220 protein-coding genes, 6 tRNA genes, 1 rRNA gene and 2 pseudogenes (1 of these 229 only partly in view) are annotated in these 209579 nt (G+C 38.5%); 62 read left to right on the top strand and 167 right to left on the bottom strand.

What is annotated here, in order from left to right:
* Positions 1-20: 20 nt before the first annotated feature.
* From FCU45_RS02630 to FCU45_RS02495, 27 genes are all read right to left on the bottom strand, one after another.
* Positions 21-1540: ribosomal RNA gene (locus FCU45_RS02630) — 16S ribosomal RNA — on the bottom strand.
* Positions 1541-1907: 367 nt separating this feature from the next.
* Positions 1908-4499, bottom strand: a complete 2592-nt coding sequence (locus FCU45_RS02625) for a M14 family zinc carboxypeptidase (RefSeq protein ID WP_137011980.1) — start codon at positions 4497-4499, stop codon at positions 1908-1910.
* A gap of 14 nt (positions 4500-4513) precedes the next feature.
* Complete coding sequence (locus FCU45_RS02620; RefSeq protein WP_137011978.1) at positions 4514-5839, bottom strand: ATP-grasp domain-containing protein; 1326 nt, start codon at positions 5837-5839, stop codon at positions 4514-4516.
* Positions 5840-6748, bottom strand: a complete 909-nt coding sequence (locus tag FCU45_RS02615; protein ID WP_137011976.1) for an ATP-grasp domain-containing protein — start codon at positions 6746-6748, stop codon at positions 5840-5842. It lies immediately after the preceding gene.
* Between the two features lie 12 nt (positions 6749-6760).
* Positions 6761-7864: a M20 family metallopeptidase gene (locus tag FCU45_RS02610; RefSeq protein WP_137011974.1), complete on the bottom strand. Its 1104-nt coding sequence runs from the start codon at positions 7862-7864 to the stop codon at positions 6761-6763.
* A 117-nt stretch (positions 7865-7981) separates the two neighbouring features.
* The gene (gene rplS, locus FCU45_RS02605) at positions 7982-8341 is read right to left on the bottom strand and encodes a 50S ribosomal protein L19 (protein ID WP_137011972.1); all 360 of its coding nucleotides are present in this window, start codon (positions 8339-8341) and stop codon (positions 7982-7984) included.
* Positions 8331-9035, bottom strand: a complete 705-nt coding sequence (gene trmD, locus FCU45_RS02600; RefSeq protein WP_137011970.1) for a tRNA (guanosine(37)-N1)-methyltransferase TrmD — start codon at positions 9033-9035, stop codon at positions 8331-8333. Before trmD ends, rplS begins: the two co-directional genes overlap by 11 nt.
* Positions 9035-9574, bottom strand: coding sequence for a ribosome maturation factor RimM (rimM, locus tag FCU45_RS02595; protein WP_137011968.1), 540 nt, complete (start codon positions 9572-9574; stop codon positions 9035-9037). Before rimM ends, trmD begins: the two co-directional genes overlap by 1 nt.
* Positions 9558-9794: a KH domain-containing protein gene (locus FCU45_RS02590; RefSeq protein ID WP_137011966.1), complete on the bottom strand. Its 237-nt coding sequence runs from the start codon at positions 9792-9794 to the stop codon at positions 9558-9560. The genes rimM and FCU45_RS02590 overlap by 17 nt, the downstream gene beginning before the upstream one ends.
* A 1-nt stretch (position 9795) precedes the next feature.
* Positions 9796-10026: a 30S ribosomal protein S16 gene (gene rpsP, locus FCU45_RS02585; RefSeq protein ID WP_011372086.1), complete on the bottom strand. Its 231-nt coding sequence runs from the start codon at positions 10024-10026 to the stop codon at positions 9796-9798.
* 124 nt (positions 10027-10150) lie between these two features.
* Complete coding sequence (gene ffh / locus FCU45_RS02580) at positions 10151-11497, bottom strand: signal recognition particle protein (RefSeq protein WP_137011964.1); 1347 nt, start codon at positions 11495-11497, stop codon at positions 10151-10153.
* A 64-nt stretch (positions 11498-11561) separates the two neighbouring features.
* The gene (locus FCU45_RS02575; RefSeq protein ID WP_137011962.1) at positions 11562-12026 is read right to left on the bottom strand and encodes a YaiI/YqxD family protein; all 465 of its coding nucleotides are present in this window, start codon (positions 12024-12026) and stop codon (positions 11562-11564) included.
* The gene (locus FCU45_RS02570; RefSeq protein ID WP_246032213.1) at positions 12023-12280 is read right to left on the bottom strand and encodes a GIY-YIG nuclease family protein; all 258 of its coding nucleotides are present in this window, start codon (positions 12278-12280) and stop codon (positions 12023-12025) included. The genes FCU45_RS02575 and FCU45_RS02570 overlap by 4 nt, the downstream gene beginning before the upstream one ends.
* Positions 12273-13007, bottom strand: coding sequence for a pseudouridine synthase family protein (locus FCU45_RS02565; protein WP_137011960.1), 735 nt, complete (start codon positions 13005-13007; stop codon positions 12273-12275). Before FCU45_RS02565 ends, FCU45_RS02570 begins: the two co-directional genes overlap by 8 nt.
* Before the next feature lie 14 nt (positions 13008-13021).
* Positions 13022-14188 (bottom strand): lipid IV(A) 3-deoxy-D-manno-octulosonic acid transferase, encoded by a 1167-nt coding sequence (gene waaA, locus FCU45_RS02560; RefSeq protein WP_137011958.1) that lies wholly within the window; start codon positions 14186-14188, stop codon positions 13022-13024.
* A 2-nt stretch (positions 14189-14190) separates the two neighbouring features.
* On the bottom strand, positions 14191-14904 hold the full coding sequence (locus FCU45_RS02555; protein WP_137011956.1) for a zinc ribbon domain-containing protein: 714 nt from the start codon (positions 14902-14904) through the stop codon (positions 14191-14193).
* Positions 14905-14940: 36 nt separating this feature from the next.
* Complete coding sequence (locus tag FCU45_RS02550) at positions 14941-15663, bottom strand: Nif3-like dinuclear metal center hexameric protein (protein ID WP_137011954.1); 723 nt, start codon at positions 15661-15663, stop codon at positions 14941-14943.
* A gap of 8 nt (positions 15664-15671) precedes the next feature.
* Positions 15672-16241, bottom strand: coding sequence for a tetratricopeptide repeat protein (locus tag FCU45_RS02545; RefSeq protein WP_137011952.1), 570 nt, complete (start codon positions 16239-16241; stop codon positions 15672-15674).
* Entirely contained in the window at positions 16238-17104 is an 867-nt protein-coding gene (gene pgp3 / locus FCU45_RS02540) for a peptidoglycan metallopeptidase Pgp3 (protein WP_137011950.1), read from the bottom strand. The genes FCU45_RS02545 and pgp3 overlap by 4 nt, the downstream gene beginning before the upstream one ends.
* Complete coding sequence (gene smpB / locus FCU45_RS02535; RefSeq protein ID WP_137011948.1) at positions 17104-17556, bottom strand: SsrA-binding protein SmpB; 453 nt, start codon at positions 17554-17556, stop codon at positions 17104-17106. Before smpB ends, pgp3 begins: the two co-directional genes overlap by 1 nt.
* Positions 17557-17654: 98 nt before the next feature.
* Positions 17655-18368 (bottom strand): nucleotidyl transferase AbiEii/AbiGii toxin family protein, encoded by a 714-nt coding sequence (locus FCU45_RS02530; protein WP_137011946.1) that lies wholly within the window; start codon positions 18366-18368, stop codon positions 17655-17657.
* Position 18369: 1 nt separating this feature from the next.
* Positions 18370-18933 (bottom strand): helix-turn-helix domain-containing protein, encoded by a 564-nt coding sequence (locus FCU45_RS02525; protein WP_137011944.1) that lies wholly within the window; start codon positions 18931-18933, stop codon positions 18370-18372.
* 538 nt (positions 18934-19471) lie between these two features.
* Positions 19472-19807, bottom strand: a complete 336-nt coding sequence (locus tag FCU45_RS02515) for a type IIL restriction-modification enzyme MmeI (protein ID WP_223175800.1) — start codon at positions 19805-19807, stop codon at positions 19472-19474.
* Positions 19808-20593, bottom strand: coding sequence for a 4-(cytidine 5'-diphospho)-2-C-methyl-D-erythritol kinase (locus tag FCU45_RS02510; RefSeq protein ID WP_137011942.1), 786 nt, complete (start codon positions 20591-20593; stop codon positions 19808-19810). It abuts the gene before it with no gap.
* A gap of 12 nt (positions 20594-20605) precedes the next feature.
* Positions 20606-20836 (bottom strand): carbon storage regulator CsrA, encoded by a 231-nt coding sequence (gene csrA / locus FCU45_RS02505; protein ID WP_137011940.1) that lies wholly within the window; start codon positions 20834-20836, stop codon positions 20606-20608.
* Positions 20830-21651, bottom strand: a complete 822-nt coding sequence (gene truB / locus FCU45_RS02500) for a tRNA pseudouridine(55) synthase TruB (protein ID WP_137011938.1) — start codon at positions 21649-21651, stop codon at positions 20830-20832. Before truB ends, csrA begins: the two co-directional genes overlap by 7 nt.
* Entirely contained in the window at positions 21648-23696 is a 2049-nt protein-coding gene (locus FCU45_RS02495) for an ATP-dependent helicase (RefSeq protein ID WP_137011936.1), read from the bottom strand. Before FCU45_RS02495 ends, truB begins: the two co-directional genes overlap by 4 nt.
* 128 nt (positions 23697-23824) lie before the next feature.
* On the opposite strand from FCU45_RS02495, the gene FCU45_RS02490 reads away from it, so the two are divergent.
* The gene (locus FCU45_RS02490) at positions 23825-24727 is read left to right on the top strand and encodes a LysR family transcriptional regulator (protein ID WP_137011934.1); all 903 of its coding nucleotides are present in this window, start codon (positions 23825-23827) and stop codon (positions 24725-24727) included.
* A 13-nt stretch (positions 24728-24740) separates the two neighbouring features.
* On the opposite strand, the gene FCU45_RS02485 is transcribed toward FCU45_RS02490, so the two are convergent.
* The 3 genes from FCU45_RS02485 to cysK are packed head-to-tail and all read right to left on the bottom strand — an operon-like array spanning position 24741 to position 26711.
* Positions 24741-25202: a hypothetical protein gene (locus FCU45_RS02485; RefSeq protein WP_137011932.1), complete on the bottom strand. Its 462-nt coding sequence runs from the start codon at positions 25200-25202 to the stop codon at positions 24741-24743.
* Complete coding sequence (locus tag FCU45_RS02480) at positions 25196-25795, bottom strand: aminotransferase class IV family protein (RefSeq protein WP_137011930.1); 600 nt, start codon at positions 25793-25795, stop codon at positions 25196-25198. The genes FCU45_RS02485 and FCU45_RS02480 overlap by 7 nt, the downstream gene beginning before the upstream one ends.
* The gene (gene cysK / locus FCU45_RS02475; protein ID WP_137011928.1) at positions 25788-26711 is read right to left on the bottom strand and encodes a cysteine synthase A; all 924 of its coding nucleotides are present in this window, start codon (positions 26709-26711) and stop codon (positions 25788-25790) included. Before cysK ends, FCU45_RS02480 begins: the two co-directional genes overlap by 8 nt.
* Before the next feature lie 70 nt (positions 26712-26781).
* On the opposite strand from cysK, the gene FCU45_RS02470 reads away from it, so the two are divergent.
* Positions 26782-27138 carry a cupin domain-containing protein gene (locus tag FCU45_RS02470; RefSeq protein WP_137011926.1) on the top strand — a complete coding sequence of 119 codons (357 nt, stop codon included), beginning with the start codon at positions 26782-26784 and terminating at the stop codon, positions 27136-27138.
* A 10-nt stretch (positions 27139-27148) separates the two neighbouring features.
* The gene (locus tag FCU45_RS02465; RefSeq protein ID WP_137011924.1) at positions 27149-28087 is read left to right on the top strand and encodes a phospholipase A; all 939 of its coding nucleotides are present in this window, start codon (positions 27149-27151) and stop codon (positions 28085-28087) included.
* A 39-nt stretch (positions 28088-28126) separates the two neighbouring features.
* Here the strand turns inward: FCU45_RS02465 and FCU45_RS02460 are convergent, their stop codons facing one another.
* The 27 genes from FCU45_RS02460 to FCU45_RS02330 all read right to left on the bottom strand — a co-directional run bounded on the left by FCU45_RS02460 (position 28127) and on the right by FCU45_RS02330 (position 55621).
* Positions 28127-28486 carry a hypothetical protein gene (locus FCU45_RS02460; protein ID WP_137011922.1) on the bottom strand — a complete coding sequence of 120 codons (360 nt, stop codon included), beginning with the start codon at positions 28484-28486 and terminating at the stop codon, positions 28127-28129.
* 354 nt (positions 28487-28840) lie between these two features.
* Entirely contained in the window at positions 28841-29995 is a 1155-nt protein-coding gene (locus tag FCU45_RS02455) for a tyrosine-type recombinase/integrase (RefSeq protein WP_137011920.1), read from the bottom strand.
* Complete coding sequence (locus FCU45_RS02450; RefSeq protein WP_137011918.1) at positions 29988-30245, bottom strand: hypothetical protein; 258 nt, start codon at positions 30243-30245, stop codon at positions 29988-29990. The genes FCU45_RS02455 and FCU45_RS02450 overlap by 8 nt, the downstream gene beginning before the upstream one ends.
* The gene (locus FCU45_RS02445) at positions 30238-31443 is read right to left on the bottom strand and encodes an AAA family ATPase (RefSeq protein WP_137011916.1); all 1206 of its coding nucleotides are present in this window, start codon (positions 31441-31443) and stop codon (positions 30238-30240) included. The genes FCU45_RS02450 and FCU45_RS02445 overlap by 8 nt, the downstream gene beginning before the upstream one ends.
* Entirely contained in the window at positions 31440-31676 is a 237-nt protein-coding gene (locus FCU45_RS02440) for a helix-turn-helix domain-containing protein (protein WP_137011914.1), read from the bottom strand. The genes FCU45_RS02445 and FCU45_RS02440 overlap by 4 nt, the downstream gene beginning before the upstream one ends.
* Positions 31677-32452: 776 nt before the next feature.
* Positions 32453-33556 (bottom strand): hypothetical protein, encoded by a 1104-nt coding sequence (locus FCU45_RS02435; RefSeq protein ID WP_137011912.1) that lies wholly within the window; start codon positions 33554-33556, stop codon positions 32453-32455.
* Positions 33557-33564: 8 nt separating this feature from the next.
* The gene (locus tag FCU45_RS02430) at positions 33565-34002 is read right to left on the bottom strand and encodes a hypothetical protein (protein ID WP_137011910.1); all 438 of its coding nucleotides are present in this window, start codon (positions 34000-34002) and stop codon (positions 33565-33567) included.
* On the bottom strand, positions 33999-34847 hold the full coding sequence (locus FCU45_RS02425) for a hypothetical protein (RefSeq protein ID WP_137011908.1): 849 nt from the start codon (positions 34845-34847) through the stop codon (positions 33999-34001). The genes FCU45_RS02430 and FCU45_RS02425 overlap by 4 nt, the downstream gene beginning before the upstream one ends.
* A gap of 9 nt (positions 34848-34856) precedes the next feature.
* A complete protein-coding gene (gene kwaB / locus FCU45_RS02420) occupies positions 34857-35810 on the bottom strand; it encodes an anti-phage protein KwaB (protein WP_137011906.1) in 954 nt (317 codons plus the stop codon).
* A gap of 13 nt (positions 35811-35823) precedes the next feature.
* Positions 35824-36393: an anti-phage protein KwaA gene (gene kwaA / locus FCU45_RS02415; RefSeq protein WP_137011904.1), complete on the bottom strand. Its 570-nt coding sequence runs from the start codon at positions 36391-36393 to the stop codon at positions 35824-35826.
* Positions 36394-36408: 15 nt separating this feature from the next.
* Positions 36409-37737, bottom strand: coding sequence for a restriction endonuclease subunit S (locus FCU45_RS02410; RefSeq protein WP_137011902.1), 1329 nt, complete (start codon positions 37735-37737; stop codon positions 36409-36411).
* Positions 37724-39160 (bottom strand): N-6 DNA methylase, encoded by a 1437-nt coding sequence (locus FCU45_RS02405; RefSeq protein ID WP_137011900.1) that lies wholly within the window; start codon positions 39158-39160, stop codon positions 37724-37726. Before FCU45_RS02405 ends, FCU45_RS02410 begins: the two co-directional genes overlap by 14 nt.
* A 50-nt stretch (positions 39161-39210) precedes the next feature.
* Positions 39211-40827, bottom strand: a complete 1617-nt coding sequence (locus tag FCU45_RS02400; protein ID WP_137011898.1) for an HNH endonuclease — start codon at positions 40825-40827, stop codon at positions 39211-39213.
* Positions 40828-40853: 26 nt separating this feature from the next.
* A complete protein-coding gene (locus tag FCU45_RS02395) occupies positions 40854-41990 on the bottom strand; it encodes a DNA-processing protein DprA (RefSeq protein ID WP_137011896.1) in 1137 nt (378 codons plus the stop codon).
* Positions 41990-44077 (bottom strand): RecQ family ATP-dependent DNA helicase, encoded by a 2088-nt coding sequence (locus FCU45_RS02390; RefSeq protein ID WP_137011894.1) that lies wholly within the window; start codon positions 44075-44077, stop codon positions 41990-41992. The genes FCU45_RS02395 and FCU45_RS02390 overlap by 1 nt, the downstream gene beginning before the upstream one ends.
* Before the next feature lie 18 nt (positions 44078-44095).
* Complete coding sequence (gene hsdR, locus FCU45_RS02385) at positions 44096-46477, bottom strand: EcoAI/FtnUII family type I restriction enzme subunit R (RefSeq protein WP_137011892.1); 2382 nt, start codon at positions 46475-46477, stop codon at positions 44096-44098.
* Between the two features lie 69 nt (positions 46478-46546).
* A complete protein-coding gene (locus FCU45_RS02380) occupies positions 46547-46771 on the bottom strand; it encodes a hypothetical protein (protein ID WP_137011890.1) in 225 nt (74 codons plus the stop codon).
* Between the two features lie 17 nt (positions 46772-46788).
* Positions 46789-47709, bottom strand: coding sequence for a nucleotidyl transferase AbiEii/AbiGii toxin family protein (locus FCU45_RS02375; RefSeq protein ID WP_137011888.1), 921 nt, complete (start codon positions 47707-47709; stop codon positions 46789-46791).
* Positions 47699-48469 carry a type IV toxin-antitoxin system AbiEi family antitoxin domain-containing protein gene (locus FCU45_RS02370; RefSeq protein WP_137011886.1) on the bottom strand — a complete coding sequence of 257 codons (771 nt, stop codon included), beginning with the start codon at positions 48467-48469 and terminating at the stop codon, positions 47699-47701. Before FCU45_RS02370 ends, FCU45_RS02375 begins: the two co-directional genes overlap by 11 nt.
* 391 nt (positions 48470-48860) lie before the next feature.
* Positions 48861-51059 carry a DEAD/DEAH box helicase gene (locus FCU45_RS02360; protein ID WP_137011884.1) on the bottom strand — a complete coding sequence of 733 codons (2199 nt, stop codon included), beginning with the start codon at positions 51057-51059 and terminating at the stop codon, positions 48861-48863.
* 7 nt (positions 51060-51066) lie between these two features.
* Entirely contained in the window at positions 51067-51954 is an 888-nt protein-coding gene (locus tag FCU45_RS02355; RefSeq protein WP_137011882.1) for a nucleotidyl transferase AbiEii/AbiGii toxin family protein, read from the bottom strand.
* Complete coding sequence (locus FCU45_RS02350) at positions 51951-52589, bottom strand: type IV toxin-antitoxin system AbiEi family antitoxin domain-containing protein (RefSeq protein ID WP_137011880.1); 639 nt, start codon at positions 52587-52589, stop codon at positions 51951-51953. Before FCU45_RS02350 ends, FCU45_RS02355 begins: the two co-directional genes overlap by 4 nt.
* 166 nt (positions 52590-52755) lie before the next feature.
* Entirely contained in the window at positions 52756-53892 is a 1137-nt protein-coding gene (locus FCU45_RS02345; protein ID WP_137011879.1) for a Fic family protein, read from the bottom strand.
* A 154-nt stretch (positions 53893-54046) separates the two neighbouring features.
* On the bottom strand, positions 54047-54199 hold the full coding sequence (locus tag FCU45_RS11560) for a hypothetical protein (RefSeq protein WP_170175814.1): 153 nt from the start codon (positions 54197-54199) through the stop codon (positions 54047-54049).
* 66 nt (positions 54200-54265) lie between these two features.
* Positions 54266-54895, bottom strand: coding sequence for a hypothetical protein (locus tag FCU45_RS02340; protein ID WP_137011877.1), 630 nt, complete (start codon positions 54893-54895; stop codon positions 54266-54268).
* Between the two features lie 43 nt (positions 54896-54938).
* Complete coding sequence (locus FCU45_RS02335; protein WP_137011875.1) at positions 54939-55337, bottom strand: hypothetical protein; 399 nt, start codon at positions 55335-55337, stop codon at positions 54939-54941.
* Positions 55337-55621 carry a hypothetical protein gene (locus tag FCU45_RS02330; RefSeq protein WP_137011873.1) on the bottom strand — a complete coding sequence of 95 codons (285 nt, stop codon included), beginning with the start codon at positions 55619-55621 and terminating at the stop codon, positions 55337-55339. The genes FCU45_RS02335 and FCU45_RS02330 overlap by 1 nt, the downstream gene beginning before the upstream one ends.
* A 124-nt stretch (positions 55622-55745) precedes the next feature.
* On the opposite strand from FCU45_RS02330, the gene FCU45_RS11705 reads away from it, so the two are divergent.
* The gene (locus tag FCU45_RS11705; protein WP_342776128.1) at positions 55746-56012 is read left to right on the top strand and encodes a helix-turn-helix domain-containing protein; all 267 of its coding nucleotides are present in this window, start codon (positions 55746-55748) and stop codon (positions 56010-56012) included.
* 199 nt (positions 56013-56211) lie between these two features.
* Here FCU45_RS11705 and FCU45_RS02320 read toward each other — a convergent pair whose 3' ends face one another.
* The 13 genes from FCU45_RS02320 to nadB all read right to left on the bottom strand — a co-directional run bounded on the left by FCU45_RS02320 (position 56212) and on the right by nadB (position 71430).
* Positions 56212-56820: a hypothetical protein gene (locus tag FCU45_RS02320; RefSeq protein WP_137011871.1), complete on the bottom strand. Its 609-nt coding sequence runs from the start codon at positions 56818-56820 to the stop codon at positions 56212-56214.
* A gap of 183 nt (positions 56821-57003) precedes the next feature.
* Positions 57004-58233 (bottom strand): ATP-binding protein, encoded by a 1230-nt coding sequence (locus FCU45_RS02315; RefSeq protein ID WP_137011869.1) that lies wholly within the window; start codon positions 58231-58233, stop codon positions 57004-57006.
* Between the two features lie 330 nt (positions 58234-58563).
* Positions 58564-58647 (bottom strand) — tRNA-Leu (locus tag FCU45_RS02310).
* 139 nt (positions 58648-58786) lie between these two features.
* On the bottom strand, positions 58787-59101 hold the full coding sequence (locus FCU45_RS02305) for a F0F1 ATP synthase subunit C (protein ID WP_137011867.1): 315 nt from the start codon (positions 59099-59101) through the stop codon (positions 58787-58789).
* Between the two features lie 161 nt (positions 59102-59262).
* Positions 59263-61428 carry a polyribonucleotide nucleotidyltransferase gene (locus FCU45_RS02300; protein WP_137011864.1) on the bottom strand — a complete coding sequence of 722 codons (2166 nt, stop codon included), beginning with the start codon at positions 61426-61428 and terminating at the stop codon, positions 59263-59265.
* The gene (locus FCU45_RS02295) at positions 61418-62080 is read right to left on the bottom strand and encodes a phosphoribosyltransferase (protein ID WP_188109178.1); all 663 of its coding nucleotides are present in this window, start codon (positions 62078-62080) and stop codon (positions 61418-61420) included. Before FCU45_RS02295 ends, FCU45_RS02300 begins: the two co-directional genes overlap by 11 nt.
* A 2-nt stretch (positions 62081-62082) precedes the next feature.
* Entirely contained in the window at positions 62083-64272 is a 2190-nt protein-coding gene (locus FCU45_RS02290; RefSeq protein WP_137011860.1) for an LPS-assembly protein LptD, read from the bottom strand.
* On the bottom strand, positions 64265-64714 hold the full coding sequence (locus FCU45_RS02285; protein WP_137011858.1) for an RDD family protein: 450 nt from the start codon (positions 64712-64714) through the stop codon (positions 64265-64267). Before FCU45_RS02285 ends, FCU45_RS02290 begins: the two co-directional genes overlap by 8 nt.
* An 11-nt stretch (positions 64715-64725) precedes the next feature.
* A complete protein-coding gene (purD, locus tag FCU45_RS02280; RefSeq protein WP_137011856.1) occupies positions 64726-65991 on the bottom strand; it encodes a phosphoribosylamine--glycine ligase in 1266 nt (421 codons plus the stop codon).
* Between the two features lie 321 nt (positions 65992-66312).
* A complete protein-coding gene (locus FCU45_RS02275; protein WP_137011854.1) occupies positions 66313-66945 on the bottom strand; it encodes a uroporphyrinogen-III synthase in 633 nt (210 codons plus the stop codon).
* 9 nt (positions 66946-66954) lie between these two features.
* Positions 66955-68505: a glutamine-hydrolyzing GMP synthase gene (guaA, locus tag FCU45_RS02270; protein WP_137011852.1), complete on the bottom strand. Its 1551-nt coding sequence runs from the start codon at positions 68503-68505 to the stop codon at positions 66955-66957.
* Between the two features lie 95 nt (positions 68506-68600).
* Positions 68601-69986, bottom strand: coding sequence for a sodium:proton antiporter NhaD (gene nhaD / locus FCU45_RS02265; protein WP_137011850.1), 1386 nt, complete (start codon positions 69984-69986; stop codon positions 68601-68603).
* The gene (gene nadB, locus FCU45_RS02260; RefSeq protein WP_137011848.1) at positions 69979-71430 is read right to left on the bottom strand and encodes an L-aspartate oxidase; all 1452 of its coding nucleotides are present in this window, start codon (positions 71428-71430) and stop codon (positions 69979-69981) included. Before nadB ends, nhaD begins: the two co-directional genes overlap by 8 nt.
* A 239-nt stretch (positions 71431-71669) precedes the next feature.
* On the opposite strand from nadB, the gene FCU45_RS02255 reads away from it, so the two are divergent.
* The 6 genes from FCU45_RS02255 (at position 71670) to FCU45_RS02230 (ending at position 79540) form a co-directional block, all read left to right on the top strand.
* Entirely contained in the window at positions 71670-72035 is a 366-nt protein-coding gene (locus FCU45_RS02255; protein WP_246032212.1) for a hypothetical protein, read from the top strand.
* Positions 72025-73827 (top strand): excinuclease ABC subunit UvrC, encoded by a 1803-nt coding sequence (gene uvrC, locus FCU45_RS02250; protein WP_137011844.1) that lies wholly within the window; start codon positions 72025-72027, stop codon positions 73825-73827. The genes FCU45_RS02255 and uvrC overlap by 11 nt, the downstream gene beginning before the upstream one ends.
* A gap of 71 nt (positions 73828-73898) precedes the next feature.
* Positions 73899-74291, top strand: a complete 393-nt coding sequence (locus FCU45_RS02245; RefSeq protein WP_137011842.1) for a PAS domain-containing protein — start codon at positions 73899-73901, stop codon at positions 74289-74291.
* 9 nt (positions 74292-74300) lie between these two features.
* Positions 74301-75920, top strand: a complete 1620-nt coding sequence (locus FCU45_RS02240; protein ID WP_137011840.1) for an Hpt domain-containing protein — start codon at positions 74301-74303, stop codon at positions 75918-75920.
* A 3-nt stretch (positions 75921-75923) separates the two neighbouring features.
* Positions 75924-79154, top strand: a complete 3231-nt coding sequence (locus tag FCU45_RS02235) for an ATP-binding protein (RefSeq protein ID WP_137011838.1) — start codon at positions 75924-75926, stop codon at positions 79152-79154.
* Positions 79155-79165: 11 nt separating this feature from the next.
* Entirely contained in the window at positions 79166-79540 is a 375-nt protein-coding gene (locus FCU45_RS02230) for a response regulator (RefSeq protein WP_137011836.1), read from the top strand.
* Positions 79541-79554: 14 nt separating this feature from the next.
* On the opposite strand, the gene lon is transcribed toward FCU45_RS02230, so the two are convergent.
* Positions 79555-81966, bottom strand: coding sequence for an endopeptidase La (gene lon, locus FCU45_RS02225; RefSeq protein WP_137011834.1), 2412 nt, complete (start codon positions 81964-81966; stop codon positions 79555-79557).
* Positions 81953-82708, bottom strand: coding sequence for an outer membrane protein assembly factor BamD (locus FCU45_RS02220; RefSeq protein ID WP_137011832.1), 756 nt, complete (start codon positions 82706-82708; stop codon positions 81953-81955). Before FCU45_RS02220 ends, lon begins: the two co-directional genes overlap by 14 nt.
* 125 nt (positions 82709-82833) lie before the next feature.
* Here FCU45_RS02220 and fliW point away from each other — a divergent pair, with 125 nt between their 5' ends.
* From fliW to hpf (FCU45_RS02190), 6 genes are all read left to right on the top strand, one after another.
* The gene (fliW, locus tag FCU45_RS02215) at positions 82834-83214 is read left to right on the top strand and encodes a flagellar assembly protein FliW (protein ID WP_137011830.1); all 381 of its coding nucleotides are present in this window, start codon (positions 82834-82836) and stop codon (positions 83212-83214) included.
* Between the two features lie 141 nt (positions 83215-83355).
* Positions 83356-86805 carry an Ig-like domain-containing protein gene (locus tag FCU45_RS02210; RefSeq protein ID WP_137011828.1) on the top strand — a complete coding sequence of 1150 codons (3450 nt, stop codon included), beginning with the start codon at positions 83356-83358 and terminating at the stop codon, positions 86803-86805.
* Complete coding sequence (locus tag FCU45_RS02205; protein WP_137011826.1) at positions 86799-87416, top strand: type II secretion system protein; 618 nt, start codon at positions 86799-86801, stop codon at positions 87414-87416. Before FCU45_RS02210 ends, FCU45_RS02205 begins: the two co-directional genes overlap by 7 nt.
* Positions 87416-88306: a type II secretion system protein gene (locus FCU45_RS02200; protein WP_137011824.1), complete on the top strand. Its 891-nt coding sequence runs from the start codon at positions 87416-87418 to the stop codon at positions 88304-88306. The genes FCU45_RS02205 and FCU45_RS02200 overlap by 1 nt, the downstream gene beginning before the upstream one ends.
* The gene (locus tag FCU45_RS02195; protein WP_137011822.1) at positions 88282-88761 is read left to right on the top strand and encodes a hypothetical protein; all 480 of its coding nucleotides are present in this window, start codon (positions 88282-88284) and stop codon (positions 88759-88761) included. Before FCU45_RS02200 ends, FCU45_RS02195 begins: the two co-directional genes overlap by 25 nt.
* 64 nt (positions 88762-88825) lie before the next feature.
* Complete coding sequence (hpf, locus tag FCU45_RS02190; RefSeq protein WP_137011820.1) at positions 88826-89368, top strand: ribosome hibernation-promoting factor, HPF/YfiA family; 543 nt, start codon at positions 88826-88828, stop codon at positions 89366-89368.
* A gap of 87 nt (positions 89369-89455) precedes the next feature.
* Here hpf (FCU45_RS02190) and recG read toward each other — a convergent pair whose 3' ends face one another.
* The 7 genes from recG to FCU45_RS02155 form a co-directional block, all read right to left on the bottom strand.
* Positions 89456-91249, bottom strand: coding sequence for an ATP-dependent DNA helicase RecG (recG, locus tag FCU45_RS02185; RefSeq protein WP_137011818.1), 1794 nt, complete (start codon positions 91247-91249; stop codon positions 89456-89458).
* 75 nt (positions 91250-91324) lie between these two features.
* Positions 91325-92563: a M16 family metallopeptidase gene (locus tag FCU45_RS02180; RefSeq protein WP_170175815.1), complete on the bottom strand. Its 1239-nt coding sequence runs from the start codon at positions 92561-92563 to the stop codon at positions 91325-91327.
* Between the two features lie 46 nt (positions 92564-92609).
* Positions 92610-93659, bottom strand: a complete 1050-nt coding sequence (locus tag FCU45_RS02175; protein ID WP_137011814.1) for a dehypoxanthine futalosine cyclase — start codon at positions 93657-93659, stop codon at positions 92610-92612.
* 112 nt (positions 93660-93771) lie between these two features.
* The gene (locus FCU45_RS02170) at positions 93772-95091 is read right to left on the bottom strand and encodes a TolC family protein (protein WP_137011812.1); all 1320 of its coding nucleotides are present in this window, start codon (positions 95089-95091) and stop codon (positions 93772-93774) included.
* An 8-nt stretch (positions 95092-95099) separates the two neighbouring features.
* Entirely contained in the window at positions 95100-96176 is a 1077-nt protein-coding gene (locus FCU45_RS02165; protein ID WP_137011810.1) for an efflux RND transporter periplasmic adaptor subunit, read from the bottom strand.
* Position 96177: 1 nt separating this feature from the next.
* On the bottom strand, positions 96178-99288 hold the full coding sequence (locus tag FCU45_RS02160) for an efflux RND transporter permease subunit (RefSeq protein WP_170175813.1): 3111 nt from the start codon (positions 99286-99288) through the stop codon (positions 96178-96180).
* 63 nt (positions 99289-99351) lie between these two features.
* Positions 99352-101358, bottom strand: a complete 2007-nt coding sequence (locus FCU45_RS02155; RefSeq protein ID WP_137011806.1) for a thioredoxin domain-containing protein — start codon at positions 101356-101358, stop codon at positions 99352-99354.
* 79 nt (positions 101359-101437) lie between these two features.
* Between FCU45_RS02155 and FCU45_RS02150 the strand changes: the two genes are divergently transcribed.
* Positions 101438-102094, top strand: a complete 657-nt coding sequence (locus FCU45_RS02150; protein WP_137011804.1) for a response regulator transcription factor — start codon at positions 101438-101440, stop codon at positions 102092-102094.
* Entirely contained in the window at positions 102087-103724 is a 1638-nt protein-coding gene (locus FCU45_RS02145; RefSeq protein ID WP_137011802.1) for a sensor histidine kinase, read from the top strand. The genes FCU45_RS02150 and FCU45_RS02145 overlap by 8 nt, the downstream gene beginning before the upstream one ends.
* Before the next feature lie 8 nt (positions 103725-103732).
* Here the strand turns inward: FCU45_RS02145 and nusB are convergent, their stop codons facing one another.
* Genes nusB through FCU45_RS02125 form a run of 4 tightly spaced genes read right to left on the bottom strand, consistent with a single transcriptional unit; the run spans position 103733 to position 106335 of the window.
* Positions 103733-104131, bottom strand: a complete 399-nt coding sequence (gene nusB / locus FCU45_RS02140; protein WP_137011800.1) for a transcription antitermination factor NusB — start codon at positions 104129-104131, stop codon at positions 103733-103735.
* A 2-nt stretch (positions 104132-104133) separates the two neighbouring features.
* Positions 104134-104598 (bottom strand): 6,7-dimethyl-8-ribityllumazine synthase, encoded by a 465-nt coding sequence (gene ribH, locus FCU45_RS02135; protein ID WP_137011798.1) that lies wholly within the window; start codon positions 104596-104598, stop codon positions 104134-104136.
* Between the two features lies 1 nt (position 104599).
* On the bottom strand, positions 104600-105391 hold the full coding sequence (kdsA, locus tag FCU45_RS02130) for a 3-deoxy-8-phosphooctulonate synthase (RefSeq protein ID WP_137011793.1): 792 nt from the start codon (positions 105389-105391) through the stop codon (positions 104600-104602).
* 56 nt (positions 105392-105447) lie between these two features.
* The gene (locus FCU45_RS02125) at positions 105448-106335 is read right to left on the bottom strand and encodes a DMT family transporter (protein WP_188109175.1); all 888 of its coding nucleotides are present in this window, start codon (positions 106333-106335) and stop codon (positions 105448-105450) included.
* 69 nt (positions 106336-106404) lie between these two features.
* Here FCU45_RS02125 and FCU45_RS02120 point away from each other — a divergent pair, with 69 nt between their 5' ends.
* The 3 genes from FCU45_RS02120 (at position 106405) to FCU45_RS02110 (ending at position 109067) form a co-directional block, all read left to right on the top strand.
* Positions 106405-107415 (top strand): hypothetical protein, encoded by a 1011-nt coding sequence (locus tag FCU45_RS02120; RefSeq protein WP_137011789.1) that lies wholly within the window; start codon positions 106405-106407, stop codon positions 107413-107415.
* 79 nt (positions 107416-107494) lie between these two features.
* A complete protein-coding gene (locus FCU45_RS02115; protein ID WP_170175812.1) occupies positions 107495-108289 on the top strand; it encodes a DUF3108 domain-containing protein in 795 nt (264 codons plus the stop codon).
* A 25-nt stretch (positions 108290-108314) separates the two neighbouring features.
* Positions 108315-109067: a TerB family tellurite resistance protein gene (locus FCU45_RS02110; RefSeq protein WP_137011785.1), complete on the top strand. Its 753-nt coding sequence runs from the start codon at positions 108315-108317 to the stop codon at positions 109065-109067.
* Between the two features lie 21 nt (positions 109068-109088).
* On the opposite strand, the gene FCU45_RS02105 is transcribed toward FCU45_RS02110, so the two are convergent.
* The gene (locus tag FCU45_RS02105; RefSeq protein ID WP_137011783.1) at positions 109089-109532 is read right to left on the bottom strand and encodes a phosphoribosyltransferase; all 444 of its coding nucleotides are present in this window, start codon (positions 109530-109532) and stop codon (positions 109089-109091) included.
* A gap of 80 nt (positions 109533-109612) precedes the next feature.
* Between FCU45_RS02105 and FCU45_RS02100 the strand changes: the two genes are divergently transcribed.
* Complete coding sequence (locus tag FCU45_RS02100; protein WP_137011781.1) at positions 109613-110191, top strand: LPP20 family lipoprotein; 579 nt, start codon at positions 109613-109615, stop codon at positions 110189-110191.
* Between the two features lie 156 nt (positions 110192-110347).
* Positions 110348-111826 (top strand): ribosome biogenesis GTPase Der, encoded by a 1479-nt coding sequence (gene der, locus FCU45_RS02095; RefSeq protein WP_137011779.1) that lies wholly within the window; start codon positions 110348-110350, stop codon positions 111824-111826.
* A 17-nt stretch (positions 111827-111843) separates the two neighbouring features.
* On the opposite strand, the gene hemJ is transcribed toward der, so the two are convergent.
* Complete coding sequence (hemJ, locus tag FCU45_RS02090; RefSeq protein WP_137011777.1) at positions 111844-112266, bottom strand: protoporphyrinogen oxidase HemJ; 423 nt, start codon at positions 112264-112266, stop codon at positions 111844-111846.
* A gap of 2 nt (positions 112267-112268) precedes the next feature.
* Positions 112269-112601, bottom strand: coding sequence for a ribosome hibernation-promoting factor, HPF/YfiA family (gene hpf, locus FCU45_RS02085; RefSeq protein WP_137011775.1), 333 nt, complete (start codon positions 112599-112601; stop codon positions 112269-112271).
* Positions 112602-112716: 115 nt separating this feature from the next.
* Here hpf (FCU45_RS02085) and trpS point away from each other — a divergent pair, with 115 nt between their 5' ends.
* Positions 112717-113682, top strand: coding sequence for a tryptophan--tRNA ligase (trpS, locus tag FCU45_RS02080; protein WP_137011773.1), 966 nt, complete (start codon positions 112717-112719; stop codon positions 113680-113682).
* Positions 113683-113686: 4 nt separating this feature from the next.
* Here trpS and FCU45_RS02075 read toward each other — a convergent pair whose 3' ends face one another.
* The 3 genes from FCU45_RS02075 to hemB are packed head-to-tail and all read right to left on the bottom strand — an operon-like array spanning position 113687 to position 116833.
* Positions 113687-114880 carry a multiheme c-type cytochrome gene (locus FCU45_RS02075; RefSeq protein ID WP_137011771.1) on the bottom strand — a complete coding sequence of 398 codons (1194 nt, stop codon included), beginning with the start codon at positions 114878-114880 and terminating at the stop codon, positions 113687-113689.
* A gap of 4 nt (positions 114881-114884) precedes the next feature.
* Positions 114885-115808, bottom strand: coding sequence for an ornithine carbamoyltransferase (gene argF, locus FCU45_RS02070; protein WP_137011769.1), 924 nt, complete (start codon positions 115806-115808; stop codon positions 114885-114887).
* A gap of 47 nt (positions 115809-115855) precedes the next feature.
* Positions 115856-116833 (bottom strand): porphobilinogen synthase, encoded by a 978-nt coding sequence (gene hemB, locus FCU45_RS02065; protein WP_137011767.1) that lies wholly within the window; start codon positions 116831-116833, stop codon positions 115856-115858.
* Positions 116834-116902: 69 nt separating this feature from the next.
* On the opposite strand from hemB, the gene ribA reads away from it, so the two are divergent.
* Genes ribA through FCU45_RS02040 form a run of 5 tightly spaced genes read left to right on the top strand, consistent with a single transcriptional unit; the run spans position 116903 to position 120720 of the window.
* The gene (gene ribA / locus FCU45_RS02060) at positions 116903-117466 is read left to right on the top strand and encodes a GTP cyclohydrolase II (RefSeq protein WP_137011765.1); all 564 of its coding nucleotides are present in this window, start codon (positions 116903-116905) and stop codon (positions 117464-117466) included.
* A 15-nt stretch (positions 117467-117481) separates the two neighbouring features.
* Positions 117482-118063 (top strand): 16S rRNA (guanine(527)-N(7))-methyltransferase RsmG, encoded by a 582-nt coding sequence (gene rsmG / locus FCU45_RS02055; RefSeq protein ID WP_137011763.1) that lies wholly within the window; start codon positions 117482-117484, stop codon positions 118061-118063.
* Entirely contained in the window at positions 118060-118290 is a 231-nt protein-coding gene (locus FCU45_RS02050) for a PP0621 family protein (protein WP_137011761.1), read from the top strand. The genes rsmG and FCU45_RS02050 overlap by 4 nt, the downstream gene beginning before the upstream one ends.
* Positions 118287-118682, top strand: coding sequence for a hypothetical protein (locus FCU45_RS02045; RefSeq protein ID WP_137011759.1), 396 nt, complete (start codon positions 118287-118289; stop codon positions 118680-118682). Before FCU45_RS02050 ends, FCU45_RS02045 begins: the two co-directional genes overlap by 4 nt.
* Before the next feature lie 55 nt (positions 118683-118737).
* Complete coding sequence (locus tag FCU45_RS02040; protein WP_137011757.1) at positions 118738-120720, top strand: EAL domain-containing protein; 1983 nt, start codon at positions 118738-118740, stop codon at positions 120718-120720.
* On the opposite strand, the gene FCU45_RS02035 is transcribed toward FCU45_RS02040, so the two are convergent.
* Positions 120707-121729: an alanine racemase gene (locus FCU45_RS02035; RefSeq protein WP_137011755.1), complete on the bottom strand. Its 1023-nt coding sequence runs from the start codon at positions 121727-121729 to the stop codon at positions 120707-120709. The genes FCU45_RS02040 and FCU45_RS02035 overlap by 14 nt on opposite strands.
* A gap of 16 nt (positions 121730-121745) precedes the next feature.
* On the opposite strand from FCU45_RS02035, the gene FCU45_RS02030 reads away from it, so the two are divergent.
* The 5 genes and pseudogenes from FCU45_RS02030 to FCU45_RS11700 form a co-directional block, all read left to right on the top strand.
* A complete protein-coding gene (locus FCU45_RS02030; protein ID WP_137011753.1) occupies positions 121746-122741 on the top strand; it encodes an agmatine deiminase family protein in 996 nt (331 codons plus the stop codon).
* A gap of 184 nt (positions 122742-122925) precedes the next feature.
* On the top strand, positions 122926-124908 hold the full coding sequence (locus FCU45_RS02025; RefSeq protein WP_137011751.1) for a TonB-dependent receptor: 1983 nt from the start codon (positions 122926-122928) through the stop codon (positions 124906-124908).
* 77 nt (positions 124909-124985) lie between these two features.
* On the top strand, positions 124986-126047 hold the full coding sequence (gene ispG, locus FCU45_RS02020) for a flavodoxin-dependent (E)-4-hydroxy-3-methylbut-2-enyl-diphosphate synthase (protein WP_137011749.1): 1062 nt from the start codon (positions 124986-124988) through the stop codon (positions 126045-126047).
* On the top strand, positions 126047-127492 hold the full coding sequence (locus FCU45_RS02015; protein WP_137011747.1) for a replicative DNA helicase: 1446 nt from the start codon (positions 126047-126049) through the stop codon (positions 127490-127492). The genes ispG and FCU45_RS02015 overlap by 1 nt, the downstream gene beginning before the upstream one ends.
* Before the next feature lie 4 nt (positions 127493-127496).
* A pseudogene (locus tag FCU45_RS11700) lies at positions 127497-128660 on the top strand (ComEC/Rec2 family competence protein); the annotation flags it as partial.
* Here FCU45_RS11700 and FCU45_RS02005 read toward each other — a convergent pair.
* The 3 genes from FCU45_RS02005 to FCU45_RS01995 are packed head-to-tail and all read right to left on the bottom strand — an operon-like array spanning position 128631 to position 131733.
* Positions 128631-129539, bottom strand: coding sequence for a YihY family inner membrane protein (locus FCU45_RS02005; protein WP_188109173.1), 909 nt, complete (start codon positions 129537-129539; stop codon positions 128631-128633). The pseudogene FCU45_RS11700 and the gene FCU45_RS02005 overlap by 30 nt on opposite strands.
* Before the next feature lie 6 nt (positions 129540-129545).
* Positions 129546-130931, bottom strand: a complete 1386-nt coding sequence (locus tag FCU45_RS02000; protein WP_137011743.1) for an FAD-linked oxidase C-terminal domain-containing protein — start codon at positions 130929-130931, stop codon at positions 129546-129548.
* Positions 130900-131733 (bottom strand): plasminogen-binding N-terminal domain-containing protein, encoded by an 834-nt coding sequence (locus tag FCU45_RS01995; protein WP_137011741.1) that lies wholly within the window; start codon positions 131731-131733, stop codon positions 130900-130902. Before FCU45_RS01995 ends, FCU45_RS02000 begins: the two co-directional genes overlap by 32 nt.
* Positions 131734-131847: 114 nt before the next feature.
* Between FCU45_RS01995 and FCU45_RS01990 the strand changes: the two genes are divergently transcribed.
* On the top strand, positions 131848-133056 hold the full coding sequence (locus FCU45_RS01990) for a peptidoglycan DD-metalloendopeptidase family protein (protein WP_137011739.1): 1209 nt from the start codon (positions 131848-131850) through the stop codon (positions 133054-133056).
* A complete protein-coding gene (locus tag FCU45_RS01985) occupies positions 133025-133210 on the top strand; it encodes an NUDIX hydrolase (protein ID WP_188109171.1) in 186 nt (61 codons plus the stop codon). Before FCU45_RS01990 ends, FCU45_RS01985 begins: the two co-directional genes overlap by 32 nt.
* An 18-nt stretch (positions 133211-133228) precedes the next feature.
* Here the strand turns inward: FCU45_RS01985 and FCU45_RS01980 are convergent, their stop codons facing one another.
* Complete coding sequence (locus tag FCU45_RS01980) at positions 133229-134362, bottom strand: DUF4172 domain-containing protein (protein WP_137011737.1); 1134 nt, start codon at positions 134360-134362, stop codon at positions 133229-133231.
* Positions 134363-134403: 41 nt separating this feature from the next.
* Between FCU45_RS01980 and FCU45_RS01975 the strand changes: the two genes are divergently transcribed.
* Positions 134404-134655, top strand: coding sequence for an NUDIX hydrolase (locus tag FCU45_RS01975; protein WP_246032211.1), 252 nt, complete (start codon positions 134404-134406; stop codon positions 134653-134655).
* On the opposite strand, the gene FCU45_RS01970 is transcribed toward FCU45_RS01975, so the two are convergent.
* The 3 genes from FCU45_RS01970 to FCU45_RS11695 all read right to left on the bottom strand — a co-directional run bounded on the left by FCU45_RS01970 (position 134639) and on the right by FCU45_RS11695 (position 137560).
* On the bottom strand, positions 134639-136486 hold the full coding sequence (locus FCU45_RS01970) for a primosomal protein N' (protein ID WP_137011735.1): 1848 nt from the start codon (positions 136484-136486) through the stop codon (positions 134639-134641). The two genes, FCU45_RS01975 and FCU45_RS01970, sit on opposite strands and share 17 nt — an antisense overlap.
* Positions 136487-136591: 105 nt before the next feature.
* Positions 136592-137008, bottom strand: coding sequence for a type II secretion system protein (locus FCU45_RS01965; protein WP_137011733.1), 417 nt, complete (start codon positions 137006-137008; stop codon positions 136592-136594).
* A 105-nt stretch (positions 137009-137113) separates the two neighbouring features.
* Positions 137114-137560 carry a type II secretion system protein gene (locus FCU45_RS11695; RefSeq protein ID WP_137011731.1) on the bottom strand — a complete coding sequence of 149 codons (447 nt, stop codon included), beginning with the start codon at positions 137558-137560 and terminating at the stop codon, positions 137114-137116.
* A gap of 153 nt (positions 137561-137713) precedes the next feature.
* Between FCU45_RS11695 and flgB the strand changes: the two genes are divergently transcribed.
* From flgB to FCU45_RS01940, 4 genes are all read left to right on the top strand, one after another.
* Positions 137714-138145 carry a flagellar basal body rod protein FlgB gene (gene flgB / locus FCU45_RS01955; protein WP_137011729.1) on the top strand — a complete coding sequence of 144 codons (432 nt, stop codon included), beginning with the start codon at positions 137714-137716 and terminating at the stop codon, positions 138143-138145.
* A gap of 9 nt (positions 138146-138154) precedes the next feature.
* On the top strand, positions 138155-138649 hold the full coding sequence (flgC, locus tag FCU45_RS01950; protein ID WP_137011727.1) for a flagellar basal body rod protein FlgC: 495 nt from the start codon (positions 138155-138157) through the stop codon (positions 138647-138649).
* Between the two features lie 13 nt (positions 138650-138662).
* Positions 138663-138962, top strand: a complete 300-nt coding sequence (gene fliE / locus FCU45_RS01945) for a flagellar hook-basal body complex protein FliE (RefSeq protein WP_137011725.1) — start codon at positions 138663-138665, stop codon at positions 138960-138962.
* 105 nt (positions 138963-139067) lie between these two features.
* Complete coding sequence (locus FCU45_RS01940; protein WP_137011723.1) at positions 139068-140843, top strand: peptidoglycan D,D-transpeptidase FtsI family protein; 1776 nt, start codon at positions 139068-139070, stop codon at positions 140841-140843.
* Here the strand turns inward: FCU45_RS01940 and panC are convergent.
* Positions 140820-141665 (bottom strand): pantoate--beta-alanine ligase, encoded by an 846-nt coding sequence (panC, locus tag FCU45_RS01935; protein WP_137011721.1) that lies wholly within the window; start codon positions 141663-141665, stop codon positions 140820-140822. The two genes, FCU45_RS01940 and panC, sit on opposite strands and share 24 nt — an antisense overlap.
* A 51-nt stretch (positions 141666-141716) precedes the next feature.
* Between panC and prfB the strand changes: the two genes are divergently transcribed.
* On the top strand, positions 141717-142814 hold the full coding sequence (gene prfB, locus FCU45_RS01930; protein ID WP_137011719.1) for a peptide chain release factor 2: 1098 nt from the start codon (positions 141717-141719) through the stop codon (positions 142812-142814).
* Here the strand turns inward: prfB and FCU45_RS01925 are convergent.
* Complete coding sequence (locus FCU45_RS01925) at positions 142792-143133, bottom strand: hypothetical protein (protein WP_137011717.1); 342 nt, start codon at positions 143131-143133, stop codon at positions 142792-142794. The genes prfB and FCU45_RS01925 overlap by 23 nt on opposite strands.
* A gap of 42 nt (positions 143134-143175) precedes the next feature.
* Between FCU45_RS01925 and FCU45_RS01920 the strand changes: the two genes are divergently transcribed.
* On the top strand, positions 143176-143895 hold the full coding sequence (locus FCU45_RS01920) for an arginyltransferase (protein WP_137011715.1): 720 nt from the start codon (positions 143176-143178) through the stop codon (positions 143893-143895).
* On the opposite strand, the gene FCU45_RS01915 is transcribed toward FCU45_RS01920, so the two are convergent.
* The 19 genes from FCU45_RS01915 to FCU45_RS01825 all read right to left on the bottom strand — a co-directional run bounded on the left by FCU45_RS01915 (position 143884) and on the right by FCU45_RS01825 (position 162681).
* Positions 143884-144549: a hypothetical protein gene (locus tag FCU45_RS01915; RefSeq protein ID WP_137011713.1), complete on the bottom strand. Its 666-nt coding sequence runs from the start codon at positions 144547-144549 to the stop codon at positions 143884-143886. The two genes, FCU45_RS01920 and FCU45_RS01915, sit on opposite strands and share 12 nt — an antisense overlap.
* Positions 144550-144915: 366 nt before the next feature.
* Complete coding sequence (fusA, locus tag FCU45_RS01910; RefSeq protein WP_137011711.1) at positions 144916-147006, bottom strand: elongation factor G; 2091 nt, start codon at positions 147004-147006, stop codon at positions 144916-144918.
* Between the two features lie 11 nt (positions 147007-147017).
* A complete protein-coding gene (gene rpsG, locus FCU45_RS01905) occupies positions 147018-147485 on the bottom strand; it encodes a 30S ribosomal protein S7 (protein WP_137011709.1) in 468 nt (155 codons plus the stop codon).
* A gap of 222 nt (positions 147486-147707) precedes the next feature.
* The gene (gene rpsL, locus FCU45_RS01900) at positions 147708-148082 is read right to left on the bottom strand and encodes a 30S ribosomal protein S12 (protein ID WP_137011707.1); all 375 of its coding nucleotides are present in this window, start codon (positions 148080-148082) and stop codon (positions 147708-147710) included.
* A gap of 233 nt (positions 148083-148315) precedes the next feature.
* Positions 148316-152833, bottom strand: a complete 4518-nt coding sequence (gene rpoC, locus FCU45_RS01895) for a DNA-directed RNA polymerase subunit beta' (RefSeq protein WP_137011704.1) — start codon at positions 152831-152833, stop codon at positions 148316-148318.
* On the bottom strand, positions 152826-156971 hold the full coding sequence (rpoB, locus tag FCU45_RS01890; RefSeq protein WP_137011702.1) for a DNA-directed RNA polymerase subunit beta: 4146 nt from the start codon (positions 156969-156971) through the stop codon (positions 152826-152828). Before rpoB ends, rpoC begins: the two co-directional genes overlap by 8 nt.
* Before the next feature lie 223 nt (positions 156972-157194).
* The gene (gene rplL / locus FCU45_RS01885; RefSeq protein ID WP_137011700.1) at positions 157195-157566 is read right to left on the bottom strand and encodes a 50S ribosomal protein L7/L12; all 372 of its coding nucleotides are present in this window, start codon (positions 157564-157566) and stop codon (positions 157195-157197) included.
* 172 nt (positions 157567-157738) lie between these two features.
* Positions 157739-158218 carry a 50S ribosomal protein L10 gene (rplJ, locus tag FCU45_RS01880; protein ID WP_137011698.1) on the bottom strand — a complete coding sequence of 160 codons (480 nt, stop codon included), beginning with the start codon at positions 158216-158218 and terminating at the stop codon, positions 157739-157741.
* Positions 158219-158372: 154 nt separating this feature from the next.
* Positions 158373-159065: a 50S ribosomal protein L1 gene (gene rplA, locus FCU45_RS01875; protein ID WP_137011696.1), complete on the bottom strand. Its 693-nt coding sequence runs from the start codon at positions 159063-159065 to the stop codon at positions 158373-158375.
* A 66-nt stretch (positions 159066-159131) separates the two neighbouring features.
* A complete protein-coding gene (gene rplK / locus FCU45_RS01870; protein ID WP_137011694.1) occupies positions 159132-159557 on the bottom strand; it encodes a 50S ribosomal protein L11 in 426 nt (141 codons plus the stop codon).
* Positions 159558-159723: 166 nt separating this feature from the next.
* Positions 159724-160266 carry a transcription termination/antitermination protein NusG gene (gene nusG, locus FCU45_RS01865; RefSeq protein WP_137011692.1) on the bottom strand — a complete coding sequence of 181 codons (543 nt, stop codon included), beginning with the start codon at positions 160264-160266 and terminating at the stop codon, positions 159724-159726.
* Positions 160267-160275: 9 nt separating this feature from the next.
* Positions 160276-160455 carry a preprotein translocase subunit SecE gene (secE, locus tag FCU45_RS01860; protein WP_137011690.1) on the bottom strand — a complete coding sequence of 60 codons (180 nt, stop codon included), beginning with the start codon at positions 160453-160455 and terminating at the stop codon, positions 160276-160278.
* Between the two features lie 62 nt (positions 160456-160517).
* Positions 160518-160593: transfer RNA gene (locus FCU45_RS01855), tRNA-Trp, on the bottom strand.
* Between the two features lie 52 nt (positions 160594-160645).
* Positions 160646-160798 (bottom strand): 50S ribosomal protein L33, encoded by a 153-nt coding sequence (gene rpmG, locus FCU45_RS01850; protein ID WP_137011688.1) that lies wholly within the window; start codon positions 160796-160798, stop codon positions 160646-160648.
* A 45-nt stretch (positions 160799-160843) separates the two neighbouring features.
* Positions 160844-162043, bottom strand: coding sequence for an elongation factor Tu (gene tuf, locus FCU45_RS01845; RefSeq protein ID WP_137011686.1), 1200 nt, complete (start codon positions 162041-162043; stop codon positions 160844-160846).
* Between the two features lie 90 nt (positions 162044-162133).
* Positions 162134-162208: transfer RNA gene (locus tag FCU45_RS01840), tRNA-Thr, on the bottom strand.
* Positions 162209-162384: 176 nt separating this feature from the next.
* Positions 162385-162461 (bottom strand) — tRNA-Gly (locus tag FCU45_RS01835).
* Between the two features lie 14 nt (positions 162462-162475).
* Positions 162476-162560, bottom strand: a tRNA-Tyr gene (locus FCU45_RS01830).
* A 44-nt stretch (positions 162561-162604) separates the two neighbouring features.
* Positions 162605-162681: transfer RNA gene (locus FCU45_RS01825), tRNA-Thr, on the bottom strand.
* A 149-nt stretch (positions 162682-162830) separates the two neighbouring features.
* On the opposite strand from FCU45_RS01825, the gene FCU45_RS01820 reads away from it, so the two are divergent.
* Positions 162831-163562, top strand: coding sequence for a YaaA family protein (locus FCU45_RS01820; protein ID WP_137011684.1), 732 nt, complete (start codon positions 162831-162833; stop codon positions 163560-163562).
* Here the strand turns inward: FCU45_RS01820 and FCU45_RS01815 are convergent.
* Together FCU45_RS01815 and FCU45_RS01810 are read right to left on the bottom strand one after the other, a co-directional pair.
* Positions 163557-165695 (bottom strand): copper-transporting P-type ATPase, encoded by a 2139-nt coding sequence (locus FCU45_RS01815; RefSeq protein WP_137011682.1) that lies wholly within the window; start codon positions 165693-165695, stop codon positions 163557-163559. The two genes, FCU45_RS01820 and FCU45_RS01815, sit on opposite strands and share 6 nt — an antisense overlap.
* A gap of 20 nt (positions 165696-165715) precedes the next feature.
* Entirely contained in the window at positions 165716-166327 is a 612-nt protein-coding gene (locus FCU45_RS01810) for a hypothetical protein (protein WP_137011680.1), read from the bottom strand.
* A gap of 131 nt (positions 166328-166458) precedes the next feature.
* Between FCU45_RS01810 and FCU45_RS01805 the strand changes: the two genes are divergently transcribed.
* A complete protein-coding gene (locus FCU45_RS01805; RefSeq protein ID WP_137011678.1) occupies positions 166459-167208 on the top strand; it encodes a TrmH family RNA methyltransferase in 750 nt (249 codons plus the stop codon).
* Between the two features lies 1 nt (position 167209).
* Here the strand turns inward: FCU45_RS01805 and FCU45_RS01800 are convergent, their stop codons facing one another.
* The gene (locus tag FCU45_RS01800; RefSeq protein WP_137011676.1) at positions 167210-167530 is read right to left on the bottom strand and encodes a thioredoxin family protein; all 321 of its coding nucleotides are present in this window, start codon (positions 167528-167530) and stop codon (positions 167210-167212) included.
* Positions 167531-167584: 54 nt separating this feature from the next.
* Between FCU45_RS01800 and FCU45_RS01795 the strand changes: the two genes are divergently transcribed.
* Together FCU45_RS01795 and FCU45_RS01790 are read left to right on the top strand one after the other, a co-directional pair.
* The gene (locus tag FCU45_RS01795) at positions 167585-168493 is read left to right on the top strand and encodes an AEC family transporter (protein WP_137011674.1); all 909 of its coding nucleotides are present in this window, start codon (positions 167585-167587) and stop codon (positions 168491-168493) included.
* Complete coding sequence (locus FCU45_RS01790) at positions 168490-169158, top strand: endonuclease III domain-containing protein (RefSeq protein WP_137011672.1); 669 nt, start codon at positions 168490-168492, stop codon at positions 169156-169158. Before FCU45_RS01795 ends, FCU45_RS01790 begins: the two co-directional genes overlap by 4 nt.
* A gap of 6 nt (positions 169159-169164) precedes the next feature.
* Here FCU45_RS01790 and FCU45_RS01785 read toward each other — a convergent pair whose 3' ends face one another.
* From FCU45_RS01785 to FCU45_RS01690, 20 genes are all read right to left on the bottom strand, one after another.
* Entirely contained in the window at positions 169165-169416 is a 252-nt protein-coding gene (locus FCU45_RS01785) for a ComEA family DNA-binding protein (RefSeq protein WP_137011670.1), read from the bottom strand.
* 196 nt (positions 169417-169612) lie between these two features.
* Positions 169613-171535: a transketolase gene (gene tkt, locus FCU45_RS01780; protein ID WP_137011668.1), complete on the bottom strand. Its 1923-nt coding sequence runs from the start codon at positions 171533-171535 to the stop codon at positions 169613-169615.
* A gap of 19 nt (positions 171536-171554) precedes the next feature.
* On the bottom strand, positions 171555-172400 hold the full coding sequence (locus tag FCU45_RS01775; RefSeq protein WP_137011666.1) for a polyprenyl synthetase family protein: 846 nt from the start codon (positions 172398-172400) through the stop codon (positions 171555-171557).
* A gap of 12 nt (positions 172401-172412) precedes the next feature.
* Entirely contained in the window at positions 172413-173393 is a 981-nt protein-coding gene (locus FCU45_RS01770) for a DUF7488 domain-containing protein (protein ID WP_137011664.1), read from the bottom strand.
* Positions 173394-173711: a YbaB/EbfC family nucleoid-associated protein gene (locus FCU45_RS01765; RefSeq protein ID WP_137011662.1), complete on the bottom strand. Its 318-nt coding sequence runs from the start codon at positions 173709-173711 to the stop codon at positions 173394-173396. It lies immediately after the preceding gene.
* 3 nt (positions 173712-173714) lie between these two features.
* A complete protein-coding gene (gene panD, locus FCU45_RS01760) occupies positions 173715-174080 on the bottom strand; it encodes an aspartate 1-decarboxylase (RefSeq protein WP_137011660.1) in 366 nt (121 codons plus the stop codon).
* 3 nt (positions 174081-174083) lie between these two features.
* On the bottom strand, positions 174084-174458 hold the full coding sequence (locus tag FCU45_RS01755; RefSeq protein ID WP_137011658.1) for a (2Fe-2S) ferredoxin domain-containing protein: 375 nt from the start codon (positions 174456-174458) through the stop codon (positions 174084-174086).
* 88 nt (positions 174459-174546) lie between these two features.
* Positions 174547-175842 carry a UDP-N-acetylmuramoyl-L-alanyl-D-glutamate--2,6-diaminopimelate ligase gene (locus FCU45_RS01750; protein WP_137011656.1) on the bottom strand — a complete coding sequence of 432 codons (1296 nt, stop codon included), beginning with the start codon at positions 175840-175842 and terminating at the stop codon, positions 174547-174549.
* Positions 175832-176422 carry a hypothetical protein gene (locus FCU45_RS01745; protein WP_137011654.1) on the bottom strand — a complete coding sequence of 197 codons (591 nt, stop codon included), beginning with the start codon at positions 176420-176422 and terminating at the stop codon, positions 175832-175834. Before FCU45_RS01745 ends, FCU45_RS01750 begins: the two co-directional genes overlap by 11 nt.
* Before the next feature lie 19 nt (positions 176423-176441).
* Positions 176442-176717, bottom strand: coding sequence for a NifU family protein (locus tag FCU45_RS01740; RefSeq protein ID WP_137011652.1), 276 nt, complete (start codon positions 176715-176717; stop codon positions 176442-176444).
* Between the two features lie 80 nt (positions 176718-176797).
* Entirely contained in the window at positions 176798-178018 is a 1221-nt protein-coding gene (locus tag FCU45_RS01735) for an aldo/keto reductase (RefSeq protein WP_137011651.1), read from the bottom strand.
* 173 nt (positions 178019-178191) lie between these two features.
* The gene (gene rplQ / locus FCU45_RS01730) at positions 178192-178542 is read right to left on the bottom strand and encodes a 50S ribosomal protein L17 (protein WP_137011649.1); all 351 of its coding nucleotides are present in this window, start codon (positions 178540-178542) and stop codon (positions 178192-178194) included.
* Positions 178543-178565: 23 nt separating this feature from the next.
* Positions 178566-179558, bottom strand: a complete 993-nt coding sequence (locus tag FCU45_RS01725; protein WP_137011647.1) for a DNA-directed RNA polymerase subunit alpha — start codon at positions 179556-179558, stop codon at positions 178566-178568.
* Positions 179559-179587: 29 nt separating this feature from the next.
* Complete coding sequence (gene rpsD / locus FCU45_RS01720) at positions 179588-180214, bottom strand: 30S ribosomal protein S4 (protein ID WP_137011645.1); 627 nt, start codon at positions 180212-180214, stop codon at positions 179588-179590.
* Positions 180215-180225: 11 nt separating this feature from the next.
* Positions 180226-180618 (bottom strand): 30S ribosomal protein S11, encoded by a 393-nt coding sequence (rpsK, locus tag FCU45_RS01715; protein WP_137011643.1) that lies wholly within the window; start codon positions 180616-180618, stop codon positions 180226-180228.
* 10 nt (positions 180619-180628) lie between these two features.
* Complete coding sequence (gene rpsM / locus FCU45_RS01710) at positions 180629-180991, bottom strand: 30S ribosomal protein S13 (protein ID WP_137011638.1); 363 nt, start codon at positions 180989-180991, stop codon at positions 180629-180631.
* A gap of 2 nt (positions 180992-180993) precedes the next feature.
* Positions 180994-181107, bottom strand: coding sequence for a 50S ribosomal protein L36 (rpmJ, locus tag FCU45_RS01705; RefSeq protein ID WP_008338806.1), 114 nt, complete (start codon positions 181105-181107; stop codon positions 180994-180996).
* 218 nt (positions 181108-181325) lie between these two features.
* Positions 181326-181670 carry a hypothetical protein gene (locus FCU45_RS01700; protein WP_137011636.1) on the bottom strand — a complete coding sequence of 115 codons (345 nt, stop codon included), beginning with the start codon at positions 181668-181670 and terminating at the stop codon, positions 181326-181328.
* 72 nt (positions 181671-181742) lie between these two features.
* Positions 181743-182408, bottom strand: coding sequence for a phosphatase PAP2 family protein (locus FCU45_RS01695; RefSeq protein ID WP_137011634.1), 666 nt, complete (start codon positions 182406-182408; stop codon positions 181743-181745).
* Positions 182395-184320, bottom strand: a complete 1926-nt coding sequence (locus tag FCU45_RS01690) for an LTA synthase family protein (RefSeq protein ID WP_137011632.1) — start codon at positions 184318-184320, stop codon at positions 182395-182397. Before FCU45_RS01690 ends, FCU45_RS01695 begins: the two co-directional genes overlap by 14 nt.
* A gap of 177 nt (positions 184321-184497) precedes the next feature.
* On the opposite strand from FCU45_RS01690, the gene FCU45_RS01685 reads away from it, so the two are divergent.
* From FCU45_RS01685 to FCU45_RS01660, 6 genes are read left to right on the top strand one after another with little or no spacing between them, the layout of a single operon-like run.
* A complete protein-coding gene (locus tag FCU45_RS01685) occupies positions 184498-186417 on the top strand; it encodes an LTA synthase family protein (RefSeq protein WP_137011630.1) in 1920 nt (639 codons plus the stop codon).
* Between the two features lie 10 nt (positions 186418-186427).
* Positions 186428-186787: a diacylglycerol kinase gene (locus FCU45_RS01680; RefSeq protein WP_137011628.1), complete on the top strand. Its 360-nt coding sequence runs from the start codon at positions 186428-186430 to the stop codon at positions 186785-186787.
* Positions 186757-187464 carry a response regulator transcription factor gene (locus FCU45_RS01675; RefSeq protein WP_246032210.1) on the top strand — a complete coding sequence of 236 codons (708 nt, stop codon included), beginning with the start codon at positions 186757-186759 and terminating at the stop codon, positions 187462-187464. Before FCU45_RS01680 ends, FCU45_RS01675 begins: the two co-directional genes overlap by 31 nt.
* Complete coding sequence (locus FCU45_RS01670) at positions 187457-188842, top strand: sensor histidine kinase (protein ID WP_170175811.1); 1386 nt, start codon at positions 187457-187459, stop codon at positions 188840-188842. The genes FCU45_RS01675 and FCU45_RS01670 overlap by 8 nt, the downstream gene beginning before the upstream one ends.
* A 14-nt stretch (positions 188843-188856) precedes the next feature.
* Complete coding sequence (locus tag FCU45_RS01665) at positions 188857-190107, top strand: SPL family radical SAM protein (RefSeq protein ID WP_137011622.1); 1251 nt, start codon at positions 188857-188859, stop codon at positions 190105-190107.
* A complete protein-coding gene (locus FCU45_RS01660; RefSeq protein ID WP_246032209.1) occupies positions 190104-190826 on the top strand; it encodes a glucosaminidase domain-containing protein in 723 nt (240 codons plus the stop codon). Before FCU45_RS01665 ends, FCU45_RS01660 begins: the two co-directional genes overlap by 4 nt.
* 5 nt (positions 190827-190831) lie before the next feature.
* Here FCU45_RS01660 and FCU45_RS01655 read toward each other — a convergent pair whose 3' ends face one another.
* Complete coding sequence (locus FCU45_RS01655; protein WP_137011620.1) at positions 190832-192094, bottom strand: arsenic transporter; 1263 nt, start codon at positions 192092-192094, stop codon at positions 190832-190834.
* A gap of 122 nt (positions 192095-192216) precedes the next feature.
* On the opposite strand from FCU45_RS01655, the gene FCU45_RS01650 reads away from it, so the two are divergent.
* The 4 genes from FCU45_RS01650 to FCU45_RS01635 are packed head-to-tail and all read left to right on the top strand — an operon-like array spanning position 192217 to position 194157.
* The gene (locus tag FCU45_RS01650) at positions 192217-192540 is read left to right on the top strand and encodes an ArsR/SmtB family transcription factor (protein ID WP_137011618.1); all 324 of its coding nucleotides are present in this window, start codon (positions 192217-192219) and stop codon (positions 192538-192540) included.
* Entirely contained in the window at positions 192537-192947 is a 411-nt protein-coding gene (locus FCU45_RS01645) for an arsenate reductase ArsC (protein ID WP_137011616.1), read from the top strand. The genes FCU45_RS01650 and FCU45_RS01645 overlap by 4 nt, the downstream gene beginning before the upstream one ends.
* Before the next feature lie 2 nt (positions 192948-192949).
* Complete coding sequence (locus tag FCU45_RS01640; RefSeq protein ID WP_137011614.1) at positions 192950-193906, top strand: permease; 957 nt, start codon at positions 192950-192952, stop codon at positions 193904-193906.
* A gap of 11 nt (positions 193907-193917) precedes the next feature.
* Positions 193918-194157 carry a thioredoxin family protein gene (locus FCU45_RS01635; protein ID WP_137011612.1) on the top strand — a complete coding sequence of 80 codons (240 nt, stop codon included), beginning with the start codon at positions 193918-193920 and terminating at the stop codon, positions 194155-194157.
* Between the two features lie 13 nt (positions 194158-194170).
* Here FCU45_RS01635 and FCU45_RS01630 read toward each other — a convergent pair whose 3' ends face one another.
* Entirely contained in the window at positions 194171-194413 is a 243-nt protein-coding gene (locus tag FCU45_RS01630; RefSeq protein WP_137011610.1) for a hypothetical protein, read from the bottom strand.
* A 209-nt stretch (positions 194414-194622) separates the two neighbouring features.
* On the opposite strand from FCU45_RS01630, the gene FCU45_RS01625 reads away from it, so the two are divergent.
* The 4 genes from FCU45_RS01625 to FCU45_RS01610 are packed head-to-tail and all read left to right on the top strand — an operon-like array spanning position 194623 to position 196765.
* Positions 194623-195471 (top strand): CvfB family protein, encoded by an 849-nt coding sequence (locus FCU45_RS01625; RefSeq protein ID WP_137011608.1) that lies wholly within the window; start codon positions 194623-194625, stop codon positions 195469-195471.
* A 1-nt stretch (position 195472) separates the two neighbouring features.
* A complete protein-coding gene (locus tag FCU45_RS01620) occupies positions 195473-195673 on the top strand; it encodes a hypothetical protein (protein ID WP_137011606.1) in 201 nt (66 codons plus the stop codon).
* A gap of 52 nt (positions 195674-195725) precedes the next feature.
* Positions 195726-196028 (top strand): chorismate mutase, encoded by a 303-nt coding sequence (locus FCU45_RS01615; protein ID WP_137011605.1) that lies wholly within the window; start codon positions 195726-195728, stop codon positions 196026-196028.
* Positions 196029-196036: 8 nt separating this feature from the next.
* On the top strand, positions 196037-196765 hold the full coding sequence (locus FCU45_RS01610) for a sulfurtransferase (protein ID WP_137011604.1): 729 nt from the start codon (positions 196037-196039) through the stop codon (positions 196763-196765).
* A 10-nt stretch (positions 196766-196775) separates the two neighbouring features.
* On the opposite strand, the pseudogene FCU45_RS11870 reads toward FCU45_RS01610, so the two are convergent.
* From FCU45_RS11870 to rpsJ, 24 genes and pseudogenes are all read right to left on the bottom strand, one after another.
* Positions 196776-197234, bottom strand: a pseudogene (locus tag FCU45_RS11870) (methyl-accepting chemotaxis protein); the annotation flags it as partial.
* 748 nt (positions 197235-197982) lie between these two features.
* Positions 197983-198201, bottom strand: coding sequence for a translation initiation factor IF-1 (gene infA / locus FCU45_RS01600; RefSeq protein ID WP_008338996.1), 219 nt, complete (start codon positions 198199-198201; stop codon positions 197983-197985).
* A 16-nt stretch (positions 198202-198217) separates the two neighbouring features.
* Positions 198218-198976 carry a type I methionyl aminopeptidase gene (map, locus tag FCU45_RS01595; protein WP_137011601.1) on the bottom strand — a complete coding sequence of 253 codons (759 nt, stop codon included), beginning with the start codon at positions 198974-198976 and terminating at the stop codon, positions 198218-198220.
* Between the two features lie 3 nt (positions 198977-198979).
* Positions 198980-200242, bottom strand: coding sequence for a preprotein translocase subunit SecY (gene secY / locus FCU45_RS01590; protein WP_137011599.1), 1263 nt, complete (start codon positions 200240-200242; stop codon positions 198980-198982).
* 2 nt (positions 200243-200244) lie between these two features.
* Positions 200245-200643, bottom strand: coding sequence for a 50S ribosomal protein L15 (rplO, locus tag FCU45_RS01585; protein ID WP_137011597.1), 399 nt, complete (start codon positions 200641-200643; stop codon positions 200245-200247).
* A gap of 3 nt (positions 200644-200646) precedes the next feature.
* On the bottom strand, positions 200647-201087 hold the full coding sequence (gene rpsE, locus FCU45_RS01580) for a 30S ribosomal protein S5 (RefSeq protein ID WP_137011595.1): 441 nt from the start codon (positions 201085-201087) through the stop codon (positions 200647-200649).
* Between the two features lie 8 nt (positions 201088-201095).
* Positions 201096-201452: a 50S ribosomal protein L18 gene (gene rplR / locus FCU45_RS01575; protein WP_137011593.1), complete on the bottom strand. Its 357-nt coding sequence runs from the start codon at positions 201450-201452 to the stop codon at positions 201096-201098.
* Between the two features lie 13 nt (positions 201453-201465).
* Positions 201466-202002 carry a 50S ribosomal protein L6 gene (rplF, locus tag FCU45_RS01570; protein ID WP_137011591.1) on the bottom strand — a complete coding sequence of 179 codons (537 nt, stop codon included), beginning with the start codon at positions 202000-202002 and terminating at the stop codon, positions 201466-201468.
* Between the two features lie 9 nt (positions 202003-202011).
* A complete protein-coding gene (gene rpsH / locus FCU45_RS01565; RefSeq protein WP_137011589.1) occupies positions 202012-202407 on the bottom strand; it encodes a 30S ribosomal protein S8 in 396 nt (131 codons plus the stop codon).
* Positions 202408-202534: 127 nt separating this feature from the next.
* Positions 202535-202720 carry a type Z 30S ribosomal protein S14 gene (locus tag FCU45_RS01560; protein WP_137011587.1) on the bottom strand — a complete coding sequence of 62 codons (186 nt, stop codon included), beginning with the start codon at positions 202718-202720 and terminating at the stop codon, positions 202535-202537.
* Entirely contained in the window at positions 202720-203265 is a 546-nt protein-coding gene (rplE, locus tag FCU45_RS01555; protein WP_137011585.1) for a 50S ribosomal protein L5, read from the bottom strand. Before rplE ends, FCU45_RS01560 begins: the two co-directional genes overlap by 1 nt.
* A gap of 3 nt (positions 203266-203268) precedes the next feature.
* A complete protein-coding gene (gene rplX, locus FCU45_RS01550; protein WP_137011583.1) occupies positions 203269-203499 on the bottom strand; it encodes a 50S ribosomal protein L24 in 231 nt (76 codons plus the stop codon).
* Positions 203499-203867 (bottom strand): 50S ribosomal protein L14, encoded by a 369-nt coding sequence (gene rplN, locus FCU45_RS01545; protein WP_137011581.1) that lies wholly within the window; start codon positions 203865-203867, stop codon positions 203499-203501. The genes rplX and rplN overlap by 1 nt, the downstream gene beginning before the upstream one ends.
* Entirely contained in the window at positions 203867-204115 is a 249-nt protein-coding gene (gene rpsQ, locus FCU45_RS01540) for a 30S ribosomal protein S17 (protein WP_137011579.1), read from the bottom strand. Before rpsQ ends, rplN begins: the two co-directional genes overlap by 1 nt.
* 9 nt (positions 204116-204124) lie before the next feature.
* Positions 204125-204310 carry a 50S ribosomal protein L29 gene (rpmC, locus tag FCU45_RS01535; protein ID WP_137011576.1) on the bottom strand — a complete coding sequence of 62 codons (186 nt, stop codon included), beginning with the start codon at positions 204308-204310 and terminating at the stop codon, positions 204125-204127.
* Positions 204297-204722 (bottom strand): 50S ribosomal protein L16, encoded by a 426-nt coding sequence (gene rplP, locus FCU45_RS01530; protein ID WP_137011574.1) that lies wholly within the window; start codon positions 204720-204722, stop codon positions 204297-204299. The genes rpmC and rplP overlap by 14 nt, the downstream gene beginning before the upstream one ends.
* A gap of 2 nt (positions 204723-204724) precedes the next feature.
* Complete coding sequence (rpsC, locus tag FCU45_RS01525) at positions 204725-205450, bottom strand: 30S ribosomal protein S3 (RefSeq protein ID WP_137011572.1); 726 nt, start codon at positions 205448-205450, stop codon at positions 204725-204727.
* A gap of 1 nt (position 205451) precedes the next feature.
* On the bottom strand, positions 205452-205769 hold the full coding sequence (gene rplV, locus FCU45_RS01520) for a 50S ribosomal protein L22 (RefSeq protein WP_137011570.1): 318 nt from the start codon (positions 205767-205769) through the stop codon (positions 205452-205454).
* A 2-nt stretch (positions 205770-205771) separates the two neighbouring features.
* Positions 205772-206047, bottom strand: coding sequence for a 30S ribosomal protein S19 (gene rpsS, locus FCU45_RS01515; protein ID WP_137011568.1), 276 nt, complete (start codon positions 206045-206047; stop codon positions 205772-205774).
* 4 nt (positions 206048-206051) lie between these two features.
* Positions 206052-206891 carry a 50S ribosomal protein L2 gene (gene rplB / locus FCU45_RS01510; protein ID WP_137011566.1) on the bottom strand — a complete coding sequence of 280 codons (840 nt, stop codon included), beginning with the start codon at positions 206889-206891 and terminating at the stop codon, positions 206052-206054.
* Between the two features lies 1 nt (position 206892).
* A complete protein-coding gene (locus FCU45_RS01505) occupies positions 206893-207174 on the bottom strand; it encodes a 50S ribosomal protein L23 (RefSeq protein WP_137011564.1) in 282 nt (93 codons plus the stop codon).
* Entirely contained in the window at positions 207174-207788 is a 615-nt protein-coding gene (gene rplD, locus FCU45_RS01500; RefSeq protein WP_188109169.1) for a 50S ribosomal protein L4, read from the bottom strand. Before rplD ends, FCU45_RS01505 begins: the two co-directional genes overlap by 1 nt.
* Complete coding sequence (gene rplC / locus FCU45_RS01495; protein ID WP_137011560.1) at positions 207788-208363, bottom strand: 50S ribosomal protein L3; 576 nt, start codon at positions 208361-208363, stop codon at positions 207788-207790. The genes rplD and rplC overlap by 1 nt, the downstream gene beginning before the upstream one ends.
* A gap of 9 nt (positions 208364-208372) precedes the next feature.
* On the bottom strand, positions 208373-208684 hold the full coding sequence (gene rpsJ / locus FCU45_RS01490; protein ID WP_137011558.1) for a 30S ribosomal protein S10: 312 nt from the start codon (positions 208682-208684) through the stop codon (positions 208373-208375).
* 155 nt (positions 208685-208839) lie between these two features.
* Here rpsJ and FCU45_RS01485 point away from each other — a divergent pair, with 155 nt between their 5' ends.
* Positions 208840-209579, top strand: partial view of an ATP-binding protein gene (locus FCU45_RS01485; RefSeq protein WP_137011556.1) — the 5' portion only. 325 nt of this gene lie beyond the right edge of the window; 740 of the gene's 1065 nt are visible here — the first part of the coding sequence; the start codon lies at positions 208840-208842; its stop codon lies off the right edge, out of view.

The following is a 209579-nucleotide window of genomic DNA, read 5'->3' as shown; positions in this document are numbered from 1 at the left end:
AATGATTGACTTTACTCTAGAAAGGAGGTGATCCAACCGCAGGTTCTCCTACGGTTACCTTGTTACGACTTCACCCCAGTCGCTAATTCCACCGTAAGTGGTAGCCTCCCGAAGGTTAGCTTCCCAATTTCGGGTGAAATCAACTCCCATGGTGTGACGGGCGGTGAGTACAAGACCCGGGAACGTATTCACCGTAGCAATGCTGATCTACGATTACTAGTGATTCCAGCTTCATGGAGTCGAGTTGCAGACTCCAATCCGAACTGAGAGACGCTTTATGAGATTGGCTCCACCTCGCGGTATTGCAACTCTCTGTACGCCCCATTGTAGCACGTGTGTAGCCCTGGCCGTAAGGGCCATGATGACTTGACGTCGTCCTCACCTTCCTCCTCCTTGCGAAGGCAGTCTCCTTAGAGTGCCCACCTTAAAGTGCTGGCAACTAAGGACGAGGGTTGCGCTCGTTGCGGGACTTAACCCAACATCTCACGACACGAGCTGACGACAGCCGTGCAGCACCTGTTTTCAAGCTCCCCGAAGGGCACTACCGTATCTCTACAGTATTCTATCAATGTCAAGGCCAGGTAAGGTTTTTCGCGTATCTTCGAATTAAACCACATGCTCCACCACTTGTGCGGGTCCCCGTCTATTCCTTTGAGTTTTAATCTTGCGACCGTACTCCCCAGGCGGAACACTTAATCTGTTAAGTGCATCACCGCAATGACAAGCATCACGACGACTAGTGTTCATCGTTTAGGGCGTGGACTACCAGGGTATCTAATCCTGTTTGCTCCCCACGCTTTCACGCCTTAGCGTCAGTTATGTTCCAGCAGATCGCCTTCGCTTTAGGTATTCCTAGTGATATCTACGGATTTTACCCCTACACCACTAATTCCATCTGCCCCTCCCATACTCTAGGTTACCAGTTTCAAGTGCAGTTCTACAGTTAAGCTGTAGGATTTCACACCTGACTTGATAACCCGCCTACGCGTCCTTTACGCCCAGTGATTCCGAGTAACGCTTGCACCCTCCGTATTACCGCGGCTGCTGGCACGGAGTTAGCCGGTGCTTATTCATATGCTACCGTCATTTTCTTGACATATAAAAGGAGTTTACACACCGAAATGCGTCATCCTCCACGCGGCGTTGCTGCATCAGGGTTCCCCCCATTGTGCAATATTCCTCACTGCTGCCTCCCGTAGGAGTCTGGTCCGTGTCTCAGTACCAGTGTGGCGGATCATCCTCTCAAACCCGCTACCCGTCATTGCCTTGGTAGGCCATTACCCTACCAACTAACTGATGGGATATAGTCTGATCCCAAAGCGAAAAGACATTTCCCTTCATAGCTTATGATATGAAGGTATATCCGGTATTAATCACCGTTTCCAGTGGCTATCCCGGTCTTTGGGGCACATTAACTATATATTACTCACCCGTGCGCCACTCGTCAGCAAAGAGCAAGCTCTTCCTGTTACCGTTCGACTTGCATGTGTTAAGCACGCCGCCAGCGTTCACTCTGAGCCAGGATCAAACTCTCCATAATTGAATTGTTTAATCTTTGCCCAAGATTTAAAAATCATTGGCTTTGTTGCCACAAACCGCGTGAACAGTCTGTGGACTTTTGTAAAGTATCTATTGCTATAAATACCTTTTGGGTATAAATAGAATAGACGGTTATGTTATTTAGTTATTTCTAAGTAAACTTATTAATGACCATCTAACTATTTCTAGTTATTAAAGTCTATTTACTTGCTTAGTTTTCAATGATCTCAAACTTAGATTGTTTGTCCTAAACTTTAGGTCTCTTTGTTTGTGGAGGGGAATTATAGAGAGTAATACCTTAGTAGCTTCTTAAATCAAAAAAAGATTTAAGAAGATTTTTTATACATCACAATATGACATAAAAAGTCTTACTTATTTATCTCTATATATGCAGGTTTTGAAAAATTTGGAACATCATCATATGAAAAAACGGCATAATATTTATGTACCTCTTTATCGCCAAAGTTATCATATGTGTAGCTATCCACTCCGCCGTAAAGTTTTTGCCCATCGTATGGAGAACAAGGCACTCTAAATGGATTCTTAACAACGATAGCACCTCTATATCCGTCATCATTTGGCAGATCCCACTCAATTTTTATCATACTGTTTTCTATTGATGTTCTAAGATTAGAGACCATTTGCGGTGGATTTCTTCTTTTTTTTATATAGTTGACGATCAGAGAAGGTCTTTTTTCTCTTTTTGGATCCATGCAACTGATATATTGAGATTTAGAGAGTAATTTTTGAGCAGATGCAGATATTATAAAGAGAGCTTTTGAGTTCTCTTTATGTTGTATTGAGTTCTCTACCATCTCATTTATTGAGTGTGTGTCAAAAACAAATCTTTGAGTAGATGTTTTTTTAATATCTGAGATACTAAAATCATAGCCGATTCTCTCAATGATCTTTCTATCTACTATTTTTTCATAATTTTTCTCTTCACAATCTAAAACCATCTCTATATGAAAACGTAAATTGCTGTCTGAGTTTATATCATCTACATATAGTTCTATATACGAGGTCGATATTATGCTGTTCTCCATTTGAGGCAGTTGGGAGAGATCAAACTCAAAACATCCAAACTCTTCATGAGCGTCCTTGTCAAAACCTGCGGCTAACTTATTCTGAGTTATACCGCTTTTTGATACCGTATACTCTTGCATAGATTGAAGTTCTATTTTGACTTCGTGCAGTGTATATGAAATATCCAGTTTTGGTCTATATGTAAGCCCGCCGCTAAAATTTCCATATCCGATATCCCATTGCATTAGTTGTGATGCCCTGTTTAGAGGCAGGGACGAAGGACCTTCCATACGAAAAAGCGCCTCTCCTCTCTTTAGAGAATCTTGCAAGACATCAATTTCCTGTTTTGCAAATTTATATCTCCTCCAAATTCCCTGAGACAACTGTGCAGAGCCTGTCGGTCTGTCGATGTAACTAAGCACTTTTGCATTTTTTATCTCTTCGAAACTGCTGATATTCTCAATACTTCTCTCATCAATCTGTCCTACCCGCCACTCACCAAAGTGTTCAACTTGCACAGAGACTCTGTTCATTGGATAAAAAGAGATTGAAGCCGCAGTTATGATCGCATTTTGTGGAACAGTGCTTAGAGAGAAACCGCAAACACCGAAGCACTCTCCCTTACTCTCGCTGATCCCGACAAAAAGAGAGTTGTTTCCAAAATGCTCAGGGTTCTTTTTAGTCTTCTCACCTACATAACCTATCTTTTCTGCCAAAGGATATAAAATCTTAGAAAACATATTCTCCGCCGGCTTTGTTCTGACACCGACTATTTGTCCAAAAGGAGATTTTATCTGTCTTGCTTTACACACTGCTCTAATATAGTAGTAGTAGTTTGTAGATGAAGGTAGATTTTTATCAGTGTATGTTTTTAATTTTGTCATACCTATTCTATTTGAACTCTGAGCAAAACCTTTTTTCTTTTTTGAGCGATAAATTTCAAAATATATTACATCATTATCAATATAATCCCATGTAAGTTCTACCTCTTTTGAGCCCACATCAGTAGCTATAAAATTTTCAACTCTCGGAAGAGATTGCTCTTTTTTGTAGTTATTTACCTCTGAGAGCGCATATATAAGTGCCGGTATATTTTCATCAATATGTTCACTCATATGCTCCATATAGTCACTTATATTTCTAGTACCTACTTCGGCTACCAAGGATAAGACACCATGTGAATAGTAAAACTCCCTGCCGCTTCCCGAGATAAGATGAACAGGAGGTTTGCCCATGTGAACACCGTATTCACGAAAGGACTCTTTTCTTATCTCCTCTGCCATATTCCCTGCAAGAAGATTCAGATCGATCGCATCAACGGCATCTTCATGCATAAAATTATGAGCAGGGAAGAATACGTTACCTTGCGAGTGATAATCCAAGGCTATCGTAATATTTTGATGAGCCGTAAAAAAATCTCTCAATGCGGCTGTTTCAGGTTCACTAAAAGCACTCGGTCCTGAATATACATTTGATGTAGTATTTTTGTTTGCAATAAACCCCACGCTAAAATTTCTATTCAAGTCAACGCCAAAACTTCCATCTGCATTTTTTCTTCTGTTTTTTCTCCAAAAGGAGAAATGGTTTCTAGAGTACTCAAATCCGTCAGGATTCGCACATGGAACCATATACAGAGTCGCTCTATCAAGAATATTGTTTAATTGCGGATCATAATCGATATGGTCTATTATATATTTTGCAAAACTAAGTGAGAGCTCTATCCCTATCCACTCTCTTGCGTGAATCGTTCCAGTATAAAAGAGTGCCGGTTTATCTAAATGCGTATCTACACTCTTTGTAATGCTTACTGCTACAATCTCCCTATCTTCCCAAGTTTTTCCAATGGATTCAACTTTAAAAAGATCAGGTCTGCTCTTTTGTGCATTTTTAAAAAATTCTACACACTCACCATACGAACTATACTGTTGTCTCAACTTTTCACCCTAAACTACTTTATAAAAGATTTAGCCCAATGCTCAATCTTCTCTTTTGAATCCGTAAAATATTCTGATAGTTTTTTAAAGGAGCTTATCTCTTTTGTATCAACCAACTCTTTAATATTAACGGCAATATCCTCTTCCATTCCCTGAAGCGTCATCAACTCAGTCAAAGAGACATCTTCTACATTATAAAGTTTAGTTTCACTAATCTTTGATGATGCAGTTTCACTCTCTCCTTTGACCATATCTGGAAGGTTTTCCTCTTTTAGAGGAGGCTCTATTGACGCTGGAACATCAGATGGATTGGACTCATCTGTTTGCTCCATACCAAAATTACCTTTGTCGGCTAACCAGTAAGCTCCATCAGCTGAAGGCTCGTACTTTGCAAAGTATAGATGTCTTAGAGTTCTTAAAACAGAAGCATCCATCTTGCCAAGCTCTTCCCATGAAAAGAGCGGAATATGCGGAAGTCTGAACTTGCCGCCGCTTAAATCCCACATAATATATTGTCCGATCCAGTCTCTCACATACGGAAAAGCGGCAAATGCCGTCGCACACTCCAGTATATATGGCTCATCTGTATTCTCATCTATTGCTATGTCACAAGCCCAATATTCTGCTTTGGCAGCTTTACTCGCTTTTACCGCAAGCTCAAGCACACTCATAGGAACATTTTCATAACTCATACTTCCGCCTTGAGAAGTGTTTGTTATCCACTCTCCATCACCCGAATATCTCCAAAATGCGCAAATAGGCTTATGCCCTATAAGCATAACGCGGATATCTCCGCTATCTTTTAGCGGAATGCCGTCTTGTGAATAGATAGGCTTATATTTTTTCTCTGCCAAAAGTGCTTTGGCCTCTTTATAGTTATCCACTTTATGAACAAAATATCCACCGTAATTAGATGGTCCGTAACTTCTTTTTATAATCTGTGGATAGTGACAACCCTTAAAGTGTTCATCCGCCTCTTTTTCATCATAAGTTATGATCGTTTTTGGAGCCTGTATATTATATTTTTCACAAAATAGCGTTACATTCTCTTTGGATTTATTACAGAACTGTGTCTCAATTGATGGGATAAACCTTACATGCGGCAGCTCTTTTGCAATCTCTTTAAAAGTTTCGTATGCAGTTGCGGGTATATTACCTACTAAAACATCAATCTTTTTTTGTTTTACCTCTTTTATAAATCTCTCTTTATCATTTTTCCAATGATAAGTAACAGCTTCTATCTTATCCGGCCACCCTTTAAAATTGCTATAATCAAAAAATCTAAGTACGTAATCCAGGTATAAAAATCCTACCTTTGGGAGCTTCTGTTTTTTTTGCATCTATCTATCCTTCTTTGTTTTTCTATCTATTAGATCAACTATCAAGTCAATTTTTCTATCATTAAAATCAAGCCCCATCTTCTCTTGTTCAGGAGTAGCAAAAGCCGGTATCCCATTTACCTCAAGCACTACATACTCCTCCCGTTTTCTGTCATAAATAATATCTACCCCTGCAATATCAGTACCGCACGCATTTGCCGCTTTTATTGCAATATCTACAACCTTGTCGTTTGCCTCTCTCAAAAAAACGCTTCCGCCGCTTGTAACATTTGTGCGCCAGTCGGTTCCGTTTGCTTTTCTTCCATAGCAGCTGACAAATTTACCGTCTACTATGTCTACCCTAAAGTCAGTATTGTCATAATCTATAAATTTTTCTACATAAAAATATCTCAAATCCATCTGATTTAAAAATGGCATCAACATATTGAGGGTCTCTTCGTTTTCAATTTTTGTAAGACCCAAGCCACCCCAGCCATCCGTTGGTTTATAGACCATCTTGTCCCATTTTTTGATTATTTTTCTTAGTTCATGTCCATCATCTCTATGACACAACTTATAGTCAGCTGTTCTAATTCCATTGTTTCTCAATACTAATGATGTATGAAATTTATCCTCTGTCAATGCAAAAGCTTCATAAGAGTTGATCATCGGTACAATTCTATTGAGAGCTTGATAGAGATAGACCTGATACTGTGTCTGTTCTCCTGCATTGTATGAAAAGAAGAGATCTAACTTATTTAATTTTTCACCCTTGTAAATAATATTACTATTTCTGGCTATTGCATTTCTTAAATTGATATTATCGAGTGTCTCTATATCTCTATCTTTTAATTTTTTTATGATTTTTTTGGCAATTTTATCACCGCCGCTATTTGTATAAAGCCACATACCGATTTTTCTACTTGACATTTGACACTCCTTTTAAAAATCTGATTTTTCTATAAAATGAGTAAAAAGTGCTCTGCTTAGCTCTATTCTGCTCTTAAAACTCTCTTTGCTTGCTCTCTCTTTTACCGTATGATCTCCATCTCCGTATGGACCAAAGCCATCAAGTGTCACAACACCGCATGAACTTACAATATTAGCATCACTTACCCCTCCGCGCTCCTCATATTTCAGAGCAGTGTTGGTGATCTTTTGGATTTTTTCAACCAACTCAAGAGCTCCCTCCGATGTCTGCATAACATCTCTTTGAATAGCGCCTCTTAGCTTTGAGGTTGTTCCATTGACATAAGAGTGCTCTACTATACTCTCTATTGCAGAGAGAACTCTGTCTCTCTCATCAGTAACTTTATATCTGATCTCAAATGTCAATTGTGCATGAGGGGATATAGTGTTTGCTCCTATACCACCCTCCATCTTGCCGACATTAACTGTCGTGCCTTTTGACAGATCGGTAAGCTTTACCAACTCTTGAAGCTTGTATGATGCCTCTAAATTGGCATCAAATCCATCACTGTAGCAATTTCCGGCATGAGCGGCTCTGCCCTCTATATCTATAAAAAAAGTGCCTACGCCTTTTCTGCCTGTTACTACTTCTAACTCTGCTCCTGCAGCTTCATAGACAAAGCAGTAATCATATTTTTTTGCTATTTTTGACGTTAAAAATTTTGAGTCATCGCTTCCGCTCTCTTCATCACTAACAAGAAGAATATCTATGTTTTGTATCTCAATATTTTGTTTTTGGATTTCACGAAGTGCCTGAAGAGCTACAATATTTCCGCCTTTCATATCGCATACGCCTGCACCGTAGACCCAATTAGCATCTTCGTGGTAAGTATCAAATTTTTGCGGAGGAAAAACCGTATCTAAATGACCAAGCAGCAGCAATCTTTTTGCATTTTTATTGTATTTGGAGGTGTAGTAGCGATGAGAACCTATAAGTTCTCTTTCATCTATTTTAACGTTAAAGCCTAACTCTTTGAACCATTTATCAAAAAGTTCTCCGACTTCATCAACGCCTAGCTTATTTTTTGTGTATGAATTAATCTCAACAACACTTTTTAGATCATTAAGATATCTCATACTATTTCCACATATTAAGATGATATGCGTTAATTGTACTATATTGTATGTTTAAACTGGGTAAAGGAGAAGTATTTTTTAGTAAAAGTATATGTGTGTACGGGGAAACTTAGAAGACTATTTTCTTCTAAGTTCTTTGATACGAGCTGCTTTACCAGCAAGATCACGTAAGTAGAACAGTTTAGCGCGACGAACACGACCGCGACGAATCACTGCTATTTCATTAATAGAGTCACTGTAGATTGGGAATATTCTCTCAATACCTACACTGTTAGCACCGATTTTACGAACTGTAATAGTTTGACCGGTACCTTGTCCTCTTTTTGCAATACAGACACCCTCGTAATTTTGTACACGAGTTTTGTCACCCTCTTTAATTGTTACTGCTAAACGAACAGTATCACCAGCGCGAAAGTCTGGAATATTTTTCTCAGACACTTGTGCTTTTTCAAAGTTTTCTATGTACTTATTTCTCATAAGATTTCCTTGTTCTATGCTTTAAAAGCTGCTCTGGTCTGAAGAATTTGGTCTTGCACTCAGATAGAGCTAATTTTAGTGAGCGAATTTTACTGTGATTTCCCTTTAAGTATTCTGATGGGACACAATAGTTTTCATAATTTTGCGGCTTGGAGAAAGATGGCGCCTCTAAAAGCTCGCTCTCAAAACTCTCTATACTCAAAGAATCACTATTGCCAAGAACACCATCTACATTTCTGGAGACTGCATCACACATAACCAAAGAGGCTAATTCACCGCCTGTTAAAATGTAGTCGCCGATACTGAAAACCTCATCGGCGTACTTCTCTATAACTCTCTCATCAATACCTTCATATCTTCCACTCACAAAAGCTATGTGGCTCTTTTTTGCCAATCTTTTAGCATCATTTTGTCTAAAAGGTTTGGCTACGGGAGTTAAAAAAACAACGTGAACATCCTCGTCTTTGGCTCTTAGTTCATCCAAAGCATCAAAAAGCGGCTGAGGATTCATAACCATTCCCGCACCGCCGCCTACCGAAGTATCGTCAACTTTATTGTGCTTGGAGCTGCTAAAATCTCTAGGGTTTAAAAACTCTATACTTAAAATCTCTTTCTCTATTGCTCTTTTTAAAATAGAGTCGCAAAAATAACCCTCGACTATATTTTGAAATAGCGTCACAAAAGTAAATTTCATTATGAAGCTTCTAAAATGTCCATACCGCCGCTAACGGTTATTACCTTCTTCTCAATGTCGGTATTTATTGTAAAAGGCTTATTAAAAGGGAGTAGAAAACTTTTTGCAAAGCCCTCTTTTACCAGTTTTTCATCACTCTTTATAATTAAATAATTAGTGATCGAGATTCTATCAACCTCTTGGACAACACCTAAAACTTTCCCGTCTTCAATTACACTACAGCCCTCTATATCGAACCAGAAAAACTCGCCATCTTCTAAATGACACTCTTCTCTTGTTCTCTCTATTGTTGTATATAGATGTTTGTTTGTAAGTTTTTTGGCATCCTCAGGTGATGAGTAGCCCAAAAACTTAACAAGAGCTCTTTCATGATTTATGTCACTTATTGTAAGGCTCTCTTTTTCATTAATGAAAAACGAGGCACCTTTTTTAAACTGTTCGGGAAAATCACTATTAATATGAAGTTTCATATCGCCCTTTAAACCGACAGACTTGCCGATCGTCGCAATATGAAGAAGTTTGTTAGATTGCTTCGACATTGATACGGTAACTCACACCGTCTTTTGCTTTGCAGCCTGAGATGACGGTCTTAATAGCGCCTATCATCTTACCCTCTTTGCCGATCAGCTTTCCGATGTCCGCTTGATTGGCATAGAGCAAAATTTCAGTTGTTTCATCGCCCTCTTTTACTTCAACTCTTATATCATCAGGATGTGAAGCTATAAGTCTTGCAAATTGTGCGACAAAATCAGCTATCATCTTAGCGACCTGTTATCTTTTTAACACGATCACTCATTTTAGCACCAACGCTTAACCAGTAATCTAATCTCTCGTTATCAACAACGGTTGTCTTCTCTGCTACCATCGGATTGTGATGTCCGATCAACTCTATCCAACCGCCGTCTCTTCTTTTACGTGAGTCTGTTACCGCGATACGGTAAAAAGGTTGTTTTTTTCTTCCCATTCTAGTTAAACGAATAACTGTTGCCATAATATTGTCCTTCTCTGCGCAAGTCATATTTCAACTTGCTGTATATGTTAAATTTTGCATTCTGAATGCAAATCTATAAACTTCTTAAAGTTCATAGATTTACTCTCAATCTATGCCGCGCGAGCTATCTTCTAAGAGCTCCCGCACCGCCCATCTGCCCCATCATGGCCTGCAGGTCTTTCATGCCGCCTTTGCTTGAGAGCTTTTTGGCCATCTTGCCGGCATTTTTAAACTGCTTGATCATACGGTTTATCTCGACCTGAGTGAGTCCGCATCCTCTTGCAATTCTCTCTTTGCGCGAGTTGTTTAAAAGATCTGGGTTCTCTCTCTCTTTCATTGTCATAGAAGAGACCATGGCTTTAATGTTTTTAAGCTCTCCGGAATTTTCAAGATCGAAATCTTTGAGTGCCTTAGACATATTTCCCATACCCGGAATCATACCTATTAAAGACTTCATACTTCCCATCTTCTTCATACTTTCCATCTGCTCTAAAAAGTCATTGAAGTTGAACTGCCCTTTTTTGATCTTTGAAGTAAGTTTTTTAGCCTGTTTTTCATCAATAACAGATGAAGTCTTCTCAGCCAGTCCCTCAATATCTCCAAAGCCCATAAGACGGTTTACGACACGATCAGGCAGGAATACTTCCAGATCTTCCATCTTCTCGCCGCTACCTATAAAGCGAAGAGGAACTTGAACCTGAGATGAGAGACCAAGAGCAACACCGCCCTTTGAATCGCCGTCATACTTACTAAGAATTACACCGTCTATTCCGATCTTCTCTTTAAATGTAGCAGCCGTCTTAACAGCATCTTGACCTGTAAGAGAGTCTGCAACATAAAATATCTCACTAGGGTTTGCAGCTTTTTTAACTGCTTCTAGCTCACCCATTAACTCATCGTCTATCGCTAAACGACCTGCGGTATCAATCAGAACAACGTCATATATGCCGCTGTTTGCTTTTTTAAGTGCTGCCGTTACTACTTCAACAGGATTTTTTGTACTCTCATCCTCATAAAGCTCAACGTCGATTTTTGCCGTGATCTGACGCAGCTGTTCAACTGCCGCTAAACGCTGCAGGTCGGCTGCGACCACTAGAACTTTTTTCTGCTTGTTTTTCAGATAGTTCGCAAGCTTACCTGTTGTAGTCGTCTTTCCAGAACCCTGAAGTCCTGTCATCAATATAACGGTAGGAGGTTTTGAAGCAAATATAAAGCCTCTGTTTCCGCCAACCTCTAAAAGTTCATAGAGAGTCTCTCTTAGAGCCGCTAAGAACTGATCTTTCCCGATCCCTCTCTTTTTGGTCTCGATCTGAACTTTAAATACAAGATCTTTAACGACCTTATGGTTTACATCCGCTTTTAAAAGAGATTTTTTCAGCTCATCCAAAGCCTTTGTGAGGGCTTTTTCATCATCATGAAAACGAATCTTTTTAATAGCATTGGTAAATGAATCTGTCAATGTGTCAAACATATAGCCCTCCTCTTTGAATATAATTTTGAATGTAAAAAGTGGCGAATTTTAGCTGAAAGTTACTTTAAGTATGCTTTATATTACAGTGCTTAGTTAAAAATTTATGAAGCTGGTTGGCAAATTGGTGTGCATCTTTTTGATCAAAAGGCTTTGGACCACGTGTTATCTCTCCCGTATCTCTTATGCTCTCCATCAGGTTTCTCATAGCTAGATATTGCTTAATATTATCAACGCTGTATAGCTCACCTCTATGATCTATTGCATGTGCATTTTTCTCTATTACTCTGTCAGCAAGCGGAATATCGGCTGTTATAACCAAGTCGCCCTCTTTTGCAAGTTCGACTATATGGTGATCTGCTTCATCAGCACCCTGCTCAACAATAATATAACTTATCAGTTTTGATTTGCCGATGGTGATGGGTTTGTTTGAGACTACAAATGTCTCAATGGAGAGTCTCTCGATCGAGCGAAAGAGAATCGGTTTTAAAAGGTTTGGAAAAGCGTCTCCATCAACAAAGATCCGTATCATTTTATCAGCTCCAGTTTCTTGGTTCTTGATAATTTTTTTATCTCTATCTCTCTTATTGTCGCACCGCTTTTATCTTTATGTGACTCACAATAGATAAGCTCCACAGGTCTTCTTATGCGCGTATATTTAGCACCTTTTGGCGAATTGTTGTGCTCCTCTACTCTTCTTTGCAGATCGGTAGTTATCCCCGTATATAGAGTATCATCACTGCATTTTAAAATATAGAGATACCACAAACTCTCATTACTACTCAAAATTCACAAAAACCTTTGGTTCAGGTGCAGTAAACTCCATATCAAGAAGTCTTACTTTATAAGCATGGAGCATCACGCGTTTTGCACGTCTTCCGCCATACTGCTCATCTCCGATAATAGAGTGTTCTATATATCTAAGATGCGTTCTTATCTGATGCGTTCTTCCATGATGGATAATACACTTGATCTTTGTCTTTCCGCCGCTTACCAGATCAGGGAAGACCTCAGTTCTTGCGGGCTTTCCTTTTGTAGAGACGTTTGAAGATGCACGATTGTTCTTTTTTGTAGTGAGTATCGGCTTGTCTATCTCAACCGGCTCACTTATAATTCCCTCAACCCATGCGATGTACTCTTTGTAAACTCTATCTTTTTTGAACTCTTCAATTGCCTTTTGACGAAACTCCTCGTTTTTTACAAGCATTAAAACGCCGCTTGTCTCGCGATCGAGTCTGTGAAGAAGAACTGCAGGCTTAAACTGTCTCTCTATCTCATCCGAGTTAACGTGTGCAGGTTTGTCTACAACGATCAAGTCACTGTTTTCAAAAATAGGCTTTATTTTCTCTACTTTTTCAACCCTGAAATGAGTTTTTGCATCCAAGTCTCCGCGGGCGATCATAACTTTTTTATTGCCTACATAGACCAAACCTCTATCTATCATTGATTTTGCTGCAGAGTTTGAGATTCCCTCTTGGGATGCTAAAAGTTTATACGCTTTTTCTAGTGCCATTTTAAATTATTTCCTTAATTTTTTATTATTCTATCTATTACCGGTTTTAAGTCTATCTTCTCTTCAACCATGCTAGGCGGCAGCTCTTTTGATGCCATAAGCGCTCTGTGTATCTCATCGCTCTCAACATATTGAACATGATGGACATACTTAAAAAGCTCCTTTTGATGAAAGAAGTGTTTTCCCGTAATTATTTTACATCCAAAATATGCAGGTTCAAGCGGATTGTGCCCGCCTACATCATCCCTAAACGCACCGCCTAAAATTGCTATATCACTTATCGCGTATATATTGTTTAACTCACCCATTGCATCGACTAGGATCAAGTCTGAGTCAAACTCTCTGCTCTGTGAAAATCGACTTATGCTCAAAGAGTAATCATTGGCATATCGTTTCATAAGCTCATAGACCGCTTCAAATCTCTCAGGATGTCTAGGAACTATAGCGAGCTTTGCATCACTCTGTTTTCTATACTCTATAAATGATTTTAAAACGCTCTCTTCTTCACCCTCATGAGTGCTTCCCGCAACTATCAACTCACACTCGGGCTTTTTATACTCTTGCGTTTTTTTTATCTCCGCTGAGAGCTTGATATTTCCGACAACCTCTATATTTCTTGCACCTAGGGCTAAAAAACGGTTTTTATCCGCTTCGCTCTGTGCATAGATCATCTCTACGTTTGAGAGCAGTTTTTTATAAAACCATGCAAATTGAAGATACTTTTTTGCACTCTTTTCGGATATGCGGGCATTTAGAAGTATTACTCTTGTTCCTCTTGCTCTTAAAACACTAAAGAGCATAAACCAGAACTCAGCTTCTAAAACCACAAGTACCCTTTGTTTCTTCGCCCAAAACGGCACAAACATCTCATATGGCAGATATCTTACCTCTGCGTCATACCTTCTTGCAAGTGCTTGTCCTGTATGTGTTATCGTAGTTATCTTGATATCCTGATCTTTTAAAAGATCTAAGATCGGGCCAAGAGCTCTTGCTTCGCCCAAAGAGCATACATGAAACCAGATACCGTCACTGCTTTTAAATCTTGGATTTTTAAAAAGAAAAAAACGAGCCGGAATCGACTCTCTGTATTTATGTTTAAAAGAGAGATATACCAAAAGCGGAAGCGCTACCAAATAGAGCGCTACGCTTAAGGTAAAGTAGAGAATGCTAAACGGCTTCAAGCCTATTCTTCGTGAGCTTCCATGTAGAGAATACGACCACAGTGTGGACAAGTTGTAATCTCTTCAGCTTTGATAACGTCAGCGTAAATCTTGTCGCTTATAACCATATGACAACCCATACAAGCTTGCTCTTCTACCGGTACAACAGTTGAATTTTTAGCCCATCTGCGAATCTTCTGATAAAACGCAAGACCTTTTTGATTCATCTCAGAGATTAATTTCTCTTTTTTTACAAACACTTCTTGACGGGATTTATTAATAACTTCCAGCTTTTCATCTACCTCAGCTTTAATTGACGCCAAGTTGGCATCTAGCTCTTTTAGAGACTCTTTTGCAGCATCTGCCTGTTCTGTTTTTAGAGCGATAACTCTCTCAAGTCTCTCGATCTCTTCATTTGCAAAAGTTACCTGCTCTTTTGCGATCTCCTCTTCAAGTTGAAGAGATTTCATCTCACGCTCAGTTTTTACTTCAGAGCTTTTTTTAGAGTTATCTTCAAGTTTTTGAGAAAGTTCTTGAAGATGAAGTTCATTCTTCTTCTTTTTTACTTCTTCGTCTTTGATCTCTTTTGTCAGATTTTCAATATCAGAATCTATACTCTGTTTTTTAGCAAGAGCCGCCTCAAGTTTATAGTTTGCTTCCTCTATCTGCGGTTCAAAGGCATCTATCTCTTTGTCGATCTGTGATAGGTCAATTAGCTGTTTTAGGTGTAAGTTCATTAATCTCCTTTTGGATTAAATAGTTGTACCAATTGCTTAAATATAAGTAAAAGGGTTTTTTGATGATGAAATTATAGCTTCTAAACCTAAATTTTTCAAATGTTTAAGTAAAATCTCTGCAAAAAAGTGTTCGCTCTCAAAATGACCTATATCAATCATAGACAAATTAATGCTCTTTGCTTCCATGGCATCGTGGTATTTAATATCTCCCGTTAAAAAACAGTCGGCTTTGATCGACTTGATCAAAGAGCAGCCAGAACCGGTAGTCAGAGCTGCTCTTTTTACTCTTGGCGAACTCTTTACACATTTTGCATGAGGCAGAGAGAATGCAGCAGCGACCTTTTTTGCAAAAACGTCAAAATCCTCATCTATATCCAGATATGCGACAAATCCCTCTTTTTGGGCGATCTTATACCCCAATATTTCAGTTGCCACATATTCGTTTAGATGCGTCTGGTCAAAATTTGTGTGCATTGAGATATTTGAGATATTCTTTTGTATCATCTTGTAGATCAGATTTGCAGGGTAACGGCTAAACTCAAGCTGTTTAAGCCCGCCGAATATTAGTGGATGGTGTGTGATTAGAAGTGTGTTCTCCTCCATGGACTCTATAAGAGCCTCATCAACATCTATGCTAAGAACTATCTTTTGTATATCTTGGTTAAAATCTCCAAGCAGCAAACCTGAGTTATCCCAGCTCTCTTGAAGTTCAAAAGGCGAAAGTTCATTTAAAAACTGATATATCTCGGAAATTTTCATCCTAACTCCTAACCTAGTTTCTCTAGCTCTTCTTTTGCCTCTTTGAAATCTTCATCTATTTCAATGGCTTTTTTATACATCTCTTTAGCTTCGTCAAAATGTTTCATATCGACTAAAAGGTTTCCATAATTGTAGTATGTTACAGGATTGTTCTCATTGATACTTAAAGACGCATTGAGGTGCATCTTTGCAGATACGAACTCCTCGTTTGCTCTATAAATAGATGCTATTGAGTTGTGTATATACTCATTATCTTTATCGCTCTCAAGAGCCTCTTTGTAGTGGTTCAACGCTTCGTCCCTCTCTCCAAGCTGCTCTAAAATGTAGCCCATCTTAAAGAGAATATCAGACTCCTGAGGCACTTTTGCGTTTGCCTCTTTAAAAAGAGCGATCGCCGTCGGCAGGTCGCCGTTCTCAAATGCCTCGTCCGCCTTTATCACCAATGACTCCGGGTCAAATGAAGATGGAGTACGTTTATCTTTTTGAGGCTCCTCATCCTGAAGAGTCTGAATATGCTCATAAACTTTAAATGCAAAAAATGCCGAAGCTCCAAGCATTAAGATCTGAAATAGTGTCATTTTGTACCTTTTAATAGATTTTTATTTATCAGCTCAACAAACTGAAGCGGGTCGACCTGCTGGGCGGCGACTCTTATCCCAAAGTGAAGATGCGGTCCCGTGACCCTTCCTGTACTTCCGGATAGACCTATTGTCTCACCCTTTTTTACCATACTGCCCTCTTTTACGTCAAGCTTGCTCATGTGAAAATAGCATGAGTATATTCCGTGCCCGTGGTCTATAACAACAGAACCGCCGGAGTAGAATCTATCTTTGGCCAAAACTACTTTTCCGTTGTTACACGCTATAAGCGGAGTGCCGTCATTTGCTCTAAAATCAGTTCCGCCGTGGTAGCTCTTAAGTGAGCCGTTATAAACTCTGGCTTTTCCAAATTCGCTTGTTATTTTACTATCCATTGGGACAATAAACTCTGATGAGATGTAGCTTTGCTTAGTTGTAGTTTTATAGAGAGCCATTGCCTCGGCATACTCTTTTGAAGCTCTTTTTTGATCCTCTTTGCTTAAAGTGACTTTTGAGCTATCGACACTAAGTGTCTCTTTCTCATAATCCGCACTCTCTACTCTAAAAAATAGCGACTTGCTTCTCTCTTTGTCATCTTCTACATAAAAGATCTCTACTTTTTTATCAGATGGCTTTTCGTAGTAGCTGATAGGAAGCAGCACGTAAAACCTCTCATCATCCAGAGGATTTTTAAAGATCTTATAACTTTTATCATCAAAGAGAACACTTCTGTATTCGATATTTTTCTCTTTTTTAAACTCTAAAAGAGCGGTTCTTCCGTTTGTAACATTAGAGTCTGCTATCTCTATATTTAGAGCAAAAAGAGCAGTTGCAAAAAAAAGAAAAAAAGAGACAAACCTCATCAATAATCCTTCATAGAGCGCTCAATGTCACGCTTCATATCTTTCTCTTTAAGGTCGTTTCTCTTGTCGTGAAGCTGTTTTCCTTTTGCTATGGCAATCTGGATTTTTACTATATTTCTATCGTTAAAATAGAGCTGCAGAGGAACAACGGTATAGCCATCTTTCTCGACCGCTTTTATCATCTTTACTATCTGCTTTTTGCGCAAAAGAAGCTTTCTGCTACCTCTCTCTTCATGAGCGTAGAAGTGATGCGTAGTCTCTAATCTTCCGATATGTGCATTAAACAAGAAAGCTTCGCCGTTTACAAAACGTATAAAGCTGTCTTTTAGGTTTACGCGTCCGGCTCTTATAGCCTTTATCTCGCTTCCTTTAAGCACCAAACCAGCTTCAAACTTCTCCTCTAAAAAATAATCAAAATAGGCTTTTTTATTTTTTGCTATTGTTTCGCCCATTGCCTATTGCTTCTCCATATTTTTTTTTATTATATCTGCATTATTTTACAATCTGATTAATGATACCTAGGCACTCACGTTTTTCAAGACTTTTTATTTTAGTTCAGACCATACAGCTCTTCAAGGTAGAGCTCATAAATAAATTTTTCAATCTTCTTACGATACCATTCGTACGATTTTGCATCTAGCACCAAAGCACTGATTCCCTCATCATCATCTCTCTCGAAAAACTCTAGCTTACTTTTGATTTTTGCTACTAACATCTCTTTTGTGTAGGTAATATTGTATTGTAAATAAGTCTCTACAAAATCTTTTGGATTATATCCGTCAACATGCGTTAAAACGTAATAAACATCAAACAAATCACGATACTTTTTTCGATTCCAAAATGCCATCGTTTTCATATACATAATAGTCTTCAATGAAGCAATTTTGAGATGTGCTGTTTGATAGCTTGCAGTGGGTTCGCTAGTCCAGATCTCTTTTTCAAAGATGTTAAACGGAGGTACAAAAAATTCTACTTTTACACCGTCCACAAGATATTTCAGATGATGGTCGTCAAGATTTTCTCCGTCATTATGCGCGTAGTCTCTTGCCGTATTGCTATGTTCAATCTTTATAGCTCCATAGTCTTGCATCGTCGTCTTAATCTCATCTTTGCATAGTTCAAGCATAGCAAAATCCAAATCTTCAGACAAACGATGATTGATAAGATGAGAAAGCGCCGTACCGCCTACAAATCGAATATCATGCTCTTTAAAAAGCTTATCCGTTGCAAGTATTTCTAAAACTTGTTTTGTTTTTTCTAGCACTTTATGCCTTTTTTTTCAAATAAGCCACATGCTTATTAAATCTTTGCAGCAAATCTTTATTTTTTGCTTTGAGTATATGGGGCTTGAGCCTATCAGCACCGAAGTAACGCAAAAGAAGCATTAACCTCTCATCGTTATAATTTGCAAGCACAATCGAAATAAAAGTGCTAACCTCATAAACATGCCCATTTTTGACACTATAAAAAAGCTCATTTCCAAAAATCCCTTTATCGAGTGTAATCTGCTTTTGAGAAGGTGAAACAATCGGTTTTAAAACAATGCTTGGTTTTTTATCTTGCTCTACTCTGGCGCGCTCTTTGTCATTTTCAAACTCAAATCCATCTAGAAATCTTTTGTACTCTATGCTTTTGTTGAGGGCGCTTAAAATATATAAATAGTTCTCTAACGAAATCTTTCCCTCTTGTTCAAAAACTCGGTAGGTCGCATACTTCAAGCCTACAAAACTTGCAAACTCTTTTTGGGTAAGCCCCAAAGCAATGCGTTCATTTCTGACACTTTTTTTGGTCTGTTGCAGTAATTCATCTATTTTTAATGACGCCAACATGGTAAAAGCCTATTTATTTAATATTTAAATGTTAATTATACATATTTTATATGTTAAAATCAAGTTATTTACCATTATACTATTAATTATAGTTTTCATTATTATTTTACAATCTGTTCAATGAAGCCTAAGTACCCACATTTTAAAAGCTTATTTCTTTTGAAATTTTGCCTGCTCTTTTTCTATGCTCTTCAAACTCTTTTCTGGGCTTGATAAATTTTCTGGCATCTCTCCGCCTAATTCTTTAATGGTTTGCCTTATTTTCTTACCCACTTCATGGTGCGTTTGGTTGGCATTTACTTTACCTTGGATATTGTCTCGTTTAAGTTTTTCCTCTGCTTGCGTCGCACGAAAGAGGTTGGCGGCTAGTTCTGTGTGTGATACTTGTCAACGGCGGAGTTAAAATGGGCAGTATAAAAAGCTGCTAAAAAGTAGTTTTTACAACCGAAAGCTTAAAGAAACAAATTAATTTTGTTAAAGTCTCTTTTCAAAAAATTGAAAGGAGATGAATGCTTAAGAAAGCTGAAGTAAAAATGATTCATAAAATGCTCAAAGATGGGCTTAGCAAAAGTTCCGCTTCTTTTAATCCGGGGAAATAGTCTAGTGCTTGCGTGTAGGCTTTGTCTAAATCTTTGCCTTTTGATTTGTGTTCAACGAGCAAAACACCTTTCCAAAAAAGGTCAATCCGTCCTCTTTTTTCGCCTAGTTTTTTTACAGGCTCTTCAAAGGAAGCAACTCTTTTTCTGCTGATGCCGAAAATATTAAAAAACTCATTCCAAAAACTTTGAGATTCTGCATGTTCTCTCTCTTCAGCTTCCCATTCTTTGGAAAAATTTATCGCTCTGTTTTTTATCTCGTTCCAGCTTAGTGCCATTTAAACATCTTTAACTCTAAAAAAACTGCTTCCGCTTCCGCTGAAGAAGTGTCCGTGTCTGTAATAGTTTTTTAGCTCTTTATACGCCTGAAGCGCAGGTTTAAAAAGATCGTTTGCCTCATCCGCACTCATCTGATCTAGTATATCCCGTGAGGCTGTTTTTTTCAACCTCTCTACTTCAAACCCATCTATCGGGTTGTAAAACTGCTCTCTGTAGAGCGTATAGACCTTTGGCGTACTTATCTCAACATCTGGAGTAAATACTTCAAGATCAAGAAGTTCCTCTTTGAACTCCTCGACGACCTCTCCTATTCCGCTTACATTTGCGCTATCATAGCCATAAATAAAAAACGGAACATCAGCCCCTACTTTTATTCCTACAGCCGAGAGCTCATTTAAAGAGAGTCCAAGATGAAGAACTTCATTGCACATCTTTAAAAATGTGGCAGCATCGCTGCTTCCTCCGCCAAGTCCTGCAAACGCGGGAATCCTTTTTATAACCTTGACCCCATATCTGCTCATGAGATTTTTAAGTGAGGCGGCTGCCTCTTCATCCAAGACTTCAAGAAGAGCTATATACGCTTTATAGATACTGTTTTGCTTAGTATCGCATGAGAACTCGCCAACTATTTCAAACTCTTGACCCTTCTGTTTGGGAGCAAATGAGAGTTCATCATAGAGAGAGTCAACTCTCATAAATCTTGAGATTATCTCATGGTAGCTTGCACGCGTGCCGGTAATTTTTAAAAATATATTTACCTTTGCATACGCCTTGTAAAGCTTCATAGATCTTCTCTTTTATTTTTTAAGTATGGCGCTAAGCATAGTCAGATCATCTAACTTTGTCTCTTTAGAGGATGCTATATTTGCATCTTTTACATCTTCAAGGAGCTCTTGTCTGACTATGGAGATACTTTTAGGAGCGTCAATACCAAGCTTTACAACACCTTTATCTATAGAGATGATCTTAATTACAATATCATCCCCGATAACAATAGCCTCATCTGTTTTTCTGGATAATACTAGCATTCAATCCTACCTAATTCATAATTTACTTCTGCATCTGCTATATTTATAACCGAGATGAAACTACCGCTATCAAGCCAGTACACCCCATCATCCTTAATCTCTAGATCTTTTAAAGCAAGAACTCTTCCATATTTGAGATTATCAGCATCTCCTCTATAAAAGTTCTCTCTGATATTTAAAGATTTTTTAATATCCAAAGACTCTTCGTTATTATATCTAAACTGCCCCTCGCTAAGTCTTTCCAGAGCACTAAGACTTCCATGCTCAACCCCGAGTCTTTTTGCTATGATAAGACCGAGTGAGCGGATGTAAGTCCCCTCCGATACACTCGCTTCAAAGGTAACGAACGGATGGCAGTAGCTTATAAGCTTAGTGCTGTAAATAGTAGAGTTGATCTTGTTTAAAGTGAACTCCTTGCCTGCTCTTGCTAAGTCATAGGCTCTCTGCCCATCTATGCGTTTTGCACTAAATATCGGAGGCTCATATTCAAGTTCGCCCTCCAAAGATTTTAAAACTCGCAAAATATCAGACTCACTAAACTCTTTTAATATCTCTACATCTTCTATGAGTTCCGTATCCAACGAGTCTGACCTTGCTCCAAGCCAAAGAGTCGCTCTGTAAACTTTAGGTGTTTTATTTAAAAAACGAAAAAGTTTCGTGTACGACCCAATCCCTATTATAAGCACACCCTTTGCAAACGGGTCAAGAGTTCCCGAAAAACCGGCCTTTTTCGTTTTATACTTTCTTTTTAACTTGGTCAAAAAGAAGTTAGAACTCACTCCGGTAGGCTTATATGCAACAAAGAGCCTGTTCATAGTCTTTCTACAAATGATGCCAATATATCTCTTTTCGTGCCGGCAAAATTAATATTAAGCTTAAACTCTCTTCCTGATTTGCTCACACCCGTCACTCTTCCTGTTCCGAATATTTTATGTCTGACAAGATCACCCTTTTTAAAAGCGGTGTTCTTCTCGACTATCAGTGAACCCTCACAAAGTCCGGCCTCATTAAAAAATCTGCTTTTTTGCAGATCGCTTCTTCTTCCCTTGTAAAATCTGCTCTCCACGTGAGATAGGGTAAGCGTCTCTTTTGCTCTTGTAAAAGAGACATATCCAAGACGTCTCTCCTCTTCAAGGTCACTGCCATCGCCAACAAGAGGTAAAAAGCCCTCTTCCATTCCTATGATAAATATATGGTCAAACTCAAGACCCTTTGAGGCATGAATACTCATCATATAGATACTCTCGCCCTCAACCTGATCCTGTTCGCTCTGAAGCGTAAGCTCATTTAAAAATTCATCAAGCGAAGATTCTGGAGAGTTCTTTACAAAATCTCTAAACAGACCGTAAAACTCATCCATATTTAGAACTCTCTCCGTCTCATCAGGCATACCTTTGTATATATCTTTAAGATGAAAAGTATCTTCTAAGACATCTATAAAGTTATAGGTAGATTCCGTTACCGAATTTGCTACTGCTTGAATATCCTTTACAAACTTCTTAAGAGTTTTTGCATTTTTTTGTCTTACAAGCTGTTCCAACTCTGATAGCGGGCTCTTTTTTATATACTCAAACATAGAGGTGCCCTTCTGATGCGCAGCAAGCTCTATTTTATCAACGCTAGCCTTGCCTAGACCTCTCTTTGGTTTGTTTATGATACGTTTAAATGAGAAGTCATCATGAAAATTGGTTATCACTCTTATGTAACTTATAAGATCTTTTATCTCGGCTCTGTCGTAAAATCTAAGACCGCCGACGAGCTTATAGGCTATGCCTGCACGGTTAAGCCCCTCTTCAATAGAGCGGCTTAAAACATTTACTCGGTAAAGCACCGCTATATTTTCGGCTTTTACTCCTGAGTCCAAAAGTTTCGTGATCTTTGAAGCGATCTTTCTTGCCTCTTCATTCTCATCATTTGAGTTTAAAACCGTTACATCCTCACCGCCGCCTCGTGTAGGTATTAGCTTTTTACCGAGTCTTGAACGGTTATGCTCTATAAGCGCATTTGCGACTTTTAAAATAGGGTCTTTCGAGCGGTAGTTCTCCTCAAGTTTAAAGACCGCAGTATCTTTAAAATCCTGATCAAACTCCATTATATTTCGTATATGAGCGCCTCTCCAGCCGTAAATGCTCTGATCATCATCACCCACGACACATATATTGTTGTGCGAGCTGCACAACTTTTGCAGAAGCTTCAGCTGCAACTCATTTGTATCTTGATACTCATCTACCATAATGTAGCGGTAGCGCTCGGATGTCGCACGAGCCAACTCTTCGTTCTCATTTAAAAGCTTGTATGTCAAAGCTATCAGATCATCAAAGTCGACTAAATTGTTCTCAAGCAGATAAGCTTCATACTCTTCATAAACTTTTGCGATCTGCTGGTAGTTAAATAGTTCTGACTGTTTGTAGGCATCATCTGGGCTCAAAAGGGAACTTTTATATCTTGATATTTCACTCGCGATCAGCGGTGTCGGGATCTCGCTGTTTATCTTTTTTATGATTCTTTTTTTGTCATCGGTATCGATTACTACAAAGTTGTTCTCTCTGTTTAAAAGATGTATATGAAACTTTAAAAAAAGCAGCCCGAACTTATGAAATGTACAAAGCAGAGGCGGATAAGCGGGATTGTCCATCATTGCGTATGAACGCTCTCTCATCTCTTTTGCTGCTTTGTTTGTAAATGTCAGTGTAAGCGTATTAGAAGCGGGGATCCCGACTCCCTCTATAAGATATGCCAAACGAGAGACTATCGTCGTAGTCTTACCGCTTCCTGCACCGGCTAAAATTAGCACAGGTCCCTCTGTTGTTTTTACAGCAGAAGCTTGCGACTCATTTAATTTGCTAAATATTTTTTCCATATCTTTGCCACTATTCATATTGGTTTAAATTATTATAGCCAAAAAGTTATAAATTATTACAAAACTATTGCATTAATTATAATAATGGGTTATACTTTCGCTTATTATTTAAACTTATAGGAATTATTATGTTAAAAGATTTTGCAAAACTACAAACCTTTTTGATGGTCATAAAAGAGAAAAGTTTTTCAAAAGCATCTGCAAAACTCGGCATTTCTCAGCCAGCAGTTACTCAACAAATCAAATTTATCGAGGATTACCTTGATACGAAAATAGTTGAGAGAAAAAAGAACGGCATACTTCTTACAAAAGAGGGTGAAGATCTTTTTAGGATAGCATTAAGACTTGAAAAAGCGATTGTAAACAGTGAAAAAGAGCTCTTAAAGATCATCAATAAGGACTTTACTTTTGTTGTCGGTTCATCAAATGCGATAGGAAACTATATTCTGCCAAACTATCTCAGCGAGATAAAAAAGAGAATAAACAACAACGTATATATGAATGTAGGACTATCTTGCGAAATGATAGACCAGCTTGAAGACAAAAAGATCGATATTGCCCTTATAGAGTCTCCTGTATTTAGAGACGGTATTATCTACAGAGAGTGGGTACAAGATGAACTTGTTGTTTTTTCAAACCAGCCACTCAAAAAACATCTAACTGCAGATGATCTGCTTGGATTTGACTGGATATGCAGAGATGAGGCTTCTCATACAAGAAAATTGACAAGTGAAGTTTTTGATGAGATGGGTGTTCAGTGTAGCAACTTTCATGTTCTTGGTATTTTAGGCAGTCCAACGGCGATCAAAGAGTCGATTCTGCATGCAGATCCGACCACAGAGAGACCGGTTGTTTCGGTTATGTCAAAGCATGTTATAGCAAATGAAGTTGCCGAAGGAAAGCTTTTTGAAGCAAGACTTAAAAACTATAAAATAGAGAGAAGTTTCTATATTGCATACTCTAAAGAGAGAAAACATGATGCATTCGTCGACAATGTCGTAAACTATCTTCTATCTCTAAATAAGGTATAACCTCGAAAAAAGGCTATTTTTTAAAAAACTTTGAGTTTTCAGGGTTTGATAAAAAAGATGCCATCGAGTTTTTCACTCCACCTTCATCAGTTTTTTTAGCAGGTTTATCACTATCTTTCTTATAGCTTGATAGATTTATCAGCAGCGGTGTCTCATCTACTATTATCTGCATAATACTCAAAAGCGGCACACTTACTACACTGCCAAAATTATCAGAGCCAAAACCGGCTTCAAAAACCAATTTATCCCCTACTATGCTTGCAGTATCAAAAGTATATCCGGCAAGAAAAAAGAGTGTCATCGGTCTAAACTCTGCGCTTATCTCACTTGGCAGTGCGGGTTCAAAAGTTATCTGCTCGATTTTACACAAAATGCCGAAATTTTGATCTTTTTCAAAAAGAAGGATAATTAGGCTCTCTATGTTTTTTTGCATTATTTTTGCAAAATCTCTATCCTCTATCAGGTTATCTAGCAAAAAATTTCCTTTATGTTTTTTGTAATTATATCAAAATCTATCATAGCATTCATAAGTGCGACTTTAGAGAACTTTTTTAGATCTTCTACATAGATATCCTCTTCAAATATTTTTTTCTCCATAAGTAGCAGTTCTCTGGTAGTTCCCTTTAGAAGCGGCTGCTTTGGAGTCAACCATCTATTTGAGTCATAAAAAGCTATGTTTGCTATCGTAGTATCTGTTATAAGAGAGTTTTTTACTATCAACACATCATCACAGCTGCCTCTTTGCTCATAAAGAGCCTCCAATTTACCTCTGTCTGCAGACTTTAAAGAGTACTCTATATTGTCATCGTAGATAAGTTTTAAAGAGCCTGTATCTCTTTTTTTATACTCATGATATGTAACGTCAACAGTATGGGGCATCTTAGATATATCATAAAGCAAACGGCATCTGTAAGTTCCTACTTTTGGAGGCTCTATATGCTCAAGCAGGTTTTGCGGATTTTTAATATTAAATTTTTTCAGTACACTCTCATATCTTTTCTGGTGGTAGAGTATGTTAAAAACCTCTCCATCAACAACCCGTATTGTTTCTAAAAAAAGTTTATTCATCAAAGAGTTCTGTACTTAGATACCTCTCGCCTGTATCGCAAAGAACGGTCAAAAGAGTTTTTCCCTTAAACTCCGCTCTTTGAGCGATCTGCATCGTTGCATATACGTTTGCTCCAGCCGATATACCTACAAGCAGACCCTCATCTTTTGCTAACATTTTTGCGGTGTTTATAGCATCTTCATTGCTCACCTTTATCACTTCACCATATACGGTCGTGTCCAGAGTGTCAGGAATAAATCCTGCGCCGATACCCTGTATAGCGTGCGGACCTGCACTCTCACCTGAAAGCACGGCAGAACTTGCAGGCTCGACCGCAAATATTGCAATATTTGCTATCTCCTTTTTTAGGACTTTTGATGTACCGCTCAGAGTGCCTCCAGTTCCTACCGCTGCAATAAAAGCGTCCAATTTATTATCCGTATCGCGAAGTATCTCCTTCGCAGTTGTCAACTCATGGATCTCAGGATTTGAAGGGTTTTTGAACTGCTGCAGAACTATTGAGTTTTGAATCTCTTTTTGAAGCTCATCCGCTTTTGCGATGGCACCGCTCATCCCTAGCGGCGCGGGAGTCAAAACCAACTCGGCGCCAAGCGCCTTAAGCAGCTTTCTTCTCTCCAAGCTCATAGATTCAGGCATTGTCAAAATAAGTTTTATATTAAGCGCTGCACAGTTTGCCGCAAGTGCAATTCCAGTGTTACCGCTTGTCGGCTCGATTACTGTAGTACTATCCGTTATATCCCCTGCTTCTATCGCACGTCTGATCATATTAAAACCTATTCTATCTTTTACAGAACTTGTAGGATTCATAAACTCACACTTTGCAATTATATTCGCACCCGTCAGCTTTGATACTTTATTTAATCTGACCAAAGGTGTATTCCCTATCAGTTCCGTTATATTATTTGCAATTTTCATAAACACTCCCCCAAGTAAATCAAACACAATTTATGATATGCTACCAAAAATATTATTATAGGAGGCTATAATGTACCTACATAAACAGATAGATTTAATTGAGGCAGCTCCTCAAAGTGCTGGTAAAGGGGTCTCGATGAAGATGCTTTTATCTCCTGATGAGTCACCAAATTTTGCGATGAGAAACTTTATAATAGAAGCGGGCGGACATATGCCTCTTCATACAAATAGCGTAGAGCACGAGCAGTATGTGCTCTCTGGACGCGCACTTGTACAAATCGGAGATGAGAGTTTTGAAGCAAAAGCGGGCGGTGTTCTGCTTATCCCTGCAGGTCTTTCCCATAGCTACAAAACCTTAGGAGATGAAGCATATAGTTTTTTGTGTCTTGTCCCCAAAGGCGAAGATTGCATAACAATCATTAAGTAAATATTTTTATATGAAAAATGCCTCTTCACTCTTTATTGCTTTGCTTTTAGCAGTGAACTATTCTCTTATGGCTCATGAGATAGATAGTAGTAAAGAGATCGAAGCTACAGAAACAAATGAAGATGAAGCAAAAAAACTTTTTCTTTTTCAACATCTTGATATGCCAAAAGATTCAGATTCAAGAGAGACGATGGTGGCAAAAATTTTTAGTAACTTCGGCTTGCTTCCATATGAAAAAAATTATTTTCTTCCTTTTGCATATACAACAAAAGATTATGAACAAAAAGATCCTGCCATCTACCCAAACTATGAACAATTTGACAAAAATATCGAAGCAGAATTTCAAATAAGTTTAAAAAAAGATCTAAGCTACAATCTATTTGGCTTAAATGAGATAATAAGTTTGGGATACACGCAAGAGGTGTGGTGGCAGCTTTATTCAGACTCTTCTCCATTTCGTGAAACAAACTACAGACCTGAAGTATGGCTTACCTTGCCTATTGAAGATAAAGAGTTCTCTGAGTTTGGATTTAAAGCTGTTAAGTTTGGCTTTTTGCATGAGTCAAACGGGATGGGAGCACCACTCTCTAGGTCATGGAATAGAATCTATTTTGAGTCCATTTTTTACAATGGAAATTTTATGGCAAGCGTTAGAGCATGGGTAGCAGATGCAGGAGATGATAACAAAGATATAACCTCTTATCTTGGGTATGGGCATTTAAAGTTAAACTATTTTCTTAAAAAGCATCAGTTTGATTTGACATGGCAAAACAATCTTCGTTTTAACGGAAATAACAGAGGCTCTATCAAGGCTGAATGGTCACACCCTACAGGAAACTCCAAAAACAATTTCTGGTATATTAAGATATTTAACGGCTACGGGGCAAGTTTGGTAGATTATAATCACCATCAAAGCAGAGTAGGATTTGGATTTTTATTCTCTAGATAGATATTTATCTAAGCAGAGCTTCAAAGGCTCTGCTGCTGATTAATCATCAGAGTCATCTTCTTTCTCTTTTTTATTTCTGCGCTCTTTCTTCTCAGAGTTATTTTTCTCTTTTTTATCTTTCTTTGCTTTAGACTCTTTTTTCTCAGACTTGCGTTGCTCTTTCTCAGCTTTACGCTCCTCTTTTGTTGCTCTCTTTTGGGATTTACGCTGCTCTTTTTCAGCTTTGCGCTCCTCTTTTTTTACTCTGTTTTCAGCCTTTCTGTCTGAATCTTGACGCTTCTCAGCTCTTGGTTTTTCATTTTTGTTTTCATAACCTGATTCGCTATCTTCAGCGAGAATTGCCGATGGAGCGGCTACAAGAAATGCAGCACATAATATTTTTAAAACAGTTTTTTTCATAGAAATCCTTTTTGTTTGATATGTCTAGTACATATACTGATATAAATATAAAAGCTGATTTATGCTACTTTGCAGTGCCAAAGCTTTTACAACAAGAATTTAAAAATGCTCTGAAATATCTTTTTGAAATATTTCGAAATTATGATATCACACAAATGGAGAAAAGAGTATTAATGATTTAAAGCGGAGTTATATAAAGGAATGGTGCGATCGGAGAGATTTGAACTCTCACACCCGTAAGGCACTACCCCCTCAAGGTAGCGTGGGAGACCAAGATAGCCCTAAAAATGGAGCTTTGAAAACTCCATTTTTATAAACCGAGAAAAATCCGAGAAAACGAAACTAAATATTGACTTAAGCTATATGTAGCAACGCATTGAAGATCTTAGATTTTTCCTCTGCTTTTTTCTGTTTATGAACATCTTCGAGACAATCCAAGTCATAATGCTTAGTTGTTACACTTGAACCTTTCACATGTCCTACCACTTCTTGAATATCCTCAAGTGAAACTTTTGAAGATTGGTTCATCATTGAGACATAAGTCCGTCTTGTAGCATAGAGTGTTTTATACTCAACACCTATCTCCTCAAGAAACGGTCTAAAATGAAAATCGACAATAGTTTTCGCGTTTTTGAATGGCTTTCCATCTTTTGAAACGAAGAGCCACTCATCATCTGGACGAAAATTTGCATAAGATTTCAAAAGTTCAATGGTCTCGGGAAATAAGAATATTTCCCGATTATGATTTTTATTCTCGTGGGCTATTGCCGATACATCGCTAATTCTACCTTTTGAGATACTTCTATGAATTTGCAAATATCCTCGTTCCAAATCAAAGTCAGACCATTTAAGACCTATAGCTTCACCCGTACGAAGTCCATATTTTAAGGAAAGTTCTAAAAAAATCTTGAGCCATCCTTTCGATAAGCTCAAGATTTGTTGTGCCTCAGACACCTTATAGACTTTTGTTTTTCTTGGAGTTTGTTTGAACTTAAACTTTTCGACCAATTGCATACTCATCACATTGTGAGGCATTAGCTGCTCATCAAAAGCAGCTTTTAAAATATTTACTAGAACCCGCTTGACTCTGATGCATCTATCGTAACAATATCCATGCTTACTCTGCAAGGTTCCTAGGAACTCAGTGACATCTAAAGCACTGATCTCATGAAACTCAATCTTCTCAAAATATGGTAGAATTAACCTATTAAAGATACTTTCGTAGTCTTTCTGGGTCTCTTCCCCTCGATACTCAGAATTTGACCTAAGAACCCTCAATCCAAAACTCTCAAACGAAGTTTTTTTAGTTTCGTTTATATCAACACCGATTAATTTCAAAAGAACCTGCATAGGGTTTTGCCGCTCCACCCATTTTTTATTTAGTGGAGTCGCTTTTTTGCCTATGCTTTTCTTATAATGTTTGCCGTTTACGGTACCTTGTACATAGATCATATTTGTATCTTTTCTAACGTAAAAAGAACCGTCTGAACATATAAAATTATTATTCATTCTCTACTCCTTTACCAAACTTTAGTAGCTGTAAAGCAGTAGTTCTTGCAATAATTATTTTACCATCTTCTTTCCAAAAATCAACTTCTGGCTCATAGTTGTTGAGAAGTTTCATCCTTATGGCTTGCCTTGTTAAGCCTGTTCTTTCTGTAATAAACGAAATAGGAACTTTTTTAGGGAAAAGTGACAAAAACATCTCTCTTTGCTCTAATAGCAAAGTTTTTAACTCCAAATAGTGCATTTCACTCATCACAAACTCCTTTTGCGGAGTCGCTCAAAGTAGTTTTGCAGTTTTTCAAGTTCTGCAAGTTTTCCACTTTTTCAGGCTGTTTTTGCTCTATCCAAAAATAGATGGCATTTTTTTGATCTGGTCGTCGCTCATAGTTCCATTTACCCTTATCACCCCAAGTCGTAAGCCACCTTGTAGCCTTTTTCTGACCAACTTTATACTCACTAAAAAATCGCATTTTTTCAAGGTGTGAGATGATCTCGCTTTGGTTCATCTCTCCATCTTCAAGTGCTTCTAGTACATAGCTTACAAATTTTGACTCACGAGGCTCTATGTTTACCGTTTCATACTCAACCTCTTTGACTATTTTTCTGTCTTCTGTAAGAAATGCTTTACCCTCTATAGCGTACCTACTAGCTTTTTGCGGATGCAAAAGTATCGTAGAGTTAAAGTCATTTCTCGTAATAGAAAACGAATAATCCGCATAATTAATGATCTGCTGAGAGTCTGCAAAGTTTCCATCTTTATTCAGGTGATGGATAAAGAGCGTACTCCCACCCACACTTCGCAATATTTTCTCATAAAAATAAAGCTTTTGTGTATCCACAAAACCTCGTTTCTTAGGGACAGTAAGCATCAGTGAGTCTTGGATGACAAAGTACTCTCGATCTGAATGCTTGATCTGCTCTTCAACTATCTCAGCTAAGAGTTCTTGAACCGACTCTGAAAAATCGCCGCCTGTTTGCTTACCTACATAGAAAAATCTCTCGGGAAATCTCTCAAGCAAGTGTGAAGCTTCGCTCTCTTTGATCTTGGTTTGGTTCATATCACCATCAATCATAAAGATATATACATTTGCTTTGGTAGTCAAAATAGTCGTGCACATATATAATACGATGGTCGTTTTACCGACGCCGCTGTCTCCGATCATCACACCTATGGAACTTGACGGGATCAAGTCTTGCACCAGCCATCTTGTAGCGGGTGCATTTTTGATCTCTTCATAGGTATAGAAGTGACTTTTAAAACGCTCTTGAAGAGGTTTTTTAGATGTCAGTTTACTGTTTTGAGCTTCTTGAATCTCCTGTGTAATCTCTGTTTTTTCATCTTCACTCAAAAACTCGCTAAATTTTTCTAAAAATGCTTTTGCCTCTATAACGAGATAAGGAAGACCTTTTAGCTGCTGTATTCTTGTTTTTGCTTTTTGGAGGGACTTCAAAGTTCACCTCCTACAACTTCAAGCTGACAACCACTCATCTGAGTAAGGAATACTGCTACACCCTCAGTCGGAAATAGTACTCTATCGCCAATGTTTGCATGAGGTGGTAGTTTACCGTTTTTAAGCCTTCTGTTTATCGTAGAGAGGCTCACCTTAAGAACTTCTGCCAAGTCTGTTTTACTCAACATATAGCCGTAGTCGAGATAAAGAGACTTATAAATATTGTTAGACATGGATAACTCCTAAATTTAATTAGGAGCTGAAAAAACTTAAATTTTCATTTCTTCCATATTTCCATTAAGTCTTTGATTTGAAGGGTTAGTAAAAATTTATCTAAAGGAGTTTTATCAACACCTTTTCAATAAACCTATCAAAGCGGGCACTCCACTACCGTACCCGAGGTATTTACATTCTTTTTAATCTTAATTTTTGCGCGCACATCGTAGATACTACTACTATTTTTGAACTTCATCAAATAATTCATCACATACTACATACTTGTATATATAAATAATATGACAAAAGGCAACCCTTTCTAAACCTAGTGTCATCGTTTTTCTAGCTTTTCCAGCTCGTGCTTGTGATGTCCTACAAAGGTCATCAACGGTCAAATTTTAAAGTATATTTTTTTAGATTTTGCTTAAACAAAAATGGCTCAAAAGTCCTAAAATACTAAACTTAAAGTACATATTTACTTCTAATAAACTACAAATTTACTTTTAATTTAGTGCTAAAATACTTTAGATTTACTATTTTAAAAGTAAATCTAAAGCTCAAGTTTAGCTTTAGATTTTTCTGTTTTTAATTCAATACACACCCTCAAAGTCCGTGCTATGCGTGATTTTATAAAATTATATTTTTATTTTTTGCCATTATAATCATCTTTTAGAATCTATTTTATACTTTCAATAACAAAAAAACTGAAAAAATTTACGAAAAAAATTTTAAAATTTTTAATTTTTTATACATTTTTCACCAATTGAAAATCAATAAACACTTCAAAATATATCTATTTCCTCATTCTCTTCTTCTCTTCTTCTCTTAAAAAAACCAAACATAAATCTATCAAAGACAACATTCTAAAAAAGAAGTAGTTTGTGTGTACTTGAGTCAATTCTTGTTTGTCAGTTTCATGATGTCTGATTCTATAATTATTTCCGATTTTTGTAAGCTTTGTAAATTCTTCATCAATAAACTCTTTATCAAAGTGTTCAGAGATAATGGTAGTAAGCTTATTGGCAGATTGATTTTTCTTCAAACCCTCTTGTGCAAAATATGTTTTAAGTCTCTCAAAAGCATCCCAAAGTTTTTCTAAAGCTACTTGTTTATCATTTGGATTAAAAAATCTCTCTTTTGCTTCTTCGATTAATTTGTTAAGTTCTATATCTTGCGTATTTGCTACATTATCAAATAATAGCTCTACATTTACATTCATATCCAGTACATTTGATAGATCAAATGCTTCATTAGCTGTGATAGAGTTTTGGATAAACTCTTTAAATTCTTTTGCTGCACCCTTAAACAAGTCGCTATGATTTAAATCTTTTTCTTTTGCAAAGTCAATGAAGTATTTTTTACGAAAAAGACCTGTGCTAACCAGTGTATGTATCTCTTTGATATTAAGCTCATCTAAAATATCTTTTACCCAATATTTTCGTGTTTCACCAGAATGAAAATAGCTATATCCTAAATTTTGAAAGAACTCAGTTAAATACTTTGACGATCTATATGGAAACTTAGTATTGTCACCACAAATCATTTCAGCTAACTGCATTTCAAAATCTATATTTTCTTCTCTTGCCTTTAAGAGCTTGAGAATTTCAATGTTTTCTTTAGATTTTTTATCAGCATTGATTTTAAATGCAGTGTCTCTTAAAACTGTTTCTACAATTTTTTTCTCATGCTCATCCTTATCCATTTCAAAATTGTAAGGATTTTGTGGAAATCTAATAACTTCAACCCTGCTAACTTTTATTTTCGCACTACCATATAATTTTGGTACAACATCAGCTTTCCATTTATTAATATTGTCTGGAGATGGGTTTTTATCGTAAATATGATTTAGTGCTTTATATGCTTCTGTTAAAAATTTAATTTCTGGATTTTCTTTCATTATGAAACCTAATAATCCAAAATTACAAAAACACTTTTAGCCGTATCATGCAAAATTCGTAGGGCGTATACAAAACATCCAATAATCAACACATTCAAAAAAGTCACATACTCTACATGTAATTTTATAAAGTCAGAATCTTGAACTATTAACAGTAACATCGCTACGACAATAAGTATAACCTGTTCATTCACCGATAAAATCATCTGTTTTTTTGTATTACCAAAAGCTCCCTGCTGTCCGCTTTTATCTAACAACTCTCTCACTTTTGTCAATACTATGCTTAATGTAGCAGAATTGATGGCTATCAAGGCAACAAGGAGAGTAATCAGATTTTGCTTCAAGAAATTTGTCAAGTATGTCGTACCTAAAAATGACTGTAACTCAGCAAGTAAATAACCAGCACCAATTGAAAGTAAAATATTGAAAATGATATTATTTTTCATTCCAATGCCCTTTTTAAAATCTCTGCAATTCTTTCTGCATTATCACCAGAAATTTCAATCTCTCCTATTTCTACTGACTTCACGGCATTAGCGGTTTGGATTCTTTTTTTAACACCTTTTGCTTTTAAAGAGATATTACCACCACCCTCACTAGCATACTCAACAAGATCTCCAACTTGTTTGTTTTGCTTATCTATATGAAGTGTAGAATCATCATCTGCATCAATTTCGAGCAATGTTTTTGCAGTATTTGTCCCTTTTGCCAAGTTCTTAAGATCGTCACTTAAAACTCCAGAGATATTTGCCATATTTGGAGTAACAAGTTCAAATTTGATATTTTTTATCTTTCTATCATACTGTTCAACGATGCTCCAAAAAGCTTCTTTATGAAAAATAGGCTCCCCGTAAAGTTTTAGTTGTTTTGACTCTAAAGCATTGTTGATTGATTCTACTAAAATTTTCAAAACTGCTTTTGTATCTGAAAATGCTTTTTTTCTGTCTTGTATTACTATTATCTGCTTTTCTGGATGGTTCCAAATACCCACTAAAATAGACGGCCAGTTCTCAAGCTGCTCTTCTTCAAAATTTTCATTTTCTATTTTTGTCGTTCTTTTAGGAGCAAATCTAAAAAGTAAAAAATTATCTTTATCATACTCCAGTTGCCCCTTGAGAGAGCTTTTCTTGCCTTTCCAGTTAGTAATAGTTTTGATAGAACTATAAAACAGATTATTTTTCTGAGCAATCAAATCTTCGACCGTTTTGATCTCTCCAAATAAACTTCCTTGAAAATATCTGTCTTTTGGCAAAATTTGATAACGATATAAATTAAAATTAATGTTTTTCATTTAAGCCCTTTATTCTTGATTTGTAGCAAGCTTATCTTTATTTGCACTATCGTAAAGCATTTCTGTCAAATCAGATTTAAGATAGTCATCGTCCAACAGTTTTAAAAAGGCTTCTACACTAGTAATAGACTTTAATTCTATTTTGTTTGTTTGTTCAAGAACTTTAATTCTATTTTTTAGCAATGGATGTTGTTCTATAAATCTTAAAACCTTTTCTTTTTCATCTTCAATCATTTTCAAAACAGGGGAAGTTTGGAGGGCTTTATTAAGTTTTTTTGCAAGTCGTTTTTTTTCTACCGATCTTTGAATATGGCTAATATCATCAATAAATCCTAATGCTTCAATTAATGCAAGATTTTGTAAAGCTGTTTGTTTAATATAATCTTCATATCCGAAATACTTCTCAAGAGTTTTCATTTTTGCAATGATTACATGATCATCAAGAAAAACAAAATCAAAAGATTTATCAATATTAACTATATCATCTTTTAATTTATCAAACTTATCTCCAGACTTTACTAAACGCATAACACTTGCTTGTTTGAGTAAGTTTATAGGATAATGTTTCTTGTAAAGCAATATACTATTTTCTTCATTCGAAATTTTTATGATAAAAGCTCGTATTTTGCCTAAGTCATCATCACTAAAAGAAAAAGTATCATTATTTTCAGTTTCTGAAAACTCAATTATGAATTTCAAATTATCATAAACATTTTCATTATCAAAGTAATAAAAGACATTACCACGGGATTCATCAGCTTCTTGTACATTCAATAAACTATAGCCATCATCTTCTACAAAAAGCTGCTTAAGTTCATTTAGAAATTGTGTTTTCAATTCATCTGTCACTTCTTCTTTTATACGTGCGAATTTTATTGAGTCATCATCCAAGACAAAATACAACTCCATTCCACATTCACTTTCTACCCCTTCAATAACCGATACTACATTTTCTCTCGTCACAGCCTACTCCTCTTTAAGTTTTTTTTACATAATGAATATTTCCACCAAAATCTATGTACTTCAAATTTTGACTACCTGTAAGACTTGTTTCTCTTGTCGGTAAAATATACTCTTCACCAGAGCTTTTTGTCGCTTTAAAAATCTTATAACCAAAAAGAAGTAATATAGGGTTCAGATAGTATAGTCCTGCCCTTATGTATATCAATCCCATAAATATAATTACAAAACACAAGACTAATATATCTCTTGGAGTATCAAATTTGAAAGCTACAAGAGGGATTATATAAGTAGAAATAAATGCCAAATGTTCAAAATCAGCGGGCTTAATATTTGAGTATTGTTGAGGGTTTCTTAGACCATATTTAATTTCCCTGTTTATATACCAAATTGCACTAACTGAAATCAACACCAAAATAAATAAAACGATGGAAACAATATTTTGACTCGCTATAGTCTTATAATGATCCGCAGTTAAAGGTAAAAAACTATCAATACTAATTTCTTGAATTATAAATGTTAAATATAAAGGTACAAGAGATAAATTATAAAAATATACTTGATAAATTGTCTTATTTTCAAACATTATAAACTCCAAATATCATAAAAACGCCTCTTTAAGTACACTTTGCATTAATTTTTCTGTTTCTATTTTGCTGTTTTGTACTTCAAGTTCCAGTGCATCGCATGAAGCCATAAGTTTTTCTACTTTTTCAACTATTCGTTTTTGTTCTTCTAATGGAGCAAGTGGCACTAAAAAACTTCGTATAAAATTCAAATTTAGATTTCCTTGAGAAACTCCACGACCTAATATATTACTAATAGAACTTTGTGTACCTATTGGTGAATTTAGCCAAATTGCAAAATATTCTGACGATAAATACTTATGATTTAGTTTTATCAAGGCAACACTTACATAAATTGCAAAGTCTATATTTTGGTCAATTACTGCTGCTTGTCCAATATTTGAGCCAACTCGTGTTAACAGAATATCTTTGAATTCTGCTTTTCTATCTTTTATATATGCTTCATAATCATTTTCTGATACATATTTTGCATTGTATTTAGGCATAAACTGAAAAGGATTGACATTTTTTGCTGAAACAAATAATTTTCCATTATCTGTATAAGTTGGTGTTTGATGTGTTCCATCTGTAATTAGATTAGCAACTTCTTCAAATTTACACCAAACCCAGCCATCTGGAAGTTCATAAGGTATTTCATCTTCACTTATTGGCGGTAGAGGTTTTTGTTTTTTTATTTTTCCCTCTTTAATGAGTTTTTCTTTTTCGGCTTTTATCTTCTCTAGTAAAACTTCTGCACTTTCATCATTTGGATCTTGTGGAACTAGCTTACCGCTTACTGCATCACTGAGTATTGAGCTCCTAAGTTTGTTTATTAGTTTTGATTGTGTTTGAAGTTCTTCTAAAACTTTTGATTGTTTATTTTCTACAGATTTGATTTCATCTACTATTGATTTTTGTTCTTCTATCTCTGGCAATAAAATATTTAGTTGCAACAATACTTTTTCATGAATACTTTTTTGTGCCGATCCAGAAGCATTTAAAGCTTGTAACTGGTCTTGAAAATGATTAGTTTGTAAATAGTATTCAAGATACCCTGGATTTAAAGTTGGTTCTATTGAAAACATAGGCATATTTTCAGTTACTACACAACCATGAACCTCTCTTGGAGCTATACCGTAAGAACCATTTTGAACACCTTGTCGTGTGAAGATAAAAGTATTAGGATACTCTTCAAGGTCTATAACAAACTGTCTCTTACGCCCAATATCTCTACCAAATTTAGTTCCACGAAATGAAACCCCACTATGTATAGAAATAGTTACTTGTCTGTATTCTGTACCATCTTCAACAAAATGGTATATTTTGTACTGTTTTAAGACTTCTGAGAATTTAACCTCTCGCATTAGCCAAACCTCTTATCTCTTCAAGTAGCTCTACACTTTTGCTCATCGAAGCTTCTATCTTATCTATAATCTCGTTTGTTGTAAGTTCTTCTTCTACTTCACCTTTATGAGGGTTTTTCACATCAAGGTTAAAATTATTTGCTTTGATAGTATCTATATCGACTTTGTAAGCCAGTTCATTTTCAACTCTATCGTTCCACCACTTTTTCAGTTCTTCAAAGTCTTGCAGTTTTACTGGTTTTGTTTTGGTGTATTTTTTGTACCCTTGTGGCAGTGGTTGCTCATAGTACCATATCTCTTTTGTCGGCTCACCCTTTGTAAAGAAAAGCAGGTTTGTATTTATGTCCGTATATGGAGCAAATATCCCGTTTGGCAGTCTTACTATGGTATGCAGGTTACACTCTTCAAGGAGTTTCTCTTTTATCCTAGCTGTTACGCCATCACCAAAAAGTGTACCGTCTGGCAGAACTATCCCAGCTCTGCCTCTTGGTTTTAGCATCTGTATAAAAAGCAGTAAAAACAGGTCTGCCGTCTCTCTTGTACGGTAAGTTGCTGGGAAGTTGTTTTCTATGCCTTGCTCTTCTGTTCCGCCAAAAGGAGGATTTGCCACAATGCAGTCCACTCTCTCATTTGGAGTGATGTCTTTTAGAGGATACGATAGCGAGTTGTCATGTCTGACACTTGGCGTTTCTATATCGTGAAGTATAAGGTTTGTAAGACATAGCATGTAGGGAAGCTGTTTTTTCTCTATCCCTTGGATTGTATGTTCTAGTGTCTTTTTATCTTCTGCCGTTTTTACATCGCTTTTCATGATGTGGTTTATGGAGCTTATAAGAAAGCCTCCCGTTCCACATGCTGGGTCAAATACTTTTTCACCGAGTCTTGGATCAACCATCTGCACTATGAACTCTGTCACGGCTCTTGGGGTGTAGTATTCTCCTGCATTTCCTGCACTTTGAAGATCTTTGAGTATCTGCTCGTACATGTCATTGAACAGGTGTCGCTCTGAAAGGTTATCAAAGTTTATCTCTTCAAGTTTGTTTACCACTTGTCTTAGAAGTGTTCCAGACTTCATGTAGTTGTAGGCATCTTCAAACATCCCTTTTACAAGTGGAGCATAAGCGTTAGATGTAGTGATGTCAAGCTCTTTAAGTGTTGGGAAAAGTTCATTGTTTATAAAAAGCATCAACTCTTCACCCGTTAAGCCCTCATCATCTGTAGCCCAGCTTCTCCATCTAAGTTTTTCAGGGATTGGAGATCTGTAGTTTTCACTTTCTAGTTCAAATTCTTCCTCTTTTGCATCAAATACTTTTAGAAAAAGCATCCACACAAGTTGTGAAATTCTTTGAGCATCCCCATCGACACCCGTATCTGTTCTCATAATGTTTTGAATTGATTTTACGATATTTGAAATATCTGCCATAATTTATTTGTTCCTTTTATTTGTTTGTATTTTATTTTTTCATAAAAGAGCTATTCTCTTGTATCGTCATATTTAATCATTTCCATATAATTTAGCGGTTTAGTTAAAACAACAGCATTATCTGGAGTTTTAGCAGTTTGAAATATAGCTTTCCAATAATCATATGTATTTTTTCCAGAAAAAACTGTACTTGCCATTCCTCTATCTTTCCAAAGTGGAAGATCACGTAAATTTTTCACAAAGTTTCGTATATTTTTCCAAAGCTGTTCATCGAAAGGTTGTTGAAAAATTTCATCGTCATTGATTATCTTCCCAGTATTTGACATATAGGCTTTTATAACCATTTGCAAATATTGCAGCCAATTGTGCATTATCTCCTCTTTGCTCATTCTATAAGCAATTAAATGCTCATCAGAGATATCAGAATCTTTTTTGTCAATAATTTTGTTTTCAATTCTATACACCCCAATTTCAGGTTGAAATTTATTTACATAGACTATATCAGCCAAAATATTGAGAAGTTTTACTATCTGATCAATCTCTATTTCTCTTGGATTCAATCCCTCATCTGTCTTATAGTCAATCGGAGTTTTTAAGATTAGTTTAGTACTAATAAATGTTGATAAAATTGTTTTATCAAAAGCACTATAAGATATTGGCAAATCTTTAGCTTTACCCTCAAAATCAATATAGTCTTTCAACTTATTTTCTTTAGAGTTTGTAACAGAATGCTTGATGGCATCAGTTATATATTTTTTTATATTCGCACCATCACCCTTAAAATAGTCTACGAGTTGTTGCTCTGAGAATGTATAATCATCCTCTTTTAAATTATGTTCTTCTCGATATTTTTTAACCCTTTCAGAATATAAAGTATAATTTAATTGACGCATAATAGATTTATCAAATGCAATTTGCCTTAAATTACTTCCTGCATTTGTATTGGTTTCTGTCAATCTATCTATATCAGGGTTTAGAAAAACTCTGACTACTAGTTTTTTCGTATTTAATAATATTTGTGCTACCGCCTTGTGCTGACCATCAAATACTTTTAGTTTATTATCATGAATTCTTACTAAACTTAAATGTAATTGCGGATTTCCTTTATCAAATTCTTTTACTAGCTTTGATATTGAACTGTTAATGCCTCTTGGATTGATAATTTCATCGTGATAAAGATATTCTATTGGTATTTCTAGAAATATAGATTTTTCACCTGAAAGATTATCAGTAAATATTGGTGCTTGATATATCTTATTGTCACCAATTTGTGAAAATGAGTATTTAACAATATTATCTTCCTGAGTCCATTTAAAATCAAATTTTGACCCATCGTAAAATTTCAAAACATCTTTTAATGAAGCACCGTGACTGCCTTTTAAGGATACATCATCTTGTATTTTTTTCAACCGTGCTAGCACCTTGGCAATTTTTAAATTTGCATCTTGTTTTGATTTATTACAACTTTCATGGGTTAAAGCAAAATTTTCTTCAGAATCTTTACCCTTATTTGCAAGAGGTTTAATGTGATCTATGTTCGTTGAGTTCAGCTTCAAATCAATTTCTTCTTCACAGATAAAGCATCTATGATTCTGAATATCCCACAACTTTTGCGTAAGAGATTCATAATCCTCTTTTGATAAGCTTGATAAGTATTTTGATGCCATAATTTATTTATTCCTTTTAATTTGTTTTATAGTCCGGGTAATTTTATAGCTTTACTAAAGCGTAAAGGGCTAGTGGGATGTTTTTCAATATCTCCAGAATTCAATAGTTCATCTATTGTTTTTTTAACTATATTTTGAGCTTCTTCAAGCTTTTCTGCAATCTCTTTGAGTGTTAATTTTTCTAAAGATAATAGTTCTAAAATTCTTTTATCCAATGCCTCTTTTTTACTAACTGTAGCTGTTTTAACATCTTGATTTGTAGTAAATAAGTAATCCAATGAGTCCAAATCTTTTAATTCTAAACCGCCCATCTCAAGAAGTTTTTGATTTCCTGAATTAACATCATCATTTTTCTTTACAAAAAGGCTTACCCAACCATTTTTAAAATTCTCTTTTGCACCTTCCCATGTACCACCCTTGAGTCCAGAGTGAATTACAATCGAAGATTCTGCCAAAACATAAATATATTTATTTCTACCCATTGCATTACCAGCACTAAACCTTGCATCTGGGTAATATGGACTGATTAATACTAAATTATTATTTCGTATTGCATCCCTATATTTTTTGGATAAAACTTTTTGCATTAAAGCATCAGCAACTACTCCTATAGTCGTCCCATCAGCATTTATTGATCCTAGCATTGATGATTCATCTATCCCTCTTGCAGCACCTGAAACAACACTGTAGCCTGATTGTGCAAGTTTTTCCCCTAGTTTAAATGTGAAGTCTAAATCATCTGAGGATGCATCTCTTGAACCGATAATAGCGACACCTTTAGTATTGAGTATTTTCTTATTGCCTGCACCGTACAATATTGGCGGAGCCTTTTGTCCTAATCTCTTTTTTAATCTTACTGGATACTCTGGATCTGCCCTTGTAATGATCCAAATTCCACAATTTTGCCATTTTTGAAGAGAAATTGCCATTGCATTTCCTCTTGATAGTAAAGATAGTATTCTATCTTGTGTAATTTTTGTATCATCCCAATTCTCTAAAACTTCTCGTGCATTCAATTCTAAAAGGTCTGATGGTTTCATATTGTTTTGAAGAAGCCATGACGCAAATTTTGAGTACTCCATTATTGTAAGAGGTTTATCCCCCTTGTTAAAATAAGCTGTTAATAAAATAATTGCTTGTGCATTTAAACTTAGATCATTCATTACATTTTTCCAGTTGTAGCAAGTGAAGCAGGAAATACTTTACCACTTCCCTTTTGCTTTAAAAGAGCCGAGGCAACCGTGACTGTCCAACCAGAATCAATGACATCATCTATCAACAGAACAGGCTTATCAGGTATATTATCTTCCACTTCAAATACCCCATCAAGATTTTTGGCTTGATAGTAGGCATTATTCATCATTTTCTGAGCTTGATTTTGTTTTATCTTTTTCACAGCTGCTATAAAAGGTAAATTTAGTTTTTTTGCTACTTTTTGTGCAAAACTTGGAACTAATGCTGGATGATTTAGTGATGGAATACATGTAATCCACTGTGGTGCAGGGAAAGGATTCCACTTTTTAACCATTTCTACAAATGCATCTACTAGTTGATCTGAAAATTCACCTTGATGTTTATCTTTTGCGACGACTCTTCCCCATCCAGCATCTTCCCATCTAGATAAAATTCGTCCCTCTTCGGCTCTTAATTCTGGTCTGATATTTCCTCTAATGCCATATGCACTTAGAGCATCCAATTTTACTTGCTTTTTAGGGTTAAAAACTATGTCGCTTTTTTTCAAGAAGTCGGCGGCTTTCAAACCATTTTCGTGAGAGAATTCACCACTTAAAGCAGTCCCACAATTAGCACATTTTCCACATATTTGAGGCTTCGGATCATTTAAGGCATTTTGTAAAAAAAACATTAAACATTGATCAGTATCTAAATAGCTTTGCATCTCATCCCATTCAGATTGTCTGATAGCTAAAATAGCCTCGATCTTTTCTCTATTATGCACATATTTATTTGCTGTTCTATGCCATTTTGAGCCAATTTTTGTTACAGGTGCAGGTGTTTCTACATTAAGATACTTTAATGTCTTTTCAACTTCTCCCTGAGTTAAGTTAAGTTCTTTTTGTAAATCTACTATAGACAATCCGTCACTATTATCCAAATGCTCTAGCACTAAAGCAATATTTTGCTCTTTTGGAAACGATGAGCCTCTAAAAAAATCATGAATATCATCATCTTCATGTCCGCTTAGTAAAACACCATAGGCTTCATCTATACCACGACCTGCACGACCAACTTGCTGATAGTAACTGATAATCGATCCTGGAGCTTGATAATGAATTACAAAACCTAAATCACTCTTATCAAATCCCATTCCAAGAGCTGATGTAGCAACCAATACTTTTATCTCATTATTTATAAGTTGATTTTCTAAAAAGATTCTATACTCATCGCCACTCTCAAATTCATCATGCTCAACACCACTAAAATAAGCACTTGCTGCAATACCATTTTGATTAAGCCACTGAGCAACTACTTTGGCATCTCTCTGTGTTAAAACATAGACGATTCCAGATCCTTCAAAAGATGGTAAATGTTCAAGCAGCCAAGCGAGTCTATGAGACGGTTCAGGAAGTCTTATATTGTGCAAAGAAAGACTTTCTCTTTTAAGGCTTCCTCTAATTGTAACAAGTCCACTAATTTGATTTTCAATATCGGTAATTACTCTATCATTTGCCGTTGCTGTTGTTGCTAAAATGGGTGTGTTTACAGGCATTTGTTTTAATATATTTGTAATTCTTTTATAATCAGGTCGAAAATCATGACCCCAATCACTAATACAATGTGCTTCATCAATTACAAATAGTCCAATACTCCCAGAAATTGGTTCCAATATTTCTTGCATAAAGTTTTCATTTGCCAATCTTTCTGGAGAGACAAGAAGTGCATCAACTTCGTTTCGTAAAATTTGTGCTTTGATTAAATCCCAATCATCTGTGTTTGAGGAATTAATTGTTACAACATTTAGTCCGAGTTTTTTAGCTGAATCTATTTGGTTTCTCATTAATGCCAACAAAGGAGAGATAATAATTGTAAGTCCGCTTCCTTGCTCTCTTAAAAACTTGGTAGAAATAAAATATACACTACTTTTACCCCATCCAGTTTTTTGAACAACAAGAACTTTTTTTCTTTGGTTTACAACTGTATCAATAGCTTCATACTGATCTTCTCTGAAATCAGCATTTTGATTTTGAAGAGAGTCTTTTAAATATTGTTGAGCTTGTTCTCTAGTTAACATCTTCTATTTCCTCTCCCATCACGATGCATATAAATGTTGTTCTATTTCTTTGATAAGTGACTGATACCCAGTTCTTCCACCACCAAAAAGTTTTGTAAGCTCCGTTATAGTTCCGTATTCGTTAAATGGCGGTACTTTCAGCACTGCGATGTCTTCTATACTCTCTATGCCTGATTCGGTATATTTGTCTAACAGTGCGTTTATAACTGCTTTTGCTTTGTCTGAATATTTATCAAAATAACTGTTTTGTTTTAGTTTGCCTGCTCGCTCGGCTCTTGTGAGTGCTGGTCTGTCAAATGCTATGTGACATATAAGATCGAATGGATCAAGCCCCTCTTTGCCAACTTCGCTCTCAAGCTCATCGAAAAAGACACCTTGATCGCTTAGAGCTTTGATGATCGCCTCTTTTTGCTCTGCCGTGCTCCACTCTTGTAAAAACTCATTTAAACTTGCATAGGCTTTTTTGATATTTTTACGGCTGTAATCCACAAGTGATTCTGTGATGAGCTTACCGTCTGCTCCAATGTACTGCACTCTTTTGTTTAAGACTTTTACTTTCACACCGCTTACTATATGGCGAGTGGGTTTAGAAGTGCCATCCTCACCGCCCGTGATAGATACATCTGGAGTCTCACCGTATAGCTCACTTGGTTCATTTACAGTGTCGCTAAACTCTTCTGGCATCTCTTCATCTGGAGGTGTTATAGGGTCATCATCTTTTGGCTCATAGATTTGCACTGGATCACCGTCAAAATCTGAATCGGCAAAATGTCTTGTAACATTTCTAAAATCCATGATCGTAAAATAGAGTTTCCCGTAAGTCTCGTTTATTCGAGTACCACGACCTATGATCTGTTTAAACTCCGTCATAGAACCTATATTGCTATCAAGCACAATTAGCCCTGTCGTTTGAGCATCCACACCTGTCGTCATAAGCTTTGAAGTAGTTGCGATGACTGGGTATGTAGATTCTGGGTCTATGAAATTGTCTAGCTCTTTTTTACCTTCTTCATTATCTCCAGTTATTCGCATAACATACTTTCTACTCTCTTTTGCCATAGCAGGATTGGCATTTACAAGAGCTTGTCTCATTCTCTCAGCATGATCTATATCTACACAAAAGACAATCGTTTTCATATAAGGGTCATTTGCGTTTAGATATTCAGTAACCTTTTTTGCTACAAGATTTGTTCTTTGGGTAAGGATTAGATTTCTATCAAAGTCTTTTGTGTTGTACTCTCTGTCCTCAATCTCTTCACCTTTATCATCAGTTTGTCCGTTATATGGTCGCCATCCTTCAACATCTTTGTCTAACGATAATCGGATCACTTTGTATGGAGCCAAGAAACCGTCATCAATCCCTTGCTTTAAAGAGTATGTATAAACTGGTTCACCAAAGTATGAGATATTGCTCACATATTTTGTCTCTTTTGGAGTTGCGGTAAGACCTATTTGTACTGCACCATCAAAATACTCCAGTATCTCTCTCCACTGGCTGTCCTCTGCTGCACTTCCACGGTGTGCCTCATCTATGACAATCAGATCAAAAAAGTCACGGCTAAACTCTTTAAAGATCTTTTTCTCTTCACTATTACCCGTAATAGCTTGATAAAGCGAGAGATAAACTTCAAAAGATTTATCGATAGTTCTATTGGTAATTTTGGTCATCTTGTCGCCAAAATGTTTAAAGTCACCTATCTTTGTTTGATCTACAAGTATATTTCTATCTGCTAAAAAAAGTATTCTTTTTGCTTTTCTTGATTTGTAAAGTCTGTAGATGATCTGAAATGCAGTGTAAGTTTTTCCAGTACCTGTCGCCATTACTAGCAAAATTCTTTTTTGACCTTTGGCAATGGCTTCTATAGTTCTGTTGATGGCATTTTTTTGATAATACCTTGGTTCTCTTTTTGGATCATCAATGTAGTAAGGAGAAAGTGCCACTTTTTCCGCTTCATCTTCCTCAATACCTCTGTACTTTTTATATCTTTGCCAAAGCTCATCTGGAGACGGAAAACTACCAAGTGTTATCTCTTTTTCAAGTACGCCATGAGTCAGTGTCGGGTCATGCTCTAAAAAGCCATCACCGTTTGTACTATAAACAAAAGGTATATCTAAAATCTCTGCATAGCTTAGACCCTGTTGCATACCATCACCGATGCTATGTTTGTTGTCTTTTGCTTCGATGATAGCTATAGGAATATTTGGTTTGTAGTAAAGAACATAATCAGCTCTTTTTTGCTCACCTCGGCGTACCATCTTACCGTGAACATAGATACGACCGTTTGTAAAAAAGGTTACTTCCTCTCTAAATTGAGAGTGTAAGTTCCAACCAGACTCTATAAGTGCTGGAGTTATATACTTTGTACAAATATCTCGTTCTGTTAAATTTTTCTTTGACATGCCATAAACCTAAAATTATTATTGTTTTTTATATTATCATATCTTGCATAAAAGCGTTATTTTTTGCTTTTAAAACCCCTGCCTTTTGAGTTTTTTCGCAAACTCACTAAGCCCTTGCTCGATCTTTTCCATAGCAGTATTGTTACTCACTGGCACTAGCTGAACCATTCCATTTAAAAAGTTTGTTTTAAAAACTTGCTCTGTCTCTTTGTCGATAACCATGTCATCATAATCTTTGTAAAAATCATAGTTTTTTGTAAACTCTTCTTGCATTACAGTTTTAACTTGTTCCATTGTTCATTCTCCTTATTTTAGATTTTTAGTGTATCTTTTAGCTTCTGTAAAGCTTCAACTTTTTTGACTTTTGGCATTTTTTGAAGATTGAGTATTTTCCACTTTACCGATGGAAGTTCCTTTATGTTTTCAAAAGGAAGCAAACTCCAGTCAGGATTTTCCTCTTTAAAGCCTATCAAAAAATCACGATGATTTTGAGTAAGTTTAGAATGAATTGTGCTAACAAGTTCTACTCTAGTTTCTTCTAAAACTTCCAAAGGCATTGGAACTATGGGCATCCCGACAAACTGTTCAGCGTAAATTCTTTTGATGTCTATCAAGTTTGGTTGCAATAGTTTTGATATAGGTTGATTACTGCTTATCAAGTACACTATAAACACATCCATAAGAGCATCGCTTATGCCCTCATTGTCAAGCAGTCCTCTGACATCAAAAAAGTCTCTAGGGTGTTGTCTATCAAGTGCAGCGCAGAGTTTTCCAGCATACAGATCGTCCAAGTGAACTACGCTAGTCTCCGCAAAACCAAACTCCTCTTCCACCTTTACCGATACGCTTAGAACGCTCGGTTCTCTCACTGTTCCTCTAGTAACTGGCGATGCCTCTATTTTGATTCGTACACCGTTTTTTTCAACTTGAAGTTTAGAAAGTATTCCATCTCCTTGTTGGTCTAGTCTATATACTTTTGTACCTCGCATTGAAGATTCTATTGTCTGAGCAATTCTTTCAAACGACTCGGCAATATTTTGAAGGCTAGTTTGTCGATCTTCTACTGGAAGATACATAAGGTCTATATCTACCGAGAGTCTTGGCATGTCTCTTACAAACATATTGATAGCCGTACCGCCTTTGAGAGCAAAACATTCCTCTTGTGAGACATAGGGTAGCACTTCTAAGAGCAACTGTACTTGTTTGTAATAGATGGAATTTTTATCTAGCATGGTACTCCTTTGGTACTGTTATTAAAAACTCGTTGTCAAAGACACCGTTTTTTACTATCTGCATTCTGCCAACACCAAGTTCTAAACTCTCTTTTTTTATATGCTTTGCCCAAGGGTGGTTAAAGTAGCTTGTCAGAAAAAGAAAAAGGCGTTTGACTCTTATGTTTTCACACATACCTAAAAGTTCATTGACTAAAGATGGTCGAAGAGTTGTTAATCCCTCAAATATCTCTGCTGCAAACTCAAAGCTAAGTCCATCGGGTTTTACTTGATAAAGAAGCTCCATGATAGCTCTCTCAGGAGATGAGACTACCATTTCCCAATCTTTTATATTTGATGGTATACTTTTCAGACCTATTGTCTTAAAATAGGGCTTTTTCATCACATAAAACTCTTGTTCAAGTTTTATATTTTTAAACCATGCTGGAAGTTTTTGAGTGCCGTACAGATATATTGTTTGTGAGTTGTTCAATGGCAGATAATGAGCATAACCTTGAAGATTAAGAGATGTTACACCACCTATGTGAAATGGCTGATTGCTAAGTTTTTGCAGTCCTAAAACAGCTCCCTGCCAAGATGGGTTTACATCGCCTCTTATGTATGAGCCTCTTGAGGTTTTTTTGAGCCAACCGCTTTTAGTGTACTGATAAAGTAGCTGCATAGAATAGCCCTGCTCTGCAAGCCAAGAAGCTGGAGCGACTACCCCCTCTGGTAACATTTGATACAGTTGTTTTATTTTTATGTCATTTTGTAAATTCATAATTTATATTTTAGCTATTTTTTAAAACAAAAGCAAGAGGTTAGTTTTAAATTCATATCTTTTTGTAAAATATTAGTTTATAAAAGTAGTAATTTTAGAAACAAAGAGGAAAAGTTAATTTATTTTTATAAAAGGGGCTGTATTTTGAGTAATCGTTTTCATATCTAAAACTAAAAAAAGAGAAAACAAAAGCTTCAAATGCTTTTATCTATTCACTCTGTGATTTTGGCACTTCATAATACTGGATATAGTTTAAGAGATATAAAACAACACCTACAAAATAAATATAAGAAAACTATATCACATTGTCAAGTGGCATGAATAAAGCTGTAATTTGCAGAACTTTTGATGTTAAAAGAAGCACTTTAATTGATAGTTTGAGGAGGGATAGTTAAAATAATCCCTTCTCATCTAACGGCACATAACCCATCTTTTTATACCCTCTTTGCCGTTTATGAAAACTTGACCTAAGCATAGGAGTGTTCTCATCAAAAAAATCAACCGCAATGCATTCCTGTCCATTTCTTCCAATTCGTCCAAGATATTGAACTATTCTTCCCCAATATGATACTGGCATAGTAAGCACAATAGTATCAAGATGAGAAAAATCGATTCCTTCTCCAATAAAACTGCTTGTAGATAAGATAATTGATGAATTATTTGCTTCTTTTAAAAACTCTTTTTTCATTTTTGATTTGAGTCCACCATGTATAAGAATAGATTTTAAACCTTTGGCATCAAGTAGATGATACAGAATATTCAAATGCTCGATTCTCTCACTAAGCACCAAGATATTTCTATCTTTGAGTTTCTCTATTTCAGAGATAATCAGATTGTTTTTGTCAAAGTCTTCCACCATCTCATTTAAAATAAGCCCAAAATCATTGCTGATTGCTTCAAATGAAGAAACAACTGTTTTTAAAGTATGTATTTTCCTAATCTCTTTTTTTGATTCGTATGCAATATCTCCACACTGCATAAACATAATTGGATGCATTCCATCTTGCCTTGCTGGTGTTGCACTTAAACCTAAAACATATTTACCTTTAAATTTTCTAAGAGGTATTTCAAATGAAATAGCAGGGATATGGTGTACTTCATCGATTATTATTTGTGAATACTCTTCTATAAGTTCTGGTCTATTTTTTAGTGACTGCAATGTTGCTATATCTAAATTTGAGTTTAGTTTTTTCTTTCCATTGCCAAGTTTTCCAATAGCTTTAATATCAATTTGAAAATACTCACAAAGTCGCTCAACCCATTGATCAAGAAGATTGCTTTTATTGACTAATATCAGTGTATTGACACCTCTTTTTTCAAGAACCGCTGCTGCAACTGCTGTTTTTCCAAACCCTGGAGGTGCAATTAAAACTGAGTAGTTTTGATTTAAAACTTTTTCAAGTGCTATTTGCTGCTCATCTTTTAAAGTAAGAGTGAAATTTAGTTTATCTATAGGTTTTACAAATCGTTTATCTTCAATAAAAAGTTTTGCTTTATGAGAACTGAAAAGGCTTAAAACCTTGTTTGTAAGCCCTCTGGGAACGATAATGTATCTTTCATTGATATCAAATGATGTGATAATTCTTGGAGTGTTAAAGGTTGACTTTCGTAAATTTTGCAATACAAAAAACTCTGGATTTGAAAAGCTTGAGAGTCTTTGAAGTTTATTGAGGACCCCTTTAGATAGGTTTTGTTTTTCGATATATAAAGCATCGTACAATACAGCTTTTGTTGTTTTCGGAAAAACCAGTGGTTTATCTTGTTTAATTTCCCATGGCATAAGGTTTTCATCACTGTTTAAATTTAGTAAATGCTCTCGTAAAATTGCCGCTACTTGATAGATGGATATTTTATAAATGTTTTGCAAGATTTCCCATTGATTTACAAAGGGCTGCATGGTATCCATATCTACAAAAACTGTTTTATTTTCATTTCTTGAGCCATAATGCAGTGGCAGTGCCACTAGATTGCCCAGTGCATCAGGAGCTACAAAATCTTGGTTTGGAAACATTCTATCATAGCTTGACATATCGATTCCACTACTTGAATCCATAGCTTTTGTGATGATAATATCGCCTAGTTTTCTTACATCTTTTGCTTTTATAGGAAGCTCAAAGAAGTACCAAATATGGATACCGTTACCAGATTTTGAAATCTCAAAAAGTGGCTTTAGTCCAAGAGATGATGATATTTGTTTTATTGCCCTCGCATCCTCCACAAAACTTGCTTTATCCAAATCTATCACTAAAAACTTCGCCATAGTTTGATTTACTACTACATAAGTGCCAAGCCTAATTTTACCTTCAAGATGCTGTTGAATAATCTCATTTGACACAGGGATATAATCATTTCCTTTAAAAGTGTAAGTTGCTGGAGAATATCCTTTTTTAAGTCCATCACGGCTAAGCCAATATTTTGCAAACACATCACCTCTACCTATAAAAAGCGATTTAAAAAGTTCGATTTTCTGCTCTTTTGTAAAAGGTGAGAGTTGTTCTATTTGCTTTTTTATTTGAAGAATCTCATTTTCAAGTTTTGATTTTTCAGATTCTAAATATTGTAATTTTTGATGGAGTTGTTGAAGTGTCATAATTAAGCTACTTCACTTTTATATTCTCAATTATTGCTACAAAAAACTCTTTTGACCAAAGTTCAATTTCTCTCATATCTTTTATGAACGGCTGTATATCATTTTTTGCTTTTGCTACATCAAGGCTCTCTATCCTTTGTAAAAGCAGCTCTTTTATGTTTTGTTTTGTAAGCTCATCTGGTATATTTATCTTATTTGCTTCTAGGTATTTACAGCTTTGAGAGAGTCTCGCTTTTAAGTGTTTTACATCAAGTTCTACATCGTTTGCTATGTACCAAACCAAGTCATACCAGTCACGCCCTTTTGGTCTGCTACTCCATGCACGGCAAAGTATGGCATGCATTTTTCCTGCATAAAGAGACGGCAAAGTAAAAGCATTTATAGAAAACGGTCGTGGAGTTAGTCTTATAATGTTTTGTGTTTCAAACTCCAGCGGTGGGTTTGTATCTACTTCAAGTTTTATCTTTACAGCTTGATCTCTATGGATTTTACTCGTTATATCTTTTGGGGCATTTATATTTATGAGATGCTCAATCGTGTTGCCTTTTACAAAAGCTGAGGCTATGGCACTGCTATTGTTTTTCTCTTTTATCTCTATGGTTACATCAAAGCCAAAAGCTTTTAAAGTTGAGATAATCGCATCTTCATAAGGTTTTAGGTTAAACTTTTGGTTTGACTCAAGAAGTGAAAAATCCAAATCTTCTGAAAATCTAGGTAAGTTATGCAGTATTCTAAGAGCCGTTCCACCGTAAAAAGCAGCGTGTTTGAAAAAACCTGCATCATATAATCCTAACAGTACTATCTCTTGCAGTATCTCTCTAAGAGCATCAAAGCTGGCATTAGGATTTGAGAGGTCATATTTTTCGAGCATTTTTATAAGTGCTGGATGTTTCATAGCTTTCCTTTTTCAACTACTTGAGAGAGCGTTTTGAGATTTCGTGATCTATATGCGATGGCTATCTCTTCTATAAGCCCAGCATCCAACGGCTTTGCGATCTCAAGTCGCAGATCATATTTGAGGTAATCTACCATCGCACCTTGAGTAAGAGTACCGATACCTCTATCGTAGCGTATCTTATCGCACAGAGCTTTTTCTGGAGTTGCTATAAATCTTCCGCCTTCAACATCATCATAAAGCCAGTCAATCCCTAAAGAGTAAACTTTGAGAGATACTTTTTTATAGCTAAATCTTCCTACGGGAGTTTCAAAAAGTTTTTCGTTTTTACTTGTAGCAGATGTGATTTCACTTACCCTCTCAGGTATCATCCTGTAGTAGCTCAGAGCATAGTCAAAAGAGACATAAGAAGGAGTATAAAGAGTGTTTGCAACACTGATGAGATCTATCGGTTTTGTAAGGTAGGCTTTAGAAAAAGTATAAAAACCTTTTTTGAGTCGTACAAGTTCACCACTTTTTACGAGGTTTGAGATCTTATCGTTTACATTGCTCACTGATTTTTCCAGCAGTGCATAAAGCATCTCATGGGAAAAAACTGACAGTGGTAAAGCATTTTTAATCTCGATAGTTTTCATAAGAAAGATTATAGCATAAAATCTATAATTTTATATAGATAATCCAATAATTATATACTTTCTATACTAAATAGTGTATTTTATTTGTATTTATAGTAAGGGCTATATTCTGAGTAACCGTTTTCGTATCTAAATTTTCCTATGGCAACCACAATGGTAAAGAGTACTAAGGAATATGATTAATAGTATATCTAGTTCCTCTACCTATCGTACCCTCTACTTGTTTAATACACCCTTTTGCCAATAAATCTGATATATCCCTTGAAGCATTAGTTTCAGCAGTGTCGGCAATTTTTACATATTTTGCTTTTGTAAGATCACCTTTAAAGTTTTCACTTCCAATATCAAGAAGTCTATTAAGTACTTTTATTTGTCTTATATTTAGTTCATCTTCTCTATGTGCATCCCAAAACTTCGTTTTTTCCACAACATAGTTTAGCTGTTTCCCGGCATCTAACAGTGCATGGTGCAAGGTTTTAAAAAACCACTCCATCCAGTAAGTAATATCTAGCGGATCATCTTTAGCAAATCTTCCAGTTGTTTTATCCAAAGCTTCATAATAACCAATTCTGTCTTCATAGATACTCTTTGACATGGTATATATTTTTGAAAAAGTAGATTGTTCTAATTTTGATAATACTCTATCAGTTAATGCTCTTGTGATTCTTCCATTGCCATCGTCAAATGGATGGATAATTACAAACCAAAGGTGAGTAATAGCTGCTTTTTCAAGAGTTGTAGGAGCATCATTGAACCATTTTATAAAACTATTCATTTCATCATTAAGAGTATCATAAGGCGGTGCTTCGTAATGGATTCTCTCTTTACCATAATCACCAGAAACTACTTGCATAGCACCTTCTCCTCTAAACTGGGCTACTTTAATCTTTGAAAATCCACTATACCCTTTTTCAAACATAGCATGATGCCAACCAAAGAGTTTATCAAGTGTTAAATCTTCATCATAGTTTGTATTCGCATCGATAAGAATATCTACATAATTATCCTCTTTTTTTACAGCTTTATAATGTGCATCTGATTCAAGTCCAAGTTTTTGTTTGATGGAGGAACGAACACTTTGACGGTTTAATATTTCACCCTCTATTTCACAACTTGCTATGATCTCATTTTCTAAAGTTTGAGCTAATGAATAGTTTGTGCTCTCTTTATCCATCAATAGCATAAAAGATTTTAGTTTGCCTTGTTCATAAGCAATATCTCTTAACAGTGGTTCTAGTTTGGCTTTATCGTATCTAAAATTGGGATACTCATCATATTCCCATATCCATTTTTGTTTTTTCATAGAGTGAGTATAGCTAAAGTGGAGTGAAAAATCAAGATTTTCGTTCCATAAAGTGGTATGTAAAATATTTATTTTCGTATCTAAATTTCCCTATGGCAACGGTAAAAAGTACCAAGGGAAGAAGTGCAATTTCTAAAGCCGACATAAATACCTCCTAAAAAAATTCTCTCAAAGAGTCTCTAAATGGTTTGTAGTATGTTGCAAGTAGTGCGGCCACAATCATCATCAAAATAACAAACGACGCATTATGCTCGCCACGAAGTAATGCAAAAATAAACAGTGCAATTAAAAGCAATAAAAATGGCATAAAAACCTCCTAAATGAAGCAATTTGATACACTCAAGTATCGTTTATATTTCTCTCCAATATCTCGTTAGCTTTCTGTTTGCAAACTGATATGAACCGCAGGAATAAACCCTTTCTTAAACATTTCAACATACGATTTTGGTGTCAATATTGTAACATGTGTATCGGTTATATGAATATTTGTAGGTTCGTAGCCTTGAAATGTCCATTTGAAAATTTTATTGTTCCAAATTAAATATTCAATATTATTAATCTGAATCATTGTACCCTTTGGTAATAAATTCATTTTATCTTGATAGGTAACTTTTTGTTTTTTATTGATTCTATCTTGGTGAATAATTTTATCAATATTAGCTATACTTGTTGAATTATCAAGAAGTAAGCTTTGATTTGCTTCTAGCCATTTAGTTTTAAATTCATTGTATCTTGTTCTTCTGCATTCAGCACAAGGACGATGCCCTGCTGAAAATGCTGTTGCTTCATCTAAAAAAAATAGCTCAGTATATTTACCTTTTGCCATTAACTCTCGTTTTCTACCTTTGAATTCTAATTGACAAGTCACCCAACCTTTTATTTTAAAAGGTGAAATAATTTCTTTTTCCTCATTATGGATAATGCCACGATTTCCAAGAAATGCACCTCTTGATTTTACAGCTTTAATTTCACCTTTTGGGTTAACCCTATTTTGTAATGGCATCAAAACATCCTTTTATAAGCTAACAATTGCTTACATTATAACACTATTCTTGAACATAATAAACTGTATCGCCAATAGCCAATGTAAATTTCCAACCGTTTTTTATAGCATCTTCTCTCAGCCAGGTTTTTGGTTTATCAAAATTATAACTCTTGCAATTTCCTAAATAGTTTGGAAATCTATTTGACTCAAGACACCTCATGACCTTTTGAGAATTTTTTACTTTTTTAAAAGTCACATAAAATGAATGGTTATTAACTGCAATCCAACCATCTTGTAAAATGTCTATAACTTCAAAGACCTTATTGCTTGGTTTGCATTTTACATATTCATAAGTCATAGTTGAAGTTTCACAATCGATTATTCTTCCTATATCATCAGCATATAGATGGGAATTTCCAAAAAAATATGTCAATAGAAAAAAGAGATAAACTTTTGACACTACCATCTTCCCCCAGTAGTGTCATACATTGCCCAAAAATTTGCTTGTCTGTGATAGTAAGCATTTGCATTACCTTTCTTATCTGGCTTAAACCAAGCAAATATAAATGGCATCCACAAAACAAACTCTGCAAAAGCATTGTCACTTACACTGTGTATAAACGCTAGCATAGAGCTATAATCTGCGATAATCCAGTAACCTGCCAAAATAACTAGTGATATTACCAATAAAGTTAAATAACTTACAATAAGTCTTGCTAGTACATGTGCGAAATACTCTGCCATTTTTTGCTCCTGAAATATTTGTTTTATAGATTTATTATAAAAAAATTTTGCTTAAAAAATATTTCACTATAGGGAATTTTATTAATTTGTGTGATTCTATATAATCAAGTAAAAATGTTACAGGATTTTTTACATAGAAAATTTACAGGAAATCTCACAAGATGAGATACAAGAACTGCATCGAAAAATTGCTGATAATGTTAAAGCTATACGAAAACAAAAAAATATCTCACAACTAAATCTAGCTCATTCTATCGGTCATAAAACTGTAAGTACAATTGCAAAGATTGAAGCTGGGCATGAAAACAAACACTACAACATAGAACAACTCTATAAAATTGCTAATGTACTTCAAGTAGATATTAGAGATTTTTTTATACTCCAAACATAATTTAGTCCGTCGCTATTCACTGTCGTTCATAATAAGCGTGATTTTGTCCTTGAAAAAGGACAAAAAGAAGTATTTATATACTTGATTTTGTCCCCTAAAATAAAATGCTTACTAAAACGATACTGAGAAAGCCCTATATTAAGTACTTTCTAGCATAGTGTCAGAAAAAATCGTTACTAGGTTGAATTTTTCGTCCCTTTTACTCATTTGGAGACTTTAAGAGGGCGACAATATTCTCAAACTCTATAAGGTCGTCTTCTTTTATTTTGAACTTTTCAGTCACAAGTGCATAGGCATACGCATCGAAAATATTAAACTCTGGATACCTTTCTTGCAGATTATTTAAGCGAATATTTTCATAGACTCTTTTGATCTTTTTTTTGTTTTTATCATTGTATTTGTCAAAATGATAAATAGCTGCTCGTTTGATGTTTTCATCATAATTTTGATATATTGTTTTTACAAACTTTAGTAAAAATGAACGATGAATTACATAACCTTTTTTGAGTTTCAAATAGTACGCTTTTTTAAGCCAAGTATCTACGATCTTCTCAAGTCGTGATTTTGTTTTCTCTGAGCGGATGCCAACCATTTTATCCATAGTGGAAATAATCTCGGTAATTTCTGGCTCACCTTGTGTAATGTCCCAAATAATACCGGTCACAGCATTTATGGCTTTGTCATAATAAATATACGGTCGCTTAAAATCTTTATCTGTTAATTTATCATACAGATATTGAAAAGCATCTTTTGAATACGGATATATATCTAAGAGTGAAGATTTTTCTTTTGATTTAATTCGTGGCATTTTTTTCTCCTTAATAACCTTTATTTGATAGGACAAAATCGCTATCTATTAAGAGTATATTTGAAAAAACAAGCCAATTCTAGGGGTAAATTTTGATTGATACATAGTGATATATGCTGACACAGTAAATATTTTTCTATGTTTCTAAAAGATACAAAGTTTTAAAATACGATAGATGTCAGCTTAATAGATAAATCCAAATAGCCAAAGAGGAATTTTATTATCAATGCCAATCTCTATATCATCTGCAACAATATAAGCATCTTCTAGATTTTTAATCTGTTTGATATTTTTATCTTTTCCACCGATCTCAAATGTATATTTGTCATCAAGTATGAAGTCTCCGCTTTTAGGATAGTTTATATTATGTTTATATGAAACAGACGAAGCAAAGAAAGTTTCTCTTATAGTCCCTATTTTTGCACTGTCACAAAATATCGAAAACAGATTTGTGTTGTCCAAGTATAGCTTCTCAGGTTTAGAAATTATGCTCACACCGCTTGACTTTGCACCGAGTATTCTGATGAGTCCTGCTGCTTGTAATATTCCTAAGTATTTATAAAGTGTTCTTTGGTTAAGTTCAACTGCACCACAAAGTTTAGAGATGTTTATGTCATATGGTTCGCTTTGGCAAAGCATTATCATCATTTTTTTGAGTGCGTTTATCTTGTCGTGATCAATAGTATAGATCATAGGTAGATCGGTTTCTAATATCTGCATAGAGGCACTCAGTAATTTTTGTATGTAGCTCGTTTTACTAGTTGTATAAAACGGGTATGCACCATTTTTTAAATACTCCTCAAAATACACAAATGGTTTTACTTTTAATAGAATTTCTGTAGCTAGTAAAGTATGATTTTTCAATAGATCTTCCAAAGAAAAAGGTTCAAACTTTTCATTAGTTTCTAACTCTAAGAACTCTCTAAATGAGAGCACCGGTAGTTTATAGATCACTGCTCGCCTGCTTAAATCTGCTTTTCGAGGAAAGTTTGCTTCGCAACCGCTATTCGCTACTTTTGCATTGTCAATTGCGACCGCATTGGAACCTGTGAACACTACATTCAAACTAAAAAAGCTATCGTATATAAGTTTGAGATCTACCTCAAAACTTTTAATTTTATGAATTTCATCAATTATTAAAACCTCTCCCCCTTTTTTCTGAAACTCATCGGCAATAGCGAACAATCCAAGTTGGACTACAATGGGATGATCTGCCATAATGTAAAGTGTTTTTTTATTTTTATATATCTCATGAAGATATTGGAGTAGAATAGTTGTTTTACCCACACCTCGTGAGCCTAAAACTCCAATAAGCCGTTCATTAAAATCTATCTCAGAAAAAAGAAACCTTTTATAATCAGGTACCTTTTGAGCTAAGATTTGGTTTGAAAGTAGTTGTAGTTGTTCTATCATTTTTATTCCAATACATATAAATTAGTATATATTTTGTATTCTAGTACAAAACAATAAAATTGTCAACAAGAGCTATAAAAATTAGAAAACTTGCATAACTTGAAAATCTTGCGAAACTTATCAAACAAAGCTATAAAAACACAGTTTGATGGCTTGCAAAGTCCCTATTTATCGATGTTTTGAAGATGATATTAAGTTTATGTTAAGAATATTGAAGATTTTTGGGTTTACCGAGAAAAGACCGAGAAAATTTAGTTACCAAAATGTTGTCAAAAGCGTAAAATGAGTCAAGAACTACTGCTAGATTTTTGTTGATTTTGAAATTTTTTATGGTGCGGACGGGGGGATTTGAACCCCCACGCCGTGAAGCACGAGCCCCTCAAGCCCGCGTGTCTACCATTCCACCACGTCCGCTAAATATAAAAAACTCTTTCAACGACCATTTATCTTGATTTGTTCCCTCAAGGTAGCGTGTCTACCGTTCCACCACGATCGCATAAAGAAAATTTAAAAGTGCCGACCCGAAAGGGTCAGCGAGGGTTACTTTGGTTGATTAACCTAAGTAAGGGTTTGCGTAAAGTGCGATTAGAGCAATTACAAGTGCGTAGATAACCTGTGCTTCGATCATCGCAAGAGCGATAAACATCGTAGTCATAAGTTTAGCACCTAAACCTGGGTTACGAGCTGTACCAGCAATTGTAGCAGCAGCAGTATGACCCATACCGATAGCTCCACCAAGAGCAGCAAGACCAAGACCAAGACCTGCAGCGATCATTGAGTAAGCTTTAAGAGTTTGGTTAGCAACGTCACCATCAGCAGCAAATGCAGCAGTAGCAAGAGCTAACATTAAAAATAGAACTTTTTTCATAGTTTCTCCATTAAAATTATTACAAACTTTTTCGGCTAGCGTAACCATATCCACGGTGAATATAGCAACCCAAACATAAATGCAAGGATTTCCCTACTAAAATTTGATGGCGAATTATATACAAAAAGTACTAAAAATTACTTTAATGTATACAATTTTTTCTAAGCACGCCCTAGAGAGATCTTATTGCCCTTGAACTCTAAGATCTCAACATCTATCTCATCGCCCTCACTGACTACGTCACTTACCTTATCTACTCTCTGATCAGATATCTTGGAGATGTGAATCAATCCATCAGTTCCATCCGGCAACTCTACAAACGCACCGAAATCAACTATCTTTTTAATGACGCCTTTATATTTATCGCCTACTTTGTAATCTATATTGGCAACTTTAGGAGCGTTAACAATCCCTTCAATATGCTCTCTTGCAGCTTTTACGCCGCTTTTGCTTTTACCTGTTACTTTTACTTTTCCATCTTTTTTATCTATGTCGATTGCAACTTCAAACTTCTCAATTATCTCACGGATAGTTTTTCCTGCCTGACCTATTATCTCGCCGATAAAACTTGGATGAATATGGAAAAAATCCGTGCTAGGAAGTACGCCGTCATTAAACTCGATATTTTTTTCAGCTTCCTGCATGATGCCTATAATATGTGCTCTTCCCTCTTTTGCCTGGTAGAGTGCCTCTTTAAGTATATCTAACCCGATACCTCCAAGCTTAATATCCATCTGCATTGCAGTAATTCCATCTCTTGAACCAGTTACTTTAAAGTCCATATCGCCATCATGGTCTTCAAGTCCCATGATGTCTGAGAGAATCGCATACTTATCGCCTTCACTGACCATACCCATAGCAATTCCTGCAATAACATCGCTTGTCTCTATATCGGCAGCTTTTAGCGCCATATATCCGCCACAAACAGTAGCCATTGATGATGAACCGTTTGACTCCAGTATCTCAGAGACCAGACGAACTGTCTGCCCATCCAGATTTACAATAGGCTCCAGAGCTCTTTTAGCTAAATTTCCATGTCCAAGCTCTCTTCTCTTTGTTCCCATTATCGGAGATGCTTCCCCGACGCTGAATCCAGGAAAATTATAGTGAACCATAAAGTTCTCGTTTTGGATTCCCTCATCCGTCAATGTTTCAAACATCTGTGCATCTTTTGATCCACCCATCGTTAGTACGACAAGTGCCTGTGTCTGACCACGTGTAAAGAGACATGAGGAGTGTGCGCGAGGAAGAACATTCGTGCTTATAGATATAGGTCTTACCTCATTTAAAGCTCTGCCGTCTGCTCTGACACTCTCGCTAAGTATCTGAGTTCTAACCTGTTCTCTTTTGACTCTCTCGATCGCATCTTTTAACTCTACTTCATCCCAATGTTCTTGTGTAAGCATAATATTTTTTCTAAGTGCTCTTAGGGCAGTTGAGCGCTCTGATTTAGCCATCTGATTCATTGCAGCTTTAATATCCGGCATGTGATTTTCTCTTACATAACCGACCATCTCTTCGTTTATAACGTGCGCTTTATACTCTATAGCCTTAGTCTCTTTTTTAAACTCTCTAAAAGAGTCTTCATATTTTGCATTGCTCGCAAAAAGAAGTTGCTGTGCCCTCTGCAGGATATCTATAAGTTCATCTTCGCCCAGTGCGTTTGATGTATGCGTAGTAATAACAGGCGCACTCATCGCTGGATCAATAAGAGGGTCGATCACAAGAGCAGTGTCTATCTTCTCTGAACCGATGCTTCTCATCTCGATCATCAAAAGTTCGTCTTTTGTTCCCGATAGATAAAGGTCCAGCGTAGAGCTGTTTAACTGAGAAAGAGTAGGGTTTAAAACAAGCTCTCCGTTGACATTTGCCGCTCTTACGGCAGATACTGATTTGTTAATATCTATATCGCTTACATACAGCGCTGCAGATGCCGCATTAAGTGCCAAAACTTGCAGATCTGCCTCAGCGTCAACGCTAAATGTCATAATGGTTATCTGTGTAGGGTGTCCAAATCCTTTTGGGAAAAGCGGGCGAAGCGAGCGGTCTACTATACGCGAAGTTAGCGTTTCAAAATCACTCGGTTTTGTCTCACGCTTAAAAAATCCACCGGGGATCTTGCCTGCTGCATATGTTTTTTCAATATACTGTACTGTTAATGGGAGAAAATCATCTTTTACTATCTCTGTTTCGTCTATTACTACCGTTGCCAAAATAACGGTATCGCCGCTCTTTATCCAAGCAGCTCCGTTTGCCTGTCTAGCAACTTCACTAAACGAATACTCTTCACTTCTATTTTCTAAATCAATGTTTACATCATATTTCACTTTTTTCTCCTAATATTTTCTCTATCATATCTTCATCTATCTTATTTAACTCTTCGTAATATAGAGATGTCTCAACATAATCATCTATATTGTATATAAAAAATATATTGTCCGTAAACTGCTCTAAAAACTCCAAAACATCACTTGGAATTACAGGCACCGCAATATAGACAGCCTTTGGTTTCATCGCCAGAATCATCTTCAAAGCGGTTAGAAACTTCATTCCCGTCTCACTTCCCTCATCAACGAGTAAAACTACCTGATCGCTCATTGACGCAAAAGGTCTTCCCTTTCTGTATTGATATATGTAGCTAAGGATCTTCTCTTCATGCTTTCTGTGGGCTTCACCGTAAACATAGTCATATTTTATGCCAAATGCAGCTACTAAATTCTCGTTTATTACTATCTCTTCGCTCTCGCAGACCCTTGCAATCTCGCACTCACTGTTATTTGGTGCAAATATCGCTTCAGAGAAAAGAAAATCAACACTGTTTTTATATTTTCCTCTTAGATGATACGCCAGCTCTAAGCCGCCTCTTGAGACTGCTACTATCTTCCAGTTCTCATCTTTGAGCTTCTGCATAGGCACTACATCTTGAAGTCTTTTTGCTGCGTCTAGTCTGTCTTTAAGTATGTTTTTGTATTTTTTCATAATCAGTTCGTCTCCGATTTATCAGGAAGTCTATATACAAAACCTGAGCGTCTTCCCTCATTTTTCATTATCGGTTTAAGTCTGATGGTCAAATATATAAATCTGTCATAGACAGAATCAGATTCGCCATTGATATTAAGAATAGGTCTGTTGTTCTCTAGGTAGGTAAGCCCGAAATCCCAACATCTTTTTTGGTATAAAAAGCCGACCTCGAAGCTCTTCTTCTCGCTTCTTTCCAGATCATAATCAAGTCTGAAATGGTATGAGTAGTGTTTATCATATTTATACTCTACAGTTGAAGTCATATAGCTTGTTTTGGGGGAATATGTAGCAGTTTGAGGCAAAAAAGTGTCTCGATACATATGAGACAACCCTATATTTAGGCTCTCCCCATTATAGGATATTTTATTGAAATTTTTAGAAAAAGCACTCTCATCATAGTTATAGAACATATTGTTATAAAAATTTACACTATCCGTGATCTGATAGTCAAGTTCATTCTCAAGCTCGCCTGCACCGCCACCTATATCCTCATAAGAGTAGTTTTGAGAGAGTCTATGATAAAATATCTGTCTACCATCATAGTCGTAAAGATAGTGAGAGAAATAGAGCTGCATATTCTCTTCAATATCGGAGATATTATAGAATTCACATACGGGGTCTAACTGGTTTACAGGTAAAGAGCAGTAGGTGGCATAATCTTTATAATCTTCATAGTAACCGCTCTCGGTTTTTGATCCCTCTCTTTGATACTTGGCGCCGAAATCTATAACATGTGTACTCTCTTCATACGCTTTGGTAAGCTGGGTAGATGCGGAGAAAACGTGATAGTTTCTTGCAAATATACCGTTTTCATACTCATATACAGATGGGTTCGCACTATCTTCATCTCCTGTAAAGAGAGTATGTTGTGCATATAGATTTGAGTCGTAAGAGAGGCTTAAGAGCTCATCAAAAAGATGAGTCTGGAGTGTCAAAGGTATATTTATGTCAGTTTGAGTGGCGCTTTTACCCAAACTTCTGTAGTAGTTGTTACTCATAATATCAAAACTGTACAGGAAATGATCGTCCAATAATGTATCAAGGTAGCTGTGATAGTGCACTGCAGGCAGATTTTGGAGTGTTTTTTCATTACTATCAATAGTTAGGTCTTTATAGTGCTTAAAATATGTTGCGATATAATCATCATCAGTGTTGTAAAAAAGATTTATTCTAGAAAGCAGCTGCGTTGTAGTTGCATTTTTTGTCGTGTCGTTTGTCGATAAGTTTATATACTCTACGTCGTTCATATTTACAATGTCGGCATAGAGACCGGATTGACCCTTGAAACTTGTGCCAAACCACTCGTTTATCACATCAGAGTTCTCATAGAGAAAGTTAAAACCGTAATGCTTTTTGTTTGCCAGTTTGTTCTCTAGATAGTAATCCTCTTTCTCTTTAAAATACCCTGCTGTAAGATTTCCTTTTGAGATCTTAGAATCCACGAATCTAAATGTAGTGTAGAGTCCGCTTCCTCTATTTGTTCTTATTTGAGGTTTTAACTCCAGATCCCACCAATTGCTCTCTGCTATATATAACGCCTGCTCGTAGTAGAAGCCCTCTTTGCTTGAAATACCCACCATTGGAGGCAAAAGACCGGTTCTTCTAGTCGTATCTAGTGAGTAACCAAAGTACGGTGTGTAAAAAACAGGTATGTCGTATATATATATTCTGGCGTTGTAGAGGTTTAACCACATTGTATCGGTGTTATAGTCAGATGAAGTAAACTCCATCTTCCAGATAGGATTGTTTGGATCACATCCGCTCATCACTCCGGTATCTATATCTACTTCCGTATCTTTTGCGTAAGAGCCGTCTCCGCTGATCCAGACATCAGATGTCTGCTCAAGCATATAAAATGGTTTAAATGTTCTCTCTTTATTTGAAATATTGAGTTTTGCATACTCTCCAAGAAGCTTGACATTGTCTCCCTGATTTGCTCTGATGTTTCCAAATAGCTCTAACTCTCCGTTATTTCTGTCATAGATAGCTTTTTTCGCACTCAGCTGATAATCTTGATAGATAACGACAACCTCTCCGTCAGCCGTTACAATATTATCTTTGGTGTCCATGCTTGTTGCATAGACTTCAACTTTATCATCAGCTACAACACAAGCGGCAATTATTGTTAAAAGAAGCAGTAACTTAAGCATTTACAACCAATGTTTTAGCACTCTTGTCATGCCAAGTTTGTCTTGCAGGGTCCATAACTCCCCACACAAATCCGAGATAAAACATCATCTCGCTCACAACCCTTACAACTGCGCGGTTTAGTGCAACTATTACGTTGGGTTTTTGCATAGTTGAGATCTCTATCACTCTTATTTTCATAACTATCTTACCTATTGTAGCACCATACTGCATTACAAAAAAAGCCTGATATACGACCTTCATCGCCATATACTCTAAAACAAATGTATTTGTCAAAATAATCATCTCTTCAACATTTTGTGCTTCAAAAAAAGAGTCGCCGATTGCAATAATAAGCAAAAACGAAAGAAGGATCTCATCTATAAAAAAAGCCATACCCCTCTTCTTTACAGGAGCTAATGTCATTCCCTCTTGATAAAGTCTGTTGTTAATCTCTTCGTTCACTTCAATTCTTCTTAAAGAGCTTGATAAGCTATATCGGTTCTTAATTTTTTGCCTGCAAAATGAACCTGTCCGCATCTCATATATGCTCTGTCTCTAGCCTCTTTTATGCTATCTCCGATACCGACACATACCAAGACTCTTCCGCCGTCTGCATAAAGTACTCCATCTATCATGCTTACACCGGCATAAGAGATATGAGTATACTTCTCGATCTCTTCATGATGGACATCGTCAACTATGATCTCTGCAGGTGTTGAACTTGAGTATGGATAGTTTGCACTTGCCATAACAATGCCTACTGCAAACTGATTTGAAAACTCTACCTTTATTTCGCCGAGTCTGTTTGTTGCAGCTTTGTAAAACATATCGCTAACACTTGAGGTCATTAGCGGCATCAAGATCTCACACTCAGGATCTCCGAAACGGACATTGAACTCTAAAGTTATAGGCTCACCGTTTACAACCATGATCCCGATAAAAAGAACACCCTCAAAGGGTGCCCCCTCTTTTTTCATGCCGTCAAGCGTAGGACGGATTATGCTATCTCTGACCTTTTGGTAAAGCTCCTCATTTACAAGAGGTGTCGGAGCATAAGCGCCCATTCCTCCCGTGTTTGGTCCCTCATCATTGTCTTTAAGTCTTTTATGATCCTGAGCTGCCGGAAGCAAGATATAGTCATCTCCGTCACAAACTGCAAACATTGAAAGCTCATAACCGTCCAAGAACTCTTCGACGATCACTTTTAGTCCCGCATCTCCGAAGCTTTTTCCGCTTAGCATCTCAGATATAGCGACTTTTGCCTCATCGTGATTTTGAGCGATAATAACGCCTTTACCGCCGCAAAGACCGTCTGCTTTGACAACAATCGGAGCAGTTAGGGAATCTGTGAACTTAAAAGCATCCTCAATTGAAGCGGTCTCAATATAGCGTGCCGTAGGGATATTATACTTTGCCAAAAAGTTCTTCATATATACTTTTGAACCCTCAAGCTGAGCAGCTTCTTTGCTTGGTCCAAAAATTGTAAGCCCATGTGATTTGAAAATATCAACCACTCCATCAACAAGCGGAGCCTCAGGACCTACAATACTCAATTCAATATCGTTGGCTTTTGCATAAGCAGCCAAATCGTTGTAATCTTTAATGTTTAGATTTGTCCCCAAAGAGCTTGTAGCACCATTTCCGGGCATAAAAAAAAGTTCGTGAGCCTCTTTCTCGTTAGAGATCGCTCTGGCAATAGAGTACTCTCTGCCGCCGCTGCCCAAAATTAAAATCTTCATCAACACTCCATAAATAAGTTAAAAACATCTACTTAACCTACCATGGCAACCTAAGTGGATATTTTTATAAATGCAGCCCGGACGGCCGTCTCGCATTTGGCTTGGTTCTAAAAGCCGTATTTGGGCGAAGCGAGTATCTCATAACGGCGGCATCATCTCGACAGAGTTAACGTGTCTCAAACGACAACACCGACACACAGAGATCCTACTAGTTCGCAATTTGAAAATGTAGAACCCTCATTAGTGCGATATCTCGAACCATCCAGACTACTAGTATCATTATACAAAAAAAATTCTTGATTTTATTTTTAAATCAGTAATTTATTCCAGTGCAAGCTCTATGCAGCTCTCTATCGAGGTATTTTTACTGATCTGATATTTCACGCCTTTTGGCAAAAGAGCCGCCGTGGTAGTACCTATTACAATAACCTTGGCATCAGGATGTATAGTGTTGTTCTTTAAAAAGCACTCTATTGAAGAGGGCGATGTAAATATAAGAGTTGAATCATCATTTACTCTAACATCGAGTATCTCTTTTGAGCACTCGCTTACATAAAGAACTTCATCATCTATGCTGTATCCCTCATCTTGGCTTCTTTTTACAAAATCTGATGCTATCATCTCAGCCCTGAGATAGAGCCATTTCGTATCTTTTGAGAACTCTTTGATGTTTTTTACAAGATTGTCCCCGTACCCATCACCTACCGATAAAACTTTTCCGCCAAACTCTTCATATGCCACGGCAGTTTTTGCAGATACGCAAAGTGCCGGAATCTCTATAAACTCTTTTTTATCATACTGCTCTAGTGCCTTTACGGTCTGTTTAGATGTGATAATAAGATAATCATATTTTGAAAAGTCTATATCAGGCTTTAAAAACCTGACATCTAAAGATTTTATATTTGTAGCGTGTTCACTTTTAGAAGTGGCAAAGAGGTAGATCCTTTTTGGCATATCTTTAAACTATTCCCACTCGATTGTTGCAGGCGGTTTTGAACTTATGTCGTAAACAACTCTGTTTATGCCGTCAACCTCATTGATTATTCTTCTACTTATTCTCTCTAAGAGATCATGAGGCAGATGCGCAAATGTTGCAGTCATTCCGTCAACCGCTTCAACGACTCTTACACAAACAGTATTGTCGTAAGTTCTGTTATCACCCATTACGCCGACTGACTTTACATTGAGTAGAACCACAAATGCCTGCCACGTTTTTGCATAGTAACCGCTCGCTTTTAGCTCATCAAGCAAAATAACATCCGCTTCTCTAAGAAGAGTCAGATCAGTCTCATTCACATCACCCATAATACGGATTGCTAACCCCGGTCCAGGGAATGGATGACGGTTTATCATAGATTCAGGAAGTCCAAGCTCAAGACCTATTTTACGTACCTCGTCTTTAAATAGCTCACGAAGAGGCTCTATAAGTTGAAAATCCATCCAGTCAGGAAGTCCGCCGACATTATGATGTGATTTAATAACCTCAGACGGACCGTTTACGGATATAGACTCAATAACATCAGGGTAAAGAGTACCTTGAGCCAAAAATTTAATGCCGTCATGCTTTTTTGCCTCTTTTTCAAACTCTTCGATAAAAGTGTGACCTATTATCTGACGCTTCTTCTCAGGGTCGCTTACGCCTGCCAGTTTGCCAAGAAAATTCTCTCTTGCGTCTACCACGACCAAAGGCACTTTCAAGTTTATCTTAAATACCTCTTCAACCTGCTCTCTCTCGCCTTTACGCAAAAGTCCGTTATCTACAAAAACAGGAACAAGCTGATCTCCGATCGCTTCATAAAGCATCGCAGCTACAACCGAGCTGTCAACCCCGCCGCTAAGACCGCAAAGAACTTTTCCGCTTCCCACTTTTTCGCGGATGATCTTGATCTGCTCTTTTAAAAAGTGTTCCATCTTCCACTTCTCTGTAACTCCACAAATATTTTTTGCAAAGTTACGAAGCATCAGATAACCCTCTTCAGAGTGTTGAACTTCCGGATGGTACTGCATTGCATAGATACGTTTGTCTTCATTTGCTACAGCGGCATAAGGAGAGTTCGCAGATGTAGCGATAGGCTCAAATCCCTCAGGCAGAACATCAACTTTGTCGCTGTGACTCATCCATACAATTCTATCATCGTCGCAATCTTTTAAAAGCGGTGAGCAGTTCTCACCCGCATTAATAATTTTTAGCTCAGCCTTTCCGTACTCATGATGGCTTGCTCTGATAACGCTTCCGCCGAAGTCAACAGCGATTCTCTGCATACCGTAGCAGATACCTAAAACAGGAATGCCCATCTTGTAAACTTCCTGATCTACTTCGTAGGCATCTTTGCTGTATACCGAAGATGGACCGCCGCTAAGAATGATCCCTTTTGGGTTTTTTGCTCTGATATCTTCTACTTTTGTGTGGTAAGGAAGAATCTCACAATATATCTTATCTTCGCGCAAACGGCGAGCTATAAGTTGCGTATACTGAGAACCAAAATCTAAAACTATGATGCTGACATTTGTCATATAGGTACCTTTAATAAGAGTGTTTTGAAGTGCCAAAAACGGCGTTGAGAGGGGATGTACCCTTTTCACAATGTGAAAGGATACAATAATTAAGATTAATGTTTAATATAGAAACCTAATACTTCATACTGAACATACCAAATCGCAATAGAGACCACATAGCCTATAAAAATAGTCCAGGAGTATCTCATGTGTGCGCTAAAGGTATAGATGCCAGGTAGTTTACCCATAACACCGACTCCGGCAGCAGAACCAAAGGAGATAAGAGAACCCCCTACTCCCGCTGTTAGAGTCACAAGCATCCACTGATCAAGCCCCATATCAGGACTGGCTTTTAGCACCGCCGACATAACAGGAACATTATCTACGATCGCCGAGAGGATACCGACTCCTATATTTGACCATGTAGGTCCAAGAACTGATGGATCATAAACAACTGCTGCGAGTCCAAGCCAACCTATAAAATAGAGCGCACCGACAGCCGCTAATATTCCAAAGAAAAAGAGAAGCGTGTTGTTTTCGATCTTACTCATTGACTCAAATATATTTAGATGAGAGTTATATTTTCTCTTGAGTCTGTATTGGTAAATTTTAAGAAGTGCCAAACCGAACATCATACCCCACATTGCAGGAAGATGAAGAAGCTGATGAGAAAGAACTGCAGAAGCAATCGTTATCACACCAAGAGCGATCACTCTGTTAGCCCCCTTCATAAGCTCAGGAACTTTTTCTGTTGAAACATCAAAATCAGGCTGAGTCTCAGGCACGAACTTGCTTAGTAAAAATGCAGTGACCAGATATCCGCCGATTGATGCAGGAAAGAGGAACATAAAGTCTGTAAACGCGCCCTTGCCTGCCGTCCATGCCATAAGCGTAGTAATATCTCCAAACGGGCTCCATGCACCGCCTGCATTTGCCGCAACAACTATATTGATAGCACCCGGAACCAAAAACGATGTTTTACTGCGCTCGATAGTAATTAGAACAGTTGAGAGAATAAGCGCTGTTGTCAAGTTATCTGCTATCGGAGAGAGGAAAAATGCCAAAAATCCGGTCAGCCAGAAAAGTTTTCTATAGCTGTACCCTTTTGAGATAAGATTGTATTTGAGCTTCTCAAACACATTCATATGGATCAGTGTCTCAATATAGGTCATAGCAACAAAGAGGAAGAAGAATATCTCTGCGATCTCTAAGATAAGATGCTGTGCCTGAGTATGAACAAGATCCATACTTAAGTCATTGAGCATATAGTAGACAGCTATTAAAATAAACATAAACGTACCGATGAAGAGTGCCGGCTTAGCTTTATCTATGTGATATTTCTCTTCCATTGCAACAAAGTAATAACCTATAACAAATATAACAAGTGCCGCGAACCCGACCCATGTAAATGTCAAATCCGGAATGACCTCTGGGCTGCCGCCACCCGAACTTGCGAATGCAAAACTAAAACTGAGCATAATAATTAACAATTTAATCATTACTATCCTTTTCTATAAAATGTACACCGATAGATTCATCTCTTGCTAACGCTGCTAAGACGATCTCTTTTGCAGTCAGTAAACGAAATTTGAGAAGTTTACCAATTTTTTCATTTAAAAGAGCATTAATTTGGTTCAATGCGCTGTTTAGCCCGCTCTTTGTCCTGACTATGGAGACGTTCTCCCACATGATCTTGCGAAGAAGATTCTTTTTGGCTTTATCCTCTTTTAGGCTCATAACCTCATCGCTGACTTCAAATTTAAGATCTTTTTTAACATGTTTTTTTCTAAACATATCCTCTACGGCTCTTTTACCAAATACAAGACCTTCTAGTAGAGAGTTTGAAGCAAGCCTGTTAGCTCCGTGAACTTTAGTGGAAGCGACCTCACCTATCGCATAAAGTGATTTAACACTTGGAACAGCACCGTTTATATCTGTCTTTATTCCGCCTATCGCATAGTGAAATGCGGGTGATATCGGAACCCTGTCTTTTGGTACGTTAAACCCCAAAAGCTGAAGATTTTTATATATATTTGGAAATCTTTGCATAAAGTAGTCTCTATCAAAATTTTTAAATGAGAGATAGGTCTGCATAAGAGTCTTTTTACTGTAGTCATATATGGCCTTGCTCACTATATCCCTAGAGGCAAGTTCTCCCCTCTCATCATAATCAAAAAGAAATCGTCTCCCTTTTTCATCTTCGATAGTAGCGCCCTCTCCCCTTAACGCCTCGGTCAGAAGCATCTTTTGTGCGGAGTTGTTATCCACATAAACGGTTGGATGAAACTGCATCATCTCCATATCAGAGAGTTCTATCCCTTTTAGAACGCAGAGTCCCTGCATATCGGCACTGATGCAAGGAGCATTTGTGTGGTACTCATATAGCGAACCGACTCCCCCGCTTGCTATAATGACATTATCCGCATATATATTTCTGCTCTCTCTATGGTCAAGCACCGTAACACCGTAACACTCGCCATCTTTTATGAGAAGATCGACCACTCTGGCATCGCTTAGCATCGGGTGCGGGTTTTGCTGAAGTAAAAAGTAGTGCATATATCTGCCTGTTGCATCTCCGCCTGCGTGAAGTATACGCTCTTTGGAGTGAGCCGCCTCTTTTGTATAGAGCAGGTTTCCGTCTTTGTCTCTGTCAAAACTAAATCCACGCTCTATAAGATCATCGATTGTCGCTCTTGAGTTTTCGCTTAAAACCCTGACCGCATCTTCGTTGCAAAGCCCCGCTCCAGCATCAAGAGTATCTTGTACATGCAGAGGAATATCCTCTGCATCTATCGCCAAAGCTATGCCGCCTTGGGCATAAAAGCTATTGCATTTAAAGGTCTCCCTCTTATTTATAATGAGCACCTTTTTTTCGCGCGGTATATGCATTGCAGCGTAAAGTCCCGCTACTCCTGCACCTACGATTATTACGTCATATTTCATCTATTTTAGTTGCTGCTTTCGTTATTGTCGCTTTTTTTGATAATGAACTTTACGTTCTTATCACTTTGCGGCGCCTCTTCATAATATGGATCCGCCTTGTATCCACATCCACTCAAACTTAATAAAAACATTGTTATAATTATCGAATGAAAAACGCCAGTCAAATTATAAATTCTCTTCAAAGTAGACCCCAACTCTCTAAGTTATCTTATTATAAATGTATAAAAATAGTGCAATCAATGTTTACGCCGCCTGTGCAGAGAATGATCAACTTTGCCTACATAAAAAACAGAACCCTGTTTTTCGTCTTTAACCACCCCGTCGGAAAACAAGAGTTTGATAATAGTATACAAAGCATTAAAAGTGCTTTAAAGTTTCATACGCCTCTAGAGTGCAAAGAGTGCGACGCACCTCTTTTTGATGATATTAAAGCTTTTGTGACGCATACGCCCAAAAGAAGCCTGCAAGAGCATAAAGAGACAGAACATGTCTACCATGAACGCTCAAGCGGGAACTTTGAAATAAACATAGACGACGAAAAACTAAATTCACTAGTACGCTCCATACAAGAGATCATAAAAAAAGCAAACAATAATGAATCTTGAAGAGACTATAAAACAGCTCCCCGACTCGGCTGGAATCTACCAATATTTCGACAAAGACGGACGTCTTCTCTACATAGGTAAAGCAAAAAGTCTTGCAAAGAGAGTCAAAAGCTACTTTAACTTCACGCCAAATCTAAAACCAAACACAAACCTATCAAGCAGAATCACAAAGATGATCTCACAAACCCTCTCTATGAACTACATAGTGGTAAACTCAGAACATGACGCGCTTATTTTGGAGAACTCACTCATAAAACAGCTCGCACCCAAATACAATATTCTGCTTCGAGACGATAAGACATACCCCTACATCTATATAGACAATTCTGCAGAGTATCCACGTTTTGAGATAACACGAAAGATCATAAAGTCTGCAGATATTAAATATTACGGTCCCTACTCCGTGGGTGCAAGAGATATTTTGGACTCCATATATGAGATATGCAAGCTTGTTCAAAAAAAAGGGTGTCTTAAATCAAAAAAACTATGCCTCTACTACCAGATAAGAAAGTGCCTTGGTCCATGTGAGCTGGATGTCTCAAAAGAGAAGTACGCAAAAGAGCTGGATCTGGCAAAGGAGCTGATCCAAAACAAAAAAACACTCCTTAAAAAACTCGAAGAGAGAATGCTTTTTTATGCACAAAATCTAAGGTTTGAAGAGGCAGGCGAACTTAGAGACAGATGCGAGAGGATAAGCCGCTCCGAGATAAAGAGCGAGATAGATTTTGCAAGCGATGAGAACTACGACATCTTTGTACTAGAACATACCGAACATAGAGCGGTTGTCGTGAGGATTTTTATGCGCGAGGGCAAGATAATCTCCTCTTCTCATGACTATATTCAGCTGCATGAGGGGTATGATGAAAATGAGCTCTACCAAAGAGTCCTTATGGATTTTTACTCGGGCGAAAAACCGCCGATAATTGCGCCTATCTTAGTCGCGTCTGACTTTGAGGGAAGAGAGATAATTGAGGAGTATCTCACAACTCTTTTTGAGAAAAAAGCAGAGATCAGAGTGCCAAAAAGGGGAGATAAAAAGCAGCTTATAGAGCTAGCCCTCATAAATGCCGCAGAGCTTTTAAAGAGAGAGCATAAACATAACTCAGATGAGATGGCAGATGAGATCAAAGAGCTATTTAGCCTGCAAAAACTCCCGCTTAGGGTAGAAGTATTCGACAATTCGCATATGGCTGGAGTTGCCACTGTCGGGGCCATGGCTGTATATGAGAGTGGGAAATTTGATAAAAAAAGCTACAGGACCTACCATCTTGATTCAAAAGATGAATACTCACAAATGAGAGAACTTCTCACAAAAAGAGCAGAGAGCTTTGCAAAAAATTCTCCTCCTGATCTATGGATCATTGACGGTGGAGCGACACTTTTAAAACTTGCACTTGAGATCTTAGAATCAAGCGGTACATATCTCGATGTTATCGCCATATCTAAAGAGAAGATAGATGCAAAAGCGCACAGAGCAAAAGGAAAAGCGAGCGATATTATCCACATAAAAGATGATATTTTTAGACTCAAAGATAGCGATAAAAGACTTCATTGGGTACAAAAACTGAGAGATGAAGCCCACAGATGTGCCATAAATTTTCATAAGAAAACAAAACTAAAGCTAGACCAAGAGAGCAGACTGCTGGAACTAAAAGGTATCTCGCAGGCAAAGATCGTCAAACTTATAAAACACTTCGGAACGTTTGAGATGTTGAAAAAAGTAAGCATAGAGGAGATAAGCTCAGTTTTAAACATAAAAGATGCCAATATCATAAAAAATATTTATAAATAAGTTTTTTTTTAAATTATTAATGCTATATTTAGTGCAATTTATGCACCTACTATATTATACAAAGGTTTTTCATGGACAAAGTTATACCAAAAGATGAGGAGTATATTTTTGAAGGTAAGGTCGCCATCAGTCAAACGGACTTGGACGGCAATATAACCTTTGTAAATAGGAAATTTTGTGAGGTATCCGGCTATACGGTTGATGAACTGATGGGTAGCAATCATGATATTATCAGACATCCTGACGTCGAAGAAGCTACTTTTGAGAAGATGTGGAAAACATTAAATAGCGGTCAAGTCTACAACGGAATGCTCAAAAACCTTCGTAAAGACGGATGCTACTACTGGGTAGATATGGAAATCGCTCCTGTGTTTAACAAGCAAGAACAGATAACAGGGTTTATATCGGTAAGCAAGCCTTCTCCAAGAAAAAACATCCAACAAAAAAACAGTAAAACAAACTAAAGGGTTCAAATGTTAATCTATAATCATAAAAAAGAGTTTTTAGGAATTGATGAGAGTTATTTAAAGGCTCTAGGCTTATCAAGCTTAGCAGAACTTCAAAACGAGGTTGATGATTTTGCGAACCTCTTTGTGAAAACTCCAGGTTACATACACAACTTTAAACATGTACATTGGATCGATTACATAACTTGTAACGAGAGCGGTATAGACTCTAAAGTTATCATAAATGTAAAAGGCAAAAACTTTAGTACTCCGATAGAGATTCAAACTATGTACCTAGTTCAAAACCCTTTGGAAAAAGCTTATAGGATCAACCTTCCGAGTATTAAAGCTCTAACTGGTGAGCAGAGCCAAAAATTCTCAGCAGACATTGCTAAAAAAGGCACCGCTGCAGCGAAACCTGCTCCTGAAGTAGAGGAGCTTTACCACACTCCGGCAGCAACTGAGAGCCTATCAACTCAAACATCTTACGACCCTTATGAAGCGGATTTTGATGAAATAGACTCTGAAATAGAGGAGAGTGTATCAAAAGCTGATCTAGAAAAGAGTCTCTCGCTTGATGTTGAGATAGATGAAGATGATTTTGACTATACACCTGAATCTGACTTTGACGAGAAAATAGAAACTCCACAAAAAGAACCAGCAAAGCCGATTCAAAAGATAGAAAAAGAGGTAACAGAGAGTGAAGCGGATAACCCTTATGCAAACTATATGTACAACCCACAAACGGCATCAGAGGAGCTTGGTCTGCCGATAGATCTTGTAGAGGAGTTTATCCAAGACTTCATTGCACAGGCTAACAGCTTCAAGAGCGATCTCTACGAATCTGCAAAAGATGGAGATCTAGACAACCTTAGAATTCAGTCACATAAACTAAAAGGTGTTGCGGCAAATCTTAGAGTAGAGGATGCACTTGATGCGTTGACAAAAGTAAACTCGCTTGAAGAGTACTCAGAGATAAAAACAAATCTTGACAGACTCTACAGAATCATAAATAAGCTCTCAAACACAGATGGTACTACAATAGAAGAAGTTAACCATAAAGAGAGTTCTAAAGATGACGAGGATGATTTTATTCTATCCATAAAAGAGGATGCTGTTGCTTCTACTCCAAACATTGAAGACTCTCAAGTCCCTGACTCGATCGAGGTTCCGGAACTTGCGGATGATGAGTTTCTAAATCAAGCTTCTGAGATAAAAGAGCAGAGTATCGAAAAGCTTCCTTCAATAATAGAAGAGAACATTGAAACTTTTGAAGATTTTGCACAAGATGCTATCAATAAAGAAGCATCTCAAGAAAAAACACCAGATGTAGCGTTCACATACGACAAAAAACAGATAGCACATGAGATGGGTTTAAATATTGAAAGTTTTAACGAACTCTTTGATGATTACGTCAACGAAGCAAAAGAGCTTAGCAGCTCAATGCTTGATTATGTTGAAAAAGACAATCTTGGCGCATGTAAAGCTACAGCAGTAAAATTAAGAGGAATGAGCGAAAATATGAGAATCCACGATTTTGATGATGAGTTAAAGGCCATTATCAGCTCTTCTGATGACTTGGACAGCAAAAATCTTGTAGAAAAGATAATCTCGAAATTAAATCTAATCTCAAACTATAGAGGATAAGTAATGCAACTTGGATTAAAAAACAGACTAAGACTCATAAGTCTTTTGCCGATCATCGTACTGTTTGCGCTCAGCAGTTACTTTGTTTACAACTCATTCATGAACTACAAGATGGCTCAGCAGCTGCAAGAGAAACTAAATCAAAACAAACTCTTAAATGAAGTGGTAGGTAATGTCGCAAGAGAACGTGGTATGAGCTCTATGTTCCTCGGCAATAAAACCGAAAATATTCTGAAATCTCTAAACGAGCAGAGAAAAATTGTTGATGAAAAGACAGAGAAATATCTCAACTATATAGAAAATAACGAACTTCTTCATAAGCACACCAGCGAGGGCGGCAATGCTGCTTGTCTTACATGTGCCAATATGCAAAGCACGATAGCTGCAATCAACAAGATCAAGGAGATCAGACCTCTTGTAGATGCTAACAATATTGATTTTGATGAGATGTTTACAAACGTATACAGTTCGGCTCAAGACATCTTGGTAAGCCAGCTCCAACAGCTTACGGAAAGCCAAATAGATAGAGATATCAATGAGCTCTATAACCTTTATATATCAATGGTTAACGCTAAAGAGGCATCAGGGGTTGAGAGAGGATATATGTCGTATCTTATCTCTCGTTCTGCGGAGCTTACAAGTGAAGATCTAAATAAGTGGATCTCACTTATAGGAAAAGCCGATGCGATCAACTATGAGAGTATTCAAAATAGAGCTTTGGCAAACAAATTAAATGAACTATTTAAAACAGAAGATACTCTGGAACTTCTTGAAGATATAAACAGTGAAAGAACGGCAATTATTTCTCAAGCAGAGACCGGAGAGTATGACATAACTTCTGGTATCTGGTTTACAATGCTATCAGAGAAGATCAATATCATCTCAGAAGCTGAGAACATTATGCTTGACGCGATGGATCTTAGAGCACAACAGGTTCAAGACGATTCCCTGCAGATACTTGTTATTACATTGGGAGCTTGGTTGATAGCTATTATTCTTGCTATTCTAGGTTATATTCTCTCAAATGAGATCGCAAACAACATCAAACACCTTGAGAGCGTCCTTGAAAAAGTTGCTGAAGACTACGATTCTCAAGATAGAAAAATCAACCTCCACACTGCACAGGGTACCGACCTTGCGTATGAACTTCTTGAAGAGATCATTGAGCAAACCAAGAAAGATAAGATCTCAGCTCAAGAGGCTAGTGAAGCAAAATCTATGTTCCTTGCAAATATGTCGCACGAGATCCGTACTCCTCTTAACGGAATCGTCGGATTTACGGAACTTCTTAAAGATTCAGGTCTCCAAGAGGAGCAGAGCGAGTTTGTCGATATTATCGAGAAAAGTTCTGAAAACCTTCTTGAGATCATCAACAATATTCTTGACCTCTCCAAGATCGAGAGCAATAAACTTGAGATTGAAAATATCGCTTTCAATCCAATCCTTGAGTTTGAGAGTGCAGTTGAAGTTTATGCGGTTCGCGCAAGTGAGAAGCATATAAACCTTGGCTGCTTCATCGATCCAAGTCTTGAGTTTCCTCTTAAAGGAGATCCTACTAAACTCAAAGAGGTTATCATCAACCTCCTCTCCAATGCTGTTAAATTTACAAACAACGCGGGTTCCATAAACGTCAATATAAGAAGAATTGACTCTAGCGAAATTGGCAAAACTAGAGTCAAGTTTGAGATTCAAGATAGCGGTATAGGTGTAACCGAAGAGCAAAAGTCAAAGATCTTTGAAGCATTTTCTCAAGCAGATACTTCTATTACACGTAAATACGGCGGTACAGGTCTTGGACTTACTATTTCTAGCAGCTTCATAGACCTAATGGGCGGAAAACTCGACCTTGATAGTAAGGTCGGAGAGGGAACTACATTCTTCTTTACGCTTGATTTTGAAGAAGTAGAGACGCTTGCGGAGAGCTCAAAAGATAGTTTTAACACCATTAAGGCACTTATACTAAGCGACTCTATGAAGATAAAAAAACAGGATAAATACCTAAGAGAGTATCTTGATTACTTCGGTGTTGGGTACACTACGTTTAAAGAGATAAGCAAGGTGCCTATCTTGCAAAAAGATGTTAACTACAACCTTCTTTTTGTAGATTATGACTACGTAAGTGAGGAGATGCTTGCAGAACTTGCGAAACTACCTCAAGAGCTTATTGTTTTAACAAAATCAAATCTAATGAAAAAGGTTGACGGACTTGGTCTTGACATATTCAAGATTCTCTATGAGCCTCTACATGCTTCAAAAATAAAGCAGACGCTAGAGAACTATGTTATGACAAACGCATCTATGCAAGTCGTTAAAAAACAGTCTCGCAAAAAATTTGACCTTAATACATCAAGATTTGTAGCGAATGTTCTAGTTGCGGAAGATAATATAATCAACCAAAAACTTATCCAAAGAACGCTTGAGGACCTAGGTTTAAGCGTCACTATCGCAAACAATGGTCTTGACGCATTCCAAAAGAGAAAAGACGGCAATTTTGATATGATATTCATGGATATTCAGATGCCATTCTTAGACGGGGTTGAGGCAACTGCTGAGATACTAGAGTGGGAAGAGGATTACAAACAGCCTCACATCCCAATTGTCGCACTAACAGCAAATGCTCTTAAGGGAGATAGAGAAAAATTTTTGGCAGCAGGACTTGACGAGTACACGACTAAACCTCTTGTGCGCTCAGAGATCATTGCCGTGTTAAATCACTTCTTGGCAAATCACATTGTCGAAGTTAACGATCTGGCAAAAGATAAAGAGAAGATAGAAGATAGCAAAGAGGAGCACTCTCAAGAGAGCACTGCAACTCAGGAAGCTATTATAGAGAAGCTGAGTGAAGCGGTAGAACACCCTTCTAAGCCTGAATATAGAGCCGATATACTTATAGCTAAGAAAAGTGCTTTTGAGACAAGACTATACACAAGGATCATAGAGGGAATGGGGCTGACGTATGAAGTCGCATCTTCACTGGTAGACTTTAAAGAACTAATAGATAATTACTCTTACAAAGTCGTACTTTTTGACAAGGAGTACAGCGACCTAAATGTTGATGAAATCGCATCAAGTGTTAGAAAACTCAGCGGCTCAAACAGTCTTGATTCTCATATCGTCCTAATTGATGACTCCATCCACAAAGATGCAGCAGAACACCAGGAACAGGTAGATGAGATCATAAACAATGTTGTAAACAGAGAGTTACTTCAATCTCTGTTTAAAAAATATGCTTAAAAGGTAAAAAGATGTCAAAAGAATTAGTAGTATTAGCAGTAGATGACGATATGATCAACCTTAAACTTCTTAAATCGATGCTTATGAAGAACCCTAATGTTAAAGAGGTAGTAGAAGCAAAAAATGGAGCTGATGCGATCGGGCACCTAAAGGCAAGAAGCGATATAAATCTTATACTCTTAGATATTATTATGCCCGTTATGAACGGCTTGGAGATGCTAAAAGTTGTTCGCTCAGATGAAAATATAGAACAGGTTCCGATAATTGTGCTTACTACCGATGAGACGAAAAAAACTGAAGCCTTAGAGCTTGGAGCGAACGGCTTTTTAATGAAGCCGATCAGAAACAACGACTTAACTGAAAAAATAAACTCTATCGTAATCTAAATATAAAGAGAGGTTTACACTAAAACGTGTTTTAAAACCTCTTCTACTCTACTCACAGCGATTATCTCAAGAGAGTCTCTGACCTCCTGCGGAATATCTTCTAGATCTCTCTCATAATTTTTCACAGGAATAAGAACCTTGCTCATGTCAGCCTTATGTGCTGCAATAAGTTTCTCTCTAAGTCCGCCTATCGGCAGTACATCTCCGCTAAGAGAAACCTCTCCCGTCATGGCAATTTCCGAACGCACTTTTTTTGAACTGAGTATCGAGGATATAACACTTACCATCGCTATGCCGGCACTCGGTCCATCTTTTGGAGTAGCACCGTCAGGAACGTGAATATGGAGATCATATCGCTTATACACCTCGCTAGGATCCATTTCCGTTTTTTCTTCTCTCTCTTTGATCGTCAAAGGAATATTTTTAACGTCTATCTTTAATTTTTTCGTATCTATTAACGTTTTTACGACGCTGTACGCAATTAGTGCAGACTCTTTCATAACATCGCCGAGGCTTCCGGTAAGCTGCATGCCACCTTTGCCTTTTATGCGAATACTCTCAAGCTTTAAGACATCACCGCCGACCGCAGTCCATGCCAAACCGTTTACAACTCCTACGACAGGGACTCTTGTAGTTTTTTCAATCTCAAAAACAGTTTTATCAAAATACTCTTTTAGATTTTTAAGGGTAAGTGAGACTTTGCTTACCTCAGGATGTTCCAGTATCTCACGTGCCACTTTTCTTGACATATTGGCAAGGCGGTGGCGAAGATTACGCACGCCCGCTTCACGCGTATAGCTGTGAATAAGCTCTTTTAGTGCAGGCTTTGATATGCTGACCTCAGACTTTTTAAGTCCATGCTTTTTAAGCTCCTGCGGGATCAGATATCTTGATGCGATCTCATACTTCTCCTGCGGCGTATATGAACTTATGGTAATAAACTCCATTCTGTCACGCAGAGGTGCGGGAATCCTGCCTACATCGTTTGCCGTAGCTATAAAGATAACTTTTGAGAGGTCGATGTTGAAGTTTAAGTAGTAATCTCTAAACTCCTTGTTCTGCTCAGGATCTAGTATCTCCAAAAGTGCGGCAGTAGGGTCGCCTCTTCCTGTTTTTGCAACTTTGTCGATCTCATCTAGGACTACCACAGGGTTCATTTTTTTAGCATCTATAATGCCTTGAACTATGCGCCCCGGCATTGCACCGACATATGTTCTTCTGTGCCCCCTTAGCTCGTTCACATCTTCAAGCCCGCCAAGTGCGATCCTGATAAGCGGGCGTTTGAGTGCTTCTGCGATAGAGTTTGCTAGAGAGGTCTTTCCTACACCGGGAGGTCCCGAGAAACAGATGATCGCACCGGAGTTGCTCTTTATGCCTCTAAGCTCCATAAGCTCTTTTACCGCAAAAAATTCCGTTATTCTCTGCTTAGGCTTCTCTAGTGAGAAGTGATCACGATCTAGCTGATTTTGTACGTCACTTATATGTAGTTTCTTTTTGCTCTCATCCCCAAAAGGTATCTCCAAAGCCCAATCAAGATATGTCTGCGTCATAGAGGCATCGGAAGAGTCAGGGTGCATACGTGAAAATCTGTCTATCTGCTTGCCTATCTCTTTATAGGCTTCTTCGCTCATCTTCTCTTTTTTAGCCTCAAGCTTTTTGCGATACTCCTCGATCTCTTCATCTCTTGAAGTGTCCGTTCCAAGCTCTTTTTGTATCTGCTTTAACTGCTCTTTTAAGAAGTACTCTTTATTTACCTTCTCTATATGGCTGTGTACTTTAGAGCGAATCTCTTTTTGGAGTTTATTCGCCTCTATCTCGTCAATAAGATACTCAATGAGGTCTAAAAACCTCTTCTCCGTGTTTGACTCTACAAAAAGATTATAGGCCTGCTCTTTTTTAAGTTTTACCGTACTGCAGATAAGGTCGATTATTCTGTTATGGTCGTGATTCTCCTCTATAGTTCTTAGCAGATCGGGAGGAAAGTAGTTGCTCACACCGGCAAGAGTTCTTACCTTTTCACGTACAACTTCTAAGATAGCATCTATCTTTAGAGAGTTTACGTTTGTAGCATTAATAACCTCAACATGCGCTATAAGCGGGTTATCAGATACTTTATAAGCAACCTTTGCACGTGCAAGACCTTGAAAAAGAACCTTAACTCTTCCGTCTGGAAGTGCAACTTTTCTCATAATTGAGCCTACAACACCAGCACTGTAAAGAGATTCAAAATCTCTCTCTCCCTCATGGGATGGCTTTGTAGAACAGACAATTACCAAAGAGCTCTCTTCTATAGCCTTTGTAGCGGCTTTTATATTGCTCTCATCACTTAAAAAAAGCGGTGAGATCATAAACGGGTATAAAAAGAGCTCATCCTCTGCTATTATAGGAATATCAGCAGGAAATTCACTATAATCACTTAGTTTCATTACTCTCTCCTTGAACATCTTCCTCGGATATAGAATTTCTCGATACCACACTTTTTGTATCAGGTATCATAAAGTCGTACCAACTTGAAGTGCCGTCCCCCTCAAACCAAGCTCTGTACCAAGGAGCCACCGCTCTGTCAACCTCTGAAGAGGCGATCCACGGCTGCGGGTTTATGCTTCTGTAGTACTCTGCGCTCTTTGGCTTGTCTAGCCTCTCGTAGAGGTCTGTTATCTCCTCATTTAAAACATATTGAGCAAGATAGAGACGCACAAGCATTGTATTTACAACTTCAGCGTACATTGAACCAGGATAATTGAGCTTAAATCTCTCACCCTCGACAATAGCATCATCTATAAGTGCCTGATCACGTCTTGGATGCGGAAGTGCTTTATACTTTGCTTTTATCTTTAAAAACTCCGCCTCCTCTTTTTCATTAGGCGTCGCATATCTCTTTATATACTCATCTAAAAAATACTCACTTAAGAGGTACTCTTCATGCTGCATGTGGGCAAGTGCCAGTATCATTGTAGCTTCAGGCAGAAGCGGTGAGCCGATGTGCTCTCCTTGAAGTGAGCTGTAGTAAGAGTCCGCTCTCTCAAGGTCTCCGTTTGAGACGCTTTGCGTAATCTTTGAGTACCAATACATGGCAGGCTTGTTATACTCTTCGATCTCTTTTGAACAACCTGTAAAAAGAAGCGTCATTGAGAGTAGTGCGAGCATTGCGTAAGTTTTAAATTTCATTAAATTTTTTCCTAGTTATAGATAGGTTGATATTTTATCTAAAAGATATATAACACTCATTAAACTAGGTATATTTTATGCTTAAAGTGCTACAATTAACAAAAAAGTAAGCGAAAAGGTTTTTTATGAAATTTGATATTTGCGTCCCAATTTTAGGCTTTGAAGATTTAAAAGAGGTAACTTTGGAGAAGATCGACGATATTTTTATGAAGATGAAGTCCATAGATGAAGAAAACATCTCCTTTACTCTTATTGATCCTTTTGTTCTAAGAGAGTACGACTTTGAAGTTCCTGAGAATATCCAAGAGATGTTAGAGATAGACAAAAACTCAAACCTGATCATTTTAAACACTGTCTTGATCCAGACCCCGATAGAAAACTCCGTAGTAAACTTTATAGGTCCAATGATCTTCAATACAGACAACAACAGAGCTGCACAAGTCATTATAAGCGACTCAAAAGAGTACGGTGTGTGCGAGAAGATATCCGATTTTTTAAAAAAATAACCACACCTTGAAATATTAAAAACCATTTAACCGCGACGGCTATCTCTTAGCCTAGCTAAAATAATTAAGCGCTTATTAAGTAGAATTGGTAGTATAATGTAAGATTAGTAAGTAGGCTTATGCTTTTGCCTGGAGGACCCAATGAATCTATTTCGCTCTTTTTTAATTGTTTTGTTTTTTACGTTTTCGCTAATTGCTGATACATATGGCAATTATGTTGTCAGCCTAACGAGTACCGGATATACTCAAACAAATTTAGTTGTTAAACAAAATGATATTGATCAGTTTACAATTTCGATAATAGAGAGCGGTTATTTTTCTGCTGAACTATCTGGAAACTCAACTGTAAAATTTGATGTCAGTACAACAAGTATGCCTGATAAAACAACACATACATTAACATCATTTGGTCCTCTCTTTTATAATGCAGGTCAAACAATCTATTTGAGTTCTAGTGCACCTGGTGAAGTATCAAACCAGACTTATACATTAACACTAACTCTTAATGTTGGTAACCAAATTCCAGTGGCTGTTGATGACGCTGCAGAGACAGACGGCGTAAATCCCACAATAATTGATGTATTACTAAACGATTATGACCTTGATGGAACTTTAAACAAAGCCTCAATTGTAGCCACTGATCCGGTGGATGGAAGCATAACCATTGATTATGTAAACGGCACTATAACATATACTCCTCCATCCCCTTTTGACGGAACAGATAGTTTTACATATACCGTTGAGGACAACGAAGGTACAATCTCTAATGTTGCAACCGTTAGCATAGGGTATCCCATACCTATTGCGTACGACAGATATTACTCTGTTGCTCCTACAGACACATTAGTTGCCAGCCTTATTTCAGACTATCCATATGGTACTTACTACACGGAAAACAATATTACTGTTCTTTCAAATACTACACCAAGTGTCGGCAATTTATCACCAAACCCTATTTTAGCTGACGGGAATTTTACATATACATATACAGGCTCAGAAGTTACTGATGTTGATTATTTTACATATAGAGTTACAAATGAATATGGTATAGATTCAAATGAGGCTAATGTTACAATTTTTATAAATAGTTATTGTGCCGACGCAATACCTCTTCTTGAAACGGATGACAACTGTAGCAATGAGGACACAGCTTTTGTGGAGGAGTCCAGCCCAAATGGCGTAACTTCTGTTGATGGGCAATATTACAAAATTACTGTTTATGAGGATGGCTATCTGGATGTAAACCTTACAAATACAGAGATGAGTGATGACAAACTCATACTCTACTATGACTTTGGAGACAACTGTCCTACTATTTTCAGCAAAGGCACGACAAGTCAGTTAGACTCAGGATATCGCAGTGAAACTGCCACTATACCGGTTTATGCAGACCCGACACAGCCTGATGGAAAAAGAGTCTATTATCTTGGCTTGCTAGGAACATCAAAAACCAATGCTACTCCGTACAGTGTTGATCTCACTTTTCACTCTAAATATTGCGGAGGTGGTACTTATATACCTCCAGCAACTTCAGGCAGTGTAGGAATTAACGAGGTAGGATTTGATTATGATTCAAACAAAAGTATTACTACTAAAATAATCAACAAAGAGTTTTACCTTCATGCTTCCTATCTTGACCCGCTAGGAAATGTAGCAACTTATGATGGTCAATACTCAGACAAGCCAAACGACACAGTAGATATGACTGTTATTTTAGAGCATGCTGATGGAGTCTCTTGCACAGATGCAAAATATCTTGGACAAGGCATAATTCGCCATGGGGAAGAAGACACTGATATTGGAGCACTTACTATAGACAGAGCTTATAGAGACAGAAGAGCTAAAATTACATCTTATGACTGGGGAGCGCTTCTTGAAAATGCAGATGGCTTAAACTGTAATACCAGTTCACTTGAGAGCTCTCTTTGTTTGGTTCCTGCCTGCTTTAACAATGTACAAAACATTCTCTCTGTCTTTCCTCCCGCATTTCAAGACAATGTTATGAGATGTATCTATGGCGATGGAACACCTGGTACCTCTGCTCCATGTGACTCAAATGCATACAATGGAAACTGTGGTGGACGTATAAGAACTATTTCGCCTTCAGAGTACAACACCGACTTTGGATGCGCAATGTGTCTAGCTGATGCTATGCAAGGAGATCTATGTTCTGAGGACAATTTTGCAATCCGTCCAAATGATTTTAACACTACGATGCTGCCGGACCCTTTTAAGGCAGGAGAAGCGGTTCCGCTTACTATTTATGCCGAAGATTACACAGGAGCGGCATCACTTGATTACAACGAAACTGAAGGCTCATCATTTGCAGTTGATATCAATATAACAGACCCGTCAAAAACATGTGAAGAGATGAGCATAAACTTTACTCCTCCTGTTGATTTTACAAATGGAGATGCTTCCGGCAACTACGCTTTAAATAATGTTGGAGAATTCAATCTTACAATGCAGGAAAGAGCAGGATTTGAATTTGCAGTTGTTGATGCAGACGATACTACTGATGCTGATAGATTGATAGAGCCGTTTGTAACACAGATAAGAGTTATTCCTCACCACTTTGGGATAGAAGGCGGCTTGGAGAACGGCTCAAACGGTTTTACATACCTCTCAAACTTTGAGCGCTTTCCAAATGATGCTGATCGCAATATCTCAGCGTCTTTTGATGTCAACATCTCTGCGAAGACCCTTACAAATACGGTTACAAGCAATTACACTGCCGAGTGTTACGCAAAAGACGGCAATATGAAACTCACTTTGGCAGATGCGATCAATAAAGACAACCCTGAAACAGACTCGCTGACCAAACTGCTCTGGTACCATTATACCCCTGATGACAACGGCTCAATTCCGCTAGTACTTGGAACAACTGAGTATAATCTACCTTTTTCAAGTACACAGTTTGACAGCAACGATACTAACGGCACGGCAGAGTTTAACTACAAAATAAATTTCGATAGAAATACAAGCAAAGTCGTAAACCCTTTTGCAGTCGTCGTAAATGAGATCAACGCAACAGACACAGACAATGTAAGCGGCGTAAATGTCGGAGGCAATGCTACATTTGTTTACGGTCGCACACATGCCTCAAGACAGAGATACAATACTCCTCTTAATAATCCGGCAAATATATATTTTGAAGCTTACTGCTTTGGAACAGGCTGTAGTGACAAATCTTTGCTTCCAAACGGCATCAACTCAACAAGGACAGATGATGCAAGATGGTATGTTATTCCCACTCCTTTTCATGCTACACCGACTGACGGTGCGGTGGGCATAGTTGTTCAAAAAGGCGGAACAAATATAGATGATATCGTAGATGCAACAGACAACCCACTTGGAAATCCATCTGTAACAATTCTTGATTATGATGAAAGCAAAGATTATCCGTACAAAACCACTATGCAAAATGAAGCATCTCCATGGCTCATCTACAACGAAAGCGACCCGTTTGCCACCAGAAACGAGTTCCAAGTGGAGTTTGACGACACAGGAGACTGGACGGGTGAGCACAATACGAGCACTACCACAAAAATTCCAGATACAGCAACAACAAATAGGAGAATCATGTGGTAAAAAGAAAATCCGCTCTTCGCAGAGCCGCTTTTACAATGATAGAGCTTATCTTTGCTATCGTGATTATCTCTATTGCCGTTATGTCTCTTCCTGTGATGATGCAAGTTACATCAAAAGGAATAGAGGACAACATAGTCCAAGAAGCCATCTTTGCCGCTTCTGCTGAACTTATGGGAGCTACATCGTACTATTGGGATTTAAACTCTATGCAAGACAACGCTCTTAGTCGTCTTTCTAGAGTTATTGAAGTTAATGGCGCATGTAATGCTGATAGATTAAGACCCGGTCATGTAAATCAGCCTTATCACAGAAGATGTTTAGACAGCAATACTACTGGGCTTGCAAATACGACAGATACTACTTTTCCCAACCTTAACAATGCGGTTGATGCTACTGTTGGCGATCTGTTTGACACTAGTGCTGCAGAAGCTGCAGGATACAAGCAGGAGTACCAGAGCCAAGTCATTGTCACACAAGCAGCAACAGATAGCAATATAAAAGTACTTACTGCCTCAGTATATGATTCAGCAACACCTCCAAAGCTTCTTACGGTACTAAAAATATACAGCGCAAACATCGGCGAAATAGACTACTACAAGAGGAGATTTTAATGCGTAGAGCTGCCTTTACTCTTCTGGAGCTTATATTTGTCATAGTCATAATGGGAATCTTGGCAAAATTTGGCATTGAGCTTCTCTCTCAAGCGTATAAAAGTTTTATATTTTCAAGTGTCAACAACAGACTCCAGTCTCAAAGTACAGCTGCTGTTGAGACCATTGCTTCAAGACTTCAGTACCGCATAAAAGACTCTATTATTGCAAAAAAGAGCGCCGCCGACTATAAAGCTTTGGCAAGTTCTGATTATGGAGATACTGCAACAATTTTAGAGTGGGTAGCAACTGACATTGACGGTTTTCGCGGAAACAGTGCTGTTCTGCCGCACTGGAGCGGAATAATCGATTTGAGAGATCCTAACAGCAATGAAAATACTTTAGTCTCTCCAAACACTGACACTGCAGAGTTGGATACTCTTATAAGCACACTCTCTAGCGCCAATAGCGGAATTGATAATGCCGCGATCTACTTTGTAGGTTCAGACAGTGATATCTACACGGGCTATGGATGGGGAGGGGCTATAACTACCCAAGATGTTGCTATGCACCCCATAAGAAGCAACGGCGTTGTAGACCAGTTTGTACCGACAAACGGAGCAACAGGGGCCGATAACAACTTTACAGGGACTGATGTTTATGAGTACTACCAGCTTGCATGGACTGCCAATGCTGTTGTGCATACTCCGGCTGATGGGAACTTGACTCTTTACTATGACTACCAACCGTGGGAAGGCGAGAGCTATACAGATGGAAAAAAAGCGCTTATTATGAAGGATGTAGATACTTTTAGATTTAGAGCTGCAGGTTCGATTGTAAAGATTCAAGTGTGCGTAAAAACTGATTTGATGGAGGATTATTCGTTATGCAAAGAAAAAACAGTATTTTAAAAACCAATCCTCGCAAGAAGCGCTCAGGCTTTGCCATGATAATGGCAATAGCCGTTATTGTGGTCATCTCTACCATTATGGCTCTCTCTCTTTCTCTTACCACAGAGACGACAAAAAGAACGGTTGACCTCTACCTTTATGAGCAAGCTGAGTTGGTAGCAAAAAGCGCAGTAGAATTAACTCTGTTAGAGATTGCAAAGAGAGACCCTGTCACAAACTGCTTAAACACATATACTGCACTTCCTTTTGATATCAACATCACTAGTATTTTTGATGTAAATGTCAGTGTGCAATATGTTTTTACTAACAATGTTGGCGGATGCGATATGTATATTAACAATATTAACACTCCTGAACAAAACGGTTCTGTATTGATGGATGTTGTCGTTTCAACAAAAACAGATATCACAACCGAACCTATCCGCTACTTTAGAAGAACTATTCAAAAGCTCTAAATTGTGGCTATTCTAAACCATTTAATGATATAATAATTTACAATTACAATCAAAAGGATTTACTATGAATATATCATTAACTGGGAGACATGTGGAGCTTACAGAGCCTATAAAAGCGCACATGAATGCATCAATAGAAACACTTAGCAAATACAATATGGACATCATCTCTGTAAACCTGATCGCAACAAGCCAGACTAAAAAAGGCAAGCCTCTATCTGTCATAGAGTTTGTTATAAATTTGGCACATAAAAACTCTATAGTTATCAAACAGAGTGATGAAGATCTCTACGCTGCTATTGACTTGGCAACAGCAAGAGCGCAAAAAGCACTCCGCCGCATGCATGACAAAGACAACCACCATCACAAAGACGGCATAAACGAAGCAAAAAATGAAGCAGGTAATGGTATAGACCTACATGAAGCAAGCGAAGCTATGGAAGATGAGATAGTTCCGGTTGAGCTTACTCTATACAAACCGCGTGAAGTAGAAGATGTCTTAAATGATATAAAAGAGAATAAGAAACTATTTGAGATCTTCATAGACAACGACGGAAAAACAAGAGTTCTCTACAAGAGAAATGACGGAAAGTTCGGACTATACTAATCTATAGTCCCGCAAAGAGAGTCAATCTCTTTGCTGCGCTCCAAGCCGCTGAGGCTACTAAAGCTTTGCTTCTAAGAAGCAAGAATTTTAATTCAATGTATCCTCTTTTACACTTTTTACTATCTCTTCATCTTCTGCCAAATCGACCCACTTAAACTGACTTCCACTTTGATTATGCCCTTTTAACAGATCTCCGCCTTTTCTAAACTTCAAATCCAAGTTCGCAATATCAAAACCGCTTGTTGTCTGCACAAATCTATCCAGACGCTCAGATGAGTTTTGGTTCGTATATAAAAAACAGTGCCCCTTAAGACCTGTGCGGCTTACACGCCCACGAAGCTGATGCAGGGTCGAGAGTCCCAACCTCTCGGCTCCGACAATAATGACCGTGCTAAGGCGAGGCAGAGAGATGCCGACCTCTACGACCGTAGTGGCTATAAGAATATCTCCATTTTTGCTAAATTCAAGCAATATCTCCTCTTTCTCTTTGTCCTTTCCGTGAGTGACAAAGACATTGGAAAATCTGCTCTCCCAAAACCCTCTTGCCTCATCGATGCTCTGATACTCCAAAACTTCGCTCTGCTCTACCAGCGGGTAGACAAGCAGGACTTGATTGCCTCTTTGTACCTCATCTTTTATATGCTCCAAAAGCTCTTTAAAATCACTTTTATGTATTACTCTGCTTGTTATATCTTTTACGAACGGCGTGGAGGTTATAAGTGAGACATCTATGTGCGCCGTCTCTATCATAGCCTGTGTTCTTGGTATTGGGGTGGCAGAGAACTGTAAAAAATGGGGTTTTCTCTCTCCTGAGCCAACCAACTTCTCAAGCAGATTTCTCTGAGCCGTTCCAAAACGGTGCTGCTCATCTACCATGACAAGAGAGGCACATGGGAGCTCTCTGTAAAGCAGAGCGTGAGTGCCTACTATAAAATCATACTCATCCAGATCTATGGCTTTTGTTTTGTTTGTGACAAGCGCTATTCTCATCATGGGAAGAAACTTTTTAGCCTCCTCATAGAGCTGGTTTGCAAGTATGGTCGTAGGCGCCATCAGAATTGAGCGATTTGGAAGCATCATAAGTGCAGATGCCAAGATGACCATTGTTTTACCGCTGCCTACATCTCCGACCACCATCCGTCTGGCAGAGAACTCTTTGCTGAAGTCTGCTTTTATATCTTCTATGGTTTTAAGCTGTTCATCTGTCAAATAAAACGGAAGAGTTGATGCCCACTCTTTGTAATCCCTAGGAGAAGAGGTCATTGCTTTGAAGTATCTTCTTTTGTTTGAGAGCTGCTTCATATAGCTGAATAGTTCGCTATATTTAAGAGCGTAAAGCGTTTTAGCATCCAAATCTCTTAAATTTGGTGTTGTGTGTGTGGGAAAATGAAGCCTTAAAAGTTCCTCTGCGATCTCCTCTTTAAGCCCCTCTGAGAGAAGGTTCTCTTTTGTTAGAGCGCTTTTCATAAGCCGAAGCATAACGTCACTTCTAAGCGGTGATTTGTACTTCGGAGTGATCTCGCCGATGTTGGTTACTTTTTTTGGCATACTGATAGTGCAAAAACCGCCTTTGCACTCAACCATTCCGTAGTAGTAATCTCTCTCGCCTACTTTGAACTGATGCATCATATATGGTTTTGGACGGAACATCACGCCTGTAATAGTGTGTCCGAAATTGTGTGCAAAGAGGGTTATCTGAAGTGAATTTGGAGCTCTATAAACGGACTCTACCGTCGCATCTATAAGCTGCATAGCGTGGATTTGAAGTTTATCGCCAACTCTTAGATCTTCGTAAGAGCTAGGTACCATAAGAGCAAGCTCTATATAACTGCTCAACCCAAGTTTTTTAAACTTCTCTTCTTGCTCTTTTGTAATCTTCATCTTCAATCCTCGCTACTGTTATAATAGCGATTTTATATAGAGCTTCGGCAAAATATTGCAAAATGCAATATGATTTTACTTGGTTACTATCGAAAAACTCATATCTAAGATCTCTTTGTGCTCTTTAATAAACTCGTTTAGATCTTTTAGCTTCAATTTTTCTATCTTTTCAAGCTCTCTAAAAGAGTGCCCGATCTCATGACCATTGTAAAACTCCATAAAGGTTCTGTGAAGTCTCTGACTCATGGTCTCTACTCTTAGCGGCTCGCTTCCAAGAAGAAACTTCTTAGTCTGCTCAAGCTCCTCTTTTGTAACGCCGTTTTTTACGAAATCCTCTACAACATACTTTACCGTCTCTTTGGCATCTTCAAGAGATTCAAGTTTTGTCTGCAGATAGCCGCTCATAAATGAGCTTGATCTTGTAACATCAAGCCTAGCATAAGCCGAGTAAGCAAGCCCTTTTTTCACTCTGATCTCTTCCATAAGCCTTGAACCAAAACCGCCTGCTCCGAGTATAAAAACGGCAACTCTCGCTTTGTAATAATCCTCTGACTCTACGCTTATGTTATATGGTGAGCCAAAGTAGATGTAAGCCTGCTGTGTCTCTTTTAAAAGTACTTTCTCTTTAGCATCTTTAGAGGCTTCATACCTTGTCAGTTCATTTGATCTGCCCTTAGCAAGCATCTCAATTATTTTTACTATCTTCTCTCTGCTCGTCTCAAGGTCGATATCGCCGCCGATCGCAACAATGAGCTTTGAAGCTACTAGGTTTTTTGAAAGAAACTCTTTTACATCTTTTAACTCTATACTCTTTACGCTCTCAATCGTTCCAGCAGATGGATTTGCAAGCACGCTGCCCTCAAAGAGAAGCGCTTTTAGCTCGTTTGACGCAATGTAGTCAAAGTCATTCTCTTTTCTTGCAAGAGAGCCTAAAGTGGTTGTTTTTACCTTCTTAATACTCTCTTCGCTTAGATTTGGATCGCTCAGCAGCATCCCGAAATACTTAAGACCTTCGTCAAGCTCCTCTTTTAAACAGCTAAGTTCCAGAACAAAAGTCTCTTTGCCGGTTGAAGCAGAAATATGGATTGCTCTGCTCTCTAGTGCTTCGGCAAACTTGCTTGAACCAAGCTTTTTTGTTCCCTCGTTCATCACTCTTGAGCTAAACTTCGCCAACCCCGCTTTTGTGCCATCCGCTACGCTTCCGCTGTTTTTGAAAATAAACTGCATAGTCACCAGAGGAAGTCTTTTATCCTCTTCAAAAATCAGAGGAATTTTCGAACTCTTTACTTTTATCTCATCTATTGTCGCTGCCATCATTATATTTCCTAAAATCAGTAGTATTAAAGCTATTTTCTTCATTCTATGCAAATTTCTCTAAGATCTCATACGCCGTATTTCGCACGGCAGGTATCTCGCCCACGTCTCTTATGAGGTGCACCATCTCGCTCTTTGCCATCTTATACGCTGCTCCGGCAGAGCTTACGACATTCTCTTCCATCATGGTTGAACCCAGGTCGTTTGCACCGAACATCAGAGCCATCTGTCCGATATATGGACCCTGTGTCACCCATGAACTTTGGATATTAGGCACGTTGTCAAGGTAGAGCCTGGCAACTGCAAGAAGTCTTAAGTAGCGGTTTGAAGATGGTTTATCCATATCTGGAATAAGACGGAGAAGTTCTGTATTTTGCCCTTGAAAACTCCACATAATAAAAGCGCGAAAACCGCCCGTCTCATCTTGAAGCCTGCGCACCATATCAAAATGCTCTATAATGTCCTCATCGCTCTCAACAGTTCCGTACATCATCGTAGCCGTTGACATAATGCCGAGTTTATGAGCTTTTCTGTGAATATCTATCCAGACCTCAGAGTCAATTTTTTTAGGAGCGATAATATCACGAACTTTGTCGCTAAGTATCTCAGCCCCAGCTCCTGGGATAGAAGCCAGACCTTTTGCGTGAAGTCTCTCTAAAACCTCTTCCACGCTAATACGCGAGACCTTGGCTATAAAATCTATCTCAATGGAGCTAAAACCGTGAATGGTAATTGTAGGGTATTTTGTATGAATATGCCCGACCAAATCCTCATACCACTCTATTTTGAGTTTTGGATGCACGCCGCCTTGAAAAAGTATCTGCGTACCGCCTATCTCAAGCAGTTCGTCTATCTTTGCGTCTATCTCATCAAACGTCAAAACGTAAGCATCCGCATCTTTTTCATGTCTGTAAAATGCGCAAAATTTACAGTCCACCCAGCAGATGTTAGTATAGTTGATGTTTCTATCCACCACAAAAGTGGTAATATTATCAGGGTGCAGCTCTTTTTTGCGTGCAGTCGCCATCCGTCCAAGCTCTTTTAAATCTGCATTTTGTATGAGATGAAGAGCCTCTTCTTTTGTCAATCTTTTCATTTCCAACCGTTTCTCTTTTTAGTGATTGGATTTTACCCTTTTTTTAAAAACAAAGCGATTATGAGATGAACATTTACAGCCTACGCCCTAGATAGGTTTAGAATGAAGAAATCTAAAGCGTCTCGCCTTTTGCTACTTTTAAAGCAAACTGAGCTTTGTTGTAATCACTAATTGCCTTTAGATAGTCAATTTTGGATTGCAAATAAAATTGCTGTACCTGAAAGACTTCAAATGGCTTTGCTGTTCCTTGTTTTTGGCGCTCTATACTTTGGTTTAATGCCTCTTTTGTACTGTTTAACGCCTCTTTGGATAGAGTGATTTTCTCTTTTCCTATCTCTATATCTTGAGTAGCATTAGAGAGCTCTTCGTTAATCTGTGCATCCATTTGTTGCAGTTTTACCCGCTCTGTCTGGATTTTTGCATTGTATTTCTCTTCGCTTGAACGATAAAGAAGTTCTCCCAGCGGTATATTCCATAACAAAGAGAGATTTAAACCCTGTGTCGGGTAGAGCTGTTTAGAGCCTTGGTTTAGCGCCACCGGCGTCATATCGCCACGCAAACTTCCAAAATAGGAAGTATAGGTATCGATGCTTAACTCAGGCATCCAAATACCCTCGGTAATACTTTTTTTTTCTTTTTGCAATGATAGAATCGAGGAGTCTATAGCTTTTATTTCCGCTCTATTTGTATATGCAATATCACTGTTTATGTCCGATATTGTCTGGAAATCTAATGGAAGCAGAAGCTCTTCGCCGATAGAGAGCTTGACACTGTTTTTAAGATGAAGAAGTCGTACCAACTCTGCCGATTTGCGCTCGTAAGCAGACTGTGCATTTATCATCTCCAATTTCAGATGTGCATGATTGCCTTTAGCTAGCAGTAGTTCTGACTGATAGCGCAGCCCTGCTTCCACCTGAATCGCTATCTGCTGCATGAGTGTGTCGGATTGCTCCGCTAAATTTTTATATGCTTTGTATTTTAACTGCTCATATGCCATATCATAGTAAGCATTTACGCATGACAATAACACTTGGTTCTTTTCGGCTATGCTCTCAAAAGAGTGAGTTCTAACATTTAATTGTGCCGCCTTGGTTTTATAGATGCCATCGGCAAAATTGAGTCTCATTTTTACTCCTACTCCACCCCAAAGATTATCACTATCGACATCGGTATAAAAGCTGCCGTTACCGTTCATAGCAGCTCCCCACAACTGCTGGGTTTTTACCCCTGCATAAATATTTGGCAACCACCACTCTTTGGCTTTTTCTAAACTCTTCAACGCCTCTTCTTGTTTAGCTTGAAACTCTTTGATGGTAAGGTTATTTGCACCGCCTAACTCTAAGACGCTCTGCAAATCAATAGGCATTACCTCAGAAGCACAAAGTAATGCGCTAAAAAGAGTACAAATAAGGGTAAATTTCACTGTTTTCATACTCTCTCCTATCTGCTTGTCACATGTTTGGCATCGACCGATGCACCCTCAAAACAAAACTCTTTTCCCGATATCACAATCGCATCGCTAGCATCTATAACGCCATGTAAAATTTCCGTAAATTTTTTGTCTCGAACTCCTGTTTTGATGACTACTTTTCTAACTTTTTGATTCCCAACTACATAAATAAAAGATTCCCCTTTTATGTTGCCTACGGCTTCATTAGGAACACAGAGAGTGTTTTTATGCCCATTAATCGGAATTTCAACCTTGGCGTACATTCCTGAATGGATTTTAAAATCTTTGTTTGGAATGTCTATTTGCACTTCCATCGTTTTTGTCTCTTCGTTTAAACCAAAAGAGGTGCGGGAAATTTTAGCACTGAAATTCTGAGTCGGCAATTCCGGAAAAGTAATATTTGCTATCATCCCCTTATGAATAAGCGGGGCGTCCGTTTCTGGGACATCGACGCTCAAACGGATTGGGTTAATATCTTGAATCTCAAACAGTGCAACGGCATTTGGGTTATTTAACCCATTTTGAATCATAGAACCCTTATCGGCAAAGCGCTGGATTATAACCCCTGAAAACGGCGCTTTTACTTTTAGATAAGAGGTTTGTATCTCTATGGCATGAAGTTGCGCTCTAAGACTTTCAAACTCGGCTTGAGCATTTTCGACATCGATAACACTAATGAGCTGCGGCGTTTTTTCATAAACACTTTTAAGTCTCTCATAGAGCACTTTTTTACCGTTGAGCTCTGCTTGCAGTTTTGCTTTTTTGCTAAAGAGTTCCGGGTTATCCAATAGGGCAACCGTTGCTCCCTGAGAGATAAAATCTCCAATATCGACCATAGTTTGCTTAAGGTATCCGTCGCTCATGGCAAATATTTTAACCTGCTGATTTGGTTTTGCACTCCCTGCAATTGATATAGAGGCATCAAACTCATGTTTTTGAGGATTGGCGACAAGAACCGTAGGCACTCTTTTTTCTTCTGTCTTCACGACCTCTTTTTGAGCAGCATCGTTTGTACATCCACTGAAAAATAGAATAGTAATGGTTAAAAATGTTATAAGTGAACTCATGTTAATTTCCTTGAGAATTAGATTTTTTATGAAATAAAAAGAACAATATAGGCACAATAAACAGCGATAAAACCGTTGCAGCTGCAACTCCGCCTATGATGGCGCGAGCCAACGGAACATTGGCTTCTCCGCCCGTTTCGTACCCAAGCGCCATGGGCACCATAGCCAAGATGGCAACCGTTGCCGTCATAATAATAGGGCGGAAGCGGTTCGCAACCCCCTCTTTAATTGCTTCGTGCAGATTTTTGCCTTCATTGTAAAGATTGTTCATTTTATCAACGAGCAGATTGCTATAGGCAACGGTAATTCCCACCATCATAATGATCCCCATCATAGATTGTATATTAAGATAAGTATCTGTTGCCAAGAGCATTGCAACAACACCGATAAGTCCCAAAGGGATAACTGCGATAATAATTAGCGGTAGAGTAAATGAGCGCAGCAGCGGAACAATAACCAGATAGACAAGAAAAACAGCAAGCACCAAACCTAAACCCAGGTTACTAAAGCTCTCCTTCATGCTTTGTATCTCCCCTTTTATCTCTACTTTATACCCATCAGGAATCTCTTTGCGCAACTCTTGGAGCTCCTGCTCTACTTCGGTTGCAACTGAGCCGATGTCTCTTCCCTCAACATTAGCATACACATCTGTAACGCGTTGCAAATCGAGATGATTAATCTCAATAGGAGCCGATGTAAGAGATGTCGTTGCAATATTTTTAAGCTGTGTTATTTTTCCGTTTGTTCCCATCATGGTAATGTTCTCAACAGATTTTGGGTCATCTAACTCTATTTCAGGGTAAGTAACTCCGACATAATAGTGATTACCGTTTTTTTCATCTATCCAAAACGATGGCTTAAAATTGACCGAGGAGTTGAGAGCTGAAACTGTATTTTTAACAACCTCGTCTGCATTTATTCCCAACATTGCCGCTTTTGTTCTGTCAATGTCGACTTTAATTTCCGGATGGTCATAACGCTGATGGATACGAACATCCTCAGTGCCTCGTATGTTTTGAACAATTTCACGCACTCTTACTGCAATCTCATGAGCCTTATGCAAATCATTGCCTATTATTTGTATATCAATCGGCGATGGAAGTCCAAAGTTAAGTGCACTCGTTATAATCCCGCCTGTGTTAAAAATAAATCCGACTCCGGGGAACTCCTCTTTAAGTTTTACACGCAGACGCTTCACGTACTCCACGGTTTTGGTCGCATGATGCTCTTTGAGTTGTACTGATATAGTACTGTCTTGCGTTCCTGAGTTAGAGGTGTATGCTGCGGGCCAGTCATTGAGGACTCCCATGTTTGAGACAATCAGATTTACATCATCGCCTATCTCTTTTTTAATAAAATTCTCAATGCTTGTTATAGTCTTCTCCGTACTCTCAAGCCTTGTTCCGCTTTCCATACGTACATCCATAGAGATTTGACCTACATCCATTTGCGGAAATAACTCTCGTCCGATTTTTTGAAATCCAAATAAAGAAAGGAGAAACAGTGCTAAAACCATGCCTAAAATCAGCCATCGCATTTTAAGTACACCGTCCATGGTTTGGACATAGCCATGAGTGAGGGCTTCAAACCCTTTTTCAAAAGCACCCAGAAAACCTTTTGGCTTCTTCTTTTCGTCGAAACCTTTAAAAAAAGCAGCCGCCATGATGGGAACAAGCGTCATTGAAAAAAATCGAGAACCGATCATCGCCAAGGAAACAGTGATTGCCAAGGGAGCGAATAAGAACTTGGAGATACCAGTCAAAAAGAGAATCGGGAAGAAAACAATGATAATAGTCAAGGTTGTCACCAGTACAGGAAGAGCAACCTCTTTGGCTCCGTCATACGCCGCTTGAGCCGATGTTTTGCCCAATTTTAGATGTTTGTCGATATTTTCCAGCACAACAATACTGTCATCCACCAGCAATCCGATAACCAAAGCGATACCGCCCAGCGTGATAGAATTGATAGTGTCGCCCGTAAAATAGAGCCCAATAAACGCAAACATAACAGAGAGCGGAATACTAAGTGCAACAATAAAGGTAGAGCGTATGTTTCCTAAAAAAAGAAGCAGCGCCGCTGAGACTAATATTAGCCCAATAGCGCCCTCTTTGATAAGTCCGTCAATCGAATTGCGTACATAACTTGACTGATCAAGGATGACATCAAGATTTATGGATGCAGGCAGACGCTCTTTAAGATCGGAGAGCTTGTCTTTAACCGCATTTACGGATGCAATAGTGTTCGCACCCGTACGCTTGTAAATAGGAATGTAAACTTGCCGCTTGCCGTTGATATGAACAACATTGGTTTGAATAGCGCTGGAATCTTTGGCGTAACCGATATCTTTGAGAAATATAGGTGCGCCGTTTGAGCCTATTTTGATAACCATGTCGTTAAAATCATCCACCTTGGGCAGCATTCCATTGGCATTAACACTATAGTTGATATTTCCAATATTTACATCGCCCGTGGGTATCATGACATTGTTTTTTTGCAAGGCGTTTAAAACATCGCTTTGAGAGAGATTGTATGCCTGTAATTTTTGGGGATAGACATACATAAAAATTCGGCGAAGTTTTCCTCCATACACGGCAGGAGCGATAATTCCATCAACAGAACCTAGCAAATTTCGCAATTGAAAATAGGCAACATCATAAAGCTCTTTCTCGCTCATGCTCTCACTGCTAACCGCTAGCAGCGCCAGAGGAGTTGAAGCCGTCGGATCATAAGGCATAACCATCGGAGGAACGGTTCCGGGCGGAAGATAGTACAAGTCCGACATTGCCAATGAAGTAACCTGCGAAAGGGCTGTATTTGGGTCTGTGTTTTCGCTAAAGAAATCTTTAACAATGCTAACCCCAATCATACTTTTGCTTTCTTGTTTTACAATCCCGTTTGACTGGCCGGTCCAGCGCTCAAGACGACTTGTTATGTCTTTTTCCATTACTTCAGCAGGCATTCCAGGATAAAGCGTTAAGACCTGAACCGCGGGGGTATTGTAGCTTGGTAAAATATCCACGGGAAGCCGCGCTGTGACAATAACGCTAATAACTGCGATAAGCAGTGACAAAACAACAATAAGATGTTTGTTTTTAAAAGCTAAATCTAGCATAATTATTCCTTTAACTATTATAGTTAAGCAATAGTACATGTCTAAAGTGCCTACAAAGTGCTTTTACCTCTTTAAGAGAGACTCAATATCTTTTTTCACTTTTTCAAACTCTGTGTCGTAGCTAAAACAACTGTTTATCTTGCATGCCAGATACTCATCTGCATCATAAACATACCTGTAAACAAAGGGGTACTTTATGTCGTTTGCATCAAAACTATCCAAATTACTCTTTGTTGATTTTATAAAGATGGGCTCATATTCAAACATAAGAGATGCTAGCGTGGCAGTTGGATAACTTGAGGGGCTTGCATTTATCGTAGCGCTATAGAGCTCTGCTATCTCTTTTGCCATCGCAAACTTTTTCATATCAGCCAAAACGGTGGCGTAATTTAAAAGGTTGATACTTTGCTGTGCCAACGCACTTGCGTAGGCTCTTTCGCTTATGTCTGCGTATGTTACAAAGCCGTCGTTTGACTCCAACCATCTGCCCTCTCTATAAAAGAGTGTTATACTTTTTTCAACAATCTCTTTGTAGAGCTTAAAATATCTCTGCTCTAAAGTCGCCTGATACGCCTCAAAAAGAGCGCTTGTCAAAAAAGCATAATCCTCAAGCAGAGCCTTTTGCGTAGGTTTTACATTTGGAACACTCTGGTGATAAAGTTCACCCTCTACATACATCTTTTCAAGCAGCGCATCAAGAGATTTTTTTGCTTGCATGACGTACTTTTTATCCGCTATTGCGGCTTTAAACTTCCCTTTGATGTAGAGTGCGTTCCAAGCGGTGTTTATTTTATTGTCCACAAACGGATACTCTCTTGTTTTGCGCATCTCCAAAAGCAGCTCTTTTGCCCTTTGAAGAGCTTTTGGCGCGACATCTGCCGTGATATGCGGATTGCTCAAGTGCCCCTCAAAGTTTCCATCTTCCGTTATTCCCAGATACCCAAGTGCAGCGTTTATCACCGACTCTTTTAAACCTCTTTTTTTGAGATACTCAAACGCTTCGTCGTGCTCATAGACAAAGTAAAATCCTTCCTCATTTTTTCCTTCGCGGTTTTTGCTATCGGCATTGCTTGCGCTCATGTAGACGCCGCCGATTTGAAATCTTTTATCCATTTGGGCGATTGTCTCATCTATGATTTTTTTATAGAGCGGGTTTTTAGTATGTTTGTATGCCAAAGAGTAGGCTTCAAGAAGTTCTCCGTTTGTGTAGAGCATCTTCTCAAAATGGGGAATCTGCCACTTCTCATCGACCGTATATCTGTAAAAACCGCCCTCTATCTGATCGTAAATCCCGCCTTTTGCCATAGCGTCCAACGCGCTAAGCGACATGTCAAGACTCTCTTTGTTTTTTGTTATCTCGTAAAGTTTCAGAAGCAGTATGATTTTTGAAGCCTCGGGAAATTTCGGTCGATTTGAAAAACCGCTGTTATTAAAGTCGTAATATGATTTAAAGTCGCTGATAGTTTTGTTTGCAAGACCTGACATAAGCTGGGCTTTGTGATTTGAAAACTTTTGGCTCTGCTCAACCGACAAAAGCACTTTTTCGCCCATCTGGGCTAATTTTTGATGAGAAATTGTTGCAACGCTGTTTATAATATCCATTAAACCACGAGAACCGTAACCTGCGGACAAAGGAACATAAGTTCCGCTAAAAAAGGGCTTTTTATCAGCCGTCATCATAATTGTCAAAGGCCAGCCACCGCCTTTGGAGTTCATGGTTGCATAGACCTTTTGATAATATGCGTCTATATGCGGAAGCTCCTCTCTGTCGACTTTTATGCTTATGAAATATTTGTTAAGCAGTTTTGCGAAATGCTCGTTTTCAAAACTCTCATGTGCCATTACATGACACCAGTGACATGTAGAGTACCCAATGGAGAGGAAGATAAGTTTGTTCTCTTTTTTAGCCTTAAGAAATGCCTCCTCGCCCCAAGGGTGCCAATCAACGGGGTTATCCTTGTGCTGCAAAAGATAAGGCGATGTCTCTTTAGCCAAGCTGTTTGAAGCTGCTGCCGACTCCCTAAAGAGAACAAAAAAAGATAAAAAGAAAATAAGTGTTATAATTTTCATAAATTACTCCTGCATTTGAGATTACATTATAATGATAATAGACAAAAGTGCCGCTAAAGTGCTGAGAGATTAGGTAAAGATGAAAATACTGCTTTTAGAAGACGACGAATTTATCTGCAAAGAGATACAAAACTATTTTGAGTTAAATGACCATCAGGTTGACTATTTTCATGATGGGGAAGCGCTTTTAGATAACGCTCTCTTGCAAAACTACGACATATTTTTGCTCGACATTAACACGCCTAAAAAAAACGGTTTTGAGACGCTTAGAGAGATTCGCAAAGAAAACATAATGACTCCCGCAATCTACATAACTGCCCAAAGTGATATAGAACATGTCAAAAGAGGGTATGATTTAGGGTGCAGCGACTATGTAAGAAAGCCTTTTTTGCTTGAAGAGTTGGAGCTTAGAATCAGTCAGATTCTTTATCAAGATACGGCGAAAAACAGTGTAAAAATCAGCGAGAATTATCATTTTAATCTTAGCACTATGGGGCTTTTTTACAAAGATGAAGTAGTTGATTTAACCGGACATGAAAAAAAACTTCTTTATATTTTAAGTAAAAACATCAACCAAATTATAACCACCGATATTTTAAAAGATTACATTTGGGACAACAAAGAGGTGCAAGACAACACACTAAGAACACAGATAAAAAAATTGCGCGCTAAACTGCAAGATAACTTCATACTCAATGTACGAAATGCAGGGTACAAGATAAGCAGCTATGAATAAACTAAAATTTGGCATCAAGCTTTTTCTCTCCTACATCATCTTTACGCTTATCCTAATCCTCTCTATCGCCGTTGTGCATCTCTATTTTTCAAAAGAGCAGCAAACACAGCAGTTTTTAAAAGAGGCAAAGCTTCAAAGCGGTGAGAAAAAAGAGAAGTTTGATGCACATATAAAGATGAAAAAAGATGCGCTACTCGCCGTTTCGCAAAATGAGCAGTTTTTAGATTTTACGTTTAAAGCAAAAGAGAACTATTTTGTAGATCTGCTCTTTTTAACGCTGATGGAGGCGAATAAAGATTACATGCAGATGCGTTATATAGATAAAAATGGTTTGGAGCTTTTGAGGTTTGAGAGAGACAAAGAGTCGCAAAAAATCAAAAAAACGCCAAATCTGCAAGACAAGGCACAGAGAGACTATTTTCAAGAGGTCTTAAAAATGGGGCAAAATGAGGTTTTTATCTCAAATATCAACCTTAATGTAGAACATGAAAAAGTGGAAATTCCGCATAAATCTGTAATTCGATTTGCCACGCCTATCTACCGCAATGAAAAATTTATGGGAATCTTAATCATCAATGTTTTTATGGACGCATTTTTACAAAACCTTATTAGTTCCACACTTTATGATATCTCTTTAGTAAATGAAGAGGGCTACTTTATAAAGCACCACAAACAGGAGCTTGCGTGGACAAAAGCTAACATAAAAGATGAGGCAAGAGAGAAAAAACATCTTTTGCAGCCGCTTTTTGTAGGGGAACATAAGGTAGATATGCTACTAGTTGAAAATGAGGCAACCCTACAAAAAACAAAAAGCTATAACAATAAAATGATAGGCGTTATCCTTCTTTTTGCCGTCATTATGGCGCTTCTCTTTACCGTTATCTTTACAAAAGCGCTTAAAAATATATTTGATTTGGTTGCACTTCAAGCGCAAAGACTCGACACTCTGCTTCAAAGCCAAAGCAAACTTGCAGAACTCGGAGAGATGGTGGCAAACATCGCCCATCAATGGAGACAGCCGCTCACAAGAGTTTCACTTATCCTGCAAAACCTTAAAGCGTTTAAGGCAAAAGAGAAAATGAGCGACGAGGTGTTTAACGACTCTATGCAAAATGCGCTCTCTCAAATAGAGTTTATGTCAAACACCGTCGATAACTTTAGAGATTTTTATAAAAATGATACAAATAAAGTCGAGTTTTTTATAGAAGATGCACTGCAAAGTGTTTTAAATATCATCGGTGAACCCATAAGACACTCAAACATCAAACTATCCATCAACTCCTCGCAAAAAACTACTCTCTTAGCAAATAAAAATGAGTTTTCTCAAGTCTTGCTCAACCTAATCGTCAACGCCAAAGACGCTATAAAAGAGAGAGCTGTGCAAGAGGGTAAAATCGATATCAATATAAGAGAAGAAAACGGCACTATAATTATCGAAGTTTGCGATAATGCTCTGGGTATAGAAGATGAACTAAAAGAGAAGATATTTGACCCCTACTTTAGTACAAAAAGAGATAAGGGAACAGGAATCGGGCTCTATCTGGCAAAGACAATTATAGAGGATAAAATGGGAGGAAAACTAAGCGTAGATAACTCCCAAGAGGGAGCTGTTTTTACAATTAAGCTCTAAGAAATTTTTTATTTATCTTTTGAAATTGCGTCAAGCACGCCATTGATAAACTTCGGCGACTGCTCCGTTCCAAATGCTTTTGTGATCTCAACCGCTTCGTTTATAACCACCGCAGAGTCAAGTTCGCCAAAAAGTATCTCATAAGTTGCAAGTCTGAGTGTTGCTCTCTCGATGGCTCCGAGTCTCTCAAAATCCCAATCCTTTAGATGTTTAACTATTGCCACATCAACTGGCTCTATATTTTTCATAACACCCTCATAAAGAGTGAGTGCGAAATCTTTTTGCTTGTTGCGAATCTTCTTCTCTTCTAAAATCTCATCCGTATGTTCTGCAATGTTTCCGTTGCCTAAATCAAATGCGTACAATAAACTTACAACTGCCATTCTGGCTTGATGTCTTGTTGCCATGATTATAGGTTCTCATAAAGGTCTAACATCTCAATAACAACCGTCATCGCTTCAAAACCTTTGTTACCCGCTTTTGTGCCTGCTCTCTCGATAGCCTGTTCAATTGTGTCAGTTGTCAAAAGCCCGAATGATACAGGTTTTTGATACTTTAGGCTCATTGTCGCTATCCCTTTTGTAGCCTCAGCCGAGACATAATCAAAGTGAGGAGTTGCCCCACGGATAACAGCGCCAAGTGCACAAATTGCGTCATATTTTTTGCTAGCCAGAAGCTGGTCAACTATCATCGGAAGTTCAAATGCTCCCGGAACCAAAACATGTGTCAAATCAGCATCGTCTCCGCCGTGACGTGCGAATGCATCTTTTGCGCCCTCAACAAGTCTATCAACAATAAAGTGATTCCATCTTGTACTTACTATCGCAATTTTCTTGCCATTTACTACTTTTAATTTGCCTTCGATTAAATTCATTCTATATCTCCCGTATTTTTTTAATTTTGTTTATCAGAGCTTCTAGCTCATCTAGTTTTATCATATTTGGTCCGTCACTAAGTGCTATGCTTGGGTCAAAGTGCGTCTCAAAAAAGAAACCGTTCACGCCGACTGCTGCTGCCGCTTTAGCCAAATATGGCACCATTGTTCTGTCTCCGCCCGTTTTTCCGCCAAGTGCGCCCGGAGCTTGAACAGAGTGAGTTGCATCAAAAATAGTCGGTGCAAACTCTCTCATAATAACCAAAGAGCGCATATCTACGACAATGTTTCCGTAGCCAAAAGAGCTTCCTCTCTCACACAGATAAACTCCGTGTCTTTTTGAAGCCTCATAGCTAACCTCATCACAGCCGCGGGTTTTAAGCACTTTTGCCACAGAGTAGCGCATATCGGGCGGATTTATGAACTGCCCTTTTTTTATGTTCACCTCTTTGTCCGTCTCTGCACAAGCGACAAGCAGGTCTGTTTGACGACATAAAAATGCAGGGATCTGAAGCATATCGACAACTTCGGCAACGGCGGAGACTTGATGCGACTCGTGCACATCAGTAACTACTTTATAGCCAAAATCGTTTTTTACCTTCTCTAAAATTCTAAGTCCCTCATCTATCCCTAAACCGCGAAAACTATCTAGTGATGTACGGTTTGCTTTGTCAAAACTTGATTTAAAATAGAAATCGATTGTATTGTCATTTTGATAAATCTCTAAAGCCTTAGCGATTTTAAAAATATTCTCTTCGCTCTCTATGACGCAAGGTCCGGCGAGTAATTTCATCTGTTTGCCTTATAAAAAATAGAAAGTGATTATAGCATAATGAATTTAATCTAAAATCATTTTGCTTTTGCCACCATGATTCCTGCCGCTACGATAAGAAGTATCCCGCATGCAGTTACAATGCTTGGGAGCGCATCTCCGAGCATAACCCCGACCAAGATCGCAAAGACTATATTTGTATAACTCACCGCTCCTACTATTCCCGCTTTTGTCTCGCCGTACGCCTTTGTCATGTAGAACTGTGAGAGTGTTCCCAAAACTCCAAGCCCGATTACGTAGAGCCATACAACCCCGCTTGGAAGCACGAACTCTCCCATCATAAAATCTAGCTCGGCTATATAAAAGTAGTGCGAGAGTACAAAAAGCAGTATCGGTCCTACGGTTCCTACAAGCGTAAATGAGAGGACTATCATCCTTGTATCGTAGTAGTTTCTAAGCTCTCTTACCGAAGTGTATGCAAGCGCGGCTCCAACTCCGCTAAAGATCCCAAGCAGGTCATACTTACTAAAACCGATCCCGCTTGGCTGAGCTATAAGAACTATTCCTCCAAAACCTATAAATACCGCTATCCAAGAGCTAAAAGAGAGCTTTTCGCTTAAAAATAGCCATGCAAATATCGCCGTAAAAATAGGTGCCGTTTTTGAGTATGTCACGGCATCTCCAAGCGGTATATGGGCAATATTGTAAAAGTATGCCAAAAGTGCCAAAAAACCCATCATACCTCTAAAAAATAGCAAAAGAGGTCTGCCGCCCTTGCTTACCATAGGAGTTTTATAGAGTGCATAACCTATAAAGATAACACCGAATATATTTCTAAAAAACACAACCTCAAGCGAGCTCATATGCTCCGAAGCGAGCTTTGCAAACGCACCCATGATCGCAAACAGGAATGATGCAAAGAGCATATATTTGACGCCATTATCTAATTCTTTTAATCTTTTCATGAATGGAAGTATACCAATCTTTTTTAATTCAAATTGGTTATAATATCTTATATACGTGGAGGAAGTTGTATGTCACTACGGGTTATGGCTCTTTTAATCTACCCTTTTCTAACTATCTTTGCAGCAGCTCAGGAGACTACAACACAACATACTACCGAACAGTACATAGATGAAAAACATAAGCAATTTTCAAGTTATGTCGTTAAAGTCTTTGACAATATCGACAGCAGTATCAGCCGCTGGGTTCAAGAGTCTGACGACAATAAAACAGGCGAAGATGAAGCAATAACCAACATAGACAAATTTTTTAAAGATGAGAAGTTTATAGAAGAGACACAGAGAAGTTTTTTGCGCATACGTCTCGGCGCCGAATTTCAATCAAAAGCTGATGAAGATTACAACTATAAGATAAGAGCGCAGATACCTCTTAACAGAACAAAAAAGGGCTTTCAGCTCTTTATCGAAGATACCGAAAAGAGCTACTTTGATCCTGAGAGTTCTACGGAAGTTAAAGAAAGCAACACTGCTGTGGGAGTAAACTTTTTTGCTCCTATGTACAAAGATATCAAATCGAAATACTCTATTGGAATCAGCAGCTTGACCCCCTACGCAAAAGCAAGATACTCTAAAGATTTTAAGCTTGAGAATTGGGTTATTCAGCCGACTCAGCAATTTAAATACTCACTTAAGTCAGAATGGAGCGAGGAGACAAATCTCTACTTTAACAGAGCACTTGATGAGCGTTCTCTCTTTAGAACGACTCTGCATCGTAAAACGCAATCTCATGTAGACGGCTTCGACTATGCAGTTACTTTTTCATACTATTTTACACTCTCACACAAAAAAGGTTTTAGCATATCACAGCAATTTTGGGGCAACTCAAAATATAAGTGCGAAGTCGCACCACAAGATTACAACGGCATAAGCAATTACTCAACATTTATATCATGGCGTCAAAATATTTTCAAAGAGTGGATTGCACTCGAACTCGGTCCAGCTATAAGCTTTCACAGGCAGTACGAGTATGAGCCCAATTACATCTTTGTGTTTAATGTAGATTTCTATTTTGGAAATATTTAAATAGATTCTACACTATAATTTCATATTATAATAAAATATAAAATTTGATATAATACACCAATAGATGAAGGAGTTTTTTATGAGATATGTTTTAATACTTTTTTTGCTTACAAGCTCCCTTTTTTCAAAAGATATTTCAACACGATATGACGTACATGTAAGCCTTTTAGGAAATGTAGGTTACGCAGATGTAACGCTAAGAGAGTCGGGAGATACGTACGAGATAAAACTTGTAGCAAATACCGCTGGGGTTGCGGCTGCACTTTTAAAAGATAGGGTTGAGACATTTACAAGCAGGGGCAGAGTTGTTGATGGCAGATATATTCCAGATATTTTCATAGCATCCAAAGTGACAACAAAAAGATCAAGAGTCCAGACCTACTACTTTGACCATGAAAAAAAAGAGATAAATTTGATAGAAGAGAAAACTAAACTAGTGAACAAGACAAGGTTTGATCCAAAAACCTTTAAGATCAAATCCGAAGAGGTAAGCGAAAACTCCGTAGATGAGACTATTTTAGATGTTTATAAAGATGCGGACGTGCTCAGTGCATACCTCAATACAAAAACTATCTGCAACTCTGCAGAACAGTGTTATAAACTTGTAGCGGTAGGCGCACATGATGAAAAGAACAATATAACCGTCTCCTGTTTAAAAGGATTACAGAGAGAAGCAGCAATAATCAACTTTTCTGAAGAGATACAAGATATTTACAATCTGAACGTAGAACCGTTTGACAAAGATGATGAAATAGTCGACGTACTTGTGGCTTTTGATAATGATGGACTCTTAAAAGAGGCATATTTGGGCGAAGTCTTTTGGATAGGAAAAATTACCGCAAAAAGAGTCTACCACAAGATCAGCAGCAACTAACTGCCAATAAACTCAAAGGATAATAATGGGAAATATAATCGTACTGGCTATTTTAGCCGCATTTTTTTACTGGATATTTAAAAGCTACTCAAGATACACACTCTACTCACAGGAGGCATTTAAGAACTTCTCTATCTCCAAAGAGTCTCTGCAAAACAGTGAACTTGGTCTCTTTGTAGCCCTTGTAGCAAAAGTGGCAAAGGCTGATGGAAGAGTAGATGCGCTGGAAGCCCAACTAGTAGGAATAATGTTTGATGACATCTCCGCACTTTTTCCGCAGCCGCAAAAGACAAAAGATATACTCAAAGAGATATTTAATGAACACAAAGAGCGCTCTGATGACACAATAGAGATAGCGCATACTTTAGGAAGAGCGATCAAAAGAGATAGAGCCAAACAGCACCAGTTTATGGGATTTTTGATCCAACTTGCTTTTGTTGACGGAGAGGTAAGCAAAAGCGAAGAGGAGATATTGGCATCTATCGCCGAGGCGTTTGAATTTGACCCGAAGAGTTACCATGCAATGTTTGACCAGTTTGAGAAGATGGTTCACAATATAAAGCCAAAAGCAAACATAGGCGACGCATACAGACTCTTAGGAGTAAATGAAGATGACAGCATGGATGTCATCAAAAAGGCATATAGAAAACTGATTCGCGAGTACCATCCCGATATTATCAAGTCTCAAGGCAAAGATGACGCATATATGCAAGAGGCTACGGCAAAAACTCAGGAGATAAACCAAGCGTATGAGATGATAAAGGCGCACAAAAAATAGCGCCGAAAAAGAGGAGAGAGCTTATCTTAAAAAATCTCTCTCCCAAAAAAAGTCGATCCATCCATCTGCTTCATTTATCCAATAATGAGGCTCATAAACAGATGTTTTTTTGTAAAAAATAGTACATGAGACAAACTCTATATCTTCATATTTTTTTCCCAAATACTCCATAACGGCTTTTAGCGTATCACCGCTGTCTGCTATGTCATCGACTACGAGTACTTTTTTTAAACCATCAAGACGGCAAGCGTCAAAGACTTCGAGCTTATCTCTCTTTACGCTCTTGTCATAAAGCTCTGTTCTTATACTCTGTACCTGACGAATATCAAGCCCCTCTGCCATAGCGTGAGAGAGAGTAAGCCCTCCCCTTGCAACGGCGACTATCGCCTCAAATTGTGAATCTTTGACTCTTTGTATCAAAGATAGTGTATCGATTTTAAAATCATCATAGCTGTAATATTTCATGCGCGTATTATACAACAATAATAAATATCATTTAAGATTAAAACTGATACAATGATTTAGAAAAAAAAGGAGATCTAGAAATGATCAAAACTATTTCATCAATTTTAATGGCAGGCTTGTTTTTATCCCTGATTACTGGATGTAGCAAAGATGCTAAGCCCGAAGAGAGAAGTGTAGATTTTGCTTGTAAGCAAGAGGGAGTTACTGCTCCGAAGTGGACATGTATTCCTAACGTAGAAGATGGGTATGCAGGTATCGGTATAGCTGAAAAGAGTGCGGCGGGAATGGATCATATGAGAAGAGTGGCGATGGCGAATGGGCGTTCAGACCTGGCTCAACAGATCGAATCTCAGGTTAAAGACAAGATCAGTATCTACACCGGAACAACTGGTGTCGGTGCAACAGAGACCGTAGATAAAGCTATCGAGACCGTGACAAAACAGGTCGCAAAAGTTGACTTGGTCGGTTCTAAAGCGGTTGATATGTGGAGTGCCCCATCAGGCGCTATCTATATGCTTGTAACAGTTTCTAAAGATTCTGCAAATGAGCAGATACAAAACAACATCAAGACAAGTTTTAAGAATGATCAGGCTCTCTGGCAGCAGTTTAAAGCTAAAAACGCTCTAGAAGAGCTTGAAAAAGAGTTCCCTGCGGACTAGTAACGGCACAACTACAAAGGGGCGTTTAAGCCCCTGCCTCCCCACAATTTTCTCTACGTAAATCTCGCTTTATTTTATAAATCTAAAATAACTCTTATATTTCGCTATAATTGCGAATAAACTACAAATTTAATTTTCTTCACTTAGGTAACAAATATGAAAAAAATCGCCATTATCGGCCGTCCAAATGTTGGCAAAAGCTCCCTTTTTAACAGACTTGTCAAAAAAAGAGACGCTATTACGTCAGATATAGCAGGAACAACAAGAGATGTAAAAAGAAGAGATGTGCTCATTATGAACAAACAGGCTCTGCTTTTAGATACCGGCGGACTTGACCAAGGGTGTGAGCTCTTTGACAAAATAAAAGAAAAATCTCTTGAAGCTGCAAAAAAAGCGGACATTATACTTTACATGGTAGATGGTAAAAGCATTCCAGAAGAGGATGATAAAAAGCTATTTTATGAACTTCAGACACTCGGCAAAGATGTGGCTCTGGTTGTAAACAAAATCGATAACGACAAACTTAAAGATAATCTTTGGGACTTTTATGAGTTCGGCACGGATGCGATCTTTGGCATATCAGTTGCGCACAACAGAAGCATAGTGCCTCTTCTTGAGTGGCTCTACGACAAGATTCCTGATTCAGATATTATAAAAGATGAAGAAGATGAGGATGATGTAAATATCGTCGATGAAGATGAGAGCGAATTTGAGTTTGATGAGCATAACGAAGAGGATGAGGATGACGGCTTTTTCTATACTGACGAAGAGGAAGAGGAAGATTTTGCAGATGACTCCATATTTGCACAAAACGACAAAATAAAAGAGTTTGATGAGAATGATATAAATCATATAAAGATCTCTATTATCGGGCGTACGAATGTAGGAAAAAGCTCCCTTTTAAATGCTCTGCTTGGTGAAGAGCGTTCCGTTGTAAGCTCTGTAGCAGGAACTACGATCGACCCGATCGACGAGAGTGTCGATTACAAAGGCAAGCAGCTTACATTTGTAGATACCGCTGGACTAAGACGTCGCGGGAAGATCGTCGGCATCGAGAAATTTGCTCTTATGCGCACAAAAGAGATGCTTGAGAACTCTAATATGGCTCTAGTAGTACTTGATGCAAGTGAGCCGTTTTTAGATCTTGATGAAAAGATAGCGGGTCTGGTTGATAGCAACCGTCTTGCATGTATTATAGTTTTAAACAAGTGGGATATTGCTTCAAGAGACGATTACGACAAAATTATTCAAGAGGTTAGAGACAGGTTTAAGTTTCTTGCCTATGCACCTATCATAACACTATCTGCAAAGTCTCATAAAAGAGTTGATAAACTCCATGATATGATACTGGAGATAAACGAAAACTACTCTCAGCGTATTAAGACATCTGAGCTAAACGAAGTTTTAGAAAAAGCGATGAGAAAACATCATCTGCCTAGTATGCACGGACAGATCATAAAAATCTACTACGCAACACAGTATGAGACAAGACCGCCAAAAATTGCTATTGTCATGAACAAACCGCGAGGACTTCACTTTACATATAGAAGATATTTAACAAATAAGCTAAGAGAGGCTTTTAGCTTTAGCGGAACGCCTGTTCTGTTTAAAGCTAAGAAACGCGGGGAGAAGTAAAAAGGGGAAATCCCTTTTTAAAACGGCTTAATAATTACCATCGCCACTATTATCAGAAGCAAAATTGTCGGAACTTCATTATAAGCTCTGAAAAATTTTCCGCTCTTTGTACACTCATCATTTAAAAACTTCACTCTAAAATATCCAAGAGAGAAGAAAAAAGCGATCAAGATAAGAACAAAAAATATCTTTGCGTGAAGCCAACCGTTACCACTGAAACCAAGTTCATAAGCAAGATAGGCACCACTTAAAACGGTAGCCCACATTGCAGGAACTCCAATATATTTGTATATCTTCATCTCCATGACCTTTACCACTTCCACAAAACCCTCATTTTGGATATTTTCGGCATGGTAGACAAATAGACGCGGCAAGTAAAAGAGCACCGCGTACCAGGAGACGAAAGAGAGTATATGGAACCAGACAACCCAGCTGTACATTACTACTCTTCTACAACTACTTCCATATCTTTAATAGAAGCCGCCTTATGTGAAACTATTCTATCATGTAGACGGCGAAGAGCCTTAGTCGCTCTCTCTATCGCAAGATCGATAGCGGTGTCAAGATCTTCATCGCTCTGGTTTATAACAACCGGCTGTGCATGAGCAATATGAATATCAAACTCTACACTGACTCCCTTTTTCTCACTTCTTAGGTTTACGTTAACTGTTGTAATATCGAGTGAATATCTCTTAAAAGCTTCTATAGCTGCTTCTATATGGGCTCTTGTATTTGCTTGTAGAGATACATCTTTTGCATGAATTTGTACATTCATTTTCAATCCTTTATGTAAGTAGTTTTAGCTACTCTATCTGCCTTTATGGTAGCGAAATAAAGCTAAAAAATGTATAATGTCACAAATAAAATTTATAAAGTTTTGGAGTAGAAGTATGAGAGTTTTGACAGGTATTCAGCCATCGGGAGATTTACACATAGGAAACTATTTCGGATCGATCAAACAGATGGTAGAAGCTCAGTCGCAAAACCAGACATTTATGTTCATAGCAAACTACCATGCAATGACAAGCGTAAGTGACGGCAGCCGTCTCAGTGAACTTACAATGCAGTGTGCAACCGACTTTTTAGCACTGGGAATAGATCCTCAAAAGTCTGTATTCTGGGTTCAATCAGATGTAAAAGAGGTGCTTGAGCTATACTGGACTCTCTCATCTTTTACCCCTATGGGGCTACTGGAGCGTGCTCACAGCTACAAAGACAAAACGGCAAAAGGTATTGCGGCGAACCACTCTCTCTTTTCATACCCTGTATTAATGGCAGCAGACATTCTGCTCTTTAACTCCGATGTTGTCCCTGTGGGAAAAGATCAGATACAGCATGTTGAGATCGCTAGAGATATCGCTATTAAATTCAACAATCAATATGGAGATATCTTAACTGTTCCCGAGTTCAGAGTTCAAGAGGAAGTGGCTACCGTTCCCGGCATAGATGGGCAGAAGATGTCAAAAAGCTACAAAAACGTAGTAAATATATTTGGCGAAGAGAAAAGCCAGTTAAAGACCATTAAAAAAATAGTTACAGAGAATGTAGCGATGGAAGAGCCAAAAGAGTATGAGACATGCAACGTCTACAATATGGCAAAGCTCTTTTTAGAGGGTGAAAACCTAAAAGCGCTTCAAGATAGATACAAACAGGGCGGCGAAGGGCATGGGCACTTCAAGATATATCTTGCAGAGGTTATGTGGGAGTATTTTAAAGAGTTTAGAGAAAGGCGCGAATACTTTGAAGCTCACCAAGATGAAGTAAGAGATATCTTAAATATGGGTGCGCTAAAGGCAAAAGAGGCGGCACTTCCTACCATAGAGAAGATAAGAAGCGCTACTGGAATAAGATACTAAATCACTATCTTAGCGATATTGATTTAGATGTTATAAAGAATTTCTGTGACCAGATAGGCTGACTTAAATCCAGCAGAGAGTGGATTTCATCATTTACAAGACGGAAGTAGAGAGTCACTTCAACTCTGTCTGCTCCCATTTGAGTCGGAGCTTTTAACACTCTTTTTCCATTGGCAGGTACGCTTAGATTCTCTGAAGAGCTAACCGCAAGATGAGGGATCGTCGCTTTTCCTCTTTTGTCTTTATAGTGTGTAGTCAAAGAGATCGATTTTGTTTCTAAAACCTCGTAACCGTTCTTAAAAACAAATTCGGCGATTATCTCTCTTGAGCCAAACCCGCTAGGTATATTGTGTGGATTTGGATTTATTATCGATACATAAACCTCTTTTTTCTTCTGCTCTACCTTTAGATCGAGTGCACCTTCCCACATACTATCTGTATGCGCGCCAGGAAATGTATGACCCCTTACTTCTCTTGCTCTTGTCTTTCCGTTATCTATTCTCAAAGTTGCTGCAACACCCTGCTTTTTTGACCCCATATGACAATCAACACAAAGTTTATCGCTATTGGCATACTCTTTTTGCATATCTACAAAAACAAAATCGGAAACTGATCTATCATTTGCATGACATACAAAACAGAGTTTATTGGGATCTGTATCCATATAATCTCTGTGCTCTACTTTATGATAAGGCGAATTGGCATCATCATACGGCCCGACCATTACTCCGGATTTTGTCCACTCTATACGGTTTATTCCTCTAACCGTCTCATCTTTGTCAGAGTGTATCGCACCTATATTATGGCAAACAACACAGTTGATACCTTCACTTATCGCATCACTCTGTAATGCTTTTTCTACCTCAGAATCTTTGTCAAACCCCATGACCGCCAATATCTCATGTTCAATATCAGTGCTTGTAACGGATATTCTCGGATTGTGGCACATTGCGCATTGAACCTGTACACCGCTTAGGCTTTTTCTTGTTTTTTTACTGACATAATCAGTGGTCGCATTAAAGTACTCATTGTTTTCATAGTGGCTTTTTGAGTGCCAAGACTGCTCCCACTCTTTAACTATATGCATATGACACGTTTTGCACTTTGAGGAGTCTTTAAATCTCTCATCGATCTCAACCGGTTTTGCTCCAAAGAGAGTCGTTGTCAATATTGCAGTAATTATTAATAATTTTTTCACTAATTTATCCTCTTTTTTTATCTAGCCAGACCATTAGACCCTTTTGGGCATGTAGTCTGTTTTCTGCCTCTTTAAAGACTATATCTGAGTGCTTTTCAAAAAGCTCTTCGCTAACTTCTAAGCCTCTGTAAGCAGGAAGGCAGTGCAAAAACTTAGCCCCCTCTTGCGCAAGAGACATCATCTCATCATCAACCATAAAACCTTTAAAAGTCTTAATGCGCTCCTCTTTTTCACTCTCCTGCCCCATAGAGACCCAAGTGTCTGTCGTAACCACACTCACACCCGCAACCGCTTCCTTTGGGTCGTTCATTAGCTTGATGATCGCACCGCTCTCTTTTGCAATAGCAAGAGCCTCTTGAAGTATTTTACTGTCCGGTTCATAACCTTTTGGAGTAGCGACTCTAAGCTCAAATCCAAGTTTTGCAGCAAGCATCATCCATGAATGAGTCATATTGTTTCCATCACCCACATATGCAGCGACTATGTTCTTATCCATACCATACTCGACTAGGGTCATATAATCCGCTAGAAGCTGTACTGGGTGGTATGAGTCTGTCAGACCGTTTATTACAGGGACTTTTGAGCAGCGTGCAAACTCCTCTATCATAGAGTGCTCAAAAGTTCTTATCATCACCATATCGCACATACCGGATATTACGCGCGCAGTATCTTTCACAGGCTCCCCGCGACCTAAGTGAATATCACGGTTTGACAAAAAAAGCGCATGACCGCCTAGCTGAAACATTCCTGTCTCAAAGCTGACACGCGTTCTTGTAGAGCTCTTCTCAAATATCATGGCAAGTGTTTGATTTTTAAGCTCTTGATTGTAAATTTTTGCTTTTAGATTTTTCTTGATTAAGAGTCCCGTCTCAATGATCTCGAGAATCTCCTCTTTTGTAAAATCTTTTAGTGTTAAAAAATGTCTCAATATTTTCCCCAAAAGTTAAATAAGCTGCAAGTTTATAGTAATTTTCTTTAAGATTGCTTTTGCAGCATCTTTGCAACCTCTTTTGCGTGGTAGGAGATGATTATGTCCGCACCAGCTCTTTTAAAACTAACCATAGTCTCCATAACTACTCTTTCATAGTCTATGAGATTATTTGCTCCAGCCATCTTGAGCATTGCGTACTCTCCGCTTACATTATAGACAGCCATCGGAAGAGAAGTATTATCTTTTATCTCTCTTACTATGTCAAGGTATGCAAGAGCAGGCTTTACCATAAGTATATCAGCGCCCTGAAGCTCATCGGATATGCTCTCCGCTACAGCTTCTCTTCTATTTGCGGGGTCCATCTGGTAAGATGCACGGTCTCCGAAACTTGGGGTCGATTCCGCCACATCACGGAAAGGTCCGTAGTAGCCTGAAGCAAACTTTGTCGAGTAGCTCATAATAGGAAGATTTTCATATCCTGCGCTATCAAGCGCATCTCTTAATGTAGATATAATACCATCCATCATTCCAGAAGGTGCGATCATATCTGCACCCGCTTTTGCATGAACGATAGCCTGTTTTGCAGATATTTCAAGAGTAGCATCGTTGTTTACTGTCTCAAGTTTTTCGTCTATAATTCCGCAGTGCCCGTGATCAGTATATTCGCAAAAACAGAGATCTGTTACGACAAACATATCCGGATGTGCCTCTTTTACAGCGCGTATTGCTTTAGCGATGATTCCATGTTCGCACAAAGAGTCGGAACCTATTGAGTCTTTTACATCAGGAATTCCAAACAGTATGATCGAGTAAAGCCCCAATTTCTTTATCTCGTCGCACTCTTTTAAAACCTCGTCTATGCTCATCTGATATACCCCCGGCATTGACGCAACCTCAGTTTTAATCCCCTCGCCGCTTCTTACAAAAAGCGGATATATAAAATCATTAACGGTTACGTTCGTCTCACGAACAAGTGAGCGAAGATGGGAGTTTAGGCGGGTTCTACGAAATCTTTGAAACATTATTAAACCTTTTAAGCTATAATTTTGAAAATATTTTACCGTTTTAAAGTAAAAAACAGGGCATTTTAATTGAATATCAAAATTTCAGAAGTAGCAAATTTACCGACGGAGTTCGGTGACTTTAGAGTTCAAGTCTTTAAAGAAGGCCACAAAGAGCATCTTGTCATTTTCAAAGAGAAACTAGAAGAGATCCCTATAGTAAGGGTACATTCGGAGTGTCTGACCGGTGATGCGATAGGCAGCCTGAAGTGTGACTGCGGAGCACAGCTTGAGTACGCTCTTATAATGGCTTCACAGACAAATGGAATGGTCATCTACCTCAGACAAGAGGGAAGAAATATAGGTCTTTTAAACAAAATAAACGCTTATGCTCTACAAGATATCGGACTAAATACCATAGAAGCAAACCATCAGCTTGGATTTGGAGCAGATGAGAGAACTTACGAGATGGTCACATTTATACTGCACCACTTCAATATACACAAGATCAAACTACTGACGAACAACCCTGACAAAATAAGATCGATCAGCGACATTGAGATAGTGGAGAGAATCCCTATTATTATGAAATCAAACCCTCATAACGAGGCTTATCTAAACGTAAAAAAAGATGGCATGGGGCATCTGCTTTAAAAAAAGGATACATTTTTGAATTTACAGACAGAGCTTTGCGCTCTAAAAGCTGAGTTGCCGGATAACTTTTTTGAGAATATCGCCAAATATAAAGAGCATCTTTTTAAATGGAACAAGATCCACAACCTAACAGGTGCTAAAGATGAAAAAACAGTAGATGAGTTCATCTACGATGCGGTATTTCCCGTAACTTTTCTGCCAAAGTGCAAAAATCTTCTCGACATCGGAACAGGAGCCGGCTTTCCGGGGCTGATTCTTGCCATCGCTCTTCCTGAGACAGAGGTCACGCTTGTCGAACCGATCGCAAAAAGAGCTAGTTTTTTGCAGTTTATAAAAGCGGATTTGGGGCTTGAGAACGTACGAGTCGTAAAAAAAAGAGTCGAAGAGATGCCGAGTGAAATATTTGACATTGTGACCTCAAGAGCAGTTACCGATACCGATATGCTTTTAAAACTGAGCGAGAACTTTAGAGATAAAAACTCAAAACTTCTTTTTTATAAAGGTGAGAGAGTGTATGATGAAGTCTCTAAAGATTTAAAACACAAGGTTATAAAAACCCAAAATAGACACTATTTGCTTATCGGAGAAGATGTATGATACTAAAAATTTTACTTGTAGTCGGCGTAATTGCGCTTGTCTACTTTATATTTATAAAGAAAAAACCGACTTTGACAGAGACGAAAAGTGAGCAAAAAAAAGATAAGAAAGAGAGCAGTGAGATGATAGAGTGCTCTACTTGTAGCATCTACTGCTCGCTGGATGATGCAATTTTGAGCAACGGCAAATATTACTGCTCACAAGAGTGCGTGGAGAAGAGAAGTTGATATTTTTCGGACATAGATTCTTAGAAAATGAGCCCCTTTACCACGTCTCTGATATAGACTCAATTCTTCACACTCCTCCTGCATCAACAATCTATCTTGAGTTTGATGAGAAAAATCTTAACATAATCAATCATGCCGTACTAAACTCTGTCAAAGTCGCACTGTTCGTGAAAAATACAACAGAGATTCTCTATGCATCTTCTCTTGGCGCTTCATATATCATAATAGAAAAAGAGCTTGCAAAAACTGCCCAAAATATTGCAGAAAACTATCTCTTTGACGCGAAGATACTAGCTCTAATAGAAGAGGAGGACGAGATCGAAGAGCTTGCTCTTTTGGGAGTTGATGGAGTAATATTCTCAGGTGCAATAGTAAAAATTTCCTCTTTATAAAAAAATATTATATAATGTTAGGGCATTATCACTTTTTTAGAGCGGGAGGAAATTAGTGAAGAGTTTTTTAAATGATAGAATCTTAAAGACTGTCCTCGTCATATTTTTAATAGTTACTCTTCTTAAGATCGCCTACTCCTACTTCGAAGCAAAAGAGAGAGAATACGAGTTTGCAAAAAAAGAGGCTCAAGTCTTAAACAGCTATGCGATGGAGAGCAGATTCTACTACCAGAAACTATTTTTAAACGGCAGTCTTGAGTTAAACGAAAAGACCCTGCCCGCTCTTCCTGCTTTTAGCTCTCCAATAATATCCGAGAATTTTTCTAAAAATAATCCACTAAACATCAGCGTAAAAACAGTATCCGACAGAGCTAGAAATGCCAAAAATCAGGCTGATAAAGATGAGCTAAAAGCAATTGAATTTTTTAAAAACAACAGAAGTGAAAGCACATATTTCAGCGATGAAAACGGCAAACTTTACCAATATGCAACAGTTTTAAAAGTAGAAGATGCCTGCCTAAAATGCCACGGAGCAAAAGAGGCAGCTCCGCTACACATACAAAATCTTTACGAAAATGCTTACGATTATAAAGTCGATGAAATAAGAGGGATCATAAGTATCCAGATCCCTACCGAGAACCTAAACAAATACTTCTATGAGAATTTCTTCAGGTCTGCTCTATTTGATTCTGCTCTCTTTCTGCTGCTTTTCTTAAGTGTTCTGTATCTTATAAGACAGTCAAAAAAGATAAGCATTGCTCTTGAAGAGAAGGTTGCAGAAAAGACAAAAGAGCTAAAAGACTCCTTTTTATACGACAGGCTTACACATCTGCCAAACAGACTCAAGCTTATAGAAGATATTGAACAAAACAGCAGTGCAAAATCGTTTCATCTTGCACTTATAAATATAGATGCCTTTAAAGATATAAATGATCTCTACGGTTATGATGTAGGTGATGAGATACTAGTTCAGGTATCCAAACGTGTTAGAGATTACTGCAAGGAGTTCAACTTAGTATATAAACTGCCAAATGACGAATTTGCGATTTTTACGACCATGGAGATAAGCGATGAGGAGTTTTTTACCACGATCAAAAAAATGCTAAATGCTATAAGCGAGACGAAGTTCGATGTCTCAGATCAATCTATGTTTATAACATTCAGCTGTGGAATTGCGTCAAATCAAGCCTCGCTTTTGATCAAGACCAATACTGCTTTGCAAATAGCTAAAAAACACTCAAGAAACATAGTCATCTATAACGACTCGCTTGATGCAAAAGAGCAGATCATAAAAAATATGGACGCTCTTTTAATCCTAAAAAATGCAATAAAGTATGACCAGATAACTCCATACTTCCAGCCCATCTACAACAGCAGAACAAAAAAGATAGAGAAGTATGAGTCACTCGCCAGAATCGTCACAAAAGGCGGTGATGTTATTGCCCCTTTTATCTTTTTGGATATTGCAATAAAGTCAAAACTATATCCTGAGATAACAAAAGCGATAATCACAAAGTCGTTTGAGTTCTTTAGAGATAAAGATCTGGAGTTCTCCATAAACCTCTCTATTATTGATATTCAAAGCAAAGAGATAATGAGGTTTATCTTTAACAAACTTCAAGGGTTTAACGAACCTCAAAAAGTGGTTTTTGAAATTCTTGAGACAGACAGAATAGAGAACTACGAAGAGATAAAGAGCTTTATCAAAGATGTTAAAAAGTTCGGATGCAAGGTAGCGATCGATGATTTTGGAAGTGGTTACTCCAACTTTTCACATATTTTAGAACTAAATGTAGATTATCTGAAAATTGATGCATCTCTCGTAAAATTCGTAACAACCGATGAAAACTCAAGAGTAGTGGTAAAGACCATCATAAACTTTGCCTCAAATCTTGGACTTAAAACTATTGCCGAGTTTGTTGAAGACAAAGACTCTCTTGTGCTTCTGGAGAAGATGGGGGTTGATTTTATACAGGGCTACTATATAGGAAAGCCAAGCAGCTCTCTTAACAGAGATTTTGAATCTACTGCACAATAGTCCTGCTAATCTCTGATTTTAGAGAGGTTAAAACCTCATAGCTGATCGTCTTTGCGTACTTTGCCACAACTCTTGCATCGTCAAAGATCAAAAGTTTATCATCAGCGCTCATAAATGTACTGTTGTCCATAGATATTCTGCCGATGAGTTCTATATCATCAGGAGTTTTATAGCCGATACCTGCACAACATCTCATAAAACCATCACCGTAACCAAAGTCATAGTTGCCTATAGTGCAATCTTTTATAGCCGTGTAATCTCCGCCATAACCTACTCTCTCACCCTCTCTTAGCTCTCTTTGAGATATCCTGTTTGCCCAGAGAGAGAGCACGGGCTTAAATCCATCTATCTGAAGCCCTTTTGGAAGTTCCAGACATCCGTAAGCCGCTATACCGACTCTTGCCATATCCTCATCAAAACTGTCATGTCGAAAAAGAGAAGCGGAGTTTGAAGAGTGAAACCTAAGAGTGCTAAAACCATACTTTTGCGAGAGGATTTTAGACTCCTCTTTTACTCGTTTGAAATTCTCTTTTTGCCAAAACCACTCGCTTGTAAGCTCATCTGAACTTCTATGGTGGGTAAAAACAGCCTCAAGAAGCAGTTTGGCATCTTTGATCTTTAAAAAAGCCTCTTCAAGATCGCTTGCAGAAATGCCGTTTCGATGCATTCCCGTATCTACTTTTAACTCAACTTTTGCACCTTGAGGAAATTTATCTATGCTGTTTATATCATTTATCGTATATCTTATCTTATCGTTTTTTGACGAGGGGATCTCTGCTAAAACCAAGATGTACTCAAAGAAATCGTATATCGCTTCGGCCTCTTTGGATGTTCTTGCAACCGCTTTTTTGACGCCATACTCTTTTGCCAAAGATGCTATCTCTAAAAGTCCGTGTCCATACGCATTATCTTTTAAAACAAGAGCTATTTTATCTCTTCCTTTGGTACTTTTAGAGATAATGTCAAGATTATTAAAAAAACTATTTTTATTTAAAATTATATAAGCCATAAGGAAATTATAGCAGATGAGAAGACTAATTGCAGAGTTTGAGGAACAGAGTTTTACACAAATTATTTTCCCTCATGAAAAGAGCGACTGGGTCGACTATTTACAAGAGGCTCAAAATACTTTTGTAAACATTATCAACGAGATCACAAAGTACCAAGAGTGTCTGGTCGTTTGTGAAAATGTAGAGAGTGTAAAGAGCAGATTTAGCAATACTCAAAACCTCTACTTTGTGGAGTATGAGACAAACGATACATGGGCTAGAGACTGCTCTGTTTTATGTATCGAAGAGGACAACACCACAAAAATGCTCGATTTTACTTTCACGGGATGGGGAGGAAAGTTTGAAGCTTCAAAGGACAACGCCATGAGCGGCGAGATCAAAAGATGCTATAACAAAGAGCTCAAAAAAGTAGACCTCATCTTAGAGGGAGGCGCTATAGAGAGCAACGGCATCGATACAATCCTTACGACCTCGGCGTGTATACTTAACAAAAACAGAAATGCTTCGGTCAATAAAGAGATGATGACAAAAAGGCTTCGAGAAGAGTTTGGAATGAGTAGGATCTTATACCTAAATCACGGCTACTTGGCAGGTGATGATACAGACTCACATGTCGATACTCTGGCTAGATTTATCGACGAGAAAAGCATAATGTACGTTAAATGCACGGATGAGAGCGATGAGCACTTTGGCGAGCTAAAACTGATGGAAGATGAACTGAAAATATTTTCTAAAGAGTATGGATTTAGACTTATAGCACTTCCGATGAGCGATGCTTGCTACTTTGAAGGAGAGAGACTTCCCGCAACATATGCAAACTTTCTGTTTGTAAACGGTGCGGTTCTAGTCCCTACTTACGGTGTCAAACAAGATGATGAGGCGTTAGAGATCTTTAGAGAAACATTCCCTGAGAAAGATATTGTCGGAATTAACTGCTTCTCACTTATAAAACAGCACGGCTCACTTCACTGCGTCACTATGAACTTTGCTAGCAAGGTCCTCCTCAGCTAAAATGGCAAAGCCGCTATAGACCAAATAAGCCGAAAGGCTTAGCCCCAAAATTATCAATATGATTCGTTTTATCTTTTCTATTTTACTCATGTCGCAATTCTAACATACAAAATAGTAAAAATTTAACATATTTGTAACATTATATTTATATAATAAATTAATTTTAAAAATTAAGGTTGATTATATGATAAACAGAAAAATCATTTCACTATCGTTAATAACGGCAGCACTTTTGAGTGCCAATGAGATACAGCTCCCTAAGATAAGCGTTGAATCCACAACAATCACAGAGGTAAGCCAAAATGCTCAAGTATCTGCAGATTTGGCTCAGGCTTTAAGTTCGAGTGTACCTAGTATCGATTTGAACCGCCGAAGTGGTATTGCAAACGACATCTACATTAGAGGTCAAAAAAGAGACAATATCTCCGTTGATGTTGACGGCACGAAAGTTTTTGGTGCATGTATCAACAGAATGGATCCCCCGATTTCACACATCGTTACAAATCAGATCGAAGAGGTGGAGGTCATAGAAGGACCTTACGACGTTGAGAACTTCGGAACTCTTAGCGGCGGCGTAAAGATAACGACAAAAGAGCCCACAAAAGAGCTTAAAGGAGAGGTAAACTTCGGTCTTGGAAGCTGGGGCTATAAAAAGATAGGCGCAAGTGTTAGCGGAGGTACAGATAGAGTTCGCGCGCTTCTTAGCTTTTCACATGAGTCAAGCGGGCAATATGAAGACGGCGACGGAAATACGATCGCTGAGCAGCTTGACAAGGCTATTTTAGAGGGTTTGGCCCCTGGTACAACCGCTTATCAAACAAAATATAAAGACATTGATGCCTACACAAAAAAAAGTGTTATGTCTAAAATTTACATCAAAACTCTTGAAGATCAGGAACTTCGTCTAAGCTATACGGGAAACAGAAGCGATGATGTACTTTACGGAAACTCTCAAATGGACGCCGCGTACGATGACTCAAATATCTACAGCATTGAGTATAATATTGACAACCTGACAAACAACTACAAAAATCTAAACATCCAGTACTACTACTCAGACGTTGACCATCCGATGGATACCAAGTTTAGAGTTTCAGGTGCAGCAACTTACAATACAAACCATCTCAAAACATCTATGCAAGGCGTAAAGCTAAAAAACAGCTTTGAGCTAGACTCTTATAAGTTTTTACTTGGTCTTGATGGAAGCAGAAGAACATGGGAGGGTGAAAAATATGGCACTGATGCAACTACGGGAGTTGAGAATGCACATGTGGTGAGTCTTACGCACACCGAAACAGAAAACAGAGCAATCTTTGCAAAAGCAGAGAAGAGTTTTGGCGATTTAAAAATAGAAACAGGTGCAAGATTTGACTCAACTGAGATAACGCCGGATGATCCAAGCAAAAGCGCAAACGACTACAATGCACTAAGTGCAAACATCATGACCACGTACACACTTAGTGCACAAAACAAAATCTTTTTGGGTATTGGCTCATCATCACGTGTTCCCGATGCGAGAGAGCTCTATCTTGGTACTCCTCAGATAGGAAATGAAAATCTTAAACAGACAAAGAACAGAGAGATTGACCTTGGTTATGAAGCAACATATGAAAGTTTTACTCTTAAAGCAAAAACTTTTTACTCCATGCTTGAAGATTATATCTACTACACCAAAATAGGAAATACTTTTAACAACATAGACGCAAATGTTTACGGCGCAGAGTTAAGCGGCTCCATCTATGCAACGGACGCTCTTGTTGTTAGTATGGGTGTATCTTACAAAGTCGGCAAAAAAGATGATGTTGCAGCAGGAGTAGATGAAGATCTGGCAGATATTGCACCTTTAAGAGGGAATATTTCTCTAAACTATGAGTATATGAACAATTCGGTAGCGACTCTTGAGATGCAGGCTTCGGATAATTGGGATAAGATAGACAGCGACAACGGTGAACAAAAACTTAGCGGCTGGAGTATCTACAATGCAAAAATCAAGCACAAGATAGACAAGCATGCTGAAATAAGCGTTGGTGTTAACAATATTTTTGACAAAACATACGCAGCATCCAACACATATGCCGATCTCATTTTATTGAGTGCAGGCTCAGACACTATGCTTCTAAACGAACCGGGAAGATACTTCTACACAAATCTTACTTTTAAATTCTAAGACTTTTTTTCTACATGCAATCTACATGTAGAAAAAAATAAAGCACCTTTTTATCCCAAACAAGCTAAAATCTCTCCATGATAAAAAGAGTCCAAACCAAACAGATATTTGTCGGCAGTGTTGCGGTAGGCGGTGATGCGCCTATTAGCGTGCAGTCTATGACGTTTTCAAAAACTTCGGATATAGAGACAACGGTAGAGCAGATAAAAAGGCTTCATTTTGCAGGGTGCGACATTGTCCGCGTTGCAGTTCCAGAGATGGAAGATGCTCTTGCACTCAAATCGATCAAAGAGCAGATCTCTCTTCCGCTTATCGCAGATATTCACTTCAACCACCGTTTAGCGCTTGTAGCTGCAGAAGTCGTAGACTGTATCCGCATAAATCCGGGAAATATAGGCTCAAAAGAGCGTGTCAAAGAAGTTGTAAAAGCTTGTCAGGCGCGCAATATTCCTATTCGTATCGGCGTAAATGCAGGAAGTCTTGAAAAAGAGTTTTTAAATAAGTATGGGCAAACTTCTGAGGGTATGGTGGCATCTGCCGAGTACAACATCAAATTTTTAGAAGACCTTGGGTTTGATGACATAAAAATCTCTTTAAAAGCCAGCGATGTGCAAAGAACCGTTGATGCTTACCGCATGCTGCGTCCAAAAAACAGCTACCCTTTTCATCTTGGAGTTACCGAAGCGGGAACCCTGTTTCATGCAACTGTTAAAAGCTCTATCGGACTTGGCGCGCTTCTGCTTGACGGTATTGGCGATACTATGAGAGTAAGCATTACCGGAGAGCTTGAAGAGGAGATAAACGTCGCGCGTGCGATCCTCAAAGACAGCGGAGCGGCAAAGGATGGGCTAAACATTATCTCATGCCCTACTTGTGGAAGAATTGAAGCTGATCTGGTAACTGCTGTCGGAGAGATAGAGAGACGTACTTCCCACATAAAAGCACCTCTGAACGTCTCTGTAATGGGATGCGTAGTTAACGCCATAGGCGAAGCGGCCCATGCAGATGTGGCTATTGCGTACGGCAAAGGCAAAGGGCTTGTTATGGTAAAGGGTGAGGTTGTAGCAAACCTTGATGAGAGCGAGCTTGTTGACAGATTTGTCGACGAAGTAGAAAAAATGGCGAAAGAGAAAGAGTAATGCAGGAAAATCTATACAATCTCGCTTTTGAGCGTTCTATTTTAAGTTCAATAGTTTTTGAACCAAGCCAGTTTGATGAGTTAAGCGTTGCCCTAAGACGGGATGACTTCTATCTTCCTGCTCATCAGGACATCTTTAAAGCGATGACTCTTCTTCTGCAAAAAGATCAGCCGATAGATGAGGAGTTTATAAAAAAAGAGCTCATCAAGATGAAAAAGTTTGATGAGAGCGTTATGCTTGAGATCCTCTCTGCAAACCCTATCTCAAACACAAAAGCGTACGTTGATGAGATAAAAGACAAATCGCTAAAACGCCATCTTCTCACACTCACAACAGAGATAAAAAGAGTAACTGTAGAAGAGGAGCTTCCAAGTGCCGAAGTTATAGATATAGTCGAGAAAAAGCTATACGAGATAACCCAAGACAACCAGACAAGCGACTTTAAAGACTCTCCTAAGATGACCTTTGACACTATGGAGTACATCAAAGAGATGAAGGCTCGCGGCAACAATGTGCTTGTCGGAGTCGATACAGGTTTTCATGAGCTGAACAAGATGACCACGGGCTTTGGAAAAGGAGACCTTGTCATCGTTGCCGCACGTCCCGCAATGGGAAAAACATCCTTTATCCTTAACACAGTGAATAGTCTTATTACAAAAGGCAAAGGCGTTGCGTTCTTCTCACTAGAGATGCCGGCAGAGCAGTTGATGCTAAGACTTCTCTCCATACAGACATCTATCCCACTGCAAAAACTGCGTGTCGGAGATATGAACGATGATCAGTGGAGTTCGCTAAACGGCGCGATAGATAAGATGAATCATGCAAAACTTTTTGTCGATGATCAAGGAAGCATAAACATAAACCAGCTCCGCTCAAAACTTAGAAAACTAAAAAATCAGCATCCAGAGATAGAGATAGCGGTAATAGATTACCTGCAGATCATGCAGGGAGTCGGAAGCCAAGACAGACACCTGCAGGTCTCGGAGATCTCACGCGGGCTAAAGATGCTTGCTCGTGAACTCAATATGCCTATCGTCGCGCTCTCACAGTTAAACCGCGGACTAGAGAGCAGAAACGACAAACGCCCTATGCTTAGTGACATCCGTGAGTCCGGCTCTATCGAGCAGGATGCGGATATCATCCTATTTGTCTACCGCGATGACGTTTACCTCTACAAAGAGGAGAAAGAGCGCGAAAAAGCTGCAAAAGCGGAGGGTAAAGAGTTTACTCCTACCTACATTGAAAAAGAGGAAGAGGATGCGGAGATCATCATCGGCAAGCAGAGAAACGGTCCTACGGGGCATGTAAAACTTGTTTTTCAAAAGAAGCTTACACGCTTTGTCGATGGAGTGCCTAGAGCCGTGGAGACTGTCTATGAAAATGTAGATACACGCTCTGCAAACATTAACATCGGCAACGATTCGGTATCAATGCCGCCTCTCTAGATAGATGATAGAGAGGGTCTCACTTTTTACCTCAAAGCGAGATCTTCTGCTCTTTGCCTTACTCTCATTTATTATCCTTCTTATCTCTCTTTTTTTAGAGTACAGGGCGTATCAAAAATTCATAGTTTTTGACTCGGCTCTTGTAGATGCTACTGTTTTAAAGCAGTATGTAAAGAGCAAAAACAACAGAACATATCAGGTACTAAAACTAAAAAGCTCAGATGGTCTGGTCTTTTACACAACCGCGAAAAAATCGCTTCAAGATATTAAAAACCAAGAGATACAACTCGAAGTTTGGCCAAAAGATCTGGATTTTTACAAATACCTCACAACATTTTACGGACCAAGCAAGATCATCAAGATAAATGAAGCAAAAAGTACAAAACAGAGCCTGAACGAATTTATCTCATCTTCACATAAAGAAAAAGAGATAACAAACATCTACCAAGCCCTATACACTGCAACTCCGCTTGATTTTAAGCTGCAAAAAAGCTTCTCAACACTAGGAGTCTCACATCTTCTTGCAATCAGCGGCTTTCATCTGGGAGTACTAAGCGCTCTTCTCTTCTTTTTCTTAAGACCCATTTACGGCTATATGCAAGATAGATTTTTTCCATACAGAAACTCAAAAAGAGATCTCTTTGTTATAGTCGGTCTGCTTCTTTTTGCCTATATGCTCTTTTTGGATTCTCCGCCATCTCTTATCCGAGCTTTTGGAATGTTGATTGTGGGGTTTGTGCTCTATGACAGGGGAATTAAAATAGTCTCGATGCAGACTCTGTTTATAACGGTTCTGCTCCTTCTCTCCCTCTTTCCAAGGCTCTTCTTCTCACTGGGCTTTTGGCTATCCGCGAGCGGGGTTTTTTACATCTTTTTATTTCTTATCCACTTTAAAGATTTAAGCAAAACATGGCAATTCCTGCTTCTGCCTCTTTGGGTCTATCTCTTGATGCTTCCATTCTCTTTAGCCATCTTTGAGAACTTCAGCATCTACCATCCGCTCTCGATTATCTGGACTATGCTCTTTACTCTTTTTTACCCTCTGAGCATATTTATTCATTTTATAGGTTTTGGAGATATTTTCGACCCTGCTCTTCTTTGGCTTCTAAATCTAGGCAAAGAAGGAGTTCTGGCAGGCTTAAACCAATATCTTTTTCTCTTCTATATCCTGCTTAGTCTCGGAGCTATCTTTAGCAGGAGAGTTCTCTACGCGCTCTTGCTCTTTGGCTGCTCTCTTTTCATATACGCGATTTATCATGTAGCACAGTTTTAGCCCATAGACAAAGATTATCCACGACGCATATATCCACAAAAACAGAAACATAACTATGGAGAAAGAGCCATACATGGTTGCATAGGCCTTGTTATAAAAAACGTAGTAGATAAAGCCGTTTTTGGCAATACTAAATACTATAGATATTATAAAAGAACTTATTAACGAAGCTTTTGCATGGATCTTTGTATTGGCAGATATCTGAAATATAAGAAAAAACAGCGCCCAAATAATGAGATACGGAACATAAGGCAAAATATTTATCCCTGATGTATACTCGTTGCTTGCCATCAAAGAAGCAGCGTAACCTGTTATATAAAAAGAGAGACCAAGTCCTATTGGTGTTAGTGTCAAAAGAGTCCAAAACGTAGTTACAGACTGCCAAAGCCCCCTATTTTTTGCATGAAATATCTTATTGGCTATATACTCGAAGTTTTGAAAAAAGAGGAGTGAAGATACGATAATCACTGCAAAACTAACCATGCTCATCTTAACCGAATTTTGCAAAAATGAGTTTATATGCCCCATCAGTGCCTCGGAGTTAACCGGCATAATGTTTGAGAAAATAAACTCTTGTATCTTCCCGTAGTGCTCTGAGAAGTTTGGCATAGAGGTAAATAGTGTAAGTACGATTATAAGAAGCGGTATAAGCGTAAAAATTGTATAAAAGCTAAGACTTGCAGCATAAAAAGTAAGATCTCTATCTATAAACGAAGTTATAAAAAGTTTCAAATGTTTATAGAGTTTAAAAACTTTACTTTTTACTGCTTGCATTATTTTTTAACTCAATCCCATCTTTGCAGGGTTTAGAATATTGTTTGGATCAAACGCCATCTTTATAGATTTAAAAAGTGCCATCTCTTCAGGCGTAAATGCCATAGACATATATGGTGCTTTTGCAAGCCCTATTCCATGCTCTCCGCTTAATGTTCCTCCAAGATCGACGGTTGCCTGAAACACCTCTTCTATTGCTTGGTAAGCGATTTTTACCTGCTCAGGGTCTTTTCCATCAACCATTACGTTCGTATGAACGTTGCCGTCTCCGGTATGCCCAAAACAAGGAATCTTTACATTATATTTGTCGGCTATCGCATAAAACTTCTCTAAAAGTTCAGGCAGAGCTGAGCGCGGAACGGTAACATCTTCGTTTAGTTTTTTACTTCCGTAAACACTAAGCGCAGGAGAAGCGTTGCGTCTTGCAAACCAGAGATCGCCCGCCTCTTTTTTATCTTTTGCTATTCTGAACTCATAACAGCCGTTCTCTTTAAAGACCTTCTCAATCACGGCGAGTTGAAAATCAAGATCATCTTCCAAATTTCCATCCACGTCTGTTACCAAAAGTGCGCCCGCATCAACAGGAAGACCCTTTTTGAAAGTCTGCTCAACCGCACGGATGGTCAAGTTGTCTAAAAACTCCATAGCAACAGGTGTCACACCGCTTGCCATAGTTTTATATACGGCATTCATAGCATCGCTCACACTATTAAAGATACCCATCGCCGTTTTTGTCATCTTAGGTTTAGGGATAAGTCTTAGAGTGATCTCGCTTAGAACTGCCAAAGTCCCCTCTGAAGCTATTAAGATACCGCTGATGTTATAACCTGCCACATCTTTGATGGTTCTTTTTCCAGCTTTAATAATGTCGCCGTTTGGAAGCACGGCGCGAGTTGCCATAACGTAATCTTTCGTGATGCCATACTTTGCAGCTCTCATACCGCCTGCATTTTCGCTGACATTCCCGCCTATGCTTGAGTACTCCTGAGAAGCAGGATCGGGCGGATAAAAGAGTCCGACCTCTTCGACGGCACGCTGCAAGTCCATATTTATCACACCCGGTTGAACGACCGCGACCATATTTTTCATATCGATCTCTAGGATTTTATTCATATGTTTTTCCATAGCAAGGACAACTCCGCCGCTGCTTGGAAGTGCTCCGCCTGTAAAACCGCTTCCCGCTCCGCGGGGAACTATAACGATTCTATGTTCGTTGCAGTACTTTAAAACCTTGCTTATATCATCCTCATCTCTTGGAAATATAACGGCATCTGGCTCAAAGTGCTCACGAGTTGCATCATAAGAGTAGGCTATTAGATGTGCTTTATCGCTATAGATATTTTCATCACCAACAACGCTCTTAAAATAGTCCAAATGTTTTTTTTCTATCATCTTTTTTCCCTTCAAAATCAAATTCTTCAACTATATCTTCTAGTTTTTCACCGCCGCTTTTTACTATCTCATAAAGCTCTTTGTTAGCTGGATTTGCTTTTACCATCAGTTCATAGTAGTGAGGCTCATACTCTTCGAGCTCGTCACTTCCCTCTCCCCACCAATTGGCATCAATTTCAGGGACTCTCATATAAAAAGGAAGGTTTACCTCTTTTTGCTCTAGTTTTGCATCCGTAATAGCCAATATTTTAAAGCTTTTTGCATCTAGCGTATAGACTCTCTCATCCAGATAGATAAAAACCAAGCCCACAGACGAGATTTTGCTCATCTGGGTAAAATCACTTCTAAGTGGCGTGGGGTGTCCGTTAAACGATAGAACAGTAGCAAAAATGTCCGGATGTATCCACTGAACATTTGAACTTTTTGTCACTCTGTAGTATATATCTTCGTTTGGAGCAATAAGAAGAGCTCTTGTATAACCAAAAGCCAAAACAGCCGTATCACCGACTTTAACATCCCATCTTCCGCTTGGCAGGGCGCTGCTGCTTAGTGCATTAAATTCGCTGATAGCTACTTTTGCAGTTTTGCTCTTCTCATCAAAACTCTTCACTACGGCATTTTTTAAGATGGTAGTATGCTCTCCATCGATCCCGTGAACGATAAAACCGCTCACCCCAACATCGATCTTTTCAATCTCGATCGTAACTTCTGTTGCATCCTCATTTATTCCAATAACAGGGGATTTTACAACAACTCCAAAAAGCTCTAAGGCTACAATTAAAAGGACAACTATCTGCTTCATTTTTCTACTTTATAGTTAATATAGTGCGATTATAGCAAACAAACCTCACACTAAGGCAAATTTTGTTAGAGTTTTAAAATTATTTTGAAAAATTTTACATTTACGGTTATATTTATGAGACGATTTTTTATATTTTTTATATTTGCAACATCCCTTTTTGGGGCACAGGTCGAGACTTACCGCTGGAACAACGGCGAGACATACCTTATGTTTTTAGAGAAGAACTCCCTTCCGCTAAAACCGCTCTACTACAACTTGGATGAAGATGAGCAACAACTTACCGAAGAGATCTATTCAGGCGTTCACTACCAGATATCAAAAGAGAAAAACGGGGAAATTTCTCAAGTTTTTATACCTCTAAATGATGAGTTGCAGATCCACATCTACAAAAATAACGCTGAGTACTTTTTTGAGACGCTGCCTATAATCAGCGAGACAAGAGTCGAGGCATTTACCCTAAAAATAGAGCACTCACCATATCTTGACATTATAAAAGAGACGGGTTCTGTTAAACTTGCAACCATTTTTGTCTCAAGCTTTAAACACTCGCTAAACTTCAAAAGAGACCTTCGCAAAGGTGATACATTGGCGATGATATATGAGCAGAAATATCGTCTTGGAAAGCCATTCTCCATGCCGACACTAAAAGCCGCAATGATAGAGATGAGAGGCAAAAAGCACTACATCTACTTAAATGACGACGGCAGATTTTATAATGAAGATGCAAAAGAGATAGAGGGTTTTCTGCTTGGCAATCCGGTAAGAGGAGCTAGAATATCTTCACGCTTTACAAAAAGAAGATTTCATCCTGTTTTGAAAAAATATCGTGCCCATTTGGGAGTTGATTATGCTGCTTCAAGAGGCACTCCAATCGCAGCTGCAGGAAGCGGAAGAGTCATCTTTATAGGAGAAACAAGAGGGTATGGCAAACTGATAAAAGTTCAACATGAAGATGGCTATATGAGTCTATATGCACATCAAAGCTCATTTAGAAAAGGTATTAGAAAAGGCTCTTATGTAAAAAAGGGTCAGATCATCGGTTATGTCGGAAGTACCGGGCTCTCAACCGGTCCGCATCTCCATTTTGGACTATATAAAAACAACCGAGCCATTGATCCTCTTCGCGTAGTTCAAGTTGCAACCAAAAAACTCTCGGGCAAGGAAAAAACAGCATTTCTGCAGCTAAAATCAAACTATGACGAGAGCATAAATCTGCATATTGCAAATGAGACAAAATTTGCAAGAGTCGGTGCACCGCAGAGTGTCTGCTACTTTTATAACGGAGAGCTATGTGTACAAGATAGAACGGGTTCAAACTCTTAAAGAACCAAATTTCGTAAAACCCATTTTAATAAACTACTCTGCCAAAGGGATCAGCAGAAAATGGGAAGCCGTTGTGACGCATGACAGTGTTGCCATTTTGCTTTGGCACAGAGAAAAAGATGCTTTTGTTCTTGTAAAGCAGCTTCGTGCATAAACTTATTCAGTTAACACCTTATATTTTAAGTTCATAATATACACCCCGACCTTTTCCAAAACTCTCAAAGATTCCTTTTTGAACTAAATCTGCTATATCCCTACTAGCTGTGAGTCTTTGGGATTTGGTTAAGCTCATATATTTATTTACCCTCATACCACCTTCAAATTTTTCTGGAAGATATGAGAGCATTTTGAGTATCACTTTTTTTTGTCTGTCATTTAATTTTTCAGCTCTGTGTTTATCCCAAAACTTTGCTTTTGTTTGTACTACTTCGACTTTTTGAAGGGTTTCATCGATAGATATTTCAAGAAGTTTTACAAACCATTCTATCCATAGTGTAATATCTTGATTTGTATTTTTACAAACATAATCCAGAACATCATAGTACTCTTTTCTATTTTTATAAATAATGGTAGAGATAGAATAAAACTTTGCATTTGCCAAATTTGACCCAGCTAGTACATAATCAGTTATGGCTCTAGCGATTCTTCCGTTTCCATCGTCAAATGGGTGTATTAGTACAAAGTAAAGATGAGCTACTATAGCTTTATAGATACTGTTTTGTTCATCTTTAGTGTTGAGCCATTTTAAAAAATCTTCCATGAGTCTATCTATACTACTTGATGGTGGTGCTATGTAGTGAGTTTTCTCTTTTTCCCAAGGACCAGATACTATTTGCATATCTTGGGCATCATTTCTGTATGCGCCTATTGTGATATCTCTTAATCCTGAGCTTCCTGTAGGAAAAAGTGCTTTATGCCATGCAGATAATCTTTTTTTAGTTAATGGCTCTTTATTTGATTTTGCATCTATGAGTATCTCTATTAGATTATCAGATTGTACGGTATAACTATAATCATCTTCAAGTCCAAGTTTTAAAAGCTTATTGATAGATGAACGAACCGATGATCTTTGAAGTATTTCCCCTTCAATAGCGGATGTTGCTATTGCCTCATCAAGAAGTACCTCAAGTAGCAATTCATTTGAATCGCTCCGATTCATAAAATTCTCTACCATCTTAAGCTGACCAAACTTATAAGTCAGACTATCAAGATTGACATTATCATAAGTAAAATTTGGAAAGTTACTGCTCTGCCATATCCATTTTAATTCATTTTCTAAAGAAGCTGTGCTTTGATCTGTTTTCATGAATTTATTGTATCATTTTTTGATACATTTATGGCTTTAAATTGTATCATCTTCCCATATCAAGTAAATTTAATATTTATGCCAACACAACCTTTCAAACTCTCTACTATGCCGAGTGTGATGATTCTATGAGGGTAAACGATGGAGGCGGATTAGATGATGAAGATATAGAGGTTATCTACATTCCGACCAAAGAGGCAAAAGAGTTTATGTTTAATGAGAGCTATCAAAAGACGACAGGAGTAATGATGGCGTTTTACTGGTTCTTTGACAACATCAGCCAAATTCGATAGGGTCCATATCTACTTCTGCCATAGTGTTCTTACATGCAGAAATAGCTTTAATGATATCGGTGCTTTTATCTGAACGCAGAAGTATCTCAAATCTGTACTTATCGGCAACCCGCTCAATGCCGCACTTTCCAAACCCGACTATCTCTACATTTGAAAACCTTCTTAAAGACTCTTGCATCTGTTGCATAGCTTCGCTTGCTTTAATGCCGTTTTTGTGTGAAAAGAGAATACGGCACAATTTTTTATAGGGCGGATAGAGCTCTTTTCTGTACTCTTTCTCATCCTCTAAAAAATCTTCATATCTCTCTATGTATGCATTAAAAAAATCTTCGTTGAATGTTTGAACAAGCACTTTTGCACTCTCTTTTCTCCCACTTCTTCCAGCTACTTGAACAAGTGTGGAGAGCGCCTTTTCTCTTGCTCTGTAATCACTCATATTTAGCATATTGTCAAGCCCTAAAACAACGGCTAAAGAGACGCCATGATAATCATGCCCCTTGCTTATCATCTGCGTTCCGACAAGTATATCTATCTCTTTGTCGTTAAATCGTTTTAGTGCCTCCTTTAGCTTGTTTGCTGTTGTAATGACATCTCTGTCAAACTGCTCTACATTTACCTCATCAAACTCACTCTGTATCTCTTTTACAACCTCCGCCGTCCCAAGTCTTGAACTTATAAGATTCGGGCTTTTACACTCCGAACACTCCTGCGGGATTGAGAGAGCAAAGTTGCAGTAGTGGCAATTTATAGACCTCGTTTTATGATGAATGCTCATCCCGACACTGCAAAATTCGCACTTATATGTATGCCCGCAATCAGAGCAGATAAGATACTTGAAGTTTGCACGAGTAGGCAGAAAAAGTATCGCCTGCTCTTTTGCTTCTAGCGTTTTTTGCAGACTATTCAGTATGATGGGCGAGAGTTTTTCGCTTGAACGCTCATACAAAAACTCTTTTTTAGAGCTAAAGTGCCCGCCTCTAAGTCTAAAATGTGGAAACTTTACATAGGTCGTCAAACTCGGCGTAGCACTTCCCAAAACAACGCCAACATCATATATTTTTCCCATATAGATGGCAATATCTCTTGCATTGTAACGAGGGCGTGAAGATGATTTATAGCTCTCATCATGCTCCTCATCTACGACTATCAGCCCTAAATCTTTCACTGGCAGAAACAGCGCAGAACGAGGACCTGCTATAATCTTCGCACTTCCGTCATGAATTTTTCTCAGAGACTCTTTTTTCTGTTTTGGTGTGAGCTTTGAGTGCCACATAACGACTGCATCCCCAAAATGCTTATGGAGTCTCTGGTTCATCTGTGGAGTAAGAGAAATTTCTGGCATAAGAAATATAGAGCGCTTCTTCTGCTCCATCATCTCTTCAAAGTACTTCATATATATCTCTGTTTTTCCGCTTCCCGTATCGCCAAAGAGGAGTGCAGTTTTGTGCTTTTTCAAAAATTCCAGTGCTTCGTTTTGTTTGGTTGAAAGAGTTATCTGCGGTAACACTCTCTCGTTCCCATGCTCCGCGTGGGAATGCACACCAGACTCATAAGGCAACATAACCCCAAACGCTTCCCCAAGTGAACAAAAATAGTAAGTTGAGATAAATCTGGCAAGGGAGATCTGTTTTTGTGAGTAGATGGAGTCGCTGATCTCTAATATATCGCTTGTTTTAAAATCGGGCTCTTTACATGAGGCAAGCACAACCCCATAAACTTCCCTGTTTCTAAATTTTACTTTTACTTTTGTGCCGATATCTATGGTATTTTGGCTTTGGTAGGTAAAGGCATCTAACGGAGAGTTAAGGAGTGTTATGTTGTAGTAGTTCAATTTTTTTATCTCGCTCCCATGCTCCTGCGTGGGAGTCTCTATTTTAAATTACTGACATGCTCTGCATTCCCACGTAGACCGTGGGAACGAGATAGAAAATAAATATCAATCAACTAAATCGTCGCAGTTATTGGAGCCAGACGTACACGTAAATATTCCAGTATCAGGATCATATGTAAAAGTCGTTGGCGTAGAACCGATATAAAATCTATATTGATTGTCAGCTGTCTTATTCCAATTGCCTGAGGTAGCACTATTTGTCATCGGGTATGTCAGAATTGCACCAAAAAGTCCGGTAGCGTCATCAAGCGTAGTTGGATAAGATGCACTTCCTCTTATCACGTTGCTTTTTCTCTCATTTGCTATAGCAGAGCGGATGGTCGCAACATCACCACGCCCTTTTGCAATATCAGCCTGTACAACAGTATCGCTTAACTTAGGCAGGGCTATACTCATAAGTATGCCTAAAACTACTATGACAAAAACAAGTTCTATAATAGTAAAAGCGCGAGAAAATTTCATAACAAACCTTGAGTAATAATTTTAAAATCATTCGAAAATAACTTAAAAATAACTACTTTTATATGCATTCCCACGCGGGAGCGTGGGAACGAGGGAAAATAAACCCTAGTTAGCTTGTACAGACAAGTTATAGTCATTTTCTGCAAAACTAAATCTTGGTGCATCTACACCGTTACCGTCTTCACAGTATATAGTCTCTACATTAGTTAAAGAATTAACAGTAGCTATAGCTCCACCATTAAAGGTAGAAGTATTGTTGTCATTATCCCCACAACCACCAAGATTATTAACATCAATAGTTATGCCTGCAGGAATATCAATAAAGTCTTCTAGCTGAAGCCCTACCACTGAACCAGGAGTAGCACTTCTCATTGTATTAGACCACATTGTAGGTCCGGCACTTCTGTTAAGAGTCGCTACGAAAGCCTCAACAGTTCCAATTCTTGCGTCTTCTGCAACACCGACCAATCTTGGAAGCGCAACAGCACTTAAAATACCTAAAATAACTATAACAAAGATCAACTCGATCATAGTAAAACCAGCTCTTTTCATAAGAACTCCTTGTAGATAAAAAATTTGGGTTACTCTTGCAACCTTAATGAACATTATGAAGCAGATGTCATTAATATACGCTTAAATAGATTTGTTATATATTTTGGAACTTTAATTGCTTGTAGAACTACAAATAAATAAAAGGAGTTCCCAATGAGCATACAAGTTTCAGCTTCACAGCATCTTGCCGCAAAAGCGCTTGACTACAGAGCGATGCGTCAGGATATGATATCTTCAAACATTGCAAACGCGGACACTCCTTTTTACAGACCAAGAGATATAAGTTTTGAAGATGCGCTCTCAGAGCAAAGAGCACAAATTTTAAACAAAAACACTCCAAAGCTTCAGATGGCTCAAACAGACGGAGCGCATCTGCCGCTCTTGGATGAGAAGAGCTCATATATGCCAAAGAGATTCTTTAGAGACGGGCATATGGCAAGAAATGACGGCAACAGTGTGGATCTTGATGTTGAAACAACAGAGATGAGCAAAAACTCCATTATGTTTAATGCTCTGGTTAATGCCATGAAGAAAAATTCAGGCATCTACAAGAGCGTAATAGATGCGTCTTCAAAAGTTAGTTAAAGGTAAATTATGTCAAATTTTTTAAGCAGTTTTGATATCAGCGGTTACGGACTATCTGCCCAGAGAGTTCGTGTAAATACAATCTCTCAAAACATTGCAAACGCTCAGACGACCAGAACTGACGAGGGCGGACCATACAGAAGAAAAGAGGTCGTATTTAAAGCGATAAACTTCAATGAAGAGTTCAACAAAGCAATCAATGGCATGAGTGAGAGTGCAAAATATCAAGACCCGCTAAATGAGGGTGAATTCGGTAAAAAGGTAAATCCTGCTATAATGAGCGTTATAGTTGATAAGATCTCACGCGACGACAGAGAGCCCAACTTAAAGTATGAGCCGAATCATCCTGATGCAGACGCTAACGGCTATGTGGCATACCCTAACATTAATCCTGTTATCGAAATGGCCGATCTAGTAGAAGCAACTAGAAGTTATCAAGCCAACGTCGCGGCTTTCGAGAGTTCTAAAAACATGGCAAACAGCGCAATTTCGCTGTTGCAATAAGTAGAGGTATATTATGAGTAGTATTGAGAACATTTCAGGCATCTCCTCCGCCGATCTGTTAAAACAAAAAAGTAAGATAGAGGGTGTTGGCGGTGAGGATTTTGCCAAAACACTTAAATCTGCCATCAATGAAGTTAACGAACTTCAAGAAAAGGGTGACAAGGCGGTCGGTGATATGGCAACGGGACAGGTCAAAGATCTGCACCAAGCTGCACTTGCCATCGGAAAAGCAGAAACCAGTATGAAGCTTATGCTAGAAATTCGCAACAAAGCGCTAAGTGCCTACAAAGAGCTAGGCAGAACTCAACTCTAAACCTAACTTTTATTGCTACGAAAGAACTTCTTTCGTAGCTTTTTATTAACACACTTCATTAGCATAAGATGCTATAATCCATTAAAAAACCAAGACAGCTAAAATATGAACAACCAAAATGCAAACACAGAGAACAAAAGTAAAAAGATATTTATACTCTATTCACTGATCGTTCTTGGATTTTTACTATTTTTAGGCGTTATGCTTCTAACCACGCTAAAGCCGCGCGACCTCCCATCTCTCTATACAAAAGAGAGCTCAAAAGCCATCAGGGGCTCCATCATAAGTGCTGATGGATTTCATATAGCTTCTACAGTAAAACTTTATAAAGCAGTCGTAAACACTCACTATATAGACCCAAAAAAGAGAGACCTTTTTATAGAACTATTTAGCATCTACTCAGGTATTGACGCAAAAGAGATAAAAAAGAAGATAAGCAAGCAAAAAGGGGTTGTAGTTCTTAGCTATAACATCGAACAAAAAGCGGCACAATATCTCAAGCAGTTGGCTTACGAGCTTAGACGACTAAATGTTTTTGTTGAGAGAAAAAATCCAATAACAGGCAGAACTTCACTCCACGGTCTTAGCATTATTGAGAGCGGAGAGAGCAGAGAGTACCCTTATGGCAAACTTTTAACACCCATCATAGGCTACCCTCATAAAGTTGAAGATGACGGATACACATACGTCAAAGGTGTCAAGGGGATAGAGAAAAAGTTTGAAAATGAACTTCAGGCAAAACAAGATGAACTAAGCCAAGGCAAAAGAGATGTGAACGGCTATATCATCCTAAACAAAGATAGTTTTACAAAACCAGAGATAAAGGGGCTTGACGTAAAACTAAATATACCGATCGCTCTTCAACTAAGAGTAGAGAAGATGCTCGACAGGATGAAGATTGAACTAGAAGCTAGAGAGGTGATAGCTGCGGTAATGGATACAAAAAGCGCTAAAGTCATCACCATGGCAAGCTCAAACAGATTTATGCCAAAAGCCATACAAAAAAGTGATTATCCTTCCCTAAACAGCTCCATGATCGAGTACAGCTTTGAGCCTGGGAGTGTTATAAAGACCATCACGTTTGCTCTCCTTTTAGATAAAGGACTTGTCAATCCTTATGATCTGGTAAACGGGCATAACGGACGCTACAAGATCGGAAAAAAAGTTATAACAGATGAGCATAAGTTTGATTGGTTAAGTGCCGAAAATGTGATCGTTCACTCATCAAACATCGGAATTGCACAGCTTGCACAAAAGCTCTCTGGAGTTGCATTCAATCAAGGTCTGCTTGATTTCGGTTTTGCGTCAAAATCTACGCCTGATCTTGTCTATGAAAAGGCAGGTTCCGTTCCTCATATAATGCAGCTTGAAAATGAGATCTATAAGGCTACCTGCTCCTACGGATACGGTATGCGTGCAAACCTGATGCAACTTATCCGCGCATACAGCGTCTTTAACAACAACGGAAGGATGGTTACGCCAAGAGTGGTGGAATCTTTTATAGATCACTACAACAGAGAGATCGATATACCAAAACAGGAACAGCCTCAAGTAATAAAAAGTTCAACTGCGCACAGAGTAAAAAAGATCTTAATCAAAACGGTCAATGAAGGAACAGGCGTAAAAGCCAAAACTGACGGCTTAGAGGTTGGAGGAAAAACAGGAACAGCACACATTGTTGAAGATAGAAAGTATGTCAACGAATATAACACGGCTTTTTTAGGTTTTGCGAATGATAAGAATAACAGATACACCATCGGAACAATTGTTATCCGACCTAAAAAAAGCCAGTTTGCAGCTCAAACGGCAGTACCTGTCTTTAAAAATATAGTTGACACACTAGTTGAAGAGGGCTACCTAAAGCCAGATATTATCAAGTAGTCTTGTAGCTCCCACTTTTACCTCAACTAAAATTACCGTATTACCGATCTCAACCTTTGAGAGCTGATTAAACTCACGGTCTAAAATCTCTACATAAAAGATCTCTAACGGTGCTAAAAGTTCTCTCATGGCGCTCTTTATCTCTTTTGCATCCAGAACTCCTCTACTGACCATAGCACTTGAGAGTCTAAGAGAGGATGAAATTTTAAGAGCCTCAGCTCTCTCATCTTTTCTAAGATATGCGTTTCTGCTACTAAGTGCCAAACCATCTTTTTCACGAACCGTGTCAACTGGAATTATTTCAACACTCATAAAAAACTGCTTGACCATCAAGGAGATAAGGTTTAACTGCTGTGCATCTTTTTTGCCAAAATATGCCCTTGTCGGGTTTACGATGTTAAATAGTTTCATGACAACAGTTAAAACACCGTTAAAGTGCCCCGGTCTACTCTCTCCCTCCAAGACATAGCCTCTAACCTTTGGTGCAAGGATCGAGACTTCATCGGCTCCATACATATCACTTGGCTGAGGGAAGAAAAGAACATCAACACCGCTTATCTCGCATATCTTCTTGTCGGCTTCATCTTTTTTGGGGTACTTATCCAGATCTTCACCCTTTAAAAACTGCGTCGGATTTAAAAATATAGAGACGACTACAGTCTCATTTTGCTCTTTTGCCTTCTTTATAAGTGAGATATGACCCTCATGCAGAGCTCCCATTGTCGGTACAAAACCAATACTTTGGTTTCCTTGAAAACCAATAGAGTTTTTTATACTTTTAAGGTGCTCTTTTAACTCTTGCGGACTAGAAATAATCTTCATTTTAAGCCTCAATTTAATATAATCGCAATTATACACTATTGGATTGATTTTATGGATAATTACGAATATACAGAGCTTTTAAAAAACCTTTCAAAAAAGATGAACAATATCACAGGCGTAGTTGAGCCTCATAAACTTCAAGAGCGTCTTGATGAGATCTCGGAGCTTGAAAACTCTCAAGACTTTTGGAATGATGCTGCAAATGCTGCGGTTGTGCAAAAAGAGAAGACGCAGTGTGAGAGAAAACTAAAAAAATACAACGTTGCAAAAGATGCTCTTGATGATGCAAAAGAGCTCTATGAGATGGCGAAAGAGGAGAGTGATGAGGATTCCATAAAAGAGTGTTTTGATGGGGCCGAAGAGCTTGAAGATTTTATCCGCGCCATGGAGATAGAGGTATTGCTGAGCGAAGAGACGGATGCTAACAATGCCATTTTATCAATTCACCCCGGAGCCGGCGGAACAGAGTCTCAAGACTGGGCATCTATGCTTCTTAGAATGTACAAAAGATTTGCAGAGAGACGCGGATGGAGCGTTGAACTTCTCGACTACCAAGCAGGTGATGAAGCTGGCATAAAAGATGTCTCGCTGCTTATCAAAGGTGAGAATGCCTACGGATATCTAAAAGTTGAAAACGGCATCCACAGGCTCGTGCGCATATCACCTTTTGACTCTAATGCCAAAAGACACACCTCGTTTAGCTCTGTTATGGTATCTCCTGAAATAGACGATGACATTAACATCGAGATAGAGGATAAAGATATTCGTGTAGACACCTACCGTTCAAGCGGTGCAGGCGGGCAGCACGTTAACAAAACAGAATCTGCTATAAGAATCACGCACATTGCCACAGGCGTAGTTGTTCAGTGCCAAAATGACAGAAGTCAGCATAAAAACAGAGCGACCGCTATGAAGATGCTAAAATCAAGACTATATGAACTTGAACTTGAAGCACAAAAAGCTGAAGCAGACGGTGTTGCAAAAAGTGAGATAGGATGGGGGCACCAGATACGCTCTTACGTTATGCAGCCATATCAGCAGATAAAAGATACAAGAAGCAACGTAGCATACTCAAATGTCAGCGCTATACTGGATGGCGATATAGATAAGATGATAGAGGATGTGCTTATATCTCAGAATCGCTCTTAGGCTTAGAGATAAAGCTATAGCCCAGAAAAACAGCTCCAAAAACCATACTTAAAATGGTCATATACTGTATCTGTTTCTTTTGAGCATTTTTAAGTTCTTCAACAAACTTTGAAGAAGAAGGTTCCTGCCTCTGATTTGTAGACGAAGAACTGCCGCGCACACTCGCCTCCATTCTGGCAACGTTAGCAGCAGCTATCTCGTTTTGGGTTGCAACCTCTTTTGGAGAGATCCAGAAGTACAATGCAAACCCTACAACTAACATAACTGCACCTGCTGTCCTAAATATTATAATTTTATATTTTTTAAATATCTCTTTCATTTATATACCTTTTTATAATAATAATTATGTCAGACTTCGAGTATGAATATACTTAAAGAGTTTAGAGTAAGCGACAAATGCTCCTACTTGCCTGATATGAATCAGACAACGCACTACAAAGTCATTGACGAGTGTTCAGTTGATTACTGTCAAGATCTCATAGAGCGCGGATATAGAAGATTCGGTAAGATGTACTTCAGACCTATCTGCCCTGCCTGTGATGAGTGCAAAAGTATAAAAATAGATGTTGAAAATTTCAAATTCTCCTCATCTCAAAGAAGAGTTATAAGAAAAGCTTCCGATGTTAAAAGCTATATTCAAAGACCTACGATCAGCAAAGCACACCTGGAACTATTTGAAAAATATCATCTTTTTATGAATGAGAAAAAAGGGTGGGATCATACGCCCTCATCTGCACAGAGCTATTATAACTCTTTTGTTGATGCCCATAACGATTTCGGTTATGAGGTTTTATACTTTTTGGACGATGAACTTATAGGAGTTGATCTTATCGATATTTTAGAAGACGGGATATCTTCTATATACTTCTACTATGATCCTGCTTATACACACTTATCGCTAGGAAGACTCTCTTTATATAATCAGATAACATTTGCAAAAAGAAGCAAAAAGAGATGGATATACCTAGGATACTACGTAAAAGATTGCCCATCTTTAGCATATAAATCTCACTACAAGCCCTATCTGACGCTTGAGGGAAGACCTACAATATATGAAGAGCCAATTTGGTCAGCTACCTAGCAGCTCCTCTTTTTGATACTCTCTGATCTCTCTCTTTTTTTTAAGCAGCTCCTCTTCAAGCTGCTTTATTTTTCTCTCTTCTCTCTCTTTGTCTTTCTCTCTAAGCCATCTTATCCTCTCGGCTTCACTATCTCTCTTATTTGCGGCTTCTCTCGCCTCTATTTCACTCTTGCGCTTTTTAAGAGCCTCTTCAACAAATAGTTTTACCTCTGGTGGGAGTGATATCTCGTCCTTATGGGTAGTATAGAACTCTACAATGCGTCTCTCATACTCATCTAACTCTATAATCTCGGAATTGATCAGCTGCTCAAAAAGTCTAACGTTACTCTTTTGCATTGACTCTTCAAAACTGATTTTTGAGATCCTTAAAAAATTTCTATCTTTTTTGTAAAGCTCCCTTAGCTTTTTCAAATAGTGCGTGTCATCTACGCTTCTATCTCCGGACTCGATGGCAAATCCATCTTTTTTTGTAATGTTGACATCTTTTATATACTCTTGTATCTCTTTTTTATAGTTTGAAAGCTCTGCAATCTCTGATAATTTTTCTATAGCTGTTGAGTTATCGTAAATTATATCACCCAATTGAGAGTACACTGAAGGGTTTTTAGCAAAGAGAGTTAATGAGAGAAGAGATATTGCTATAATTGTTTTCATTTTTTTGCCTGATTTTTTTTATTTTTTTAATTATAGTAGATATAATTGCGTTATGATTAAAAAAATAAAAATTGAACTTATTTACTTCCTGTCAATCTTGTTGGTGCTATCTCTTTTACAGCACTCAGACCTCTTAACTTCGCCTATGCAGAGAGCTTCTTTGATGATGGAGCGTGGAAATTTTCTGCATCCGCTTCTTTGGACATCCGCTGTCTATATAATTATACTAGCTTTAAGAGCAGTAGTAAAGTTTTTATCTTATTTAAAAAATAGAAATAAAACTAATTAATCGTAAGATTTTGATTTTTTGTAGATAGTTTGTAGTAAATGCCTCCTTTATAAGTAGGAGGCATTTTTTATAGCGGTTTAGCCGTTTCTCTTTTTAATGATCTCTTCAGATACATTTCTTGGAACTTCTTCATAGTGATCGAATTCCATAGCGTACGTTGCTCTACCTTGAGTAGCAGAACGAAGGTCAGTTGAGTAACCAAACATCTCAGCTAGAGGAACGAAAGCATCAACAATTTTGTTTCCTGCTCTATCACCCATTGCATTAATCTGTCCACGACGACGGTTAAGGTCACCGATAACGTCACCCATATAATCTTCAGGAACTTCAACTTCAACTTTCATAATCGGCTCTAGAATCGCAGGATTTGCTTTTCTACAACCCTCTTTAAAGCCCATAGATGCAGCAAGTTTAAATGCCATCTCGTTAGAGTCGACTTCGTGGAATGAACCATCATAAAGTGTAACTTCAACGTCTTCCATAGGATAACCTGCAAGAACACCGTTAGCCATAGTCTCTTCACAACCTTTTTCAACTGCAGGAATGTACTCTTTTGGAATAACACCACCTTTGATCTCGTTGTGGAAGATAAATCCATCACCAGCTTTACCCGGCTTGATTCTAAGGTATACATGTCCAAATTGTCCACGTCCACCAGACTGCTTAGCGTATTTATACTCTTGAGAAACTTCATTTCTGATTGTCTCGCGGTATGAAACCTGCGGAGCACCTACTTCAGCTTCAACTTTGAACTCTCTTTTCATTCTATCTACAAGAATTTCAAGGTGTAACTCACCCATTCCTGAAATAATAGTCTGACCAGTCTCTTCATCAGTGTGAACTCTAAAAGATGGATCTTCTGCAGCAAGCTTACCAAGTGCTAGTCCCATCTTCTCTTGATCTGCTTTTGTTTTTGGCTCAACAGCAACAGAGATAACCGGCTCAGGGAAATCCATACGCTCTAGAACAACAGGATCCGAAGCATCACAAAGAGTATCACCGGTAGTTGTATATTTAAGACCAACAACTGCACCTATCTCACCTGCGTAGATCTCTTTTACCTCTTCACGTTTCACTGCGTGCATCTTCACGATACGGCCTATTCTCTCTTTTTTATCTTTTGTAGAGTTATGGACGAATGAACCTGCTTCCAGTGAACCGCGATAAACACGGATAAAAGTCAGTGTTCCAACGAATGGGTCAGTCATAATTTTAAACGCTAGAGATGCAAATGCTCCCTTGTCAGAAGAGTCAACAACAACTTCTACCTCTTCATCATCCATCATCGTACCGCGAATAGCAGCAACTTCTGTCGGAGCTGGAAGATATGCAACAACAGCATCAAGAAGTGTCTGAACACCCTTGTTTTTAAATGATGTACCACATACCATTGGAACGATATGCATACCGATCGTAGCAGCTTTAATACCTGCAATTATCTCATCATTAGTTAGTTCTTCACCCTCTAGATATTTTTCTGCAAGATGTTCGTTACCATCAGCTTCAGATATAGATTCAATAAGTTTTTCACGATACTCTGCAGCTTTATCAGCTAAATCAGCAGGAATCTCTTCTACATGGTAATTTGAACCCATTGCAGCATCTATATCCCAAACTATCGCTTTCATCTTAACAAGATCTATAATACCTTTAAAGCCATCTTCTTCACCTATTGGTATCTGAATTGGAACCGGATTTCCTTTTAGGCGAGTACGAATTTGTTCTTCAACTGCATAAAAATTTGCACCTGTTCTATCCATTTTATTTACATAAACGATAGATGGAACACCGTAACGGTTTCTCTGTCTCCAAACAGTCTCAGATTGTGGCTGAACTCCACCAACTGCACAGAAAACTGAAACAGCACCGTCAAGTACACGCATAGAACGCTCAACTTCAATTGTGAAGTCAACGTGGCCCGGAGTATCTATGATGTTAATCTGCTTGCCGTCCCATTCACAAGTTGTTGCAGCTGAAGTAATTGTAATACCACGCTCTTGTTCTTGCTCCATCCAGTCCATTGTAGCAGCGCCGTCATGAACCTCACCGATCTTATGCTCACGACCTGTGTAGAATAGAATTCTCTCAGTCGTTGTGGTTTTACCCGCATCAATGTGAGCAGCAATACCGATGTTTCTTACGTCTTCTAGTTTATGTGATCTTGCCATAATTTATCCTATTACCAACGATAGTGAGCAAATGCTTTATTTGCTTCAGCCATACGATAAGTATCTTCTTTTTTCTTGAACGCAGTTCCTTTTTCAGTCGCAGCATCCATTAATTCATTAGCCAATCTCTCAGCCATCGTTCTCTCATTTCTTTTACGAGAAGCATCAACTAACCATCTGATAGCTAGTGACAATTGACGTACAGGGCGTACTTCTACTGGAACTTGATAAGTAGCACCACCAACACGGCGACTCTTTACTTCTATAATCGGCTTAATATTTTCGATAGCATCGTTAAAAGTGTCGATACCTGTTTTTTCACCGCGAGAACTTACGATATCCAAAGCGCTGTAGATAATCTTCTCAGCAGTACTTTTTTTACCGTCATACATAATTTTGTTTATAAACTTCGTTAAAACTTTGCTTCCATAAACCGGATCGGGCATAATTTCACGAACGGGAGCTTTTCTTCTTCTCATCTGTAATTTCCTTACTTCAATTTTTTTTAAATTTACTCAAAATATATCACTTAAGATATATCCTGTGCTAGCTTAATATTTTTCAGCTTTTCACTAAAACTCAATTTCAAATGAAACTAGTTTCATGAGCCCACTGCTGAAGTGAACTTAGCGTTAGCGTAATAAAACGGGCTTTGCTCGTTTTGCGTACTAATTAATGTTTAGGTTCCTAAAAAATAGGGACTATTTTTTAGGACGTTTTGTTCCGTATTTAGAACGAGCAACAGTACGGTTAGCAACACCTGCAGTATCTAGTGCACCACGTACGATGTGATACTTAACACCCGGTAAATCTTTGATACGACCGCCACGAACAAGAACGATTGAGTGCTCTTGAAGGTTGTGACCCTCACCACCGATATATGAGATAACCTCAAAACCTGAAGTTAAACGAACCTTTGCAACTTTTCTTAAAGCCGAGTTAGGTTTTTTAGGCGTTGTCGTGTAAACACGAGTACAAACACCGCGACGCTGTGGACATGATACAAGAGCAGGTGATTTTGATTTCTTAATCACACGTTTACGCTCATTGCGAATCAATTGATTGATTGTAGGCATACAATTCCTTTACTTAATTTTTCCAGTAGAATTTAACTCGCTATTCTCTAGGGAGTTATAGACGCGTAATCTTATAAAAAAAGTGATTAAAGTTAGCTTATTTTAAGTATTAATTAATATATAGAATTTTATGTGAGAAATTATAGCTGCTTATTGTAGAGAGCTTAGGAGTTTAAGGCATAGAGACCTCTTGCATCAGTGCAAGAGGCAGAGTTCTTTTAGATATACGAAGATTACTCCTCGTTATATCCAAATACTATATGCTGATTTTTATAGATACCAGTTCCAACCGGAATAGTACGTCCGATAATAACGTTCTCTTTAAGGTCGTTTAGATCATCTATTTTTGCACTTACTGCAGCTTCTGTCAATACTTTTGTAGTATCTTGGAATGATGCAGCAGAGATAATAGAGTCAGCAGAAACTGCAGCTCTAGTAATACCAACAAGGAACGGCTCTGCGATAGCAGGACGTCCGCCAAGTTTAATGATCTTCTCATTCTCTTGAGCAAACTTAGTTTTAGAGATCAGATCTCCTTCGATAAACTTAGTGTCACCTGATTTTACAATTTTGATCTGTCTTAGCATCTGAGTAAAGATTACCTCAATATGCTTATCAGAGATATTAACACCCTGTGAACGGTAAACCTGTTGTACTTCGCTTACTAGATAGTTATAAAGTGCTTTAACACCCATAATACGAAGAAGCTCATGTGAAGAGATAATACCAGACGTTAGTCTCTCCCCTGCGTGTACAAAGTCACCCGTATTTACAACGGCACTATGAGATTTATCAACAAAATACTCTTTAATAATCCCATTATCTGATGAGACCATTATTCTGATCTTGCCACGAAGTGGTTTTCCAAAGCTAACCGTTCCGTCTATTTCAGAAATAAGTGCAGTTGCTTTTGGACGACGACCCTCAAAAAGTTCACTTACACGAGGAAGACCCCCTGTAATATCGCTTGATTTTTGAAGCGCTTTTGGAGTTTTAGCAATAATATCCGCTACCTTAACAGTCGCTCCATCTTTAACATAGATCGAAGTCTTAGCTTGAAGCTGATATCTCAGCAGCTCTCCATCTTCACTAGCAAGAACGATGGTCGGCTTATACTCGGCAGAGATGTGGTCGTTTATCATTAAACGAGTCTTGCCTGTAAGCTCATCATACTGCTCAGTTGCAGTCGTTCCGCTGATAATATCTTCAAACTTAACAATACCGTTAGTCTCAGATATGATCGGGTTAGAGTATGGATCCCACTCTGCAATAACAGTTGATTCATCGCTCTTAGGCTTAGCAATAACAGACTTAGGATCTACTACTGCATCATCTTCAGCAACGATAACTGAACCACGAGCTATGTAGTGACGTACAGCTTCACGGTTATTTGAGTCTACAACAGTAGCAAAAAGACCTTTTTCAACTACTTCATAGCCTGCTTTCAAGCCCTCAAATCTCTCTAAAAAGTCACCTTTGAGCAAGAAGTATTTAACAACTCCATCCTCTTTTGCAAATATTTTCTGTGTAACAGGAGCACCATTTGCAACTAAAACCTCTGATGCATAAGGGATACGGCTTGGTACGTTCCAACCATCTTTGATCGTCTCAACGATTGACTCAAGCTCTTTTACCTCAGATCCGCTCTCATACGGGAAGTAGTATTTACCCTCTATTTGACCGCCTACACCGGCTAGTTCATTAGGCTTAGCGATCTCGTTTTTACGAAGCACATAACGAACAGTATCACTTTTTGACGATACGCTGATGATGACTTCATCATGAACAGTTTGGATCTCAACTTTACCCGCGAAAGGAGCTTTGATCTTTGGTTCAACCAATAGTACTGCAGCATTTCTACGGTTAGCAACTATATTTTTACCCTCTTTTGAAGCGTAAGTCTTAAGGTTGTAGTAACGTATAAAGCCCTCTTTCTCAGCAATAACTTGTCTCTCTTGAGCAGTTGAAGATGCTGTTCCACCGACGTGGAATGTTCTAAGAGTAAGCTGTGTACCAGGCTCACCGATCGACTGAGCGGCAATAATACCTACAGCCTCACCTCTACGAACGATATGACCCGTAGCAAGGTTAACACCGTAACATAATGCACAGATACCGTTTTCACTTTTACATGTAGTCGGTGTTCTGATATATGCTGTTTTAATACCAGCCTCAGCAATAACTTTTGCACTTACTTCATCAATTAGAGTTCCCTCTGCAAAAAGTATCTCGTTGCTGATTGGGTCTATAACATCATCAGCCAATACTCTTCCGTTTAGTCTATCTTCTAGAGACTCAATTAGAGTATTTTGGTCTGAAATATCAGAGATCTCAATACCTTCGTGAGTATGACAGTCATGCTCAACGATCTTAACATTTTGAGCAACGTCTACAAGTTTACGAGTTAGGTATCCAGCATTGGCAGTCTTTAGAGCTGTATCGGCAAGACCTTTTCTAGCACCGTGAGTAGAAATAAAGTACTCAACAACATTTAGACCCTCTTTAAAGTTTGAGATAATCGGAGTTTCGATAATTTCACCACTTGGCTTAGCCATCAATCCCCTCATACCTGCAAGCTGACGAATCTGAGCCGCTGAACCACGAGCTCCAGAGTCTGCCATCATGTGAATAGAGTTAAACCCGTTCTTGTCAGTTTGAACAAGATCCATCATCTGAGTTGCAAGAGTATTGTTTGTATCAGTCCAAACGTCAATGATCTTGTTATATCTCTCTTGTTCAGTTAAAAGACCAGCTTCGTACTGCTTTTGAATCTCAAATACTCTGCTTTTTGAATCAGCGATCTTAGCTGCTTTTCCTTCCGGAATTTTAATATCATCGATAGATATAGATACTCCAGACTCTGTAGCATGCTTGAAACCTAAGTTTTTGAGTCTATCCAAGAAGCCTGCAGTAATACCTATACCGCCATGCTTTTGAACATAGTCAACTAGTTCATTAATAGCTTTTTTCTTCATAACTCTGTTCCAAAGCTCAGATGGAACGAAATCAGGCAGAATTGCTTTTAGAAGCATACGTCCTGCAGTAGTATGAATGATTCTACCCTCATCTCTTGTTCTTACCTTTGCATGGATATCAAGTGCGTCATGCTCTATTGCTATTCTTACTTCATCAACGTTTGCAAAAAGTTTGTTTGAACCTTTTACTCCGTTTTTCTCTAAAGTAATATAGTAGATACCAAGGACCATATCCTGAGAAGGCGTAGCTATCGCTTTACCTGAAGCAGGAAGAAGGATGTTCATAGATGCCATCATCAATACCTTAGCCTCTGCGATAGCAGCTGAGCTAAGTGGTACGTGAACAGCCATCTGGTCACCGTCGAAGTCCGCGTTGAATGCAGCACATACTAACGGGTGAAGCTGGATAGCCTTACCGTCAATAAGCTTAGGATGGAACGCCTGAATTGATAATTTGTGAAGTGTCGGTGCACGGTTAAGAAGTACCGGGTAGCCGTCAACTATCTCAGCGAGACACTCCCAAACTTCGTTTGTTTTGTCCTCTATCATCTTTTTAGCTGCTTTGACCGTTGTTGCATAACCCTTATCTTCAAGTTTTGCAATCAAATGCGGCTTAAATAGCTCCAGTGCCATCTTTTTCGGTAATCCACACTGATCCATTGATAAAGATGGACCCACAACGATTACAGAACGTCCTGAGAAGTCAACACGTTTACCAAGTAGGTTTTGTCTAAAACGACCCTGCTTACCTTTAATGATCTCGCTCAAAGACTTTAATGGGCGCTTGTTTGCACCTTTTACTGCGTTTGCACGACGACCATTGTCAAAAAGCGCATCAACAGACTCTTGAAGCATACGCTTCTCGTTTCTTACAATGATCTCAGGCGCTTCAAGCTCTACAAGACGCTTAAGACGTTGATTACGGTTGATAACACGACGATATAGGTCATTTACGTCTGAAACAGCAAATTTACCGCCATCTAGTGACACAAGTGGTCTTAAATCCGGTGGAAGAACAGGAAGAACCGTTAGCATCATCCAAGCAGGATTGTTTCCAGAATTTAAAAATGACTCGATAACTTTAAGTCTCTTAGCAATGATCTTTGTCTTTGCTTCACTTTTAGTAAGTTCTATCTCCTCTTTTAGCTGAGTAAATGCGTCAACCAAGTCGATAGAGTCAAGAAGATCACGAACAACTTCACCACCCATACGAGCTCTGAAGCCAAGTTCGCCAAATCTTGATACTAAAGTACGATACTGCTCCTCATTTAAAACATCATATTTTAAAACAGGTGTTTTTGCTTCAGCATCATAATATGCTTCGCCGCCCTCTTCTACGATATACGCCTCATAGTAAAGTACACGCTCAAGATCTTTCATCTTGATGCCTAAAAGCGTACCTATACGTGAAGGAAGTGAACTAACATACCAGATATGTGCAACAGGTGTTACAAGCTCAATATGTCCCATTCTTACACGGCGAACTTTAGTGCTAGTAACTTCAACGCCACACTTCTCACATACAACGCCTTTGTAACGCATCTTTTTATATTTGCCGCACAGACACTCGTAATCTCTTACAGGACCGAAGATCTTAGCACAAAATAGACCGTCACGCTCAGGTTTTAGTGTACGATAGTTAATAGTTTCTGGCTTTTTAACTTCACCATGACTCCAAGACATAACCTTTTCCGGAGATGCTAAACGAAACTGTATCTGTTTTATATCAGTCGGTCTGTTCTCTTCAGTTACTTCAATAGCTACTAATTTACTCATTATCTTCTACCTCGTCAAATATTTCTACATCAAGAGCTAAAGATTGTAGCTCTTTTGTCAATACAAATAGCGTTTCCGGAATACCTGACTCCGGAACCAATTCACCTTTTGTAATCGCTTTGTAAGCGCGAACACGCCCATCAACATCATCAGACTTGATTGTTAGCATCTCTTTTAGTACTGCACTTGCACCGTAAGCTTCAAGAGCCCAGACCTCCATCTCACCGAATCTCTGACCACCAAATAGTGCTTTACCACCGACCGGTTGTTGTGTAACAAGCGAGTATGGACCTGTTGAACGTGCGTGAATCTTCTCATCAACCAAGTGGTGAAGCTTGAGAATATACATATAACCAACATTTACACGCTCTTTGATCTTCTCACCGGTCATACCGTTATAAAGTACAGTTTTACCGTCAGTATCCATCTTAGCAAGCTTGAACAACTTCTCAAACTCTTCAGGATTTACACCCTCAAAGATAGGAGATGCGAATTTAACACCTTTTGACCAGTCACGTGCGAAGTGAAGAAGTTCATCGTCACTCATCTTACCGATAACTGCTTTTGCGTTCATCATACCTGCAACATCTGATATCTCTATCATTTTTGAGCGGATATTTTGAATAAAATCTTTTTGTTTAGTGTTAAACTCTTCTAATATCTGATTTCCAAGCTCGCGCCCTGCCATACCAAGGTGCATCTCTAATATCTGTCCGATATTCATACGAGAAGGAACACCTAGTGGATTAAGACATACATCTACGCTTCTTCCATCTTCCATATACGGCATATCTACTTCAGGAACTATAGTAGATACAATACCCTTGTTTCCGTGACGTCCTGCCATCTTGTCACCGACTTTTAGATGACGTTTCGTTGCGATGTAAACTTTTACATACTTAACTACACCATTTGGTAAGATGTCATCTTTTTCCAAGATATTGAGCTTCTCTTCATGCTCATCACGGAAAAGTCTCTTCTCTTTTTGAAAATAGTTTTTAGTCTTGTTGTACTCAGACTGAATCTCTTCGCTAAAAGATTTTATAATAGCGTTCATTGCAAAACGGTTAACTTCTACAAGGTCTTTACCATCTATGATATCACCCGCTTTATAGCTTGTGTTTCCGATCTTAATGTCTGCAATAAGAGGCTCTTTTGTTAAAAGTTTAGTAACTCTTAACATCTCCTCTTTATCTATCATTAGAAGTCTGTCATAGTGCTCACGCTCTAAGTAGTCACGCTCCTCTTTTTCAAGCTCTAGCGCACGTGCATCCTTGTCATAACCTTTTTTAGTAAAGATCTTAACGTCAACTACAACACCTTCCATACTTGGAGGACAGTATAAAGATTTGTTTATAACGTGACCGGCTTTTTCACCAAAAATCGCACGAAGAAGTCTCTCTTCAGGAGTAGGCTTGACCTCTCCTTTTGGAGAAACCTTACCTACAAGAATCATACCGCCCTTAACGTTTGTACCGATCTTAACGATACCGCTGTCATCAAGGTGAGAAAGTTCATCATCTCTAACATTAGGAATATCACGAGTTATCTCTTCAACACCATGCTTTAACTCTCTTGCTTCAACCTCTTTCTCATAGATATGAACCGAAGTAAATGAATCTTTACGGATCAATCTCTCAGAGATAACAATAGCATCCTCGAAGTTATAACCGTTCCAAGGCATAAACGCAACCATAGCGTTAACACCAAGAGCAAGCTCTCCTTGATCCATATTTGGACCATCTGCGATGATTTGACCAGCTTCTACTCTCTGTCCGATTTTTACGATCGGCTTTTGTGCAAATGCAGTGTTTTGGTTTGTACGAAGATTTTTCTGAAGAGGATAATAATCTATATATATATCTCCATCCTCTTCACCCATTACATAGATGTGCTTTCCGTCAACTTTCTCTACAACTCCTGCACGCTTAGCTTTTACACACTCCCATGAGTCACGTGCAACCAGCTTTTCAACACCTGTTCCTACCATCGGAGCATCACACTTGATAAGTGGAACCGCTTGACGTTGCATGTTTGAACCCATTAGTGCACGGTTTGCATCATCATGTTCTAAGAACGGAATAAGTGAAGCTGCAACACCGACAACCATACTAGAAGATAGATCAGCATATTCACAATCTGTTACAGGGCGGTGTAAAATCTCACCGTCCATTCTTGTGACTACCATCTTATCTATAAATTGGCCGTTCTCATCCAACTTGTTTGATGCTGCTGCTATTCTTTTGCCCTCTTCTTGAGTTGCAGTAAGATAAACAACCTCGGATGTAACTTTTCCGTCTTTCATAACTTTATATGGAGCTTCAATAAAACCGTGCTCATTAACTTTTGAGTAAGTTGCAAGCGTATTGATAAGACCGATGTTTTGACCCTCTGGAGTCTCAACAGGACAGATTCTTCCATAGTGAGTCGGGTGAACGTCACGAACCTCAAATCCTGCACGCTCTTTAATAAGACCGCCTTCACCTAGTGCCGATAAACGACGTTTATGAGTTACCTCAGACAGCGGGTTTGTCTGGTCCATAAACTGTGAGAGCTGTCCGCCTGAGAAAAACTCCATAATTGTCGAAGTGATCATTTTTGAGTTAATAAGATCATGAGGCATAAGCTCATTCATAGGTCCGCTCATTGTCGAGAGCTTGTCACGAATCGCTTTTTGCATCTTAATAAGACCGTTGTGTAACTCGTTTCCTAAAAGCTCACCGATAGAACGGATACGACGATTTCCTAGGTGATCTCTATCATCGATATGACCTAAACCGTTTTTAACTTTGATAACATATTTCACAGACTCGATAATATCTTCATGAGTTAAAACAGTTATGTACTCAGGAATATTAAGACCCAGTTTGTGGTTCATTTTCATACGACCGACTTTTGTCAGGTCATATCTCTCAGGATCAAAGAAGAGCTGGTTTACGAAAATCTTAGCAGCCTCTTTAGTTACAGGCTCACCAGGTCTCATAACTTTATAGATACGGATTGCAGATAGATCGTTCTCATCTTCAATATCTTCTGTCTGCTTAAGTAGTTTTAGAGAGTCTGCATCTGCATTAAACGCATTAATGATAGAGCCATCAACGCCGTCAGCCAAGTCATTTGCAATATTAAAGCTCTTAACGCCTATCTCGCTCATTTTCTTCAATTTGTTCTCATCAATACGAGTCATAGCGTCAAAAAGAACTTCACCTGTTTCAGGATCAATTATAGGCTTAGCTAAGTAGCGGTCTAGAAGTACTTCTAGAGGATACTCAACCTCAGTTAGACCATCTTCAATAAACTTTTGTGACTTCTTAGCAGAGAGTCTTTTTCCTGAAGCTAAAAGAACAGTTCCGTCTTTATCAATAAGATCGTAAGTTAATCTTGCCGAATAGTCATTTGGGTTAAACGGCATTAAAAACTTGTTGTCAATAATACTAATGTTTTGAATCGGATAAAAGAGTTTTAAAATATCCTGCTTTGAGTACCCAAGTGCACGGAACATAATAGTTACAGGAACTTTACGACGCTTGTTAATTCTCATATAAAGAATATCTTTTGGGTCATACTCAAAATAGAGCCATGAACCGCGGTCAGGAATGATCTGACCCGTGTATATAAGTTTATTTCCTGAAGTAGTTGACTCTTCTTCTTTAAAAATTACACCCGGTGAGCGGTGAAGCTGATTAACGACAACTCTCTCAACACCATTGATAATAAAAGATGTTCTCTCAGTCATTAAAGGGATATCACGAACAAATATGCTCTGCTCTTTAATATCTTTAACGCCTAGCTTCTCTTTAGTGTTTTCATCTCTGTCCCAAAGAACAAGGCGGGTTTTCATTCTTAGGCTTACAGCATAAGTAAGACCACGCTCCATACACTCTCTGACAGTGTATTTTGGCTTGCCTACTTCACTGCCTATATACTCAAGAGTCAATCTGTTTTGTGAATCATGGATTGGAAAAACTGACTGAAATACTGTCTCTACGCCGCTTTGCGCGCGATCTTTTTCATCAAGCATTAAGAACTTGCCGTATGAACTTTGTTGTAGTTGCAGTAGGTTTGGTACTTCTATCTGTTGAGGAGTTTTAGAGAAGTCTACACGAAGACGGTTTCCGGAATATAAAGTGTTTAACATTGGCTACCTCGATGAGTTGTTTTTAAGACTTAATCTTAATTGATTAAGGTGTCATGCCCAAGCGTCCCAGGGCAATTTTTTGAGCTCAAAATCAGAGCTTATTTTATAGTGCTTATTAACGACATAAGGGCACTTTTACGAAGAGACTGAAATCCATTCGTAAAAGCGCCCAAAAATTGAGGATTAGCAGAGAGTTATCTCTGCGTCTCCTCTAAAGCAGAAATTATTTAACTTCTACTTTTGCACCAGCTTCTTCAAGTTGCTTTTTAGCATCTTCAGCTGTCTCTTTATCTACACCCTCTTTAACTGTTGAAGGTACGTTTTCTGTTGCTTCTTTAGCCTCTTTTAGTCCAAGACCTGTAAGAGCACGAACAACTTTAATTACGTTAATTTTCTTATCACCAGCATCAGTAATAATAACGTTGAATTCTGTTTGCTCTTCAGCAGCAGCACCACCAGCTACAGCACCACCAGCTACAGCAACAGGCTGTGCAGATACGCCGAACTTCTCTTCAAACTCTTTTACCAATTCAGCAAGTTCTAGTACAGAAAGTCCTGAAATAAACTCTAATACATCTTCTTTAGTTATAGCCATAATATAGCTCCTTAATTTTTATTTTATAAAAATGAAGAGAACCTCTTCATTTATCTTTTACGATGTCGGAAGTAATTCCGATATCTACGCTAACGCTTAGTTTCCTTCGGCAGGAAGCCCGTCTACTAATACGATTTCATTGATGATTCAATCATCTCTTTGTTAAAAGCTATTAAGCTTCCTCTTTTTTTTGTCTTAACGCATCAAGTCCGATCGTGAAGCATGTAATCGGTGCCATCCAAGTAGCAGCAAGCATAGCAAGAAGCTCTTCGCGGCCAGGAAGTTTAGCAAACGCTTCAACTTTAGCAGCATCAGCAGGTGCACGATCAACATAAGCAGACTTAATCACAAACTTGTCGTTATCTTTAGCGAAATCAGCAGCTATTTTAGAAGTAGCAACCGAGTCAGAACCCCATACTAAAATGTTAGTGTCTTTTAATTCAACACCTGTCAGCTCAGCATTGCTTAGTGCAATTGTTGCCAAAGTATTTTTAACAACTTGAACTTTTGCGTCTTTAGCACGAGCAGCTTTTCTTAAACTCTCAAGTTTAGAAACGCTAAGGCCTTTATAATCACAAAAGATTACACTTTGAGCCTCTTTGAACTCATTTGAAAGTACTTCAATAATTTCAGCTTTTTGTGTTTTTGTCATAGAATATCTCCTTTCCAGACAATACTTCAACAGGAGTATCAAATCAGATTTGACAGATTAAGCTTTCGCTCCTATATCTTCAGTCCATAAAATGCAGTTACCAAAGTAGTAACTTGATAGTGCTTTACGAATAAAGCACTAAAAATTACTATAATTATTTGATATCAGCTAGCTGCATTACATCAAGTTTTATAGCAGGGCTCATAGTTAAACTAAGTGCTCCGTTTTTGATGTAACGACCTTTTGCAGAAGATGGCTTATGCTTGTTGATAGCTTGAACAAAAGATGAGAGGTTCTCTGCTATTTTATCAGCATCAAAACTAGCTTTACCGATACCTGCATGTATATTTCCTTTTTTATCAACACGGAAATTTACCTGACCGCCCTTTACATTTTTAACAGCTGTTGCAACATCTGGAGTTACAGTACCTGTTTTAGGGTTAGGCATCATACCTTTTGGCCCTAGAATACGACCGATTTGACCAACTAGACCCATACAGTCAGGTGCAGCAACAACGATATCAAAGTTAAAGATACCATCTTTGATCTGCTGTACTAAATCATCAGTTCCAACTATATCAGCGCCCGCTGCTTTTGCCTCATCTGCCTTAGCACCTTTAGCAAAAACTGCAACACGAACAGTTTTACCAGTTCCGTGAGGAAGTACGATCGCACCACGAATCATCTGGTCTGCGTGTCTAGGATCCACGTTTAAGTTAAGTGCTACTTCAACTGTTTCATCGAACTTAGCACTTACCAAATTTTTTACTACACTTGACGCTTCATCAACACCGTATGTTTTTGTAGTATCAATTTTTTCTATTAGTTGTTTATATCTTTTACTCATTATCAAATTCTCCTGTGAAATTCTGCCACAAAGTTTTATATCACTGTGGTCGATGATATTTTATTTTTAGTCTACGATCTCTATACCGATAGAACGAGCTGAGCCGGCAATAATATTTGCTGCCATATCTTTGTCGTCAGTATTTAAATCTTCGATTTTTCTATCTACAACTTCCATTAGCTGCGCACGAGTGATCTTTGCAACTTTGTTCTTAAGTGCGTTATCAGAACCTTTTTTAAGTCCTGCAGCATTCATTAAAAGTGCAGATGCCGGTGGCTGCTTAGTAATAAAAGTAAAGCTCTTATCTGTGTAAACAGTGATAATAACAGGAACTTTGAATCCCATCTTATCTTTTGTTTTTTCGTTAAATGCTTTAGTAAATTCCATGATATTAACACCACGTTGTCCTAGAGCAGGTCCAACTGGAGGTGCAGGTGTTGCTTTTCCAGCTTCAATTTGCAGCTTGATGTAGCCTAATATTTTCTTTGCCATCTTCTTTCCTTTTTATTATTTTACTTAACGCAATCTGAACAGAGTCCAGCTTGCTACGCTAACGCTAAGTTTTCTTCAGCAGAATGCTCGCGCGACTAGTCGCTTTAAACTACGCTAACATTAAATTTTTATAGAAAAATCTAAAGTTAGCGTAGTTTATTCCTAATTAAATTATCTTTTCAACTTGCGTGTAAGAGATATCAACCGGAGTTGCTCTACCGAAAATTGAAACGTTAAGCTTTAGAGTTCCATGCTCTAAATCATACTCATCTACGGTTGCCGTAAAGTTTGCGAACGGACCGTCAATAATACGTACAGTCTCACCACTGTCAAAAAATACTTTTGGCTTAGGTGCCGCACGGTTTTGAACACGATCAAGAATCACATTGATATCATGTTCGCTTAGCGGTGTCGGTATATTCGCTTCACCGATAAATCCTGAGACCTTTGGTATAGTCTGTATGAGATGCTGGATCTCCTTATTGAGGTCAATTCTTGCAAAAACATAACCTGAGTAGAGAGATCTCTCAGATATCTTTTTCTTTCCCTCTTTTACCTCTATTACATCTTCCGTAGGAACGATAACATCTGTTATTCTATCCTGCAGTCCCATCTCTTCAATCATATTTAAGATTGCTAAACGGACAGTTCTCTCATTTCCGTATGTCTGTATAGAGTACCACTGATGATTACTTTTTTTTTCCTCCACTGCTACTCCTTAACCTAAGATTGCTGACATAACTGATGACATAATTAAATCAATTAACGCTAAAAAAGCAGCTATAACAGCGACAACTATTACAACTGAGATATAAGCTTGTTTTACTTGACCTTTTGTAGGAAAAATAACCTTGCTCAGCTCTATTTTCGCATTTCTTATATGTGTACCTAGATTCATTTAAACTTCCCCAGCTCTCATTAATTACAGATAAAGCCCTAAAGCTTTACAAATAATTAATGTGGCAGGCGTAGAGAGACTCGAACTCCCAACACCCGGATTTGGAATCCGGTGCTCTACCATTGGAGCTATACGCCTGCATATAACAAAAAAGCCAAGTCAAAAGACTTAAGCTTAAATTGCAACTATATTAGAGTTTCATCTCTTTATGAACTGTGTGTTCACGACAAAACTTACAATATTTCTTAACTGAAAATTTCTCAGTGTGAGTTTTTTTATTTTTAGTTGTGTGGTAGTTACGACGAGTACACTTCTCACATCCTAAATGTATTGCTTCTCTCATGTTATTAACCTTTTAAAGGATTTTGCAAATTCGGAAAGTTCCGAATTATGCAAGAATCTCAGCTACAACACCAGCACCAACAGTACGTCCACCCTCACGGATAGCGAACTTAGTACCTTTTTCCATAGCGATTGGGTGAATTAATTCAACAGTAATACTTACGTTGTCACCTGGCATAACCATCTCAGTACCTTCTGGTAGAGAAATTGCACCTGTAACGTCTGTAGTACGAACGTAGAACTGTGGACGGTAGTTAGTAAAGAATGGAGTATGACGACCACCCTCTTCTTTGCTTAGTACGTAGATCTCAGCTGTAAATTTAGTGTGAGGATTGATAGTACCCGGCTTACAAAGTACTTGACCACGCTCAACATCATCTTTACCGATACCACGAACAAGAATACCACAGTTATCGCCTGCTTCACCTTGATCCATCTCTTTACGGAACATCTCAATACCTGTAACAGTAGTTTTTTGAGTATCACGGATACCAACGATTTCAATAGTATCACCTATTTTAACGATACCACGTTCGATACGACCAGTTACAACTGTACCACGTCCAGAGATTGAGAAAACATCCTCAACTGGCATTAAGAAATCTTTATCAGTTTCACGAGTCGGCTCAGGGATGTATGCATCAACTTCAGCCATTAGCTTTTGAATTTTTTCTGACCATGGTCCAAGAGTACCAGTTTTTGCCTCTTCAAGAGCTCTAAGAGCAGAACCTGCAACGATTGGAGTATCGTCACCCGGGAAGTCATAAGTGTCAAGAAGTTCACGAATCTCCATCTCAACTAGCTCTAATAACTCTTCATCGTCAACCATATCTTCTTTGTTCATGAAAACAACGATATAAGGAACACCAACTTGCTTAGAAAGAAGAATGTGCTCACGTGTCTGTGGCATCGGACCATCTGCTGCAGAAACAACAAGAATAGCACCGTCCATCTGAGCAGCACCAGTAATCATGTTCTTAACGTAGTCCGCGTGACCTGGACAGTCAACGTGTGCATAGTGACGATTATTTGTTTCATACTCTACGTGTGAAGTTGCGATTGTGATACCACGCTCACGCTCTTCTGGAGCATTGTCGATTGCATCATAATCCATCATTTTTGCACCGTTAGTTACTGCTAGTACTGCAGTGATTGCAGCTGTCAGTGTTGTTTTACCGTGGTCTACGTGACCAATAGTACCAATGTTTACGTGCGGTTTATTACGCTCAAACTTTTCTTTTGCCATAGTGTCCTCCGACTTAATTTGTGAATAGAAATGGAATTGTACCCAAAAATTATTCAATTATTGCTTAAATTTAAACTATACTTTATACTGTGGAGCTCACGAGCGGATTTGAACCGCCGACCTCTTCCTTACCAAGGAAGTGCTCTACCCCTGAGCCACGAGAGCATAAAATAAATATAGCCTGACTAAAACAAAGCAATAATTGCATAATTTTTAAAATATTTTAAATATCAGTAAATTTTGTGTAGATAAGTATGTAAATATATATTAACTATATAATATACAAAACATTAAAAGTATGAAGTAGGTTGAATTTGTACTTCAGCTTCCAGAATCTTCAATGGAGCGGGTGAAGGGACTCGAACCCTCGACCCTCAGCTTGGAAGGCTGACGCTCTAGCCAACTGAGCTACGCCCGCATGTGCCATTGAAATGGTGGTGAGAAGAGGAGTCGAACCTCTGAACCCGTAGGGAGCGGATTTACAGTCCGCCGTCGTTGGCCACTTGACTATCTCACCAGAATATATCCGGTCTAACACTGTTTCTAATATTCAAAATTCAATGGTGCCGACACGAGGATTTGAACCCCGGGCCTGCTGATTACAAATCAGCTGCTCTAGCCAACTGAGCTATGTCGGCATCGAATTTGAGCCAGAATTATAGTGCAATATATTTTCAATGTCAAGAGTTTTTTACTAAAAATTTATCATATCTCACTCTTTAGGTAAAATTGGCTATTATTTTCTCATATTTTTCTAGTTTATCTATATTGCAAAGGTCCCTTTTAGATGTTAAAAATACTATTTTCACCTGCTGAGAGCAAAAAAACCGGAGGTAATGAGTCAAAAAATGAACTGCTCGGTTCAAATAGTGCCAGAGAAGAGATATTGAATGAATATAACAAGATTGTTAACAGCGCTGATGCAGAAGCCATAAAAGAGCTCTTTGGTTTTAAAAAATTCAGCGACTGCGAGCCATATATCTGCGATATCTTCAACTCTGGCCTTATGTCCGCGATCGAGCGATATGACGGCGTAGCTTATGAGTATCTTGATTTTGATTCACTTAAAAGTGAAGCAAAGGAGCTGGCAAAATCAAACACTATTATATTCTCAAACCTTTACGGCCCTCTGCTAGGAGGAGACACAATAGCAAACTACAAAGTAAAACAGGGAAACAATATAGGCAGTTTTGTGCCGGATAAATTTTATAAGGACAGATTCTCGTATCAGCTCGACCTATATCTTGCGAACTGTGAGATACTGGATCTGCGCGCAGGATACTATGACAAATTTTACGAAGTTAAAAAGCCCTACACAACTCTGAAGTTTTTAAAAGGTGGCAAGACGGTGAGCCACTGGGCAAAGGCCTACAGAGGTTTGGTTCTTCGTGCAGTTGCGCAAAACGGCATAAACTCCAGAGAAGAGTTTATGGCATTAGAGATAGATGGACTAAGCGTTGAAGAGATCAAGGTCATAAAGAACAAAACCGAGATCGTTTACAATATCACACATCTATAACTCTGTTTTTCTCAACCTTAAAGAGTTTGCTATGACCGATACCGAGCTAAAGCTCATCGCCGCTGCTGCTATCATCGGAGAGAGCAGCAGACCTAAAAACGGATAAAGCACTCCTGCCGCAATAGGAATTCCTACTGAGTTGTAAAAGAAGGCAAAAAAGAGGTTCTGCCTGATGTTTCGCATAGTCGCTCTGCTTAATGCTCTGGCTCTGACAATACCACGCAGATCACCCTTTACCAATGTTATGTCTGCGCTGTGCATTGCGATATCCGTACCTGTTCCCATAGCGATACCTACATTAGAGAGGGCAAGTGCAGGAGCATCATTTATGCCATCACCCGCCATTGCCACAATATGTCCATGAGATTGAAGTTCTTTGATTACATCGGCCTTTTCCTGCGGCAACACCTCTGCATGAACCTCATCTATACCCAATTGTTTTGCCACAATCTCTGCTGTCGCACGATTATCGCCTGTAAGCATTACTACTCTTATTCCCTTGCTATGTAGATCTTGGATAGCTTTTGCACTGGAAGCTTTTATAGGGTCTGCGACAGCGATAAATCCTGCGGCCTTTGAATCAATTGCAACTAATATAACAATTCTGCCCTCACTTCTCTCTATAGTAACTCTATCCGAGAGCCTACTGCTCTCTATACCCAATTTCTCAAATAGTTTTGTGTTTCCAACTGCAACTCTGCGCCCATTTACATTACCTGTAATGCCCATTCCGTTTATGGTCTCAAACTCATCGGCTTTCTTAAGCTCAACACCTCTCTCTTTTGCACCCTCTACAATAGCATCTGCCAATGGATGTTCACTTGCCCGCTCTAAGCTTGCAGCCAGAAGCAGCAGCTCATCCTCGCTAAATCCATCTTCTGCATATACTGAGATAAGCTTAGGTTTACCCTCCGTAAGCGTACCGGTTTTATCCACCACCAAAGTATCCACCTTCTCCATAGTCTCCAGTGCTTGGGCATCTTTAATCAATACTCCCGCCATAGCGCCTCTTCCTGTTGCGACCATTATAGAGATAGGCGTAGCAAGACCCAGTGCGCACGGACATGCAATGATCAAAACCGATACGGCTCCTACAACTGCAAATGCAAGTTTCGGCTCGGGTCCGAATATCCACCACGCAACAAACGTAACAAGCGCGATAAGAACGACGGCAGGAACAAAGTAACTTGCAACGATATCTGCAAGTTTTTGTATGGGTGCGCGTGAGCGTTGTGCATGTGATACCATCTCTATGATCTGTGAAAGAAGTGTCTCTGAACCAACCTTTTGGGCTTGCACAAGAAGCGTACCGTTTGCGTTTAGAGTGGCGCCTATAACGCTCTCGCCTTTAAATTTGGCAACGCTAAGGGGCTCGCCTGTGACCATTGACTCATCCACATTGCTCTTGCCCTCTATCACTACTCCGTCAACTGGCACTTTTTCACCTGGACGAATACGCAAAATATCTCCGACTTTTATATGCTCTATTGGCATATCCTCTTCGCTTCCATCCTCTTGAACAACCCGCGCCTTGTTTGGAGCCAGTTCCAGCAGCAGCTTAATAGCACTGTTTGTTTGAGAACGGGCGCGCAGTTCAAGTACTTGACCAAGAAGAACAAGCGTCGTGATGACGGCGGAGGCTTCAAAATAGACATGAACCAGACCATCAGCCGTGTGCATCATCTGCGGAAACAGATTGGGCATAAAAAGTGCGGCCATGCTGTAAAGCCATGCAGCCAAAACTCCGAGTGCGATAAGAGTGAACATATTTAAGTTCATTGTTCTAAGAGAGTTGTACCCTTTAACAAAAAAGGGCCATCCACCCCACAAAACGACAGGAGTGGCTAGAAAAAACTCTATATATTGAACCAGTTTCATGCTTAAACCATCAGGCAGAAGTGAAGGCATCATGTCGGCTGTCATTGCTAAAATAAAGAGAGGAAGGGTAAGTGCGGCACTGATCCAAAAACGGCGGCTCATATCGATGAGTTCTTCATTTTTCTCTTCTGCTGCTTTTGCTACAACAGGCTCAAGCGCCATGCCGCACTTCGGGCAGGAACCCGGCTCGTTTTGCACCACTTCCGGATGCATCGGACATGTGTACTCGGTTAATTCAGTATCTATACTTTCCATATTGCTGCCATCCTTATTAATTAAGATTTAGTTGCTTCTGTCTCCTCTTGCAGATCTTTAAAATCAGATCTTCTCTCCTTTAGCTCTTTTCTATACCTTTGAAAATCTCCAAAATCAAAAAACTTCTCATATCTTGAGTGCATATCTTTTTGAGGTTTTGAGTGTTTTATAGGACACCAAAACTGCTCTGTTCTGGCTGCTATCTCTCTTGTATAGCCTATCACACCGTTAAAATACTCGCAATACAAACAGTTTATCTTCTCAACTCTGTCAAGATAAAATAGATTGTGTCTATCCATCATTACATAATCACTTCTTTTGACTTTTGGTATCTTGTATATAGGAAAACAGGCTGTTTGAAAGATAGTAACAAAGATGTCGACAAGAAGCGCAGGGATCATCATCGACCAGATAAACGGTATCGTTAAAACTGCCAAAACAGGAAAGGAGGAGAGATACTTTATGGAACTTACAATCTTTGCTCTTCCTTCATCTATAACACTCTCTTGAAACTTGACCTTCTTATCCTCAAGCGTGTAAAAAAACTCATCCTGCTTTTTTCTAAGCTCCGCCATAAGTTCATCTTCAAGAGTTTTTATTTGCGCGGCTATCTCATCTATTCTACTATCCATCAAGCTCTCCGATTTTTCTTAAGTGTACTATAATTTTTTGAAATATATGCTTCTTGTCGTGTAGTTACTTTTTTTTACTTTCAATAAAACAAAATAGTGTAAAATTCCATCATATAAACAAAAGGGTGATTTTGGAAGATTCACAAGAGTACAAAAACAAAAAAGCATATTTTGAGAAGATAATCACGCTCTATGGCAGAAATGTCGTTATAGAAGTTTTGCAGGATGATAATATCGCAATACACAAACTCCACATGTCAAATTCAAACAAGCCTGACGGTGCGGTAGAGACCATTTTAGGGCTTGCAAAAAAAAGAGGCATAGAAGTAGCCTACCACGACAAAAATGCTCTGAGCCGCATCAGCAAAAACGCCAAACAGGACCAAGGAGTGGCAATAGACATTATCGCTTCATCATACCAAAGCGCAAATGAGATAAAAAACCTCAAAAGCTTTAAACTCCTTGCCCTTGAGAGCATCCAAAATCCTCAAAATCTCGGAATGATTATCCGCTCATGTGCAGGCGGTTATGTAGATGGGATAATTCTTCCTAAAAAAAGCAGCGCTAAAATCTCTCCGCTTGTCATAAAAGCGAGTGCGGGAACGCTTTTTAAACTTCCAATATACTACTGCAACACGCTTGATGAGATATTAAAAGAGCTAAAAGAGACAAAAATATATCTGCTCTCTTCACATGCAAAAAACAGCATCTACGATATAAAAAAGAGCGATAGGTCCATATTTGTTCTAGGAAACGAGAGTGACGGCGTTTCAAAAGAGGTTGAAAAACTCTGCAACGACTCTATAAGCATTCCAATGAACCGCGGTGTTGAGTCTTTAAATGTTGCGGTTACCGCTTCGCTTATCGCTTTTATGAAATAGCCTAGCTCATCATAATTTCGTAAGGTCGTTTTATCTCCCGCACGACCTCATCAACGCTCATGTGGCGTGACTTTCTTAAAAACTCTCTGCCTCCCAAAAAAACCAAAACGGTAGGGATAGCAAAAACACTAAAATGAGCGGCAATCTCCTGTTCAAACGAAGTATCTATGCTTACAACTTTAAACTCGCCGAAGTTACTCTCGATAGCATCCAAGAGCTTTGGTTTTAGCGCATGGCAGACGTTACATGTTGGTGCTGAAAAGTAGAGCATTACAGCCTGATTATCTTCTATAATTTTTTCTATATCTTCTGTTGTCTGCATCTTATGTCGCCTTTTTTTGGTGGGGAATTATACACTATTTGCTATAATCGCTCCATGAGTTCAATAATATTTTCAATTTTGGCTATCTACATATTTATCGTCATCGGCTTTGTCGCAAAGATGAGCTTCAAAGAGGCAATTGATGATAAGACCATAACACTTATAAATGTCTATTTTCTGCAGGTTTTTCTTACTTTCTGGGGGCTTCTTATCCGCCCGGTCGATGCAACGCTCTTTTTCGCACCCTCCATCTACCTATTTATAGTTCTGTTGGTTCTGATCATCTCTGCACTTGTCGCAAAGAGACTCTTTGAAGATAAAAAAGAGTACTCTATAGCAGCAGTTGCAGCGATCATCGGAAATACAGGGAATCTAGGCATCCCTCTAAACATAGCAATATTCGGCGAAGAGTCCATACCCTACACGACGGTAATTAACCTTATGAACGTATTTGTAGTCTACACGATCGGTGTTTACTACTACTCAAGAGGAAGCTTTGACGTTAAGACCTCGCTGAAAAATATAGTAAAACTCCCTATTTTATGGGCGGCTGGTGCAGCAATATTTTTAAGTCTCAACGACTACAAACCAAGCGAAGAGATAATGAAGATGCTTATGATGGGGGCTTACGCTTCCATCGTTATGCAGCTCTTTTTGTTCGGCATCTATCTCTACGGCACAAAGATAAACGAGATTAGCAAAAGGCTCACTATCTGGGTTATGAGCACAAAATTTCTATTTCTGCCAGGCATCGCTTTTTTGGTTCTCTATAACATTGAACTTGACTCTATGCTAAAAGGGATAATCTTTATAGAACTTATGGTTCCGCTAGCTATTGCAAACGTAAACTTTGCCTCGCTCTACGACTGCAAACCAAAAGTAGTGACAGCTCTTGTCTTCATCTCATCCGTTATTTTTATGGGGGCTATTTTTGCGGGTGTTAAGGTGCTGACATATTTATGAACAAAATATATAACATCTACAAAACATTGTATAAAAATTATGGTCCGCAGGGTTGGTGGCCTATAACAGGCTATGGGTACCATAAACTAGACTACACTTTTCCAAGAGACGAGAGAGAGATTTTTGAGGTCTGCCTAGGCTCAATTCTTACCCAAAACACGACATTCACATCGGTTGTAAAATCTCTAGAAAATCTACATATAAAAAATGCCATAAACGCTAAAGCGATAGAATCAATGAATATAAATGAGCTAAAAGAAGCAATAAAACCATCAGGCTACTTCAACCAAAAAACAAGATATATTTTAGAATTTATCAAATTTTATAACTCTCTTGGAGGTGCTACCCCCTCGCGAGAAGCGCTTTTAGATATTGTTGGCATCGGTGAAGAGACGGCTGACTCCATGCTTCTCTACGGATATAATCAGCCAGAGTTTAAAGTGGATGCATACACAAAAAGGCTTATGCTTGAGCTTGGTCTAATAGATGAAAAAACAAAATATGCAGAGATAAAAAGTATGATGGAGAGCTCTATAAGAGAGTGTGTGAAAGATGAGAGAGAACTGCTCACCATCTATCAGGAGTTTCATGCCCTGATAGTTAAACACGGCAAAGAGTTCTACTCTAAAAAGCCCTACGGTGTAGGATGCTTTTTAAAGAGGTGATCTGCTCTACTTGCTGCAGCTGCTTGCAGTAATGGCATCTCTGTTATTTTCTAAAAATTTATCGCCAAACCCCTTGACCTCTTTTAGCTCCTCTATATTGCTAAAACAGTCGTTTGCTTTTCTGTACTCTAGAATAGCATTTGCTTTTGCCTCACCGACACCTTTAATGCCCATCAGTTCTGCTTTATCCGCCTTGTTAATATCTACCGCTCCAAAAGACAGAACGGTACCTATGATTAATAGTGACAACAACTTCATTTCTAACTCCTTTTAACTTAAGATGTTAAATTTTACTTTATTAATATAAATTTGATATTAAATTTCAATAAAATAATATTTTTTTGTATGTTTTGTGATAAAAAGTAATTTATGTATAAAATTGTTTGTTACAAAAGAGTAATGAGGATTTTTATGCTGATTGGTTATTTTGAGCGGGCAAGCTGCCCGCAAGAGATTATTTGATAGTAGAGAGAATATTTTCTACAGAGAAGCCGAACTTTGCAAAGAGCTTATCTGCAGGAGCAGAGGCACCGAATGTATCCATTCCGATAACCTCATCTGCAAGGCGGTACCACTCTAAGCCGCGAGCCGCTTCGATAGCCACTTTTTTACTCTCTGGCTTAATGATCGAGTCTATATATGCTTTCTCCTGCTCAATGAAGAGATCGTAACACGGAACAGAGACAACATCTACTTTGGTTCCCTTTTCATTTAGAGCATCTTTGACCTTAAGAGCTAGTTCCACTTCCGAACCTGATGCCATTAAGGTAATAGTCGCTCCCTCATCACTTGCAAGAAGGTAGCCGCCTTTAGCTGCGCTCCCTTTTACAGCCGATGGCAGAAGTGAGAGATTTTGACGTGAACAGACAAAAGCTGACGGAGATTTTTTCATATTTAAAGCTGTTTTCCACGCCTCGACGTTCTCGTGCCCGTCTGCCGGTCTCCAAACGTAGAAGTTCGGAAGCGCGCGGAACTGGCTTAAGTGCTCGATCGGCTGGTGAGTTGGTCCATCTTCACCTACACCGATGCTGTCATGCGTCCAGATAAAGAAGTGCTGTATTCCCGTTAAAGCGGCAATTCTTGCAGCAGGCTTTAGGTAGTCCGAGAAGACAAAGAATGTCGCAGAGAATGGCATTAGCGGTCCGTAAAGAGCGATAGCATTTGTAATTGAAGCCATAGCATGTTCACGGATACCAAAGTAGATATTTCTTCCCTTTGGATAAACGCCCATATCGACAAGCTCTGTTTTGTTTGACGGACTTAAATCCGCACTTCCGCCTAAAAAGTTTGGAAGAGCTTTTGCAATAGCGTTTAATATTTTTCCGTTTGTGTTTCTTGTAGCATCGGCTTTCTCAAAAGTCGGCCACTGGATTCTTGAAAAATCCGGGTTTTGAAGAGCATCTAACGTCTCGTTTTGTTCCATTAGCGGAAGTGTTTTAAGAGAGTGTATCCACTCACGCTCCGCTAAGTCACCCTTCTCGATCGCACATCTAAAACGAGCCATAACATCTTCATCTACATGAAAACATTTTGTCGCATCAAATCCACAAGCGCTCTTTGCCTCGGCAATAACATCATTTCCAAGAGGAGCACCGTGAGAGTGGTGAGAACCCTCAAGCTTTCCGCCGCCTTTGGCAATAGTAGTATTTGCAATTATTATCGTCGGTTTTTTATTTGTTTTTGCAGTCGTAATTGCAGTGTCAATCGCATTAAAATCGTGTCCGTTGCACTCTAAAACATCCCAGCCTTGAGACTCAAATCTCATGCGGATATTTTCACTTATGCTCAGATCGGTCGAACCCTCTATCGTAATGCGGTTAGAGTCATAGATAAGGATCAGATTGTCAAGCTTGTTATGTCCTGCGATTGAACACGCCTCGTAGCTTACACCCTCTTCTAAGTCGCCGTCTCCGCATAAACAGTAGACATTGTGATCTATAACGTTTGCAGTGTCAGAATTTAGCTGAGCGCCCATAAATTTTGAAGCCATAGCAAAACCTACAGCGTTGGCAACACCCTGTCCAAGAGGACCTGTTGTTATCTCAACACCCTCTGTATGTCCAAATTCCGGATGCCCTGGAGTTTTTGAGTCTAACTGGCGAAAGTTTTTCAGATCTTCAATAGTTAAACCGTAGCCCCAAAGGTAATAAAGAGAGTAGATAAGTCCAGTTGCGTGTCCGCCTGAGAATACCAATCTGTCACGGTTTAGCCAAGATGGGTTTTTAGGATTGTGGTTTAAGTGTTCGCTTAAAACAACCGCAATGTCTGAGAGACCCATTGGTGCGCCCGGATGTCCTGAGTTTGCCGCTTGAACCATATCTGCCGCTAAAAATCTTATAGTGTCTGCCATTTTTTGACGCATTGCATTATTACCCATATTATTGCCTTTGTTTAATTTATTTATGTCTGTTTATATAGTGTGTCAGGAGTGGAGAGAGCTCGTTTCTTAACTTCTCATCAAACCCGTCCATCTCTTTTGTAAGCGTATCTGCCAACTCATCTGCCTCTTTAAGTGCCTTATCAAGTCCAAGAAGCGTTACAAAACTGTTTTTTGACTCATCGTTGTTTGTCAATTTTCCAGCTTCCTCCGAACTCTGCGTCACATCCAAAATATCATCTTGAATCTGAAATAAAACTCCAAGTCTTACACCAAAATCATAAAGAGTATCTGCCAGATCTTCACGACCGACAATGATCGCACCCATCTTAAGCGAAGCTGCTATTAGTTTTGCCGTCTTGTTTGTGTGTAGAACTTTTACATCCTCTATGTTCAAAGGTCTGTTTTCAAAGTAACAGTCTATCGCCTGACCTAAGACCATACCGTTTAAACCGCCGCTAGTTGCAAGCTCTCTTACAAGAGCTACTCTTGTGTAGTCGGAAAACGGAGCGTTACTTAAAACTTCAAAAGAGTAACTGTTCAATGCATCGCCTGCCAGTATGGCAGTTACCTCGTCATAAAGCACATGCAGAGTCGGCTCTCCGCGTCTTAACGGCGAGTTGTCCATTGCAGGGAGATCATCATGAATAAGAGAGTAAGTGTGCAATAGCTCAACTGCATAAGCTGCGTGATATGCTCCGCCAATCAGAAGCGGATTGTACGCATTTACCACACCTAGCAAAAGAGCAGGACGAAATCTCTTCCCGCCGGCGATCAACATCTTTTGCAGAGCCTCTTCATAAGTCGGATGTATACTCTTTGAAACAGGCAAGTGATCTATTAAAAAATTCTCAAAGTTTTGCATATCGAATTCTACCTAATTTACTTTCACAAAAAACTGAAAATGCTCTCTTTCAAAAAGAAGATCGGCACTCTTATTTCTATTATCGATTATCTCCAATATATCTCCCTCTTGCCTTACATTCTTTTTGTTTACCTGAAGTAGTTGATCGCCCAGTTTTAGACCGTATTGCTGGGCTTTTTTCTCTATTTTGATGATAAAAAGATTCTTATCGAACGATATTCCCAAAAACTCTAAAAAGGTATCGCTTAAATAACCGCCGCCTAATCTGTTTTGGCTCTTTGCGCTAAAAGTTAGAAGCTCATCACCTCGTCTTATTTTGACACTGTGAACAGAGCCGATCTCGCTAAAGAGAACATCTCTCATAAATGAGGCGCTGTTTTTGACTTTTTTACCGTCTAGCTCAACTATTATGTCGCCTTTTTTAAATCTGTTACCTTCTATAAATGGGTTAGAGCTAAAAACGACAACATCTGAGCCGACATCTTTTACTCTTACTCCAAAATCACCGTAATTTACCTTTTTTACTTTTAAAAATCTCTCTATATACTCTTTTTCAATTATTCCGCGCTCTGTCACGATCCCCTCTATGGCACAACAGCTGTTTAGAAGCACACTCGGTGCAGATAGCGGTTCGCTAAATAGTGCGAAGCTGTTAAGCCCTATCTGTCTCTTTAGAATCTTTCCCTCGATAACGCTGTTTTTATCAACACCGAAAGTCCCAAGTGACTGATTTATATTTACTCTAAAAGGGTATTTGAAACAATTGTTATCCTCTACAAGATAGAGCGAGAGATATGGGTCATGTTTGATTATTTTTGCGTTTGGTGTTGTTGTGGAAAAGATAAGTTTTTGATTGTTTTTGAGTGGTATATGAAGAGAGTTTCCCTTTATGACGTTTGCATCTACGACTTTTAATCTGCAGGAGTCAAAGCCGCCTTTACATGCATAAAGGTTTAAAAAAAGAAGGTTAAGCGCTAAAAGCAGCCTAAGCACTTACTTCGCCCCAAATGGATTTGCACCACCCATTGAACCAAGCATACCCAAAGCACTGTTTTGTCTGTTATCTTCTACCATTTTATTTGCATCATTTATAGCTCCGATAAGCAGAATCTGAAGAGAGTCTTTGTCTTCAAGAAGCGAGTCGTCGATATTTATATCGATAACCTCGCCTTTTCCGTTTATGCTCACTTCGACCATGCCGCCGCCGCTTTTTACTTTAAAAATTTTGGACTCCAGCTCAGCTTGAAGTTTCTTAGCATTTTCCTGCATTCCTTCAAGCATCTTGCCCATGTCGCCCAAATTGCCAAACATCTCTTAGATCTCTTCTAAAATTTCTTCGATGTCGTTATTCTCATCAACAAGAACAACTCTTGGCTTATATGTCTCTAGATCTTTTTCGTCATAAGTTGCGTATGCAACTATAATGACTTTATCGCCCTTGTGAACTTTTCTAGCAGCTGCACCGTTTAAACAGATGTCTCTTTTGCCGCGTTCACCCAAAATAATATATGTTGAAAATCTCTCACCGTTATTGATGTTAAGTATCTCAACTTTTTGTCCAACTCTCATCTTTGAAGCTTCTAAAAGCTCCTCATCTACAGTGATCGAGCCAACATAGTTTAAGTTGGCATCAGTTACCGTAGCACGATGAATTTTGCTGTACAACATCTCAATTGTCATTTTTTACATTCCCATCTGTTTTTTCATATCGCACGGCGATATCGGTTCGTCCCACACTTCGGAACTGATCAAAAACTCTTCAACCACTTTGCCACCGACGATGTGTTCTTCTATAATTCTATCAATTTTCTCTTTAGTAAGCGCTGCATACATAAAATGTCCAGGCTCTACCAACATAACCGGACCTGAAGTACAGCGGTTTAGACATGATGTACGTATAGGCTGTACCGTTCCCATTATGCCCTCTTTCATCAATTTCTGTGCCAAATGCTGAAACAGATCCTGTGTCTGCGGTGTTACGCATGATGGTTTAGGCATGCCCGGAGGAGCAGATTGTTCACATTTAAATATGTAAAATGCCGGTTGAGGAATTCCCATAAGTCCCGTCCTTAATATTTTTCGCAATTATAGCAAAAATTATCTCATAAATATTAATGCTCAAAAATAAGTTTTTTTATTTAAGGATTTAACTTATTTTTAGTAACTCTCTTACTACTTCCCTGTCATCAAAAGGGAATTTTTCATCGTAGATTATCTGAAAAGATTCATCCCCTTTTCCAAGGATAACTACCACTTCATCCTCTTGCTGCTCATCAAGCGCCATCTTTATAGCTTTTTTTCTGTTTAGCTCAACGCTGGCAATACTTCTGTCTTCAATACCCTCTAAAATATCATCTACTATCGCCTGAGGATCTTCATTTCTAGGATTATCACTTGTAATATAGAGCTTTTTTGCCAAGCTTGCAGCAACTTTTCCCATTAGAGGTCTTTTGCTTCTGTCTCTGTCTCCGCCTGCTCCAAAGACAACTAAAAGCTCTTTCTCTTTTAGTGCATTGAGTACCTGCTGTATGCCGTCTGGCGTATGCGCAAAATCTACTATGACATTTGGAACTTCGCTTACCTGCTCCATTCTGCCGCTCACGCCTGCAAAATTGTCCACGACCTCACAGACCTCTTCAAGCTTCTTACCTGTTAAGATATGGGTTGCCGCAATGGCAGCCATAAGATTGTAGAGGTTGAAAAACCCATGCAGAGATGCTGTAAAGGGAACTACATCTTTTATATTTTGGATGATCCCGCTTGTAGCATTGTTAAGCGAGTACGCTATAAGTCTGTAAGTCGCTGAATTCTCAATACCGTATGTAAATGTGTTCTTGACATTGAACGACGCTTTTGTCTCATCTTTGTTTATAAGTTTTTTACAGTCATCTTGAAAAAAGCTGTTTTTTACGGCTATATATTCGCCTATGGTCTTGTGGTAGTCTAAGTGGTCTTGAGTGATATTTGTTAAAATTTTAAGTTCAAAGTTTAGCCCTTCAACTCTTTTTTGAGCGATCGCATGAGAGCTTACTTCCATTACAAAAAAGTCGCATCCAGCCGCTACGGCTTGGTAGATATGTTTGTATGTATTTAGAACCGAGGGCGTTGTCAAACTCTTGCCCTCGATAAGCTCATCGTTCATAAAAAAACCGCGAGTTCCCTGCATTGCAGCCTTGTAACCGAGGTCTAGTAAAAATGAGTAGATTGCACTTGCAGTTGTCGTCTTGCCGTTTGTTCCGGTAATGCCGACAATTTTTATATTGTCTACGCCGAAGAGTTTAGCAACATCTTTTATGCTTATGATCGAGTGAGCACCTCTCTCTTTTGCGTCTTGGAGGTACTTCTCATTTTGAGCACTCAGAACAAACGCCGTCTCTTTGTCACACTCTAGTGAATTTTCGGTTATATACCTAAACTCCTCTTCAGGTAGTTCAATTTTCAACTTTTTTGCCCTTTGCCAGCTTTTTAAGCAGTTTTTTAAGGAGTGCATCACTCGGGTAAACGCTTAGAGCATTTTCCAAGTATGTCAAAGCCATCTCTGCAAAACCGTGCTCTATTAGACTATCCAAGAAGTCTGCAAAATCCTCTTTTTGGGTGATGATGACTCTTGTAGAGAACATGATGTTCTCAAAAGTCTCTTTAAAGCTCTCTCCAGAGTCTATCAACGCTTTAAAATCTTTATACAAAATACCGTCTTCAAACTCTATTCTGTCGCGGATAGGCTGTGCGAAGACTTCACTGAGCTTCTCCATTGAGCCGTCCATATTTTGCAAGATATCGCTCATAATGATGTCTGCCTGCTCTTTGTCTTCCTCTTTTAAAATCTCATAATAATCAAAAAGAGCCTCTGCACCGCCCTCTCCGCTTAGCGCCATCTCTGCGAGTATAACACCGTTGTAAGCCTCTTTTGAATTTGGAAAATTTTGCAGTACTGCTGCAAACTTCTCCAACGCATTTTTATAATCTGATTTGGAGAAACTATCTTTAGCTTGCGATAATATTTTATGTTTACTTATTGCCATCTTCTCTCCTTTAATATATTTATAAATTATCTATATCGTTTTCCATGCCGATCGGCACATTTATTACCGTTAGTTCGGGATGAATATCCATTTTCAACTGTCTCTCTACGCCATACTTCAAAGTAGTACCGCTGCTGGCACATCCAACGCATGCGCCTCTTAGTTGTATGTAGACTTTTGAGTTTTTAACTGTTATAAACTCTATATCTCCGCCGTCAAGGGCTAAAGATGGACGAACCTTATCTATAACATTCTTTACCGGATTCATCAACTCTTCATCTGTAAATGGTATCATGCCCATCCTTCATAATTTATATCTTTTATTGTTTTCATAAGATATGCAAATATTGCTTAACAAGTCATAAAAAATAGAAGCTATCTATCCAAAGAAAGAATTTCATACACATATGAAGGTCTTCTCATACCAACAAGAATATAATCGACATTTTCATTGTTTCTTAAATAGTTCAATGCGCACTCCTGCATCGAGCCACTGCACTCTTTAAAGAACTCTTTTAACTCAACTCTGGTTCTTTTTGAGCACTCGTAAGCGACCATCTTTCTGTATTCGCCAAGATAAAGATCAATAAACTCCACCAATGTTTTGCTGTTCTCCTCATCTATCTTTTGAAGGACTTTTTTAATATGAGGGATGATCTGCGCAAATAGAAAAACATCATAGTCGCCTATCCATCCAAATTTGTGCTTGGTAGCATCCAACTGCTCTAAAAGATTGTACAGAGGCTCTAGCGCTTCATTGTCGGAGACTTCCATCAGCTCATTGAAGTATGTGTAGTAATCCTTGCTCTCATCGTAATCTGCCAAACGAAACATCATCTCGTTATGTTTTGCGTTTAGAGGTCTGTTTGCCAAAACTCTAAGACCGTTCTCTTTTGCCCAAGAAGCACACTTAAGCCCCTCTCTCTCTAAGAGATTTATAGGAAGCTCTATGGTCGCAAAGCTGTGAGTTCTGTTTCCGACTATCATAGCCGCATTGTAGGCGAGTGTGAGCAGATCTTCATAAGGTAAAAACTCATCACTGGTATGCGGAAGTGAAAAGCTGTTTGAACTGATGCCGTAAGAGCCGATTCTGCCGCTTTTTACTTCCTCTTCTAGTCCTACAAAAGCCTCTTGCAATCTTTTGTACATCTCATCAAGACGCTCATCTTTTGGAGTGCCTCTGTTGATAGCATCTAAAATATAGTATTCAGGATTGTGGATAAGGTAGCAGCCTATTTTCTCCATCTCCAGGCGCTCTAGTGAAGCGCTTAGCTGCTCATGCATAAATGATTTTGAGATAGAGTGGTAACACTCCTCGCTATACTTTACGACTTCATCTTCAGAAGGGTTCTCTTTATACTCTTTGAGGTTTGAGCCCTGAATATAACCAAACTTGCTTACGATCTCAACTTCATCTTTTTTATCTTCGTCGAACTCTCTAAGGGCAACTGCAATAGCGCGTTCTGCGCCGCCGTCCATATAGTTTGAAGATGTGTCTATCATCGTTATGCCGGATTCTATAGCCTCTTTTAGGGCTTCTATATGCTGAGGATTTATATCACTTATTCTATAAGTTCCAAATGCAAAATTACTCATAATGTCTCACTTTTTATTAAAGTATTTTAGAATTGGGAAGTTTTATTATGTATATGAAAGGGCTAAAAAGCACGGCTTTGCTGTGCGTGGGCTTGACGCCGAGTCTTTATGCCCTGTGGGTAAAACTCAGCGTTAGCGTAGCAAAAGGGACTTTGTTCCTTTTGTGTACTTAATTAAACAAGCTCGATGAATGCCATAGTAGTAGCATCACCACGGCGGATACGAGTTCTAGTGATTCTAGTGTATCCTCCCGGGCGATCAACATACTTAGGAGCTATCTCATTTACTAAAGTTTTAGTTGCTTCTTTACTTTGAAGCGCCGCAAATACTGCTTTATGAGCATTTGAATCACCTTTACCTGCAGCAGTAATAAGTTTTTCAATATAAGAGCGTAACTCTTTTGCTTTCATAACAGTAGTTTCAATTTTACCATGTTCAATTAACGAAATACTTAGGTTCTTAAGTAAAGCAGCACGGTGTGAGCTTGTACGACCTAGTTTACGGTATCCATGACGATGTCTCATCTATAATTCCTCTTTTTAAAAGCTTATAAAGCTTCGATTTTCTTTTTTAATCCACTAACGATCTCATCTGAAAGATCGCCTCCAACTTCATATCCAAACTCTTGAAGTTTTTCAACGATCTCATCATATGACTTTTTACCAAGGTTCTTTACGTTTTTGAGGTCATTTGTGCTCATCAACGCTATTTCACCTATAAGTTTGATGTTCGAGCGGTCAAGACAGTTGAAACTTCTTGCACTCAAACCTAAGTTATCAATATGCATAGTTAGTTTTTTAAGGTCCGGGCTCTCTTCAGTTCTCTCAATAGTAGTCGGAGATTTAACGCTAATTTCGCTATTAAATACAGCTAGTTGAGCATACATAACTTCAAGTGAGTTTCTAAACGCGTCCAACGGAGAAATTTGTCCGTCAGTTCTAATGTTCATTACAACTCTCTCAAAGTTAGGGTTATCTTCTACCAGTACGTTCTCTATTTTGTAAGTCGCGCTGCGAACAGGAGTGAAGTATGCATCTAAAGCGATGTATCCTTCGTCTAGTCCATCATGAGTATCCTCACTAGCAACATAACCGATACCTTGTGCGATTTTGATCTTAAAGTTAAGCACTGAATCCTCATTTAGAGTTGCTAAATGAAACTCCGGTGTTACTACTTCCACTTCGCTATTTGTAAGGTCGCCGCCTTTAATAGTACAAGGACCTGCAAAGCTGTAATTAACTTCTGCCTCTGTAGCATCACCAAGTAGCTTAAATCTGATCTCTTTTAGATTTAAAATAAAATCTGAGATATCTTCAAGCATACCGCGCACTGAGTCAAACTCGTGCTTAGCACCTTCAATTTTAATAGCTACCGGTGCATAACCTACCGAGCTGCTTAACAAAAAACGGCGAAGTGGATGAGCTAAAGATATAGCATATCCAGTCTCAAAAGGATACGCCATTATATTAGCTTCATTCTCACTAATCTGCTCTACCTCAAACTCTTGAGGAGCAAGTGGAGTAGTTTTAATCTTTTTCATGTCTCTTACGCCTTTTATATTTTTAACTATTATTTCGAGTAAAGCTCAACGATTAAACGCTCTTCTACAGGTATAACAACTTCTTCACGCTCTGGAAGACGAGTAAAGATACCGAATTTTTTATCAGCATCGATATCAACCCATGGAGCTAAACCAGTCTGGTTTGTAAGCTCTAAAGCACGAACGATCTGAGAGTTGTTTTTGCTGCTCTCACGAACTTCAATTTTTTGTCCAGGTCTTACACGGTAAGAAGGAATATCTAATTTCTTGCCATCTACTAGGATGTGACCGTGTGTTACAAGCTGGCGTGCAAAACGACGAGTTGATGCAAATCCCATTCTGTAAACAACGTTGTCTAATCTCTGCTCGATCAAAGTAACAAGGTTTGTACCCGTGTTTCCTTCTCTTCTTTTAGCTTCAACGAATAGTGCGCGGAATTGCTTCTCAGAAACACCGTACATGAATTTTGCTTTTTGCTTTTCATTTAACTGTAAACCGTATTCAGATACTTTTTTACGACGCTGACCATGTTGACCCGGAGCATAAGGACGTTTCTCTAATGCAGACTTACCTGCTAAACGACGCTCCCCTTTTAGGTTAAGGCTAACTCCAAATCTTCTTTCGATTTTTTCTACTGGACCTCTATATCTTGCCATCAGTAATCTCCTTAAACTCTACGGCGCTTAGGTGCGCGACAACCATTGTGTGGTAAAGGTGTAACATCTTTCATGAATGTAACACGGATACCCTCTATTGAACCAACAGCTTTAGTTGCTGTTTCACGACCTGAACCTGGACCTTGAACTTTAATACCAAGTTCTTTAATACCATGTACTTGAGCTTTCTCTACTGCTGCTTCAACAGCTGCCTGAGCCGCGAACGGAGTAGATTTTTTGCTACCTTTAAAACCAAGACTACCTGCAGAGCTCCAAGCGATCATGTTGCCCATTTCGTCTGTAATAGTTACAAGTGTATTGTTAAATGATGCAGAGATGTGGCAGATACCACGTGCAATATTTTTCTTTACTACTTTTTTTCTAACAGCTTTTCTTTTTGCCATCTGTTAATCCTTATGCTGCGCCGACAGTTTTACGTTTACCCTTACGAGTACGCGCATTTGTCTTAGTTTTTTGACCACGACATGGAAGACCACGACGGTGACGAAGACCTCTGTATGAACCTAGGTCCATAAGTGCTTTAATGTCCATTGCAACTTGCTTACGAAGATCACCTTCAACAATGTGATTTGCACGGATCTCTTTTGTGATCGCAGCAACATCATCTTCGCTAAGTTCGTAAACTCTTTTGTTATAGTCTATACCAGTAGCATCTAGGATCTTGCGAGAAGCATGAAGACCTATACCGTACACGTATGTTAGACCATACTCAATTCTTTTCTTTTTAGGTAAATCAACACCAGAAATACGAGCCATGATTATCCTTGTCTCTGTTTATGTTTTTTGACTTTGCAGATTACTCTAACAATGCCTTTGCGTTTGATAACTTTACAGTCATCACACATCTTCTTTACTGAAGCGCGTACTTTCATTGAAAGTCTCCTGTATTTAATTCTTTGCTGCATTTAGGCAAGCATCTATATCTGCTTGCCAATACTTTTATCTATATATCTCTACATAGGTAAAAATACTCAACTGTAATGTCAAAACAGCAAAGCGGATGAGGATTATACACAAATAAATGTAAAAGATTTATTAAAGCATTATGTTTTATATAAGATTATCTACTTTTACTCTTTTTTACTACAGCTTAATCCCACAAAACACTCACTCCGTACTCTGGATTTAAGACTATCTGCTTGTTGTAGTAGATCTTTTTGCCGTATTTTTTGCTAAGAAGCTCAACTTCAATAGCCTCGTTTTCCAAAAGCTCTCTTACCTCTTTATATGTAAGCCACTTTCCATATTTTGCAAGTGAGTTCTGCCAGATACGAAAGTCACACGAAGCATCATCTCTAAGCTCGAACATCTCGCCATCCTCGGTTTTCCAGTGAGCGTTGCTACAGGCATAGAGCTTAACCTTTTTACCGCAAACCTCTTTGTCACGCACCTCAATGGAACCATCCTCACAATATGGGCATCTGCCTAAGATCATCCTATGCCTTTTTTAACTACTATTGTAATTAAAAAAATATTTGTTGCGAAATAATATTTCAAAATGCAATATTTATTTTACAATTTTATAGATCAGCAATATCAAAAGCCATGCTAAAACCATAGTTATTACAGTGTGACTTAAGTAATGATGTCCTATTAACATTTTATACAATCCCATACTCCAGCCGATTGTAATTGCCGTAACAAGAGCAATATATCTATTTTTTGGCTCTTTAAAAAGAAAAAATAGCGACATAAGAGCAAAACCACCGCTTGCATGACCGGCAGGATAACACTTGAATTTTTTTACAATCTCTTGTGGCATCGCATCAAGGACTCTTATGTATGGATAGCCTCCTCCAAAATGTTCAAAGTCACATGGACAAGGCACATTTGAGATCGCTTTTAAGGCTCCGACAACGAGGGGAACAACTGCTATACTCAGCCATACTGTCAACAATCCTCTTCTGTACTCTTTTAAAGTCTGTACAGAATCTTTAAAGGAGTACAGATACAAAAATAAAATAAAAACTCCAAAAACTATAATTACTTTTTTAATGCCCGTATAAAAAAGTGTATCTAACAAACTTCCTTTTTGATGCGATAAAAGCCATTTTTGTATAACCTCATCATAAAAAAACTCTTGCACAAATACATCTATATTTGTAAACTCAAAAAGAAGAAAAAGAGCAAAAAGGCAAAATATTGTAACTATAATTTGCCTATTGCCACTCATATCTGTCTAGCCTTTTTTTGTGAAGAGTACTCGCTCCTTGATAATAGCTCACTATCTCTGCTTCAAGATTTCTGTCTATTTGAATCTCTTTGTACTTTGTGTCATATAAGTCTTGTTCAACAACCTCATAACTTTTAATCTTTTTTGCAGGAGACAAAACAACAAGTTTGTTCTCTTTATAAAGTCCAAGTTTTTGGTAGGTACCGATTAACGCTCGTTCTTTAAAAGATGGACTTAAAATATCACTACCGTAAAACTTGCTTTTATATGACCAGTTTAGCACACTAAACAGAGTAGGCATTATGTCAATTTGACTTGCAACTTTATCGACAACTTGAGCTTTTAATATCTCGGGCGCATATACTATCATCGGAATACGATATTTATCAAGAGGGATCTCTGTTTTTCCTGCACTTGTAGAGCAGTGGTCCGCAACAATTACAAAAATAGTATTTTTAAACCATGGCTTATCTTTTGCTTTTTTCATAAACTCCCCGATAGCATAATCCATGTATTTAACGGCTCCGTCTCTTCCTGTATGAGAGGGAATATCAATTTTCCCATCAGGATAATCATAAGGTCTGTGATTTGATGTCGTCATAACAAAGCTCATAAAAGGTTTATGGGCTTTGTATGAGGAGTCAGCCTCTTTTAAAGTCTTGTTTAACAAATCCTCATCGCAAACTCCCCAAACAGTATGAAAAGTATCCTCCTCATCGCTAAAATCTGTTCTATCGACAATATCAAATCCGTTATTTGAAAAAAATTCATTCATATTGTCAAAATAGCCGTGCCCGCCGTATATAAACTTTGTCTCATATCCTTTGTTTTTAAAAATAAATCCGCTTGAGAACATGTTGTGGTTATCTGGTCGTTTGACTATTGAACGTCCGGGTGTGGGCGGCACCGATAGAGTAATCGCTTCCATTCCTCTAACCGTTCGTGTACCGGTTGCATAATAATTGGTAAAAAATAGACTTTCGTTTGCCAAAGAATCCAAGTTTGGAGTCAGCTCTTTTTCTGCGCCTAATGCTTTGAGAAATTTGCCGCTCAAACTCTCAACAACTATCATCACGATATTATAATCCTTCTCTTCACCCGACTTGATTATATCTCTTGTTATATCATTTGAATTTAAAAAAGCAGAGCTATTGCTGTCTATCTCTTTTTTCAGGTTTGCCAATACGCTCTCCTCTTTATCAGTTATATAAAACTTATCATAATCAAGCATATTGTTTCTAAACGCCGCAAGAAGAGAGTACAAACCGGATTTAGTAAGTTCATTGTTATATTGGTTTTTGGAGATTTTTGAAAAATTATCAGTAACGGAAGCAAAAGAGATAGCCGGAATTAAAAGGTAGATAAATGTTGGCTTTAGACGCTGTTTGATAGTGCTTTTGGTATTTAAAATATCTTCAATATAATCAAGCTTATAAAGAACATAAAAAACCACTCCCGAGATAGCTGTTATAACACTGAGCAGTATACCCATAGGATATGACTCTCGTATATTTCCTATTACCTCCTTTGTATAGACCAGATAATCAACTGCAATAAAATTAAACCTAACGCTAAACTCCTCCCAGAAAAACCATTCGCTAAATGCCAAAAAAACGGCTCCGAAAAGTAAAATATATGTAAACGCGTAGGTAACGTAACGATGAGCAGTATGGCTAAAAAACTTTTGTGGCATAAAAAAGAGATAAAGCACAAAAGGGATAACCAGATAACCGGCACTTACAAAATCATAAAACGCCCCGATCAGATATATTTTTGCAATCTCCACAAAAGAGAGCTCTATTGTATCGATAGATTTAACCAAAAGCACTGTTCTTGTAATAGCCGAAATAATTAAAAAAAGCCAAAAAATCAGATTTATGAAACTATACCTATTTGCTCTGTTTTCTTTCATAAGCAATATCCTTTAATAAAAATTTACGAAATATTAAAAAAAAGATATGAAGCAGGAATGAAAAAAAGATGAAGTTTTTTTCATCTTAAATATGAACAAAAATTCATTTTAAGTTCATATCGATGTAATGAAAAAACTATATCTTTCTGCTCTAAAACAGACAAAGGCAAAACACACATGTTAAAAAAACTATTTAAGTACTACTTACTTTTGATATTTATATTTTTTATAGGAAGACTGTTTTTATTTATCCTATATTTCGACAATTTTAAAAACAGCGGTGTTGATTACTGGCTGACATTTATATACGGTTTGAGAATGGATACTATTACAGCTTCTATACTTTTGGTTATCCCTCTTATAGTTCTATCTTTTACTCCCGTAAAACTTAAACATATTGCAAATAGTTTTTTAAGGTATTACTTTTTAGTGATATTTTCACTTGCAATATACATAGAGAATGCAACATTTCCTTTTATAGCACAGTACGATGTAAGACCGAATTATCTCTTTGTTGAGTATCTGATATACCCCAAAGAAGTTTTTGCGATGATATTTGCAGACTATAAGGCAGAACTGCTTATAGCCTTTATGATGATAGGGGTGTTTGTATACTTTTATCTAAAACATGTAAAAGATGATTTTTTAAAACTATTTGAGACTTCTTATATAAAAAGAATTGCAATATTTTTACCTATCTTGGCACTGCTGTTCATAGGTGTTCGCTCATCATTTGGACATAGAGGGGCTAATATATCAGATGCCATGTTCTCGACAAACAGAATGGTAAACGAGATAACAAAAAACTCGCTTCACAGCATAAGTTATGCCATCTACAGCAATGCCGTACATGAGGGCGGTGAAGTTAAACAGTATGGAAAAATGGATATAAAAGAAGCTTTGGCACGAGTTAAAAAAAGACTTGATATTAAGAGCGATGATAAGAAATCTGTTTTCTCAAGAATCGAAAAAACTCATTTTAAGAGTGATAAACCTAAAAATCTAGTTATTTTTGTTCAAGAGAGTATGGGATACCAATTTGTAAATGCAGTAGGCGGTGAAGATGGAATAACGCCAAATTTTAACAGACTAAGCAAAGAAGCAATTTTATTTAAAGATTTATACTCAAACGGAACAAGAAGCGTTAGAGGGCTTGCCGGTGTAAGTGCAGGAAATCTTGCTGTTCCGGGGGTAGGCGTGTTAAAGAGAAACAGATCTCAAAAAGATTTTTTTACTATAGCTTCGGCTCTTAAACCGTTTGGATATTACACTTCATTTATTTACGGCGGAGAGAGCAGATTTGACAATATGCAAGGATGGTACAGCGGTAACGGATTTGATGAGACAATAGATCAGAGCAAATTTGAAAATCCAACCTTCGTCGCTCCCTGGGGAGTTTGCGACGAAGATTTAGTGGTAAAAGCAAATGAAGAGTTTAAAAAGCTACATGCAAAAGGGCAAAAATTTGCAACGGTTATGTTTTCACAATCAAACCACTCTCCCTTTGAATTTCCATGTGAGAAGATTGAACTTGTAAAAGATGTTCCGCAAAACAGCGTAAAAAATGCCATCAAATATGCGGATCATGCAATCGGCAGGTTTATAGCACTTGCAAAAAAAGAGCCTTATTACAAAGATACGGTATTTGTTATCGTAGCTGATCACAATGTAAGAGTTTACGGAGATGATATGGTTCCCGTTGACATGTTTCATATTCCCGCGATTATACTAGGAGGAGATGTTGAACCTATGATTTATGATAAAATAACGACTCAGCCCGATGTACTGGCAACTGCACTTGATTTAATAGGTTTGGATTTGAAGTACCCAATTATGGGACACTCAATTTTTAGTGATGAGAAACAAAATATCTCTTTGATGCAGTTCCATACATCTTATGCCCTAAGGGTAGATGACAGAGTAGCGATTGTAAGGCCGGGGCAAAAACCGCTTACATTTTTATATAAAAATCCAAAAACATATCTGGATAAAAAAAATCATCTAACTCCAATAAAAAGTGATGAAGAGTTGGAAAAAGATGCTTTAGCTTTTGTAGTAGCGCTTGATTACATGTACAATAAAAAACTCTATAGATAGAGGAGAGAAATTGAGAAACCAACCGAAATACAGTTTTTTTAAAAATACAACTTATGCGTTAAAGGGTCTAAAAGATATAGTGAAAACAGAAAAATCCTTTAAAATCGAGCTTCTTCTAAGTACTGTTTTACTGCCCGTGCTGTTTTTTTTAGAACTCCCTCTGGCGCATAAACTATTGATGTTTATCTCTCTTGGCGGTATGCTGATTGCAGAAACAATCAACAGCGCTATTGAGAGAGTTGTTGACTTGGTAACGCTTGAGCATCACCACATGGCAGGTCGTGCAAAAGATGTTGGCAGTAGCATAGTTTTTTTAAGCATAATCGTCTTTGCAGTGACATGGGCGGTTATTTTGATGAGGGTTATATAAATATGCGGATTTTAGTTGTAGAAGATGATGAAAAAATAGCCTCTTTTATAAAAAAGGGGTTACAAGAAGAGTCTTACAGCGTAGATGTTACCGAGAACGGATATGAAGCTATTTATATGATAGAGACAAATAGTTACGATATCGTTTTGCTTGACTTGATGATACATGGCCTTAGCGGAATGGATGTCTGCAGAAATATAAGAGCAAAAAACATAACAACTCCCATCATTATGCTTACTGCCAGAGATGAACTCAAAGAAAAAGTCAAAGGTCTTGACAGCGGTGCAAATGACTACATAACAAAGCCTTTTGCGTTTGAGGAGCTTCTTGCAAGAATACGCGTTAAGTTAAGAAACTCCTCAACAACTTCAAGCACGATCAGCATAGCCGATTTAACCATAGACACTGCGAAACGTGAGGTAAAACGCACCGGCAAGAAGATAAATCTTACTGCAAAAGAGTATGCGTTGCTTGAGTTTTTAGCAAGAAACAGCAAAAAACTACTAACTGAAACCATTATAAAAGAGAATATAAGTGATATGGCACAAGAGAGCATGAGCAACATAATAAATGTTTACATCTACAGACTGCGAAATAAAATAGACAAAGATTTTAATTTAAAACTTATTCACACTGTGCGCGGTTTAGGTTATATACTAAGTGATGAAAATGTTTAAGAGCCTAAAGCTAAAACTACTCTTTTATTTTTTCATCATAAATATAATAGTCCTCTCTGTTTATGGTGTATTCATCTACAGTACTGCCAAAAAAGGTGTTTTAAACACAACAGATGCAGAGCTCAAGATGATATCTATAGATGTTATCCCGGACTTTAAAAAAGATAGTTATGAAAATGCAAAAGATATAGCAGACGAGCTTATAGATGAATTTTCAATCGAGCCGCTATTTGTAAAAATCATCTACTACGGCAAAAAAAGCAAAAAAATAGTTTATGAAACTACCTCTTCCAAAGAATACAAGTGGCTTTTTAACATACCCTTAAATGAGATAGGACATCAAGGCAGCATATACTATTTTGACAAAGGCTCTTACCGTGTTAGTTCTATGCTGATATTTGACAAAGAAGAAACTAGGGTTTTTATACAACTTGCCATTGAAAAAAATATGGATTCGCCATACTTAAAACAACTCTATTTCGGTTTGATAATCGCAACGCCAATTCTTTTAATAGTATTCTTGATTATCGCAAATATGCTTATAAACAGGACTCTTTCACCGGTAAAAGAGGTTATCTACTCGGTAAAATCAATATCGGCGAACAATCTCTCAAGCCGAGTAAGCACAAACAAGATTCCAACTGAGATCAAAGATCTTGTAGCAACTTTTAATCAACTCTTAAACAATCTTGAAAGCTCTTTTAATAAAATAACGGATTTTAGCAACAATGCTTCACATGAGCTTAAAACACCCTTGACGGTTATACGCGGGGAGATCGAGGTAGCGCTTAAACAAGATAGAGAGATACAGGAGTATAAAGAGGTTCTAAAGAGCATCCTTCAAGAGGGTATCAGCATACAAAATATGATTGAGCAACTACTCTTTCTTTCCAAGAAAGATACGACTGAACTTCATAACAGTTTTGATGAACTATATCTAGATGAATTAGTAACCGATTCAGTTACGCAGATGAAAAAATTTGCCGCAGTAAAAGATATTCATGTAGAAGTAGAAAATATTATTCCCCTAACAATCCATGCAAATGAGATACTCTTAAAAATAGCAATAAACAATCTTCTTAGAAATGCTGTTATTTACAGCCCAAAAAGTTCATATATTTATATCTCTTTAAGTGAAAATAACAAGGAGTACATAATTACAATCAGAGATAACGGATATGGCATAGACAAAGAAGATTTGCCTTTTATTTTTGAGAGATTTTACAGAGCAGATAAAGCCCGCTCCCGCAAAGACGGCGGTACGGGTCTAGGTCTCTCTATCGTCAAGATGATTTTAGATATTCACAACTACACTATAGAAATAAAAAGCATTAAAAATAAAGGAACGATAGTAAACATAAAAATTCCAAGAAATTAGATAAAATTCCGCCCATGAATAAATATGAAGATAAATTTCAAGCGAGCATACAAAACAGTTTTTTCCATAAACTCTCGCAAAGTGAACAGGAGTTTATACGCTTAAAAGCCCATCTGCACAGATTTTCTCATCAAGAGATTAGGCAGATAATCGACATCGCAAGAGATCTTGAGATGTGGAATGAGAAGAGTATTATGGAGATTTTTCCGGAGCACTCGCAAAAAAAAGTTGTTTTCTCAAGGCTTAAAAAGGCGTACGAAGAGCTGCGCAATAAGCCCAACTCCTACAACGGTTTCGAGCTTAAAAACCAGAGAGATGAACAGAAGTTCACCTTCAAAACCGAAGCAAAAGATGGGTTTGGGCTTGGGCTCTGCCCTGTGGCGAGCGAAAAGACAAGATGCTGCAATCTTCTAACTCTTGATGCGGTCGAGAGCTGCGGATTTGACTGCTCTTACTGCTCTATACAATCCTTTTACAACCAAGATACCATAACTTTTGACAGCTCATTTGCGACAAAACTAAAAAACCTTCAACTTGACAAGAACAGAACCTACCACATAGGTACCGGTCAATCTTCGGACTCGCTTTTATGGGGAAACAGAGAGGGTGTCTTGGATGCGCTCTTTGATTTTGCTTCGCAGAACCCAAATGTGATTTTGGAATTTAAGACAAAATCAGATAATATAAAATACTTTTTAGAAAACGATGTCCCTAAAAATATACTCTGTACATGGTCGCTTAACACGCCTACCATCATCCAAAACGAGGAGCATCTTACCGCCTCTTTGGATAAAAGGATCAGAGCCGCAAGAAGAGTGGCAGACAAAGGCGTTAAGGTCGGTTTTCATTTTCACCCGATTGTGGAGTATGAGAACTATCTCGGCGAGTACGGCGAAGTTTACGCAAGACTTCTTAGAGAGTTTAAGGCGCACGAAGTGGCACTTGTGAGTTTTGGCACGCTGACATTTATAAAGCCTGTTATCAAACAGCTTCGCGAGAGGGATTTTAGAAGCAAGATCACCCAGATGCCTCTTGTCGATGCAAGCGGCAAAAGCTCCTACCCGTTTGAAACAAAGGTGGATATGTTCAGACACGCCTATAATAGCTTTGTTCCTTGGCACAAAGAGGTCTTTTTCTATCTCTGCATGGAAGAGCATGAGATGTGGAAGGAAGCGTTTGGTTACCAGTACTCGACAAACAACGACTTTGAGAGAGCGATGCTCGCAGCCTATACAAAAAAACTAGAGATGGAGTTTTTAATATGAAGTTTTTATCCGACAATCTGCTATTTATCTATATAGCATCTCTTATATTGTTCGCTCTCTACGATACGATGTTTATAAAAAAAGAGCCTGAACCAAACACAATGGTTCTGCATAAGGTTGAAGAGGCGCCGCAACAGAGCATGCTCTCGGTAAGTGAGAAAAAGAGAGAGTTCGGCAACCTTGTCATTCCTGCCATAGACAGAGTTTACGCAGAGCTTGAAGAGCAGTACAACGAGATCTCCAAAAACATTACAAACCCGGCATATAAAGATAAGATCTCTCAGTTAAAAGAGACATATAAAGTAGAGAGTGACGAAGCTCTTCTGATGGCTCTTAAACCTCATCCAAAAAGCATTGCCATAGCTCAGGCGGCAATGGAGAGCGCATGGGCGGAGTCACGCTTTTTTAAAGAGGCGAACAACCTCTACGGCATGTGGGCTGTAAATAAAAAAGGTCCGAGAATTGCGGCTTCCGAGCAGAGAGGCAAGAGAGTGATCTGGCTGAAAAAGTACTCAAGCATAGAGGACTCTATCAGAGACTACTACAAAACACTTGCCCGCTCCAAAGCCTACAAAGATTTCAGAGAGCTTAAGATGCAGACGGACGACCCTTATCTGCTAGTTGAGAAGCTAGAGAACTACTCAGAGATAGGCGAACAGTACAGCGAAGACCTGACTAAGATCATCAGATACAACAAGCTCTATATTTACGACGAGTAGAGCCTCTACACAAGGCCCAAAAGTGCTACAAAAAGCACAGGCGGAGTTATAACTAGCCCTACTTTCATATATTCGCCCCACCCAATTTTTACTCCCTTTTTAGCAAGCACATGCAGCCATAAAAGAGTTGCAAGCGAGCCTATCGGCGTCATTTTAGGACCAAGGTTTGAGCCTAGGATATTTGCATAGACAAGTGCTTCATTTCCGATGTAGCCTACCTGATCTATCGCTATGTCCATAATCATGATTGTCGGCATATTGTTCATAACCGAGCTTACAACTGCCGAGAGAAATCCTGTTCCTATTATGGCGATAAACTCTCCATGTGTATTTAACTCTCTTATCCAAGAGGCGATAACATCGGTCATACCCTCATTTTTCAAGCCGTAAACGACAACATATAGACCGATGCTAAACCACACGACCTGCCAAGGAGCGGCTTTTATAGTCATAATAGGTTTTACAGCTTTGTAGTGGTTTGCGATAACCAAAAGAGTAAGAGCGCCGCCTAGTGCGAAAAGAGAGATAGGCAGATGGTAATAGTCACCGATAAAGTAGCCAGCCATCAAAAATGCTAGAAAAAACCAGCTTATCTTGAACATAGTTTTGTTCTTTATAACCGATGAAGCCTCAGGGAGCGTGGAGACATCAATAGTAAAAGGTATATCTTTGCGAAAATATATCCACAAGACCGCGATGGAAGCGATAATACTCAGCAGGTTTGGCAAGAACATATTTTTAGCATACTCAACAAAGCCGATATCAAAATAGCCTACCGTTACAATGTTTGTAAGGTTTGAGATAACAAGCGGATTGGATGCGCTGTCTCCGATAAAACCGCCCGCCATCAAAAAGGCAAATATCGCCAAAGGCTTCATCTTTAGGTACTTCATCTTTGCTAACAGTATCGGAGTCAAGATAAGCGCCGCGCCGTCATTTGCAAAAAATGCCGCGACTATTGCACCAAGCAGTAGTATATAGACAAACATCTTGTGCCCGTTCCCGCCGCTGAGCTTTGCCATCTTTATAGCTGCCCACTCGAAAAAACCTATCTCATCTAGTATCATAGAGAGAAGGATTATCCCGATAAAAGCCAAGGTCGCATCCCAGACAATATCTACAACACTTATAACATCCGTAAAACTTACAACCCCGACAACAAGAGCCACAACCGCTCCCACAACTGCCGTCGTGCCTATCTGCAAACCGCGCGGCTGCCAGATGATGAAAAGCAGAGTAACCAAAAAAACGAACATCGCCAATGCCATATATGACTCCTATATATTTTAAAAGAGAAAACTATAGCAGAATTAAATCTAAATATCAACATATATTGATTTAATGATATTATTTCGCTACAATTTTGCAATTCAACAATGAGGAGTTCGGTATGGATATATTTTTAAAAAGTGTCGCGGCGTTAAACGACGAAACAAGAGTTCTCATACTTCGCTTTTTGGACGAGCATGGCCGTACTTGCGTTTGCGATCTGCAAAATTCTCTGGATATGATCCAATCCCGTCTATCTCGCCATCTCAAAATATTAAAAGAGGCAGGATTTCTGCGAGTTGATAGAGAAGGCACTTGGGCATACTACTCTGTGCGTTCTCCGCTTGACCGTTTTAGAACCGAAGCACTCCAAGAGATAAGACATCTTGATATCGAAATTCCAAAGTTAAAAAAATCATCACAAACAGGAGAGTGTAAACTATGAGTAAAAAAAATGTATTGATCCTATGTACGGGAAACAGCTGCCGCTCAATTATGGCGGAGGCGCTTCTAAACGCAAAACTTGGTGATTGTCTAATCGCACAGAGCTCGGGCGTAAAAGCAAGCGGTGCTGTAAATCCACATGCAAAAGCGCTTTTGGAGTCTTACGGCTACTGGAGGGATGAGTATCACTCAAAAGTCATAGAGACGGTCTTAGATACTGCGTTTGATCTGGTAGTTACGGTCTGCGATCACGCAAAAGAGACCTGCCCTATGTTTCCAAAAGCGGTTAAAACCATCCATGTAGGGTTTGACGACCCAAGCGGAAAAGCGGAAGAGGAGTATGAAAAGACACTTCTTCTTATAGAAAAAGAGCTTCTTAGCGTTGTCAAAAAAGAGTTGTGTAACTAAGCATGTTTGAGTGGTTACACGATCTAAGCTCATGGGCTCTCTTTGATATTTTTGGACTTGCAAAAGAGAGTCATCTGGGCGAGGCAGTTCATTTTTTCATCTACGATACCATAAAGATATTTATACTTCTCATACTCATCATCTACCTTGTGACAATTTTGAGAAGCTACTTTCCCGTAGAGAGGGCAAGAGCATATATAAGCGGCAAACATAAGATAACCGGGCATATTCTTGCAGCCCTTTTTGGCGTCATTACCCCATTTTGTTCATGCAGTGCCATTCCTCTGTTTTTAGGATTTTTGCAGGCAAGGATCCCTCTTGGCGTAACATTTAGCTACCTTATCTCTGCACCCCTAAGCGATGCGGTAGTTATAGCTCTGCTTCTCTCGCTTTTTGGGTGGAAGATCGCACTGCTTTATGTAGGTGTCGGTCTTTTGATAGCTATTGTCGCGGGACTCATTATTGGCACAATGAACTTAGAAAAAGAGATTCTAATCGAAGTAAAACCCGTAGATGTAGTCTCTTTTAATGAAGAGAAGATAACCTTTTCAAACAGAGCAAAAGAGGCGTGGGAGTACACGGAGGATATATTTAAAAAGATATATCTTTATGTTATCGTAGGTGTCGGTATCGGCGCATTTATCCACGGCTATGTTCCAGCCGACTTTATAAGCAAATATGCAGGCGGTGATGCCTGGTACGCACCTATAATAGGAGTTGCCATGGGCATACCGATGTACAGCAGCGCTGCGGGGATATTGCCGCTTGTAGAAGTACTTACGCAAAAAGGGATGCTTCTTGGAACGGCTCTTAGCTTTATGATGGCGGTTGTGGCACTTAGTCTGCCAGAAGCAATGATACTAAAAAGAGTCCTCTCTCTTAAACTCATTGCGATATTTTTTGGCGTGGTCGGCTTTGGGATACTCCTTGTCGGGTATCTATTTAACATAATTTTATAAAAGGATAGCAGATGAAAATTGAGATTTTAGGAACAGGCTGTGCAAAGTGCAAAACACTAGAAGCGGTTGTAAAAGAGGCGGTGGCAAAGAGCGGAAAGTTCGTTCAGATAGAAAAGGTCGATGATCTCATGGAGATCATGAAGTATCAGGTAGTTAGCACTCCCGGACTTGTGATAGATAACAAAGTTGTAAGTACCCGAAGAGTTCTGAGCGTAGAAGAGGTCCTCTCGCTAATAAACGAGAGATTGTAGCTAGAGGGAAGTCTTAGTGACTTCCGCATCCGCCGCCGCAGCATCCGTTGCTAGTTGAGTCGCTCATAGCGATAACAAAACTATCTCCTACTTCTTGAACTTTAAAGCTGTGCTTGCCGCAAAACTCATCGTTCATAGTGTCTCTCATCTCAATAGATTTTAAAAGAGCGCCATCTTTTGAAGCGATCTCCAAACCGTTTACCATATCACTTTTTTTAAAACAGCTGCACTCTTTTTCTACAATGATCTTGAACATATTTTTTTCCTTGTTTTATCTAAATTTTTCAAATAATATCAAATTCCTCTGTTTATATTCTTAGCACTTTTGAGATCTGAATATTTTTAAGATTGCCATAATTATGACAATATTTGTATGCCCATAGCGTTTGATATACTAAAGAGGATATAATGTCAAAAAAGTTCTCAAACAGATGTTTGAGACAGACGGAATAACAAGGAAACAAATTGCAACAGAACCAAAATTTAGAACTTGGACGCATAAACTGCCTCAAAGTTGACAGACACACTCCCCACGGTATATTTTTAACGGCACTCGATGAAAAAGATGTGCTCCTGCCGCAAGCTTACGTAACCGATGAGATGCAAGAGGAGACTCTTTTGGAGGTATTTTTATATACCGACTCAGAGGACAGACTAATTGCAACGACTCTTAAACCAAAAGCGATGCTTGATGAGTATGCTCTGTTCGAGGTTGTGGATGTTGCCCCTTTTGGAGCATTTGTTGATTGGGGACTTGCAAAAGATCTCTTTGTCCCCAATATGTTTCAAAAAGAGAAGTTCAAGATCGGAGATAAGAGATTTCTAAAAGTCGTATATGACGAAAAGACACACAGGCTTGTCGGAACCGAGAAGCTGGGCGACTTTTTTGATAGAAGAGTAAAAGGGTTAGCCCCAAACAAAGAGGTCGATATACTCATCATCGCAAGAACTCCTCTTGGCTTTAAGTGTGTTGTAGAAGAGAGATATGAGGGGCTTATCTACCATAACGAGATCTTTGAGACGATAGAGATAGGAAGCAGAAGAAAAGCCTATATCAAGACCGTAAGAAAAGATGGCTCTATTGACCTGAAACTTCAAGCAGGCGGAGCAAAACAGAAGGACATCTCATGTGAAAAAGTGCTCTCTCTTCTAAAAAAGAGCGGCGGGGTGATGCCTTACAACTACAAGAGTGACGCAGAGCTTATAAAAGATGTATTCGCCCTTAGTAAAAAAGAGTTCAAACGCTCGCTTACCGCTCTTCAGGAGAGCCAAGATATAGAAGTCAAAGATACGGGAATATATCTAAAGAGCTAAGATGGCAAAACAAAAAAAGAGCATAGAGCTTGAAAACATATCCTTTTCGCAAGGGAGAGACTCATACACTCTTTTGCGTTTTTTCCCCATAAAAATGAGCGTTGATGTTATGGTTTATGAAGATGGGGTTAAGGCGGGAGTTAAAAACATCCCCTTTGCACATCTGCCAAAAGAGATAAAAAAAATCATAAAACCCAACTAGAATTTATTATCTCTTTTTGGGTAATATGTCCTATTAAAAACGGAGAATCTACATGTCAAAAGTAAAAAAATGCAACTCCCTCGAAGAGGTCAGAACAGAGATAGATAAGATAGATGACGAGATAGTAAATCTCATCTCAAAAAGAAGCCATCTTGTACGTCAGGCAGCTTCATTTAAAAACAGTATTGAAGAGGTCAAGGCAGATGATAGAGTTGATTATATCCTGCAAAAAGTTCGTCACTCCGCGATTCAAGCAGATGTATCTCCAAATATGATCTCTGACCTTTTCAAGATAATGATAAACGAGATGGTCGAGACAGAGATCTCTGAATTTAGAAATACGCAAACCTTTTAAGCCATCTGATGAAATATCTTCTTACCCTGCTCCTGCTTACATTTTACACTTATGCCTCAGATGCGTTTATAACGCCTGAGAGACTAAAAGAGCTATTAAAAGATAAGAAGCTAATCCTTTTAGATGTCAGTAGTATGTATGATACAAGCCATATTATGGGGGCTCTTTATGCTGACATCTCCAAGTTTACCAAAAGCAAATATGAGAGACTCGCTTCTGCTTACAGCAAAAACGTACAAAAAGAGATCATTGATCTTGGGATAGACCCAGACTCACATGTAGTTATATACTCAAGAAACAGTTATGATGAGTTTCAAAATGCAACCTATCTGGCATTTGTTCTCATAGAGCACGGATTTGAGAACGTCTCCATACTTGATGGCGGCTATATGGCGTGGGTGTTTGAGTACCACACTCTCATCTCCTCCAAAAAAAGCTCTGCAAAAGATGACGGCACTTATGAGATAAAACACAATCCAAACCTATTAATAGAGCCCGATTATATAGATAGAAACAGCCGAAATATAGTAGTGGTGGAGAAGGATTATCGAGATAATTTTTTTGATGATCTCACACTTAGAGGCGAGGATGAGTTAAACGAGTTTGCATCTGAGTTGAGTTTGATAAAAGATAAAGAGATAGCGGTGCATGACGAGACTATATTTAAAGCCTCAGTCAACTGGTATATTCTATATAAAGAACTGGGCTTTAAAAATGTAAAGATATTACAATTTTAACCCCTTCATTTTAAACTACCCTGCTAAGCTCTTCGACACTGTTTTTTATAACCTTAATGCTCTCGTTACTTCTTTTTGAGAGTTCGTCTATCTTTACGATATTGCCTATTATATCTTCTGTCGTTTTAGCGTTTTGGGTATAGCTCTCGACTGTCCTCTCGGCTAAAACAACTCCATTGCAAATCGCCTGAGAGATACTCTCCATACGTTTTGATGCATCTGTAGAGAGTTCTGCCAAAGACTCAATTGATTGAGAGCTTCTGTTCATCTGCTCGCTTGTATCGTTTATGGATTGGCTTACTACATTGATGGTGGCATTTATCTCTGTAAGAGACTTCTGCGTTCTCTCTGCAAGCTTTCTTACTTCATCTGCTACGACCGCAAAACCACGTCCGTGCTCACCTGCACGTGCAGCTTCAATAGCGGCATTAAGTGCTAGAAGATTTGTCTGGTCTGCAATATCCGCAATAACTGAAATAACCTCTTTAACCTGATTTGCATCTTCTGAGACCTTGCTTAGATCGTTTGCCAAAGCATTTTGAGTACTTGAAGCATCTTGAAGCTGATTTACGATGCCGGTTATCTCATCTTTTATGCTCTTTAGATTCTCGCTCACTTGGGTTATGTTCTCTTTTGAACTTGAAGCATCTACCAGATCATCTCCCAGTACCGTCTTTAGTTTTTCGCCGATCGATACCACTTTTGCAAGGAGTTCTCTCTCGTTTATCATACTCATATTTGTATTTTCATAGTCGCTGTTTATCTTTGCTACTATCTTCTCAATGGTATGTGATTTTTCGTTTGTATCTTGCGCCTGCAGAAATATCTCCTGAAACCTGTTCATATTTTCAGCCGCTTTGCATAGCTCCGAGTTATAACTGTTCTTTAAAACGATCTTCTCTCCATGTTCAAGATTTTCAAGCTGCTGTATCAAAGATTTTGTCATATCGACACCGTTATATTTCTCATCTAAATCGTGAACGACAATGACTGCCGCTACTACATACTGAATGATCTGTCCTATAATATTGTCAGTAAAAAATGTTGCGTTGAGTATAAGCAGAATTATGCCGACATAGTGAACAAAACGCATACGGAAAAAGAGGGAGTATAACATTACTAATCCTTATATAACTATATAAGAGAATTATACAAGATGGAGCTTAATTTAATTAATTGTAAGAGGAATTTGTGATAAAAAGAGGTAAAACCTCTTCTTATTTGTATCTATAAGTGATACGACCCTTATCAAGTGAGTATGGTGTCAATTCCAGTTTAACTTTGTCACCAGGCAGTATTTTAATATAGTGCATACGCATCTTTCCTGCAATATGACATAAAATGATATGCCCGTTTTCTAACTCAACACGAAATGTTGCATTTGGCAAAGCCTCTATAATCTTGCCATCAACTTCGATAACATCTGATTTAGCCATTTTAATCCTTTTTTTCTCAAGCCAGAGATAAAATTTCAGCTTTACCATTGACAACTGCAACAGTATGCTCGTAGTGTGAACCGCGTAAACCATCGGCACTAACAACATCCCACTTATTTTCTAAGATAAGAGGTTTTGAATCCTTTTGACAAACCATAGGCTCCAAGCAAAAAACCATCCCGTTTTTAATCTTAGGACCGCCCTTTGCATCTTTTGCTTCCAAGTAGTTAGGGATCTCAGGCTCTTCATGAGGTTTTTTGCCGATACCGTGACCGCAGAAACTATGCAGCGGCACAAAGCCTCTTGAGCGGATGGAGTTCTCCAACACTGCAGAGAGCTCTTTAAATCTCATACCTACTTTTATAGACTCAATAGCCTCATAAAGAGAGTCTCTAGCACAAGCAATAAGCGCCTCATCTTGGACACTTACTTTACCTACGGCTACCGTTATTGCCGCATCACCGAACCAACACTCAAGTTCTGTCCCGATATCATAACCGATAATATCACCCTCTTGGAGCTTATAGTCAGTCGGAATACCGTGAATTATAACTTGATTTAGCGAGGTACAAACAGAGTTTGGAAAGCCGTAGAGACCTTTAAAAGATGGCTTTGCACCATGAGAGCGGATATACTCCTCAGCCATGGCATCAAGCTCTTTTAAAGAGGCCCCGGGTTTTGTGTTTTGACGAAGTAGTTCTAACGCACCGCCGACAATCTTGTTAGCAGCGCGAAGTTTCTCTATCTCTAGAGGTTTTCTAAGCGCAATGGCCATTTTTTAAAGACCAACCGCGCTTAATGTTTGATACTTACTCATATAAACCTGAGCCTCGATCTTTCTCATAGTATCAAGTGCAACTTGTACAACGATCAGAACCGCAGTACCGCCGAAGAAGAATGGAACACCCATCCCTTTTATGATCATAAACGGCAAAGTTGCAACAAGACCTAGATATAGTGCACCTGTAAATGTAAGATTACTTGCAGTAGTGTTTAAGAACTCTGCTGTCGCATTTCCTGTACGAATACCGGGAATAAAACCACCCTGTTTTTTCAAGTTTTCAGATATATCTTTTGAGTTGAAAGTGATCGATGCATAGAAGAATGCAAAGAAAACAACAAAAAGAAATGTCAAAAAGTTAAAGAAATAACTATTTGGGTTTAAGTAATCTGCAAATGCAAGTACAGTAGGATTGCTGCTGCTTGATAAAACAGTCATTGGGAACATTAGTATTGCACTAGCAAAGATAACCGGAATTACACCCGATAAGTTCACTTTGATAGGAATATAGTTCATAACTCTCTTATTTTGATTTTGCATCATAACTTTTTTTGCGTATGTAACAGGTACACGACGTTCACCTAGTTCGACATAGATAATTATGCCTACTGTCGCCAGTATTAGAGCAAGGATTGCAATTACCGTTAAGAAACTCATAGCTCCAGTATTTACCATAGTGATCGTCTGACCGATTGCGCTTGGAATTGCTGAGACGATTCCCGCGAAAATGATCAATGATATACCGTTACCGATACCGCTTTGTGTAATCTGTTCACCAATCCACATAAGAAGCATAGTTCCTGCCACCATTGATACGGCAGATACAAGTATAAATGTGTTGTGATCGATTAATATTGCGCTGTTACCGTTAGGTCCTGTAAGACTCTGAAGTCCGACACTAATACCTATTGCTTGAATGATTGTAATTACGATTGTCGCATAGCGGATAATCTGCATATACTTAACCATTCCGTCACGCTCTTTTTTCATCTGACCAAGAGGTGCAAATGTAGCCGCTAAAAGTTCCATAATAATGGAAGCGGTAATATATGGCATGATTCCAAGAGCTATGATTGACATTCTCTCAACAGCGTTACCGCTAAACATATTGAATAAGCCTAGGGCATCTGATTGATGTGAGTCGAAGAATGAAGCGATAACAGAAGCGTCTACGCCTGGAACCGGCACGTATGCCAGTAGGCGATAAATAAATAAAAACCCGATAGTAATAAGTATCTTATTTACTAGATTTTTATTCACGACTATTTACCTGTAGTAGTAACGTTGTCGTCTTTAATTTTTGATGCTAGATCTTTAGCAGCAGCACCAACCAACTTAACTTTAGTAACACAAGCAGCTATTTTATGAACACCACGGATACTCTCCATAGTAATTTCAGAAAGCTCAGCAACTGCTTTTATTTTCTCAACGTTGATTACGTACGGCTTAATTACACGAGAAGTAAATCCGATCTTAGGAAGTCTTCTTGCAAGTGGCTGTTGTCCACCCTCAAAGTTTCTTTTTCTCTTGTAACCAGTACGAGATTTTTGACCTTTAGAGCCGCGAGCAGCAGTTTTACCTGTTCCCGAAGCTTGTCCACGACCGACTCTTTTACGATTCTTTACAGAACCCTCTGCCGGTGTTAAATTTTCAATACCCATCATCTATCCTTTTAAGCGACCTAGTGCTTCGACTGTAGCGCGCACTAGTGTACCTGGATTGTTTGAACCTATTGACTTTGTAAGTATGTCTTGAATACCTGCAAGCTCAAGAACAGGACGAGTAGCACCACCCGCGATTACACCTGTACCTTCTGATGCCGGCTTTAAAAGAACACGACTTGCATTGTACTTATGTTCAATGTCATGTGCAATTGTAGTACCTTTGATACTAACTTTACTTAGGTTTTTAAACGCATTATCTACCGCTTTTTTAATAGCGTCCGGAACTTCTTTCGCTTTTCCGGCACCAAAACCGATAGTACCTTTTTTATCACCAACAACTACAAGTGCTGTAAAACGAAAACGACGTCCACCTTTTACAACTTTTGTAACACGGCCTATATTAACAATTGATTCTTCAAAATCTTCTCTATTGATTTCCATCTTAACCCCTAGAACTTAATTTCGTTTGCACGAAGTGCGTCACCAAATGCAGCTATAACACCGTGGTATTGGTAACCATTACGATCAAATACAATCTCAGAGATGTTAGCTGTTTTTAGTGTAGCAGCAAATGCCGCGCCAAGTGCAGCAGCACCCTCTTTGTTTGCTTTTTGAGCTATTGCTTTTGAATTTAGCGCGCACAATGTTGTAGCGGTTGCATCATCAATAGCTTGAACACTCAAATAACGATTTGAACGAAACACAGAAACACGAGGAAGTGAAGCACATCCAGATATTTTTGCACGAATACGACGCTTTCTTTTTAAGCGATTAGCAATTTTGCTTTTTAGTACTTTTGCTTTCATCTATACTCCTCCCTTATTTCTTAGAAGTTTTACCGGCTTTACGCACGATATGCTCTTCAACGTATTTAACACCTTTACCTTTGTAAGGCTCTGGCGGACGGAATCCTCTAACTTCAGCAGCAACTTGACCAAGCGCTTGCTTGTCATGGCTCTTTAGTGTAATAACATTTTTCTCAACACTAGCTTCGATTGCTTCTGGCAATTCATAGTTAATATCGTGAGAAAAACCAAGCTGTAGGTTAAGTACTTTACCGTTAACGGCTGCACGGTAACCAACACCGTTGATCTCTAGCTGCTTAGTGTAACCGGTTGTTAGACCAGTAACAATATTTTGAGCCAATGCACGATATGTTCCCCAGAATGCTCTGTGAACACGAGAATCTGATAAAGTAGCAAAAGTTAAAACATTACCGTCTAAAGTGAAAGCAACATTTCCTTTTGTATCTAAATCAACACTATTTTTGCCTTTAGCAAAAGTTATAACATTTCCGTTTGCACTAACTTTGATATCAGATGCAAACTCTACAGGTAATTTACCAATTCTTGACATGCTATCTCCCTACCAAACCGTACACATAACTTCACCGCCGATACCAAGCTCGTAAGCTTTATCGTTTGGTAAAATACCGCGTGATGTACTAACAATAATAGTTCCGTAACCATTTTTGAAACGCTTTATCTCATCTTTACCTTTATAGACACGACGTCCAGGCTTAGATACTCTTTTCATTTCATTGATAACAGATTTACCGTCTTCACCATACTTTAATACAACATTGATAGTTTTTTTAACGCCGTCTTCAACAACGTTTGAACTCTCAATATAACCTTTTTCAACCAAAATGTTTGCCATTGCTTCAACACTCTTAGAGTGAACAAGCTTAGTAACATCTAATCTTCTCATACCAGCATTACGAATACGAGTCAACGCATCCGATACTAAATCATTTATCATCTATTTTTCCTTTGCTAATCATCAGAAGTTTCTTCTATTATAGGTACGCAAAAAGAAGTAATTCTTTTTTGCTACGCTAACGCTAAGTTTCCCTCAGCGGGAAGCTCATGCACTAGTGCATTTTGACCTACCAAGAAGACTTTCTAACGCCTGGGATTAATCCCTCATTTGCCATTTTTCTAAAACATATACGACAGATACCGAAGTCACGAATAACAGAGTGTGGACGACCACAGATCTGACATCTTGTATAACCGCGAACTTTAAACTTTGGAGTTTTGTTCGCTTTATTTATCATTGACTTTTTAGCCATTAGTTGCTCCCTTTAGTAAAAGGCATACCCATTTTCTCTAAAAGAGCAAACCCTGCCTTGTCAGAATCAGCAGTTGTAACAACTGTGATATTCATACCATGTATTTGCATAATTGAATCGTAATTGATCTCCGGGAAAATCAATTGCTCCTGAAGTCCAAAGTTGTAGTTTCCGCGACCGTCAAAACCGTTTCTTGGAACACCACGGAAGTCTTTCACACGTGGAAGAGCAAGAGAAACTAAACGATCAAAGAAGTTGAACATTTTCTCACCGCGTAGTGTTACACGAACACCTACAGGCATACCTTCACGTACTTTAAAACCAGCAACTGATTTCTTTGCTATTACAGTACTTGCTTTTTGTCCTGCAATAGTAGTAATTGTGTCTTCAATATTTTGGATAAGCTTATTATCCTTCATTGCAAAACCGGCACCTACTGAAATAACTATCTTCTCTAATGCAGGAGTCTGCATCGGATTTTTTATTCCAAGGTCAGCTTGAAGTTCAGATTTTAAACCTAAATATTTTTCTTTCATACGAGCCATTGATTATGCCTCCACTTTACGAACATTTGAAACATCTATAGGCATCTCTTTATTGATATGTCCGCCTTTAGTGTTATCTTCTGTTGGTTTGATTGCTTTTTTAGCTATCTTACAACCCTCAACTATTACCTTGTTTCTCTTTGGTAATACTTCAAGTACAGTAGCTTTTGTTCCGCGATCGTCACCGGCGATGATCTCTACAGTATCGCCTTTTTTGAATTTAAACTTTGCCATTAAACAACCTCCGGTGCAAGAGATACGATCTTCATAAAACCGCCGTAACGTACTTCACGAGCTATTGGGCCGAAAATACGAGTGCCGATTGGCTCTCTCTTGTCATCAAGTATAACAGCTGCATTATCGTCAAAACGGATAAGAGAACCGTTTTCACGGTGGATCTCTTTGCTTGTTCTAACAACAACAGCCTTTACAACTTTACCTTTTTTAACTTTAGCAGTAGGAGTCGCTTTTTTTACAGAAGCGACGATAACATCGCCAACTCTTGCATAACGACGCTTAGAACCACCAAGTACCTTAATACACATAACCTCTTTTGCACCTGTATTATCAGCTACATTTAAACGTGTAAAAGCTTGAATCATTACTCAGCTCCTGATACTACTGTTTTAAGTCTAAAAGATTTAGTCTTAGAAAGTGGACGACACTCGATTGCAATAATCTCATCGCCTACTTTTAACTCATTGCGCTCATCATGTACCAAGTACTTTTTGAAACGCTTCACAACTTTGTGGTAACGAGGGTGCATTACACGACGCTCAACAACGATTGTTGCTGTTTTTTCGCCTGCAATTTTAACTACATTACCTTGAATTTCACGTTTATGTGTCATTGCCAGCCCCTATTTCGCTGCACGAAGTGCAGTGTTGATTCTAGCAACATCTTTTTTAGCGATACGAAGTTCGCTAGTGTTTTGTAGTTGCATCATCTGTTTTTTTATTTTTAAAGTAAAAAGCTCAGTCTTTCTCTCTTTAAGCATTGCTTGAAGTTCTGCTGCGCTCTTATCTGCTAAATCAGAATATTTCATTGCTCATCTCCGCAGTAATTATTTTTGTTTTGAAAGGCAATTTGTGCTGTGCTAGAGTCAATGCTTCACGAGCAAGCTCTTCAGGAACACCAGCCATTTCAAAAATTATACGACCTGGCTTAATATTCATAACCCATTGATCAACTGAACCTTTACCTTTACCCATACGAGTTTCAAGAGGTTTAGCAGTCAGTGGCTTAGCTGGAAACACACGGATCCAAATCTTACCATTTCTTTTAATATGACGAGTAGCTGAAATACGAGCTGACTCAATCTGACGAGAGTTAATACGACCTGCTTCTACAGCTTTGATAGCTATATCACCAAATGCTAACGTATAACCCGAACGAGCGTAACCACGGTTACGACCCTTCATTACCTTACGATATTTAGTTCTCTTAGGCATCAACATGATTATTCCGCCTTTCCGCTATTTTCGCGTCTTGGAGCACGCTTAGGACGACGCGCGCCCTCTTTTTGCTGCTCTTCTTTTACTTCTGCCGGGATACCTTTTGTGAGAACCTCACCTTTGAATATCCAAACTTTAACACCGATACAACCGTATGTAGTGTGAGCTTCAGCAAAACCGTAATCTATCTTTGCACGGAGAGTATGAAGTGGAACACGTCCCTCTAAATACCACTCAGTACGAGCCATCTCAGCTCCGCCAAGACGACCGCTTACAGATATCTTAATACCTTTAGCTCCGCCTCTTTGTGCATTTTGCATAACTTTTTTCATAGCACGTCTAAATGCAACACGGCGCTCAAGTTGAGTAGCAACGTTTTCTGCAACAAGCTGAGAAGAGATTTGTGCTTTCTTCTCCTCTTTGATGTTTACAGAAATTGGCTTACCAACAAGATTTTGAAGAGTCTCTTTAAGCTTCTCGATATCTGAACCTTTTTTACCGATAATGATACCGGGACGAGCAGCAACGATAGTAACACGAAGTCTCTTAACCGTTCTCTCTATGATAATGTTAGAAACACCAGCATAGTAAAGCTCTTTTTTCAAATATGTACGAATCTTGTGATCTTCACCCAAAGATGCTGCTGCAGTCTTAAAATTAGGGAACCAGCGGCTCTCCCAGTTACGGTTGATACCAAGACGTAAACCAATAGGATTAACTTTTTGACCCATATTATTTACCCTCTACTTCTACTAAGATATGTGCTGTCGGTTTTCTAATACCAGATGCCATACCACGAGCACGTGGGCGGAATCTTTTAAGTACAGGTCCGTTATCTATACGGCACGACGTAACTACACAATCGCTAGCTTCATTACCACTGTTTGCAACTGCTGACGCAAGTACTTTGTAGATAATTTTTGCTGCTTTGTTTGGTGTGAACTCTAAAGCTGCTAGTGCCTCTTCAGCGTTCATACCTTGAATCTCTCTTGCGATAAGGCGAGATTTGATCGGTGAAACACGGATGAATTTTAATAATGCTCTAGCCATGATTAACCTTTCTTCTGTACAGAGCCCTTGTGGCCCTTGAATGTACGAGTCGGTGCGAATTCACCTAATTTATAACCAATATGGTTTTCTGAAACAAATACCGGAACAAATTTGCGACCATCATGAACGTTAAGAGTAAGTCCAACCATATCAGGAAGAACCATACTTCTGCGAGACCAAGTCTTGATAGGCTTTTTATTGCCTTCAGCTTTGGCTGCAGCTACTTTTTTCATTAAATGATCATCAACAAATGGACCTTTTTTTACACTTCTTGCCATTTAACTACCTCTTCGGATTAGATTTACGGCGAGTAATAATAAGTTTATCACTTGCTTTTTTACGACGAGTTTTTGAACCCTTCGTTGGTTTACCCCATGGAGTAACTGGATGACGACCTGAATTCGTTTTACCTTCACCACCACCGTGCGGGTGATCGATTGGGTTCATCGCAGAACCACGAGTTTGAGGACGAATACCCATATGGCGAGAACGACCTGCTTTTGCTATTACAATGTTGATATACTCTTCATTTCCAACAACACCAACAGTAGCCATACACTCACCAAGAACTAAACGCATCTCAGAAGAAGGCATACGAAGTGAAACATACTTGCCGTCACGACCCATAATTTGAGCAGAAGTTCCAGCTGAACGAACCATCTGTCCGCCTTTGCCTACTTTTAACTCAACGTTATGAACCAATGTACCTACAGGTATATTCATAAGCTTCATCGCATTACCAGGTTTTACGTCTAATCCAGACTCTGCTGCAGTTACAGTATCGCCTACATTTAAACCTTTTGGTAAAAGGATGTATCTCTTTTCACCGTCTGCATAAGTAACTAATGCTATACGGCAGTTACGGTACGGATCGTACTCAACTGTGCTAATAGTACCAGGGATACCGAATTTATTTCTTTTGAAATCAATAATACGGTAAAGTTTTTTAGCACCCGCTTGCTTATGGCGAGATGTAATACGTCCATTGTTGTTACGACCAGCGTGAGCAGGAAGTTTTACAAGCAGTGAACGAACACTAGCCTTTGAAGTTATATCGCCACTGTCAACATTTGTATAAAAACGACGAGACGGAGTTATCGGTCTATAAGTTTTAATTGCCATGTTACACCGCCAAACTTTCTATTTGTGCACCCTCAGGTAACTTCACATAAAACTTTTTAAAGTCATTTTGCTTACCTGACATGCCACGGAATCTTTTTGTTTTTCCGCTTTGATTAAGTGAGTTAACTCTTGCAGGAACGATCCCAAAGTACTCACGAAAAACCTCTTTAAGACCTGTCTTAGTCATACGCGGAGATGTTTGAACAACGATCATTCCATCTTCTTGCATACCTAAAGTCTTCTCTGTGTATAGTATAGATTTAATATCTGTAATATCTGCCATTATTTAGCCTCACCTACAAGATTTTCCCATACCGCTTTCTCGATCACTAATGAACGATAATTTGCAGCTAAATAAGCATTTAATTCATTTTCTTCAATCACGTACGTGCTTGCAATGTTTTCAAATGCCAAATAAGTTTTTTCATCTAAGATCGTCTTTACAAAAAGAGTATCTCTTTGGTTTAACGCTTTAAACATTGCTGCAGCATCTTTTGTTTTACCTGATGCTATCTCAATGCTATCTACGATGAATAGACTACCGTTTTGTGCATGTTCTGCTAAAGCAAAGTTAAGAGCAAGTTTTTTCTGCTTCTTATTAACTTTAAGATCATAGTTACGATTGTTACTAGGACCGAATGCTTTACCACCGCCAACAAATATCGGTGAACGACGTGAACCTGCGCGAGCACGCCCGCCGCCTTTTTGAGCCCATGGCTTTTTACCGCCGCCTCTAACTTGTGAACGTGTTAAAGCTGACGCGCTGTTTGCTCTTTGAGCAGCTTGCGCAGACTTTACGTACAGGTATAAGTTATGAGGATTGATACCGGAAAAACTCTCCGGTAAAGCTAACTCTGAAGCTTTTTCCATTTTTTCATTTAGAACTATTGCGCTCATTATTTAGCTACCTTTACACGACCTAAAGAACCGTTAGCTCCAGAAACTGAACCAACAACCGCTAGGATCTTGTTTTCAGCATCAAAAGAGATAATCTCATTCTTAACACTATTTTGTGTATTTCCGTATTGTCCAGGCATTTTACGCCCTTTCATTACACGACCTGGCCACTCTGCATTACCGATCGAACCTGTTCTACGACCAAATCTATGACCGTGAGATGCAGGACCGCCGCCAAAATTCCAACGCTTCATTGCACCTGAAAAACCGCGACCTTTTGTAGTAAAAGAAGACTTTACAACTTTAGCTTCTGCTAAAGGAGTTAAATCTAAATCTCCTGCTTCAGTGTTTGCTACTTCTATAGTAACAAAACGGTTAAACTCAGATGAAAGGCTGTATTTCTTTTGCTGACCTTCAATTGACTTATTCATTTTTTTACCGCTATTGTAAGCTACAATTGCGCCATTTTCGTTAACTTCACAGACCTTAGCGTCTAAAACTCTTAAAAGAGTAACAGGCTTACTAGGAACTGAGATAGTACGGCTCATACCGATTTTTTCAACAATATATTCCATGATGACCTCCTACTTATCCATAGAGCGAACTTCAACGTCCACTTCCGGTGCAAGATCTAGTTTCATTAATGAATCTACAGTTTCCGGCGTTGCGGATACAATATCAATAACTCTAGCGTGAGTACGAATTTCGAACTGCTCACGTGAGCTTTTATTGACGTGTGGAGATTTCAATACAGTGTATTTACGAATCTTTGTTGGTAAAGGTATCGGACCACGAATTACCGCGCCTGTACGCTTAACAGCCTCTACGATTGACGCTACAGATCTATCAAGTACACGATGATCATAAGCTTTCAATTTTAAACGAATTTTTTCCATGTTTTTCCTTCTAAAGAACTCGTCAGGTCTTGCCTAACTATTTAAGGGAGCGGAATTGTATCCAAACTATCTCTATAATTCAAGGAAATAGGGGGCAAAAATTGAAATTTGTATAAATTTATTTCCTTTTAATAAGGAAGTGGTAAAATTGCAACATGGAAATTTTACTAGAAGAGCTGTATAAAACCGACCTTATTGTTGATAAATTTCACTTTCGAAAGCTATTTTTGGACAATTCCAGTTATCAGATAAGCGGAATAACGCAGAGCGGAAAGACAAAGCTTATAAAAAACTACCTTTTGGGTCTTAAAAAAAACAGCTATCTATATATAGACTGCAGAGATCTGCGTATAGATAAAGAGGAGTTGAACAAGAGCCTTCAAAGTTTTTGCACCGATAATGCAATAAACACACTTGTTCTTGACAACTATTCGCAAGATATAAAGATAGTAAATGTTCCTCAACTCATAATCTGCAGTGAAGTGCACCATGATATAGAGTACCTAAAGAGCATAAGAGTCTATCCGCTTGATTATGAGGAGTTTTTGGCGTATGAACATAAGTACGACTCAACCGCGCTGAACCATTTTTTCCAGCTTGGCGGTTTTCCTTTTATGCATAAAGTAAACTCTGACGAGAAAATCTACTACTTACAAAAGGCGCTAAAGAGCAGCCTAGATGAAAAAGAGCTAGAGATTCTCATCTTCTGTGCAAAGATGATGACACAGAAGATCTCTCCCTACTCGGTATATGAGAGGCTTAAGCAGACACAAAAGATCTCAAAAGACAAACTATACGACTCGTTTGATAAGCTAAGTCAAAAAGGCTACATTCACCAGATGCAAAAAGTGGATCATCCAAAAGCGATCAGAAAAATATACCTCTGTGACATCTC

It is taken from the genome of Sulfurimonas crateris (genome assembly GCF_005217605.1).
In the GTDB taxonomy this organism is placed as follows: Bacteria; Campylobacterota; Campylobacteria; order Campylobacterales; family Sulfurimonadaceae; genus Sulfurimonas; species Sulfurimonas crateris.
The sequence above is the reverse complement of the archived record's forward strand: the minus strand, read 5'-3'. Positions and strand labels throughout refer to the sequence as shown.

Bases quoted from the DNA above. Each gene is read 5' to 3' on its own strand.
- FCU45_RS02620 (WP_137011978.1), bottom strand. From the start codon at position 5,839: ATGCAAAAAAAACAGAAGCTCCCAAAGGTAGGATTTTTATACCTGGAT.
- FCU45_RS02615 (WP_137011976.1), bottom strand. From the start codon at position 6,748: ATGTCAAGTAGAAAAATCGGTATGTGGCTTTATACAAATAGCGGCGGT.
- FCU45_RS02610 (WP_137011974.1), bottom strand. From the start codon at position 7,864: ATGAGATATCTTAATGATCTAAAAAGTGTTGTTGAGATTAATTCATAC.
- rplS (WP_137011972.1), bottom strand. From the start codon at position 8,341: ATGAGAAATAAGTACATAGAAAACTTTGAAAAAGCACAAGTGTCTGAG.
- trmD (WP_137011970.1), bottom strand. From the start codon at position 9,035: ATGAAATTTACTTTTGTGACGCTATTTCAAAATATAGTCGAGGGTTAT.
- rimM (WP_137011968.1), bottom strand. From the start codon at position 9,574: ATGTCGAAGCAATCTAACAAACTTCTTCATATTGCGACGATCGGCAAG.
- FCU45_RS02590 (WP_137011966.1), bottom strand. From the start codon at position 9,794: ATGATAGCTGATTTTGTCGCACAATTTGCAAGACTTATAGCTTCACAT.
- rpsP (WP_011372086.1), bottom strand. From the start codon at position 10,026: ATGGCAACAGTTATTCGTTTAACTAGAATGGGAAGAAAAAAACAACCT.
- ffh (WP_137011964.1), bottom strand. From the start codon at position 11,497: ATGTTTGACACATTGACAGATTCATTTACCAATGCTATTAAAAAGATT.
- FCU45_RS02575 (WP_137011962.1), bottom strand. From the start codon at position 12,026: ATGATACGGATCTTTGTTGATGGAGACGCTTTTCCAAACCTTTTAAAA.
- FCU45_RS02565 (WP_137011960.1), bottom strand. From the start codon at position 13,007: ATGGCACTAGAAAAAGCGTATAAACTTTTAGCATCCCAAGAGGGAATC.
- FCU45_RS02555 (WP_137011956.1), bottom strand. From the start codon at position 14,904: ATGAACTTACACCTAAAACAGCTAATTGACCTATCACAGATCGACAAA.
- FCU45_RS02550 (WP_137011954.1), bottom strand. From the start codon at position 15,663: ATGAAAATTTCCGAGATATATCAGTTTTTAAATGAACTTTCGCCTTTT.
- FCU45_RS02545 (WP_137011952.1), bottom strand. From the start codon at position 16,241: ATGACACTATTTCAGATCTTAATGCTTGGAGCTTCGGCATTTTTTGCA.
- pgp3 (WP_137011950.1), bottom strand. From the start codon at position 17,104: ATGAGGTTTGTCTCTTTTTTTCTTTTTTTTGCAACTGCTCTTTTTGCT.
- smpB (WP_137011948.1), bottom strand. From the start codon at position 17,556: ATGGGCGAAACAATAGCAAAAAATAAAAAAGCCTATTTTGATTATTTT.
- FCU45_RS02525 (WP_137011944.1), bottom strand. From the start codon at position 18,933: ATGTTGGCGTCATTAAAAATAGATGAATTACTGCAACAGACCAAAAAA.
- FCU45_RS02515 (WP_223175800.1), bottom strand. From the start codon at position 19,807: ATGGCACTAAGCTGGAACGAGATAAAAAACAGAGCGATAAATTTTTCC.
- FCU45_RS02510 (WP_137011942.1), bottom strand. From the start codon at position 20,593: ATGAAGCTTTACAAGGCGTATGCAAAGGTAAATATATTTTTAAAAATT.
- csrA (WP_137011940.1), bottom strand. From the start codon at position 20,836: ATGCTAGTATTATCCAGAAAAACAGATGAGGCTATTGTTATCGGGGAT.
- truB (WP_137011938.1), bottom strand. From the start codon at position 21,651: ATGAACAGGCTCTTTGTTGCATATAAGCCTACCGGAGTGAGTTCTAAC.
- FCU45_RS02495 (WP_137011936.1), bottom strand. From the start codon at position 23,696: ATGGAAAAAATATTTAGCAAATTAAATGAGTCGCAAGCTTCTGCTGTA.
- FCU45_RS02490 (WP_137011934.1), top strand. From the start codon at position 23,825: ATGTTAAAAGATTTTGCAAAACTACAAACCTTTTTGATGGTCATAAAA.
- FCU45_RS02480 (WP_137011930.1), bottom strand. From the start codon at position 25,795: ATGAATAAACTTTTTTTAGAAACAATACGGGTTGTTGATGGAGAGGTT.
- cysK (WP_137011928.1), bottom strand. From the start codon at position 26,711: ATGAAAATTGCAAATAATATAACGGAACTGATAGGGAATACACCTTTG.
- FCU45_RS02470 (WP_137011926.1), top strand. From the start codon at position 26,782: ATGTACCTACATAAACAGATAGATTTAATTGAGGCAGCTCCTCAAAGT.
- FCU45_RS02465 (WP_137011924.1), top strand. From the start codon at position 27,149: ATGAAAAATGCCTCTTCACTCTTTATTGCTTTGCTTTTAGCAGTGAAC.
- FCU45_RS02460 (WP_137011922.1), bottom strand. From the start codon at position 28,486: ATGAAAAAAACTGTTTTAAAAATATTATGTGCTGCATTTCTTGTAGCC.
- FCU45_RS02455 (WP_137011920.1), bottom strand. From the start codon at position 29,995: ATGAATAATAATTTTATATGTTCAGACGGTTCTTTTTACGTTAGAAAA.
- FCU45_RS02450 (WP_137011918.1), bottom strand. From the start codon at position 30,245: ATGAGTGAAATGCACTATTTGGAGTTAAAAACTTTGCTATTAGAGCAA.
- FCU45_RS02440 (WP_137011914.1), bottom strand. From the start codon at position 31,676: ATGTCTAACAATATTTATAAGTCTCTTTATCTCGACTACGGCTATATG.
- FCU45_RS02435 (WP_137011912.1), bottom strand. From the start codon at position 33,556: ATGAAAGAAAATCCAGAAATTAAATTTTTAACAGAAGCATATAAAGCA.
- FCU45_RS02430 (WP_137011910.1), bottom strand. From the start codon at position 34,002: ATGAAAAATAATATCATTTTCAATATTTTACTTTCAATTGGTGCTGGT.
- FCU45_RS02425 (WP_137011908.1), bottom strand. From the start codon at position 34,847: ATGAAAAACATTAATTTTAATTTATATCGTTATCAAATTTTGCCAAAA.
- kwaA (WP_137011904.1), bottom strand. From the start codon at position 36,393: ATGTTTGAAAATAAGACAATTTATCAAGTATATTTTTATAATTTATCT.
- FCU45_RS02410 (WP_137011902.1), bottom strand. From the start codon at position 37,737: ATGCGAGAGGTTAAATTCTCAGAAGTCTTAAAACAGTACAAAATATAC.
- FCU45_RS02405 (WP_137011900.1), bottom strand. From the start codon at position 39,160: ATGGCAGATATTTCAAATATCGTAAAATCAATTCAAAACATTATGAGA.
- FCU45_RS02400 (WP_137011898.1), bottom strand. From the start codon at position 40,827: ATGGCATCAAAATACTTATCAAGCTTATCAAAAGAGGATTATGAATCT.
- FCU45_RS02395 (WP_137011896.1), bottom strand. From the start codon at position 41,990: ATGAATGATCTAAGTTTAAATGCACAAGCAATTATTTTATTAACAGCT.
- FCU45_RS02390 (WP_137011894.1), bottom strand. From the start codon at position 44,077: ATGTTAACTAGAGAACAAGCTCAACAATATTTAAAAGACTCTCTTCAA.
- hsdR (WP_137011892.1), bottom strand. From the start codon at position 46,477: ATGTCAAAGAAAAATTTAACAGAACGAGATATTTGTACAAAGTATATA.
- FCU45_RS02380 (WP_137011890.1), bottom strand. From the start codon at position 46,771: ATGGAACAAGTTAAAACTGTAATGCAAGAAGAGTTTACAAAAAACTAT.
- FCU45_RS02375 (WP_137011888.1), bottom strand. From the start codon at position 47,709: ATGCTAGATAAAAATTCCATCTATTACAAACAAGTACAGTTGCTCTTA.
- FCU45_RS02370 (WP_137011886.1), bottom strand. From the start codon at position 48,469: ATGAATTTACAAAATGACATAAAAATAAAACAACTGTATCAAATGTTA.
- FCU45_RS02360 (WP_137011884.1), bottom strand. From the start codon at position 51,059: ATGACACTTCAACAACTCCATCAAAAATTACAATATTTAGAATCTGAA.
- FCU45_RS02355 (WP_137011882.1), bottom strand. From the start codon at position 51,954: ATGAAACATCCAGCACTTATAAAAATGCTCGAAAAATATGACCTCTCA.
- FCU45_RS02350 (WP_137011880.1), bottom strand. From the start codon at position 52,589: ATGAAAACTATCGAGATTAAAAATGCTTTACCACTGTCAGTTTTTTCC.
- FCU45_RS02345 (WP_137011879.1), bottom strand. From the start codon at position 53,892: ATGAAAAAACAAAAATGGATATGGGAATATGATGAGTATCCCAATTTT.
- FCU45_RS11560 (WP_170175814.1), bottom strand. From the start codon at position 54,199: ATGCCATTTTTATTGCTTTTAATTGCACTGTTTATTTTTGCATTACTT.
- FCU45_RS02340 (WP_137011877.1), bottom strand. From the start codon at position 54,895: ATGCCATTACAAAATAGGGTTAACCCAAAAGGTGAAATTAAAGCTGTA.
- FCU45_RS02330 (WP_137011873.1), bottom strand. From the start codon at position 55,621: ATGGCAGAGTATTTCGCACATGTACTAGCAAGACTTATTGTAAGTTAT.
- FCU45_RS02320 (WP_137011871.1), bottom strand. From the start codon at position 56,820: ATGCCACGAATTAAATCAAAAGAAAAATCTTCACTCTTAGATATATAT.
- FCU45_RS02315 (WP_137011869.1), bottom strand. From the start codon at position 58,233: ATGATAGAACAACTACAACTACTTTCAAACCAAATCTTAGCTCAAAAG.
- FCU45_RS02305 (WP_137011867.1), bottom strand. From the start codon at position 59,101: ATGAAAAAAGTTCTATTTTTAATGTTAGCTCTTGCTACTGCTGCATTT.
- FCU45_RS02295 (WP_188109178.1), bottom strand. From the start codon at position 62,080: ATGAAAAAATACAAAAACATACTTAAAGACAGACTAGACGCAGCAAAA.
- FCU45_RS02290 (WP_137011860.1), bottom strand. From the start codon at position 64,272: ATGCTTAAGTTACTGCTTCTTTTAACAATAATTGCCGCTTGTGTTGTA.
- purD (WP_137011856.1), bottom strand. From the start codon at position 65,991: ATGAAGATTTTAATTTTGGGCAGCGGCGGCAGAGAGTACTCTATTGCC.
- FCU45_RS02275 (WP_137011854.1), bottom strand. From the start codon at position 66,945: ATGCCAAAAAGGATCTACCTCTTTGCCACTTCTAAAAGTGAACACGCT.
- guaA (WP_137011852.1), bottom strand. From the start codon at position 68,505: ATGACAAATGTCAGCATCATAGTTTTAGATTTTGGTTCTCAGTATACG.
- nhaD (WP_137011850.1), bottom strand. From the start codon at position 69,986: ATGATTAAATTGTTAATTATTATGCTCAGTTTTAGTTTTGCATTCGCA.
- nadB (WP_137011848.1), bottom strand. From the start codon at position 71,430: ATGAAATATGACGTAATAATCGTAGGTGCAGGAGTAGCGGGACTTTAC.
- FCU45_RS02255 (WP_246032212.1), top strand. From the start codon at position 71,670: ATGTTTACGCCGCCTGTGCAGAGAATGATCAACTTTGCCTACATAAAA.
- uvrC (WP_137011844.1), top strand. From the start codon at position 72,025: ATGAATCTTGAAGAGACTATAAAACAGCTCCCCGACTCGGCTGGAATC.
- FCU45_RS02245 (WP_137011842.1), top strand. From the start codon at position 73,899: ATGGACAAAGTTATACCAAAAGATGAGGAGTATATTTTTGAAGGTAAG.
- FCU45_RS02240 (WP_137011840.1), top strand. From the start codon at position 74,301: ATGTTAATCTATAATCATAAAAAAGAGTTTTTAGGAATTGATGAGAGT.
- FCU45_RS02235 (WP_137011838.1), top strand. From the start codon at position 75,924: ATGCAACTTGGATTAAAAAACAGACTAAGACTCATAAGTCTTTTGCCG.
- FCU45_RS02230 (WP_137011836.1), top strand. From the start codon at position 79,166: ATGTCAAAAGAATTAGTAGTATTAGCAGTAGATGACGATATGATCAAC.
- lon (WP_137011834.1), bottom strand. From the start codon at position 81,966: ATGAAACTAAGTGATTATAGTGAATTTCCTGCTGATATTCCTATAATA.
- FCU45_RS02220 (WP_137011832.1), bottom strand. From the start codon at position 82,708: ATGAAATTTAAAACTTACGCAATGCTCGCACTACTCTCAATGACGCTT.
- fliW (WP_137011830.1), top strand. From the start codon at position 82,834: ATGAAATTTGATATTTGCGTCCCAATTTTAGGCTTTGAAGATTTAAAA.
- FCU45_RS02210 (WP_137011828.1), top strand. From the start codon at position 83,356: ATGAATCTATTTCGCTCTTTTTTAATTGTTTTGTTTTTTACGTTTTCG.
- FCU45_RS02200 (WP_137011824.1), top strand. From the start codon at position 87,416: ATGCGTAGAGCTGCCTTTACTCTTCTGGAGCTTATATTTGTCATAGTC.
- FCU45_RS02195 (WP_137011822.1), top strand. From the start codon at position 88,282: ATGCAAAGAAAAAACAGTATTTTAAAAACCAATCCTCGCAAGAAGCGC.
- hpf (WP_137011820.1), top strand. From the start codon at position 88,826: ATGAATATATCATTAACTGGGAGACATGTGGAGCTTACAGAGCCTATA.
- recG (WP_137011818.1), bottom strand. From the start codon at position 91,249: ATGAAGATTACAAAAGAGCAAGAAGAGAAGTTTAAAAAACTTGGGTTG.
- FCU45_RS02180 (WP_170175815.1), bottom strand. From the start codon at position 92,563: ATGGCAGCGACAATAGATGAGATAAAAGTAAAGAGTTCGAAAATTCCT.
- FCU45_RS02175 (WP_137011814.1), bottom strand. From the start codon at position 93,659: ATGAAAAGATTGACAAAAGAAGAGGCTCTTCATCTCATACAAAATGCA.
- FCU45_RS02170 (WP_137011812.1), bottom strand. From the start codon at position 95,091: ATGAAAACAGTGAAATTTACCCTTATTTGTACTCTTTTTAGCGCATTA.
- FCU45_RS02165 (WP_137011810.1), bottom strand. From the start codon at position 96,176: ATGAGTTCACTTATAACATTTTTAACCATTACTATTCTATTTTTCAGT.
- FCU45_RS02160 (WP_170175813.1), bottom strand. From the start codon at position 99,288: ATGCTAGATTTAGCTTTTAAAAACAAACATCTTATTGTTGTTTTGTCA.
- FCU45_RS02155 (WP_137011806.1), bottom strand. From the start codon at position 101,358: ATGAAAATTATAACACTTATTTTCTTTTTATCTTTTTTTGTTCTCTTT.
- FCU45_RS02150 (WP_137011804.1), top strand. From the start codon at position 101,438: ATGAAAATACTGCTTTTAGAAGACGACGAATTTATCTGCAAAGAGATA.
- FCU45_RS02145 (WP_137011802.1), top strand. From the start codon at position 102,087: ATGAATAAACTAAAATTTGGCATCAAGCTTTTTCTCTCCTACATCATC.
- nusB (WP_137011800.1), bottom strand. From the start codon at position 104,131: ATGGCAACAAGACATCAAGCCAGAATGGCAGTTGTAAGTTTATTGTAC.
- ribH (WP_137011798.1), bottom strand. From the start codon at position 104,598: ATGAATTTAATCGAAGGCAAATTAAAAGTAGTAAATGGCAAGAAAATT.
- kdsA (WP_137011793.1), bottom strand. From the start codon at position 105,391: ATGAAATTACTCGCCGGACCTTGCGTCATAGAGAGCGAAGAGAATATT.
- FCU45_RS02125 (WP_188109175.1), bottom strand. From the start codon at position 106,335: ATGAAAAGATTAAAAGAATTAGATAATGGCGTCAAATATATGCTCTTT.
- FCU45_RS02120 (WP_137011789.1), top strand. From the start codon at position 106,405: ATGTCACTACGGGTTATGGCTCTTTTAATCTACCCTTTTCTAACTATC.
- FCU45_RS02115 (WP_170175812.1), top strand. From the start codon at position 107,495: ATGAGATATGTTTTAATACTTTTTTTGCTTACAAGCTCCCTTTTTTCA.
- FCU45_RS02110 (WP_137011785.1), top strand. From the start codon at position 108,315: ATGGGAAATATAATCGTACTGGCTATTTTAGCCGCATTTTTTTACTGG.
- FCU45_RS02105 (WP_137011783.1), bottom strand. From the start codon at position 109,532: ATGAAATATTACAGCTATGATGATTTTAAAATCGATACACTATCTTTG.
- FCU45_RS02100 (WP_137011781.1), top strand. From the start codon at position 109,613: ATGATCAAAACTATTTCATCAATTTTAATGGCAGGCTTGTTTTTATCC.
- der (WP_137011779.1), top strand. From the start codon at position 110,348: ATGAAAAAAATCGCCATTATCGGCCGTCCAAATGTTGGCAAAAGCTCC.
- hemJ (WP_137011777.1), bottom strand. From the start codon at position 112,266: ATGTACAGCTGGGTTGTCTGGTTCCATATACTCTCTTTCGTCTCCTGG.
- hpf (WP_137011775.1), bottom strand. From the start codon at position 112,601: ATGAATGTACAAATTCATGCAAAAGATGTATCTCTACAAGCAAATACA.
- trpS (WP_137011773.1), top strand. From the start codon at position 112,717: ATGAGAGTTTTGACAGGTATTCAGCCATCGGGAGATTTACACATAGGA.
- hemB (WP_137011767.1), bottom strand. From the start codon at position 116,833: ATGTTTCAAAGATTTCGTAGAACCCGCCTAAACTCCCATCTTCGCTCA.
- FCU45_RS02050 (WP_137011761.1), top strand. From the start codon at position 118,060: ATGATACTAAAAATTTTACTTGTAGTCGGCGTAATTGCGCTTGTCTAC.
- FCU45_RS02035 (WP_137011755.1), bottom strand. From the start codon at position 121,729: ATGGCTTATATAATTTTAAATAAAAATAGTTTTTTTAATAATCTTGAC.
- FCU45_RS02030 (WP_137011753.1), top strand. From the start codon at position 121,746: ATGAGAAGACTAATTGCAGAGTTTGAGGAACAGAGTTTTACACAAATT.
- FCU45_RS02025 (WP_137011751.1), top strand. From the start codon at position 122,926: ATGATAAACAGAAAAATCATTTCACTATCGTTAATAACGGCAGCACTT.
- ispG (WP_137011749.1), top strand. From the start codon at position 124,986: ATGATAAAAAGAGTCCAAACCAAACAGATATTTGTCGGCAGTGTTGCG.
- FCU45_RS02015 (WP_137011747.1), top strand. From the start codon at position 126,047: ATGCAGGAAAATCTATACAATCTCGCTTTTGAGCGTTCTATTTTAAGT.
- FCU45_RS02005 (WP_188109173.1), bottom strand. From the start codon at position 129,539: ATGCAAGCAGTAAAAAGTAAAGTTTTTAAACTCTATAAACATTTGAAA.
- FCU45_RS02000 (WP_137011743.1), bottom strand. From the start codon at position 130,931: ATGATAGAAAAAAAACATTTGGACTATTTTAAGAGCGTTGTTGGTGAT.
- FCU45_RS01995 (WP_137011741.1), bottom strand. From the start codon at position 131,733: ATGAAGCAGATAGTTGTCCTTTTAATTGTAGCCTTAGAGCTTTTTGGA.
- FCU45_RS01990 (WP_137011739.1), top strand. From the start codon at position 131,848: ATGAGACGATTTTTTATATTTTTTATATTTGCAACATCCCTTTTTGGG.
- FCU45_RS01980 (WP_137011737.1), bottom strand. From the start codon at position 134,362: ATGAAAACAGATCAAAGCACAGCTTCTTTAGAAAATGAATTAAAATGG.
- FCU45_RS01965 (WP_137011733.1), bottom strand. From the start codon at position 137,008: ATGAAATTTTCTCGCGCTTTTACTATTATAGAACTTGTTTTTGTCATA.
- FCU45_RS11695 (WP_137011731.1), bottom strand. From the start codon at position 137,560: ATGAAAAGAGCTGGTTTTACTATGATCGAGTTGATCTTTGTTATAGTT.
- flgB (WP_137011729.1), top strand. From the start codon at position 137,714: ATGAGCATACAAGTTTCAGCTTCACAGCATCTTGCCGCAAAAGCGCTT.
- flgC (WP_137011727.1), top strand. From the start codon at position 138,155: ATGTCAAATTTTTTAAGCAGTTTTGATATCAGCGGTTACGGACTATCT.
- fliE (WP_137011725.1), top strand. From the start codon at position 138,663: ATGAGTAGTATTGAGAACATTTCAGGCATCTCCTCCGCCGATCTGTTA.
- FCU45_RS01940 (WP_137011723.1), top strand. From the start codon at position 139,068: ATGAACAACCAAAATGCAAACACAGAGAACAAAAGTAAAAAGATATTT.
- panC (WP_137011721.1), bottom strand. From the start codon at position 141,665: ATGAAGATTATTTCTAGTCCGCAAGAGTTAAAAGAGCACCTTAAAAGT.
- prfB (WP_137011719.1), top strand. From the start codon at position 141,717: ATGGATAATTACGAATATACAGAGCTTTTAAAAAACCTTTCAAAAAAG.
- FCU45_RS01925 (WP_137011717.1), bottom strand. From the start codon at position 143,133: ATGAAAGAGATATTTAAAAAATATAAAATTATAATATTTAGGACAGCA.
- FCU45_RS01920 (WP_137011715.1), top strand. From the start codon at position 143,176: ATGAATATACTTAAAGAGTTTAGAGTAAGCGACAAATGCTCCTACTTG.
- FCU45_RS01915 (WP_137011713.1), bottom strand. From the start codon at position 144,549: ATGAAAACAATTATAGCAATATCTCTTCTCTCATTAACTCTCTTTGCT.
- fusA (WP_137011711.1), bottom strand. From the start codon at position 147,006: ATGGCAAGATCACATAAACTAGAAGACGTAAGAAACATCGGTATTGCT.
- rpsG (WP_137011709.1), bottom strand. From the start codon at position 147,485: ATGAGAAGAAGAAAAGCTCCCGTTCGTGAAATTATGCCCGATCCGGTT.
- rpsL (WP_137011707.1), bottom strand. From the start codon at position 148,082: ATGCCTACAATCAATCAATTGATTCGCAATGAGCGTAAACGTGTGATT.
- rpoC (WP_137011704.1), bottom strand. From the start codon at position 152,833: ATGAGTAAATTAGTAGCTATTGAAGTAACTGAAGAGAACAGACCGACT.
- rpoB (WP_137011702.1), bottom strand. From the start codon at position 156,971: ATGTTAAACACTTTATATTCCGGAAACCGTCTTCGTGTAGACTTCTCT.
- rplL (WP_137011700.1), bottom strand. From the start codon at position 157,566: ATGGCTATAACTAAAGAAGATGTATTAGAGTTTATTTCAGGACTTTCT.
- rplJ (WP_137011698.1), bottom strand. From the start codon at position 158,218: ATGACAAAAACACAAAAAGCTGAAATTATTGAAGTACTTTCAAATGAG.
- rplA (WP_137011696.1), bottom strand. From the start codon at position 159,065: ATGAGTAAAAGATATAAACAACTAATAGAAAAAATTGATACTACAAAA.
- rplK (WP_137011694.1), bottom strand. From the start codon at position 159,557: ATGGCAAAGAAAATATTAGGCTACATCAAGCTGCAAATTGAAGCTGGA.
- secE (WP_137011690.1), bottom strand. From the start codon at position 160,455: ATGAATCTAGGTACACATATAAGAAATGCGAAAATAGAGCTGAGCAAG.
- rpmG (WP_137011688.1), bottom strand. From the start codon at position 160,798: ATGAGAGAAGCAATACATTTAGGATGTGAGAAGTGTACTCGTCGTAAC.
- tuf (WP_137011686.1), bottom strand. From the start codon at position 162,043: ATGGCAAAAGAAAAGTTTGAGCGTAATAAACCGCACGTAAACATTGGT.
- FCU45_RS01820 (WP_137011684.1), top strand. From the start codon at position 162,831: ATGTTAAAAATACTATTTTCACCTGCTGAGAGCAAAAAAACCGGAGGT.
- FCU45_RS01815 (WP_137011682.1), bottom strand. From the start codon at position 165,695: ATGGAAAGTATAGATACTGAATTAACCGAGTACACATGTCCGATGCAT.
- FCU45_RS01810 (WP_137011680.1), bottom strand. From the start codon at position 166,327: ATGGATAGTAGAATAGATGAGATAGCCGCGCAAATAAAAACTCTTGAA.
- FCU45_RS01800 (WP_137011676.1), bottom strand. From the start codon at position 167,530: ATGCAGACAACAGAAGATATAGAAAAAATTATAGAAGATAATCAGGCT.
- FCU45_RS01795 (WP_137011674.1), top strand. From the start codon at position 167,585: ATGAGTTCAATAATATTTTCAATTTTGGCTATCTACATATTTATCGTC.
- FCU45_RS01790 (WP_137011672.1), top strand. From the start codon at position 168,490: ATGAACAAAATATATAACATCTACAAAACATTGTATAAAAATTATGGT.
- FCU45_RS01785 (WP_137011670.1), bottom strand. From the start codon at position 169,416: ATGAAGTTGTTGTCACTATTAATCATAGGTACCGTTCTGTCTTTTGGA.
- tkt (WP_137011668.1), bottom strand. From the start codon at position 171,535: ATGGGTAATAATGCAATGCGTCAAAAAATGGCAGACACTATAAGATTT.
- FCU45_RS01775 (WP_137011666.1), bottom strand. From the start codon at position 172,400: ATGCAAAACTTTGAGAATTTTTTAATAGATCACTTGCCTGTTTCAAAG.
- FCU45_RS01765 (WP_137011662.1), bottom strand. From the start codon at position 173,711: ATGTTTGGCAATTTGGGCGACATGGGCAAGATGCTTGAAGGAATGCAG.
- panD (WP_137011660.1), bottom strand. From the start codon at position 174,080: ATGACAATTGAGATGTTGTACAGCAAAATTCATCGTGCTACGGTAACT.
- FCU45_RS01755 (WP_137011658.1), bottom strand. From the start codon at position 174,458: ATGGGAATTCCTCAACCGGCATTTTACATATTTAAATGTGAACAATCT.
- FCU45_RS01745 (WP_137011654.1), bottom strand. From the start codon at position 176,422: ATGGCAATAAGTAAACATAAAATATTATCGCAAGCTAAAGATAGTTTC.
- FCU45_RS01740 (WP_137011652.1), bottom strand. From the start codon at position 176,717: ATGATACCATTTACAGATGAAGAGTTGATGAATCCGGTAAAGAATGTT.
- FCU45_RS01735 (WP_137011651.1), bottom strand. From the start codon at position 178,018: ATGAGTAATTTTGCATTTGGAACTTATAGAATAAGTGATATAAATCCT.
- rplQ (WP_137011649.1), bottom strand. From the start codon at position 178,542: ATGAGACATCGTCATGGATACCGTAAACTAGGTCGTACAAGCTCACAC.
- FCU45_RS01725 (WP_137011647.1), bottom strand. From the start codon at position 179,558: ATGAAAAAGATTAAAACTACTCCACTTGCTCCTCAAGAGTTTGAGGTA.
- rpsD (WP_137011645.1), bottom strand. From the start codon at position 180,214: ATGGCAAGATATAGAGGTCCAGTAGAAAAAATCGAAAGAAGATTTGGA.
- rpsK (WP_137011643.1), bottom strand. From the start codon at position 180,618: ATGGCAAAAAGAAAAGCTGTTAGAAAAAAAGTAGTAAAGAAAAATATT.
- rpsM (WP_137011638.1), bottom strand. From the start codon at position 180,991: ATGGCTCGTATTTCTGGTGTTGATTTACCTAAAAAGAAAAGAATTGAG.
- rpmJ (WP_008338806.1), bottom strand. From the start codon at position 181,107: ATGAAAGTACGCGCTTCAGTAAAGAAGATGTGTGATGACTGTAAAGTT.
- FCU45_RS01700 (WP_137011636.1), bottom strand. From the start codon at position 181,670: ATGATCTTAGGCAGATGCCCATATTGTGAGGATGGTTCCATTGAGGTG.
- FCU45_RS01695 (WP_137011634.1), bottom strand. From the start codon at position 182,408: ATGAGTGGCAATAGGCAAATTATAGTTACAATATTTTGCCTTTTTGCT.
- FCU45_RS01690 (WP_137011632.1), bottom strand. From the start codon at position 184,320: ATGAAAGAAAACAGAGCAAATAGGTATAGTTTCATAAATCTGATTTTT.
- FCU45_RS01685 (WP_137011630.1), top strand. From the start codon at position 184,498: ATGTTAAAAAAACTATTTAAGTACTACTTACTTTTGATATTTATATTT.
- FCU45_RS01675 (WP_246032210.1), top strand. From the start codon at position 186,757: ATGGGCGGTTATTTTGATGAGGGTTATATAAATATGCGGATTTTAGTT.
- FCU45_RS01670 (WP_170175811.1), top strand. From the start codon at position 187,457: ATGTTTAAGAGCCTAAAGCTAAAACTACTCTTTTATTTTTTCATCATA.
- FCU45_RS01665 (WP_137011622.1), top strand. From the start codon at position 188,857: ATGAATAAATATGAAGATAAATTTCAAGCGAGCATACAAAACAGTTTT.
- FCU45_RS01660 (WP_246032209.1), top strand. From the start codon at position 190,104: ATGAAGTTTTTATCCGACAATCTGCTATTTATCTATATAGCATCTCTT.
- FCU45_RS01655 (WP_137011620.1), bottom strand. From the start codon at position 192,094: ATGGCATTGGCGATGTTCGTTTTTTTGGTTACTCTGCTTTTCATCATC.
- FCU45_RS01650 (WP_137011618.1), top strand. From the start codon at position 192,217: ATGGATATATTTTTAAAAAGTGTCGCGGCGTTAAACGACGAAACAAGA.
- FCU45_RS01645 (WP_137011616.1), top strand. From the start codon at position 192,537: ATGAGTAAAAAAAATGTATTGATCCTATGTACGGGAAACAGCTGCCGC.
- FCU45_RS01640 (WP_137011614.1), top strand. From the start codon at position 192,950: ATGTTTGAGTGGTTACACGATCTAAGCTCATGGGCTCTCTTTGATATT.
- FCU45_RS01635 (WP_137011612.1), top strand. From the start codon at position 193,918: ATGAAAATTGAGATTTTAGGAACAGGCTGTGCAAAGTGCAAAACACTA.
- FCU45_RS01630 (WP_137011610.1), bottom strand. From the start codon at position 194,413: ATGTTCAAGATCATTGTAGAAAAAGAGTGCAGCTGTTTTAAAAAAAGT.
- FCU45_RS01620 (WP_137011606.1), top strand. From the start codon at position 195,473: ATGGCAAAACAAAAAAAGAGCATAGAGCTTGAAAACATATCCTTTTCG.
- FCU45_RS01615 (WP_137011605.1), top strand. From the start codon at position 195,726: ATGTCAAAAGTAAAAAAATGCAACTCCCTCGAAGAGGTCAGAACAGAG.
- FCU45_RS01610 (WP_137011604.1), top strand. From the start codon at position 196,037: ATGAAATATCTTCTTACCCTGCTCCTGCTTACATTTTACACTTATGCC.
- infA (WP_008338996.1), bottom strand. From the start codon at position 198,201: ATGGCTAAATCAGATGTTATCGAAGTTGATGGCAAGATTATAGAGGCT.
- map (WP_137011601.1), bottom strand. From the start codon at position 198,976: ATGGCCATTGCGCTTAGAAAACCTCTAGAGATAGAGAAACTTCGCGCT.
- rplO (WP_137011597.1), bottom strand. From the start codon at position 200,643: ATGGGTATTGAAAATTTAACACCGGCAGAGGGTTCTGTAAAGAATCGT.
- rpsE (WP_137011595.1), bottom strand. From the start codon at position 201,087: ATGGAAATCAATAGAGAAGATTTTGAAGAATCAATTGTTAATATAGGC.
- rplR (WP_137011593.1), bottom strand. From the start codon at position 201,452: ATGAAAGCAAAAGTACTAAAAAGCAAAATTGCTAATCGCTTAAAAAGA.
- rplF (WP_137011591.1), bottom strand. From the start codon at position 202,002: ATGTCAAGAATTGGTAAATTACCTGTAGAGTTTGCATCTGATATCAAA.
- rpsH (WP_137011589.1), bottom strand. From the start codon at position 202,407: ATGATAAATGATTTAGTATCGGATGCGTTGACTCGTATTCGTAATGCT.
- FCU45_RS01560 (WP_137011587.1), bottom strand. From the start codon at position 202,720: ATGGCTAAAAAGTCAATGATAAATAAAGCGAACAAAACTCCAAAGTTT.
- rplE (WP_137011585.1), bottom strand. From the start codon at position 203,265: ATGGCTCGTATGAAAGAAAAATATTTAGGTTTAAAATCTGAACTTCAA.
- rplX (WP_137011583.1), bottom strand. From the start codon at position 203,499: ATGGCAAAGTTTAAATTCAAAAAAGGCGATACTGTAGAGATCATCGCC.
- rplN (WP_137011581.1), bottom strand. From the start codon at position 203,867: ATGATTCAAGCTTTTACACGTTTAAATGTAGCTGATAATACAGGTGCA.
- rpsQ (WP_137011579.1), bottom strand. From the start codon at position 204,115: ATGACACATAAACGTGAAATTCAAGGTAATGTAGTTAAAATTGCAGGC.
- rpmC (WP_137011576.1), bottom strand. From the start codon at position 204,310: ATGAAATATTCTGATTTAGCAGATAAGAGCGCAGCAGAACTTCAAGCA.
- rplP (WP_137011574.1), bottom strand. From the start codon at position 204,722: ATGTTGATGCCTAAGAGAACTAAATATCGTAAGGTAATGAAGGGTCGT.
- rpsC (WP_137011572.1), bottom strand. From the start codon at position 205,450: ATGGGTCAAAAAGTTAATCCTATTGGTTTACGTCTTGGTATCAACCGT.
- rplV (WP_137011570.1), bottom strand. From the start codon at position 205,769: ATGGCTAGAGCATTATTAAAATTCATCCGTGTTTCACCGATCAAATCT.
- rpsS (WP_137011568.1), bottom strand. From the start codon at position 206,047: ATGGCAAGAAGTGTAAAAAAAGGTCCATTTGTTGATGATCATTTAATG.
- rplB (WP_137011566.1), bottom strand. From the start codon at position 206,891: ATGGCAATTAAAACTTATAGACCGATAACTCCGTCTCGTCGTTTTTAT.
- FCU45_RS01505 (WP_137011564.1), bottom strand. From the start codon at position 207,174: ATGGCAGATATTACAGATATTAAATCTATACTATACACAGAGAAGACT.
- rplD (WP_188109169.1), bottom strand. From the start codon at position 207,788: ATGAGCGCAATAGTTCTAAATGAAAAAATGGAAAAAGCTTCAGAGTTA.
- rplC (WP_137011560.1), bottom strand. From the start codon at position 208,363: ATGGAATATATTGTTGAAAAAATCGGTATGAGCCGTACTATCTCAGTT.
- rpsJ (WP_137011558.1), bottom strand. From the start codon at position 208,684: ATGGAAAAAATTCGTTTAAAATTGAAAGCTTATGATCATCGTGTACTT.